Origin of the sequence: Pantoea sp. EKM101V (assembly GCF_011800325.1) — a bacterium.
GTDB lineage: Bacteria > Pseudomonadota > Gammaproteobacteria > Enterobacterales > Enterobacteriaceae > Pantoea > Pantoea anthophila.
In genome coordinates, this window is sequence record NZ_JAALFP010000002.1 from 284,378 (window position 1) to 485,333 (window position 200,956).

Annotated in this window: 188 protein-coding genes, 6 tRNA genes and 1 riboswitch (1 of these 195 only partly in view); of the genes, 69 read left to right on the forward strand and 125 right to left on the reverse strand. The window is 58.1% G+C overall.

Features of this window, described 5'->3' with window-relative positions; genetic code table 11:
* A protein-coding gene (locus tag HFD92_RS05210; protein ID WP_167428444.1) for an ATP-dependent endonuclease crosses the window boundary here: on the reverse strand, window positions 1-498 show its start. Its footprint begins 1,140 nt before the window's first position; the window shows 498 of its 1,638 coding nt (coding positions 1-498); its start codon is at window positions 496-498; its stop codon lies beyond the left edge, outside the window.
* A gap of 132 nt (window positions 499-630) precedes the next feature.
* On the opposite strand from HFD92_RS05210, the gene HFD92_RS05215 reads away from it, so the two are divergent.
* The 3 genes from HFD92_RS05215 to ltaE all read left to right on the forward strand — a co-directional run bounded on the left by HFD92_RS05215 (window position 631) and on the right by ltaE (window position 4,544).
* Window positions 631-1,530 (forward strand): lysine exporter LysO family protein, encoded by a 900-nt coding sequence (locus HFD92_RS05215; protein WP_167428445.1) that lies wholly within the window; start codon window positions 631-633, stop codon window positions 1,528-1,530.
* Between the two features lie 219 nt (window positions 1,531-1,749).
* Window positions 1,750-3,471: a ubiquinone-dependent pyruvate dehydrogenase gene (poxB, locus tag HFD92_RS05220; RefSeq protein ID WP_058957467.1), complete on the forward strand. Its 1,722-nt coding sequence runs from the start codon at window positions 1,750-1,752 to the stop codon at window positions 3,469-3,471.
* A 71-nt stretch (window positions 3,472-3,542) separates the two neighbouring features.
* Complete coding sequence (gene ltaE / locus HFD92_RS05225) at window positions 3,543-4,544, forward strand: low-specificity L-threonine aldolase (protein ID WP_167428446.1); 1,002 nt, start codon at window positions 3,543-3,545, stop codon at window positions 4,542-4,544.
* Between the two features lie 3 nt (window positions 4,545-4,547).
* Here the strand turns inward: ltaE and HFD92_RS05230 are convergent, their stop codons facing one another.
* Window positions 4,548-5,372 carry an N-acetylmuramoyl-L-alanine amidase gene (locus HFD92_RS05230; RefSeq protein WP_167428447.1) on the reverse strand — a complete coding sequence of 275 codons (825 nt, stop codon included), beginning with the start codon at window positions 5,370-5,372 and terminating at the stop codon, window positions 4,548-4,550.
* On the reverse strand, window positions 5,369-5,689 hold the full coding sequence (locus tag HFD92_RS05235) for a heavy metal-binding domain-containing protein (RefSeq protein WP_009091154.1): 321 nt from the start codon (window positions 5,687-5,689) through the stop codon (window positions 5,369-5,371). The genes HFD92_RS05230 and HFD92_RS05235 overlap by 4 nt, the downstream gene beginning before the upstream one ends.
* Before the next feature lie 106 nt (window positions 5,690-5,795).
* Between HFD92_RS05235 and HFD92_RS05240 the strand changes: the two genes are divergently transcribed.
* The 6 genes from HFD92_RS05240 (at window position 5,796) to HFD92_RS05265 (ending at window position 10,265) form a co-directional block, all read left to right on the forward strand.
* Window positions 5,796-6,335 carry a lipoprotein gene (locus HFD92_RS05240; protein WP_167428448.1) on the forward strand — a complete coding sequence of 180 codons (540 nt, stop codon included), beginning with the start codon at window positions 5,796-5,798 and terminating at the stop codon, window positions 6,333-6,335.
* A 216-nt stretch (window positions 6,336-6,551) separates the two neighbouring features.
* Window positions 6,552-7,280: an arginine ABC transporter ATP-binding protein ArtP gene (artP, locus tag HFD92_RS05245; RefSeq protein WP_009091158.1), complete on the forward strand. Its 729-nt coding sequence runs from the start codon at window positions 6,552-6,554 to the stop codon at window positions 7,278-7,280.
* A 15-nt stretch (window positions 7,281-7,295) separates the two neighbouring features.
* Entirely contained in the window at window positions 7,296-8,027 is a 732-nt protein-coding gene (gene artJ / locus HFD92_RS05250; RefSeq protein ID WP_009091160.1) for an arginine ABC transporter substrate-binding protein, read from the forward strand.
* Between the two features lie 6 nt (window positions 8,028-8,033).
* Window positions 8,034-8,750 carry an arginine ABC transporter permease ArtQ gene (gene artQ, locus HFD92_RS05255; RefSeq protein WP_009091162.1) on the forward strand — a complete coding sequence of 239 codons (717 nt, stop codon included), beginning with the start codon at window positions 8,034-8,036 and terminating at the stop codon, window positions 8,748-8,750.
* Complete coding sequence (artM, locus tag HFD92_RS05260; protein ID WP_009091164.1) at window positions 8,750-9,418, forward strand: arginine ABC transporter permease ArtM; 669 nt, start codon at window positions 8,750-8,752, stop codon at window positions 9,416-9,418. Before artQ ends, artM begins: the two co-directional genes overlap by 1 nt.
* 115 nt (window positions 9,419-9,533) lie before the next feature.
* Window positions 9,534-10,265 (forward strand): arginine ABC transporter substrate-binding protein, encoded by a 732-nt coding sequence (locus HFD92_RS05265; RefSeq protein WP_140028283.1) that lies wholly within the window; start codon window positions 9,534-9,536, stop codon window positions 10,263-10,265.
* A 31-nt stretch (window positions 10,266-10,296) separates the two neighbouring features.
* On the opposite strand, the gene rlmC is transcribed toward HFD92_RS05265, so the two are convergent.
* The 10 genes from rlmC to HFD92_RS05315 all read right to left on the reverse strand — a co-directional run bounded on the left by rlmC (window position 10,297) and on the right by HFD92_RS05315 (window position 19,055).
* Window positions 10,297-11,430, reverse strand: coding sequence for a 23S rRNA (uracil(747)-C(5))-methyltransferase RlmC (rlmC, locus tag HFD92_RS05270; protein ID WP_167428449.1), 1,134 nt, complete (start codon window positions 11,428-11,430; stop codon window positions 10,297-10,299).
* A 41-nt stretch (window positions 11,431-11,471) separates the two neighbouring features.
* Entirely contained in the window at window positions 11,472-11,939 is a 468-nt protein-coding gene (locus tag HFD92_RS05275) for a YbjO family protein (RefSeq protein ID WP_009091170.1), read from the reverse strand.
* A 75-nt stretch (window positions 11,940-12,014) separates the two neighbouring features.
* The gene (potI, locus tag HFD92_RS05280) at window positions 12,015-12,860 is read right to left on the reverse strand and encodes a putrescine ABC transporter permease PotI (RefSeq protein WP_046101505.1); all 846 of its coding nucleotides are present in this window, start codon (window positions 12,858-12,860) and stop codon (window positions 12,015-12,017) included.
* Window positions 12,857-13,819, reverse strand: coding sequence for a putrescine ABC transporter permease PotH (gene potH / locus HFD92_RS05285; protein ID WP_009091174.1), 963 nt, complete (start codon window positions 13,817-13,819; stop codon window positions 12,857-12,859). Before potH ends, potI begins: the two co-directional genes overlap by 4 nt.
* Before the next feature lie 9 nt (window positions 13,820-13,828).
* Complete coding sequence (potG, locus tag HFD92_RS05290; RefSeq protein ID WP_009091176.1) at window positions 13,829-14,962, reverse strand: putrescine ABC transporter ATP-binding subunit PotG; 1,134 nt, start codon at window positions 14,960-14,962, stop codon at window positions 13,829-13,831.
* Window positions 14,963-15,084: 122 nt separating this feature from the next.
* Window positions 15,085-16,194 carry a spermidine/putrescine ABC transporter substrate-binding protein PotF gene (potF, locus tag HFD92_RS05295; RefSeq protein ID WP_009091178.1) on the reverse strand — a complete coding sequence of 370 codons (1,110 nt, stop codon included), beginning with the start codon at window positions 16,192-16,194 and terminating at the stop codon, window positions 15,085-15,087.
* A 380-nt stretch (window positions 16,195-16,574) separates the two neighbouring features.
* The gene (locus HFD92_RS05300) at window positions 16,575-17,054 is read right to left on the reverse strand and encodes a YbjN domain-containing protein (protein WP_009091179.1); all 480 of its coding nucleotides are present in this window, start codon (window positions 17,052-17,054) and stop codon (window positions 16,575-16,577) included.
* A gap of 87 nt (window positions 17,055-17,141) precedes the next feature.
* A complete protein-coding gene (gene rimK / locus HFD92_RS05305) occupies window positions 17,142-18,044 on the reverse strand; it encodes a 30S ribosomal protein S6--L-glutamate ligase (protein ID WP_009091181.1) in 903 nt (300 codons plus the stop codon).
* Window positions 18,045-18,064: 20 nt separating this feature from the next.
* On the reverse strand, window positions 18,065-18,787 hold the full coding sequence (gene nfsA / locus HFD92_RS05310; RefSeq protein WP_009091183.1) for an oxygen-insensitive NADPH nitroreductase: 723 nt from the start codon (window positions 18,785-18,787) through the stop codon (window positions 18,065-18,067).
* 16 nt (window positions 18,788-18,803) lie between these two features.
* Window positions 18,804-19,055 (reverse strand): DUF1418 family protein, encoded by a 252-nt coding sequence (locus tag HFD92_RS05315; protein WP_046101503.1) that lies wholly within the window; start codon window positions 19,053-19,055, stop codon window positions 18,804-18,806.
* Window positions 19,056-19,308: 253 nt separating this feature from the next.
* Here HFD92_RS05315 and HFD92_RS05320 point away from each other — a divergent pair, with 253 nt between their 5' ends.
* Complete coding sequence (locus HFD92_RS05320; RefSeq protein WP_046101502.1) at window positions 19,309-19,572, forward strand: GrxA family glutaredoxin; 264 nt, start codon at window positions 19,309-19,311, stop codon at window positions 19,570-19,572.
* A 79-nt stretch (window positions 19,573-19,651) separates the two neighbouring features.
* Here the strand turns inward: HFD92_RS05320 and ybjM are convergent, their stop codons facing one another.
* Entirely contained in the window at window positions 19,652-20,017 is a 366-nt protein-coding gene (gene ybjM / locus HFD92_RS05325) for an inner membrane protein YbjM (protein ID WP_150029747.1), read from the reverse strand.
* 258 nt (window positions 20,018-20,275) lie between these two features.
* Here ybjM and HFD92_RS05330 point away from each other — a divergent pair, with 258 nt between their 5' ends.
* On the forward strand, window positions 20,276-21,964 hold the full coding sequence (locus tag HFD92_RS05330; protein WP_009091191.1) for an aspartate:alanine antiporter: 1,689 nt from the start codon (window positions 20,276-20,278) through the stop codon (window positions 21,962-21,964).
* On the opposite strand, the gene HFD92_RS05335 is transcribed toward HFD92_RS05330, so the two are convergent.
* On the reverse strand, window positions 21,959-22,132 hold the full coding sequence (locus HFD92_RS05335) for a hypothetical protein (RefSeq protein WP_167428450.1): 174 nt from the start codon (window positions 22,130-22,132) through the stop codon (window positions 21,959-21,961). The two genes, HFD92_RS05330 and HFD92_RS05335, sit on opposite strands and share 6 nt — an antisense overlap.
* Window positions 22,133-22,363: 231 nt before the next feature.
* On the opposite strand from HFD92_RS05335, the gene ybjG reads away from it, so the two are divergent.
* Complete coding sequence (gene ybjG / locus HFD92_RS05340; RefSeq protein WP_046101501.1) at window positions 22,364-22,969, forward strand: undecaprenyl-diphosphate phosphatase; 606 nt, start codon at window positions 22,364-22,366, stop codon at window positions 22,967-22,969.
* Between the two features lie 239 nt (window positions 22,970-23,208).
* Here the strand turns inward: ybjG and HFD92_RS05345 are convergent, their stop codons facing one another.
* Window positions 23,209-24,411: a serine hydrolase gene (locus tag HFD92_RS05345; RefSeq protein ID WP_072052704.1), complete on the reverse strand. Its 1,203-nt coding sequence runs from the start codon at window positions 24,409-24,411 to the stop codon at window positions 23,209-23,211.
* Window positions 24,412-24,683: 272 nt separating this feature from the next.
* On the opposite strand from HFD92_RS05345, the gene HFD92_RS05350 reads away from it, so the two are divergent.
* Window positions 24,684-25,340: an HAD family phosphatase gene (locus tag HFD92_RS05350; protein WP_167428451.1), complete on the forward strand. Its 657-nt coding sequence runs from the start codon at window positions 24,684-24,686 to the stop codon at window positions 25,338-25,340.
* A gap of 1 nt (window position 25,341) precedes the next feature.
* On the opposite strand, the gene HFD92_RS05355 is transcribed toward HFD92_RS05350, so the two are convergent.
* The 8 genes from HFD92_RS05355 to HFD92_RS05390 all read right to left on the reverse strand — a co-directional run bounded on the left by HFD92_RS05355 (window position 25,342) and on the right by HFD92_RS05390 (window position 34,491).
* A complete protein-coding gene (locus tag HFD92_RS05355) occupies window positions 25,342-26,478 on the reverse strand; it encodes a PQQ-dependent sugar dehydrogenase (protein WP_167428452.1) in 1,137 nt (378 codons plus the stop codon).
* Between the two features lie 117 nt (window positions 26,479-26,595).
* Complete coding sequence (locus HFD92_RS05360; protein ID WP_009091197.1) at window positions 26,596-27,231, reverse strand: carbonic anhydrase; 636 nt, start codon at window positions 27,229-27,231, stop codon at window positions 26,596-26,598.
* Window positions 27,232-27,752: 521 nt separating this feature from the next.
* Window positions 27,753-28,202, reverse strand: a complete 450-nt coding sequence (locus HFD92_RS05365) for a DUF4385 domain-containing protein (RefSeq protein WP_009091198.1) — start codon at window positions 28,200-28,202, stop codon at window positions 27,753-27,755.
* Window positions 28,199-29,104 (reverse strand): glutathione ABC transporter permease GsiD, encoded by a 906-nt coding sequence (gsiD, locus tag HFD92_RS05370; RefSeq protein ID WP_009091199.1) that lies wholly within the window; start codon window positions 29,102-29,104, stop codon window positions 28,199-28,201. Before gsiD ends, HFD92_RS05365 begins: the two co-directional genes overlap by 4 nt.
* Entirely contained in the window at window positions 29,101-30,030 is a 930-nt protein-coding gene (gsiC, locus tag HFD92_RS05375; protein WP_167428453.1) for a glutathione ABC transporter permease GsiC, read from the reverse strand. Before gsiC ends, gsiD begins: the two co-directional genes overlap by 4 nt.
* A 45-nt stretch (window positions 30,031-30,075) precedes the next feature.
* On the reverse strand, window positions 30,076-31,611 hold the full coding sequence (gsiB, locus tag HFD92_RS05380; RefSeq protein WP_167428454.1) for a glutathione ABC transporter substrate-binding protein GsiB: 1,536 nt from the start codon (window positions 31,609-31,611) through the stop codon (window positions 30,076-30,078).
* A gap of 54 nt (window positions 31,612-31,665) precedes the next feature.
* Entirely contained in the window at window positions 31,666-33,522 is a 1,857-nt protein-coding gene (gene gsiA / locus HFD92_RS05385; RefSeq protein ID WP_150029466.1) for a glutathione ABC transporter ATP-binding protein GsiA, read from the reverse strand.
* 9 nt (window positions 33,523-33,531) lie between these two features.
* Window positions 33,532-34,491: an isoaspartyl peptidase/L-asparaginase family protein gene (locus HFD92_RS05390; RefSeq protein ID WP_167428455.1), complete on the reverse strand. Its 960-nt coding sequence runs from the start codon at window positions 34,489-34,491 to the stop codon at window positions 33,532-33,534.
* Window positions 34,492-34,744: 253 nt separating this feature from the next.
* On the opposite strand from HFD92_RS05390, the gene moeA reads away from it, so the two are divergent.
* Together moeA and moeB are read left to right on the forward strand one after the other, a co-directional pair.
* On the forward strand, window positions 34,745-35,980 hold the full coding sequence (gene moeA / locus HFD92_RS05395; protein ID WP_009091204.1) for a molybdopterin molybdotransferase MoeA: 1,236 nt from the start codon (window positions 34,745-34,747) through the stop codon (window positions 35,978-35,980).
* Window positions 35,981-36,748 (forward strand): molybdopterin-synthase adenylyltransferase MoeB, encoded by a 768-nt coding sequence (gene moeB, locus HFD92_RS05400; RefSeq protein ID WP_167428456.1) that lies wholly within the window; start codon window positions 35,981-35,983, stop codon window positions 36,746-36,748. It begins immediately after the preceding gene.
* An 80-nt stretch (window positions 36,749-36,828) separates the two neighbouring features.
* Here moeB and HFD92_RS05405 read toward each other — a convergent pair whose 3' ends face one another.
* The 7 genes from HFD92_RS05405 to mntR all read right to left on the reverse strand — a co-directional run bounded on the left by HFD92_RS05405 (window position 36,829) and on the right by mntR (window position 45,817).
* Window positions 36,829-38,421 (reverse strand): ABC-F family ATPase, encoded by a 1,593-nt coding sequence (locus HFD92_RS05405; RefSeq protein WP_009091206.1) that lies wholly within the window; start codon window positions 38,419-38,421, stop codon window positions 36,829-36,831.
* Window positions 38,422-38,598: 177 nt separating this feature from the next.
* Window positions 38,599-39,000, reverse strand: a complete 402-nt coding sequence (locus HFD92_RS05410) for an H-NS family nucleoid-associated regulatory protein (protein ID WP_009091208.1) — start codon at window positions 38,998-39,000, stop codon at window positions 38,599-38,601.
* Window positions 39,001-39,838: 838 nt separating this feature from the next.
* On the reverse strand, window positions 39,839-41,368 hold the full coding sequence (locus HFD92_RS05415; RefSeq protein WP_140924477.1) for an efflux transporter outer membrane subunit: 1,530 nt from the start codon (window positions 41,366-41,368) through the stop codon (window positions 39,839-39,841).
* A 1-nt stretch (window position 41,369) separates the two neighbouring features.
* Window positions 41,370-42,938, reverse strand: a complete 1,569-nt coding sequence (locus HFD92_RS05420) for a DHA2 family efflux MFS transporter permease subunit (RefSeq protein WP_009091213.1) — start codon at window positions 42,936-42,938, stop codon at window positions 41,370-41,372.
* Entirely contained in the window at window positions 42,935-44,080 is a 1,146-nt protein-coding gene (locus HFD92_RS05425) for an HlyD family secretion protein (RefSeq protein ID WP_009091215.1), read from the reverse strand. The genes HFD92_RS05420 and HFD92_RS05425 overlap by 4 nt, the downstream gene beginning before the upstream one ends.
* 148 nt (window positions 44,081-44,228) lie before the next feature.
* The gene (locus tag HFD92_RS05430; RefSeq protein ID WP_033736361.1) at window positions 44,229-45,338 is read right to left on the reverse strand and encodes an SLC13 family permease; all 1,110 of its coding nucleotides are present in this window, start codon (window positions 45,336-45,338) and stop codon (window positions 44,229-44,231) included.
* 20 nt (window positions 45,339-45,358) lie between these two features.
* Window positions 45,359-45,817, reverse strand: a complete 459-nt coding sequence (gene mntR / locus HFD92_RS05435) for a manganese-binding transcriptional regulator MntR (protein ID WP_003850512.1) — start codon at window positions 45,815-45,817, stop codon at window positions 45,359-45,361.
* A 250-nt stretch (window positions 45,818-46,067) separates the two neighbouring features.
* Here mntR and HFD92_RS05440 point away from each other — a divergent pair, with 250 nt between their 5' ends.
* Window positions 46,068-46,259, forward strand: a complete 192-nt coding sequence (locus HFD92_RS05440) for a hypothetical protein (RefSeq protein WP_033736362.1) — start codon at window positions 46,068-46,070, stop codon at window positions 46,257-46,259.
* 235 nt (window positions 46,260-46,494) lie between these two features.
* Here HFD92_RS05440 and ompX read toward each other — a convergent pair whose 3' ends face one another.
* A complete protein-coding gene (gene ompX, locus HFD92_RS05445; RefSeq protein ID WP_009091221.1) occupies window positions 46,495-47,007 on the reverse strand; it encodes an outer membrane protein OmpX in 513 nt (170 codons plus the stop codon).
* Between the two features lie 368 nt (window positions 47,008-47,375).
* On the opposite strand from ompX, the gene rhtA reads away from it, so the two are divergent.
* The 5 genes from rhtA to glnQ all read left to right on the forward strand — a co-directional run bounded on the left by rhtA (window position 47,376) and on the right by glnQ (window position 51,650).
* Entirely contained in the window at window positions 47,376-48,290 is a 915-nt protein-coding gene (rhtA, locus tag HFD92_RS05450) for a threonine/homoserine exporter RhtA (protein ID WP_046101495.1), read from the forward strand.
* A gap of 325 nt (window positions 48,291-48,615) precedes the next feature.
* Entirely contained in the window at window positions 48,616-49,119 is a 504-nt protein-coding gene (dps, locus tag HFD92_RS05455; RefSeq protein WP_009091225.1) for a DNA starvation/stationary phase protection protein Dps, read from the forward strand.
* Between the two features lie 328 nt (window positions 49,120-49,447).
* Window positions 49,448-50,194: a glutamine ABC transporter substrate-binding protein GlnH gene (gene glnH / locus HFD92_RS05460; RefSeq protein ID WP_009091226.1), complete on the forward strand. Its 747-nt coding sequence runs from the start codon at window positions 49,448-49,450 to the stop codon at window positions 50,192-50,194.
* Between the two features lie 77 nt (window positions 50,195-50,271).
* On the forward strand, window positions 50,272-50,931 hold the full coding sequence (glnP, locus tag HFD92_RS05465; RefSeq protein ID WP_009091229.1) for a glutamine ABC transporter permease GlnP: 660 nt from the start codon (window positions 50,272-50,274) through the stop codon (window positions 50,929-50,931).
* Window positions 50,928-51,650 carry a glutamine ABC transporter ATP-binding protein GlnQ gene (gene glnQ, locus HFD92_RS05470; protein ID WP_009091231.1) on the forward strand — a complete coding sequence of 241 codons (723 nt, stop codon included), beginning with the start codon at window positions 50,928-50,930 and terminating at the stop codon, window positions 51,648-51,650. The genes glnP and glnQ overlap by 4 nt, the downstream gene beginning before the upstream one ends.
* Before the next feature lie 307 nt (window positions 51,651-51,957).
* On the opposite strand, the gene rlmF is transcribed toward glnQ, so the two are convergent.
* Window positions 51,958-52,890, reverse strand: a complete 933-nt coding sequence (rlmF, locus tag HFD92_RS05475) for a 23S rRNA (adenine(1618)-N(6))-methyltransferase RlmF (RefSeq protein ID WP_167428457.1) — start codon at window positions 52,888-52,890, stop codon at window positions 51,958-51,960.
* A gap of 141 nt (window positions 52,891-53,031) precedes the next feature.
* On the opposite strand from rlmF, the gene HFD92_RS05480 reads away from it, so the two are divergent.
* Window positions 53,032-53,664: a flavin reductase family protein gene (locus HFD92_RS05480; RefSeq protein WP_009091235.1), complete on the forward strand. Its 633-nt coding sequence runs from the start codon at window positions 53,032-53,034 to the stop codon at window positions 53,662-53,664.
* Window positions 53,665-53,669: 5 nt separating this feature from the next.
* Here HFD92_RS05480 and hutH (HFD92_RS05485) read toward each other — a convergent pair whose 3' ends face one another.
* The 7 genes from hutH (HFD92_RS05485) to hutI form a co-directional block, all read right to left on the reverse strand.
* On the reverse strand, window positions 53,670-55,187 hold the full coding sequence (gene hutH, locus HFD92_RS05485; protein WP_185185188.1) for a histidine ammonia-lyase: 1,518 nt from the start codon (window positions 55,185-55,187) through the stop codon (window positions 53,670-53,672).
* Entirely contained in the window at window positions 55,184-55,978 is a 795-nt protein-coding gene (locus tag HFD92_RS05490; protein WP_167428458.1) for an ABC transporter ATP-binding protein, read from the reverse strand. Before HFD92_RS05490 ends, hutH (HFD92_RS05485) begins: the two co-directional genes overlap by 4 nt.
* 1 nt (window position 55,979) lies before the next feature.
* On the reverse strand, window positions 55,980-56,711 hold the full coding sequence (locus HFD92_RS05495) for an ABC transporter permease (protein WP_046101491.1): 732 nt from the start codon (window positions 56,709-56,711) through the stop codon (window positions 55,980-55,982).
* A gap of 8 nt (window positions 56,712-56,719) precedes the next feature.
* The gene (locus HFD92_RS05500; RefSeq protein WP_046101490.1) at window positions 56,720-57,439 is read right to left on the reverse strand and encodes an ABC transporter permease; all 720 of its coding nucleotides are present in this window, start codon (window positions 57,437-57,439) and stop codon (window positions 56,720-56,722) included.
* Between the two features lie 12 nt (window positions 57,440-57,451).
* On the reverse strand, window positions 57,452-58,300 hold the full coding sequence (locus HFD92_RS05505) for a transporter substrate-binding domain-containing protein (RefSeq protein ID WP_009091244.1): 849 nt from the start codon (window positions 58,298-58,300) through the stop codon (window positions 57,452-57,454).
* Window positions 58,301-58,615: 315 nt separating this feature from the next.
* Entirely contained in the window at window positions 58,616-59,404 is a 789-nt protein-coding gene (hutG, locus tag HFD92_RS05510) for an N-formylglutamate deformylase (RefSeq protein ID WP_167428459.1), read from the reverse strand.
* Window positions 59,401-60,618, reverse strand: a complete 1,218-nt coding sequence (gene hutI / locus HFD92_RS05515) for an imidazolonepropionase (protein WP_167428460.1) — start codon at window positions 60,616-60,618, stop codon at window positions 59,401-59,403. The genes hutG and hutI overlap by 4 nt, the downstream gene beginning before the upstream one ends.
* 81 nt (window positions 60,619-60,699) lie before the next feature.
* Between hutI and HFD92_RS05520 the strand changes: the two genes are divergently transcribed.
* Both HFD92_RS05520 and HFD92_RS05525 read left to right on the forward strand, forming a co-directional pair.
* Window positions 60,700-62,055 carry a formimidoylglutamate deiminase gene (locus HFD92_RS05520; protein ID WP_167428461.1) on the forward strand — a complete coding sequence of 452 codons (1,356 nt, stop codon included), beginning with the start codon at window positions 60,700-60,702 and terminating at the stop codon, window positions 62,053-62,055.
* Window positions 62,052-62,594: a HutD family protein gene (locus HFD92_RS05525; protein ID WP_167428462.1), complete on the forward strand. Its 543-nt coding sequence runs from the start codon at window positions 62,052-62,054 to the stop codon at window positions 62,592-62,594. The genes HFD92_RS05520 and HFD92_RS05525 overlap by 4 nt, the downstream gene beginning before the upstream one ends.
* Here the strand turns inward: HFD92_RS05525 and hutC are convergent.
* Window positions 62,578-63,333: a histidine utilization repressor gene (gene hutC, locus HFD92_RS05530; RefSeq protein WP_009091253.1), complete on the reverse strand. Its 756-nt coding sequence runs from the start codon at window positions 63,331-63,333 to the stop codon at window positions 62,578-62,580. The genes HFD92_RS05525 and hutC overlap by 17 nt on opposite strands.
* Window positions 63,334-63,638: 305 nt before the next feature.
* Between hutC and hutH (HFD92_RS05535) the strand changes: the two genes are divergently transcribed.
* The 3 genes from hutH (HFD92_RS05535) to HFD92_RS05545 all read left to right on the forward strand — a co-directional run bounded on the left by hutH (HFD92_RS05535) (window position 63,639) and on the right by HFD92_RS05545 (window position 68,251).
* Window positions 63,639-65,189 carry a histidine ammonia-lyase gene (gene hutH, locus HFD92_RS05535; RefSeq protein ID WP_111208968.1) on the forward strand — a complete coding sequence of 517 codons (1,551 nt, stop codon included), beginning with the start codon at window positions 63,639-63,641 and terminating at the stop codon, window positions 65,187-65,189.
* 15 nt (window positions 65,190-65,204) lie between these two features.
* Window positions 65,205-66,890, forward strand: a complete 1,686-nt coding sequence (hutU, locus tag HFD92_RS05540; protein ID WP_167428463.1) for a urocanate hydratase — start codon at window positions 65,205-65,207, stop codon at window positions 66,888-66,890.
* Window positions 66,891-67,093: 203 nt separating this feature from the next.
* Complete coding sequence (locus tag HFD92_RS05545) at window positions 67,094-68,251, forward strand: M20 aminoacylase family protein (protein ID WP_167428464.1); 1,158 nt, start codon at window positions 67,094-67,096, stop codon at window positions 68,249-68,251.
* A 1-nt stretch (window position 68,252) separates the two neighbouring features.
* Here HFD92_RS05545 and ybiB read toward each other — a convergent pair whose 3' ends face one another.
* The 4 genes from ybiB to HFD92_RS05565 form a co-directional block, all read right to left on the reverse strand.
* Window positions 68,253-69,221 (reverse strand): DNA-binding protein YbiB, encoded by a 969-nt coding sequence (gene ybiB, locus HFD92_RS05550; protein WP_111208965.1) that lies wholly within the window; start codon window positions 69,219-69,221, stop codon window positions 68,253-68,255.
* Between the two features lie 26 nt (window positions 69,222-69,247).
* A complete protein-coding gene (gene dinG, locus HFD92_RS05555; RefSeq protein ID WP_058957717.1) occupies window positions 69,248-71,416 on the reverse strand; it encodes an ATP-dependent DNA helicase DinG in 2,169 nt (722 codons plus the stop codon).
* 151 nt (window positions 71,417-71,567) lie between these two features.
* On the reverse strand, window positions 71,568-72,086 hold the full coding sequence (locus HFD92_RS05560) for a GNAT family N-acetyltransferase (protein ID WP_167428465.1): 519 nt from the start codon (window positions 72,084-72,086) through the stop codon (window positions 71,568-71,570).
* Window positions 72,083-72,646, reverse strand: a complete 564-nt coding sequence (locus HFD92_RS05565; protein ID WP_111208963.1) for a helix-turn-helix transcriptional regulator — start codon at window positions 72,644-72,646, stop codon at window positions 72,083-72,085. The genes HFD92_RS05560 and HFD92_RS05565 overlap by 4 nt, the downstream gene beginning before the upstream one ends.
* A 149-nt stretch (window positions 72,647-72,795) precedes the next feature.
* On the opposite strand from HFD92_RS05565, the gene HFD92_RS05570 reads away from it, so the two are divergent.
* Complete coding sequence (locus HFD92_RS05570) at window positions 72,796-73,530, forward strand: MerR family transcriptional regulator (protein ID WP_009091268.1); 735 nt, start codon at window positions 72,796-72,798, stop codon at window positions 73,528-73,530.
* Between the two features lie 176 nt (window positions 73,531-73,706).
* On the opposite strand, the gene HFD92_RS05575 is transcribed toward HFD92_RS05570, so the two are convergent.
* From HFD92_RS05575 to HFD92_RS05590, 4 genes are read right to left on the reverse strand one after another with little or no spacing between them, the layout of a single operon-like run.
* Window positions 73,707-74,438 carry an ABC transporter permease gene (locus tag HFD92_RS05575; protein ID WP_167428466.1) on the reverse strand — a complete coding sequence of 244 codons (732 nt, stop codon included), beginning with the start codon at window positions 74,436-74,438 and terminating at the stop codon, window positions 73,707-73,709.
* Window positions 74,426-75,373, reverse strand: a complete 948-nt coding sequence (locus HFD92_RS05580) for an ABC transporter ATP-binding protein (protein ID WP_046101478.1) — start codon at window positions 75,371-75,373, stop codon at window positions 74,426-74,428. Before HFD92_RS05580 ends, HFD92_RS05575 begins: the two co-directional genes overlap by 13 nt.
* Window positions 75,366-76,541 (reverse strand): ABC transporter permease, encoded by a 1,176-nt coding sequence (locus HFD92_RS05585; RefSeq protein WP_167428467.1) that lies wholly within the window; start codon window positions 76,539-76,541, stop codon window positions 75,366-75,368. Before HFD92_RS05585 ends, HFD92_RS05580 begins: the two co-directional genes overlap by 8 nt.
* Before the next feature lie 3 nt (window positions 76,542-76,544).
* Complete coding sequence (locus HFD92_RS05590) at window positions 76,545-77,456, reverse strand: ABC transporter substrate-binding protein (protein WP_167428468.1); 912 nt, start codon at window positions 77,454-77,456, stop codon at window positions 76,545-76,547.
* Window positions 77,457-77,760: 304 nt separating this feature from the next.
* Here HFD92_RS05590 and HFD92_RS05595 point away from each other — a divergent pair, with 304 nt between their 5' ends.
* Window positions 77,761-79,236 (forward strand): MFS transporter, encoded by a 1,476-nt coding sequence (locus HFD92_RS05595; protein ID WP_167428469.1) that lies wholly within the window; start codon window positions 77,761-77,763, stop codon window positions 79,234-79,236.
* A gap of 55 nt (window positions 79,237-79,291) precedes the next feature.
* Here HFD92_RS05595 and idi read toward each other — a convergent pair whose 3' ends face one another.
* The 10 genes from idi to bglX form a co-directional block, all read right to left on the reverse strand.
* Window positions 79,292-79,834 carry an isopentenyl-diphosphate Delta-isomerase gene (idi, locus tag HFD92_RS05600; RefSeq protein ID WP_009091282.1) on the reverse strand — a complete coding sequence of 181 codons (543 nt, stop codon included), beginning with the start codon at window positions 79,832-79,834 and terminating at the stop codon, window positions 79,292-79,294.
* A gap of 146 nt (window positions 79,835-79,980) precedes the next feature.
* Window positions 79,981-81,876, reverse strand: a complete 1,896-nt coding sequence (locus tag HFD92_RS05605) for a methyl-accepting chemotaxis protein (protein ID WP_046101475.1) — start codon at window positions 81,874-81,876, stop codon at window positions 79,981-79,983.
* 191 nt (window positions 81,877-82,067) lie between these two features.
* Complete coding sequence (locus tag HFD92_RS05610) at window positions 82,068-83,177, reverse strand: suppressor of fused domain protein (protein WP_009091285.1); 1,110 nt, start codon at window positions 83,175-83,177, stop codon at window positions 82,068-82,070.
* Between the two features lie 358 nt (window positions 83,178-83,535).
* Window positions 83,536-83,994: a GNAT family N-acetyltransferase gene (locus HFD92_RS05615; protein ID WP_058957725.1), complete on the reverse strand. Its 459-nt coding sequence runs from the start codon at window positions 83,992-83,994 to the stop codon at window positions 83,536-83,538.
* Window positions 83,995-84,042: 48 nt separating this feature from the next.
* Window positions 84,043-85,317, reverse strand: coding sequence for an MFS transporter (locus HFD92_RS05620; RefSeq protein ID WP_140028255.1), 1,275 nt, complete (start codon window positions 85,315-85,317; stop codon window positions 84,043-84,045).
* Complete coding sequence (locus HFD92_RS05625; RefSeq protein WP_154927940.1) at window positions 85,292-86,362, reverse strand: amidohydrolase; 1,071 nt, start codon at window positions 86,360-86,362, stop codon at window positions 85,292-85,294. Before HFD92_RS05625 ends, HFD92_RS05620 begins: the two co-directional genes overlap by 26 nt.
* A 390-nt stretch (window positions 86,363-86,752) precedes the next feature.
* Window positions 86,753-87,223 (reverse strand): OsmC family protein, encoded by a 471-nt coding sequence (locus HFD92_RS05630; protein ID WP_167428470.1) that lies wholly within the window; start codon window positions 87,221-87,223, stop codon window positions 86,753-86,755.
* 226 nt (window positions 87,224-87,449) lie between these two features.
* The gene (locus HFD92_RS05635; RefSeq protein WP_167428471.1) at window positions 87,450-89,168 is read right to left on the reverse strand and encodes a DUF262 domain-containing protein; all 1,719 of its coding nucleotides are present in this window, start codon (window positions 89,166-89,168) and stop codon (window positions 87,450-87,452) included.
* 383 nt (window positions 89,169-89,551) lie between these two features.
* On the reverse strand, window positions 89,552-90,427 hold the full coding sequence (locus tag HFD92_RS05640; RefSeq protein WP_167428472.1) for an oxygenase MpaB family protein: 876 nt from the start codon (window positions 90,425-90,427) through the stop codon (window positions 89,552-89,554).
* A gap of 88 nt (window positions 90,428-90,515) precedes the next feature.
* Window positions 90,516-92,813 (reverse strand): beta-glucosidase BglX, encoded by a 2,298-nt coding sequence (bglX, locus tag HFD92_RS05645; RefSeq protein WP_009091300.1) that lies wholly within the window; start codon window positions 92,811-92,813, stop codon window positions 90,516-90,518.
* Window positions 92,814-92,969: 156 nt separating this feature from the next.
* Between bglX and dld the strand changes: the two genes are divergently transcribed.
* Together dld and HFD92_RS05655 are read left to right on the forward strand one after the other, a co-directional pair.
* Window positions 92,970-94,673: a D-lactate dehydrogenase gene (gene dld, locus HFD92_RS05650; protein WP_167428473.1), complete on the forward strand. Its 1,704-nt coding sequence runs from the start codon at window positions 92,970-92,972 to the stop codon at window positions 94,671-94,673.
* Window positions 94,674-94,958: 285 nt separating this feature from the next.
* Window positions 94,959-95,453: a carbohydate-binding domain-containing protein gene (locus tag HFD92_RS05655; RefSeq protein ID WP_255461698.1), complete on the forward strand. Its 495-nt coding sequence runs from the start codon at window positions 94,959-94,961 to the stop codon at window positions 95,451-95,453.
* Between the two features lie 17 nt (window positions 95,454-95,470).
* Here HFD92_RS05655 and HFD92_RS05660 read toward each other — a convergent pair whose 3' ends face one another.
* From HFD92_RS05660 to HFD92_RS05670, 3 genes are all read right to left on the reverse strand, one after another.
* Complete coding sequence (locus HFD92_RS05660; protein WP_058957733.1) at window positions 95,471-97,912, reverse strand: DUF3772 domain-containing protein; 2,442 nt, start codon at window positions 97,910-97,912, stop codon at window positions 95,471-95,473.
* 215 nt (window positions 97,913-98,127) lie between these two features.
* Entirely contained in the window at window positions 98,128-99,075 is a 948-nt protein-coding gene (pbpG, locus tag HFD92_RS05665) for a D-alanyl-D-alanine endopeptidase (RefSeq protein WP_140924529.1), read from the reverse strand.
* A 177-nt stretch (window positions 99,076-99,252) separates the two neighbouring features.
* Entirely contained in the window at window positions 99,253-99,840 is a 588-nt protein-coding gene (locus HFD92_RS05670) for a Yip1 family protein (protein WP_009091306.1), read from the reverse strand.
* Window positions 99,841-100,044: 204 nt separating this feature from the next.
* Here HFD92_RS05670 and HFD92_RS05675 point away from each other — a divergent pair, with 204 nt between their 5' ends.
* The 4 genes from HFD92_RS05675 (at window position 100,045) to HFD92_RS05690 (ending at window position 105,607) form a co-directional block, all read left to right on the forward strand.
* Window positions 100,045-100,623: a DedA family protein gene (locus tag HFD92_RS05675; RefSeq protein WP_009091308.1), complete on the forward strand. Its 579-nt coding sequence runs from the start codon at window positions 100,045-100,047 to the stop codon at window positions 100,621-100,623.
* 76 nt (window positions 100,624-100,699) lie between these two features.
* Complete coding sequence (locus tag HFD92_RS05680; RefSeq protein WP_009091310.1) at window positions 100,700-102,514, forward strand: glycoside hydrolase family 15 protein; 1,815 nt, start codon at window positions 100,700-100,702, stop codon at window positions 102,512-102,514.
* 197 nt (window positions 102,515-102,711) lie between these two features.
* Window positions 102,712-103,821: a L,D-transpeptidase family protein gene (locus HFD92_RS05685; RefSeq protein ID WP_009091312.1), complete on the forward strand. Its 1,110-nt coding sequence runs from the start codon at window positions 102,712-102,714 to the stop codon at window positions 103,819-103,821.
* 187 nt (window positions 103,822-104,008) lie between these two features.
* Entirely contained in the window at window positions 104,009-105,607 is a 1,599-nt protein-coding gene (locus HFD92_RS05690; RefSeq protein WP_167428474.1) for an inorganic phosphate transporter, read from the forward strand.
* A 12-nt stretch (window positions 105,608-105,619) separates the two neighbouring features.
* On the opposite strand, the gene HFD92_RS05695 is transcribed toward HFD92_RS05690, so the two are convergent.
* From HFD92_RS05695 to HFD92_RS05710, 4 genes are all read right to left on the reverse strand, one after another.
* Entirely contained in the window at window positions 105,620-106,810 is a 1,191-nt protein-coding gene (locus tag HFD92_RS05695; protein ID WP_150029438.1) for an MFS transporter, read from the reverse strand.
* Window positions 106,811-106,880: 70 nt separating this feature from the next.
* The gene (dusC, locus tag HFD92_RS05700; RefSeq protein WP_111207707.1) at window positions 106,881-107,831 is read right to left on the reverse strand and encodes a tRNA dihydrouridine(16) synthase DusC; all 951 of its coding nucleotides are present in this window, start codon (window positions 107,829-107,831) and stop codon (window positions 106,881-106,883) included.
* 2 nt (window positions 107,832-107,833) lie between these two features.
* A complete protein-coding gene (gene rhlE, locus HFD92_RS05705) occupies window positions 107,834-109,195 on the reverse strand; it encodes an ATP-dependent RNA helicase RhlE (RefSeq protein ID WP_111207708.1) in 1,362 nt (453 codons plus the stop codon).
* Between the two features lie 218 nt (window positions 109,196-109,413).
* Window positions 109,414-109,806 carry a YbhQ family protein gene (locus HFD92_RS05710; protein ID WP_009091318.1) on the reverse strand — a complete coding sequence of 131 codons (393 nt, stop codon included), beginning with the start codon at window positions 109,804-109,806 and terminating at the stop codon, window positions 109,414-109,416.
* A 179-nt stretch (window positions 109,807-109,985) separates the two neighbouring features.
* Here HFD92_RS05710 and HFD92_RS05715 point away from each other — a divergent pair, with 179 nt between their 5' ends.
* The 3 genes from HFD92_RS05715 to HFD92_RS05725 are packed head-to-tail and all read left to right on the forward strand — an operon-like array spanning window position 109,986 to window position 112,956.
* Window positions 109,986-110,747: an endonuclease/exonuclease/phosphatase family protein gene (locus HFD92_RS05715; protein WP_009091319.1), complete on the forward strand. Its 762-nt coding sequence runs from the start codon at window positions 109,986-109,988 to the stop codon at window positions 110,745-110,747.
* Window positions 110,744-111,988 carry a cardiolipin synthase ClsB gene (gene clsB / locus HFD92_RS05720; protein WP_058958320.1) on the forward strand — a complete coding sequence of 415 codons (1,245 nt, stop codon included), beginning with the start codon at window positions 110,744-110,746 and terminating at the stop codon, window positions 111,986-111,988. The genes HFD92_RS05715 and clsB overlap by 4 nt, the downstream gene beginning before the upstream one ends.
* Window positions 111,988-112,956: a lysylphosphatidylglycerol synthase domain-containing protein gene (locus tag HFD92_RS05725; protein ID WP_009091322.1), complete on the forward strand. Its 969-nt coding sequence runs from the start codon at window positions 111,988-111,990 to the stop codon at window positions 112,954-112,956. The genes clsB and HFD92_RS05725 overlap by 1 nt, the downstream gene beginning before the upstream one ends.
* 84 nt (window positions 112,957-113,040) lie before the next feature.
* On the opposite strand, the gene HFD92_RS05730 is transcribed toward HFD92_RS05725, so the two are convergent.
* Together HFD92_RS05730 and HFD92_RS05735 are read right to left on the reverse strand one after the other, a co-directional pair.
* Complete coding sequence (locus HFD92_RS05730; protein ID WP_167428475.1) at window positions 113,041-113,748, reverse strand: Bax inhibitor-1/YccA family protein; 708 nt, start codon at window positions 113,746-113,748, stop codon at window positions 113,041-113,043.
* Window positions 113,749-113,851: 103 nt separating this feature from the next.
* Window positions 113,852-114,946 (reverse strand): DUF1615 domain-containing protein, encoded by a 1,095-nt coding sequence (locus tag HFD92_RS05735; RefSeq protein ID WP_058958322.1) that lies wholly within the window; start codon window positions 114,944-114,946, stop codon window positions 113,852-113,854.
* A 106-nt stretch (window positions 114,947-115,052) separates the two neighbouring features.
* On the opposite strand from HFD92_RS05735, the gene HFD92_RS05740 reads away from it, so the two are divergent.
* On the forward strand, window positions 115,053-115,838 hold the full coding sequence (locus HFD92_RS05740) for an OBAP family protein (protein WP_058958323.1): 786 nt from the start codon (window positions 115,053-115,055) through the stop codon (window positions 115,836-115,838).
* A 7-nt stretch (window positions 115,839-115,845) separates the two neighbouring features.
* Here the strand turns inward: HFD92_RS05740 and moaE are convergent, their stop codons facing one another.
* The 5 genes from moaE to moaA form a co-directional block, all read right to left on the reverse strand.
* Window positions 115,846-116,298, reverse strand: a complete 453-nt coding sequence (gene moaE / locus HFD92_RS05745) for a molybdopterin synthase catalytic subunit MoaE (protein WP_167428476.1) — start codon at window positions 116,296-116,298, stop codon at window positions 115,846-115,848.
* 1 nt (window position 116,299) lies between these two features.
* Entirely contained in the window at window positions 116,300-116,545 is a 246-nt protein-coding gene (moaD, locus tag HFD92_RS05750) for a molybdopterin synthase sulfur carrier subunit (RefSeq protein WP_009091327.1), read from the reverse strand.
* On the reverse strand, window positions 116,538-117,023 hold the full coding sequence (gene moaC / locus HFD92_RS05755; protein ID WP_111207711.1) for a cyclic pyranopterin monophosphate synthase MoaC: 486 nt from the start codon (window positions 117,021-117,023) through the stop codon (window positions 116,538-116,540). Before moaC ends, moaD begins: the two co-directional genes overlap by 8 nt.
* 2 nt (window positions 117,024-117,025) lie before the next feature.
* Window positions 117,026-117,541, reverse strand: coding sequence for a molybdenum cofactor biosynthesis protein B (moaB, locus tag HFD92_RS05760; protein ID WP_009091329.1), 516 nt, complete (start codon window positions 117,539-117,541; stop codon window positions 117,026-117,028).
* A gap of 14 nt (window positions 117,542-117,555) precedes the next feature.
* Entirely contained in the window at window positions 117,556-118,542 is a 987-nt protein-coding gene (gene moaA / locus HFD92_RS05765; RefSeq protein ID WP_111207713.1) for a GTP 3',8-cyclase MoaA, read from the reverse strand.
* Window positions 118,532-118,665: riboswitch (molybdenum cofactor riboswitch) on the reverse strand. It overlaps the preceding gene by 11 nt.
* A gap of 203 nt (window positions 118,666-118,868) precedes the next feature.
* Between moaA and yvcK the strand changes: the two genes are divergently transcribed.
* The gene (yvcK, locus tag HFD92_RS05770; protein ID WP_009091333.1) at window positions 118,869-119,792 is read left to right on the forward strand and encodes a uridine diphosphate-N-acetylglucosamine-binding protein YvcK; all 924 of its coding nucleotides are present in this window, start codon (window positions 118,869-118,871) and stop codon (window positions 119,790-119,792) included.
* Here the strand turns inward: yvcK and uvrB are convergent.
* Window positions 119,776-121,797, reverse strand: a complete 2,022-nt coding sequence (gene uvrB, locus HFD92_RS05775; RefSeq protein ID WP_009091335.1) for an excinuclease ABC subunit UvrB — start codon at window positions 121,795-121,797, stop codon at window positions 119,776-119,778. The genes yvcK and uvrB overlap by 17 nt on opposite strands.
* Window positions 121,798-122,690: 893 nt before the next feature.
* On the opposite strand from uvrB, the gene HFD92_RS05780 reads away from it, so the two are divergent.
* A complete protein-coding gene (locus tag HFD92_RS05780; RefSeq protein WP_009091339.1) occupies window positions 122,691-123,413 on the forward strand; it encodes an ABC transporter ATP-binding protein in 723 nt (240 codons plus the stop codon).
* Between the two features lie 63 nt (window positions 123,414-123,476).
* Here the strand turns inward: HFD92_RS05780 and bioD are convergent, their stop codons facing one another.
* The 4 genes from bioD to bioB are packed head-to-tail and all read right to left on the reverse strand — an operon-like array spanning window position 123,477 to window position 127,066.
* A complete protein-coding gene (gene bioD / locus HFD92_RS05785; RefSeq protein ID WP_046101450.1) occupies window positions 123,477-124,148 on the reverse strand; it encodes a dethiobiotin synthase in 672 nt (223 codons plus the stop codon).
* A complete protein-coding gene (bioC, locus tag HFD92_RS05790; RefSeq protein WP_009091341.1) occupies window positions 124,145-124,900 on the reverse strand; it encodes a malonyl-ACP O-methyltransferase BioC in 756 nt (251 codons plus the stop codon). Before bioC ends, bioD begins: the two co-directional genes overlap by 4 nt.
* Complete coding sequence (bioF, locus tag HFD92_RS05795) at window positions 124,884-126,035, reverse strand: 8-amino-7-oxononanoate synthase (RefSeq protein WP_167428477.1); 1,152 nt, start codon at window positions 126,033-126,035, stop codon at window positions 124,884-124,886. Before bioF ends, bioC begins: the two co-directional genes overlap by 17 nt.
* Window positions 126,035-127,066 (reverse strand): biotin synthase BioB, encoded by a 1,032-nt coding sequence (gene bioB, locus HFD92_RS05800; RefSeq protein WP_009091343.1) that lies wholly within the window; start codon window positions 127,064-127,066, stop codon window positions 126,035-126,037. Before bioB ends, bioF begins: the two co-directional genes overlap by 1 nt.
* An 85-nt stretch (window positions 127,067-127,151) precedes the next feature.
* On the opposite strand from bioB, the gene bioA reads away from it, so the two are divergent.
* Window positions 127,152-128,456 carry an adenosylmethionine--8-amino-7-oxononanoate transaminase gene (gene bioA / locus HFD92_RS05805; protein ID WP_167428478.1) on the forward strand — a complete coding sequence of 435 codons (1,305 nt, stop codon included), beginning with the start codon at window positions 127,152-127,154 and terminating at the stop codon, window positions 128,454-128,456.
* A 74-nt stretch (window positions 128,457-128,530) separates the two neighbouring features.
* Window positions 128,531-129,007, forward strand: coding sequence for a kinase inhibitor (locus tag HFD92_RS05810; protein WP_009091345.1), 477 nt, complete (start codon window positions 128,531-128,533; stop codon window positions 129,005-129,007).
* 133 nt (window positions 129,008-129,140) lie between these two features.
* Here HFD92_RS05810 and pgl read toward each other — a convergent pair whose 3' ends face one another.
* Window positions 129,141-130,142: a 6-phosphogluconolactonase gene (pgl, locus tag HFD92_RS05815; protein ID WP_167428479.1), complete on the reverse strand. Its 1,002-nt coding sequence runs from the start codon at window positions 130,140-130,142 to the stop codon at window positions 129,141-129,143.
* A gap of 155 nt (window positions 130,143-130,297) precedes the next feature.
* Here pgl and HFD92_RS05820 point away from each other — a divergent pair, with 155 nt between their 5' ends.
* The gene (locus HFD92_RS05820) at window positions 130,298-131,116 is read left to right on the forward strand and encodes a pyridoxal phosphatase (RefSeq protein WP_167428480.1); all 819 of its coding nucleotides are present in this window, start codon (window positions 130,298-130,300) and stop codon (window positions 131,114-131,116) included.
* Here HFD92_RS05820 and modC read toward each other — a convergent pair whose 3' ends face one another.
* The 4 genes from modC to HFD92_RS05840 all read right to left on the reverse strand — a co-directional run bounded on the left by modC (window position 131,117) and on the right by HFD92_RS05840 (window position 133,936).
* On the reverse strand, window positions 131,117-132,175 hold the full coding sequence (gene modC, locus HFD92_RS05825; RefSeq protein ID WP_046101443.1) for a molybdenum ABC transporter ATP-binding protein ModC: 1,059 nt from the start codon (window positions 132,173-132,175) through the stop codon (window positions 131,117-131,119).
* On the reverse strand, window positions 132,175-132,864 hold the full coding sequence (modB, locus tag HFD92_RS05830; protein WP_167428481.1) for a molybdate ABC transporter permease subunit: 690 nt from the start codon (window positions 132,862-132,864) through the stop codon (window positions 132,175-132,177). Before modB ends, modC begins: the two co-directional genes overlap by 1 nt.
* Window positions 132,861-133,634 (reverse strand): molybdate ABC transporter substrate-binding protein, encoded by a 774-nt coding sequence (gene modA, locus HFD92_RS05835; protein WP_167428482.1) that lies wholly within the window; start codon window positions 133,632-133,634, stop codon window positions 132,861-132,863. Before modA ends, modB begins: the two co-directional genes overlap by 4 nt.
* A gap of 146 nt (window positions 133,635-133,780) precedes the next feature.
* Entirely contained in the window at window positions 133,781-133,936 is a 156-nt protein-coding gene (locus tag HFD92_RS05840) for an AcrZ family multidrug efflux pump-associated protein (protein WP_009091356.1), read from the reverse strand.
* 140 nt (window positions 133,937-134,076) lie between these two features.
* On the opposite strand from HFD92_RS05840, the gene modE reads away from it, so the two are divergent.
* From modE to gpmA, 6 genes are all read left to right on the forward strand, one after another.
* Complete coding sequence (gene modE / locus HFD92_RS05845) at window positions 134,077-134,859, forward strand: molybdenum-dependent transcriptional regulator (protein WP_167428483.1); 783 nt, start codon at window positions 134,077-134,079, stop codon at window positions 134,857-134,859.
* 69 nt (window positions 134,860-134,928) lie between these two features.
* The gene (gene modF, locus HFD92_RS05850) at window positions 134,929-136,401 is read left to right on the forward strand and encodes a molybdate ABC transporter ATP-binding protein ModF (protein WP_167428484.1); all 1,473 of its coding nucleotides are present in this window, start codon (window positions 134,929-134,931) and stop codon (window positions 136,399-136,401) included.
* Window positions 136,402-136,635: 234 nt separating this feature from the next.
* Complete coding sequence (gene galT, locus HFD92_RS05855; RefSeq protein ID WP_009091362.1) at window positions 136,636-137,682, forward strand: galactose-1-phosphate uridylyltransferase; 1,047 nt, start codon at window positions 136,636-136,638, stop codon at window positions 137,680-137,682.
* The gene (gene galK, locus HFD92_RS05860; RefSeq protein WP_167428485.1) at window positions 137,679-138,827 is read left to right on the forward strand and encodes a galactokinase; all 1,149 of its coding nucleotides are present in this window, start codon (window positions 137,679-137,681) and stop codon (window positions 138,825-138,827) included. Before galT ends, galK begins: the two co-directional genes overlap by 4 nt.
* Complete coding sequence (gene galM, locus HFD92_RS05865; RefSeq protein ID WP_167428486.1) at window positions 138,821-139,855, forward strand: galactose-1-epimerase; 1,035 nt, start codon at window positions 138,821-138,823, stop codon at window positions 139,853-139,855. Before galK ends, galM begins: the two co-directional genes overlap by 7 nt.
* 151 nt (window positions 139,856-140,006) lie before the next feature.
* Window positions 140,007-140,759: a 2,3-diphosphoglycerate-dependent phosphoglycerate mutase gene (gpmA, locus tag HFD92_RS05870; RefSeq protein ID WP_009091367.1), complete on the forward strand. Its 753-nt coding sequence runs from the start codon at window positions 140,007-140,009 to the stop codon at window positions 140,757-140,759.
* A gap of 429 nt (window positions 140,760-141,188) precedes the next feature.
* Here the strand turns inward: gpmA and aroG are convergent, their stop codons facing one another.
* The gene (gene aroG, locus HFD92_RS05875) at window positions 141,189-142,241 is read right to left on the reverse strand and encodes a 3-deoxy-7-phosphoheptulonate synthase AroG (RefSeq protein ID WP_167428487.1); all 1,053 of its coding nucleotides are present in this window, start codon (window positions 142,239-142,241) and stop codon (window positions 141,189-141,191) included.
* Between the two features lie 287 nt (window positions 142,242-142,528).
* On the opposite strand from aroG, the gene HFD92_RS05880 reads away from it, so the two are divergent.
* From HFD92_RS05880 to zitB, 4 genes are all read left to right on the forward strand, one after another.
* On the forward strand, window positions 142,529-142,891 hold the full coding sequence (locus HFD92_RS05880; RefSeq protein ID WP_033736370.1) for a YbgS-like family protein: 363 nt from the start codon (window positions 142,529-142,531) through the stop codon (window positions 142,889-142,891).
* Window positions 142,892-142,990: 99 nt separating this feature from the next.
* Window positions 142,991-143,572, forward strand: a complete 582-nt coding sequence (locus tag HFD92_RS05885; protein WP_009091372.1) for a response regulator transcription factor — start codon at window positions 142,991-142,993, stop codon at window positions 143,570-143,572.
* On the forward strand, window positions 143,554-146,631 hold the full coding sequence (locus tag HFD92_RS05890; protein WP_167428511.1) for an ATP-binding protein: 3,078 nt from the start codon (window positions 143,554-143,556) through the stop codon (window positions 146,629-146,631). The genes HFD92_RS05885 and HFD92_RS05890 overlap by 19 nt, the downstream gene beginning before the upstream one ends.
* On the forward strand, window positions 146,609-147,592 hold the full coding sequence (gene zitB / locus HFD92_RS05895; RefSeq protein ID WP_167428488.1) for a CDF family zinc transporter ZitB: 984 nt from the start codon (window positions 146,609-146,611) through the stop codon (window positions 147,590-147,592). The genes HFD92_RS05890 and zitB overlap by 23 nt, the downstream gene beginning before the upstream one ends.
* A gap of 45 nt (window positions 147,593-147,637) precedes the next feature.
* Here zitB and pnuC read toward each other — a convergent pair whose 3' ends face one another.
* The 3 genes from pnuC to HFD92_RS05910 all read right to left on the reverse strand — a co-directional run bounded on the left by pnuC (window position 147,638) and on the right by HFD92_RS05910 (window position 150,131).
* The gene (gene pnuC, locus HFD92_RS05900) at window positions 147,638-148,372 is read right to left on the reverse strand and encodes a nicotinamide riboside transporter PnuC (protein ID WP_058958453.1); all 735 of its coding nucleotides are present in this window, start codon (window positions 148,370-148,372) and stop codon (window positions 147,638-147,640) included.
* 24 nt (window positions 148,373-148,396) lie between these two features.
* On the reverse strand, window positions 148,397-149,458 hold the full coding sequence (gene nadA, locus HFD92_RS05905) for a quinolinate synthase NadA (protein ID WP_167428489.1): 1,062 nt from the start codon (window positions 149,456-149,458) through the stop codon (window positions 148,397-148,399).
* Between the two features lie 127 nt (window positions 149,459-149,585).
* Window positions 149,586-150,131, reverse strand: a complete 546-nt coding sequence (locus HFD92_RS05910) for a methylated-DNA--[protein]-cysteine S-methyltransferase (protein ID WP_140028230.1) — start codon at window positions 150,129-150,131, stop codon at window positions 149,586-149,588.
* Between the two features lie 158 nt (window positions 150,132-150,289).
* On the opposite strand from HFD92_RS05910, the gene HFD92_RS05915 reads away from it, so the two are divergent.
* Window positions 150,290-151,765, forward strand: a complete 1,476-nt coding sequence (locus HFD92_RS05915; RefSeq protein WP_009091384.1) for an AlkA N-terminal domain-containing protein — start codon at window positions 150,290-150,292, stop codon at window positions 151,763-151,765.
* A 139-nt stretch (window positions 151,766-151,904) separates the two neighbouring features.
* Here HFD92_RS05915 and HFD92_RS05920 read toward each other — a convergent pair.
* From HFD92_RS05920 to sdhC, 22 genes are all read right to left on the reverse strand, one after another.
* A tRNA-Lys gene (locus tag HFD92_RS05920) sits at window positions 151,905-151,980 on the reverse strand.
* Window positions 151,981-152,026: 46 nt separating this feature from the next.
* A tRNA-Lys gene (locus tag HFD92_RS05925) sits at window positions 152,027-152,102 on the reverse strand.
* A 67-nt stretch (window positions 152,103-152,169) separates the two neighbouring features.
* A tRNA-Lys gene (locus tag HFD92_RS05930) sits at window positions 152,170-152,245 on the reverse strand.
* Window positions 152,246-152,409: 164 nt separating this feature from the next.
* A complete protein-coding gene (gene cpoB / locus HFD92_RS05935) occupies window positions 152,410-153,204 on the reverse strand; it encodes a cell division protein CpoB (protein ID WP_009091386.1) in 795 nt (264 codons plus the stop codon).
* Between the two features lie 9 nt (window positions 153,205-153,213).
* The gene (pal, locus tag HFD92_RS05940; RefSeq protein ID WP_009091388.1) at window positions 153,214-153,741 is read right to left on the reverse strand and encodes a peptidoglycan-associated lipoprotein Pal; all 528 of its coding nucleotides are present in this window, start codon (window positions 153,739-153,741) and stop codon (window positions 153,214-153,216) included.
* A 51-nt stretch (window positions 153,742-153,792) separates the two neighbouring features.
* Window positions 153,793-155,088, reverse strand: a complete 1,296-nt coding sequence (tolB, locus tag HFD92_RS05945) for a Tol-Pal system beta propeller repeat protein TolB (protein WP_046101431.1) — start codon at window positions 155,086-155,088, stop codon at window positions 153,793-153,795.
* Between the two features lie 115 nt (window positions 155,089-155,203).
* Window positions 155,204-156,544, reverse strand: coding sequence for a cell envelope integrity protein TolA (gene tolA / locus HFD92_RS05950; protein WP_009091391.1), 1,341 nt, complete (start codon window positions 156,542-156,544; stop codon window positions 155,204-155,206).
* 27 nt (window positions 156,545-156,571) lie between these two features.
* Window positions 156,572-157,000, reverse strand: coding sequence for a colicin uptake protein TolR (gene tolR / locus HFD92_RS05955; RefSeq protein ID WP_009091394.1), 429 nt, complete (start codon window positions 156,998-157,000; stop codon window positions 156,572-156,574).
* Window positions 157,001-157,013: 13 nt separating this feature from the next.
* Window positions 157,014-157,700, reverse strand: coding sequence for a Tol-Pal system protein TolQ (gene tolQ / locus HFD92_RS05960; RefSeq protein ID WP_009091396.1), 687 nt, complete (start codon window positions 157,698-157,700; stop codon window positions 157,014-157,016).
* A complete protein-coding gene (ybgC, locus tag HFD92_RS05965) occupies window positions 157,697-158,101 on the reverse strand; it encodes a tol-pal system-associated acyl-CoA thioesterase (protein ID WP_009091398.1) in 405 nt (134 codons plus the stop codon). Before ybgC ends, tolQ begins: the two co-directional genes overlap by 4 nt.
* Window positions 158,102-158,278: 177 nt before the next feature.
* A complete protein-coding gene (gene ybgE / locus HFD92_RS05970; protein ID WP_111207730.1) occupies window positions 158,279-158,572 on the reverse strand; it encodes a cyd operon protein YbgE in 294 nt (97 codons plus the stop codon).
* Complete coding sequence (gene cydX, locus HFD92_RS05975) at window positions 158,572-158,676, reverse strand: cytochrome bd-I oxidase subunit CydX (protein ID WP_009091402.1); 105 nt, start codon at window positions 158,674-158,676, stop codon at window positions 158,572-158,574. Before cydX ends, ybgE begins: the two co-directional genes overlap by 1 nt.
* A gap of 15 nt (window positions 158,677-158,691) precedes the next feature.
* The gene (cydB, locus tag HFD92_RS05980; RefSeq protein ID WP_046101429.1) at window positions 158,692-159,831 is read right to left on the reverse strand and encodes a cytochrome d ubiquinol oxidase subunit II; all 1,140 of its coding nucleotides are present in this window, start codon (window positions 159,829-159,831) and stop codon (window positions 158,692-158,694) included.
* 11 nt (window positions 159,832-159,842) lie between these two features.
* Window positions 159,843-161,414 (reverse strand): cytochrome ubiquinol oxidase subunit I, encoded by a 1,572-nt coding sequence (cydA, locus tag HFD92_RS05985; protein ID WP_058956301.1) that lies wholly within the window; start codon window positions 161,412-161,414, stop codon window positions 159,843-159,845.
* A gap of 573 nt (window positions 161,415-161,987) precedes the next feature.
* The gene (gene sucD, locus HFD92_RS05990; protein WP_009091407.1) at window positions 161,988-162,863 is read right to left on the reverse strand and encodes a succinate--CoA ligase subunit alpha; all 876 of its coding nucleotides are present in this window, start codon (window positions 162,861-162,863) and stop codon (window positions 161,988-161,990) included.
* Window positions 162,863-164,029: an ADP-forming succinate--CoA ligase subunit beta gene (sucC, locus tag HFD92_RS05995; RefSeq protein ID WP_167428490.1), complete on the reverse strand. Its 1,167-nt coding sequence runs from the start codon at window positions 164,027-164,029 to the stop codon at window positions 162,863-162,865. The genes sucD and sucC overlap by 1 nt, the downstream gene beginning before the upstream one ends.
* A 70-nt stretch (window positions 164,030-164,099) precedes the next feature.
* On the reverse strand, window positions 164,100-165,323 hold the full coding sequence (gene odhB / locus HFD92_RS06000) for a 2-oxoglutarate dehydrogenase complex dihydrolipoyllysine-residue succinyltransferase (protein WP_009091410.1): 1,224 nt from the start codon (window positions 165,321-165,323) through the stop codon (window positions 164,100-164,102).
* Between the two features lie 15 nt (window positions 165,324-165,338).
* Window positions 165,339-168,146 carry a 2-oxoglutarate dehydrogenase E1 component gene (gene sucA, locus HFD92_RS06005; protein WP_009091412.1) on the reverse strand — a complete coding sequence of 936 codons (2,808 nt, stop codon included), beginning with the start codon at window positions 168,144-168,146 and terminating at the stop codon, window positions 165,339-165,341.
* 200 nt (window positions 168,147-168,346) lie between these two features.
* A complete protein-coding gene (locus tag HFD92_RS06010) occupies window positions 168,347-169,063 on the reverse strand; it encodes a succinate dehydrogenase iron-sulfur subunit (RefSeq protein WP_009091413.1) in 717 nt (238 codons plus the stop codon).
* Window positions 169,064-169,077: 14 nt separating this feature from the next.
* Window positions 169,078-170,844 (reverse strand): succinate dehydrogenase flavoprotein subunit, encoded by a 1,767-nt coding sequence (gene sdhA, locus HFD92_RS06015; RefSeq protein WP_009091415.1) that lies wholly within the window; start codon window positions 170,842-170,844, stop codon window positions 169,078-169,080.
* Window positions 170,845-171,192 carry a succinate dehydrogenase membrane anchor subunit gene (gene sdhD / locus HFD92_RS06020; RefSeq protein WP_009091417.1) on the reverse strand — a complete coding sequence of 116 codons (348 nt, stop codon included), beginning with the start codon at window positions 171,190-171,192 and terminating at the stop codon, window positions 170,845-170,847.
* On the reverse strand, window positions 171,186-171,575 hold the full coding sequence (gene sdhC, locus HFD92_RS06025; RefSeq protein WP_009091418.1) for a succinate dehydrogenase cytochrome b556 subunit: 390 nt from the start codon (window positions 171,573-171,575) through the stop codon (window positions 171,186-171,188). Before sdhC ends, sdhD begins: the two co-directional genes overlap by 7 nt.
* Before the next feature lie 633 nt (window positions 171,576-172,208).
* Between sdhC and HFD92_RS06030 the strand changes: the two genes are divergently transcribed.
* Window positions 172,209-173,492 carry a citrate synthase gene (locus HFD92_RS06030; protein ID WP_009091420.1) on the forward strand — a complete coding sequence of 428 codons (1,284 nt, stop codon included), beginning with the start codon at window positions 172,209-172,211 and terminating at the stop codon, window positions 173,490-173,492.
* A 362-nt stretch (window positions 173,493-173,854) separates the two neighbouring features.
* On the opposite strand, the gene nei is transcribed toward HFD92_RS06030, so the two are convergent.
* From nei to HFD92_RS06085, 11 genes are all read right to left on the reverse strand, one after another.
* Window positions 173,855-174,643 (reverse strand): endonuclease VIII, encoded by a 789-nt coding sequence (gene nei, locus HFD92_RS06035; RefSeq protein ID WP_167428491.1) that lies wholly within the window; start codon window positions 174,641-174,643, stop codon window positions 173,855-173,857.
* 11 nt (window positions 174,644-174,654) lie between these two features.
* The gene (pcp, locus tag HFD92_RS06040; RefSeq protein ID WP_167428492.1) at window positions 174,655-175,302 is read right to left on the reverse strand and encodes a pyroglutamyl-peptidase I; all 648 of its coding nucleotides are present in this window, start codon (window positions 175,300-175,302) and stop codon (window positions 174,655-174,657) included.
* Between the two features lie 6 nt (window positions 175,303-175,308).
* Window positions 175,309-176,328 (reverse strand): DUF979 domain-containing protein, encoded by a 1,020-nt coding sequence (locus HFD92_RS06045; protein WP_185185190.1) that lies wholly within the window; start codon window positions 176,326-176,328, stop codon window positions 175,309-175,311.
* Complete coding sequence (locus tag HFD92_RS06050; protein ID WP_009091426.1) at window positions 176,325-177,053, reverse strand: DUF969 domain-containing protein; 729 nt, start codon at window positions 177,051-177,053, stop codon at window positions 176,325-176,327. The genes HFD92_RS06045 and HFD92_RS06050 overlap by 4 nt, the downstream gene beginning before the upstream one ends.
* A 50-nt stretch (window positions 177,054-177,103) precedes the next feature.
* Window positions 177,104-177,841 (reverse strand): 5-oxoprolinase subunit PxpA, encoded by a 738-nt coding sequence (pxpA, locus tag HFD92_RS06055; RefSeq protein ID WP_009091428.1) that lies wholly within the window; start codon window positions 177,839-177,841, stop codon window positions 177,104-177,106.
* Window positions 177,831-178,760 carry a 5-oxoprolinase subunit PxpC gene (gene pxpC / locus HFD92_RS06060; RefSeq protein ID WP_167428494.1) on the reverse strand — a complete coding sequence of 310 codons (930 nt, stop codon included), beginning with the start codon at window positions 178,758-178,760 and terminating at the stop codon, window positions 177,831-177,833. The genes pxpA and pxpC overlap by 11 nt, the downstream gene beginning before the upstream one ends.
* The gene (gene pxpB, locus HFD92_RS06065; protein WP_111208935.1) at window positions 178,754-179,410 is read right to left on the reverse strand and encodes a 5-oxoprolinase subunit PxpB; all 657 of its coding nucleotides are present in this window, start codon (window positions 179,408-179,410) and stop codon (window positions 178,754-178,756) included. Before pxpB ends, pxpC begins: the two co-directional genes overlap by 7 nt.
* Before the next feature lie 248 nt (window positions 179,411-179,658).
* A complete protein-coding gene (locus HFD92_RS06070; protein ID WP_111208936.1) occupies window positions 179,659-180,402 on the reverse strand; it encodes a type 2 GTP cyclohydrolase I in 744 nt (247 codons plus the stop codon).
* Between the two features lie 18 nt (window positions 180,403-180,420).
* Window positions 180,421-181,845: a deoxyribodipyrimidine photo-lyase gene (gene phrB / locus HFD92_RS06075; protein WP_167428495.1), complete on the reverse strand. Its 1,425-nt coding sequence runs from the start codon at window positions 181,843-181,845 to the stop codon at window positions 180,421-180,423.
* Between the two features lie 12 nt (window positions 181,846-181,857).
* Window positions 181,858-182,817 carry a 2-thiouracil desulfurase family protein gene (locus tag HFD92_RS06080; RefSeq protein WP_111208938.1) on the reverse strand — a complete coding sequence of 320 codons (960 nt, stop codon included), beginning with the start codon at window positions 182,815-182,817 and terminating at the stop codon, window positions 181,858-181,860.
* A gap of 153 nt (window positions 182,818-182,970) precedes the next feature.
* Complete coding sequence (locus HFD92_RS06085; RefSeq protein WP_009091439.1) at window positions 182,971-183,171, reverse strand: YbfA family protein; 201 nt, start codon at window positions 183,169-183,171, stop codon at window positions 182,971-182,973.
* A 258-nt stretch (window positions 183,172-183,429) separates the two neighbouring features.
* Here HFD92_RS06085 and kdpE point away from each other — a divergent pair, with 258 nt between their 5' ends.
* Window positions 183,430-184,104: a two-component system response regulator KdpE gene (kdpE, locus tag HFD92_RS06090; RefSeq protein WP_009091441.1), complete on the forward strand. Its 675-nt coding sequence runs from the start codon at window positions 183,430-183,432 to the stop codon at window positions 184,102-184,104.
* A gap of 273 nt (window positions 184,105-184,377) precedes the next feature.
* On the opposite strand, the gene pgm is transcribed toward kdpE, so the two are convergent.
* Together pgm and seqA are read right to left on the reverse strand one after the other, a co-directional pair.
* On the reverse strand, window positions 184,378-186,018 hold the full coding sequence (gene pgm, locus HFD92_RS06095; protein WP_167428496.1) for a phosphoglucomutase (alpha-D-glucose-1,6-bisphosphate-dependent): 1,641 nt from the start codon (window positions 186,016-186,018) through the stop codon (window positions 184,378-184,380).
* Between the two features lie 26 nt (window positions 186,019-186,044).
* Window positions 186,045-186,593: a replication initiation negative regulator SeqA gene (gene seqA, locus HFD92_RS06100; protein WP_009091446.1), complete on the reverse strand. Its 549-nt coding sequence runs from the start codon at window positions 186,591-186,593 to the stop codon at window positions 186,045-186,047.
* A 250-nt stretch (window positions 186,594-186,843) separates the two neighbouring features.
* Here seqA and ybfF point away from each other — a divergent pair, with 250 nt between their 5' ends.
* From ybfF to fur, 4 genes are all read left to right on the forward strand, one after another.
* On the forward strand, window positions 186,844-187,608 hold the full coding sequence (gene ybfF / locus HFD92_RS06105) for an esterase (protein WP_009091448.1): 765 nt from the start codon (window positions 186,844-186,846) through the stop codon (window positions 187,606-187,608).
* Between the two features lie 168 nt (window positions 187,609-187,776).
* Window positions 187,777-188,052 (forward strand): LexA regulated protein, encoded by a 276-nt coding sequence (gene ybfE / locus HFD92_RS06110; RefSeq protein WP_167428497.1) that lies wholly within the window; start codon window positions 187,777-187,779, stop codon window positions 188,050-188,052.
* Window positions 188,053-188,184: 132 nt separating this feature from the next.
* Window positions 188,185-188,715: a flavodoxin FldA gene (gene fldA / locus HFD92_RS06115; RefSeq protein WP_167428498.1), complete on the forward strand. Its 531-nt coding sequence runs from the start codon at window positions 188,185-188,187 to the stop codon at window positions 188,713-188,715.
* 345 nt (window positions 188,716-189,060) lie between these two features.
* Window positions 189,061-189,504, forward strand: a complete 444-nt coding sequence (gene fur, locus HFD92_RS06120; RefSeq protein ID WP_009091454.1) for a ferric iron uptake transcriptional regulator — start codon at window positions 189,061-189,063, stop codon at window positions 189,502-189,504.
* 68 nt (window positions 189,505-189,572) lie between these two features.
* On the opposite strand, the gene HFD92_RS06125 is transcribed toward fur, so the two are convergent.
* The 3 genes from HFD92_RS06125 to nagE all read right to left on the reverse strand — a co-directional run bounded on the left by HFD92_RS06125 (window position 189,573) and on the right by nagE (window position 194,053).
* A complete protein-coding gene (locus HFD92_RS06125; RefSeq protein WP_009091456.1) occupies window positions 189,573-189,968 on the reverse strand; it encodes a hypothetical protein in 396 nt (131 codons plus the stop codon).
* 234 nt (window positions 189,969-190,202) lie between these two features.
* Window positions 190,203-191,870: a glutamine--tRNA ligase gene (gene glnS, locus HFD92_RS06130; protein ID WP_167428499.1), complete on the reverse strand. Its 1,668-nt coding sequence runs from the start codon at window positions 191,868-191,870 to the stop codon at window positions 190,203-190,205.
* Window positions 191,871-192,022: 152 nt separating this feature from the next.
* Entirely contained in the window at window positions 192,023-194,053 is a 2,031-nt protein-coding gene (gene nagE, locus HFD92_RS06135; protein WP_167428500.1) for an N-acetylglucosamine-specific PTS transporter subunit IIBC, read from the reverse strand.
* Window positions 194,054-194,379: 326 nt separating this feature from the next.
* On the opposite strand from nagE, the gene nagB reads away from it, so the two are divergent.
* The 8 genes from nagB (at window position 194,380) to HFD92_RS06175 (ending at window position 200,868) form a co-directional block, all read left to right on the forward strand.
* The gene (nagB, locus tag HFD92_RS06140; RefSeq protein WP_009091462.1) at window positions 194,380-195,180 is read left to right on the forward strand and encodes a glucosamine-6-phosphate deaminase; all 801 of its coding nucleotides are present in this window, start codon (window positions 194,380-194,382) and stop codon (window positions 195,178-195,180) included.
* 57 nt (window positions 195,181-195,237) lie between these two features.
* Window positions 195,238-196,386 (forward strand): N-acetylglucosamine-6-phosphate deacetylase, encoded by a 1,149-nt coding sequence (nagA, locus tag HFD92_RS06145; protein ID WP_167428501.1) that lies wholly within the window; start codon window positions 195,238-195,240, stop codon window positions 196,384-196,386.
* A 7-nt stretch (window positions 196,387-196,393) separates the two neighbouring features.
* Entirely contained in the window at window positions 196,394-197,614 is a 1,221-nt protein-coding gene (locus tag HFD92_RS06150; RefSeq protein ID WP_046101417.1) for an N-acetylglucosamine repressor, read from the forward strand.
* 39 nt (window positions 197,615-197,653) lie between these two features.
* Window positions 197,654-198,406: an HAD-IIA family hydrolase gene (locus tag HFD92_RS06155; RefSeq protein ID WP_009091467.1), complete on the forward strand. Its 753-nt coding sequence runs from the start codon at window positions 197,654-197,656 to the stop codon at window positions 198,404-198,406.
* A 308-nt stretch (window positions 198,407-198,714) separates the two neighbouring features.
* Entirely contained in the window at window positions 198,715-200,382 is a 1,668-nt protein-coding gene (gene asnB, locus HFD92_RS06160) for an asparagine synthase B (protein ID WP_046101416.1), read from the forward strand.
* A gap of 218 nt (window positions 200,383-200,600) precedes the next feature.
* A tRNA-Met gene (locus HFD92_RS06165) sits at window positions 200,601-200,677 on the forward strand.
* A 9-nt stretch (window positions 200,678-200,686) separates the two neighbouring features.
* Window positions 200,687-200,771: transfer RNA gene (locus tag HFD92_RS06170), tRNA-Leu, on the forward strand.
* A 22-nt stretch (window positions 200,772-200,793) separates the two neighbouring features.
* Window positions 200,794-200,868 (forward strand) — tRNA-Gln (locus HFD92_RS06175).
* Window positions 200,869-200,956 lie beyond the last annotated feature (88 nt).

The following is a 200,956-nucleotide window of genomic DNA, read 5'->3' on the forward strand; positions in this document are numbered from 1 at the left end:
CGCACTTCCCCGGGTGCGCTTGCTGAAACGCGCATCGCGCAGTCGCAGAACCGGATGACGTTTCAGCAACCGATCGATGGCCGCGGCACAGCCCGGCTCAGGCAACAGCTGACCGTCAGCGTCTGTAAAACGGCGCTGGGTTTCAATACCGCTATCCCGCCAGATGGCGCTGACGCGGTAAAAGAGTCTGCGCTGTCCCTGAGCGTCACGCTGCCAGAAGGGAGCAAACAGCTCATCGGCGTCGCGGTCATCGTCGCGAAAGTGAAACAGAACCGACAGACGGCGCATCGGATCGTCCGCCTCACCCGGGGTAAAGTGAAAATCGGCGGGCGTAAAAACGTGCGCCGGTTGATGCGGCGACAGCAACAGGCTCAGGGCATCCAGCAGGCTGGATTTGCCCCAGGCGTTCTCACCAATCAACAGGTTGGTCCGGGTCAAAGGCAGTGAAAGCTTATTGATGCCGCGGAAACCCCGAATATCAATATGTTCCAGAATCACAGGCGTCCATCCTCAGTTTATAAGAAGCATGGTTGCCGTAAGCCAGCCGGTCAAGCCGCGTTTTCGGGGTTTACTCTGTCACCCTTTTTCGCTAGCTTGTCGCCTCTTTTCCCAGGGATGGAACCTGCTGTTATGTACTCCGGACTTCTGATTATTCTGCTGCCGCTGATCGCTGGCTGGCTGTTACCCTTCCGACAGACTGCCACCCTGCGCCGGGTCAACCAGCTCCTGGGCTGGATGGTTTACGTCATACTGTTTTTTATGGGCATCAGCCTGGCCTTTCTCGACAACCTCAGCAGCAACCTGCTGGCGGTGTTTCACACTGCGCTGGTGGCCGCATTCTGCATCCTGATCTGTAACCTGCTGGCACTGCGCGGACTGGAAAAATATGCCCCCTGGCAGCATGCGCATCGCCAGGAGAAGCTGCCGTCGCGGCTGCATATGGCGCTGGAATCGCTGAAGCTCTGCGGCGTGGTGGTGATCGGTTTTCTGCTCGGCCTGACGCAGTGGCCGCTGCTGCATCACGCCTCGACGGCCAGCGAATATGCCCTGATCTTTCTGCTGTTCCTGGTCGGTATTCAGCTGCGCGGCAGTGGGATGACGCTGCGCCAGATTATCCTGAACCGTCGCGGCCTGCTGGTCGCCAGCGTGGTGCTGGTCAGCGCGCTGGCTGGCGGCGTGATCGCCGCGCTGCTGCTTGGCATGCCGCTGAAAACCGGTCTGGCGTTGGCCAGCGGCTTTGGCTGGTACTCCCTCTCCGGGATCCTGATGACCGAAGCCTTTGGCCCGGTCATCGGCAGTGCCGCCTTCTTCAACGACCTGGTCCGTGAACTGGTGGCGATCATGCTGATACCGGCGCTGATTGGCCGCCATCGCTCGAGCGCGCTGGGCCTGTGCGGCGCCACCTCGATGGACTTTACCCTGCCGGTGCTGCAGCGGGCGGGCGGCAATGAGATTGTCCCGGCGGCCATCGTGCACGGCTTTGTGATGAGCCTGCTGGCCCCGATTCTGATCGCCCTTTTCTCTGCCTGATCCCTGTCTGAAATGCGCAGGTCACCATTTACCTGGCCGCGATAAATAAGCGCAACGCGCAGGGAACAGGGTCAGAGGTGAAAAATGACCCGTCCTCTGCCCGGCCCCCGGCTCTGCCAGCGCATTTTTTCACGCCTGCTTTTCTGCCGTGTCGTCTACGCTTCTTTTTTCAGTTCTGGTCACGTCATACATCAGGGCGAGCCGACAAAGGAGAAGAGCATGAAACAAACCGTGGCGGCGCTGGTCGCCAAAACGCTGGAAAGCGCGGGCGTAAAACGCATCTGGGGCGTCACCGGGGACTCCCTGAACGGCCTGAGTGACAGCCTTAATCGCATGGGCACCATCGAATGGATGCCGACGCGCCATGAAGAGGTGGCGGCGTTTGCGGCGGGCGCAGAAGCGCATATCAGCGGCGAACTGGCGGTCTGCGCCGGCTCCTGCGGACCAGGCAATTTACATCTCATCAACGGTCTGTTCGATTGCCACCGCAACCGCGTGCCGGTGCTGGCGATTGCCGCGCACATCCCCTCCAGCGAAATCGGCAGCGGCTATTTTCAGGAAACCCATCCGCAGGAGCTGTTCCGCGAATGCAGTCACTACTGCGAGCTGGTCTCCAATCCGGAGCAGTTACCGCAGGTGCTGGGCATCGCGATGCGTAAAGCGATCCTGAACCGGGGGGTTTCGGTGGTAGTCTTGCCCGGTGATATCGCGTTGCAGCCCGCGCCGGAGAGCGCCCGCACCGAGTGGTATCCACCGCAGCTGCCGCAGGTTCTGCCGCAGCCTGCCGAACTGGCTCAGCTGGCCAGTACGCTGAACGACGCCAGCGACATTACGCTGCTGTGCGGCAGTGGCTGCGCCGGGGCACATCAGGAAGTGGTCGCGCTGGCCGAAGCGCTGAAGGCCCCTATCGTGCATGCGCTGCGCGGCAAAGAACACCTGGAATATGATAACCCTTATGATGTCGGGATGACCGGCCTGATTGGCTTCTCATCGGGCTTCCACGCCATGATGAACGCCGGGACGCTGGTGCTGCTGGGTACCCAGTTTCCCTATCGCGCTTTCTATCCGGAAAAGGCGCGCATCATCCAGATCGACATCAATCCCGGCAGCCTGGGATCGCATTGCCACGTTGATGAGGCCTATGTCGGTGACGTGAAAACCACCCTGCAGGCGTTGCTGCCGCAGCTGACGCACAAAAACGATCGTACCCATCTCGACAGCGCCGTTAAGCACTATCGTGAGGCGAGGAAAAGTCTGGATGAGCTGGCACAGCCCAATGACAAACAGCCTATCCATCCGCAATATCTGGCGCAGCAGATCAGCCATTACGCCAGCGAGGATGCGATTTTCACCTGTGACGTCGGCACGCCTACCGTCTGGGCGGCGCGCTACCTGAAGATGAACGGCAGACGTCGCCTGCTAGGATCGTTTAACCACGGCTCAATGGCAAACGCCATGCCGCAGGCGCTGGGCGCGCAGTCCATCGATCGGAATCGTCAGGTGGTGGCCCTGTGTGGCGACGGCGGATTCAGCATGCTGATGGGCGATTTTATCTCGCTGGCGCAGCTGAAAATGCCGGTGAAGCTGGTGATTTTCAACAACAGCGTACTGGGCTTTGTGGCGATGGAGATGAAAGCGGGTGGCTACCTGACCGACGGCACCGAACTGGACAATCCCGACTTTGCCGCCATCGCTCAGGCCTGCGGCATCAAAGGGATCCGGGTGGAGAAAGCGTCAGAACTCAATGGCGCGCTGGAGCAGGCATTTGCTCATGACGGGCCGGTGCTGGTCGATGTCATCACCGCCAAAGAGGAGCTGGCGATGCCGCCGCAGATCAAACTGGAGCAGGCCAAAGGCTTCAGCCTCTACATGCTGCGCGCCATTATGAACGGTCGCGGGGATGAAGTGGTAGAACTGGCGAAAACGAACTGGCTGCGGTAAAACAGGGGTTCCATCCAGGCGGGCGCGATGCCCGCCTTTTTTTTGTCTTCCGCTACGTTCAGGAGCATAAGGTGATCGATTTACGCAGTGATACCGTGACCCGGCCCAGCGCCGCCATGCTGAACGCGATGATGTCTGCCGAAACCGGTGATGATGTCTACCGTGACGATCCGACCGTGAATGCGCTGGAGGCGGAGGCGGCACAACTCAGCGGCAAAGCCGCCGCGCTCTTTTTTCCGACCGGTACCCAGGCAAACCTGGTGGCGCTGCTGAGCCACTGTGAACGCGGCGATGAATATATCGTGGGTCAGCAGGCGCACAACTACAAATATGAGGCGGGTGGCGCGGCGGTGCTGGGCAGTATTCAGCCCCAGCCGGTGCTGGCCAGCGAGGACGGTACTCTGCCGCTCGATGTGGTGGCAGCCGCTATCAAGCCGGATGATATTCACTTTGCCCGCACCCGTCTGCTGAGTCTGGAGAACACCCATCACGGCAAAGTGCTGCCGCTGGCTTATCTGGAACAGGCCTGGGCCTTTACCCGCGCGCATCAGCTGGCGCTGCACATTGATGGCGCACGGATCTTTAATGCGGTGGTGGCGCAGCAGACCACGCTGGCGGCGATTGCCCGCTACTGCGACAGTCTCACTATCTGTCTCTCAAAAGGTCTGGGGACACCGGTGGGATCCCTGCTGTGCGGCGACACTGCGCTGATTGAGCGCGCACGTCGCTGGCGGAAAATGACCGGCGGCGGCATGCGTCAGGCGGGCATTCTGGCGGCAGCCGGCCTTTACGCGTTAGAACACAACGTGGCGCGGCTGCAGGAGGATCATGACAATGCCGCCTGGCTGGGTGAGCAGTTGCATGAGCTGGGTGTCAACGTCATTGAGCAGCAGACGAACATGCTGTTTGTTGCCGTGCCGGAGGCGCAGGTCAGGCCGCTGGGCGAGTGGATGAAAGCGCGTGGGGTATTAATCAGCGCGGGCACCCGCACCCGTCTGGTCACCCATCTGGATACGGATCGTGCCGCGCTGGAACAGGTGGTCGCACACTGGAAGGCGTTTCTGCAGCAGTAACGGCTACTGCGCCGCGCCATAGCGTTCCAGCAGCGCGGCGGCTATCGCAGCCGTCTCAGCATCAGGCAGCCCACGATAATCCGCGGGCCGGAAATGCATCTGGAAGGCGGCAATCACCTTCTGCTGCTCACGCGCGCTCATCCCGTCACTCACCGGATAGCCGTAGCGGCTTAACAGGGTCAGAACCTGCTCTGCGGGCACCGCCGCGTGCGGCGCCTTGCCAGCCAGCCAGAACTGCACCCGACGGCTATCCGGCCAGGCACCGAGTCCGCGCTGCGCCAGCTGTTGCCAGGGAAAGCACGGCCCCGGATCCTGCTTGCGCTGCGGCGCGATATCACTGTGGCCAACGATATTTTCCGGTGGGATCGCGTAACGCCGGGCAATATCCCGCAGCAGCGCCTCCAGCGCCGTCATCTGTGCAACCGTAAAGGGCTGCCATTCGGGACCGGTCGGCGTGCGACGATAGCCCCGGTTCACCAGTTCAATCCCAATCGAGGTGTCATTGATACGGGTGGCCCCGCGCCAGAAGCTGGGCCCGGCGTGCCAGGCCAGCTGCTGCTCCGGCACCAGCTGCCAGATAATCCCTTTCCCGGCGCGCTGTGGCGGCTGACGGGGGATCAGATAGTGCGCGCTGACCTCCCGATCCGTCAGCGTTGCCAGCGACGACGAAAAGTCTTCGGCCGTGTAGTGGATCACGATCACCTTCACCCGTGGGCGCGCACCCTGTGCCGGATGCCGCAGGTCGGCCCAGTAGCCGTCGCGGGATTCTATGCCGGTCTGGCAGCCGGCCAGCAGCAGCGCCGTCAGCAGCAACAGCAGGCGTCTCAACGCAGGATCACCGCCGTGCCGGTGACGCTGACCATCAGCATGCTGCTCTCTTTGCCCACCGTTTCGTAATCAATGTCGATGCCGACCACAGCGTTGGCGCCCAGCGCTTTCGCCTGCGCTTCCAGCTCGTCAAAAGCGATCTCGCGCGCCTTGCGCAGCTCTTTCTCATAAGCACCGGAACGGCCACCGACCACGTCGCGGATCCCGGCAAAAAAATCACGGAAGATGTTGGCACCCAGAATCGCTTCACCGGTGACCACGCCGCAATAGTCGCTGATGCTGTGACCTTCCAGAGTTGGGGTGGTTGAAAATTTCATCGCATTCTCCTTGTTGAAAACCGGACTAAGGCTCTATCGACTAAAAAGCATGGCTATACTCTATGCTAAAAAAGGCACCTTGCCAGAGAACCATAAGGAAATCGAGATGAGAAACAATGCGTTTGCGCTGATGATCCCGGCTGCCCTGTTGCTCAGCGCCTGTACCACCGTGGAGCCCGTGATTAAGGATAATGGGCCGCGAACCGCGCCCTGCATTGAGGGCGGTCCTGACCAGGTCGCTCAGCAGTTTTATGACCTGCGGATCGAACAGCCGGTGCCGGGACTGCCCGACAGCAACACGCTGGCGAAATACCGTCCCTACCTGAGTGACGCGCTTTATCGTGCGTTACAGGCGGCCAGCGGCAGCAACGCCGGGGCGCAGTGGCGCAATGGCGATATCTTCTCCAGCCTCTCGCAGGGTCCGACAGCCGCCAGCGTGGCCGATGCCTCAACGATTCCGAACCGCGATGCGCGCAACATTCCGTTGCGGGTTGACCTGACCCGTGACAACCGTCAGTGGCAGGATGAAGTGCTGATGATCCATCAGGGCAGCTGCTGGGTGGTGGATGACGTGCGCTACATGGGAAATCCTGCGCATGCCGACGGTGGCAGCCTGAGCCAGATGCTGGAAAAAACGCGAAAATAGATCAGACAGTCATAAGAAGCGCGGCCAGCCTCACTGCCGCGCTTTTTTTATCTCTGCCTCCTGGCCAGCCCCCCCGTCAGCCCCCGGACAGGGCATGATTTTGTGCTAAGCTTTTGCTGTTTACCCCCTGTTTTACAAATTTTAACCCGCCTGAATTGCATAACTATTCTGGTGACGTTAAAATCCGCGGCACTAATAGCTATTCAAATCTGGCGCATGAGTATTCAACTAAACGCAATAAACTGCTTCTACGGTGCTCATCAGGCGCTGTTCGACATCAACCTTGAGTGCCCTCAGGGCGAGACCCTGGTGCTGCTGGGCCCCAGCGGCGCGGGCAAAAGTTCCCTGCTGCGGGTCCTCAACCTGCTGGAGCAGCCGCGTTCAGGTCAGTTGCAGATTGCCGGTAATCAGTTCGACTTCAGTCAGAAGCCTTCCGATGCCGCGATTCGGGAGCTGCGTCAGAACGTGGGTATGGTCTTTCAGCAATATAATCTCTGGCCGCATCTCACCGTGCTGCAGAATCTGATGGAAGCGCCCTGCCGGGTGCTGGGGCTCAGCAAGAGCGATGCCCGCGCCCGCGCCGACCGGCTGCTTGACCGGCTGCGTCTGACCCCTTACAGCGACCGCTTTCCGCTCCACCTTTCCGGCGGTCAGCAGCAGCGCGTGGCGATTGCCCGTGCGCTGATGATGGAGCCGCAGGTACTGCTGTTCGATGAGCCAACCGCCGCGCTGGATCCCGAAATTACCGCACAGATTGTCTCAATTATTCGCGAACTGGCGCAGACCCGTATCACCCAGGTGATCGTGACCCATGAAGTGGAAGTGGCACGTAAAACCGCCAGCCGCGTGGTTTACATGGAGAACGGTCATATTGTGGAACAGGGCGATGCCAGCCGCTTTACACAGCCGCAAACCGAGGCGTTTGCTCACTATCTTTCGCACTAAGTCAGGATGCTAAAAATGAAAAAAATGGTACTTGCTGCACTGCTCGCTGGTTTTAGCCTGACCGCTACGGCGGCGCAGACGATTCGTTTTGCTACCGAAGCCTCCTATCCTCCGTTTGAGTTTGTGGATGCGGACAATAAGATTCAGGGCTTTGATGTCGATCTGGCCAATGCGCTCTGTAAAGAGATCGACGCAACCTGCACCTTTACCAATCAGGCGTTCGACAGCCTGATCCCAAGCCTGAAGTTCCGCCGCTTTGATGCGGTGATGGCCGGCATGGATATTACTCCGGAGCGTGAAAAGCAGGTCCTGTTCACCAAGCCTTACTATGACAACTCAGCGCTGTTTGTTGCCCAGAAAGGCAAAGTGGCCAGCGTTGAGGCGCTGAAAGGCAAGCGCGTAGGCGTTCAGAACGGCACCACCCATCAGAAGTACCTGACGGAAAAACACAGCGAAATTACCACTGTGCCTTACGACAGCTATCAGAATGCCGTTCTGGATCTGAAAAATGGCCGTATTGATGCCGTGTTCGGTGATACCGCCGTGGTCAACGAATGGCTGAAGCAGAACCCTGCGCTGGCGGCTGTCGGTGACAAAGTAACGGACAAAGCCTACTTTGGTACCGGCCTGGGCATCGCGGTGCGCACCGGTAACACCGAGCTGCAGAGCAAATTCAACGGCGCACTGGATAAGATCAAAGCTGACGGGACGTACAAAACCATCTACAGCAAATGGTTCCAGCAGTAATCTCTGATGAATGAAATGATGACCCTTGCAAGCGCCGCCGGTATGACCGTCGGCCTTGCCGTTTGTGCTCTCATCGCTGGCCTCGTGCTGGCGATGCTGTTTGCTGGCTGGGAGTCACTGCGCCTCAGACCGCTGGCGTGGATCGGCACCGGCCTGGTGACCCTGATTCGCGGCCTGCCGGAAATTCTGGTGGTGCTGTTTATCTATTTCGGTGCCTCTCAGCTGCTCCTGACCCTGTCCGACGGCTTCACGCTTAACTTCGGCCTGTTTCAGCTGCCGGTGCAGATGCAGATTGAGAACTTCGATGTCAGTCCGTTCCTGTGTGGCGTGATTGCGCTGGCGATGCTCTATGCCGCCTACGCCTCACAAACGCTGCGCGGCGCGCTGAAAGCGGTTCCGGTCGGCCAGTGGGAGTCGGGCCAGGCGCTGGGCATGAAAAAATCGGCCATTTTTTTGCGGCTGATTATGCCGCAGATGTGGCGTCACGCCCTGCCCGGTCTGGGGAATCAGTGGCTGGTTCTGCTGAAAGATACCGCCCTGGTTTCGCTGATCAGCGTTAACGATCTGATGCTGCAGACCAAAAGTATCGCTACCCGCACCCAGGAGCCCTTTACCTGGTTCCTTGTGGCGGCGGCAATCTATTTAGTGATTACGCTGTTCAGCCAGGCGGTACTGCGCCGCATCGAACTGCGCACTACCCGCTTTGAACGGGGGAACAGCTAATGCTGGCCTACCTGCCTGAACTCCTGAAAGGGCTGCACACCAGTCTGACGCTCACCGCGGCCTCGCTGATCCTGGCCCTGCTGCTTGCGCTGCTCTTCACCGTGGTGCTGTCACTGAAAACCCCGCTGTTTTCGCCGCTGGTAAAAGGATTTATTACGCTGTTTACCGGCACCCCGCTGCTGGTGCAGATCTTCCTGATCTACTACGGGCCGGGACAGTTTCCCTCGCTTCAGCAGATCCCCTGGCTGTGGCATTTACTCTCACAGCCCTGGCTCTGCGCGATGCTGGCCCTGTCGCTGAACAGCGCAGCCTATACCACCCAGCTCTTCTACGGTGCCGTGCGAGCGATCCCTGCCGGGCAGTGGCAGTCGTGTGCGGCGCTTGGCATGCGCCGAAAAGATACCCTGCGTATTCTTCTGCCTTATGCATTTAAACGCGCCCTCTCCTCCTACTCCAATGAGGTGGTGCTGGTCTTCAAGGGCACCTCACTGGCCTACACCATCACCCTGATGGAAGTGATGGGCCACGGTCAGCTGCTCTATGGCCGGACCTATGACGTCACCGTCTATGCCGCAGCCGGCCTGATTTATCTCTGCGTGAACGGTCTGCTGACGCTGATGATGCGACTGATCGAAAGGCGTGCGCTGGCCTTTGAAAGGCGCAACTGATCCCCGGGCGAGCTCGCTCGCCCTTCCCGCCTGGAAAATCACAATAATTGCATAATAATTCAATCTGTGGCAGGGTATCGCCTTCTCTGGCTGACCACAACACAGGATTTTTACAATGAAAAAATGGATTATTGCCGCGGCGCTGGCGTCACTGGCGATTACCGCTCAGGCAGCGGAAAAAATTCGCTTCGCCGCTTCCGCCACCTATCCGCCGTTTGAATCTCTCGACGGGGAAAATAACCTGGTCGGTTTTGATATCGATCTGGCTAAAGCGCTCTGTCAGCAGATGAAAGCGGAGTGTACGTTTACCAATAACGCCTTCGACAGCCTGATCCCTTCCCTGAAGTTCCGCCGCTATGACGCGGTCATCTCCGGCATGGATATCACCGCAGAGCGCAGCAAACAGGTCGATTTTACCCAGCCTTACTATGCGAACTCAGCGATCGTGATCGCCCGTAAAGGCCAGTTCAGTCAATTCAGCGACCTGAAAGGCAAGCGCATCGGCGTGGAAAACGGCACCACGCACCAGAAGTACCTGCAGGAAAAACATCCGGAAGTGAAAGTGGTGGCCTATGACAGCTACCAGAATGCGATTCTCGACATGAAGAGTGGCCGGCTGGATGGGGTATTTGGCGACAGCGCGGTGGTGAATCAGTGGCTGAAGAGCAATCCGGAGCTGGCTACGGTCGGTGAGCATGTGACCGACACGGACTACTTTGGCACCGGCCTTGGCATTGCCGTACGTAAGGGTAATACGGCGCTGCGCGATGAGTTTAACCAGGCGCTCGCCGCGCTGAAAGCTAACGGCAGCTGGCAGCAGCTCAATCAGAAGTGGTTCCCGGAGTAATCCTCACGATCGCAGCGCCCGCCTCCGCGCTCTACGGCTGCTGGCGGCGGGTTAACAGCGTCAGCACCTCAAAATGGGCGGTATGAGGAAACATATCGAAGAGCTGCACCTTCGTGATCTCATACGCGCTCAGTCGGGCGATATCCTGCGCCATGGTCTGCGGATTACAGCTTGAGTAGAGCAGATAATCGGGTGCCATCTGGCTCAGATAGTCACACAGCGCCTTGCCAATCCCGCGACGGGGCGGATTGACGAGCACCAGCTGCGGCACCGCGTCCCGTCCGGTGGCAAACGCCGTCGAATCCAGCGCCGCAAACTGCACCTTCTCCAGCCCCAGCATCGCGGCGGAGCGCTGAGCGCAGGCAATCGCCTCGGCGCTGATCTCAATCCCGGTCAGCTGCATCGCCGGTGTCGCACAGTGCAGACCGAAACCGCCCACGCCGCAGAAGAGATCCCACATGCTGTTGACCGGCAGTGCGCGGACCCAGTCGCGGGCAGTGGCATAAAGCGTGCTGGCAACCTGCGGGTTGGTCTGAAAGAAACTCTGCGGTCGGATCCAGAGCGGCACGCCATTGAAGTTCTCCGCCAGCGACTGATCCGGCGTCAGCGCTATCTCCTCATCGCCCTCCAGAATCGCCATATGTACCGGCTGAATGTTGGCAGAGATGACCGTCAACTGTGGCAGCTGCTGTTGCAGCCACGGCAACGCCGCACGCAGCTGTTCCAGCTTCGCCGTCGATCGCAGGACAAAGCGCAGCATCATACCCCCCTGCTGACTTTCGGTAATCAGCAGAAACTTCAGTTCTCCACGCTTGCGCGCCACGTTATAGGGCGTCAGCCCGGCACGCGCGATAAAAGGTTTCAGTGCGGCAAAGACGGGCTGAAAACTGTCCGGATAGAGCGGGCACGCACACAGATCGACCGCCTCCCCCTCCCGGGACAACAGGCCCAGCACCGGACGCTCAACGCTGCCGCTGACGACCATTTTCGCTTTATTACGGAACGCCTGCTGCGGTGATACCACCGGCGGCAACCAGGCCGCGACCGGCTGTTCAGTCAGCAGCTGTTCCAGCAGTGACTGTTTGTCGCTGAGCTGAGTGGAATAGGGTTTGTCAAGCCACTGACAGGAGCGGCAACGGTTGGCGTCATAAAGCGCGCAGTGCATGGTAAAGCCTTAACGATCGGGTCGGGCGGAGCGCGATTGTATCACCGCTTTCTGAAAAAAGCGCGGCTGCTGGCAGGCAGAAACAGCAGCATCAGCACCAGCAGATCGGGGATTTTCTGCGTCAGAGTGTGGTGAATAATCTGGACATTGTTGTCGCCGTCGATACTGAAAATCTCAGGGTAGATCCAGCCCAGCGAGGCCACCAGCATGTAGCCCAGTACGAGCACCTGGGTCGCCACATAGCCCCAGCGTCCGGCATTACTGCCGCGCATCAGGGTAAAGGCGCAGCGCAGTTCAAACAGGAAGATCAGCTGGCTGGCGATAAAGATAAGCGTAGAGTCCCAGGACTGAGCACTGCGGTGAACAAAGTTGGCGATTTCGCTGTAGCCCAGCTCATTGGCCAGCATCAGGACGCTCAGGCAGCGGGTGGCAATGATGGCAATGCCCGCCACACTGACCGGCACCGGCGCATCGGAAAGCGTGGCACTGCTTTTAAAGATTTCTGACATAGTCCGTGGCTCCACCCGATCGAAAAACGGGCCGGTTAAACCGGCCCGTTCATATAGTGGCAAAGGTTAACGATTTCAGCCACGTTTAGCTTTCTGAATATCGCTTAAACGCTGTTTTTCTTCGTTCGCCATTACCCGCCAGGCGATAAAACCTACTAAACCGACCACAAACAGAATCAGCGACGCCAGCGCGTTGATTTCCGGATTCACGCCGCGCCGCACGGTGGCAAAGATCGCCATGGGCAGCGTGGTGGCACCGGGCCCGGTGACAAAGCTGGCGATCACCAGATCGTCGAGTGACAGGGTAAACGCCAGCAGCCAGCCGGTCACGATAGCCGGCGCAATCATCGGCACGGTAATCACGAAGAAGACCTTCAGCGGCGTGGCGCCTAAGTCCATCGCCGCCTCTTCAATCGAGCGGTCCAGTTCACGCAGACGCGAGTTGATCACCACCGCCACATAGGCGGTACAGAAGGTCACGTGTGCCAGCCAGATGGTGAGCATGCCGCGTTCGCTGGGCCAGCCAAAGGCGTTGCCCATCGCCACAAACAGCAGCAGCAGCGACAGTCCGGTGATTACGTCGGGCATTACCAGCGGCGCGGTGAGCATAAAGGCAAACCCGTTATGTCCGCGGAACCGCCCGAAGCGCACGATGATGACCGCCGCCAGCGTGCCCAGCACCACAGCCATGGTGGCGGAAAGCCCGGCAATGCTCAGACTCAGCAGCACCGCATCAATCATCGCGCTGTCCTGGAAGAGCACCCTGTACCAGTGGAAAGAGAAATTCTCCCACACCGTTACCAGCGGTGAGCTGTTAAAGGAGTAAACCACCAGCAGCAGCATCGGCGCATAGAGGAACAGGAAACAGCAGACCAGAATACCGGTTCGCCAGGGTGAGCGAATGGTGGGCAGATTATTCATGCCTTCTCTCCCATTTCACGGTTTTGATGCTTATGGAACCAGATGATCGGCAGAATCAGGATCAGCAGGATAATCACCGCCAGCGCAGAGGCCACCGGCCAGTCACGGTTATTGAAGAACTCCTGCCACAGAATACGGCCAATCATGATGCTGTCCGGCCCGCCCAGCAGTTCAGGAATCACATACTCCCCGACCGCCGGGATAAAGACCAGCATCGATCCGGCGATAATGCCGCCTTTAGTCAGCGGCACGATGACGCTGAAAAAGGTTTTGAGCGGACGCGCCCCCAGGTCCAGTGACGCTTCCACCAGCGAGTAGTCGATACGGGTCAGCGCGGTGTAGATCGGCAGCACCATAAACGGCAGATAGCAGTAGACGATACCGATATAGACGGCGGTGTTGGTATAGAGGATCACCAGCGGATGATCGATCACGCCGAGCCACATCAGGAAGCGGTTGAGAATCCCGTTATTGTTCAGCAGTCCCATCCAGGCGTAAACGCGCACCAGAAAGGAGGTCCACGACGGCAGGATGACCAGCAACAGCAGAATCGTGCGCATCGACGGCTTGCTGTGTGCAACAGCCCAGGCGAGCGGATAACCAATCAGCAGACAAATGACCGTCGAAATCGCCGCTACCTTCAGAGATTGCAGATAGGCGTCGATGTAGAGCGGGTCGTCGGTCAGCGTCAGGTAGTTGCCAAAGTTGAGTACAATGCTGAACTGATCGTCCGCCCAGCTCACCAGCTCGGTGTAAGGGGGGATCGCCCGCGCGATGTCCGCGAAGCTGATCTTCAGCACCGTCAGAAAGGGCAGCAGAAACAGCAGCACCAGCCACAGGTAAGGCAGCGCAATGACCAGCTTGCGGCCATGCTGCATTTTGACCCGGGTGGCCCAGCGTTGCAGCGGCGTGCCGACCAGCCGGGCGGGCGCTTTGGCGCGTTGGAAAATCTGGCTCATAGCCGCTCCTTAAACCGTCAACACCACGCAGCTGTCGCTTTCCCAGCAGAGCCGGACTTCGTCACCCCAGGTGGGCAGCCCTTTGCGGTAGCGATGCGCGTTCTGCAACTGTGCACTGATCATCTGTCCGCTATGCAGACGGACATGGAAGATAGAGAGGTCGCCAAGATAGGCGATGTGAACCACCTCACCCACCGCAAAGTTGCAACCATCGGCAGGCACCTCATCGCACAGCATCACTTTTTCCGGACGCAGCGCGACATGAACCGGGACGTTATCCACCACCGAGACATCGGAGTCGACTTTTAACGGATGCATCAGGCCGGGGCTGTCGATCACCAGGCCGTCCGCCTGACGTTCACGCAGCAAGCCTTCGAAGACGTTAACCGAACCGATAAACTCGGCGCTGTAGCGGCTGGTTGGATGCTCATAGATCTCTTCCGGCTCACCGATCTGCACGAACTTGCCGCGATTCATGATCGCGATACGGCCGGCCATGGTCATCGCCTCTTCCTGGTCGTGCGTCACCATCACGCAGGTCGCACCAACCCGCTCCAGAATATCGACCACCTCCAGCTGCATCCTGTCGCGCAGCTTCTTATCCAGCGCGCCCATCGGCTCATCCAGCAGCAGCAGTTTAGGCCGCTTCGCCAGGCTGCGTGCCAGCGCAACACGCTGACGCTGCCCGCCGGAGAGCTGGTGCGGTTTGCGTCTGGCAAACTCCTGCATGTGCACCAGCGACAGCATCTCGGCGACCCGGCTGGCGATCTCCCCTTTCGGCAGACGATCCTGCTTCAGGCCAAAGGCGATGTTCTGCTCCACCGTCATGTGCGGGAACAGCGCATAGGACTGGAACATCATATTGATCGGGCGCTGATAGGGGGCCACGTGCGACAGATCCTGACCATCCAGCACAATCTGGCCGCTGGTCGGTGGCTCAAATCCGGCCAGCATCCGCAGCAGCGTTGATTTGCCGCAGCCTGACGCGCCCAGCAGCGCGAAAATTTCACCTTTGTAAATGGTCAGACTGACATCATCCACGGCGTGCTGGCCGTCAAAGGATTTGGTCAGATTGCGAATCTCCAGCAGCGGCGTTAACGCCTTTGCGGTTTTGTTTTGAGGACGGGGAATGGCATCGTTCACTACTATCTCTCTCCGGAGCCAGGCGGAACATCGCGGCAAAATCCGCCGCTAAAATGGCACAACAGAGGCCGACACTGCGCCTCTGTTGCTGTTACGTGACAGGTCAATCCGTTCGGGACGAACTACTTACCACTTTTTACTTTAGTCCATGCACGCGTACGCACACGATCCAGTTTCGGATCCTGGACTTTCAGCACAAACAATTTCGACATCGCTTCCGGCGTCGGGAAGATACCCGGGTTGTTACGGATGTCGGCATTGATCAGCGGTAGTGACGCTTTGTTGCCGTTGGCATAGTTCATTTTATTGGAGACATCAGCGATCACTTTCGGATCCATGATGTAGTTCAGCCAGGCATAGGCGCCGTCGATGTTTTTCGCATCTTTCGGAATCGCCATCATGTCGAAGAAGGCCAGTGCCCCCTCTTTCGGCACGCTGTAGCCCAGGTGCACACCATTTTTCGCCGCATCCGCACGGTTTTTCGCCTGCAGGATGTCACCTGACCAGCCGATCGCCACGCAGATATTGCCGTTGGCCAGATCGTTGATGTACTGAGACGAGTGGAAATAGCGGATATTCGGACGCAGCTTCAGCAGCAGATCTGTCGCCGCACCGGAATAGTCTTTGGCATCCGAAGAGTTAGGATCCTTGCCCAGATAGTTCAGCACGGTAGCGAAAATCTCTTCCGGCGCATCCAGGAATGAGACACCACAGCTTTTCAGCTTCTCAAGGTTTTCCGGCTTCATCACCAGGTCCCAGCTGTTGAGCGGCGCATCGGTTCCCAGCGCGGCCTTCACCTTGTCGACGTTATAGCCGATCCCGGTGGTGCCCCACAGGTAAGGAATCGCATATTTGTTACCCGGATCGTGCTGCGCGACTTTTTCCATCAGCGCCGGATCGAGGTTTTTGTAGTTTGGCAGCTTGCTCTTATCCAGCGGCTGGAAGACCCCGGACTGAAGCTGACGCGCCAGGAAGCTGGAGGATGGCACCACGACATCGTAGCCGGTACTGCCCGCCATCAGTTTGCCTTCCAGCACTTCGTTGGAGTCAAAGACATCGTAGACAACCTTGATGCCGGACTGCTTTTCAAAGTTCGGCACGGTATCTGGCGAAATATAATCAGACCAGTTGTAGACGTGCAGCGTTTTATCTTCCGCCATGCTGCTGGCCGACGCGACCATCAGCGAAGCCGCTACCACAGCTGACAGCCATTTCTGACGTGAGTTGAACATGTTTTCCATCCTCCTGAGCGGGTCATAACAACGCTGCAAACCTGAGATCCCTGCATTGCGTTCTGTACAGGACGTCAGTGACACAATGAATCATTATTCAGCGGGAGTTTAATAGCAAAATCCTATATCTGAAGCGCAGTTACGCGCCTGTTACAGCCCCGCAAGCATAGCCCCCCTGCTCATGCTGCACCAGACCCCAGCGTAAAAAACGCCTGAAACCGATATTTTATGCATGTTTGAGCTATGAGGTTCGGCTTTGATGGCATAAACGACGACAGATATCTGGCATTAAAGGGCAAAATGCAGAATAAAAAAAGGTGGCGGCAGGCGGCGGGTATAAAAAAGCCGTCTCAGGGACGGCTTAGTCTGGAGGGGTCGGGCTAGTGCAGCACCGAATGCACGCTGGAGACCGCAACGTGCTCTTCTTCCTCGCCGACAATCAGCAGATTGTTGGCAAAGGCTTCCAGGATCACCATCGAGATCTGCTCTTCGCTCTGTTTCATAAAGTGCGAGAACTGACCAAACGTTAATCCGGCGGTGGTCGTCATTGACTGGCAGACAATCAGCTTCGGCAGATTGTCATCCTGAATGTCGATAAACGCTTTTACCGTCAGCGAGCTGGCGTTGATCTGCGACAGATCGCCGACCAGCGGAATCAGCGCCGTGGGCTTTACTTCAGCCAGCGCCGAGAACAGGATGACGTTGTCGACCAGATCGATTTTGGCGTCAAACACCCCATCAAAGTTTTGCATGTGCGGCAGATGAAGTGCCTGACAGGCATCGCATTCGAACCAGGTGATATTTTGCTGATCCAGCCAGCGACGCAACAGGTCGATATCCGGAACGACAAGAGAATCCATCGTAAAATCCCAGTGGGGTGATAAACAGGCGACTTAGCTTACGGAAAAACGGGCGACGATGCCACGAAAACTGCTGAAAAGCGCGTTTCAGCCTGCGGTTTTAGGACGGAGCCCGGGGATGGTTTGCTGTTCAATGCGCGCGATCATCAGCGCGGCGAGGTTCAGTTCACTGCAGGTTTCAATACCTTCCAGACCGGGGGAAGCGTTAACCTCCATCACCAGCGGACCGCGATGCGCGCGCAGAATATCGACACCCGCAACCTCCAGCCCAAGCGTAGCGGCGGCTTTCACCGCAATTTCCCGCTCCTGAGGGGTTATCTCCACCGGACAGGCTTTGCCGCCGCGATGCAGATTGGAGCGAAAATCGCCCTCTTTCGCTACCCGCTCAATCGCCGCCACCACCTGATTGCCGATGACCAGACAGCGCACATCGCGTCCCCGGGCCTCTTTGATAAACTCCTGCACCAGGATATGGGCGTTGAGGCCGCGAAAGGCATCGATAACGCTTTCTGCCGCCTGCCGCGTTTCCGCCAGCACCACACCGATACCCTGCGTGCCCTCCACCAGCTTTACCACCAGCGGCGCGCCGCCCACCATGGCGATCAGATCGTCGGTGTCATCGGGTGAGGAGGCAAAGCCGGTAACCGGCATGTCGATGCCCTCCTGCGCCAGCAGCTGCAGCGAGCGTAATTTGTCGCGGGTGCGGGTAATCGCGGCGGAGGCATTCAGCGTGTAACTGCCGCACATCTCAAACTGTCGCAGCACCGCCGTTCCGTAAAAGGTGATGGCGTTGCCGATGCGCGGGATCACCGCATCAAAATGGCCCAGCGGTTCACCGCAATAGTGAACCGCCGGAGAGGCCGGATTGATGTTCATATAGCAGGAGAGCGGATCGATGATTTGCACCTCATGACCGCGAGCTACCGCTTCATCCTGCAGCCGGCGACTGGAGTAAAGCGTGGCATCACGGGACAAAATGGCGATTTTCATCTCTGCTCTCCGCTCCTGGCTTAGCGTGTTGCCCAGCCCTGCTGATGCAGATAATCCAGCATAAACGGGCGTGTCTCTTTGATGATCAGGCGCTGAATCAGCTCACTCCAGGTTTCGCTACGCTGGTTGCTGTCTCGTTGCTGATAATAGAGTTCAGTGCGGCTATCGTATTCGGCCAGCACGTTTTTATCCAGTGGCTGATAGCGGTTTTCATGCACCAGCATGGCGTGTGGCATGCGCGGTTTCACGTCCGGCTTTGACTCCGGATGACCCAGGCAGAAACCAAAGAGCGGCAGCACAAATTTCGGCAGGCCCAGCAGCTCGGTCACCTCGGCGATGTTGTTACGGATCCCGCCGATAAAGACGCCGCCCAGCTCCAGCGACTCTGCGGCCACCATTGCATTCTGCGCCATCAGCGCGGTGTCGACGCAGCCCAGTAGCAGCTGCTCGGCACGACCCAGCTGGGCATCCGGGCAAATCTGCAGATGACGATTGAAGTCAGCGCAGAAGACCCAGAATTCGGCAGCCTCTCCGACCCAGGTTTGTCCGCCCGTCAGCGTGACCAGCTTGTCGCGCAGCGCTTTGTCGGTGATGCGGACAATGGAGGAGCATTGCAGAAAACTGGATGTGGACGCCGATTGCGCCGCAGTAATAATCGCTTCGCGCTGCGCTTCACTGACCGGCTGGTCGGTAAAGGCGCGGATTGAACGGTGGCTGCACAGTAAATCAATGGTCGGTGTCATAAAGTCTCCAGCAACATTATTTTCTTTTATCGGTTTGGTTAAACAGCTGTGGGGCTATCGCTTTTGCGGTGCGCCACATCAACAGCCAGGCGGCGGGCAGCATCAGCACGACCCCGGCGATAAACAGCAGCGTGGCCAGCGTTTTTGGCTCAGCCAGACCTGGCACAGGCAGCCAGTGGTTTATTAGCAGCAGCGCCCCCAGAATTAACAGGCCGCCAGCCGCCTCCATCACCACCACAAATCGCGGTAATCTGGCTACACTCTGCATCACACTCTCCTGCCTTCACGGGCTACTGAGGGTCAATTATGGTCAACAACCCAAAATTTGCGCGGGCTGTGGCCGCCGCACCGGCAAAAAAGCCTCTGTTTCAGACGCTTCCTGACGCTTAACATAGCGTGCGGGCATCAGACTAACAGGCAAATCCTGCTTTCTTTAAGCGATACGAGCGGGCATCATGGTTGCCATTCTCTGTTTAGTTGTGTGACGTACATCACACAACAGTCGCTGCAAGGAGTTTTCTATGATTGCTGTTATTTTTGGTCGTCCAGGCTGTCCCTACTGTGTTCGCGCTCATGAACTGGCTGATAAGCTAACTGCCGAGCGGGACGATTTTAGCTATCAGTATGTCGATATTCAGGCGGAAGGCATCACTAAAGCCGATCTGGAAGCGAGTGCGGGCAAACCGGTTTCTACCGTGCCGCAGATCTTTGTGGATGAAAAACATATCGGTGGTTACACCGAGTTTGCGGCCTGGACCAAAGAGAATCTGGGTTTTGCCGCATAGGGGCGGAAAGCCTCGATAAAAAAGGCGAGACACCAGTGTCTCGCCTTTTTACTTTCGGGCGTGAGCAGCACGGCTGAGCTTAGTTAAGTGACGCCATCACGATCTGCATCAGCCGCACCAGTAAGGCGCCGCAGCCTGCCCAGAACAGCGCGCTGAGGCTCCAGGCGAGCACAAAAAATCCGTTGCCGTGGATAAAGAGACTGCTGTTCAGCAGTAGCGCGGCCAGTAACGTCCCCCACAGCCCCATCAGCAGCGTGCTTTTCAACGGGCTCTCCACCTGCAGCAGCGCCATCAGAATGCCGGGAAGCATAAAGAGCAGTAATTCGGGCTGACCGCGAAGCGGGCCGGGTCCCACCTGCCAGGCGTGACAGGTAAAAACAAACACCAGACTGTACAACACCACGCCGCACAGGCGGGTCGTCCAGAGATAAGAGCGCTGCGGCATACCACCCCACTGATTAAAAGTAATCCCGACAATAACCTGCTGATAACCCTGCTGCGTTCAGATGGAAATAAAAAGAAACAGTTCGTTGTGACAACGAATGAAAACAGCCAATGGCTGTAGAAGATATTTGTGATTAGAATAGCGCCGCGGAAAAGGTTCCATTTGCAGTACTGATACAACAGCACCTCAACGGCCTGCTCAAGATAGCGAAAAACAGGCCTCTCTTCAACAGGTTACAAGTAAACAAGAAGTTAAACAGTGAATATTAACGTCGCAGGATTGTTAAGCGGAAATGACATTTTGTTATTATTTGTCGTTTTAGCGCTCGGCCTCTGTCTGGGTAAGTTGCGTCTTGGCTCAGTTCAGCTGGGAAATTCGATTGGCGTATTAGTGGTTTCGCTCTTATTAGGGCAGCAGCATTTCACCATCAATACCGATGCATTAAGCCTGGGCTTTATGCTGTTTATTTTTTGTGTCGGCGTCGAAGCCGGCCCTAACTTCTTCTCTATTTTCTTTCGCGACGGCAAAAACTATTTCATGCTCGCCATCGTTATGGTGGTCAGCGCGCTGCTGCTGGCACTGGGACTCGGCAAGCTCTTCGGCTGGGATATTGGCCTCACCGCCGGGATGCTGGCTGGTTCCATGACCTCAACACCGGTGCTGGTGGGCGCAGGCGATACGCTGCGGCAGAGCATCAGCGATCCTAAACAGCTTGGACTGATGCAGGATCAGCTGAGCCTGGGCTATGCCGTAACCTATCTGATTGGCCTGGTCAGTCTGATTTTTGGTGCCCGTTACCTGCCCCGCCTGCAACATCAGGATCTGCCCACCTGCGCCCAGCAGATCGCCCGCGAGCGCGGTCTGGATGCAGACAGTCAGCGCAAAGTTTTCCTGCCGGTGATCCGCGCCTATCGCGTTGGCCCGGAGCTGGTGGCGTGGAGCGGCGGCAAAAATCTGCGTGAACTCGGCATCTATCGTCAGACCGGCTGCTACATCGAGCGTATCCGCCGCAACGGTATTCTCGCCAGTCCCGATGGCGATGCGGTGTTACAACTGGGTGATGATATCTCGCTGGTCGGCTATCCCGACGCACACGCCCGGCTCGATCCCAGCTTCCGTAACGGCAAAGAGGTGTTTGACCGCGACCTGCTGGATATGCGCATTGTCACCGAAGAGATCGTGGTGAAAAACCACAACGCGGTGAACAAACGCCTCAGTAAGCTCAACCTGACCGATCACGGCTGCTTCCTGAACCGGGTCATCCGCAGCCAGATTGAGATGCCGATCGACGACAGCATTATGCTGAACAAAGGCGATGTGCTGCAGGTCAGCGGCGAGGCACGCCGGGTGAAAAGCGTCGCGGACCGCATTGGCTTTATCGCCATTCACAGTCAGATGACCGATCTGCTGGCGTTCTGTGCCTTCTTTATTGTGGGGCTGATGATTGGTCTGATTACCTTTCAGTTCAGCAATTTCAGTTTCGGTATCGGTAACGCCGCCGGCCTGCTGTTCGCCGGGATCATGCTGGGATTCCTGCGCGCCAACCACCCGACCTTTGGCTATATTCCGCAGGGCGCCCTGACGATGGTGAAAGAGTTCGGTCTGATGGTGTTTATGGCGGGAGTGGGGTTGAGTGCCGGCAGCGGCATTAATCACAGCCTGAGCAGCGATGGTGCGCTGATGCTGCTGTGCGGCCTGCTGGTCAGCCTGCTTCCGGTCATCATCTGCTTTCTGTTTGGTGCCTATGTGCTGCGGATGAACCGCGCCCTGCTGTTTGGTGCCATCATGGGCGCACGCACCTGCGCCCCTGCAATGGAGATTATCAGCGATACGGCTCGCAGTAATATTCCGGCGCTGGGCTATGCCGGGACCTATGCCATCGCCAACGTGTTACTGACACTGGCGGGGACGCTGATTGTAATTGTCTGGCCGATATTGCCCCTATAAAAATTTTTTGGCTACGTCCAGAACTTTTTTGTCAGCGGGCAGTCCTAATAAGTGCCACTGCTTTTCTTTGAAATCCCCAGATTGTGGAGCCCGCTGGTCTTTTTCCCGGCGGGTTTTTTTATGCCCTTTTTTCTTGCGCGCCGCGCTGCCGCGTCCGAATCCCGCCATTCCCCTGCCGAACTTAAACCGTAGCACAACTCAGTAACAGATTAAGAGCGCGATGATGGACGAAACGCATCGCAATCAGCAGGATAGAGTGCTGTGAAATTAGCTTTTTGTGCTGATTAACTGGGCGAGCGCGCTGGTGCTGACTGTTTTTATTGCCGCTGTTATCAGAAGGCTGACCGGGTAGCGTCAGCCACTGTTAGCCGGGCTGTCTGCTGAGGAATCTATCCCGGAATGGAAGAACTGAACCACTCACTGTTTACTGCCATTAATGCCACACCAGCGTCACCTGCCTGGTTACTGCAACTGGCGACCTTTATTGCCAAAGATCTGATTGCCATCGTGCCGCTGCTCATCGTGGTGATGTGGCTGTGGGGGCCACGCGATCAGCTCTCTTCGCAGCGGGCACTGGTGCTGAAAACCGGCATGGCGCTGATCTATGCGCTGACGATCTCCTGGTGTGTGGGCCAGCTGCTGCCTCATCCGCGTCCGTTCGCCATTGGTTTCGGTTATCAGTTCCTGCATCATGCGGCGGATGACTCCTACCCCAGCGATCACGGCACCACGATTTTCACTTTTGCCCTGGCCTTTATTTTCTGGCATCGCCTCTGGTCGGGGGTAGTTCTGATGGGTGTGGGTTGCGCTATCGCCTGGTCACGGGTCTATCTTGGCGTTCACTGGCCGCTGGATATGCTGGGTGGATTCCTTGTCGGGCTACTGAGCTGTCTGGCTTCGCATCTGGCATGGCAGTTCTATGGCGAGCGGATGCTGGCTGTTATCCATCCCCTCTATCGGGCGCTGTTTGCGGTGCCGATTCGCAAAGGCTGGACGCAGGACTAAGCGCCCTGTTTATTCAGCTCAGAAACGTCAGACAGCGTAATTTTTGCAGCGATAAATAAACCTGAGGCACAGGGAGCAGGGTCAGAAGAGGAAAGCGTCCCGCGCCAGGGATGGCGCGGGCCGAGCAGTCAGGGATGACGGTTTTGCGTCTTTCCGATCTGACCCTGCTTCCTGTGCAGGCACGATCTTACCGCCAGAGGAATTTCTGTTATCAGGGACGCGTCAGCGTCCCGGATAACTTATGAAAACCATTTCCCAAACCAGCCGTTAAATTTCATCATCACGAAGTCAATCATCCGGCTGAAGAATCCGCCTTCCTGCACATCCTGCATCACCACCAGCGGGCGCTGTTCAATGGTTTTACCGTCCAGCTGAAAATCGATCGTGCCCACCACCTGATTCTTCTTCAGCGGTGCTTCCAGCTGAGGTGTGGTCAGTTTAAAACTCGCCTTCAGGTTCTTCATCTGCCCTTTGGGGATGGTCAGCGCCGCATCTTTGGCGACGCCGAGATTGACCTGGCTACGATCGCCGAACCAGACCCGCTGCTGAGCAAAAGGTGCATCGGCTTTAATGGGGGTTACCGTTTCAAAGAAGCGGAAGCCCCACGTCAGCAGCTTTTCACTTTCGCGGAAGCGGATCGCATCGCTGGTGGTGCCCAGCACCACGGAGATCAGGCGCATGTCACCTTCGGTCGCAGAGGCAACCAGATTGTTGCCCGCCCCGGAGGTGTGGCCGGTTTTAACGCCATCGACCTTGAGATTGGTGCTCCACAACAGACGGTTACGGTTGATCTGGCGGATATTATTGAAGGTGAACTCTTTCTCTTTGTTCAGCGCATACTCATCGGGGACATCGCGGATCAGCGCCTGCGCAATCAGGGCCATATCCCGTGCGGTGCTGTACTGCCCTTCTGCATCCAGGCCGTGAACCGTCATAAAGTGGGTGTTCTGCAGGCCCAGCGCTTTCACGTAGTTATTCATCAGGCCGATAAACGAATCCTGACTACCCGCCACGTAATCCGCCAGCGCAATACAGGCATCGTTGCCGGACTGGATCACGATGCCTTTATTCAGCTCATGCACCGGGATGCGGTCACCCGGCTTGAGAAACATCAGGGATGAACCGCGCAGCTTAGGATTGCCGGTCGCCCAGGCATCCTGTCCTACGGTAACCATATCATCCGGTTTAATTTTGCCCGCTTTAATCGCCTGACCCACCACGTAGCTGGTCATCATTTTGGTCAGACTGGCGGGATCGAGACGCTGATCGGCGCTGGATTCAGTTAAGACTTTACCGCTGGCGTAATCCATCAGGATCCACGCTTTTGCGTCAATGCCTGGCGCGGCGGGAGCCTGTTCAGCATAGGCGCTGATCGGGGCGATAATCAGTAATGAGGTAGCAGCGAGAAGCCGCAGGCGTGATGGGAAGCGAGTGTTTGTCATGGGCGTGGCCGGATTGTCCTTGTTAACGCGAAATTCCAGGGGCAGAAAATTCTCACTCAAACGCTAACCGTTGACGGCAGCGAAAAAAACCGCCGAATCGTAAAGTTTTTTAGAGTTTAGTCGATTTACCCTGGCACAACGGCCGCGCGCGTGCCCTCTCGCCTCGATTCTGTCATCCCCGAAACTGCGTGAAATTCCGATTTTTCGCAGAAGAGTTAAGTCGGTCACAATTATCCGCTAACCTGAAAGCCAGTCAGCCGAGGAGACCGACCATGGACTTAGCCCTTTTTGATCTGGATGAAACACTTATTTGTGAAGACAGCACCAGCCTGTGGCTGCGCTGGCTGGTATCACAGGGGTTCGCCCCCAGCGAACTGATCGATCAGGAACAGGCACTGATGGCCCAGTACTATGCCGGCACGCTCTCAATTGAAGAGTATATGAATAAAACCCTCTCACCGCTGTCGGGTATGGCTACCCTCACGGTAGAAGGCTGGGTGCGCCGCTTTATTCATCGCGACATCATGCCCCGCGTTTTTCCCGCGGCGCGGGAACGCATTGAGTGGCACCGGGCGCGCGGCGACCGTGTCATGATTATCTCTGCCAGCGGTGAGCATCTGGTGGTGCCGATTGCTCAGCAACTGGGGGCCTGCGGTGCGCTGGCGATTGGCGTTGAAATCGTAGACCAGCGTTACAGCGGCAATACCTACGGCACCATGACCTATAAAGAGGGCAAAGTGACCCGGCTGGGTGACTGGAAAGCGCTGCAGGCGGAGGAGACGTTTGACTGCACCTGGGCCTACAGCGATTCGATGAATGACCTGCCCCTGCTGGAGCAGGCCGATCACGCCCATGTCATCAACCCGGACGAAAGACTGCATCAGGAAGCGGTCAGCCGGGGATGGCAGGTTTATCACTGGGCACGCTGAATCAGCCGCGGGACGCGCCAGCGTCCTGCGCTAATCCCACTTTCAGCAGTTTGCCGTTAGCCTCATCGGTCAGCACATAGAGCCAGCCATCCGGTCCCTGCCGCACATCGCGAATCCGCGCATTCTGGTCGCCCAGCAGACGCTGCTCTTCCACCACTTTTTCACCGTTCACACTCAGCCGAATCAGGTTCTTCTCTTTCAGCGCGCCGATAAACAGCGAATTCTTCCACTGCGGAAAACGGGCGCTGTTGTAAAACGCCATGCCACTGATGGCCGGAGAGACTTTCCAGTGCCAGATCGGCTGCTCGGTGCCTGCAACATGGGTACCCTTTGACTCCGGCACTTTATCGCCGCTGTAGTCAATGCCGTACGTCGCCTGCGGCCAGCCATAGTTTTTGCCACGGCTCATGATATTCACTTCATCGCCGCCGCGTGGGCCATGCTCATTTTCCCATATCATGCCGGTCCAGGGATTCAGCGCCAGCCCCTGCGGATTACGCAGGCCAAGCGCCCAGATCTCCGGCCGCGCGCCGGGCTGTTTCACAAACGGATTATCATCCGGCACGCTGCCGTCGGCATTCAGCCGCAGCAGTTTGCCCTGCAGTTTATCGAGGTCCTGCGCGGCGCTGCTGACAAAATTATCGCCGAAGGCAATCCAGAGATAGCCCTGAGTATCAAACGCCAGCCGGGTGCCGATATTGTTGCCGCTGGAGAGCATCGGCGTCTGCCGGATCACCTCGCGGAAATTGCTGAGCTGGCGATTATCCCTGCTCAGTGTCCCGACACCGACCACCGCCCCCGCTTTGCCCTTGCTGTCAGCCTCGGTGTAACTGAGCCAGACACGACGGCTGCTGGCGAAGTCGGGAGCCAGCACCACATCCAGCAGGCCACTCTGCCGCTGTGCCCAGACCTCTGGCACGCCCTGAATCGGCTGCGACAGACCGCTCTCCGGGTTCCAGCTGCGCAGCTGCCCGCTCCGTTCGGTTATCAGCAGCGTTTTGTTGTCGGGCAGAAAGGCAACCGACCATGGATGTTGTAACTTATCCTGTAACACCTCAACCTGCAGGTCAGCGGCAAACAGCGGCGGGACTGAGAGCAGCGAACCGGTCAGCAGCAGAACGGTTGAAAAACGGGACATAGAGTTCTCCTCATGGGATAGCGTGCCTTAAGCGTAGTCAGCCCGCGCGCAGTGAACCTGAGGATTTACAAAAGATTAAACAGGAAACCCGCCGCAGGACGCAGCGGGCGAGAGGCATTACTCGAAGCAGGTATCCGGATTCTCAGACAAGGTGATGAACTGCTTGCCACCCTGGGTCAGCGCCATAATGGTGCCGCTTTCGATATCGTAAACCCAGCCATGCAGACGCAGTTTGCCGTTACGCAGTGCGACGGAAACCGAAGGGTGGGTTTTCATGTTGTTCAGCTGCGCGATCACGTTCTCTTTGACCATCTCATTCAGCTTCTTCTCCGGTGAGTCATACTCACGCTGCTCGACCACCGCTTTTGCCGCATCGGCATAGCGCAGCCAGTGCTCTACTGCGGGCATGGTGTCCATGCAGGCGCAGGAAGCAATAGCGTTCATAGCACCACAGTTGGAGTGACCGCAGATGATGATGTCGGAGACGCCCAGTGCGACCACGGCATATTCGATAGTCGCGGACACACCGCCAGGCTCCGGGCCAAATGAGGGAACGATGTTGCCCGCGTTGCGGATAACGAACAGCTCTCCTGGCTCCTGCTGCGTTACCAGCTCAGGCACCAGACGGCTGTCTGAACAGGAGATGAACAGGGCTTTCGGATTTTGATTTGACGCCAGGCTTTTGAAAAGATCCTTCCTTTCAGGAAACACATTCTGCTGGAAATTCAGAAATCCTTTGATGATCTCTTTCATTATTTAGCTCTCACATTATCCATTTCATTACCTGAGGGGCATAGCCCCCTCAGTGGGGTTAGCGGGTTTATTATTAATGAAAACAAGTGAATATCAACCCGCGTTTTTCATTCACTGTTCAGCCGGGGTTACGGACAGCGCTTCGCTTATCCGCCAGTCAACGGTCCAGGCGGCGATTTCTTTTTATAGCACGGTGAGTTACCACGACGCGCCCGTTTTTCTCTGAGCCTGATGCGGGTCTGCAAAGCGGACAGGCTTTTACGCGTTTTTTCACTACTTTACGTCGTGCGCCAAGCTGAAATCGTTTTCAGTCATTCACGCTCAGCGGACGCATCGCATCCGGCGGATTGCTGCGCCGTGAGCGTAATCCGCCGGTTTCAGTCCGCCGGCAGGGTTTTGACGGGAAGAAGCAGGAAAGATGAAATAGCGCGGAAAGCGGAGGCACTGCGGCGTGAAATAAATTTCGCCTCCCCGGCGCTACAGACGCGCCGGGCAGAAAAGCGGTCATGCTGGTTCAGCGCTTAGCCATAAAGTTGCTGATGCGCCTTTTTCCGTTGCAGATAGTCCTCATCGGCCCGGAGACGGTCCCAGTAAGCTTTGAAAATGGCCGCCGCCGCGGCTTTTTCTTCGTTGACGCCACGCGGCAGCTCCTTGCCTTCCGCGTCATATTTTCGTCCGCCCTTGTGATTGCTGTAGCGGCGGGCACGGGTATAGCCCATCTGGATAAACTTGCGCGCCATATCCATGCCGACAAAATCATCCTGACGCCGGTAATCTTCAAACAGCGCCATGATCTTTTCTGCCGACTCTTCAGCAATGGGAACGGTGCGAAATCGCCAGTGAGGCAGTATTTCGCTCTTATAAGGCTCGACCATCAGCACACCCTGCTCCCCGCGGCCGACCTGATATCGCTCAGGGTGCTTACGGAAGTCGATAGTGCTGAAGTCCTGATCATAATCGAAAGGTTTCATGTCTTTAGTTTAGGATCAAGTGCGTCGCGCAGCCCGTCTCCGAGTAAATTAAATGCCAGAACAGTGAAGAAGATCGCCAGACTGGGGAAAATCGCCACGTGCGGCGCGATAACCATGTCGGCGCGCGCCTCGTTCAGCATGGCGCCCCACTCCGGCGTGGGCGGTTGTGCCCCTAAACCCAGAAAGGAGAGACTGGCAGCGGTGATGATGGAGGTGCCGACGCGCATGGTAAAATAGACCACAATCGGTGAGACCGTCCCCGGCAGGATATGTCGCATCAGAATGGTCCAGTCAGAGGCGCCGATGCTGCGCGCTGACTCAATAAAGGTCTGATGCTTGAGTACCAGCGTATTGCCGCGCACCAGGCGGGCAAAAGCCGGGATGCTGAAGATGGCTACCGCCACAATCACATTGCTCATGCCGCTGCCCATAATGGCGACGACCGCTATCGCCAGCAGAATGCCGGGAAAGGCAAACAGCACATCACAGATGCGCATGATGATGCGGTCCCACCACCCTTCATAATATCCCGCCAGCAGGCCAGAGAGGGTGCCAATCAGCGCGCCGATCAACACAGAGAAGAAGCCCGCAATCAGGGAAATACGCGTGCCGACCAGTACCCGGCTGAAGATGTCGCGCCCCAGCGAGTCCACACCAAACAGGTGCATCAGTGACGGCCCCTCATTGAGCCGGTCATAATCGAAATAGTTCTCCGCATCGAACGGCGCAACCCACGGTGCGATAAATGCCAGTACAATCAGCATCAGCACAAACAGGCCCGCCAGCAGCGCCACCGGCTGCCGTCTGAAACGCCGCCAGAACTCACGCCACGGTGTCCGCACCCGATTCTCCGCGAGCAGCGGCATGCTTTTCAGTGCCGCTTCGCGTCGCCAGTTTTTCATCGCGACTCCTTAAAGCGAATAGCGGGATTGATAACCGCATAGAGCATGTCGGTAAACAGATTGATCAGAATAAACTCCAGTGAAAACAGCAGGACCTCTGCCTGAATCACCGGGTAGTCGCGCATCGTCACAGAATCGACCAGCAGACGTCCCAGGCCAGGCCAGTTGAAAACCACTTCAACCACAATCGAGCCGCCCAGCAGAAAACCGAACTGCAGGCCCATCATGGTCACGACCGGGATCATGGCATTGCGCAGGCCATGTTTGACCACCACCAGCGACTCGCGTACCCCTTTGGCCCGCGCCGTCCGCATGTAGTCTTCCTGCATGACCTCGACAAAGGAGGAGCGGGTAAAACGGGCCATCACCGCCGCGACCGCGGCACCTAAGGTGATCGAAGGCAGGATGTAGTGTTTCCAGCTCTCTGCACCTACCGTCGGCAGCCATCCCAGCTCAACCGAGAAGACCTGCATCAGCAGCATGCCGAGTGCAAAGGCGGGGAACGAAATGCCCGACACCGCCAGCGTCATCCCCAGCCGATCGGGCCAGCGGTTGCGCCAGACGGCAGAGACAAGGCCAATCGCCATGCCAAAAATCACTGCCCAGACCATGCTGACCAGCGTCAGCCAGAGGGTCGGCATAAAGCGCGTGGCGATCTCTTCAGCGACCGGCCGTTTCGACACCATCGACTGGCCAAAATCGCCCTGCAGCGCATTCAGTAAAAAGTGCCAGAACTGCTGCGGCAGCGGCAGATCCAGCCCCAGTTCCTGGCGCACCAGCGCCACCACGGAGGCATCCGCTTCCGGCCCGGCGATCAGGCGTGCGGGATCGCCCGGCAGCAGGTGCACAAACAGGAACACCAGCACCGCCACAATCAGCAGCGTCGGGATCAGCCCGAAAAGTCGTTTAATGAAATAGTTAAACATGCAACATCCTGCAGCTGCGGCCAGCCCGCAGGCTGGCCGGCTCCGTTACTTCAGAGTCGCCTCATCAAAATTGAATGAGGTATCGGGCATCACATAAAAACCGCTGAGGTTTTTGCTGTTAGCAGAGACCAGCTGCTCAACCACCAGCGGGATCCACGGGTGATCCTGCCAGATGGTATCCTGCGCATCTTTGTAGAGGCGCGCTTTCTCAGTACGGTCGGTGGTTTTCAGCGCATCGGCCAGATCTTTATCGACCTTTGGATTGCTGTAAAACGCGGTGTTGAAGATGGCCGGTGGCCAGGCTGCAGTGGCGAACAGCGGCGTCAGCGCCCAGTCTGCTTCGCCGGTTGAGGCGGACCAGCCGGTATAGAACATCCGCACGCCGCTCTCTTTCTGCCCTTTGCCCTCCACTTCCGCCGCACGCTGACCGGCATCCATCGCCGTGACCTTAACCTTCACGCCCACCTGTGCCAGCTGCTGCTGGGTGAACTGCAGCACCTTCTGCGCAGTACTGTGGTTGTGCGACGACCAGAGCGTGGTCTCGAAACCGTTCGGATAGCCCGCCTCTTTCAGCAGCGCTCTGGCTTTAGCCGGGTCGTAGCTTATCGCCGGATAGCTCTGCGCAAAGTCGATGGAGGGCGGCACAACGCCGGTCGCTGGCGTCGCATATCCGGAGAACGCCACTTTCGCCAGCGCCTGACGGTTGATGGCGTATTCCAGCGCCTCGCGCACTTTCGGGTTATCGAACGGCTTCTGAGTAACGTTGAGGCTGATGTAGCGCTGCATGATGGATGGCGTGGTCACCACATCCAGCTTGCTGTTCTGCTCCAGCCGCTTCGCCTGCTCATAAGGCACCGGGAAAGCGAAGTTCGCCTCACCGGTCTGCAGCATCGCCGCACGGGTGTTGTTATCCACCACCGGACGCCAGGTGATGCTGTCCAGCTTCGGATAGCCCGGCTTCCAGTAGCCATCCCACTTCTTCACCTTCACAAAGTCGGTCTGATTCCAGGTTTCAAACAGAAACGGACCGGTCCCGACCGGATGGAAACCGATCTCTTTGCCATATTTTTTCAGCGCAGTGGGCGAAATCATCGCCGCCGCCGGGTGCGCCAGGATGTTGATAAAGGCGGAGAACGGCTCCTTCAGCGTCACTTTAACCGTGGTCGGATCCACCACGTCGGTGCTGGCGATATGTTTAAACAGGTTGTAGCGCTTGAGGTGATTATCGGGATTGCTGGCGCGATCGAGGTTGACCTTCACAGCTTCGGCATTGAAGTCCGTGCCGTCCTGGAATTTGATGCCGGAACGCAGCTTAATGGTGTAGGTCAGTCCGTCCGGGCTGGCCTGATAGCTTTCCGCCAGCACGTTGGTCAGCTTCATCGCTTTATCAAAGCCGAACAGGCCCTGATAGAAAGATTTGGCGACCGCCTGCGACAGCGTGTCGTTGGCATCATAGGGGTCGAGCGTCGTGAAATTGGACGCGACGGCAATCACCGCATCCTGTGCTGCCCAGGCGGGCAGTGCCATTGCGCTGCTTAACACGCCAGCCGCCAGTAACCCTTTACGCATCGTCATCTGCATCTTGTTCTCCTGTAATCCCTGTCGGGTTGGTCGCCGGGGCGACATCGTCACTGTTCAGGTCGCACTGATAACGTGGCGCGCGACGAAATGGCCTGGCGCCACCTCCATCAGCGGCGCCACTTCAGGCTCATCCCCTAAGGCATGGATCGGGCTGGGGATCTCATCGACCAGTAAGGCTCGTTCACGACGGCGGTGAGCCGGATCGGCTACCGGCACCGCCGCCATAAGTTTGCGGGTATAGGGATGCTGCGGCTGCTCAAAGACCGCCTGACGCGGCCCTATCTCGACAATCTGACCGAGATACATCACCGCCACGCGGTGGCTGATCCGCTCGACCACCGCCATATCGTGAGAAATAAAGAGAAAGGCGATGCCAAACTCGCGCTGCAGGTCGAGCATCAGATTGATAATCTGCGCCTGAACTGACACATCCAGCGCAGAGACGGACTCGTCGGCGATCACCACTTTAGGGTTCAGCGCCAGCGCACGGGCGATGCAGATTCGCTGACGCTGTCCGCCGGAAAATTCATGCGGATAGCGCTGAGCATGCTCCGGCAGCAGGCCCACTTTATCCAGCAGCCAGGCGACGCGCTGCTCCGCCTCGCGTCGCGGCATCACCTTATGTACCAGCAGCGGCTCCATAATTGAAAAACCCACCGTCAGGCGCGGATCGAGTGAGGCATAAGGGTCCTGAAAGATAAACTGAATGTCGCGTCGCAGATGGGCCAGCGCGGCACCGGAAAGCGTATCTATCCGCTGTCCGTCGAAGGTCAGCGTACCGCCCTGGCTCGCCACCAGCCTGAGCAGTGAACGTCCGGTGGTGGATTTACCGCAGCCTGATTCGCCCACCAGCGCCAGTGTCTCACCGGCATAGAGGTCAAAACTGACTTTTTCGACGGCGTGAACCCGGCTTTTAACCCGATTCAGCAGCCCGCCGCGAATATCGAAGCGGGTCACCAGATCGCGCACCTGTAAAATCGGGGGCTGCAGACGGCGTACCGTATCCTGCGGCACGTCGTCGGCCGCGTCGCTGTGCAGCAGGGGAAATTTCGCGGGCAACGGCTGGCCCTGCATGGCACCGAGCTTTGGCACGGCGGCCAGTAGCGCCTGGGTGTAGGGCTGTTCCGGTGCGCTGAACAGCCGGTCGACCGGGGCTTTTTCCACCACCTCGCCGCGGTACATCACCTGAACCCGGTCAGCCATTTCAGCCACTACGCCCATATCGTGAGTGATAAAAATCACCCCCATCTGCATCTCTTTCTGCAGCACGCGGATAAGCTGCAGAATCTGCGCCTGAATCGTCACATCGAGCGCCGTGGTTGGCTCATCGGCAATCAGCAGGGCGGGTTTGCAGCAGAGTGCCATTGCAATCATCACCCGCTGGCGCATCCCGCCTGACAGCTGATGTGGAAACCGGGAGAGGACATTTTGCGCATCAGGGATCCGCACCAGGTCCAGCATCCGGCGCGCTTCCGCCAGCGCGGCGGCATGACTCTGTCCCTGATGCAGACGAATCGATTCGGCGATCTGCTCGCCGACGGAGAAGACGGGATTCAGCGAGGTCATCGGCTCCTGAAAGATCATCGCCATATCGGCGCCGCGCACCCGGCGCATCTGCTGCTTTGAGGCACGCATCAGATCCAGCACCTCCCCATTGCGACGGCGCAGCAGCGCTTCGCCACTGACCTGGCCTCCCGCCTGCTCGATGAGTCGCATCAGCGCCAGAGACGTGACCGATTTGCCTGAACCTGACTCGCCCACCAGCGCCAGCGTCTCGCCGCGAAACAGATCGAGTGACAAATGGCGCACCGCGCGGGTCAGGGTCGCCTCATGCTGAAATTCTACGCTGAGATCGCGCACCGCCAGCACCTGCTCAGGGGCCAGGGTCGGATGCGTTTGCCTGTCGCTCATCTCTGCTCCTTAACTTTCGCGGTAGATAGCGACTTCCGCTGGCTCGCCCACCCGGGCGACGCCGCGGTACATTCCCTCGCTGTTAAACGGCAGGGCCACATTACCCGCACGATCGACAGCAATCAGGCCACCGCTGCCGCCCAGCTCCAGTACGCTGTCATGAATGACATTGACGCTGGCCTGCTGCAGCGTACGACCGGCATAGCGCATCTGTGCCGCCACGTCATAAGCGGCCAGCGTGCGCATAAAGACCTCACCGGTGCCGGTACAGGAGACCGCCACGCTGTCGTTGCTGGCATAGCAGCCCGCACCCGGCAGCGGCGAGTCGCCTACCCGTCCGGCCTGTTTATTGGTCATGCCACCCGTTGAGGTCGCCGCAGCCAGATTGCCCTCCAGGTCCAGCGCCACCGCGCCCACCGTGCCAAACTTGCGGTCAGGGTCGAGCGGGTCGTCGTGGTGAGCCGCGCCATCATGGTCCAGCACCGCCGAATCGCTATTCAGCGCGCGCTGCAACTGTTCCCACCGTTCCGGCGTCGAGAAGTAGTCGGGGCTCACCGGCGCCAGCCCGTTCGCCACCGCGAACTGTTCAGCACCCTCACCGATGAACAGCACATGCTCGCTTTTTTCCAGCACGGCACGCGCCGCCAGAACCGGATTGCGCACCCGCGTCACGCCGGCGACGGCGCCCGCCTCCAGCGTGCGCCCATCCATGATGCAGGCATCGAGTTCATGCGTGCCCTGATGGGTAAATACCGCGCCCTTACCGGCATTAAACAGCGGACACTCTTCAAGTAGCCGCACCGCCTCCGTTACCGCATCCAGTGCGCTGCCACCCTGCGTCAGGATCTGCTGGCCCTGAGTAACAATCTCCTGCAGCGCCTGACGATATGCCTGTTCTTTTTCAGCGCTCATCGCTGAGCGCGTAATGGCACCCGCGCCGCCGTGAATGGCAATCACTGCTTTAACCATAACGCTCTGCCCTGTTGCATCCGCATGAAAAACACTGATTTAAAATGGTTTTCATCCATTTTTGATGATTTTTGACTATAGAAAGCCTGCTAAGGGTTGTAAAGCGGAAACTGTTCCTGTGGTTATAACCTTTTCTTACCACCCTATATCATTTTGACCCTTGTCGCGGGCAAGCCCGGGGTGACACCGATGTGACTCAGCGGCCAATTGCCACCATAATAGGCAGCATCTGAATTCACCAGGCTGGATCCTTATGGAAAGTTTTACTGCAGGTTTGATCTCCCTTGAGGAGGCGCAACAAAAAATGCTCGCGCAGCTGACGCCCATCGCCGACGCTGAGAACGTGTCGCTGGCCGCGGCGGCTGGCCGCATCACGGCAAAAGCGGTGACCTCCCCTATCGCCGTACCGCCCTTTGATAACTCCGCGATGGATGGTTACGCCGTCAGGCTGGCAGATATCAGCCGCGGTGAGCCGCTGCCGGTGGCCGGTAAAGCCTTCGCTGGCGCACCCTTCAGTGGTGAGTGGCCGCATGGCAGCGTGATCCGCATCATGACCGGTGCGCCGGTTCCCGCAGGCTGTGACGCGGTGGTGATGCAGGAGCAGACGGAAACGCGTGAGGGGGCCGTTGTGATCACCGCACCGGTGCGTCCCGGCCAGAATATCCGCCTGACCGGCGACGATATTCAGCCCGGTCATGTCGTGCTGGAAGCGGGCACGCGGCTGGGCGCGGCGGAACTGCCGCTGCTGGCTTCGCTGGGGATCGCGCAGGTCAGCGTAGTGCGAAAAGTGCGGGTGGCGATCTTCTCCACCGGTGATGAACTGCAGCCGGTGGGGGAACCGCTGGCCGAAGGCGCAATTTACGATACCAACCGTTTCGCCGTGTCGCTGATGCTGAATAAGCTCGGCTGCGACGTCATCGACCTGGGGATTATCAAAGACGATCCGGCGGCCCTGCGGGCGGCTTTCGCAGAGGCGGATCGGCAGGCGGATGTGGTGATCAGCACCGGCGGTGTCTCGGTCGGGGAAGCGGACTTTACCAAAACGATGCTGGAGGAGCTGGGGGCGATCAGCTTCTGGAAGCTGGCGATCAAACCCGGCAAACCTTTTGCTTTTGGCCGCCTCAGCCACAGCTGGTTCTGCGGTTTACCGGGTAATCCGGTCTCGGCTGCTGTCACCTTTTATCAGCTGGTTCAGCCGCTGCTGGCGAAACTTACCGGCCTGCAGAAATCGGCTCTGCCGCCGCGTCAGAAAGTGCGCTGCGCCTCTGCGCTCAAAAAATCACCGGGCCGGCTCGACTTCCAGCGTGGCATCCTGCGCCAGAACGCGCAGGGTGAGCTGGAGGTGCAGACCACCGGCATGCAGGGTTCCCACGTCTTCAGCTCTTTTGCGCAGGCAAACTGCTTCATAGTGCTGGAGCGGGAGCGCGGCAATGTGGAGCCGGGCGAATGGGTTGAGGTGGAACCCTTCAACGCCCTGCTGGAGGCGTAAATGCTGCCTGAATTAAACGATGAGGAGATGCTGCGCTACAACCGGCAGATCGTCCTGCGCGGTTTCGATTTTGACGGTCAGGAGCGACTTAAAGCCAGTCATGCGCTGATCGTCGGGCTGGGCGGACTTGGCTGTGCCGCCGCGCCCTGGCTGGCGTCAGCCGGGATCGGCAGCCTGACGCTGCTTGACTTCGACACCGTGTCGCACTCTAACCTGCAACGGCAGATACTGCATCATGACGCCGATATTGGCTGTGCCAAAGTGGAATCGGCGGCACAAAGCCTGGCGGCCATCAATCCTCACTGTCAGCTGCATCCGGTCAACGGCCAGCTGGATGATACGGCGCTGCTGGCGCTGATAGCCCGCCAGCAGGTGGTGCTGGACTGCACCGACAATGTTGCGGCGCGGGAGCAGCTCAACCGGCTCTGTCGCCAGCAGGGCGTCCCGCTGGTCTCCGGGGCGGCAATTCGTATGGAGGGCCAGATCAGCGTATTCAACTGGCAGCCCGGCACGCCCTGCTATCGCTGTATCAGCCGCCTGTTTGGCGAACAGACCCTGAGTTGTGTCGAAGCAGGCGTCATGGCCCCGCTGGTGGGGGTGATTGGTGCAATGCAGGCGATGGAAGCGATTAAGGTCCTGACGGCCTTTGGCACACCGGCCACCAGCCGGTTGCTGATGTACGATGCCATGAGTGCAGAATTCCGCAGCATGAAAGTGGCGCAGGATGCGCACTGTGAAGTGTGTGGCGATGGAGCATATACTCCCTGAAGCGGGCTCCAGCCTCAGAGTGATTACCTTGCGGCCCATTCCGGGCCAAAAAAAGGGGTGGCCTGCGCCACCCCCTTTTATCAGACGATTCCCTGACTGCGCAGGTAGTCTTCATAGTTGCCGGTGAAGTCCACCACCTTGTCTGCTTTCAGCTCAATCACGCGGGTTGCCAGCGAGCTGACAAATTCACGGTCGTGCGACACAAACACCAGTGTGCCTTCATACATCTCCAGCGCCATATTGAGCGATTCAATCGACTCCATATCCAGGTGGTTAGTCGGCTCATCCATAATCAGGATGTTCGGTTTCTGCATCATCAGTTTGCCGAACAGCATGCGCCCTTTCTCACCACCGGAAAGCACTTTCGCCGGCTTCTTAATATCATCCTGTGAAAACAGCAGGCGACCCAGAATACCGCGAATCGTCTGCTCATCATCACCGGGCTGTTTCCACTGACTCATCCAGTCAAATACGGTCAGATCATTAGCAAAATCTTCGGCGTGATCCTGCGCGTAATAACCAATGCGCGCATTCTCTGACCACTTAACGCTGCCATTATCGGGCTCAAGTTGCCCTACCAGCGTCTTCAGCAGCGTCGATTTACCAATACCGTTGGCACCGATGATCGCCAGCTTTTCGCCCACTTCCATCAGCAGATTTAAATTCTTAAACAGCGGACCGTTATCAAACCCTTTGGTTAATCCTTCCACTTCTAGGGCATTTCGGAACAGCTTCTTATCCTGCTCAAAACGGATAAACGGGTTCTGACGACTGGACGCTTTCACTTCTTCCAGTTTAATTTTATCCATCTGTTTTGCGCGCGATGTCGCCTGACGCGATTTAGAGGCGTTGGCGCTGAAACGGCTGACGAACGACTGCAGGTCAGCAATCTGCGCTTTTTTCTTGGCGTTGTCAGATAACAGACGTTCACGCGCCTGGGTTGCGGCGGTCATATATTCGTCATAATTACCGGAATAGACACGCAGCTCGCCATAATCCAAATCCGCCATGTGGGTGCAGACCATATTAAGGAAGTGACGGTCATGCGAAATGATAATCATGGTGCTGTCACGTTCATTCAGCACCTGCTCCAGCCAGCGAATGGTATCGATGTCCAGGTTGTTGGTTGGTTCATCGAGTAACAGAATATCGGGATTGGAAAACAGCGCCTGCGCCAGCAGCACGCGCAATTTAAAGCCCGGCGCAATTTCGCTCATCGGGCCATAATGCTGTTCAACCGGAATACCGACACCAAGTAATAACTCACCAGCACGGGATTCGGCGCTATAGCCATCCATCTCACCGTAAAGCGCCTCAAGGTCACCGACCTTATACCCCTCTTCTTCGCTCATTTCTGGCAAAGAATAAATACGGTCGCGCTCCTGCTTAACTTCCCATAATTCATGGTGACCCATGATCACGGTGTCCAGCACGCTGAATTGTTCAAAGGCGAACTGATCCTGACGCAGCTTACCGATACGCTCGTTGGGATCGTAAGAGACGTTGCCGGCTGAAGGCACCAGATCGCCACCCAAAATCTTCATGAAGGTGGATTTTCCGCTGCCGTTCGCACCGATTAAACCGTAACGATTACCGCCGCCAAATTTAACGGAGATATTCTCGAACAGTGGCTTACTGCCAAACTGCATGGTGATATTGCTGCTAACTAACACGGCATTGACCTTTGTGAAGAGAGTGGATGAAAAAACGGCGGCTATTATGCCAGATGTGACGCAGCGCACGCCAGCGTCGGGGATGGATTGCTGGCCGGGTGATTGATATCCCGACAGAAATAAAAAAGCCGGCAGGCCATCATGGCCCCCGGCTCCCACTTACAAGGATTGTGTCGATCAATCGATCAGGAAGCTGTCCAGGCTTTTACCGGAATCCAGCGCTTTTTTAATCGCTGCCGGGGTACGGCCCTGGCCAGTCCAGGATTTCTGCTCACCGTTTTCATCGGTGTAAGTATATTTAGCCGGACGCGGCGCACGCTTGGTGCGTTTTTTTCCGCTTTCCAGGGCACCTAATAATTCATTAGGATCGATGCCGTCAGCCAGCAGCATTTCGCGATATTTAGAGAGCTTTTCTTCTTTTTCGCGATTCTGCGTCTCTTCTGCTTCTGCTTCTTCGCGGCGCTCAGTCACAACAACAGTTAATTTTTCCAGGATCTCTTCAAGATCGGTCAGTGGCAGTTCACGAGCCTGGGCACGTAATGTGCGAATATTGTTCAGTACCTTAAATGCGTCACTCATCACAATGTCCTTGATTAAGGGGGGTTAATAAAACTGTAGCGGCAAGATTACCTAATTCAAATAAAAAAATAAATTATTTTTACGCCCCAGATAATTCTTAAGTATTAATTATGCCGAAATATGGCTTTTAAAATCGGACCCGCCTGAGGTTTATTAACGATGAATTAACAACAAACCGGGCCTGTGTCCCTGTATTGAAAACGATTTCAGCCGGACGATACCGCCTGCAGAGGCATAACCGCATCTGCGAAAGCGTGCAGGCTCAGGCCCGTTATTTCCGGTTTACCGCCCATACTCGGGCGATAAAAAAAGGCCGGAAAGGCTACCTCTGTCACAATAGTTTACAGTTCATGATTAAAAATTGCCCTTCTCATCGGGCAATAACGTTAAAGAATTATCGCCCTATTCGATTTTATTATGACAGTCGCGACGTTCCCGGCATGTTTTACCGCTGCGTTTTTCAGCAGCGTCAGATTATTCGCAGAGAAGAGCGTTGAACAACAGCGGTCGCGTTCTGCAGACGCTGGCGAATTGTCATGCGCGTTCTGAGTGGCATTAAAAAAGCATCCTGAAATAAACGCAGAAAGGTGACGCAGCTCAAAATCTTAAATTGAACTGATGCCAGCCACATAAATAATAACGCCCTGACCGCTGCGCAGATAATAGCCCTGCTGTCAGGCCTGTTTTATTTTCGGCCATTTTATCCTGTCGAATTCCGGCAACGATTGCCGCTGATTCAATGAGTTAGATTATCGGTAAACGGAAGATGGCGGGCTGACCGCGCAGCGGAGAGGGATAAGCAGGCGGTCACGGCAGCAGCGCCGCGACCGCCTGAGAACTAATTGGCCTGGGTGGCCGGACCGAAGACGGAGTAGTGCGGCATCTCAACAGTCTGGTATGTTTCCCAGCCGCCGCCCAGTGCTTTATAGAGCGCCACCAGATCGAGCGCGCTCTGCATCCGTGCCTGGGTTGCCTGCTCCTGTGCCTGTGCCAGCTGGCGCTGTGCATCCAGCACCTCCAGGAAGGTGGAGAGCCCCTGACGGTAGCTGTCGCTGGCGAGATCAAAGGCACGCTGAAGAGCACCGGTTGTCTCATCCAGCGCGGTGACACGCTGCTGATCGGCGCGATAGCTGACCAGCGCATTCTCCACATCCTGCAGCGCCGTCAGCACCGTCTGACGATAATCCAGTGCGGCACTCGCCTGCTGCGCCCGCGCCAGCTTCACGCTCGACACCAGCTGTCCGCCCTGGAAAATCGGAATCGATAACGAGGGGCCAAAGCTGTAGAAATGGCTGCTCCAGTTATCCAGGTAGCTGACGTCCGTGTTACGCACGCCCAGCTGGCCGGTCAGCGACAGGCTCGGGAAAAGCTGCGCGACAGAGACGCCAATTTCCGCGGTCTGCGCATGCAGTGTCGCTTCAGCCTGACGAATATCAGGACGACGGCGCGCCAGCGTTGAAGGGATACCCACCTGCACAAACTGAGGCAGCGGCGGCAACGGTTTCGGCGTACTGAGTTCCGCATCCAGCGCGCCCGGCGTTTTGCCAAGCAGCACCGCCAGGCCGTTCATCGCCTGCCGCGCCTGCGACTGATACTGCGGCAGTTGCGCCTGCAGCGTGCTCAGCTGGGCCCGGGCATTCTCCACGTCGGTCAGCGGCGCCAGACCATTACGCTGCTGGCTCTGCGTCAGCTCGGTCGTCTGCTGCGCCACGCTGATCTGCTGCTCCAGCGTCTGGATGGTGCTCTGCGCGCCGCGCAGCTGCAGCCAGGCGCGCGCCACTTCCGCTTCCAGTGAGACCAGCGCATCATTGCGCTGCTCAATCGCCGCCTGCTGCTGGGCACTGGCGGCCTCAACCTGACGGCGCACTTTGCCCCACAGATCCAGCTCCCAGCTCGCATCGAAGCTGCCCTGGTAGAGATTGACCGGCTGGGTCAGGCCGTTGAGCTGACTGGCTACGTTACTGTCGAGCTGATCGGTGGCCCCATTGGCTTTCAGCAAGCCTTCCAGACCGAGCTGCTGACGCGTCACTTTGGCCGAACCGCTCAGGCTGGGTAACAGGCTACCCTGGGCCTGTGTCAGCTGTTCGCGTGCCCCGGCAATACGCAGTACCGTCTGCTGCAGGCTCAGGTTGCCCGCTATCGCCCGCTCAATCAGGCTGTCGAGCTGCGGATCGTTAAAGCTTCGCCACCAGCGGGAATTAATCGCGGCGCTTTGGGGTACGGACGCCTCCTGCGACGCCATGGCGTTAAAACTGCCCGGCACGGCCGGTTTTGGCGCCTGATAGTCAGGCCCGACGGCGCAACCCGCCAGAGCGAGAGCCAGCAGTAAACTCACGGGTTTCAGGCGATGAGAGTAAAAAACCTTCATGTTAGTGTGCTCCTGCACTGCCTTCGCTCTTAATCGGCGACAGCAGCCAACAAAATGGAATCAAAATCAGGGCGACAATACTCAGGCCTGAGAAGACATCGATATAAGCGAGAATGCGCGACTGCGCGATCATCTCCTGATAAAGCTGACCGGTTGCCAGCGTAACGGGATCGCCAACCGCCGAAGTAAAGTCGCGTATCGCCTGCGCCCAGTGCTGCAGCGTGATGTTGAATTGCTCGTTCAGCGGCGTCATGTTGTGCACCATGTGCGCCGAGCGAACCTGCTCGCGCTCGGTAATGGCCGCGGTCGAGAGTGAAATCCCGATCGATCCGGCCACGTTGCGGAACATGGTAAACAGCGCCGAAGCGTCCGCATTGAGTCGCTGCGGAATGGTGACAAACGCGATGGTGGTCAGCGGAACAAACAGGAAGCCCAGCCCGATCGACTGCGCGCTGCGCATCATCACCAGCGTGGCAAAATCGACATTCGGTGCCAGGGTGGCGGAGTAGAAAAACGCTACCGCCAGACAGCTGAAGCCAAAGGCGATGATGTAACGCGTCTGAACAATCGGCATCAGCTTCAGCACCAGCGGGATCGTCAGCACGATCAGCACCGCACCGGGCGACAGCACCAGACCTGACCAGGTGGCGGTGTAACCCAGGTCCTGCTGCGCCAGCTGAGGCAGTACGACAGAGCTGCCATAGAGGATCATCGCCATGCCCGCCATCAGCAAACCCGCTACCCAGAAGTTGCGATCCTTCATCACCAGGATATCGACCACCGGTTTGCGGGCATACATCAGCCAGTAGACGGCCCCGACGATGCCGACCAGCGCCAGAATGGCGAACAGCACGATAAAGTGAGAGGCGAACCAGTCCTCATCTTCCCCGCGATCCAGCATCACCTGCAGGCAACCCAGCCCCAGGGTAATCAGGCTGATACCGATGTAATCGATCTTAAGTTTGCCTTTGGCCCATTTGCGCTCCCACGGTGGATCTTCCAGCAGCTGATAGATTGCCAGCACGGTCAGCACCCCGACCGGGATGTTGATAAAGAACACCCAGCGCCAGCTGTAGTTATCCGTGATCCAGCCACCCAGCGTCGGGCCAATCACCGGCGCAACGATGATGGCGATAGAGGAGAGACCAAAGGCTTTGCCGCGATCTTCCGCTTTAAAGTAGTCGAGCAGCACAGACTGCTGAACCGGCTGCAAGCCGCCGCCGAAAAAGCCCTGCAGGACGCGGAACAGAATGATCTGCCACAGTTCGGTGGCGATTCCGCACAGGAACGAACAGATGGTAAACATCACAATGCAGATCAGGAAAAACTGTTTACGACCAAACAGACGGCTGAAGAATGCAGAGATAGGCAGCACGATGCCGTTTGCCACCAGATAGGAGGTCAGTACCCAGGTTGACTCATCGTAACTGGAGGAGAGTGAACCGGCGATATGCGGCAGCGCCACGTTGACGATGGTGGTGTCGAGGATCTCCATAAACACCGCCAGCGTCACCGTGATCGCCACTAACCACGGATTGCTGGCAGGTTTCCAGCTCTGCGCCGTACTCATTCCACCGTCACCTTGGGTTCAACAGAGAGACCCAGTGGCAATGGATGGTTGGGATCGAGCCCTTTATCAATCACGATTTTAACCGGCACGCGCTGCACGATTTTCACATAGTTGCCGGTGGCGTTTTCTGACGGGAAGGTCGAAAAGCGTGAACCGGAGCCCATCTGAATGCTGTCGACATGCCCTTCCAGCTTCATATCCGGCCAGGCATCGACGCTGATTTCAACTTTATCGCCCGGATTCATGCGCTCAAGCTGAGACTCTTTAAAGTTTGCGGTGATCCAGATGTCCGGTGAGACCAGCGAGAACAGCGAAGAGCCAGCCTGCACCAGGGTACCCAGCTGAACATTGCGCTTGGTGATGAAGCCATCATAGGGCGCACGAACCTGGGTATAGGAGAGATTAAGGTCAGCCGTGCTGAGCTGCGCTTTTGCCTGCTCAACCTGCTGCTGACGCGCTTCAACATTGGTTTCCTGCTGACGAATCTGCAGGGCAACCTGTGATGCGACTTCAACCTGCGCTTTAGCGCTCTGTAACTGCGCCTGCGCCGAGCGTAACTGCGCCGAGGCGCTGTCGATATTGCGCTGACTGGTGGCACGCGGGTCGACGCCGCGCTGGCGACGGTAATCGGCCTGGGCGTTCAGCAGGTTAGCTTCCGCTTTCGCCTGGTCCGCCAGCGCCTGATCGCGCTGAGCCGGATACTGAACCCGGGACAGGGCCAGCTGCGCCTGCGCCTGATGAAGCTGCGCGACAGCTAAGCCGAGCTGCGCCTGCGCCTGTTCACGCTGGGCACGGTTGTCGCTGGGGTCGATTTCCACCAGCAGATCGCCCTTCTTCACCCGCTGGTTATCGTTTACCAGCAGCTTCACCACATAACCGGACGCTTTCGGCGCAATGGTCACCGCATCGCCTTCGGTAAAGGCGTCGTCGGTGGTTTCAATATTGCGGGTCGTAAACCAGAACCAGAATCCAACGATCAGCATGATCACTACCACGACCGCCAGAATAATCAGCGGCTTTTTACCGGGGCGTTTGCGTTCTGGCTGCTGGTCGTTGTCCTTGTTTTCATCTGACTGACGGTTTTTATCCGTCGCGTTATCGGCATCCTGCTGGTGTTGATCGTGTTGGTTGTTCTCGCTCATAGTTCCCATCACTGGCTAAGGCCCTGATTCCGGGCATAAAGGTCTAGTTAACCTTATATCGGAACCTGACAAAATCCAGCGCAACTTTACGAAACTTGAGAAATGGCGCACGTCCTGCCACCTGATGAGGGTGGCAGGCGGGGTGGGACTAATTGAGCAGCCGCAGCAGCAGCCAGCCGCTGGCCATCGACCAGGCGAGCAGAGGGAGTGAAAACAGGTGGAAACGCCACCAGACGGCCCGATCTTTTGCCATACGCAGCGCAATCAGATTGGCCAGGGAACCCGGCAGCAGGCCGAATCCACCGATGTTCACCGCCCAGGCGAGCACATCCGTGGGTGGCACCTTTTGCAGCAGCAGGATCGTTGCCGGCACATTACTGATGACCTGTGACAGCCCGATAGCCAGCAGATAGAGCTGTCCATGACCGAAGTGGGAAACCGCATCAAAGTGCGCCTGCATCACCGGCAGACGGGTCAGCAGGAAGACATCAATGAACATGGCGATAAACACCGCCAGCAGGCTCCAGTCAATGCGCAGCAGCACCGGGCGCGCCATGACCAGGAAAGTGGCGAGAATCAGCAGCAGCACCCAGCCGGTGATTTCCAGCTCCAGGCCGGCGATAAACAGCAGGTAGAGCACCACGCTGACAATAAACAGCGGTTTCTGCCACTCAGGCTGTTCAGGATTGTCATGCTTATCAATCGACCGCTTTGGAAAGCTGAACCAGGTCAGGACCATCAGGCTCAGCAGCAGCCATGCCGCCAGCGGCAGCATCTGCACAATAAACGCGACAACACTGAGCTTGCCGTGACTCCATAACAGAATATTCTGCGGGTTGCCGACCGGCGTAAGCAGCGATCCGGCATTCACCGCCAGCGCTTCAAAGATGATTAGCCGCGAGATGGGCAGATGAGAGAATTTGCGCAGCGTCAGGGTCAGCGGCACCAGAATAAACAGCGCCACATCATTGGTCAGAAAGGTCGAGAGCAGCGCAGCAGCCAGCACCATAAACAGCGCCAGCGCGCGTTCATGCCGGAAACGCGCAATCAGCCGTCCCCCCAGCACATCAAAATAGCCGCTGGTTTCCAGCCCTTTGGTCAGGATCAGCAAACCGGTCAGCGTGATGATGGTGTGCCAGTCTACGGCACCTGGCAGATCGCCCCAGCGGAAATCCGCCAGAAAAGCCAGAACCACACCCAACACGATTAATAAATGCAAAATAGAGTCGTGCAAAAAAGATCGAAGCAGTTGAGGCATGATGAGGGTACGCCTTAGCGTTAACGGGTTTCGGAGAACTTCTTAAACACAGCCAGAGTTTCATCACTGACGTGATGCTCAATCCCTTCTGAATCGCGTCGGGCAGTTTCAGGACTGATGCCTAACGCCAGCAGAAAACTTTCAACAATATGATGACGGGCACGACTCTCTTCGGCCAGCTTCTCCCCTTCGCTGGTCAGAAAGACCCCGCGATAAGGGACCTGCTCGACCAGTCCGGCACTGCCCAGTCGTTTCAGCATTTTTGCCACGGTCGGTTGTGACACACCCAGGCGGGCTGCCATATCGACCTGACGTGCTTCGCCAAATTCACCAATTAAATCAGAGATTAGCTCAACGTAGTCATCAATTAACTCCCGACGATGCGCTTCACGCACCTGCCGAAAACCTTCGACATGCTCTTCAATATCTTTCAGTGGTCCTTTTGGCGCAGAAACCACGCTTTTAGCACGACGACTCATTCAGCTTCCTCATTATTATTTCCCGTACGGGCACTGCTGTACGGATTTAGCTGCGCTTATTGTAAACCAGCCGCAAAGAAGCTCAAATTTTTCCTCGTTAGCCTTGGCTAAAGGATATAGCCAGTGCTATATTTGTTGATAATGTAAGCAGCACACAGAGGATCCTTTGCGATCCTGGGTGGATCCGGTGATGACGTATCTCACTCCAGGCTGCTGACGACCGCGTCGACAATGATTGGGAGGTGATTCTATGAGCACCCTGAAATGTTGCTTAGATTGCAGCAAATGCTTCCAGGCTGAGAAGAGAACAACCACGGAGATGAAATCCTGGCTGTGCCTGCTGACGCGTTCCCCCTTCACGCTGCGTCTGATGTTGATTGAGAAACTGCTGGGCCACAAACCCGCCGATCGTCGCTGTCAGAAGCTCATCTGGCGCGGCTGACCCCTTTTCAGCGCCTCTCAGCCCGGGAGGCGCTCTCCCCTTCTGCTTATTTTCTTTTCTCTTATTTCGCCTGACACATCGCGCGCTCAACGGGCATCACGCTGCCTGCTATGAGGGCACAGAGATTGTCAGTGGGGGAAGAGAAAGGCGGGAGCCTGCATGGCGGGGAGAATATCGGCACAATAAAAAACGGCCCCATAAGGGGCCGTTTTTTGGCGGGTCAGCTAAGCTAAACTTAGAAGCTGTAACCTACGCCAGCGATCCAGGTACCCACGTCCACATTGCGGATGCGGCTCTGCTCGTAGCCAACGTCCAGCGCGACGTCCTGAATTGGGTTAAACTGCAGACCAGCACCGTAAGAGAAACCTACGTCGCTTGAATCAGTTTTAGCGCGTGAAGAAGTATCGTTCTGCTGGAATTTACCGTAGCCGATACCTACAACACCGTAGATGCTCGCCCAGTCGTTCAGACGGTAAGCAGGACCACCGGTCACACCGTAGTACTGGCCTTTGTTGTAAACGCCAGCTTCAGTGCGGTCTTTTTCGGTGTAGGTGAATGAACCGATCCAACCCAGTGGGTTAGAACCGTCTTCATAGCGGTATTTCAGGTTGAAGCCGTTAGCTTTGTTAGCCACGCCCTGATAGTCGCTCTGCGCGTAACCACCAGTTACGGTGCTCTGTGCCATTGCTGAACCTGCAGATACTGCCAGTACACAGGCTAATGCTGAAAGACATGCAATTTTTTTCATAACCACCTCAAATGTGAAAATACTTCTCTCCTGACAACGCTGAAAATATAACAAAAAATAGCGAGAAACTCTGCCCGGATTTTGTTGTCTAACAGAAAGTTTGGTGTAACAGGACGTTAATGCGACATCCTATGTCATTCATTTTTCTTATAAAATCCGTCATCTTCCTGCAACAATCATTTTGTGCTGAATTCCCTCTTTAAGTTAAATCCTAAAAAATCCTGACATTTCTTTACCAAAATGGCACTGAATTCGGGCAAAAACTGCGCAACCCGTTCGCATTTAAAACGCAAATTCGTGATTTTTTAGCCGCTCTTTCCTTTACACTGGTCGACTGATTTCGTTGATGACCAGGAAAAGTGAACAGGATGTCTGCCTCTCCCGCTGCTAAAAACCTTACCCCGATTTTATTGCCGGTCGCCGTACTGCTGATTGCGATGCTGTCGCTTCAGGGCGGTGCATCCCTGGCGAAGTCACTGTTTCCTGCCGTTGGGGCGACCGGGATCACCGCCCTGCGCCTGGGATTTGGCACACTGATACTTTGCATAATTTTCAAACCCTGGCGTTTACGCTTCAGCCGCGAGCAGCGTCTTCCCCTTCTTATGTATGGCCTGGCGCTGGGCACAATGAATTTCACGTTCTATCTGGCCATCCGTACGGTGCCGCTGGGTGTGGCGGTGGGTCTGGAGTTTACCGGCCCGCTGGCGCTGGCGCTGTTTGGTTCACGCCGGCCGCTCGATTTTGTCTGGGTGGTGCTGGCCGTGATTGGCCTGTGGTTCCTGCTGCCGTTTGGCACAGGCATGACCGCCATTGACCCCGTGGGGGCCGCGCTGGCTGTCGCTGCCGGAGCCTGCTGGGCGATCTATATCCTGGCCGGACAACGGGCAGGCGCCGAGCATGGTCCTGCTACCGTGGCAATCGGGTCGCTGATCGCCTCGGTTATTTTTGTGCCACTGGGACTGACCTTTGCCGAGAGTGGCATCTGGAACTGGGCGGTTATGCCCATCGCGCTGCTGGTTGCCCTGCTCTCCAGCGCCATCCCCTACTCGCTGGAGATGGTTGCACTGACCCGCTTACCGGCGCGCATCTTCGGCACCTTGATGAGTCTCGAGCCGGCGATGGCTGCCTTTTCAGGGATGCTCTTTCTGGGGGAAACGCTGAGTGCACTCCAGTGGCTGGCGCTGCTGGCTATCATCATCGCGTCGGCAGGATCGACGCTGACGATGCGGCCGAAAAAGAGCCAGCTGAACAACGTGGAATTATCCGGCGACACTCAGAAATAAGCGCGTCCTGCCCGCTGTTATGGCGGGCTAAATAACAATCATGCTCAACATGAGAATTATTCTTAACCGATTCATTCCGCTGCACTTTCTATTTTGAAACAGTCACTTACCGGTTATTTACAAAATAATTTAACTTACTGATTCATAATAAAATTTTCTTTATTTTATATTTTAACATAGTAGTAACCTTCCTGAACCCGCGCGGCACCAGACAAAGAGAGACACTATTTCATCCATTGATAAAGTCGTTTCTGCAAAGTTAAAAAGCGCTGCTATACTTATCCGGTACTTGATTAGGACAACCATCAAAGAGAGGACTGAAACGATGAGTACCGCTAAATTGGTTAAAACTAAATCTTCTGATCTGATTTACACCCGCAATGACGTAGCCGAAGACGAAAAGAAAGCCACCATCGAGGTGCTGAATCGTCTGGTCGTCGAGTTTATTGACCTGTCATTGATCACTAAGCAGGCGCACTGGAACATGCGCGGTGCTAACTTTATCGGTGTACATGAGATGCTGGATGGTTTCCGCACCGCGATTACCGATCATCAGGATACGATTGCTGAACGTGTTGTGCAGCTGGGCGGCGTGGCACTGGGCACCGCACAGGTCGTGAACGACAAAACCCCGCTGAAAAGCTATCCGCTGAACATCCATAGCGTGCAGGATCATCTGAAAGCACTGGCCGATCGTTATGCCATCGTTGCTAACGATACCCGCAAAGCGATTACCGAAGTGAAAGATGAAGATACTGCTGACATCTTCACTGCGGCCTCTCGCGACCTGGACAAGTTCCTGTGGTTCATCGAAGCCAACATTGAATAAGACTTAATGCAGTGACTGTGCAGTCAATCAGGCGGGGAAACCCGCCTTTTTTACGTCTGTATAACCCCGTTTTATGACCCTGTTAACAGTTCTTCTCTTCTTCGCTTCAAAGCTTCAACAACTGAGGCACACTACCGCTTGCACCAAAATCGCCACCTGCACCACAATAGAGCACCAAAACGGTGCAAATGCAGAATAACCTGCAAAATCGCTTCAGCTGTGATATTTAACTCACTGATTTCGCGTATCTTGCAAAGTTGGCATAATTTTTTCATATGACAAGCCGAAAACGCAGGTCCTGCCGCCTGAGTGTAAAAAGGAAAAAATGATGAAGTCACTGTTAAAAGTTTCTGTGGCCGCGCTGGCGCTGGCCTTCTCCCTCTCCTCCACCGCAGCAGAAAAGAAGCTGGTCGTCGCGACCGATACCGCCTTTGTTCCGTTTGAATTCAAACAGGGTGACAAATATGTCGGCTTTGATGTGGATCTGTGGGATGCGATTGCCAAAGAACTGAAGCTCGATTACACCCTGAAGCCGATGGATTTCAGCGGCATCATTCCTGCCCTGCAGACACGTAATGTCGATCTGGCGCTGGCGGGTATCACCATTACTGAAGAGCGTAAGAAGGCGATTGAGTTTTCTGACGGCTACTACAAAAGCGGTCTGCAGGTGATGGTGCGTAACAATGAAAACAACATCAAAGGCATCAGCGATCTGAATGGCAAAGTGGTCGCCGTCAAAAGCGGCACCGGCTCTGTAGAGTATGCGAAAGCCAACATCAAATCGAAAGATCTGCGTCAGTTCCCGAACATCGACAGCGCCTACATGGAGCTGGGCACCAACCGTGCTGACGCCGTGCTGCATGACACGCCAAACATCCTTTACTTCATTCACACCGCCGGTAAAGGCCGCTTTAAAGCGGTGGGCGATTCAATCGAAGCGCAGCAGTATGGTATTGCCTTCCCGAAAGGCAGCGACGATTTACGCGAGAAAGTCAACGGCGCGCTGAAGACCCTGAAAGAGAACGGCACCTACAATCAGCTTTATAAAAAATGGTTCGGCACTGAACCAAAATAATAATTTGTCCGTGAATTAATTTGAGCAGGGAAACTTTTCCCTGCTTTTTTCCATCGCAACATATCTGGAGTGACACCATGGAGTTTGACTGGAGCGTCATCTGGCCCGCCATGCCAGCGCTGCTCGAAGGCGCTAAACTGACCTTAATTATCTCAATCATCGGCCTGTGTGGCGGTCTGCTTATCGGTCTGGTGGCCGGTTTTGCCCGTGCTTACGGCGGCTGGATCACCAATAACATCGCGCTGGTGTTTATCGAAATCATCCGCGGCACGCCTATCGTGGTGCAGGTGATGTTCATCTACTTTGCCCTGCCAATGGCGTTTCCCGACCTGCGAATCGATCCCTTCAGTGCGGCGGTCGTAACCATCATGATTAACTCCGGCGCTTACATTGCCGAGATCACCCGTGGTGCCGTGCTGTCAATCAACAAAGGCTTCCGCGAAGCGGGTCTGGCGCTGGGACTGTCGGGCCGTGAAACGCTGCGCTACGTGATTATGCCGCTGGCGCTGCGCCGTATGCTGCCGCCGCTGGGTAACCAGTGGATTGTCAGCATTAAAGATACGTCGCTGTTTATTGTTATCGGTGTGGCTGAACTGACGCGTCAGGGTCAGGAGATTATTGCCGGTAACTTCCGCGCTCTGGAAATCTGGAGCGCCGTCGCGATCATCTATCTGGTGATTACGCTGGTGCTGAGCTTTGTGCTGCGCCGCATTGAGAAAAGGGTGAAAATCCTGTGATTGAATTTAAAGATGTCTCCAAGCATTTTGGTCAGACCCAGGTGCTGCACAATATTGACCTGAAAATTAACCAGGGCGAAGTGGTGGTCATTATCGGTCCTTCCGGTTCCGGTAAATCAACCCTGCTGCGCTGCATTAACAAGCTGGAAGAGATCACCAGCGGCGAGCTGATTGTGGATGGTCTGCGCGTCAACGATCCGAAAGTCGATGACCGCCTGATTCGTCAGGAAGCGGGCATGGTGTTTCAGCAGTTTCATCTGTTCCCGCAGATGAGTGCGCTGGACAACGTGGCGTTCGGTCCGATCCGGGTGCGCGGTGCCAGCAAAGAGTCGGCACGCCAGCTGGCACGCGAGCTGCTGGGCAAAGTGGGCCTCGCCGAGCGTGCGCATCACTTCCCGTCTGAGCTTTCCGGCGGTCAGCAGCAGCGTGTCGCGATTGCCCGTGCGCTGGCGGTGAAGCCGAAGATGATGCTGTTTGATGAGCCGACCTCCGCGCTTGACCCGGAGCTGCGTCACGAAGTGCTGAAGGTGATGCAGGACCTGGCGGAAGAAGGCATGACGATGGTGATTGTGACCCACGAAGTCGGCTTCGCTCAGAAGGTGGCCTCGCGTCTGATCTTTATCGACAAAGGCCGGATTGCGGAAGATGGCGATCCCGACAGCCTGATCAGCAATCCCCCGAGTGAGCGTCTGCGCGAATTTCTGCAGCACGTCTCCTGATCAAAACGGGCCGCTTAGCGGCCCGTTTTTATTGTTGGCAAAGTCTGCCCTGCCCAGCTGTGAGACCGACCCTGCGAAGGGAACATGGGCAGATCGGAAAGTCGCTTAAACCATCCCTGGTCGCTCGGCCCGCGCCGTCCCTGGCGCGGGACGCTTTCCTCCTCTGCCCGGGTTCCCTGCGCTATTAGCTAATGTGTTGCTGCAAGAGCAACCCCGATTGGGTTTGTCAGCACTCTGAAACGGCCGCATCGCAGCACGTCCTTTTTTCTCAGCAGATAGATTCCTGCTACCTGCGTAATGAGATGCCTCAGTTCCCCAGGCGACTCAGCAGTTTGCTGCGCTGGGCAGCAGGCATAAAACTCCACGCCAGGAAGCGGCTCTGCTTCTGACCCTGCGCCATATTGACCACCCGCACTTCAGCCACGTCGAGCGCCTGCAGCTGTTTTTCCAGCGCGGGCAGATTCTCTTTGCGCGATACCAGTGAGGTAAACCAGCCGATCTGACGACCAAAGGCCACGCTCTCGGCGATCATCCTGCCGATAAAGGCTTTTTCACCGCCGGGATACCACAGCTCATTATGCTGACCGCCAAAGTTGAGCGGCGCCGCTTTATCGAGTCCGAGATTGCGTGATTTACGTTGCGATCCCGCCGCGGCCTCCTCCGCCGAGGCGTGGAAAGGCGGGTTGCACATGACAGCACTGAAAAATTCGTTTTTGCTGATCACGCCCGCCAGCACCGCGTCGCTGTTTTTCTGACGACGCAGACGGATCTGGCGCGTCAGGCGCGGATTCGCGGCCAGGATGCGGTTGGCCGCTTTAAGTGCAACCTCGTTGATTTCGGTACCGGTAAAGCGCCAGCCATATTCCGCCGCGCCAATCAGGGGATAGATGCAGTTTGCGCCGCAGCCCACATCCAGGATGTCCGCCGCAGGGATTACGTCGTTGTTATCCAGCGCCAGCAAATCCGCAAGGTAGTGCAGATAGTCGGCTCGTCCCGGCACCGGCGGACAGAGTGAGCCGGGGGCCAGCTGCCAGTCGATATCATAAAACAGTTTGATCAGCGCCTGATTCAGCAGCATCACCGCCTCGGGGTCCGCAAAATCCACCGACTGCACGCCATACCCGTTGGGCCGGACTTTGGCCGCCAGTGGCGGATGCGCGGCGGTTAACGCGGCAAAATCGTACTCTCCCTGATGGCGATTGCGGGCGTGGAAAGGCGAGGTGCTGGCTGACTTTTTCATACGTTCTCTCAGTTATTCAGGCGCGCGTACAATACGCTGTAGGCGAGTGAAAATAAACCCGCACCATCCGCTTACCGCTTTCCGATTCGACAGGCCATGCTGTCGCGCTAAGATTAATCATTATTCCCCGTTGGAGAGGTTATGAGCCAGAAACGCTATTCTTATCAACCCCGTGCCGGTCATGGTCTGCCGCACGATCCGCTGAATGCCATTATCGGCCCGCGCCCGATCGGCTGGATTAGCTCAGTCAGCGCCAGCGGCCAGCGCAATCTGGCACCCTACAGCTTCTTTAACTGCTTCAGCTATCATCCGCCGATTATCGGTTTCGCCAGCAGCGGCTGGAAAGACAGCGTCCGCAATATTGCTGAGACCAGAGAGTTTGTCTGGAATTTGGCGACCCGCCCGCTGGCGGAAGCGATGAATGAAAGCTCAGCGTCGCTGCCTGCCGATCAGGATGAGTTCACCTTTGCCGGTTTAACACCGCAGGCAGGTTCCCAGGTCAGCGCCAGTCTGGTGGCGGAGAGCCCGGTCAACTTTGAGTGTCGTTTAACACAGCTGATACAGCTGCAGGATGCCGATGGCAACCCGCTCGACAGCTGGCTGGTCATGGGTGAAGCGGTGGCGATCCACATCAGTGAAACGCTGCTGGAAGAGGGCATTTATCAGACGGCCAAAGCGGAGCCGATTCTGCGCGCCGGGGGACCCAGCGCCTATTACGGCATCAGTGAAGCCCAGCGCTTCGACCTGGTCCGTCCGGACGCCCGCCGGTCGTAACCCGCCTATCCCTCAAGCGCATCGCACCGGTGCGCTCTGATCTGTTCTGCCGCGCGGGCGATATCAGGCGCCAGCCAGCGATCCTGCTGCCAGCACGCCACCACCTGCCGTAACTGCCGCCAGGCACGCCGCGTTCCTGCGGCCAGCTGGGATTCACCGTGAAACTCCAGCGCCTGCGCCGCCAGCAGATACTCAATCGCGAGGATGTGCCCGACATTGCTGACCAATTTCAGCAGCTTCAGTGCCGCACCGGTGCCGAGGCTCAGATGATCCTCCTGTAATCCCGACGTGACAAAGTTGTCAAGCACCGCCGGCTGAGCGAGCTGGCGGTTCTCCGCGCAGAGCGACGCCGCCACATATTGCGCAATCATCATGCCGGAGTTGACGCCCGGCTCGGCCACCAGAAACGGCGGCAGACCGCTGACCAGCGGATTCACCAGCCGATCAAGCCGTCGCTCCGCGATGCTGCCCAGCTCCGCCAGCGCAATTGCCAGCAGGTCGCAGGCCATCGCCACCGACTCGCCGTGCGGGTTTGACTGCGACACGACGCGCCAGGCGTCGGGGGTGCCCAGAATCAGCGGATTGTCGGTAGAGGCGTTGAGTTCGGTCTCCACCTGACGGACCGCATGGGTAAACTGATCGCGGCAGGCACCGTGAACCTGCGGCATCGAGCGCAGGCTCAGCGCATCCTGTGTCCGGATACCGACGCTCGCTTTCAGCAGCGGGCTGTCACTTAACAACTGGCGCAGACGTTCGCCGCTGCGCTGAATCCCCGGACTGGCTTTCAGCGCCAGCACCTCAGGATCAAACGCCACCAGCTGGCCACGCAGCGCTTCAAAGCTCATCGCGCCCGTGACATCCGCCCAGTCCAGCAGACGCGCCGCATCATCCAGCGCCAGGCAGGCTAAGCCGGTCATGCACGGCGTGCCGTTTACCAGACTCAGCCCCTCTTTCGCGCCAGGCCGGTAGGGCGTCAGCCCTGCCTCCGCCAGCGCCTGCTCTGCCGGGACGACGCTGCCCTGCCACTCCACCTCACCGATGCCGATCAGCGTCAGCCCGATATGCGCCATGTGGGTCAGATAACCGACCGACCCCTGTGACGGCACCTGCGGCGTAATCCCCCGGTTGAGCAGCGCCAGCAGCTGCTGCACCAGCGCCACCGAGACGCCTGATTTACCGTGGCTGTAGTTGGCGATCGCGGCACACAGGATGGCGCGCACCTCGGCTCTGGCCAGTTTCGGGCCAACGCCACAGGCATGGCTCAGCAGGGTATTACGCGACAGCTGGCTCAGTTCATCCTCAGAGAGGGTGATGTTGCACAGCGCACCCAGCCCGGTATTGATGCCATAAGCGACCTGCCCCGTCGCCACGATGGTGCCGACGATCTCGCGGCTCTGCGCAATCCGCTGCCAGGCGCTGTCGCTGAGGGTCAGAGGGGCATCGTGCCGGGCGACCTGCACCAGCGACGGCCAGGTCAGCGGGGCATCGCCCCACACCTGGGGAGGATTCAGCGTGCTGCTCATAACACCGGCTCCACCTGATGATGACGGGAGATAAACTGCCTGAAGCGCGCCGAGCCGCCGTCGCTAAACATCACTTCCGGCGTGCCCTGACAATCAATCGTGCCCTGATGCATAAACACCACCCGGTTAGAGACGTGGCGGGCAAAGCCCATCTCATGCGTCACCACCAGCATGGTGCGCCCCTCCTCCGCCAGGCTGCGCATCACCTTCAGCACCTCACCGACCAGTTCGGGGTCGAGTGCCGAGGTCGGCTCATCAAACAGCATCACCTCCGGGTCCATCGCCAGCGCGCGGGCAATCGCCACGCGCTGCTGCTGACCGCCGGAAAGCTGAGCGGGATAGAAATCTTTGCGGTTGAGTAAGCCGACCCGGTCCAGCAGCTGTTCCGCCTGAGCGATGCAGGCTTTTTTGTCGCGCTTCAGTACATAGTGCGGCCCTTCAATCACATTCTGCAGCACCGTCAGATGCGACCAGAGGTTAAAACTCTGGAACACCATGCCAAGCCGGGAACGCAGCCGTTCAATCTGGCGCGGATTAGCGGCCAGCTGATGCCCGCGGGCATGGCGCTTCATCTCAATGGTCTCACCACCGACGCTGACCACGCCCGAATCGGGCGTCTCCAGCAGATTAATGCAGCGCAGCAGCGTACTTTTGCCCGAGCCGCTGGCTCCGAGAATCGAGATGACATCGCCTTTGTGCGCCTGCAGTGAGATGCCCTTCAGCACCTCCATGGCACCAAAAGATTTGTGGATATCGCTGGCCGACAGCGTGACGGGCGACAAATCAGACATATTACTCTCCTCCGGGGATCGGCTTAGCGGACGGTAACGGCTTTTTTTCCGGTTTGTGCACCGGCGTCAGACGCCGCTCCAGCAGGGCATAGAGTTGCACAATGATGAAATTAAGGATCAGGTAGATTGCCGCCGCACAGAGAAAGACCTCCATGGTGCGGTAGGTGCGCTGGATGATCTGCTGCGCCACCCCGGTGACATCCCACACCGTCACCAGACTGGCGAGCGCGGTCGATTTCACCAGCAGAATCGCTTCGGTAGAGTAGGCAGGCAGCGCGTAACGCAGCATGACCGGCGCGATAATGCGCCGCAGCAGCAGCCCGCGTGACATCCCACACGCCAGCCCCGCCTCGACCTGGCCTGGCGGCACCGCCAGCAGCGCCCCGCGCAGGATCTCTGCGGTGTAGGCGGCGGTGCAGAGCGAGAGCGCGAGCACCGCACAGGTGAACGGCTCACGCAGAAATGGCCAGAGGAGGCTGTGGCGGATCACGCCAAACTGCCCCAGACCGTAGTAGATCAGGAACAGCTGGATCATCAGCGGCGAACCGCGAAACACCAGAATGTAGCCGCGGGCAAAGCCGCTGAGCAGCCGCCAGCGGCTCATGCGCAGCGCCAGAATCCCTGTCGCCAGCACGCCACCGCACAGAAAGGCGCTGATAAACAGACCGAGCGTCACCGGCAGCGCGGCGCTGAGTTTCAGGAAGGTGTCTGTGAGAAACGCAAAATCGATCATCAATCCCCCTAATGCTGTGCAGCGGTGCGGCTTTGCCAGGCGCGCCCCAGACGGGATTCAGCGCGCAGGAAGGCACGGTTGGACAGCAGCGTCAGCAGCAGATAGCAGCCTCCGCCCACCAGATAAAAGGCGAAGTAGTCACGGGTCGAACCGGCGGCAATCTGGCTCGCCCGCATCAGCTCGACGATGCCGGTGACCGACACCAGCGCCGAATCTTTCAGGCTCATCTGCCAGACGTTTGATAAACCCGGCAGCGCATAGCGCGCCACCTGCGGCAGCAGGATGCGTTGCCGGATGCGCCAGCGGGGCATGCCAATCGCGACCGCCGCTTCGATCTCCCCTTTCGCCAGCGCCAGCCGTGCGGCGCGATAGACTTCCGCCTGATAAGAGCCGGAGATAAGCCCGATGGCCAGCGCCCCGATCAGAAACGGCGGCGCTTCGATAAATCCGTCGGCACCAAACAGCTGGCCGATCTGCGTGATCAGCCCCGATCCCCCGAAGTAGAACAGGTAGATCACCAGCAGCTCAGGAATGCCGCGAAAGATCACCGAGTATCCCTCCCCCAGCCAGCGAACCGGCCGGTGGGGAGATAACTTCGCGGCGGCAACGCCCGATCCGACCACCGCCCCCACCACCAGCGCGGCAAACGACAGCAGCAGCGTGGTCAGCGCGGCACTCAGAATCAGCCGTCCCCAGCCGTCCGGGCCAAAACTCAGCAGGCTTATCATCAGTTACCTCACTCAGGGTGTGACATCCGTTTTGAACCACTTCTCGCTCAGCTTTTTCACTGTGCCATCGGCCAGTGCGGCTTTGATCGCCTCATCCAGCCGGGCTTTCAGATCGTTATCCGCCATGCGCACGCCCAGCGCCTCTCCCTCACCCCAGATCGGGCCGCCCAGCTGCGGGCCGCTGAAGCTGAGATTGCGGTTCTCGGGCCGCGCCAGCATCGACTGCGCGAAGGTCACGTCGTCAAACACCGCATCAATCCGCCCCGCCTGCAGGTCGAGGATGGCGTCGGCCGAGCTGGTGTATTCACGGACATCGGCCACCTCTTTGAAATATTTGTCGATAAAGGGGGTGTAAACCGTGCCGGAGGCGATACCGATCGTTTTGCCCTTCAGCGCCGCTTTCAGACCTGCTATGGCCGGCTCCACGGTTTTTGCGTCGTCGGTCAGCTTGATAATCTGGCTGTCGGCAGGCAGCAGGCTCCCTTTCAGGGTGATGAAGGTGGCAGGCGTCGAGGCGTAAGGCAGGGTGAAGCTGACCACTTTCTTTCGTTCCGGGGTAATCACAATCGCATCCATGATCACGTCATATTTTCCGGCATTAAGCCCGGCGATCATGCCATCCCAGTTCTGCACCACCAGCCTGCACTGAATCGCCATACGCTGGCAGAGATTCGCCATCAGTTCCGGTTCAAAGCCGCCGAGCTTGCCGCCTGGCAGCGTCAGGTTCCAGGGTTCATAACTGCCTTCGGTGGCAATGGTGATCGACTTCCACTCTTTCGCCTGGGCGCTGACGCCACAGAGCAGCAGAGAGGAAACCAGGGTCGTGAGACATAAACGACGAAGAGTCAGTGGGTGCGTCATACGGTTCTCCTGAAAGTAGCGGCCTGGTGATCGCCCTGACGAGATTTAACATAAATTTCACAGGATGATATGTCATGTATATACAAGCTAACGCGGCGCAGTTCATTCCCGGCTTTACTGTTTTGTGAGCCAGACAGAATTTATGGTGTGATGGAGACGCAGCAGTAGTTGTACATACAACCAAGCAAAGGTTATGCCAGCTCTGCAAAAGGGAAAAAGGCGGCCGGGAGCGCCGTGCAGTCAGGCGGCCTGCACCCGCCTGCACCGGTTCAGCGCGACGATGCACCGGAGTGGCGCATCGCCGTGGTGGGATTATCAGGTTTTGCCCTCCGCCAGCATGGCGTGGATCAGTGCTTTCAGCGTTTTTTGCAACTGCGCGGCGCGCGCCTGCTGCCAGGCGTAAGGCGGGGTTTCATCCATGTAGTTCAGCTGCGCCAGCTCCAGCTGGACGGCCTGAGTCTGCTGCTGCGGCTGACCATAGGCGCGGGTAATGTAACCGCCTTTAAAACGTCCGTTGATCACCCAGCTGTAGTCGCGCTGCGCGGCGCAGACAGCCTCCAGCGCCGCGCTCATCGCCGGGCTGCAGCTGGCACCGTCATTGGTGCCAAGGTTGATATCGGGCAGGCGGCCCTCAAACAGGCGGGGAATTTCACTGGCGATGGAGTGTGCATCAAACAGCAGTGCATAGCCGTGCTCTGATTTAAGCCGCGCCAGCTCCTGCTGGATCTGCTGGTGGTAAGGCTGCCAGATCTGGTCGATGTAGCCCTGACGCTGAGCCGCATCGGGCGTTTTGCCTGGCAGGAAAGTCGGGGTGCCGTCGAACAGGGTTTCCGGGAACAGACCGGTGGTGGCGGTGGTGTAAAGTGGCTGATTATCGGGCGGACGATTCAGATCGACCACGAACCGCGAGTAACGCCCGATTAACACACTGGCTCCGAGGTCGCGCACGAAATCATAGAGCAGCGGGATGTGCCAGTCGGTGTCCGGTAATCCGCGCGCGGCGTCGCTCAGTCCGGCGTCCACCTCGGGCGTCAGTTCAGTGCCGGCATGGGGAATACTGACCAGCAGCGGCAGGCTGCCCCGGGTAAATATGAAGGGATTCATTGGGGTTCTCCACGATAGATAACGGTACAGGGCAGCTCACCGCCCAGCCAGTAAACCAGTTCCGCCGGACGGGCCAGCGGCCAGTGAACAAAGTTCGCCACTTTTCCCGCCTCCAGCGAGCCGTGGCTGTCAGCCAGCCCCAGCGCTTTTGCGCCCCACAGGGTCACGCCCGCCAGCGCCTCTTCCGGGGTCATGCCGAACAGGGTGCAGCCCATGTTGAGCATCAGACGCAGCGACAGCGCCGGTGAGGTGCCGGGATTGGCATCGCTGGCCAGCGCCATCGGCACCCCGTACTGCCGGAAGAGATCCACCGGGGGACGCCGGGTTTCCCGCAGCAGATAGAAAGCGCCCGGCAGCAGCACCGCCACGGTGCCGTGTGCCGCCATCGCTTTCGCATCCTCCTCGGTGGCGTATTCAAGGTGGTCGGCAGAAAGGGCACCGTAACGGGCCGCCAGGGCCGCTCCCCCCAGCGATGAGAGCTGCTCCGCGTGCAGCTTCACCGGCAGACCGAGCGCCACCGCCCGATCAAACACCCGCGCGACCTGCTGCGGTGAAAAGGCGAGATGTTCACAGAAGGCGTCTACCGCATCCGCCAGTCCCAGCGCCTGCACCTGCGGCAGCAGCCGTTCGCAGATGATGTCGACCCAGCCCTCCGGGTCATGCTTAAACTCCGGCGGAAAGGCGTGGGCGGCCAGGCAGGTGGCACGGACATCGGCGGCCACGCTCTGCCCCAGCTGACGAATCGCGCGCAGCATCCGCAGTTCGCTCTCCTCATCCAGCCCGTAGCCGGACTTGATCTCCACCGTGGTGACCCCCTCTGCCAGCAGGCGGTCGAGCCGCCAGCGCGCCGAGGCCACCAGCGCCTCCTCTGTGGCGGCGCGGGTCGCCCGTACCGTCGAGAGGATGCCGCCGCCCTGTGCGGCAATGTCGGCATAGCTGACGCCATTCAGGCGCTGTTCAAACTCCTGACTGCGGTCACCGCCAAACACCAGATGGGTATGGCAGTCCACCAGTCCCGGCGTCACGATACCGCCCGGCAGATGATGATGCCGCGCGGCGACGAAGGCGGGCATCTCAGCCGCCGGGCCGACCCACACCAGCTTACCCGCCCGCACCGCCATCGCCCCCTCAGGTATCAGGTGGTACTTTCCGTCCCGCATGGTGACCAGATCCGCCCCGGTCCAGACCGTCTCTACCTGCATCTCTTCCGCCATCGCTGCCTCGTGCCTCCACCGTTTACACTGTGTCATAAAGTATGTATATGTATATACAACTACATCCGACGAGGATCAACCATGGCGACTTTTTTTGCCCCGCGCGCACTGCTGGCGGAGGGCTGGCAGCAGCAGGTACGTATCACGGTCAATCAGGCCGGTTTTATCGACGCTCTTACCCCGGAGAGCCACGCCGACCAGGCGGTGCTGCTCAACGGCGAGGTGATCCCGGCGATCGCTAATCTGCATTCGCACGCCTTTCAGCGCGCCATGGCCGGTCTGGCGGAAGTGGCGGGCGATCCGCAGGACAGCTTCTGGACGTGGCGTGACCGGATGTACCGCATGGTGCAGCGCCTGACGCCGCAGCAGGCGGGCGACATCGCCGCCCTGCTCTACATTGAGATGCTGAAAGGGGGTTACACCCAGGTCGCGGAGTTTCACTATCTGCATCACGATCCCAGCGGCGCGCCCTATGCAGATGACGCCATGCTGCAGCAGCTGATCGACGCCGCCGAACTGGCCGGTATCGGCCAGACGCTGCTGCCGGTGCTCTACAGCTACAGCGGCTTTGGCAGCCAGCCTCCGGCTGCCGGGCAGAAACGCTTTATTCAGCAGACCGATCGTTATCTGCAACAGCAGGCGCGACTGGATGCGTGGCAGCAGCAGCGGCCTCTGCTGAACCGCGGCCTCTGTTTTCATTCGCTGCGGGCCGTCAGTGAAAGTCAGATGGAGACGGTGCTGGCGGAGAGCGATCCGACGCTGCCGGTGCATATCCATGTGGCGGAGCAGCAGAAAGAGGTGAATGACTCGCTGGCGTGGAGCGGCGAACGCCCGGTGAGCTGGCTGCTGAACCGTTTTGCCGTGGATGCACGCTGGTGCCTGATCCACGCCACTCATCTGGATGAGAGCGAGCTGACGCGCCTTGCCCGCAGCGGTGCGGTTGCCGGTCTCTGCCCCACCACCGAAGCGAATCTCGGTGACGGCATTTTTCCGGCGGTGGAGTATATCGCGCAGGGGGGACGCTGGGGCATCGGCTCCGACAGCCATGTCTCGCTCAGCGCCCAGGAAGAGCTGCGCTGGCTGGAGTATGCGCAGCGACTGCGCGATCAGCGCCGCAACCGCATTACCCTGCCCGACCAGCCGTCGGTCGGCGATCTGCTGTGGCAGCAGGCGGCGGCGGGCGGTGCGCAGGCGTGCGGCATTCAGCAGGGAACGCTGGCGGTGGGGCAGCGCGCCGACTGGCTGGTGCTGCGCGATGAGGCGTGGCTCGGCAGCGTGGAATCTCAGGCGCTGCTGAACCGCTGGCTGTTTGCCGGTCAGCGCGATCAGATTCGGGACGTCTATGTAGCGGGTAAGGCGGTGATCGTCGATGGCGAGCATCCCCATCAGGCGGCGTGTGCCAGACGCTTCCGTCAGGCCATGGCGGCACTGCAATGATCGCCCGCTTCTCTTACGCTGACCTGGCGGTCAGCCGCTGGCGTAATGGCGGTGGCGAAACCCGCGAAATTGTCAGCTTTCCGCCCGGTGCGGAATCCTTTGGCTGGCGCGCCAGCATTGCCACCCTGGCGCAGGATGGCCCCTTCTCAGCCTTTCCGGGCATCGATCGGATCATCACCCTGCTGCAGGGCGACCCGGTCCTGCTTACCGCGCCGGGCGCAGCGCATCGGTTAATGCCGCAGCAGCCCTGGTCATTTGCCGGCGAACTGGCCCTGACCGCGCAGTTGCAGGGCAGCATCAGTGAAGACTTTAACATTATGACGCGGCGGGAGCAGTGGCAGGCCACGGTTGAGGTGGTTACCGCCCCCGTCAGCAGCCTGCACGGGGTTGCCTGGGTGCTGGCAGGCGCGTGGCGGAGCGATGACGGGAAACAGCTGACCGCCCGACAGGGCGCATGGTGGGTCGATGAGGCGTGCAGTTTCATGCCCGACAGCCGGGACGCCCGGCTGCTGTTTACCAGGCTTAGCCGTGTCCCCTGAAGCGGCCCAGCAGTTTGTAACGTGAGCCGGGATAGAGCAGCCGCGCGTAGGTCACGATTTTGTTGTCGCTCCAGGTCTGACGGCGGATCAGCAGGCAGGGTTCGTGCTCATCCAGCGACAGATGTTTGCGCTGACGCACATCGGGCAGCACCGCCTCGACAATGTGCTCGCCCGCCGTCAGCGGCGCAACCCGCATCAGATAGGTATACGGGGTCATCTGCTGATAATCCTGCGCCAGATAATCGGGGGCGACCAGCGGATTGACCAGCCTGTCCTCCAGCTGTACCGGCAGATCGTTTTCGTAGTGCACAATCAGCGAATGATAGAGCGTCTGCCCGGTGGTCAGTCCCAGCACCGCCGCCTGTTCGGGATCGGCTTTGTTCTGGCCGATGGCGAGAATTTTACAGCTGTGCTGATGACCGCGCTGGGCGATCTCATCGGCGATGTTATGCACCTCCAGCATGGCGGTGTAGCCTTTCATCTCGGCCACAAAGGTGCCGACGCCCTGCATCCGGACCAGAAAGCCTTCGCTGGTCAGTTCACGCAGCGCCCGGTTGATGGTCATGCGGCTGACGCCCAGCTCATTAACCAGTTCACTTTCTGACGGCACACGCTGATTCGCTTTCCACATTCCTTCGCGGATCTGGCTGATGATCGCCTGCTTCACCCGCTGATAAATCGGGGCGGGCTCATCGCTCATCGCCGCCGCCAGTTGTGCCAGTGCCGTATGCTCGACCATTTGCTGTTCCTTTTCCTGATAGTGCCTTCAGTTTACTGTCTCACCGCGTGAATGTATATACATCCAGTCCGGCGCGCTGTGCCCCGCTGGTGCAGCGCCCGCCTCCTGATGGTGCAGCCTCCGCCTTCGTTTCCTCACCCACCCGCAGCAGGCAGGCATTCCATTTTTGTGATCGGCCTGGCACGCCCCTTGCTACTTGTATAGACAAGAATAGACACTTATGCTTCACTCGCATTATCCCGCTGGTTCAGAGCAGGAAAAACCGCTCAGCCGTGCCAGCACACTTGTATAGACAGGAGTAGACTATGTCAGGTTCGTCTCAGGCATTGCGCCTGGTGCCAGGTGAGGTAGACCTCGCCACCTTACGCGCCATCTATCAGGGTCACGTGACGCTGAGCCTCGATGACAGCGCGCGTCAGGCGATTGCAACGGCGCAGCAGACCGTGGAGGCGATCGTCGCCTCCGGCAACGTGGTGTATGGCATTAACACCGGCTTTGGCAAGCTGGCGCAGACGCAAATTCCGGCCAGCCGTCTGGCCGATCTGCAACGCAATCTGGTGCTGTCTCACAGCGTCGGGCTGGGGGATCTGCTGCCCGACAATGTCACCCGTCTGGTGGTCGCCACTAAAATCGTCAGCCTGGCCCGCGGTCACTCCGGCGTGCGGATCGAACTGGTGGAGGCGCTGCTGGCGCTGTTTAATGCCGGTGTGATGCCCTGCATTCCGGAAAAAGGATCGGTCGGAGCCTCTGGCGATCTCGCGCCGCTGGCGCACATGTCGCTGATGCTGCTGGGCGAAGGCCAGGTGCGGGTCGATGGCGCGCTGATTCCGGCAACAGAGGGACTGGCAAGCGTGGGCCTGTCGCCCTTTGTGCTCGGGCCGAAAGAGGGGCTGGCGCTGCTCAATGGCACCCAGGTTTCGACCGCGCTGGCGCTGCGCGGCCTGTTTGAAGGGGAGAATCTGTTTGCCGCCGGGCTGATGGCCGGTGCACTGTCGCTGGAGGCGATTAAAGGCTCCCTGAAACCGTTCGACGCCCGTATTCATCAGGCGCGGGGCCAGCAGGGCCAGATTGCGGTCGCGGCCGCCGTCAGCAGCCTGATCGAAGGAAGTGAAATTCTGCAGTCCCACACCCACTGTGGCCGCGTGCAGGACCCCTACTCCATCCGCTGCGTGCCGCAGGTGATGGGTGCCTGCCTGGACAATATCCGCCACGCGGCGCGGATTCTGGAAATCGAAGCGAACGCTGCCTCGGACAATCCGCTGGTGTTCAGCGACAGCGGTGAGGTGATCTCCGGCGGCAACTTCCATGCCGAGCCGGTGGCCTTTGCCGCTGACATCCTGGCGCTGGCGATTGCCGAAGTGGGCGCTATCTCTGAACGGCGGCTGGCGCTGCTGCTGGACAGCGGCTTATCCGGTCTGCCGCCCTTCCTGGTGCGTGACGGCGGCGTGAACTCCGGCTTCATGATCGCCCAGGTCACCGCCGCTGCGCTGGCCTCTGAGAACAAGTCGCTGGCCCATCCGGGCAGCGTCGATAGCCTCCCCACCTCTGCAAACCAGGAAGATCACGTCTCCATGGCGACCTACGCTGCGCGTCGTCTCGGCAGCATGTGCTTTAACAGCGCCGCCGTGGTGGGCATCGAGGCGATGGCTGCCGCGCAGGGTATTGAGTTTAACCGGCCGCTGAAAAGTTCTGCGCTGATTGAGCAGGCGTTAGATGAGATCCGTCAGCAGGTGGCCTTCCTGGAGGAAGATCGCCTGCTGGCACCCGATATCGACGCCATGCGTCAGTGGGCGAGTCGCGCTGACTGGCCTCAGGCATTGACCGCGCTGCTGCCGAGCATGCGCTCCACTTCTTGAATTAAGGAATCTGTAATGAGCGAAACTCTTTCTCAGGCTGTGGCACGTGAGATTCGTGCGCCACACGGCACTACGCTGCACTGCGCTAACTGGCTGATTGAAGCGGCTTACCGCATGATTCAGAACAACCTCGACCCCGATGTGGCCGAGCGGCCGGAAGATCTGGTGGTTTACGGCGGCATCGGAAAGGCGGCACGCAACTGGGAATGCTTCGAGCAGATCCTGCGTTCCCTGCAGCTTCTGCAGCCGGACGAAACCCTGCTGATCCAGAGCGGCAAGCCGGTCGGTGTCTTCCGCACCCACGCCGACGCGCCGCGCGTGCTGCTGGCGAACTCCAACCTGGTGCCGCACTGGGCAAACTGGGATCACTTCCATGAGCTGGATAAAGCGGGCCTGATGATGTACGGCCAGATGACGGCAGGCTCCTGGATCTATATCGGTGCGCAGGGCATCGTGCAGGGCACCTACGAAACCTTTGTCGAGGCGGGACGTCAGCACTACAACAGCGACCTGAGCGGACGCTGGATCCTCACCGCCGGACTGGGCGGCATGGGCGGCGCGCAGCCGCTGGCCGGGGTGCTGGCTGGCGCCTGTGTGCTGGCGATTGAGTGCCAGGAGTCGCGCATCGATTTCCGTCTGCGCACCCGCTACGTCGACTACAAAGCCACCACGCTGGATGAGGCGCTGGCGTTGATCAGCGACGCCACCGCCGCGAAAAAAGCGATTTCTGTCGGTCTGCTGGGCAATGCCGCTGAGATTCTGCCGGAGCTGGTAAAACGCGCCAGGGCGGGCGGGCCGAAGCCGGATATCGTGACCGATCAGACCTCGGCGCACGACCCGATCAATGGCTATCTGCCGATTGGCTGGGATCTGGCGCGCTGGGAGCGGGAGCGTGTTTCCCAGCCGAAAGCGGTAGAGAAAGCGGCGCGCGCCTCAATGGCGGTCCACGTCCAGGCGATGCTCGACTTCTGTCATATGGGCATTCCGACCGTGGATTACGGCAACAATATCCGCCAGGTGGCGCTGGATGAGGGTGTCAGCAACGCCTTCGATTTTCCCGGCTTTGTGCCCGCCTATATCCGTCCGCTGTTCTGTGAAGGCAAAGGCCCCTTCCGCTGGGTGGCGCTGTCAGGCGACCCGGAAGATATCTATAAGACCGACGCCCGACTCAAAGAGCTGTTCCCGCATCACAAAACGCTGCATCGCTGGCTCGATATGGCGCAGGAGCGCATCGCCTTCCAGGGACTGCCTGCCCGTATCTGCTGGCTGGGGCTGGGTGAACGGCATCTGGCCGGCCTGGCATTCAACGAAATGGTGCGCAACGGCGAGCTGAAAGCGCCGGTGGTGATTGGCCGCGACCATCTCGACTGTGGTTCGGTCGCCTCACCGAACCGCGAAACCGAGGCGATGAAAGATGGCTCTGATGCGGTCTCTGACTGGCCGCTGCTGAATGCGCTGCTGAACACCGCAGGCGGCGCGACCTGGGTCAGCCTGCATCATGGCGGCGGCGTGGGTATGGGCTTCTCTCAGCACTCGGGTGTGGTGATTGTCTGTGACGGCAGCAAAGAGGCGGATGCGCGTCTGGGTCGGGTGTTATGGAACGATCCGGCGACCGGAGTGATGCGTCATGCCGACGCCGGGTATGAGCTGGCGCAGCAGTGCGCCGCAGAGCACGACCTGAACCTGCCCATGCAGAAGTAACACCCTGACCGGGGCAGGCCGCAGCCTGCCCCGGCTTTCAACCTCACGCTTCGCACCCGGCGGCAGGCCGCTGACATCACTTCCTTATTACTTATTCCATTTTGATTTAGCCTATAGCCCGATTTAAGCCTGACGGCGATAGACGCCGCGCCAGACGACCTCTAAAGTGAAATCTTCTCATTCTGTATGGAGCGCGACTCTGCATGACCCTTTCCCCTGCCCTGCTAGAAGATGCCCTGCGCTGGCGCCGTGAGTTTCATCGCCACCCCGAATTAGGTTACCAGGAACAGCAAACCAGCCAGTTTATCGCGGAGGAGTTAGCCCGGGCGGGATTGCAGGTGTTTCGTGGCCTGGCGGGCACCGGGGTCATCGGCACGCTGGAGAATGGTCCTGGCCCGGTCATTGGCCTGCGGGCGGACATGGATGCGCTGCCGATCACGGAGAAAGGGGAAGCGGCGTGGCGCTCTGTCACACCGGGCGTGATGCACGCCTGCGGCCACGATGGTCACAGCGCCACGCTGCTGGCCGCTGCCCGCCAGCTGGCCGCGACGCGCCAGTTCAGCGGCACAGTGCATTTCATCTTTCAGCCTGCCGAGGAGAACCTCGGTGGCGCACGCAGAATGGTGGAAGAGGGACTGTTCCAGCGCTTCCCGATGGATGCCATCTACGCGATGCATAACTGGCCGGGGCTGCCGCTGGGGTCACTGGCGGTGAATCCCGGCGCCATGATGGCGTCGCTGGACTCGTTTGAAATCACCCTGCACGGCAAAAGCTGCCACGCGGCGATGCCGGAAAGCGGAGCCGATCCGATGGTGGTCGCCGCCGAGCTGATTCTGGCGCTGCAGACGATCCCGTCGCGTCGCCTGTCACCGCTCGCCTCGGCGGTGGTGAGCGTGACCCAGATCCACGGTGGCGAGGCGATTAACGTTATCCCCGAGCAGATCGTGCTGCGCGGCACGGTGCGCTGTCTGCAGACCAGCGTGCGCGATAAGGTGCGCGGACTGATTGATGAGTTTGTGGCGACTCTGCCGCGTCCGTTTGGCGTCAGCGGTGAGGTGCACTGGTTGCCGGGCTATCCGGTGACCGCTAACCATGCGCTGCCCGCTGAGCAGGTGCACAAGGTGGCGCTGGCGACGCTGGGTGCCGGACAGGTTCACTGGCAGGTAAATCCGTCGATGGCGTCGGAAGATTTTGCCTGCATGCTGGAAGCCTGCCCTGGCGCTTACTTCTGGCTGGGCGCAGATGGAGAAACCCCCTCTGCGCCGCTGCACAACGCCCGCTATGATTTCAACGACGCGCTGCTGCCGATTGGCATTCGTTTCTGGCAGGATCTGGTGGAACAGGCCCTGCCGCAATCCTGAGTCAGTAACCGGCGGCGCGGATCTGCTCCTCCGCCGCCGCCAGTGAATCGCACTGACCGCTGGCGCGCAGGCAGCAGGCGATCTGCAGCCGCAGCGATGCGGGCAGCGGGCGCTGCTGATTCAGCACCTCCTCAATCCAGCGCGCCGTCACCTCTGCCGTTTTATCTGCCGGCAGCTCAACGGCCACTTCTGGCTGACGCTCCACCCAGACTTCGGTTTCGGCTCCCGCGCCCTGAATCATGCTGATCGCCGGGCAGCGCTGCGGATTCGCATACACTTCCCCTTCGGTGCCATTAAGCAACAGGGCTGGCGCATCGATGTCGCTGAAGAATTTCGCCACACGCGGCACATACTCCGGATGCGAGACGCTCGACAGACGCAGCGCCGCCCGCTCCGCAAACGGGGTCGCCAGTTTTGCCAGCGTGTGCGCACTGTTACGCACGCCCATTCGCCAGCGCAGAGACAGCTGCTTCGCCATCGGCGGGCAGAGGTGATCGATGGTGATAAAAGCCAGCTCGCCCTGATCCAGTCTGGCCTGCGCCGCCTCTGCCGTGGTGACCGGTGCGATGCCGAGCGCGGCAAACACCGCCTCGCTGGTAATGCGCGTCGCGTCGTCGCTGACGCCATGCACCAGCACCGGAAAGCCGAATTTTACCAGCAGCAGCGCCAGCAGAGGCGTCAGGTTGCCCTGACGACGGGCACCGTTGTAGCTGGGGATCACGATCGGCATGGGCCGGTTTTCCGGCGCACGCAGCGGCATCATCTGCGCCTGCATCGCCTGATAAAAGCCGCGCATCTCCGCTTCGCCTTCGCCTTTGATGCGCAGCGCAATCAGGATACCGCCCAGTTCCAGATCGGGCACCTCGCCCGCCAGCATCGCGCTGTAGAGCGCCACGGCACTCTCAAAATCGATATCGCGGGCATGATTTTTACCGCGACCAATCTCTTTAATAATTTTATTCAGTTCCATCACTCGCTTCCGGTTAAGTGCGCGGCTCAGCGCCGCGTGGGACGTCGTTTTCGCACGCTGGTTTTGGGCACAACGGCGGCCGGTATCGCTTCCGGCTCGGGCGCTTCCGGCTGCTCAATCGGGAAGACGGGCAGCGCCGCCAGCAGCCGGCTGCCGTAAGCTTTGCTCAGCAGCCGGCGGTCATAAATCACGATCTCGCCATAGCATTGATGGCTGCGAATCAGGCGTCCGACCTGCTGAATCAGGGTAAATGAGGCGCTGGGCAGACTCTGCACCTCAAACGGATAGCGCTTCAGGCTTTTCAGCCACTCGCCTTCGGTCAAAATTACCGGACTGTCTACCGGGGGAAAAGCGATTTTGTGAATATGCACCTGACTCAGCAGATCGCCTTTCAGATCCAGGCCTTCAGCGAAGGATTGCAGGCCAATCAGAATACTGGTTTCGCCTTTAGCAACCCGCTGCCGGTGCAGATCGACCAGGCGGCTGCGCGGCTGATCGCCCTGTACCAGCATCGACAGCCGCAGATCGGGCAGCGCGGTGACAAACTGCTGCATCGCCCGGTTGCTGGCAAACAGCACCAGCACCCCTTTGTGCTTTTTCTCTTTCATCTGCTGGCGGAAGAAACCGGCCATCTCGGCGATATGCTCCGCCTCATGCGACATCAGGGGTTCATAGCGCATCTGCGGGATGACCAGCTTGCCCTGCCCGACGTGGTTGAACGGGGAGTCGAGCGCCACAAAGCGGTCGCCCGCTTTTTCGCTCAGTCCCGACATCTCCTGCAGGCGGTTGAAGCTGTTGAGCGAACGCAGCGTGGCGGAGGTGACCACCACATGCGGGATTTTGCGCCACAGCATCTTCTCCAGCTGATCGCTGACGCGGATACCGGCGCAGTGAAACAGCAGGTGCGCCTGCCCTTCGCGCAGCTCGCGGGTGATCCATTTTGAAACCGGCGCGCCGGAGGCTTTCTCCATTGCCGCCAGCCGCCACAGTTTACTGATCGATTCGAACCAGCCAAACTGGCGATTGAGCTGCAGCAGATTACGGTGCAGCCGCACCACGTCGACCTTGCCCGTCTGCTCGCTCAGCGCATTGATCAGGCCTTCACTCAGCCCGCGCAGCGCGTCACTGAGTTTAAACAGCCGGGCGCAGAGGTCGAGTAACTCCTGCGGCAGCGCCCCGAGCACAAAGCGATATTCGCCCGGCTGGTTATGGGGCGGCAGCAGCGGATTCAGCGCCTGGGCGGTCACCGTAAGCAGTTCGCGCAGCTCATCGCAGTGCGCTTTCAGCCTTTCCGGGTTTGCCAGCGGCGGCGGCGACTTCGGCCGCATCTGGGTCATGATGCCGTCGACCAGCCGGATAAAGAGATCGAGCTGCAGGCTGCTCCAGCCCGGCGTGATGTCGGCGCTCATCTCCAGCGCATCGCGGGCCACTTCCGGCAAATGATGCCCCTCATCCAGCACCAGCATCAGGTTTTTAGCGGGCGGCAGTACCGACTCATTCTCCATCGCGGCCATCACCAGCGCATGGTTCGCCACCACCACATCCACCTGCTCAATCTCACGGCGCGCGACAAAAAAGGGGCATTCACGATACCAGCGGCAGTGCGCGCCCAGGCAGCTCGCCTTGTCGGTGGAGAGCCGCTGCCACAGGCTGTCGCTGACGTTCTCCTCGCTGTGATCGCGCAGGCCATCCCACTGATAGCGATCCAGTGACTTCTGCAGGCGGCCACACTGCGTCTGCTCCTCTTTGGTGCTGCTGACGGCGTCGTCGTCCAGATAGAGCAGCAGATCGCCCTGCTGATCGTCATCGGCTGCCAGCGCGGCCAGATTGCGCGGACAGACATAGCGTCTGCGTCCAAAGGCGGCAGTAAAGGTCAGATCGGGAATGATTTTTTTGAGCAGCGGCAGATCTTTGGTGAAGATCTGATCCTGCAGCGCCACGTTGGCGGTGCTGATCACCAGCCGTTTTTCCTGGGCGCGGCTGGCCGCGATGCCGGGAATAAGATAGGAGAGCGTTTTGCCCACGCCGGTCGGCGCTTCCACCGCCAGGTGGCGCGCATCGTCGCCAGCCAGACATTTTGCCACTTCGGCGATCATCTGACGCTGCGGCGCACGCGGAATGAAATCAGGCACCTGCTGCGAAAGCGCTTTATACCACTGCGCTATCTGGCTTTTTACTGCGGCTGTCAGGGCCATGAGTTGCGTTACCACACCGAAAAAATGGCCTGTATTTTTACACAGTATCCCGGCGGCGTCAGCTTTCGTGCTGAATTTTTCGTGCGCCGTCGGAAATTTCAGCGGATAGCGTGGAGGCGTTCAGCGCCGGGTCGTCCGGCGCGGAAGCAGGCTACGCCAGCACCTTATACATATAGGTAGTGGCATCCAGCACGCCCGCCGTCGACTCGGCATAAAAGGGGATCGACCCTGCCACCTGCCAGCCCAGCGAGCGATAGAGATCGCTGGCAACGTCACCGCTGCGGGTATCCAGCACCAGCAGCGTTTTTCCCTGCCCGCGGGCCAGCTGCTCAGCGCGCTGCATCAGTTCGCGGGCAATCCCCTGACGCCGCGCCTGCGGATGCACCAGCAGCTTGCTGACGTCGGCCCGATGGCGGCCGTTCGGCATCGCGCTGCGACTGAGGATCACCGTCGCCACAATCCGGTTGTGCAGACGCGCCACCAGCAGTTCACTCTCCCCGCTGGTCAGACTGGCTACCCGCTGCTGCCAGAAGCGCGTCATCACCGCCACATCGGCGGCATCCACGAATCCGACACTGGCGCCATCGGCCACGCAGGCCTGAAGCACTGCCGTCAGCCCATCGATCTCCTGTTGTGCCTGTTCAGGTGAAAGCCTTTGATAATCGATCATGGTTTTGCCACCGCCAGCAGATAGTGTGCGCCTTCGGTCAGATGCGCCTCGAAAGCCGATTTTCCGGTGAGGTGAAAACGTAAACAGTCACCGGGCTTCAGCGTCCACTGCTGTTCGGCCACCGATACGGTCAGGCCGCCTGCCTGAAGCAGGATATGTTGCTCCAGTCCCTGGATGGGTGGCGCATCATATTCAATGCGTGCACCAGGCCGTAATTTGCCCTCTACCAGTTCGCATCTAAAATGAAGTGCGGGCGGTGAAACATTGCGGCGGATAAAACCGCTGGACGAGTCATGCCAGACCGGTTGCTGATCATAAGGCACCAGCAGACTCGACGACTCCTCAACCTCACTCAGCAGGCGAGACATGGTTAATCCGTAGGCGGCACACAGCCGGTTAAGCAATGCGGCAGTAGGGCTGGTCTCGCTTCGCTCAATGCGCGATAATGACGCGCGACTGATGCCGGTGGCGACAGAAAGTTCATCCAGTGACCAGCCGCGTTGCAGGCGTAATTCTGCCAGCCTTACCGCCAGTCGTTGCTCCGTATTCAGCTCCGGCATGGTATTTTCTCATATAAGGGAAATATTCTCTTAAATGAGATATAGCTGGAAACAGGCGTATCAGTCAAGTTGTACATTGCGAAATGTATTGTACAACTTAACTGGCTTCGTTATGGTAATCGCACTCAGACCAATCGAAAGAGGCATTTATGACCTTATACAGTATCGGTGACGTCGCCGAGCGCTGTGGCATAAACCCAGTCACCCTGCGCGCCTGGCAGCGTCGTTATGGCTTGCTGAAGCCACAGCGCACCGAAGGCGGGCATCGTCAGTTTGATGAAGAAGATGTACAGCGCATCGAAGAGATCATGCGCTGGATTGAAAGCGGCGTGCCGGTCGGTAAAGTCAAGGCACTGCTGGAAGGGGGCGACGTGGATGCCCATGATGGCTGGACAACCCTGCAGGATGAGCTGATCAGCGTGCTGCGCCACGTCAGACCCGCAAAACTTCGTAACAAAATTGCCGCGATTGGCCGCGAGCATCCGATTGATGCGCTGATCGACCACGTTTTTATGCCGGTGCGCCAGAAGCTGAGTCTGGACCAGAACACCGCCCGCACGATGTGCAGCCTGCTGGATGGTCTGCTGATCGACTATGTCGCGTTCTGCCTGACGGGCAGCCGCAAAAAATCGGGCAAGGATGCGCTGATCATCGGCTGGGGTATCGAGGATCGCACCCGCATCTGGCTGGAGGGCTGGCGTCTGTCGCAGCACGGCTGGCGGATTGATGTACTGGCCGAACCGCTGGACGTGCCGCGTCCTGAACTCTTTCCCGGCATGAACATGTTTGTCTTTACCGGTAAAAAACTGACTCGTCGCCAGCAGGAACAGCTGTCACACTGGCAGGAGCAGGGCTATTCCGTGCGGTTGCACGAACCCGCCTGATAACAAAAAACGCACGCCGGGCGCTTTGCCTGCTGCCTCGCGCGCGCTATTATCCCCGCCTCACTGTTAACACGCTCAGGTTTTCTCCATGAACTGCAAAAAAGCCTTTTTCGCCACGCTCTTTTTTATCATGGCCGTCGGCGGCACCAGCGGACTGATGCTGGTCGGATACTCTCTCATCGTTCACTCACGCTAAGCCAGCGTTGCAGGCGCTCAAACAGGCGGTCGCTGACGATAGCCAGCAGCGCCACCAGCAACGCCCCCTGAATCACATACGCCGTATTAAAACCGCTTAAGCCGATAATCACCGGTGACCCCAGACTTTTCGCCCCGACCGTCGAGGCGATGGCGGCGGTGCCGATATTAATGATCACCGAGGTGCGTATTCCGGCGATGATCACCGGCGCAGCCAGCGCCAGCTCGATCTGCCACAGCCGCTGCCAGGGGCTCATACCCAGCCCGGTGGCGATCTCCCGGCTGCTGGCGGGCACGCTGTCGAGTCCGGCCAGCGTGCCCTGTAAAATCGGCAGTAACCCATAGAGCAGCAGCGCAACGACGGCGGGCCAGGTCCCAAAGCCCATCACCGGCACGGCAATCGCCAGCACGGCCACCGGCGGAATCGTCTGCCCCGCCGCCACGATCGTCTCCATCAGCGGCCGGAAGGCGCGACCGGCGCGCCGCGTGACCAGCACGCCGCTGCCGATGCCCAGAACGATCGCCAGCAGGCTGGCCGTGATCACCAGCAGCAGATGCGCCAGCGTCAGCTGCCAGAAGCTCTCCTGCTGATAGAGTGGCCGCGCCAGGTCGGGAAACCATGTGTGAAACAGCGGCCAGCTGTAGGGCATCAGGGCCAGCAGCGCGCCGTAGAGCAGCACCAGCCACAGCAGCGGATCTTTCAGCCAGCGCATGCTAATCCCTCGCGCAGTTGCAGCAGATCGCTAAAGTGCAGCACGCCCAGCGGCTGCTGCTGATCGTCGACCACCGGCAGTTTATCGGTACGCCGGGTGATAAACTGCGACAGGGCGTCACGCAGCGTCAGCGTCGCGGCGATGGGTTCGCCCGTCAGCCACTCGCCGCGCCGGACGGCATCCCCGGCGTGCTCCAGCGACAGCAGTCTTACCCCCATTTCCGTGCGACCAAAGAAGTCGCGGACAAAATCATTTTCTGGCCGGGTCAGCAGCTCCACCGGCCTGCCCTGCTGAACAATCCCGCCGTTATCCATCAGTACAATGCGGTCCGCCAGGGTCAGCGCCTCGTCGATGTCATGGGTCACCAGCACGATGGTACGCCCCGACAGCCGGTGGATACGCAGCATCTCCTGCTGCAGCGCGCCCCGCGTTACCGGATCGAGCGCCCCGAACGGCTCATCCATCAGCAGCACCTCCGGATCGGCGGCCAGCGCTCGCGCCACGCCGACCCGCTGCTGCTGCCCGCCGGAGAGCTGATGCGGATAGCGCTTCAGCAGCTGTGCGTCCAGATTCAGCAGCGCCAGCAGCGCCGTGATGCGTTCGTTGATCTGCGCGCGGGGCCAGCCCAGCAGTTCGGGCACCGTGGCGATATTCTTCTGCACCGTCCAGTGCGGAAACAGCCCGATCGACTGGATGGCATAGCCCATGCGGCGCCGCAGCGTGCGGGCATTCAGCTGGCGAATTGACTCACCGGCAAAGCGGATGTCACCGCTGTCGAACTCCACCAGCCGGTTGATCATCTTGAGGGTGGTTGATTTACCGGAGCCGGAGGTGCCGAGCAGCACGCAGAACTCCCCTTCCGCTACCTGTAACGACAGATCTTTTACCGCCGTTTTGCCGTTAAAGGCGCGGGAAACGCCCCTGAACTCAATCATCTTTTCTCTCCAGCAGTGAGATCAGCAGGCGGAACAGCGCATCTATCGCCACCGCCAGCGCGATCACCGGGATCACCCCCAGCAGCACCAGATCGAGCGCGCTGCTTAACAGGCCCTGAAAAATAATCGCACCAAAGCCGCCTGCCCCAATCAGCGCGGCGACCACCGCCATGCCCAGCGTCTGTACCACCACTACCCGCAGACCCGCCAGCCAGACCGGCAGCGCCAGCGGCACATCGACCGCGACAAACTGCTGCCAGCCGCTCATCCCCGTGCCGCGCGCGCTTTCGCGCACCTCGTGTGGCACCTGCTGCAGCCCCACCACCACGCTGCGTACCAGCGGCAGCAGGGCGTAAAGCACCAGGGCGATCAGCGCCGGGGCCATGCCGATGCCGCTGATGCCCCAGGCCCCGAGCCACGGAAAGTGATTTGCCAGTCCGGCCAGTGGCGCAATCAGCAGGCCAAACAACGCCACCGACGGCACCGTCTGGATCACATTCAGCACGCCAAAGACGCCGCTCTGCCAGCCTGGCCGCCGGAACAGCAGGACCCCCAGCGGCAGCGCTATCAGTAACGCTGGCAGCACCGTGCCGGCCAGCAACGTGAGATGGCGTCCCAGTGCGGCATCAAACACCGCATGGCGGTTGGCATACTCTTTCAGCAGGGAGAGGTCGCTGAGCTGACCGCTGAAGAGCAGCAGCAGAGGCAGCAGCCAGACCTGCAGATTGAGCAGCAGCTGAGCCAGCCGGTGACGGGTGATCTGCCGTACCCGATCGGTGATCAGCAGCAGGAGCAGCGCGCCGCTGCACCACAGGCCGCTGGCAAAGCTGGTGCGTGCCAGACGACTGCCCTGCTGGCTGAGCAGCGTGGCCTGATGACCACTGAGCCAGAGGATCGCGGCCAGCATCAGCTGCGCGGCCAGCAGCGCCAGCGCCAGGTTTACCCGCGTCGGCGGCCGCCATAACAGCAGCCAGAGCGTCAGCAGCGGCACAAGCAGCAGCCCGAACCAGCTGATGTGCGATCCCATCAGCGGTTCCCCGGCCACCAGCCGGTTCGGGGCGAAGTTAAGAAACGGCAGCGCCGCCAGCGCCAGGCTCAGCAGCGTCAGCAGCAGCAGGGCCACCGGCTGCTGCAGCGGGCGACGTATCGCTTCCCGCGATAACACCATCGGTTACAGCAACTTCTTCTGCTGCAGCCATTCGGTCGCGACGCTGCTGGCATCCTGACCGTCCACGGCGATTTTCGCGTTGAGCTGTTGCAGCGTCTTCTCGTCCAGCGCGCTGAATACCGGCTTCAGCCATTCCGCAATCTGTGGGTACGCTTTCAGAACCGATTCGCGGATCACCGGTGTCGGGGCGTAAATCGGCTGAACGCCTTTCGGATCGCTGAGCGTCTGCAGACCCAGCGCCGCCACCGGCCCGTCGGTGCCATACGCCATCGCCGCGTTCACCCCGGAGGTCTGCTGTGCCGCCGCGCTGATGGTCACCGCGGTATCGCCGCCAGCCAGCGACAGCAGCTGATCCTGCGTGAGGTTAAATCCGTAGGCTTTTTCAAAGGCGGGTAAGGCGTCGCTGCGTTCAATAAACTCTGCCGACGCCGCCAGTTTGAAGGTCCCGCCCTTTTTCAGCCAGGCACTGAGGTCGGCCAGAGAGGTAAGCTGATTCTTTTCGGCCAGATCTTTTCGCACAGCGATGGTCCAGGTGTTGTTAGCCGGTGCCGGTGTCAGCCAGACCAGATGGTTTTTCTCCGCATCGAGCTTTTTCACTTTTTCATAGCCCTGGGCGGCATTCTTCCAGGCGCTGTCTTTTTCATCGTTAAAGAAAAATGCGCCGTTGCCGGTATATTCCGGATAGATATCCAGTTCGCCCACCGTGATCGCGCCACGCACCACCTGAGTGGTGCCGAGCTGGATTTTATTCACGGTTTTCACGCCATGCTTTTCCAGCACCTGAAGAATCACATTTCCCAGCAGCGAGCCTTCCGTATCAATTTTTGAGCCGACCCGCACCGGATCGGCTGCCTGTGCTACCCCGATGCTGAGCAGTAAGGCGCTGACGCCGATCCAACCCCGAATTCTGACCATGACCTTTTCCTTATCGCATTATCGCGTGTTGTTATAGCGTGATGTTTTCGCGAGGCGTCAATGGTGCGCCTGAGCGATCAGACTGCTCTCCTGCTTTGTGAGTCGATGCTGGCAGGGCGCGAAGCGGTAAATTCTCTGCCTTAAAAGCGTAGCCTGGCGCGGCGGTGATGCCGCTGACTTTCTCGCAAGCTGATAACGATTTGAGATTATAAAATAATTTTATATAACTCAAATGAATTTACGTCTGGGCGTCTAAACGGCTATTCTCGAAAATCTGTTTTTATAATAAAAGACGCATAACATCATGTCCGACCTGACTTCTTCTGCCCATGTGGCGACTGCCGGGCGTTCGCCCGCCGGGGAAACGCAATGGATTCGCAGCGCCGCTGACGTCTCCCGTTTAGTGAACAGCGGCGACAGCGCCCGCAATAATGCCCGCATCGTGGTGGCGATTGCGCTGGGAGGCGTGTTTCTTGACGCCTACGATCTGGGTGCGCTGGCTTTTGGCATCAAAGATGTGACGCGCGAATTTCATCTTACGCCGACCGGCACCGGCATGATCGCCTCCGCGATTACCTTCGGGGCGATCGTGGGTGCACTGCTCGGCGGCTACCTCACCGATAAGATTGGCCGCTATCGGGTCTTTATGGCCGATATGTTCTTTTTCGTCGTCGCGGCTATCGCCTGTGCTTTTGCTCCCAATGAGTATGTGCTGGGGGCAGCGCGCTTTGTGATGGGCCTGGGTGTCGGCATCGATCTGCCGGTGGCGATGGCCTTCCTGGCGGAGTTTTCGAAGCTGCGCGGTAAGGGGAATAAAGCCGCCAGCGTGGCGATGTGGTGCCCGACCTGGTACGCGGCGATCAGTATCTCCTATCTGCTGGTGCTGCTGCTCTATGCGGTATTGCCGGAGAGCCATACCGACTGGCTGTGGCGGCTGATCCTGGGGTTTGGAGCCGTGCCGGCGATAGTCATTATCGCTATCCGCAGTCGTTACATGAGTGAGTCGCCGGTCTGGGCGGCCAATCAGGGCGACCTGAAAGGGGCGGCGGCGATCTTACGCAGCGCATGGAATATCAACGCGCAGGTGGCACCCGATGCCGCGCTGACGCCGGTTACACCGGTGCGCAGGGCGAGCTGGCGCAACTATGGTGCGCTGCTGCAGGGCGTCTATCGCCGCCGCACGCTGCTGGCGACCATTACCTCTATCGCCTCATCCTTTGCTTATAACGCCGTCGCATTTGGCCTGCCGGTGATCATCACCAGTTTTTTTGCCCAGTCGATGCTGACCACGATTCTGGTGTCGCTGGCGCTGAATCTGCTGTTCGCCTTTGTGGGCGGGCTGCTGGCGGTGCGTCTGGTGCCGCGTCTGGGTGCCTGGAAGATGTCGGTGGCGGGTTACAGTTGTCAGTGTGTGGCGCTGCTCGGACTGGCGCTGATTGGCCGCCCGGAAGGGGGGCAGGAAGCGGCTGTCGCGATCGGGATGCTGGCGCTGTTCCTGTTTGGCCAGGGATTCGGGCCCGGCTCGCACACCATGACCTTTGCGTCACTGAGCTACCCCACGTCGCTGCGGGGTGTGGGCGTCGGCTTCAATCAGACGCTGATGCGCGGCAGTTCGACCGTTTCACTGTTTCTGTTCCCGGTGCTGGTTGCGGCGCTCGGCACCGGCGTGTTCTGGGTGATCTTGCTGGCCCCGCTGGCCGGACTGCTGGCCCTGCTGGCCATCCGCTGGGAACCATCGGGCTATGATGTGGATGCAGAGGATTTTGAGCTGCCGCGATAATCCGCGCTGAGGGCGTGGACAGAGCGCAGGAAAACCGCACCTCAGTGCGGTTTTTTTATGCCGTAACGGCCGGGAAAGGAAACTGCTCCAGATAGTCCGGGATACGCGGGAAGGTATGCAAAAACCACGGCGTGAACTGCTCTGGCTGCTGCTGCATCTGCTCTTCAATCAACGCCATCGGGCGATAATCGAAGGCGTCCGCTTCCTGCGGATTGAGCTGCGGCAGGCTGTCGCAGACGGCAAAAAAGACGTGACCATATTCATGCTCGGTCAGGCCATTACTCAGCTTCAGGTTGTAGCTCAGCTCAAACACCGGCGTCAGCGTCACCACCATGCCCATCTCTTCGCGCAGGCGGCGTTCAGCGGCGTCACGGGTCGATTCATGAGGATACGGATGCCCGCAGCAGGTATTACTCCACAAGCCACCACAGTGATATTTATCGCTGGCGCGCCGCTGCAGTAACAGCTCCTGCCGGGAATTGAAGACGTAGACCGTCACCGCGCGGTGCAGTAGTCCTTTTTCATGCACTTCCAGCTTTTCCATTTTGCCGGTGGGACGATCGAGGTGGTCAACGAGGATAACTTCAATAGCAGACATGGCGTTTCCTTGAGATTATTCTCAACTATTCTGGCACAAGATTCGCGGTTTGGGCGTAACAGAAAGGAATTTTTACCCTTATCGGGCGGAGGTAAGCGGATGACGCCAGACGAAAATCAGGCCAGCAACGCTGGCCTGAGGAAGAATTACAGCCGGAAGCTCTGCACCACCTGCTCAAGCTGGGTACTCTGCGCCTCCATCGCCTGAGCCGCAGCGGAAACCTGCTCGACCAGCACGGCGTTCTGCTGGGTAGTGCCATCCAGCTGCGTAATCGCCACGTTAACCTGCTCGATCCCCATGCTCTGTTCCCGGCTGGCTGACATGATCTCACTCATCAGCGTCGTTACGCTGCTGACGCCCTGCATCAGCTCATCCATCGTCTGACCCGCCTGCTCCACCAGCGCGCTGCCGGTATCAATGTTCGCCACGGACTCTTCAATTAACTTTTTAATCTCACGCGCCGAATTGGCTGAGCGCTGCGCCAGGTTACGCACTTCTGACGCCACCACCGCAAAACCACGCCCCTGCTCACCGGCACGGGCTGCCTCGACGGCGGCGTTCAGCGCCAGGATATTGGTCTGGAACGCGATGCTGTCGATCACGCTGATGATGTCGACCACTTTACGTGACGAATGGTGGATCTCGCCCATGGTGGTGACGACCTGACGCACCACTTCTGAACCGCGTGCGGCAACCTGCGAGGCATCGCCCGCCAGCTGGTTGGCGTGAGTGGCGTTATCGGCGTTCTGACGCACGGTGCCGGTCAGCTGCTCCATCGACGCCGCCGTTTCCACAATCGAGCTGGCCTGATCTTCAGTGCGCGAAGAGAGATTGGCGTTGCCGCTGGCGATCTCGCGCGACGCGGCGGTGATCGCCAGCGCGCTGTCGCCCACCTGCTGAATCAACCCCTGCAGATAGCTGATGAACTGATTAAAGCTCTGTGCAACGGCATTGAACTCCGGGCTGTTGCTGGCGGGGAGACGCTGGGTCAGGTCCGCGCCGCCGGTCGACAGCGCTTCGATGTTGCTGTTCAGCACGCTGAGACGCTTCATCATGGCGCGGACAAAGCCCAGCGACACCAGCAGCAGGATCACCGCCAGCGGAATCTGCACCAGGCCCAGACGCGTCAGCATGTTGTGCGACTGCGCTTTCAGCAGGCTGGTCGGCAGGCTACTGGCGAGAAACCACGGGCTGCCGGGAATGGCCTGCAGAAACAGTGTCTGCTCGCCTTCGCTGCTGTCATAGGTGGTTTCCAGTGGCTGGGTGCCCGCCCCGCTCAGCAGCGCTTTCAGGGGCGCTGCCATCGGTGTCTGCACATCGGCCAGGTTCTCCAGCTTCGGCGCGGCATTCACCAGCGCACCGTTACCGACAACTTTGCCATCCGCTTCGACGATCAGCACGTTGCCCTGAATGGTTTCGCCCATCTGCTTCGCCAGCTGGTTAAAGAATCCCAGCGTCACGTCGATGGTTGCCACGCCCCAGACGGTGCCGTTGCGGTAGATCGCCATGGCACAGTTGGTTCGCGGCTGTGGGCTGGCGGCATCCTGATAGGCTTTTGCCCAGGCGCACTGCCCTTTCGGGGCGGCCAGGCCATCCTTGTACCAGGGTTGCTCCCAGTACTTGTCGGCGGCATCGGAGTTCCAGTAGGTATTGACCTGCAGTTCGTTGCTGGCATTGCGGGCAAAGAAGCTGCTGTTTTTCTCTTTGGCGGGATCGCGACGATTTGGCAACGGCCAGATACCGCCGCCGAAGACATTACTGTCCTGATACTGGTTAACCAGCGTCGGTAACAGGGTGTCGATGGTGGCGCTGTCCATGACGGAGGCCGCTTCGGTAATCGCACGCTGCTGAGCCTGAACGCGGTTCATCTGCTCGACGATACCGGAGGCCAGTGAATCGACCTGATAACGCACCAGACGGCTTTCGCTGTCGACCAGCTGCGGTGCGACAAACTGATTGATGACCCAAACTGTAACGAGTAAAAGCGCAACAAAGAACGCGATCATTGTTGCGGTAAAGCGGGATTGTGTTGTTTTAAACATCTTTGTTCCCCTGAACCTGGTATGGCGCGATTGCCTGATCCGGGTTAACGGCTCGCTTACGGGGAACTTGAGGTGAGCGGGATCACAGAATTAATAAATGTTTAATTTTTGTGAAAATTTAATTTCATTGAGGGATTATCACCTCCCCGGCCCGAGCCGGGGAAGGGGCGGAGAGGCCTGTTTTGCCTGGCCTAGCCTTCTGAATCGACAACCTCCTGACGCGGACGGAAGATGTGGTTACTGCCGCCAGCGGTTAACAATTCCCGTAACTTCTGACCGCCATGCTCATCCGCCTGGGCGAACTGCCGCTCCGCTTCGGTGATCGGCGTGGTCCAGAGCAGTGTGGGACGATCGCCATCGCGCTTGGGCAGTTTAAACTGTGCCGGTTCGCTGGCCAGCTCATTTGCCAGCAGGAAGCTCTCAAAGCCGACCGGCGCGACTTCCGATGCCAGCGTATGCCCCTCCCCCAGCCAGGTGAGGCGCGCCCACGGCAGATGCACAAACTCCGCCAGAGCACTCGCCATCTGCACCGCATTGCCTTCGGTCATGACCTCGCCATCCACCGCCATCCCCAGCTCGATACGGCGATACTGCGGTGCCAGCTCATCAAACAGGTAGTCGACCTGCGGCATCGGCCGGATGCTCATGCCAATCGTCAGGAAGTACCAGACGCCCTGATGCCAGTGCTGGGAAATCGCCATCGGCGGCCAGCTCCCCTGATCGATCGCGTAATATTTCACCGACTCGCCAAAGCGGCTCTGATAGCAGGCCATGAGATCCTGCTGAACCTTGTCCCACTCGCTGCCATCGTGCCATTCGCGCCAGAACTGACGCTGCTGCTCTGCACGGGCATAGTAGTCATTGGTCGAGGCCGAACCCAGCGGGGCCGTCAGCCGGTTCTTTTTAATGCAGCCCGCAGAGAAGCTGACCTGCTTATCCTGGTAAAGACTCCAGCCGGGGATGACCGCCAGCAGCTGACCGTAATACCAGAGCGCCGCGCCATCATCGCTCGGCTCCCAGAGAACCTGCAGCCCGGCGGGATTCAGTGCAGGCTCCGCTTCCAGGTTACGGCAATATTCGGCGCTGAGCAGCGGCGCAATGCCCTGCTCCATCGCCTCGCGATCTTCCTGCGCCGGTGCGGGCAGCAGGTTTCGCAGCCAGCAGCCGCGCACCGCATACTGACTGCGGAACAGGTCGGTGGGCCAGATGTAAAAATAGGCGGTGCGCGCATCCTGTTCGACAATAGCGGTGAGGGTGCGCTGCTGATTGTGGACTTCAGCAATCAGGGATTTGTACGTCATAGTGCCTCGACAAAGCCTGGAGGAATCCATTTTCCCCGAGAATAGAGCAGGATCGTGACTGCTGCACGCGGAGACAAGGGTAATAGTCTCAAAGTGGCCTGCGATCACTATTTACATCCGGAATCGCAGGAGACCGTTGAGCAGGCAGTGCTATAGGAGTTGCGGGAAGAAACCGGACTGATTCGCCACTCAGCACCACTGGTGGACAGCAGAAGAGCTCAGAGACACCGCCGACACTATTTTCCCCATGATTTGCTAAGCGACATCCTCTCCGGCGATCGGGTCTGAGCAGCAGCAGCAGCATCAGAGCCTGCCTGGGCGTTAGCGTAAGCCAGCGCGCTTGAGTGGCGAGATGGCCTTATAAAAGCCGTTTGCGCATAAACAGACTCAACGGGTCGGGCATATAGGGTGGGAACGCCTCGCATAGTGCGTACCCGCATCGGCGATAGAGTGCGATAGCCGGTTGCTGATGAATCCCGGTTTCAAGCCGCAGTTCGCGTAAACGGTTTTCTGAAGCTATCGTCTCGATGGCGGCGATGATCTGCTCGCCGAGCTTCCTTCCCCGGTAGGCCGGCCGGATATAAACCCGCTTGATCTCCGCAAAGCCCGCCTCCTGAAAGAGTAAGGCCCCACACCCTGCCGGCAAGCCCTGCTCATCACGCACGATAATGCACTTCAGCTGCTCATCACCGACGGTTGAGAGATCCAGACAGTGATTGCTTTCTGCCGGATAGAGTTCGCGCTGAAAAGCATCGAGTTCGCCGACCAGGCGCACCAGGTCGCTATCCCCTTTATCGACTTCTGAAATGCTGAACATCTGTTCTCCCCGTCAAAGGTCGCTTCCGGAACGACTCTGCCCGTTGATTTACTTCAGCTTAACGCCTTTTGTTTCTGGTGCCATCCAGACCACAATCATCGCGGCGACGAAGGCCAGCACGGTGGTGGCCAGCCCGGCGGTGAAGCCGCCAATGCTGGCCACATAGCCGATGAGCAGCGGCGCGATAAAGCCGCCCAGACGCCCCCCGTTGTAAGCCAGGCCCATCAGAAAGCCGCGTGACTGGGTGTCGCCAATAATCTCGGCCAGGAAGGGGCCGGAACCGGCGAAAATACCGTTAACCCCGAAACCGGCCATAAAGATGGCCACCATGAGAATCAGCGGCTGCGTCGTTACCAGATATAATCCGACCGCGACTGCACCGATCAGGAGATAGAGCAGAAACATCGGCCGGCGTCCCCATTTATCGGCCATGAGTGAGAACACCAGGAAGCCAGCAATCGCACCGGTCTGCAGGGCCAGCACAAACTTCAGGCTGTGAAGAAAATCGAGATGCTTCACTTCACGAAGGTAAGTGGGCGTCCAGGTGAAGACCCCCCAGAACAGATACTGAATGAAGAAGATAAAGGTAAACGCCAGCAGCAACCCTTTGATGTTCGTGTTGCCTGCGCTGGCCTTTTTAGTCTGCCGCTGTGCGCGTTCCTGCTGGCGCGCCAGCCATACCGGCGATTCGGGCGTAATGTACGCAATAACCATCATGATAAAAACCGGCAAGGCGCCAATCATGAACAGGTAGCGCCATCCCCCGTGTTCCAGCCCACCGGTCATTGCCGTGACCAGTGCCGTCAGGCCAATCGCCAGGATTGCGCCCACCGGTAGCCCCATCTGCATCAGCGCGCCGCCGCGCGCACGGCGCTCCGGACGCCAGGTTTCAGCGATGAGCGCCGCGCCTGATGTCCACATCCCGCCCATACCGAGCGCACCGCAGAATCGCAGCAAGGTAAAGACCTGCTGATTGTGGGAAAACGCCAGCAGACCGGAAAAAAGCGAATAGATGGCGATGCAGATCAGGGCCGTTCTTACGCGTCCGATTTTATCGGCCACCAGTCCGAACAGAATGCCGCCAATAATCTGCCCGCCAGCCGTGGCGCTGATAAACACGCCAAGTTCCGTTTTGCCGAGGCCAAATACCACGCCCAGCACGGGTAAGAGCAGAGAGAGCAAAAAAGAGTCGTAGCTTTCAAATGTCCACCCTAACCCGCCCAGCGCCAGGGTCCTTTTTTCAGCCGAGGAATAGGAGAGCACTGAACCGGAGGCGTCCGCATCGAGAGGATGCGCCTCATGCACTTTTGATTTCATATTCATCCATATTCTCCAGGGAGGATAAGCGATAGGTTGATGCCGCGGTGCGCCAGAAGAGATGCGCCTGTTCGGCCGCAGAAGCCTGCTCCGCCAGCCTTTTGCAGGCATTCCAGAACACACCGTAACTGAACATGCCTTTGTCGACCGGGAAGTTGCTGGCAAACATGCAGCGCTGCACGCCAAATGCCTCAACCAGCGTTTCAAACAGCGGTTGCCAGGCCCGGGAGAGCGTCAGGGAGTCAGGTGGTGTGTCGTGTTGTGCAAAGGGATAGCCCATGACCGTCATGCCAAAACCGCTGATTTTGATGCGCACGTTGGGCAGCGCCGCCAGGGCGATAATCCCCTTTTTCCACGCCTGAAAAACGGCATCCTGTTTACCGGCATAAGGCCCCGTTCCAATCGGTCCGCCGCAGTGATCCACAATCACCAGCAGATCGGGCTGCGCGCGGGCCAGTCCGGCAATTTCATCGAGCTGAGTGTGATAAACCCAGACATCCAGCGAAAGTCCGTTGCGGGCAAGGCAGGCTGCCCCGCGCCGGAATGCGTCACTGGCCGCCAGACCGGCGGGCGGCGTGACGGGACTGGAGCTGACGCGGGGATCAGGATGCCAGGCCAGCGGATTCCGCATCCCGCGCAGTCGTCCTCCCGATCGCGCCAGCATAAGTTCCACGACGGGCAGCAGGTCGTCCCCAGCCAGCAGGCTGGCACCGCCAACGATGGCTTCACAACCTGCGGCTTCGCCATAGTGACCGCTTTCAAACATCGCGGCACAACCGCCTGCAAACTCGACCTCTCCGACGGGTCTGAACGCTTCAGGCCCGTGACGGCGCAGCATGGAGCGGCACTGAACATACACCGTCGAGAGAATCCGGTGTCCGGACTGTTCGATATCCTGGCTGAGCTCCGGTGCCAGATAGCGGCCTGACTGGCGATCCCACAAATGATGATGCGCATCCACGACCGGAAGTTCGGGCATCAGCGCCTCTTCATGATGACGCGCGAGCCACGCTTCCCGAACGGGCAGATGCGGTGCATTAACAATCTCCATAACGTCCTCTTAACCTTCTGATTAAAATCAGATCCCGACATTTTTCGCGTGGCGGGCAGGTGAACAGACCCGAACCGCATTGTTTTATCTGATAAAACTCAGTTTTACTGAATAAATCCACTATAGGCTTAGTGGATAAAGTTCAGCCAGCAAAAAAAGGAGGCGCTTAATGTAAATACGATGTTAATCACAAATATTTTACTTCCTGGGCACATCGCGCTTCAGAGCCAGCTGTTGCTCAGCGGCGGTGCACTGATGACCGGGAACGGGAGAGCGGATGCGGTTCAGGGACGCCCCGTTTCGGGAGACGGGAAAGAGAGCGATGAAGAAAAGTCGCGGTGTGAAATCAGTAAAAACCGCGACGTTTCAGAACAGGCACAGATGCGTGTTCTACGCCTGACGGATGATAAATTCTGGTTCACAGGAGACAGGAAAATTGACCGATCTGGCGATAAAACAGACTTTATGGATCTCATGGTGAATAGCCGTGGCTGCATCAATATTTGTCCCCTCTGCTACCGTGATCGTCGGTCTCAGCACCGCCGAAATAAAGCGCCCCGCCCCGCCTTTTGATATTTCACCTGTCGCTAAGGGAGAATCTTCATAGCCGAGAACCGTAATCCCGGCATCGGAAGCCAGATGCAGATACCAGAGCATATGGCATGCCGAAAGAGAGGATATCAGGAGGTCTTCAGGATTCATTTTACTGGCGTCGCCACCCAGCAGGGGATCATTGGAGCAATGGATGACCTCTTTCCCGCTGATGGCGATATCCCACGTCCTTGCATACGCTTTATAACCCGACGTCCCCGTTCCCAGATTGCCGGTCCAGAAGATGCGCGATGTGTAGTGATGTTCCATTATTCTGACTCCTTTATTGAGGATAAAACGGGGAAAACAGAGCGGGAGCTTCTGCTGTTTACTAAACCACACTCTGTCGGGTGATAAAATCAGCACAATGAAAACGCGTGCAGGTACGTGTACAACCCTGCTCAATGCTTTCTGAAAATACGTTTCAGCATCCATAAAAGCGCAACATATATTAGGTAAAAGCGCCTGAATTAATATTAATCCAAGCGTTAATTCATTAAGAAAGCTTTATCATCTCATAAAGTTGCTTTGCTATAAATTCTGTCCTCTCTTTAACTTCCTTCTCACCCCATGATGAATCCGTAATATAAGTTTGAGTCAAAGGATATCCGCTTTTTTTTAAAATTTTATATTTATCTTCTATGGTGGAATTTTTCAATACATTATTGTTAGTTACTTCGTCAACCAGAAGCAAATTCCCAACCCCTCCAATCACATCAATGGGAACTCCATTTTTTATACTTGATTCGGGAATGTAATGCTCTATAGTCAAAAGATGATGATTTATATTTAGCCCGGATATTGCCTCGCCCAGTTGTTTCGACAAAATATACTTGATAACACTTTTGTTTCTTGTTTTATTAGACAGATAATTAAGTTCAGCAAAATTAACATAAAATTCTTCAAAGCTCGGCAACTTTGATTGAAGTGATTTGAAAAGAGAGTTTAAAATTGATTGAATCTCATCATGAGATGTTGCTGCTGTTAATTTTATTGCATGATCTGAATAAGTAGTTGCAATAACCCCAGATGAACGCTGTGACGTTATAGCATTGAATACGAAATGAAAGTATTCTATTTTTTCGAGAGCGGACTTCAGCATTTTTAAAGTGATTCTATTCTCCCTCCATGCCCGTGTAAGAGAAAGTGTCATGGAAGATTGTTGCTTGACTTTGAACAGGTTAATATTCTCAAATATTGTTTTGATTTTTAACTCTTGCTTGGTCCATTCAACACTGTTAGGATAAGTTATTTGCTTATAGTAATCAGCCGTTTTTATAATTTTATCCAAGAGGATTTCTGCTTTTTGGTTATCATCACCTAAAGTTGATTTTATCTCTGGAAAAAGTTTTTTATCTGTAATGTATTTGTATTCTGACAGCCAATAATGTAAAAGATAGTTATCTAAGGTTTGCTCACCAGTTTCATTATCAAACTTAGACACTAAACTATTCCAAGATATTTTAGCAGAGTCGTATCGAGAGTTACTTGACCTTAGTTTTTTCAGAAAAAGGTTTTTTACTAGGTCGGATGTTTTTAGATCTCTACCTCTAGCATTTAAAGTTTCAAAAATCAAGTATGCATCATCTTCATTATCAAGCTGGATGAATACCAATTTAAGGGAAAGTATTTTATCTCTAATATATTTTAATTTTTGAATTGGGTTATCTTTAGTATCATTGAAAAGATCAATTTGTTTATCATCATATGACTCTATCTCCGGTATTAGTATTGTTAATTTGTTTTTTACCAGACTATAAGCATTCTGAAGATTACTTTCTTCAACTCCAATTTCATCTTTAATGTTGTCCTTTTTATAAGATTGAATGACCCCTTGTAAAAAAGGGAATGAAGTTTCGGAGTTTAAAATGAATTCATCTTCATTATCGACATTTGCCTTTTCAATATATTTATGTATTCCTCTTGCAAGATTGTCTTGATTTAACCTAATAAAGGAATCTCTGATCACTGACAAAATTATAGTTATAGTTGTTAAACGTTGTTGCCCGTCGACAATTCCAAAATATGGCTTTGAAGATTGAAAGACGACCATGGAGCCGATAAAATAATTGTCATCTTCATTTTTGGTGATATCTTCCCAAAAATTCTCAACTTCATCTTTTTCCCATGAATACGGCCTTTGGAATCTCGGGATTTTAAAGTAACCTGATGAGAAGATATCCTGTATTTCTTTGTCGTTAGCCTCAATCTTCATCGATACCTCTATATTTATTATAAAAACAGCCATAAAATATAGCTTTAAATTAACTATACATCAATAAAAAATTAATTCTCAATGAAATTATTTATAAAAAGGATGTGGTTATTTATTAATGCAACTACCAGAAATCTATTAGCACTATTATTTCAAATAAAATTTCGCCTTTATGTTTCCTAAATCAGGACTCCCATAATTTGTCGGGACCAATATATGTAATTAAAATCCGATTTAGAAATAAGCACTTCAATATCTTAATTTAAGGAGCCTAATTACTTAGCTTCAGTAGATTGGCGCATCCAATCCACTTTCCAGCATCAACTACTCCAGCTACATAATCTCTTTATCAGCTACAGCCCCCTCCCACTCATAAATCACCCCTACCCCACCTCCCTCCCCATCCTCACCATCGCCCGATACCAGGCTCCTCTCTGAATCGACCAGCGCAACCCGACCGCAATCGCATTAATCTTTCGATCAATCATCGCCTGCTGAAAGCGCCCTGTCTCACGGCCGGACATCGCCTGCGCCCATGCTGGCATCAGCCCGTACCCCGACATCAGCATCACTTTCATCACCGGCTTCGCCTGCCAGCTCGGGGCTGGCGCATTCATCAGCAGTCGCGTCACTTCAGCGGTGCGCGCATCAAAGCGTAATTCCGGACGCATCTGCTGCAGATAATCCGCCACATCGACGACGCTTTTCGGCACCCGCTCCGCGCCCAGCGACTCAGCAATGAGCGCCGCTTCCTGATAGTACCGATCCTGTTCGGCGCGCGTGAGGTGGGGATTTTTGTAGCGCAGATGGGCCGCCAGGAAACGGCTGGTCTCCGCCACATGCACCCAGGTCAGCAGATGCGGATCGCTGGCGGCATAGGGTTTGCCTTCGCTGTCGACGCCGCTGACTTTAAGGTGAATGCGTTTCACCCGGTCGATCAGCGTCTGCGCATCCTGCTGATTACCGTAGGTGGTTACGGCGATGAACTGACTGGTACGCCGCAGCCTGCCCATCATATCTTCGCGGAAATTGGAGTGATCCCAGACGCCCGCCAGCGCCGCCGGATGCAGCATCTGCAACAGCAGCGCGCTGATCCCGCCGCACATCATGGAGGTGAAGTCGCCGTGAACGCGCCAGATTACGCTGTCCGGGCCAAACAGGCCGGGATCGCCAGGCGGCTGGGAGAGGTCAAACTCATTCATCGACAGGCCGTTAAGGCGAAAGACCTGCTGCTGAATACGGTCTCGCAGATTTATCATGGTGGCTCTGATAGTGAAATGACGCGGCGCGCCGTAGCAGGACGCTAACGACGCGCCGCACCCCCTTTCTCAGGAGAAAGGCGGGCGGTTACAGATAGTTGAACTGCGCATCCTGAGTACGAACGGAATCGAGTCCAATCATCACGTTGAACTTGCCGGGCTCCGCCACATGCTGCATCTGCTGGTTCCAGAACTTCAGCGCATCGACGTCGATCTTAAAGGTCACGGTCTGAGACTCGCCCGCTTTCAGCATGATGCGTTTGAAACCACGCAGCTCCTGCACCGGACGGCTGATGGAGGCGACCGGATCGTTGAGATACATCTGCACCACCGTCGCACCGTCGCGCTGACCGCTGTTGGTCACCGTCACGCTGGCTTCGATGCTGCCGTTACGCGGCATGGTCGGCGACGACATTTTCACCGGAGACACGGTAAAGCGGGTGTAGCTCAGGCCGTAACCAAACGGATAGAGCGGGCCGTTAACCGCATCATAGTAGTGCGACGTATATTTGTTCGGCTTAGCAAAGTTGTAAGGCCGGCCAGTGGGCAGATGGTTATAGTAGATCGGAATCTGCCCCACGGAACGCGGGAAGGAGACCGGCAGCTTGCCCGACGGGTTATAGTCGCCAAACAGGACATCGGCGATGGCGTTACCGCCTTCCGTCCCGCTGAACCAGGTCTCCAGCATCGCATCGGCCATACGATCTTCATTCACCACCGACAATGCGCGTCCGTTCATCAGCACAATCACCAGCGGTTTGCCGGTGGCTTTCAGCGCGGCCAACAGCTTCTGCTGGCTCGGCGGGATCACCAGGTCGCTGCGGCTGGAGGCTTCGTGGGCCATACCCTGCGCTTCACCCACGGCGGCAACGATGACATCCGCCTGCTTCGCTTTGGCGACCGCGTCATCGATCATCTGCTGCGGTGAACGCGTGTCGATGGAAACCGCCGGTTCATAGAGGTTCAGGAAGTCCTGAATGCCCTTATTATCGGAAACGTTGGCGCCCTTCTCATAGAGCAGCGTCGCTTTGCCTTCGGTGGCGTTGCGCATCCCCTGCAGCAGCGAGACGGATTGTTTCGCCACGCCGGCCGCGGACCAGCTGCCCATAATGTCGCGCTGGCTGTCGGCCAGCGGCCCGATCAGCGCAATGGTGCCCGATTTCTTCAGTGGCAGCGTCTCCAGCCGGTTCTTCAGCAGCACGATACTCTTGCGCGCTACGTCGCGCGCTTCGGCGCGATGCAGACGGCTCTCCGCGTTGGTGTCCTGCGGGTCGCTCTCTTTCGGCCCTAAATGGCTGTAGGGATCGTTGAACAGCCCCATATCATATTTGACGTTGAGCACATGACGCGCCGCATCATCAATTTCGGCCATGCTGACTTCGCCGCGCTTCACCAGATCCGGCAGATATTTGCTGTAATACTCGTCGCTCATGCTCATGTCGACGCCCGACTTCAGGGCGATGCGCACCGCGTCCTGCGGATCGCTGGCGACGCCATGCTTAATCAGCTCTTTAATGGCGCCGTGGTCGCTGATGGTAATGCCTTTGAATTTCCACTGACCGCGCAGCAGATCCTTCAGCAGCCAGCTGTCCGCCGTCGCCGGTACGCCATTAATGGAGTTCAGCGCCACCATGACGCCGCCGCTGCCCGCATCCAGAGAGGCTTTATAAGGCGGCAGATAGTCCTGGAACATGCGCTGCGGACTCATATCCACCGTGTTGTAATCCCGGCCGCCTTCGACCGCGCCATAGAGCGCGAAATGCTTGACGCTGGTCATCACGCTGTAGCGATCGGCGGCGCTTTTACCCTGCATCGCCTGCACCATGCTGCGGCCCATCTCGCTGGTGAGATAAGTATCTTCACCAAACCCTTCCGAGCCCCGCCCCCAGCGCGGTTCACGGGTGACATCCACCATCGGTGCCCAGGTCATATTCAGGCCATCGTCGGCCGCCTCATAGGCGGACACGCGCCCGACCTCTTTCACCGCATCCAGATCCCAGCTCGACGCCAGCGCCAGGGGAATAGGAAAAATGGTGCGCTGGCCGTGGATGACGTCGAAGGCGAAAAAGAGCGGGATCTTCAGCCGGCTGAGCTGCATCGCCTGATCCTGCATGGCGCGGATATCCGGGCGGGTCACCGTGTTAAAGATCGCACCAACCTGACTCTTCTGAATCATGTCGCGAATCGCTTCTTTGGGATTATCCGGTCCGACGCTGATTAAACGCAGCTGACCGATCTTTTCGTCCAGCGTCATTTTTTTCAGCAGCTGGTTAACGAAGGCATCCCGCGCCTGTTCGGTCATCGGGTGGTGACCTGGCACGGTCTCAGCCAGTGCCGGTTGCATCGCGAGGGAAACAGCGAGACTAACAGAGTAAATCCATTTCATCAGGTTGGGTTCTCTTAAGTAACTGCGCAATATCGTATTAACAGGCGGCAGTGTGCCACAAGATGAGAATAGCAGGTAGCCTGCCGCTGTCACACTGCGAGGAGATGAGCGGACGTGCTACAGTTAAGGCGCACTGATAAGACAAGGGAATTGCTCATGATACCAACCTCTGCCCTGCTTTCTGACCTGCGCCGCCTGGTCGGCCCCTCTCATCTGCTGACTGAACCTGAACAGACCGCCCGCTATCGCAAAGGCTTTCGCTCCGGCGAAGGGAATGCGCTGGCCGTGGCGTTTCCCGGAACGCTGCTGGAGCTCTGGCGGGTTCTGCAAACGCTGGTCAGGGCAGATGTCATCATTCTGATGCAGGCGGCAAATACCGGCCTGACTGAAGGTTCGACGCCGCATGGCGATGACTACGACCGCCCGCTGGTGATTGTCAGCACCCTGCGGCTGGATAAGCTGCAGCTGATCGATAACGGCCAGCAGGTGCTGGCTTTCCCCGGCAGCACCCTCTATCAGCTGGAAAAAGCGCTGAAGCCACTGGGACGCGAACCGCATTCGGTGATCGGCTCCTCCTGCATCGGCGCGTCGGTCCTGGGCGGCATCTGCAATAACTCCGGCGGATCGCTGATCAAACGCGGTCCGGCTTACAGTGAAATGGCCCTGTTCGCCCGAATCGATGCGGAGGGCAAACTGCGGCTGGTGAACCACCTGGGCATTGAGTTAGGCAGCACGCCGGAAGAGATTCTGGGGCGGCTGGATGACGATCGCTGGCAGCCCGGTGATGTGCAGCACGATGGCCGCCACGCCTCTGACCACGAATATGCTGACCGGGTGCGTGACGTGAATGCCGATACGCCCGCCCGTTATAACGCCGATGCGCGCCGTCTGTTCGAAGCCTCGGGCTGTGCCGGCAAGCTGGCGGTGTTTGCCGTGCGACTGGACACCTTTGCCAGCGAACCCCAGCAGCAGGTGTTCTATATCGGCACCAACGAGCCAGGCGTCCTTACCGATATCCGCCGTCATATCCTGGCGCACTTCACTCATCTGCCGGTGGCGGGCGAATATATGCACCGCGACATCTATGACATTGCGGAGGTCTACGGCAAAGATACCTTCCTGATGATCGACAGGCTGGGCACCGACAAAATGCCGCTGTTCTTCACGCTGAAGGGACGGGTCGATGCCTGGCTGAACAAACTCGCCTTCGTTAAACCGCACTTCACCGACCGACTGATGCAGCGCCTGAGCCGGCTGTTCCCGGCGCATCTGCCCAAACGCATGAAGCAGTATCGTGACAGATATGAACATCATCTGATGCTGAAGATGTCTGGTGAAGGCGTTGCGGAAGCGCGTAACTACCTGCGCGACTACTTCCGTGAAGGCGGAGGCGAATTCTTTGAGTGCGAAGGCAAAGAGGGGGCGCACGCTTTTCTGCATCGGTTCGCGGCTGCAGGGGCGGCCGTGCGCTATCACGCGGTGCACGCTGACGAGGTCGAGGATATCCTGGCGCTGGATATCGCCCTGCGTCGCAACGATGCTGACTGGTTTGAAACGCTGCCTGAATCGATCCGCGCTTCACTGAGCCATCGCCTCTACTATGGTCACTTCTTCTGTCACGTCTTCCATCAGGATTACATCGTCAGAAAAGGTGTCGACGTGCACGCCCTGAAAGCGCAGATGCTGGAGATTCTGCAGGCGCGCGGCGCGGAATACCCCGCCGAGCACAATGTGGGCCATCTCTATCAGGCGAAACCGCAGCTGGCGGCCTTCTATCGCCAGCTCGATCCCACCAACAGCTTTAATCCCGGCATCGGCAAAACCAGCAAGCAAAAAGGCTGGGCAGTAAAGCAGCCGTAATCCGCTAACCGGCCCGCCTGCTCATCAGAGCCGGCGGGCTGATTAAGGCTATTCAGATAACATCCGCATTAAAAACAGTTAACCTCCTTTCTGATATTCTCCCTGATTATTTATAAAGCGATTCTGTTCTGCGTAATATCTCACAAAAGATTGCCCTGCCAATTGATCATCCGCCAGCCGGAAAATAGAGTGCCGTTGAAAAATAACAGAAAAAGAGAGAATGCCTTATTCAGGCAGCGCTAACCCTTACGGGTGGCGCACTATCCGTTTCAGCAGGGATGAATCATGATGTTAAAGCGATACCTTATGCCGCTCACGCTGCTGAGCCTTACAGCCTCAGCTTACGGCAGCGCCTCAGTTCAGCGGGGAGTGGATCCAATCCGTCACTTCAGGCTCACCTGTCAGGTCAACGATAATCAGGCTGCCCTTCATGGCACCGACTGTGCCGCAGTGGGTGGCGACTACGCCGCCTGCAATCGCGCCACCCTAACCCTGACTAACAACGGCCCGGCCCTGACGGACAGGCACTGGGCCCTCTACCTGAGCAACGTCCACCAGAGGCTGCGGGTCGAACATGACCAGTTCAGAATGACCCACCTTGTCGGCGGTTTAACCCGGCTGGAGCCGACAGAGAAGTTCACCGGCCTTGGCGCAGGCGAATCGGTGCAGGTTCCCGTCGTCCGTGAATACTGGCAGCCGTTCGCGCACAATCGCCCGGACAGAGCAGAGGATCGCCTCCTCGCCTCGCTGCGCTCGCGAAACGACGATCAGGGCCGGTAAAACCCGGCCCTTTTGCCTTAAACCAGCTTCTCTTCGGGTTCTGCATCCGGCTGCTGACGGCGTTCGATAATCATGGTCTGCGGCGTGGAAAGCAGGATGCCCTCTTTACGCAGGCGCGTCAGAATATCGAACAGCAGATCGCTTTTGGCGCCGGAAATCTGGCGCTGTCCGGCCACGTTACCGGTCACGCTCAGCACAATGCCCTGCTGGGTAAGATCTTTAAACGAAACAGACGGCTCTGGCGTCTCCAGAATGCGTTCGTTTTCGTTGTAAACATCGAGCAGAATATCGCGCACTTTCACCGGATCGATGTTGAGCGGGAAGGTCAGCGTAATTGTCACCACACCCTGCGCATTGCCCATCGTGGCGTTGCGCACGTTCTGCGAGATAAACTGCGAGTTCGGCACGATGACCGTGGATTTGTCACCCAGCTGGATCTCGGTGGCACGCACGTTAATCCGGCGGATATCCCCTTCGATGCCGCTGATGGTCACCAGATCGCCCACCTTCACCGGCCGCTCGGTTAACAGAATCAGGCCCGAAATAAAGTTCTTCACGATCTCCTGCAGGCCGAAACCGATACCGACCGACAGCGCACTGACGATCCAGGCCAGCTTGTTCCACTGCAGCCCCATGATCGACAGGGTCAGCAGGATGATCAGCACGTAACCGATGTTGCTGAACAGCGTCACCAGCGACACCCGCATCCCCACGTCCATGGTGGTTTTTGGCAGGAAGTCGGTGTCGAGCCAGCGGCGCACCGAGCGCAGCACATAGATGCCGACAATCAGGCAGATCAGCGCATTAACCATGTGTGCCGGAACGATATTCAGGGACTCCAGCCCTTTCCCGCCCCAGAACTCAATCACCTTCTGCAGCAGCTCAATCGGCGTTGAGGAGGCAAACGTCCCGTTGACCAGCGCCAGCGCCACAAACAGCACCAGGATGGTCTTACCAATCGCCGTCAGCAGCGTGGCGGTTTGCTGCAGATGACGCTCATTGATGTTGAGCGAACTCTGAATGCGGCGGCCGGTTGCATTGCTGGTCGAAAAGAGACTCTCGCAGCCATCGTTGAGCAGATGGCTCAGGAAGTAGAAGGAGCCAAACAGCAGGCCACACCAGATCACCTCATAACTCAGGAAGCGTGCCAGCGTGACATAACCGACCAGCAGCGAGATCAGGATGGCGAGCGCGGTCAGGGTCAGCCCCAGCTGGATCAGCCCGACCAGCGTAGAGCGTGCTTCCGGCGGCGTGCCTGCCAGCGTCATGCGACGACGAACGCGGTTGGTTCGCATGCTGATGGCCAGCGCGGTACTGCCTATCAGCAGCGCCGTCAGGCCGTTGGCGAAAATGGTGGTATTCAGACTGGTGCCGACGCTGTAGTTAAAGGCCTCCACCGTCTGGAAGATAAACACCAGCACCGCGGTAATGGGCGGGAACGGTTTGAGCGCCAGCGCCACTTCATTGGAGATGGTGGGCAAACGCCAGCTCGGCCGCCGCGTAGAGAGAAACGCACGCCCCAGTCCGGCGATCAGGCCACAAAAGACGCTGAGCTGAACCAGCCGATCGACAAAGTCCTGCACATTTTCCGAGACCTCATCGCGGCGGGTAAACGCCAGAGCGATAAAGTTAAAGGTGAGCACCACCGCCACCAGCGTGGTCAGGGCGATCGCGGCCGCCAGGAAGCTGCGGCGCAGTTTGCCTTCCGGCATTTTATGAATGCTGACCCAGGCGAGAAACTCCTCGCTGTAGCGACGACCTACCGTCATCACCAGCAGCGCCGCCAGCAGCCAGAGCGTACTGCCTATCCGCCAGCCCGGCTCCCAGGAGAGCGCCGCGGTGTCCTGCAGCTCCTGCAGAAACTCGCCGATCTTCTCACCGTCCAGGTCCTGGCTGTTGGTCAGGGGAGACCAGAAACGCGCACCGAGAATGGTACCGGAGTTGAGCGCCAGCTGACTTTTCAGCTGGTCACGGCGCAGGTTAACAATCTGCGACGACAGCGTTAAGGCACCATTTTTAATGCCCTCTGCCTGCTTGATCTGGTCGTCGAGTTTGCTTTTCTGACTCTCCAGCGCGTTTCGCTTGCGCGTCACCTCCGGCGTCTCTTTTACCCCGCTGTCAGCTTTGGGGGCCGGACCCAGCACCTGCAACTGCGCTTCCAGCTGCTGGCGATCGGGGATCAGCGCCTGACCCAGCGTGTCGGCATTGCCGGAAAGCTCCAGCGCCATCTCATTCAGCTGATTCAGTTTGTTTTCGCCCGCGTCGCCTGACACCTGGCTCTTAATCTTATCGAGGATCTTCTGCATTTTCGGCAGTTCAACCGAAGCATTCAGCTTCGGCTGGGCATCCTGTTCCTGTTCCTGTGCCGCCGCGGTGATATCATCCGCCGCCTGCGTCACCGCCGGGGCAAACACCACCAGCGTCAGCATTAACCATGCAAAAAAGGATCTTATAAACATATGAGTAAAATTCCGGCAGCTTATATCAGGCGATCGTCCCTCGCCAGTCGCGCGTAGTGTAGGACTTTGCAAGGGATGGCAATATAGGAATAACGGGTATTTTTCGGGCTAATTCCGGGCAGACCGCGCGCGTTACGCCGCTGCCCGGCTCGCCCGGCGCGCCTGCTCAGCCAGCAGACAGCGCCGGGTAACATAGCAGACGTTCTCTGCTCTCTTTACTCCACGCCGGCACTGCTGTCCCCGTTGCTGGCGACCTGGCCCGACTTCTGCTTTTTGTACGCCAGCGCAGCCGCAGGCACCGGCGCGGCTTTACCGGTCTCGATCCAGCTGCGCAGACGGTTGGCATCCGCGAAATGGGTATATTTGCCGAAGGCATCCAGCACCACCAGCGCCACCGGACGATTGTTGATCATGGTGCGCATCACCAGGCAGTGCCCCGCCTCGTCGGTGTACCCGGTCTTGGTCAGCTGGATATGCCAGTCATTTTTGTAGACCAGATGGTTGGTGTTGCGGAACGGCAGTGCATAGCTCGGATGGGCAAACACGGCCGTCTCTTCTTTGGTGGTGCTGAGGGCGCCGAGCAGCGGATATTCGCGCGTCGCCTTAAGTAATTTGACCAGATCCTGGGCGCTGGAGACGTTTTGCGTCGACAGGCCGGTCGGCTCCACGTAGCGGGTCTGTTTCATGCCCAGCGACCGCGCTTTGGCGTTCATCGCCCGGATAAAGGCGTTGTATCCGCCCGGATAGGCATGAGCCAGGCTGGCGGCAGCGCGGTTCTCCGAGGACATCAGCGCCAGCAGCAGCATGTTACGGCGGCTGATCTGGCTGTTGAGCTTCACGCGTGAGAAGACGCCACGCATTTCCGGCGTCTGACTGATATCGACGGTTAACATCTCGTTCATCGGCAGGTGCGCATCCAGAACCACCATCGCCGTCATCAGCTTGGTGATAGAGGCAATCGGCCTGACCCGATCCGGGTGACTGGAGAAGAGCACTTTATTAGTGGTGAGGTCGACAATCATCGCACTGCCAGAGGCAATCTGCGGCTGAGCAATAGGCGTAAGCTGCGACAGGGAGGTGGTCGCCTGAGCCGGAAGTGAAACAATCTGCCCGGAAACGAGCAGTGCCAGCGAAAGCAGGCTGGAACGAATTTTTGCAGACATCGTAGAAAAACCCGGTTGGTGTTATGTACTGTGCCAGAGAGACACAGGCCGCCCGCCTCAGTCACGTCGGCGCGCGGGCTGGCAGCAGCATCATACGCGGAAGGTTAAGAAATTTCCTGGGGAGAGTGTATCCGGGCGTAAAAAGAAAACTGCCGCCAGGCCGGCGGCAGCGGTTGTCTAGAACAGGCGGGGACCATATCCCCACAGCACCACGGTCAGGGCCAGTAACACTTCAAACACCAGCACGCCGATCGCCAGGGTAGAACCGGAGAAGCGCAGGCTCTCTTCACGGTCGATGTTCAGAAACAGCGGAATGCCGATATAGAGCAGGTAGCCGGTGTAGAGCAGCGCCAGCGCACCCGCCAGCACGCAGAGCCAGACCAGCGGATAGAGCGCCACCAGCCCGCTGAGAAACAGCGGTGTCGCCACATAACCCGCGAAGACGGTACAGCGCTGCACGCCGGGCCGCTGCGGATAATCACGTGCCATCCAGTGGATCACCCGCCCCATCACCGCGACGCCACCGAGAATAATCAGATAGAACAGGATGCCGAGCCCAAGCCCGGTCGCCAGGTTAAGTTGCACATATCGCCCCTCGCCCAGGTTCCACCCCAGCTGAGTGGTCCCGATGAAGGCGCAGATCACCGGGATCGCCGCCATCAGCAGAACATGGTGGGTATAGTGGTGCGATACACTCTCATTCTCTTGCTTAATATCACGCATTTCCTGATTCGGATGCGCCAGAAGTCCCCAGACATGGTTCATACAGTCACTCCTCTGATGCAGTGGGCCGCCCGATGAGCATGCGTCTTTGGGGGCAGCGTCTTCTCAAGTATAAACGGCAGCAAAACTTTCGTGGCGACCGGACAAAAAAACAGCAGAAATAAACGCACCCGCGCGGCCCGGGCGGAAGCGAAGCCAATTCGCGTATAGACTTGAAGAAACAGCCACCGAACAGGGAGTGTCACTTTGCATCTGGATATCAACGCATTAATTACGCAGTACGGTTATCTGGCACTGTTGATTGGCTGTATTGCCGAGGGGGAGACATTTACCTTACTGGGCGGCGTGGCTGCCCATGAAGGACTGCTGCACTATGCGGGCGTGGTGCTGGCTGCGATGGGCGGCGGGATCATCGGCGACCAGCTGCTCTACTGGGTTGGCCGCCGCTGGGGAACACGCATCCTGCGCCGCTTTAAAAAGCATCAGGATAAGGTGGTGAAGGCGAACCGCCTGATCAAACGCCGTCCCAGCCTGTTTGTGATCGGCGTGCGCTTTATGTATGGCTTTCGCCTGATTGGTCCCATCATCATCGGGGCCAGCCGCCTCAATCCGATGAAATTTTTTATCCTCAATATCATCGGTGCGGCCATCTGGGCGCTGATCTTTGTCACCCTGGGCTATTTTGCAGGCGGCATTATCGCGCCGTGGCTGCATAAACTCGATCAGCATCTGAAACATCTGCTCTGGCTGGTGGGTGCGGTGGTGTTCGCCTTTGTCCTGCGCTGGGTGATCCGGCGCTGGCATAACCGTCGGGCCGATCAATAACCGCTGACAGCTCTCCAAACGAAGCCGCATCGGCATGCTCAGCTATAGTTAACAGCACACTGACAGGGAGATGAGCATGAGTAAGGTAAAACGTAAGATTGAAGAGCACGGCGTCATTGGCGATCTCCGCACCTGTGCACTGGTGGCGAATGACGGGACGATTGATTATCTCTGCTGGCCTGAACTCGACAGCCCGTCGGTCTTCTCTGCCCTGCTCGACAGCGACGATGCCGGCCTCTTCTCCCTCTCGCCGGACTGGCCCGATGCGCGCCGTCAGCAGCTCTACCTGCCCGACACCAATATTCTGCAGACCCGCTGGCTGGATGAGCAGGGGGTCGCAGAAATTACCGACTATATGCCGATTTGCGATGACAGGGAGAAACTGCCGCGTCTGATCCGCCGGGTCAAAATGGTACGCGGCAGCGCGACCTTTACCCTGCGCTGTTCACCGCGCCACGACTACGCCCGGGCGCAGACGCGTGCCGAGGCCCATCACGGCTGTATCGATTTTCATGCCGAAGGTCAGCCCTCGCTGCGCCTCGCCGCCAGCGTCGTCATGACGCTGGAGGATGAGAGCGCGACCGCCGTCTTTACCCTGCAGCCGGGTGAACATGCGCAGTTTGAATTTGGCAGCGTCGACGATGCGCATATCGAAGCGCTGGCGACCGAACACTGCTTTGAAGATACCCTCAACTACTGGCGCCGCTGGAGCGCAAAGAGCACCTATCAGGGACGCTGGCGTGAAATGGTGCAGCGCTCCGCGCTGGTGCTGAAGCTGCTCACCTCCCATCAGTATGGCTCCATTGCGGCGGCGGCAACCTTTGGACTGCCCGAAGAGCTGGGCGGTGAACGCAACTGGGACTACCGCGCCTCCTGGATCCGCGACGCCTCATTCAGTATGTATGCCCTGATGCGGCTGGGCTATACCGATGAAGCCAAACACTTTACGGAGTGGGTGGGCCGCTGCGTCGAGAACAGCCATCACGACGAGATGCGCCTGCAAGTGATGTACCGGCTGGACAGCGGCACCGAACTGCATGAGATGGAGCTGCTCAACCTCTCCGGCTACGGCGATTCCCGGCCGGTGCGCATCGGCAACGATGCCTGGCAGCAGACCCAGCTCGACATCTATGGCGAGCTGATGGATGCGATCTATCTGGCCAATAAATATGGCGAGGCGATCTCTCAGCGCGGCTGGGAGCACGTAGTGAAGATGATCGACTGGCTGAGCGAGAACTGGGATCAGCCCGATGCCGGGATCTGGGAGATGCGTGGTGAACCGGAACATTTCCTGCATTCCCGTCTGATGTGCTGGGTGGCGATGGACCGCGCGCTACGTCTGGGCATGAAGCGATCGCTGCCGATGCCCTATCAGCGCTGGGATGAGGCGCGGCGTAAGATCCGCGAAGATATCTGGGCCAATTTCTGGAACGAGGAGCGCGGGCACTTCACCTCCACACGTCACGGCGACTATCTCGACGCCTCCATGCTGCTGATGCCGCTGGTGCGCTTTGTCGGTGCCACTGACCCGGACTGGCTCTCTACGCTGGACGCGATCAAAAAGGACCTGGTCAGCGATGGCATGGTGCGGCGTTACAATATTCATGAAACCCCGGCCGATGGCCTGCAGGGAGGGGAAGGCTCTTTCGGTGCCTGTTCCTTCTGGTATGTAGAGTGCCTGGCACGCGCAGGCCGGATACAGGAGGCGCATTTTGAGTTTGAGAAGCTGCTGAGCTACGCCAATCCGCTGGGTCTTTACGCCGAGGAGTTTGACAGCCACGGCCATGCGCTGGGCAATACGCCGCAGGCGCTGACGCACCTGGCGTTAATCAGCGCCGCCTTTTTCCTGAACCGGAAACTCAGCGGCGAACAGACCCAGTGGCAGCCTTAGTCATCGCGGTTTTCAGCGCCCTCTTTTCCCGAAAGGCGCTCATCTCTGCACGGTTTTAGGTAAAGTATTACTGTCAGGTTAAAATCCTGATTCACAACATCAGATCAATGAACATATAATGCGCAGCAGGTCACATTGGCCGGCATGAATTCGATACTTTGACCAGCCTGAAACAGGGCGATAAAGACTTGTAAAATATGAAAATGATTCGCGCTTTCGCTTCAATCGCACTGGCTCTGGCGGCGTTCAGCCAGTCAGCCTTTGCTGTGGTTTACCCGTTACCGCCGGCTAACAGCCGTCTGATCGGGGAAAATATTGAAATTACCGTTCCTGAAGACAGCAAATTGCCGCTGGAAGCTTTTGCGGCGCAGTATCAGATGGGCCTCAGCAACATGCTGGAAGCCAATCCGGGCGTTGACGTTTATCTGCCGAAAGCCGGCAGCAAAATGATTATCCCACAGCAGCTGATCCTGCCTGACGCCCCGCGCGAAGGCATTGTGATCAACAGCGCCGAGATGCGTCTTTACTACTATCCGAAAGGCAGCAAAACCGTGGTTGTCCTGCCGATTGGTATCGGTGAGCTCGGTAAAGATACCCCGATCAACTGGACCACGGCGGTTGAACGCAAAAAAGATGGCCCGACCTGGACGCCAACCAAAGGGATGCACGCCGACTACGCCGCTCGCGGTGAAACGCTGCCTGCCGTCTTCCCGGCTGGCCCGGACAACCCGATGGGCCTCTATGCACTCTACATCGGTCGTCTCTATGCGATTCACGGCACCAACGCTAACTTTGGTATCGGCCTGCGCGTGAGCCACGGCTGTGTGCGTCTGCGTGCGGATGACATCAAGTGGCTCTATCAGAATGTGCCAGTCGGCACCCGCGTTCAGTTCGTTGACCAGCCGGTGAAAGCCTCGGTTGAGCCAGACGGTTCACGTTACCTTGAAGTGCATAACCCGCTGTCGACCACCGAAGAGCAGTTCAACTCCCGTGAGCTGGTGCCGATCACGCTGACTCAGGCCGTGACCAAAGTGCTGGCTGATGGCAGCATCAATCAGGATCAGGTTAACGCCGCGATTCAGGGCCGAACCGGTATGCCGGTAAAAGTGAACGGTGTGGAGAACAACGTTCAGACTGCGCCTGTTCAGGTGCCGGAAAACTCACAGGCCGCCCCTCAGGAGCAGCCAATGACTCCGGTGACGCCTCAGGGTGCCAGCAGTGATGCTGCGCAGCCTCAGCAGCCTGCGACAGAAGCGGCCCCGGTGACCCCGGCCGCCCCGGCTGCCGCCACGAATAACAATTCGTAACGGACCGCCTGTTGTCAGAAGCCAGCGCCTGTCGCTGGCTTTTTTATTGCCCGCGCTACACCGCCCGACCCGCCCTCTCCGGCTAAATTCCCTGCCTGCCCATCATTTTTCTGTCATAGAAAGCGCGTATCACACAGCGATAACCCGGTGCAAATCAGCATCCGCTATCCGCCACATGAGGTACACCATGAGCGAAAACAGTCTCCCCTCATCCGTCCGGGGCCGCCCCGATTTCAGTGGCAAAGGCAGTCGCTTCAGTAAACCGCTGTTTTTTATTCTGCTGGTCGCGGGTCTCGCGTTCGCCGGTCTCAACCTGATCAGTGACGTTGAAGAGACCAACATGCCGGTCACCAGCCTCCTGCCCTTCTTTATGCTGGGCCTGGCGCTGCTGATTGCGCTCGGCTTTGAGTTCGTCAATGGCTTTCACGACACCGCCAATGCCGTCGCCACGGTGATCTATACCCATTCGCTGACGCCCGGCGTCGCCGTGGTCTGGTCCGGTTTCTGTAATTTTATGGGCGTGCTGCTCTCCAGCGGCGTGGTGGCGTTTGGCATTATCTCGCTGCTGCCGGTGGAGCTGATCCTGCAGGCCAGCAGCGGCAACGGCTTCGCGATGGTCTATGCACTGCTCTTTTCCGCCATTATCTGGAATCTCGGCACCTGGTATTTTGGCCTGCCTTCCTCGTCATCACATACCCTGATTGGCTCCATCATCGGCGTCGGCGTCGCCAACGCGATGCTGCACGGGCGCAACGGCCTGAGCGGCGTGGACTGGGATCAGGCGCTGAAGGTGGGCTATGCCCTGCTGCTCTCGCCGGTGGTGGGTTTCGTCTTTGCCGGGCTGCTGCTGTGGGTCATGAAACGCTTTATCCGCAATCGCCAGCTTTACCGTGCGCCACAGAGCGATCAGCCGCCGCCGGTCTGGATCCGCGGCCTGCTGATCCTGACCTGTACCGGCGTCTCCTTTGCACACGGCTCTAACGACGGGCAGAAAGGGATGGGACTGATTATGCTGATCCTGGTCGGCACCATGCCGATCGCCTACGCCCTGAACCGATCGCTGCCCGCCGACCAGATCCCCCGCGTGGCCGCGCTGACCGAAGTCACCGCGCATCAGCTGCGCCAGCTGCAACCGGCGGCGGCACACCCTCCGGCGGCCCGCGACGTGCTGACCGGCTTTGTCGGCAGCAACCGGATGAACAGCGAGGTGTTACCGGCGCTGGCGATGACGCTCAATGAAGTGGGTGATGAGATTCGCCGCTATGGCTCGATGGATAACATTCCGGCGCAGGCGGTGACCAACACCCGCAACCAGATGTATCTGGCATCAGAGTCGATCAAGCATCTTCAGACCGCAAAGGTCACGCTGCCGCAGGAGACGGAACGTAATCTGAAAGCCGTGAAAAGCGAACTCGACAGCGCCACCCGCTTTATTCCGATGTGGGTAAAAGTGGTGGTGGCGATTGCGCTGGGGCTTGGCACGATGGTGGGCTGGCGGCGGATTGTGGTCACGGTGGGAGAACGCATCGGCAAAACCCATCTCAGCTATGCGCAGGGCGCCAGCGCCGAGCTGGTGGCGATGGCGACCATTGGCGCGGCGGACGGTTTCGGTTTACCGGTTTCCACCACCCATGTGCTCTCCTCGGGCGTGGCGGGCACCATGGCGGCCAATCGCTCCGGCCTGCAGCTTGCCACGCTGCGCAACCTGGCGGTCGCCTGGGTCTTAACCCTGCCGGTCTCCGTTCTGCTCTCCGCCCTGCTCTACTGGCTGTTTACCCGTTTCTGATGACCCGGCGGCTCACCCGCTGGTGAGCCGCTGCTGAGCGCAGAGCCGCAGGGTAATCAGCAGCGCACCCAGGACCATGATCGCCGCCGCGAGGTAGACCGACTGCATGCCCCAGTGTCCGATAAAGAGTCCCGCCACCGGGCCGGTTAAGCCCAGCCCCAGATCGAGAAAGGCGGAGTAGGTGCCGAGCGCCGATCCCTGATCCTGACGCTCAACCCGCTTAACGGCTTCCACCCCCAGGGCCGGAAAGACCAGCGAAAAACCGCTGCCGGTCAGAAACGCCCCCGCCCCCACCAGCCAGGCGCTGTCCGCCTGCCAGATCAGTAGCAGTCCCACACACTCCAGCAGAAAGGAGAACAGCGAGACGCGCAGTCCGCCAAAACGGGTGATAAAGCGCCCGAAGCCGAGACGCACCAGCACAAAGCCCAGGCTGAACAGCGTCAGCGCATAGGCCGCGCCCTGCCAGTTGCGGCTGGCAAAGTAGAGGGTAATGAAGGTGGCAATCACACCAAAGCCGATGGTGCCGAAGCCCAGCGCCAGACCGTAGAGCCAGACGCGGGAAAAGACGCGATGAAACGGAATGCGCTCGCCCAGGCTGACGGTGACGGCGGGTTTGCGGCTCGCCATCAGATAGCCAGCTATCCCCATCACCGCAATCAGGCCAGCAAAGCCGCTCATGCCGAACTGACCGTTGAGCATCACGCCCAGCGGTGCGCCCACCGCCATCGCCAGATAGGTGGCGACGCCGTTCCAGGAGATCACGCGGGCGGTCTGCAGCGGCCCGACGATGTTCATGCCCCACAGGGTGGAGCCGGTGCTGCTGAAGCTTTCGCCCACCCCAAGAAACAGCCGTCCGACAGCCAGCAGCGTCAGGCTCAGCCATGGCCAGCTGCTCAGCAGGGCGGCGACGATGGTCAGCACCCCGCTCATGCCGCAGCAGAGCAGCCCCAGCATCACCACGCGTTTAGGGCCAAGCCGGTCGGCCAGACGGCCCGACTGAGGACGGCTGAGCAGCGTCGCGAAATACTGAATACTGATAATCAGCCCGGCGATGAATGAGCTGAAGCCGAGGTGATTTTTGACAAAGCCAGGCAGCACAGCCAGCGGCAAGCCGACGGAGAGATAGCAGAAGAAGGTGAAAACGATAACGGAAAGGATACGTTTGTTGAGCTGGCTGTTGCTCAACACGGCGGTGTCAGACATAGCAGAGTTGCGGTGAAGGAAATTTGGCTCACTATACCGTCAGGCCGCTAAGGGGTCGCCTGATTTTTTATCACAAACCATGAACCGTCGCGTGACGATCGATCGCCTGTGCAATATCGTCCGACGATTTTAACGCCCGGATTTCGCTGAACAGGCCATCCGCTTCTGCATACGCTTTGCGCAGATAGCCAAGCCACTGTTTGATGCGCGCGACGTGATAGAGTCCGGTGTCACCCTGCTTTTCCAGCCGGCTATATTTCTGCAACAGGCGCACCACCTCAGGCCAGGCCATTGGCGGCTCGTTATATTTGACCACCCGGCTCAGGTTAGGGATGTTCAGCGCACCGCGGCCAATCATCACCGCATCGCAGCCGGTGACCGCCATACAGTTCTGCGCGCTCTGCCAGTCCCAGATTTCACCGTTAGCAATCACCGGAATGCGCAGCCGCTGACGAATCTCGCCAATCGCCTGCCAGTTGATCGCCTCGGCACGATAGCCCTCTTCCTTGGTTCGTCCATGCACCACCAGCTCACTGGCTCCCGCCTGCTGTACAGCATCGGCGATCTCCAGACTGCGGGCGCTGGAATCCCAGCCGAGCCGCACTTTCACCGTGACCGGTAAGTCAGCAGGCACCGCTTCACGCATCGCTTTCGCGCCGCGATAGATCAGATCGGGATCTTTAAGCAGGGTCGCCCCGCCTCCGCTTCCGTTGACCAGCTTAGAGGGACAACCGCAGTTGAGATCCACCCCCCAGGAGCCCAGCGCCACCGCACGGGCGGCGTTCTCGGCTAACCATTCGGGATGCTGCCCCAGCAGCTGCATCCGCACCCGCGTGCCGGAAGGCGTGCGGCTGTTGTTATGCAGCTCGGGGCAGAGACGATAAAAGGATTTTACCGGCAGCAGCTGATCGACCACGCGCAAAAACTCGGTGATGCAGAGATCGTAGTCGTTCACTTCCGATAACAGCTGGCGCACCAGCGAATCAAGCACGCCCTCCATCGGCGCCAGTAAAACCCTCATACTCAGACGTTCCCGGTGCGCTTCGGTGCCGGACGACGCGGTCGGGAAGCGGGCTTGTCGCCCTGAGGCGCAGGCTGTCCCTGACGACGAGGCTGAGAACGCTTGTCGCCGGATGAACGTGGTGCACCTGCACCCTGTCCGCCCTGACCACGACCGCGCGCGCCGCCTGCACCGCCGCGCGACTGCTGCTGGCGACCGTTGATGATAGGCTCTGCTTTGATGCTCGGATCGGGTTCATAACCCGGAATCGCCAGGCGCGGGATTTCACGCTTCAGCAGGCGTTCGATATCACGCAGCAGTTTATGCTCATCGACGCAGACCAGTGACAGTGCCGCACCGGTGGCCGCCGCACGGCCGGTACGGCCAATACGGTGCACATAATCTTCGGCGACGTTGGGCAGCTCATAGTTGACCACGTGTGGCAGCTCTTCGATATCCAGGCCACGCGCCGCGATATCGGTCGCTACCAGCACGCGGATCCCGCCAGATTTAAAGTCAGCCAGCGCACGGGTACGGGCACCCTGGCTCTTGTTGCCGTGGATCGCGGCGGCGGTGATGCCATCTTTGCCCAGCTGCTCGGCAAGGTGGTTAGCGCCATGCTTGGTTCGGGTAAAGACCAGCACCTGCTGCCAGTTCCCTTCGCCAATCAGCTGCGACAGCAGTTCCCGCTTGCGCTTCTTATCCACGAAATGCACCTGCTGAGCAACCTGTTCAGAGGCGGTGTTGCGGCGCGCCACTTCCACCATTTCCGGGTTGGTCAGCAGTTTTTCAGCCAGGCCTTTGATCTCATCAGAGAAGGTGGCCGAGAAGAGCAGGTTCTGACGCTTAGCCGGCAGGCGCGCCAGCACGCGACGGATGTCGTGGATAAAGCCCATATCGAGCATACGGTCCGCTTCATCCAGCACCAGAATTTCGACCTTAGAGAGGTCAACCGCATTCTGATGCGCCAGATCCAGCAGACGACCCGGTGTCGCCACCAGCACGTCGACGCCGCCACGCAGTTTAACCATCTGCGGATTGATGCTGACGCCACCAAACACCACCATCGACCGCAGCGGGAGATATTTGCTGTAGTCACTGACGTTTTCGCCGACCTGCGCCGCGAGTTCGCGGGTCGGGGTCAGGATCAGGGCGCGCACCGGGCGACGGCCGCGCACCGGCGTGGTGGTCGCAGAGAGTTTTTCAAGCAAAGGTAAGGTAAAGCCGGCCGTCTTGCCGGTGCCGGTCTGGGCGCTCGCCAGCAGATCGCGGCCTGCCAGCACCACAGGAATCGCCTGGCGCTGGATAGGTGTAGGTTCGCTGTAGCCTTGTTCGGCGACCGCGCGCAAAATATCGGCACTCAGGCCGAGAGAGTCAAAAGACATTACGTGATTTACTCCGGTCCGCTCTGTCCGTGATTCACGGTGTAGTTTTCAGAGGGATAGTGACGGCAGCTGGGGCTGACGCGTGAAAAGGGCACAAACTACGATGCGTAAGCGGGCGAGTGTAGCAGCTTTAGAGCAAGTGTGCGAGATAGCTCACATTTACACACACATCTTCCCTGCCCCATAAACAGGAAGGCCACCTTTCGGTGGCCTTCAACTTAGCTACGTTTTTTTTCGATGCGCCGTGGCGGTTCTTTCGCCAGCAGCGACACCAGCGCCGGACCCAGCAACATCACCACGCCGAGGCACGCCAGCAGCAGGTTGTTGTGGTAGATCCGCGACACCAGGAACAGTGTCATCATGGCAGCGCCAAAGTAGTAAGTGGTGGTCGCTTCTTCAAGATAATCGCCAAGGGTCCGTAAACGGGCGATGCGCTGTGTTGCCAGCATGGCAACAAAAACCAGTGCGTAGACGGCCACCAGCGTGCTGCAGACATCGACCAGGGCCTTGTGCTTCCAGCCCCAGATCAGCGCAGCGATCACCAGCAGATGCATAGCGATATGCATGTACGTCTGACCCGTGATGATTTGAATACGATTAGACCATTTCATTCAGTTCTCCTGGCAGACCCAACAGGTCGCCCAAGTGCTACCGGCACAAGCCGGAAACGGTTTCCTCAATGTAAAACAATTTTCGGATAACGCCTTAATTATCGCCCTCTCTCACCACCCATTTGTGACAAAGACTACACTTTGATTCTGGTGATGATGAAAAGGAGTGCGTCGCGAGTATGCCACAAAACACGCAAGGATTTTCAATAAAAGTCCTGACGATCAATACACACAAGGGTTTTGCCCCGTTTAATCGCCGCTTCATCCTGCCGGAATTACGCGAAGCCGTTCGCGCAACGTCGGCGGATGTGGTCCTTCTGCAGGAGGTGATGGGCACGCATGCCATCCATCCGCTTAACCATGACGCGTGGCCCGAGGCGCCACACTATGAGTTTCTGGCCGACACCATGTGGAACGATTTCGCCTACGGGCGCAATGCGGTCTACCCGGAAGGACATCACGGCAATGCCGTGCTGTCGCGCTTTCCGATTGCAGAGTATGAGAACCGGGATATCTCGGTGGCGGGCAGTGAGAATCGCGGCATGCTGCACTGTCAGATCGCCCTGCCCGAGCCGCATGGCACGCTGCACGTTATCTGCGTGCACCTTGGCCTGAAGGCCTCGCACCGCCGCGCGCAGATGAAGATGATATGTGAAATGGTCACCTCGCTGCCGCCCGACGCGCCGGTTGTGGTGGCGGGTGATTTTAACGACTGGCAACGACGCGCTAACGCGATCTTAAAACAGGGCGCAGGCCTGAAAGAGGTATTCAGCATGAAAACCGGACGCCCGGCGCGCACCTTCCCGGCGCGCTTCCCGATTCTGCGGCTCGACCGCATCTATGTGCGCAATGCCACCGTCACTCATCCGTGGGCGCTGCCGCGTAAGCCGTGGTCCCATCTCTCCGACCATGCGCCGCTGGCCGTGGAGATTCACCTATGAATTTCAGCTGGCAGGAAGGCAACCGGCTGCTGTTGCTGGAAAATGGTGAGGCGTTTTTCCCGCGCGTCTTTGGTGCGATACAGCGGGCCGAGCGCACGGTGCTGATTGAAACCTTTATTCTGTTTGAGGATGAGGTCGGCAATGCCCTGCATCGCGAACTGCTGGCGGCGGCCCAGCGCGGGGTACGGGTTGAAATCATGGTGGATGGCTACGGCTCCGCCGAACTCTCCGACACCTTTGTGAACAGCCTGACCAGCGCGGGCGTGCGCTTCATCTACTACGATCCGCGCCCGCTGGTGATGGGCATGCGTACTAACGTGTTCCGCCGCCTGCACCGCAAAACCGTGGTGGTGGATGACGTGGTGGCCTTTGTGGGCGGCATCAACTTCTCTGCCGAGCACAACACCGACTACGGCCCCGAGGCCAAGCAGGATTATGCGGTGCAGGTCAAAGGACCAGTGGTGGGCGACATCGCCCGCTATCTGCAGCAGGCGATTGGCAGTGAACAGCCTACCCGCCGCTGGTGGGGGTCGCGGTCTCACCGTCCGGCGGTCAATGCCAGGCCCGGCGATGCCCAGGTGCTCTATGTCTATCGCGACAATGACGAACATCGCGACGACATCGAAATGCACTACCTTGAGATGCTGCGCGAGGCGAAGCGGGATGTGATTATCGCTAACGCCTACTTCTTTCCCGGCTACCGGCTGTTGCGTGAGATGCGCAACGCGGCGCAGCGCGGCGTCAGGGTGCGGCTGATTGTGCAGGGCGAGCCGGATATGCCAATTGTGAAAGTGGGCGCGGAGTTGCTCTACAACTATCTGGTCGATGGCGGGGTTGAAGTCTATGAATATATCCGTCGTCCGCTGCACGGCAAGATCGCGGTGAAGGACGATCAGTGGGCTACCGTCGGCTCCAGCAATCTCGACCCGCTCAGCCTGTCACTCAACCTGGAAGCCAACCTGATCATTCACGACCGGCCGTTTAACCAGACGCTGCGTGACAACCTTGAAGCGCTACTGGCAAATGATTGTCAGCGGGTGCAGGAGGATCGTCTGCCCCCACGCAACTGGTGGCAGCTCAGCAAAAGCGTGGTGGTCTTCCACTTCCTGCGCCATTTCCCGGCTATTGCGGGCTGGTTACCGGCGCACACACCGCGGCTGGCCCAGGTGGCTGCCCCGGTGCAGCCCGAGATGGAGACACAGGATCGCGTAGAAGCCGACAACCAGGGAGCAAAATCCTGATGGCAAAAAAACATCCACGCTGGCAACTGGCAAAAAAGATCCTCACCGTGCTGTTCTTTATCGCGGTGGTGGTGCTGCTGGTGGTTTATGCCCGCAAAGTGAACTGGGAAGATGTTTATGACGTCATCGTTAACTATAACCGCTTTGTGGTGCTGACCGCCGCCGGACTGGTGGTGCTGAGTTACCTGGTCTACGGCTGCTATGACCTCATCGGGCGCGCCTACTGCGGACATAAGCTGGCGAAGCGGCAGGTCATGCTGGTGTCATTTATCTGTTACGCCTTTAACCTGACGCTGAGCACCTGGGTCGGCGGTGTGGCGATGCGCTACCGGCTCTACTCCCGTCTGGGACTCGACAGCGCCACCATCACACGCATCTTCTCCCTGAGCATCGCCACCAACTGGCTGGGCTACATTCTGCTGGCTGGCGTGGTGTTCAGTGCGGGCATGGTCTCCATCCCCAGCGGCTGGTTTATCGGTGAGACTACCCTGCGGCTGATCGGTGTGGTGCTGCTGGTGCTGGTGGCGATCTACCTCTGGGCCTGTGCCTTCTCGAAGCAGCGACGCTGGACGGTCAAAGGGCAGACGCTGCAGCTCCCCTCGCTGCGTATGGCGCTGCTGCAGTTTGGCGTATCCTGCGCTAACTGGATGGTGATGGGGGCGATTATCTGGCTACTGCTGGGACGCGATGTCGGCTATCCGATGGTGCTGGGCGTGCTGCTGATCAGCAGTATTGCCGGGGTGATCATTCATATTCCGGCGGGGATTGGCGTGCTGGAGGCGGTCTTCCTGGCACTGCTCAGCGGTCAGCACGCGTCGCATGGCACCATTATCGCGGCGCTGCTCGCCTATCGCGTCCTCTATTTCATCCTGCCGCTACTGCTGGCGCTGGTGCTCTATCTGGTTCTGGAGAGCCGGGCGAAGCATCTGCGCCAGAAGAACGAGCAGAAGCTTCAGAAGTCATCATAAAACGGGGGAGGCGCAACCGGTGCGCCTCCCCCTTTACATCTCAGCCGTTCAGCGCGGTGCTGGCCGCGAAACGGGTAGCCTGATTCAGCGACGGTTGCCCATAATCCGCAGCAGCATCAGGAAGAGATTGATGAAGTCCAGATAGAGCGTTAACGCCCCCATGATCGAGTAGCGACGCAGGTTTTCCGTGTCGCACGCATCAATCTGCTCACCAATATTTTTCAGCTTCTGGGTGTCATAGGCGGTCAGGCCGACAAACACTACCACTCCGATGTAGGTAATCGCCCACATCAGCGCCGGGCTCTTCAGCCAGAAGTTCACCAGCGACGCCAGCAGGATGCCGATCAGCGCCATAAACAGCAGACTGCCAAACCGGCTCAGATCGCGTTTGGTGGTGTAGCCGTAGAAGCTCATCGCGCCAAACATCCCGGCGGCGACAAAGAAGGTGCTGGCGATGGAGGAGTAGGTGTAAACCAGGAAGATGCTGGCCATCGTGACGCCGGTCAGCGCCGAATAGAGCATAAACAGCCCGGTCGCCACCGCCCCGCTCAGGCGATGCACCATGCCTGACAGGAAGAACACCAGCGCCAGCTGCGCGATAATCAGCCCGAAGAAGGTGATCCGGTTGGCGAAGACCAGCTCCATGACCGCAGGCGTACGTGCAGCGAACCAGGAGACAAACGCCGTCAGCAGCAGACCACAGGTCATCCAGCCATACACCTGGGCCATGTAAGCCTGAAGCCCGCGCGAGGCGGGTTGAACGATAGAATCATGTCGTGGATATCGATCCATGATGCACCTCTTGATAAAGGGATGAGTAGTAAGACGCTCCACAGGGAGCCCTGTCAGATTTAAGTGTGGCACAGCTCAGCTCAACTGTGCCACAACATGCCGTTTAACGCCGCGACAGGCACTGCTGATAACGGCTGTCGACGCGCTGCGCAAACCACGCCGTCGTAAGATTGCGGGTAATTTTCGGGCTCTCCAGCTTAATGCCCGGCAGCATTTCACGCGGCAGCTTACGGCCCGCCATTTTATCCGCCAGGGTAAAGACCTGCTTCCAGAGTTCGCTGTCGCTGAACGACGCTTTCTCCCCTTTCTCCAGATCGCGTCGGATGGCGCTGTTGCTCATGTCGATCTGCTTCGACAGGGTGCGCACCGCCAGTTCGGTGCCGCCCGCCGCGTCTGAGCCATAGAGGATCAGATCGCCATCCAGCGCCAGCTTCATCCCGGTCGCCTTCGCCACCGCCGCCTGGAACGCCGCGTTGCGACTGGCGTACCAGCCCGCATTGAAGTCCGCGAAGCGGTAGAGCGGCTGGCTGTAGTCAGCCGGGTAGCCAAGCAGGTGCATTGTGCCGAAGTAGATCCCGCCGTGACGGGTAAAGACTTCACGCCGGATCGTGCCATCAACCGGCCACGGGTAGCCTTTGGCATGCGCCTCGGCAAAGGCAATGCTGACCTGCATCGGCCCGCCCGTGTGGATCGGATTGAGATTGCCAAACAGCGTCTGGCCCATCGGCACCATGTCGATCAGGTCATCAAAGATGGCGCTCAGCTCTTTTTCACTGCGCACTTTGTCGAGCCGCGCCGCGTAACTTTCGCCGGTCGGGGATTTAATCAGCAGCGCCGTGCGCACCAGAAAAGCCGGCACATGGACTTTGGCCGCCCGGCGATTGATCTCACCCCAGGCGATTTTAGGCAGGCCGGGCACGGCCGCCTCGGCGCTGAAGTTGCTCTCCTGATCCGCCACGGCGATCACCGCGCAAAGGTTGCTGGCGCTGGGATCGATCTGCTGGGTGCGGAAAGAGGTGTAGATATCGTCGCTCCATGCCGCTTTGTTGCTGACATGCGACGGCAGCAGCCGCTGAATTTGTGCTTTCACATCCTCAGGCTGCCGGACCGGCGCCTCGGGGGTTTTCTTGCTGCTACAGCCCGCCAGCACCAGCGCGGCGACCAGTGTCAGACGTTGCAGAATCGGGGTGGATGACATGCCTGTCCTCAGAATGAACCAAAACCCTACTCTATCATCGCCAGCGTTTCACAGGCAGGCGGGAACTGAACTAAGGTTACCTTTTTTAACGTTAAAGGAACTTACGATGTTTAAACTCTGGCCTGTTGCGGCGTTCAGCCTGTTATTAACCGGCTGCGGCGCCAATAATACGCCTGCTCAGGTGCAGTCACCGGGCGCGCCCACCTCCTCCTCGCTGAAGCTGCTGGAGACCGGCGCCAGTGTGATGCAGTCACGACCGCCGATTGAGGCGATCAACACCTATCTGGATGGCTTCCATTTTTACAATGGTGACCAGAACGGTCAGATGGAGGCACACCACTACGTCACCGTGCTGAACGAGGATGTGATGCAGGCGGTGATCTATGACGGCAATACCCGCGACGCGCGGCTGATGGGGGTGGAGTACATCATCAGCGAACGGCTGTTCAACACCCTGCCCCCGGAGGAGAAGAAGCTGTGGCACAGCCACCAGTATGAGGTGAAGTCGGGCACGCTGATTGCGCCGGGCTTACCGGCCAGCGCCGATCACGCCCTGATGAAACGCATCGTGAATACCTACGGGAAAACCTGGCACACCTGGCATACCGATCGCGATAAAACGCTGCCGCTCGGCATTCCGGCACTGATGATGGGCTTTACGGCGGATGGTCAGATGGATTCCCGGCTGCTGGCCGACCGCGATCGCCGCTTCGACGTCGACAGCAAAGCGATTCGCGCCCGGCGCGCCGATATCGTGGCGCACCCGGCGGCGGCGGGTGCGAATGCGTGGCAGCAGGGCCAGGTGATCCAGCTGAAGCGGACGACGGGCGGCGGTGAGCACAGTCACGGCCAGACCCGCTTTGGCCCGGCGGAGCAGCTGAAGCAGCCGTAGTTCCGCGCTACTCCCAGCGCTGAGCGGCCTGGTGATCGCTGTCGCGGGCATCCACCCAGCGGTCACCCTGCTCTGTCGCTTCGCGTTTCCAGAAGGGCGCGCGCGTTTTCAGGTAATCCATGATGAATTCGGCGGCGGAAAAGGCGCTGCCGCGATGGGCGCTGGTCACGCCGACCAGCACGATTTCATCGCCGGGAAACAGCTCGCCGACGCGATGGATCACCGTGACGCGCTGCAGCGGCCAGCGTTCACGCGCCGCCGCCACGATCTCCTGCAGTGCTTTCTCGGTCATACCGGGATAGTGCTCCAGCGTCAGCGCCGCCACATCACTCCCCAGATTGTGGTTGCGGACTTTGCCGGTAAAGGTCACGACCGCGCCATCTTCCTCACAGGCGGCCAGCCAGCGATACGCTTCCGCCATGTCAAACGGCGCGGGCCCGACGCGAATCTGCGTGTCCATCTCAGCCTCCGGTCACGGGCGGGAAAAAGGCCACTTCATCCCCGGCGTGCAGGGGATGCGTCATCGGCACCAGCGTCTGATTGACCGCCGCCAGCAGCTTACCCGACGCCAGCGCCAGCGCCCAGCGGTCGTCCCGTGCAGCGAGGGATGCGCGCAGTGCCGCCACGTCCGGATAGTCCGCGCTGACCTCCAGTGCGGCCGTGCCGGTCAGCTCGCGCACCTGGGCAAAAAACAGCACCTTAATCATGGGCCACCGCCTGAAAATCGCCGCTTTTGCCACCGCTCTTGCTGATTAAACGCAGCTGATCGATGACGATATCTTTCTGCACCGCTTTGCACATGTCGTAGATAGTCAGCGCGGCCACCGAAGCCGCGGTCAGCGCCTCCATCTCCACGCCGGTTTTGCCACTCAGGCGGCAGAGCGAGGTGATGCGGACCCGGCTGTGTGCCGGTTCTGCTTCGAGGTTCACTTCCACTTTGCTCAGCATCAGTGGATGGCAGAGCGGAATCAGCTCCCAGGTGCGTTTCGCCGCCTGGATACCGGCGATGCGGGCGGTGGCAAAGACATCCCCTTTATGGTGGCTGCCCTCGATAATCATCTGCAGCGTTTCCGGCTGCATCAGCACCAGCACTTCTGCCCGCGCTTCGCGCACGGTTTCAGCCTTGGCGGAGACATCAACCATGTGCGCTTCGCCCGCGGCGTTAATGTGTGTAAGTTGAGACATGCTTATTGTTTCTTCAGATGTGAGACAAAATTACAGGGCGCGGTGCGCGCATCGATCTGATCGGCAATGATGCGCTCCCAGGCGGTACGGCAGGCGCTGGTCGAACCCGGCACGGCCAGAATCAGCGTCTGATTCGCCAGACCGGCAATGGCGCGTGACTGCAGGGTCGAACCGCCAATCTCCTCATAGGAGATCATCCGGAACAGTTCGCCAAATCCCTCAATCTCGCGGTCAAACAGCGGCAGCAGCGCTTCCGGCGTGCTGTTCTTCAGGTTAAACCCGGTGCCGCCGTTCACGATCACCACCTGCACATCGTCACTGGCGATCCAGCGCGACACGGTGGCACGAATGCGATAGAGATTCTCCGGCACGATAGCGTGATCGACCACGCTGTGGCCCGCTTCCGCCGCCGCGCTGCGCAGGTAGTCACCGGAGGTGTCGTTGCTGGCATCGCGACGATCGGAGACCGTCATCACCGCAATCTGCACCGCCTGAAATTCGCTGGCTGGTTTACCCATACTGCCTCCTGAAATTAACCGCCAATGTAAGAGAGATTCTGTGTAATGCCCGTGTTGCCCTGATGGAGAAAATGGGTCTGCTTCTTCTGCCCCAGGCTGCTGGCAATGCGCGCCTGCAGTTCAGCCTGCTGGTCATCCGACGCCAGCAGATCGCGCAGCGGAATGCCGCCGTCGCCAAACAGACAGAGGTGCAGATTGCCCTGCGCGGAGACGCGCAGACGGTTGCAGCTGGCACAAAAATCTTTGGCGTAGGGCATAATCAGGCCGATTTCGCCGACATAATCGGGATGGTAAAAAACCTGCGCCGGGCCGTCACTGCGTTCGCTTTCGCGACGCTGCCAGCCCTGAGCGATCAGCTGGTCGCGGATCACCGCACCGGAAACGTGCTGATCGCGGAACAGTGAACCGCCGTCACCGGTCTCCATCAGTTCGATAAAGCGCAGCTGAATCGGACGGGTGCGGATCCAGTCAAGGAAGGTGGCGAGATTGCGGCTGTTAAGATCGCGCATCAGCACGCTGTTGACTTTCACCTGGCGAAAACCGGCGTCAAAGGCGGCATCGATGCCGCTCATCACCTGATGAAATTTATCCTGACCGGTAATGGCGTGAAACTGGCGGGCATCCAGACTGTCCACGCTGACGTTGAGCGCGGTTAAGCCTGCCTCGCGCCACTGCTTCACGTCACGCGCCAGCCGGTAGCCGTTAGTGGTCACCGCGATCTGACGAATGGCGGCGTTTTCACGCACCGCGGCGATGATGTCGGTGAAATCACGGCGCAGCGACGGCTCACCCCCGGTCAGCCGCACTTTTTCCGTGCCGGCTGCCGCAAAGGCCCGCGTGACACGGCGGATTTCATCCAGAGAGAGAAAGCTTTTGTTACGAATTCCCTGCGGCTTGTAGCCGTCCGGGAGACAGTAGGTACAGCGGAAATTGCAGACATCCGTGACCGACAGGCGCAGGTAATAGAACTTACGCGCGTATGCATCAGTAAATTGTGACACCAGAACACCTTTCCAGATTGGGAGATGCAGTCATTTCTTCCTGCACCCTGGCAGCTCGATGGCTACGGCCTGAACCCCCTATCCGCAGACTTAGGCATTCAGGCTTGAGTGTACGCTGACCCGTTGATCAGCGCGGTAAACATGATGGTAGCGTGATTCACGCCACTCTTCCATTCGCTGTTTTCGCTATATATTCTTATACATATCGAATTTTCACCGCATTTTCGCGACAGGATACGTTAAAATGCCCGCCTGATTTTGACGTAAGTCATCCGCGCGGGCTTAGCGTTTAGAGCCTCGCCACGCGAAAGGAAGTAAGGAGAAGTATGAATCGCACACTGGCCGATCTTGATCGCGTTGTGGCACTGGGTGGCGGACACGGTCTGGGCCGCGTGATGTCTGCCCTTTCCCCGCTGGGCTCGCGTCTCACCGGCATTGTCACCACCACCGACAACGGCGGTTCAACCGGCCGTATCCGCCGTTCCGAAGGCGGGATCGCCTGGGGAGATATGCGCAACTGCCTGAACCAGCTGATTACCGAACCCAGCGTCGCCTCTGCGATGTTTGAGTATCGTTTCGCCGGTAATGGCGAACTGGCCGGGCACAACCTGGGTAACCTGATGCTGCGCGCGCTGGATCATCTCAGCGTGCGCCCGCTGGAGGCGATCAACATCATCCGCAACCTGCTGAAGGTGGATGCCTTTTTAATCCCGATGTCGGAGCAGCCGGTGGATCTGGTGGCGATGGATGCGGAAGGCAACATGGTTTACGGCGAAACGGCGATTGACGAGATGAAGCAGCCGCCGCAGGAGCTGATGCTGCATCCCAATGTCCAGCCCACGCGGGAAGCGCTGCAGGCGATTGGTGAGGCGGATCTGATCCTGATCGGGCCGGGCAGCTTTTACACCAGCCTGATGCCGATCCTGCTGATGGATGAGATGGCGCAGGCGCTGCGGCGCACGCCCGCCACCATGGTCTTTATCGGCAATCTGGGCCGCGAGCTCAGCCCCGCCGCCGCCAGCCTGTCGGTGGCTGACAAACTGGCGATGATGGAGCGTTACATCGGCAAGCGAGTGATTGATGCGGTGGTGGTCAGCCCGGCGGTCGATACCCGGGGGATTGACGATCGGCTGATCGTCCGTGAACCGCTGGAGGCCGCCGACATTAAATATCGTCACGACCGCCAGCTGCTCAGGGTGGCGCTGGAACACGCCATTCAGGGTTTTAACGGCGCTATGAGGCCGCAATAAACAGCGTACGCAGCTCATGCAGCTGGTCGCGCACATTCGCCGCCTGCTCGAACTCCAGGTTCTGCGCATGCTGCTGCATCTGTCCCTCCAGCTCGTGGATTTTCTTCTGCAGCGCCTGAGGCGTTAAGGTCAGCAAATCGGCCTGAGCCTGCGCTTCGCCCGGGCGGGCCGGTCTGGCTTTGCCACGGGTTTTCACCACGTTGTTGCCGAGTTCCAGAATATCGGTGATCTTCTTGTTGAGGCCCTGCGGCACGATGCCATTCTTTTCATTGTGCAGCTGCTGCTTCTCACGTCGGCGTTCGGTCTCTTCAATGGCGCGCGCCATCGACGGCGTGATTTTATCGCCGTAGAGAATCGCCTTACCGTTGACGTTTCGTGCCGCACGACCAATGGTCTGGATCAGGGAACGTTCTGAACGCAGGAAGCCCTCTTTATCCGCATCCAGGATCGCGACCAGCGACACTTCCGGCATATCCAGCCCCTCACGCAGTAAGTTGATGCCCACCAGCACATCAAACTCACCCAGACGCAGGTCGCGGATGATCTCCATACGTTCCACCGTATCGATATCGGAGTGCAGATAGCGCACCTTCTCGCCATGCTCTGTCAGGTATTCGGTGAGATCTTCCGCCATGCGTTTGGTCAGCACCGTCACCAGGATACGTTCATTGGCCGCCACGCGCTGACGGATCTCCGACAGCAGATCGTCAACCTGGGTGCCGACCGGACGCACTTCGATGATCGGATCGAGCAGACCGGTCGGACGCACCACCTGATCGACCACTTCATTGCCCGATTTTTCCAGCTCATATTTACCCGGCGTCGCCGACACGTAGATGGTCTGGGGCGCCAGCGCCTCAAACTCTTCAAACTTCATCGGACGGTTATCCAGCGCCGACGGCAGACGGAAGCCATACTCCACCAGCGTCTCTTTACGCGCCCGGTCGCCTTTGTACATGCCGCCAATCTGCGGAATGGTGACGTGGGACTCATCCACCACCAGCAGGCCATCGGCAGGCAGATAGTCAAACAGCGTTGGCGGCGCTTCGCCCGGCCCGCGGGCAGAGAGATAGCGTGAATAGTTTTCGATGCCGGAGCAGTAGCCCAGCTCGCTCATCATCTCCAGATCAAACTGGGTACGCTGGGTGATACGCTGCTCTTCCAGCAGTTTGTTGTTCTCCAGCAGCACCCGCCGGCGATCCGCCAGCTCCACTTTGATCTCTTCCATCGCCTGCAGGATGCGCTCGCGCGGCGTGACGTAGTGGGTTTTAGGGTAGATGGTAAAGCGCGGCACCACCGACTCAATCTGGCCGGTCAGCGGGTCGAACAGCGACAGCCGCTCAACCTCTTCGTCAAACAGCTCTACGCGCAGCGCAATGTCATCCGACTCCGCCGGGAAGATATCGATCACCTCGCCGCGTACCCGGAAGGTCCCGCGCTGGAACGCCTGGTCGTTTCGCGTGTATTGCAACTCTGAGAGACGACGCAGAATACTGCGCTGATCGATGATCATGCCGCGGGTCAGGTGCAGCATCATTTTCAGATAGAGATCGGGGTCGCCCAGACCGTAGATCGCGGAGACGGACGCCACCACGATCACATCCCGCCGCTCCAGCAGCGCCTTGGTGGCCGACAGACGCATCTGTTCGATGTGCTCATTCACCGAGGCATCTTTTTCGATAAAGGTGTCGGAGCTGGGCACATAGGCTTCAGGCTGATAGTAGTCGTAGTAAGAGACGAAGAACTCCACGGCGTTATCCGGGAAAAACTCTTTCATTTCGCCATAAAGCTGGGCGGCCAGCGTCTTATTGGGCGCCAGCACCATGGTCGGACGGTTGAGGTCGGCAATCACGTTGGCGACGGTAAAGGTTTTACCGGAGCCGGTTACCCCTAATAAGGTCTGATGGGCCAGTCCATCCTCCAGTCCCTCTTCCAGGCGACGGATCGCCTCAGGCTGATCGCCTGAAGGTTTAAAGGCAGAGTTTAATTTAAAGGCTTTGCTCATGAATGCATTTCCTGCTGGAGAAGTCGGCGGGCAGGCACTTATTTTACTCGGCTATGGTGATTTTGCCAGAAAATAATACTGGATATAAAAACAGTAATGGTGCAATGTTAACCCCGTTGCGGTTCCGCTCACCTCTCTGGCGCGCGATGAAAATCCAGGCGAAGCGTGTTGCGCAAGGTTATCCCCAGGCAGAGATCGGATTTAACATTTGTCAATAGAGCGTCACAAAATTACAGTCTGGTTACCTGACAGAGAAATCGCAGGCTTGTTTTTTAATAAAATACTGATTTTACTGGCTTTAGCTTATGAGGCCAGAATCTCGTCATTATGTTACCAGGCCCCGTATTTCCTCGCTTCCAACTGGTTTTCATTACCTAATGCACAAGGTTATCCACAGGAATAGTGGATAAGTGATGGCAGCCCCGCCGCCATCAGCTGTGTATAGTTTTTCCCTGCCCTTCTGACACCGCGAAAATAATTTTTTTTCCGTTAAATTTCGCGCCCGCGGCTGGCGGAATAGTCTGCATTTTTAATCCTTCCCCCCGCTGGCCAGGCAAATTTCCGGGCGCCGACTAGAATTCTTAATCAGATTCGTTGCCTTCTCAGAGCACGCCTGCACCAGGAACAGCGCCGCCAGGCACTGCAAAAGTGCAGGTGCGTAATGACCGTGGGGAATTGATAAGTTTTTCTCACCTTTCCTTCCCCGAAAGCAGGCACAGCAGCAGAAAACAGGGCCGTTTTAAGATCTGGCCTGGGAATTGCAGGACTCTCTGGCACCAACGCGCACCAGGCGCACTGAGCTGCAACGGCGACAGGGCCGCTGCTGATGACTTGTTTGCCAGACGACAGAGAGCGGAAGCATTCAGGCTAATGATCGGGAAGGAGAGTGTCAGATGCTGAGTTTACGTTCGGTGAATCAATTTTACGGTCAGAACCACATTCTCTGGGATGTGGACCTCGATCTGGCGCCTGGCACCTGCACCGGCGTTCTGGGCCGGCCCGGCATGGGCAAAACGACGCTGGTGAACTGCATCATGGGCAGACTGCCTATCAACAGCGGCTCTATCTCCTGGAAGGAAGATGGCTCCCCGCCGGAAGATCTGCTGCTGCAACCGGCTGAACAGCGGGCACAGATGGGGATCGGCTACGTGCCGCAGGGCCGCCATATTTTTACCCAGATGAGCGTGGAAGATAACCTGCTGATCGCCCTGCTGGCGGGTGCCAGTCAGCACGATCGCCATCGCGCCATTCCTGAAATGGTGTTCGATCTCTTTCCGGCACTCTATTCGCTGCGCCAGCAGCGCAGCGGCGATCTGCCTGTCGATCAGCAGCAACAGCTGGCCCTGGCGCGTGCGCTGGTGCTGCAACCTAAACTGCTGATTCTCGATGAACCCACCGACGGCATGTCGCCGTGGCTGGAGGAGGAGATGGGCAATCTGATCCGGCGGCTTAACCTCGACTACGGGCTGACCATTCTTCTGCTGGAGCAGCGCCTGTCGCTAATCCGCCGCGTGGCAGACTACTTTCTGCTGCTGCACCGCGGTCGCAATGTGGCGCACGGCAGCATGGCGCAGCTTGACGACTACACCGTCGATAAATGGCTGACGGTGGCCTGAGGCAAAACCGGTTGCGGCGGGCAGAGCCACCGCTGGCCGCAGTGACGGCCGGCCCGGGTCCGCTTATTCAGGCAGCGTCAGGTAGTGTCCACAGGCAGCCTGCTGCGCCTCATCCGTGAGATAGGGGATCGTGCCCAGACAGGGGGCAGGCAGGCGCTGTTTCAGGCTGGCGAGATAGTGCTGATAGCGTTTGCCCGGTGGCTCGATGGTATTCGCGATCCAGCCTGCCAGGGGCAGCCCGCGCGCCCGTACCGCCTCTGCGGTGAGCAGCGCATGGTTGATGCAGCCCAGCTTAATCCCCACCACCAGAATCACCGGCAGCTGTTCGCTGACTACCCAGTCCGCATAGGTGTGCGTCTCCGACAACGGGGTGTACCAGCCCCCGGCCCCCTCGACCAGAATCCAGTCCGCCAGCGGCTCCAGTGCCGCCAGACCGGCCGACAGCGCCAGATGGGTAATCGGCCTGCCCTCTTCCGCGCTGACGATGTGCGGCGATGTCGGTTCCATAAAGGCCAGCGGATTGACCTGCTGGTACGTTAACGCGACGCTGCTGTAACGCTGCAGGGCCAGCGCATCGCTGTTGCGGATGCCCTCCGGCGTCATCTCACAGCCCGACGCCACCGGCTTATAGCCCGCACAGCGGAAGCCTGCGGCGGCGGCGGCCTGCAACAGCGCGCCGCTGGCGACCGTTTTGCCGACTTCGGTGTCGGTGCCGGTGATAAACAGGCGTTTCATGATGCACTTACTCCATAAATTAAATGATAACTCAGGCGGTAGCCGTGCCGGTCGCGCGGCCAGTGCGCCTCTAACCGGCTGAGGCGTTGCCGGGTTAACACCTGGCCGTCACGCCCCTGATGCAGATGGGTCGCGCCAATGCCCTTCAGTGAGCGCATGGCGCTGAGCGCATCGGGAAAATGGATCGTCACCCGCTCCGAGGTGCAGCGCAGCGGCCAGGCATGGCAGGCGGCGGCAATCTGCGCCTCGCTGAGAAAGCGATTGGCATGCGGCAGTGCGTCCAGATGTGACCAGGCTTCATGCACCTCCTGCAGCGAATCGTCCCCCAGGGTGGAAAAGAGCAGCGTGCCGCCGGGACGCAGCACCCGCCGGAACTGGGCCAGCGCCTGCGGCAGATCGTCACTCCACTGCACCGCCAGGTTGCTCCAGACCAGGTCAAAGCTGTTGTCCGCCAGCGGCAGCGCATCAATGTCCCCCGCCAGATAGTGCTGCGCCGCGTCGTTGCGGCGTGCCTGTTGCAGCATCTGCGGGGAGAGATCCAGCGCCGTAACCTGTTTGCCGCGCGCGCGCCAGAGCCGGCTGTACCAGCCGGTGCCACAACCGGCATCCAGCAGGTGCAGACCACTGTCGACCGGGGCGTGTGCCAGCAGGGCATCGCCGCTCAGACGCTGCAGGGCGGCATGCGCATCGTAGTGGCTCGCCGCCCGGCCAAAAGCGCGTGCGACCGCCTGTTTGTCAACCTGCAGCGTCATGCAGTGCCTCCAGTAGCCGATCGATATCCTCAGGGCGATGTGCCGCCGTCAGGGTGATGCGCAGCCGGGCGGTACCCGGTGGCACGGTAGGCGGCCGGATAGCGCTCACCCAGCAGCCCGCCTCAGCCAGCCGCGCAGAGAGCGCCACCGCCTCGCTGTTTTCACCCACCAGCAGGGGCTGAATCGCACTCTCTGAATCCATCAGCTGCCACGGCAGCGACGCCGCGCCGCGCCGGAAATGGCGGATATTCTGCTGCAGGCGCTGGCGCAGCGCCTCGCCCTGCTGGACTTCATGCAGCGCCGCCTGCAGCGCAAAAGCCTGGGCGGCGGGCATGGCGGTGGAGTAGATCAGATGACGGCTGAACTGCAGAAAGTAGTCGGCGGTGTCGGCATCGCACAGCAGGGCCGCGCCGCTGACGCCAAAGGCTTTGCCGAAGGTGATCACCTGCAGTTCCGGCCGGACGCCCTGCTGCCAGCAGCTGCCGCGCCCCTGCTCACCCACCACGCCAATGCCGTGCGCATCATCCACCAGCAGCCAGCCTCCGGCCTGACGCGTCTGCTGCGCCAGTGCGGCCAGCGGCGCGCTGTCGCCATCCATGCTGAAGATGCCCTCGGTCACCACCAGCGTCTCCCCCTCACAGGGTGAGACGAGCCGCGCCGCCAGACTCTCCGGCGCGTTGTGGCTGAACCGGCGCAGCTGCGCCGGGCTGTGACTGGCCGCGTCGAGCAGAGAGGCGTGGCTGAGTTTATCAGCCAGGATGCGATCGTTTTTCTCCCCCAGCAGATGGATCACCGCCTGGTTAGCTGCGAAACCGGAGATAAAGAGCAGCGCACGCTCATAGCCGAGCCAGTCGGCCAGCTGCGCCTCCAGATCGGCATGCTGCCGGTGATAGCCGGTCACGTGCCCTGAGGCCCCCGCGCCCGCGCCGGTCAGCGCCGCCCCCTGCTGCCAGGCCGCGATCACCGCCGGATGGCGGGTCAGGCCGAGATAATCATTGCTGGAGAAGTGGTGATAGCAGCGACCGCCGCTGTGCAGCGTGCGGGTCGTCTGTTCGTCGATAATCCGTCGCTGCCGCCAGCCGTCGGCCGCACGACGCTGATCCAGCGCCTGCCGGAATCGTTGCTGCCAGCTCATTACAGCGCCGCGTTATAGAACTGTTCCGTGTCGGCATGGAACAGCTGCTCGCTGAGATGCTCTTCCTGCTGCTGATCGCCGTGCTGCGTGTGCGTATGCTCCGGGTTCAGCCCCAGTTTGCGGAACAGCACCCGGTCGGTATCCTCTTCCGGATTAGGTGTGGTCAGCAGTTTGCAGCCGTAGAAAATGGAGTTCGCCCCGGCCATAAAGCACATCGCCTGGGTCTGTTCGTTCATCTGCTCCCGGCCTGCTGAGAGACGCACATGGGAGGTCGGCATCATAATGCGCGCCACCGCGATGGTGCGGATAAAATCGAACGGTTCCACATCGTCGTTATCTGCCAGCGGTGTGCCTTTCACCTTCACCAGCATGTTGATCGGCACGCTCTCGGGTGGCGTCGGCAGATTGGCTAACTGCACCAGCAGACCGGCGCGATCGTTCACGGTTTCCCCGAGGCCGACGATCCCGCCTGAACAGACTTTGATCCCGGCGTCGCGCACTTTGCCCAGCGTATCCAGGCGCTCCTGATAACTGCGGGTGGTGATGATGGAGCCGTAAAACTCCGGCGAGGTGTCGAGGTTGTGGTTGTAGAAATCGAGTCCCGCGCCCGCCAGTCGCTGCGCCTGCTGCTCGCTGAGGGTGCCCAGCGTCATGCAGGTTTCCATTCCCATCGCCTTGACGCCTTCAACCATCTTTTCCAGATAGGGCATATCGCGCTCGTGCGGATTTTTCCACGCTGCCCCCATGCAGAAGCGGGTCGAGCCCGCGGCTTTGGCCTGACGGGCGGAGGTCAGCACCTCTTCCACTTCCATCAGGCGTTCCGACTCCAGGCCGGTCTTGTAGCGCGCACTCTGCGGGCAATATTTACAATCCTCCGGGCAGGCACCGGTTTTGATCGACAGCAGGGTACTGACCTGCACCTGACGCGGGTCGAAGTGCTGACGGTGCACCTGCTGCGCTTTAAACATCAGTTCAAGAAAGGGTTCATCAAACAGCGCTTGCGCCTGTGCAATTGTCCAGCGTTGAGCCATTACTTACTCCAAAAAGGGTGTCATCCCGACAGAAAGCAGGGGTATACTTGTAAACTATATTTTTTTATTTTGGTTTACAACTCCGATGACCCTCACCGCGTTCACCTCTGAAGATGCCCGTTTTGACCGCCAGCATATCTGGCACCCCTACACCTCCATGCAGGATCCCCTGCCCTGCTACCCCGTGGTGGCCGCCCGCGGGGTTACGCTGCAACTTACCGATGGCCGTGAGCTGGTGGATGGCATGTCCTCCTGGTGGGCCGCGATCCATGGCTACAACCATCCGCGCCTGAACCAGGCGCTGACCGCGCAGGTTGCACAGATGTCCCACGTCATGTTTGGTGGCATCACCCACCCGGCAGCGGTGGCGCTCTGCCGCCAGTTGGTGGCGATGACGCCTGAGGCGCTGGAGTGCGTCTTCCTGGCGGACTCCGGTTCGGTGGCGGTGGAAGTGTCGATGAAGATGGCGCTGCAATACTGGCTGGGCCACGGTGAAACGCGCCAGACCTTCCTGACGCTGAAGCGCGGCTATCACGGCGATACCTTTGCGGCGATGTCGGTGTGCGATCCTGAGAACTCCATGCACAGCCTGTGGCGCGGCTATCTGCCGGAACATCGCTTTGCAGCGGCACCGGCCTGCGGCTTTGACGATGCGTGGCAGAGCCAGGACTTTGAGGATTTTGCCCGGCTGATTGAGACACACCATCAGCAGCTGGCGGCGGTGATTCTGGAGCCGATTGTGCAGGGTGCTGGCGGCATGCGTTTTTATCATCCGCGCTACCTGCAGCAGGTGCGGGAGGCGTGCGACCACTACGGTGTGCTGCTGATTGCCGATGAGATCGCCACCGGATTCGGCCGCACCGGCAAGCTCTTTGCCTGCGAGCACGCGGGCATCACCCCGGATATTCTCTGCGTCGGCAAGGCGCTCACCGGCGGCATGATGACCCTGGCGGCCACCCTGACCACCCGCGAGGTGGCGGACACCATCAGCCGCAGTGCGGCAGGCTGTTTCATGCATGGCCCGACCTTCATGGGCAATCCGCTGGCCTGCGCGGTCGCGTCGGAGAGCCTGAAGATGCTGGCGGAAGGAGAGTGGCAATGCCAGGTGGCAAACATCGAACAGCAGCTGCGGGCTGAACTGCTGCCGCTGCGCCACTCGCCGCAGGTGGCCGACGTGCGCGTGCTGGGCGCGATTGGCGTGGTGGAAACGCATCAGGCGGTCAACATGGCGGCGCTGCAGCAGTTCTTTGTGGAACAGGGGGTCTGGATCCGCCCGTTTGGCCGCTTAATCTACCTGATGCCGCCCTACATCATCACGCCACCGGCGTTAAGCCGGCTGACCGCTGCGATTGCCGGCGCGCTGGATCATCCGCACCATTTTGTCTCCTGAGCAGGCTGACCGCTGGCACTGGCTGCGCTTTTGGTTATGATGAAAGGCTATTCATCGACAGTTAAGGAGATGTGATGCGCGTTTTTAGTCAGGATTTTAATGACGGCGAGAAGATGCCTGAGAAGCATGTTTTCAACGGCATGGGTTATCACGGCGAGAATATCTCTCCGCATCTGGCCTGGGAAGCGGCACCGGCGGGCACCAAAAGTTTTGTGGTGACCTGCTACGATCCGGATGCCCCGACCGGGTCCGGCTGGTGGCACTGGGTCGTGGCGAACATCCCGGCCAGCACCACCTCCCTGCCACAGGGTGCCGGTTCCGGTAAAGCGGAGCTGCCTGCAGGCGCCGTGCAGACCCGAACCGATTTCGGTCAGGCGGGTTACGGTGGCGCAGCACCGCCGCAGGGCGAAACCCATCGCTACATTTTCACCGTGCATGCGCTGGATGTGGAGACGATTGAAGTGGATGAAGGTGCCAGTGGCGCGATGGTCGGCTTTAATGTGCATTTCCACGCTCTGGCGAGCGCCTCGCTGACCGCGAACTATCAGTAACAGGGGACGCTTTCCTCTTCTGACCGTGTTCCCTGCATGCTGAGCGGATTCATCGCGGTCAGAGGCACCCGGATTTGCGTTTTTCCGCCCTCTGAATGCCTCTCCTGCTCAGGAGAGGCGTTTTCAGGATAGGTTACGCCTGCAGCGAGTGGATCACGACCCACATCGGACCCTGGCCCACGGCATAACGCCCCAGCGGCTCTAACAGCCCTTTCGGTTCATTAATGGCATAGACTTCAATGTGATGCGACTTCTGCCCCGCCGCCACCAGATAGCGTCCGCTGTGGTCGATATTAAAGCCGCGCGGCTGCGTTTCGGTCGGCTGGAACCCTTCCAGCGTCAGCTCATCACCCAGTTCGCTGACGCTGAAGATCGCCAGCGTGCTGCTGGTGCGATCGCAGGCATAGAGGAAACGACCATCCGGCGTCAGGTGAATATCGGCTGCCCAGCGCGTGCCGCTGAAGTCCGGCGGCATCATGTCCAGCGTCTGCACGCTCTCGGCCTCTCCCCCGCCCTGATTTAACGCCCAGACCTCAACCGTGCTGTCGAGTTCGTTCACACAGTAAGCGTACTGGCCACCCGGATGGAACTGCATGTGACGCGGACCGGCACCCTCGACCGTCGTCACCTGCGCCTGCTCACGCGGCGTCAGCTGACCGTCTGCGCCCAGCGCAAACAGACAGATGCGATCCTGCTTCAGGGCCGGCACGTAGAGCGTCTTATTGTCATTGTCGATGTTGGCGGAGTGACAGCCCTCCAGTCCGTTAATCACCTGCAGCGGCGCCTGCGGAATCCCATCCTCACCAATCGGGCTGACGCTGACGCAGGCATCGTTATAGGAGCCACAGAAGAGGAATTTCCCCTGATGATCGGTGGAGATGTGGGTCGGACTGCCGGGCAGCGGCGCCTGGCCCGCTTCCGTCAGCGTGCCGTCTGCGGCAATACGGAATGCCAGCACGCGAAAATTGGGACGAACACCGACATAGAGAAAATCGCGCTTCGGACTCACCACCATCGGCTGAACCTGGCCGGCGACATCGGTCACCTGAAGCAACGTCAGCCCACCCTCATCATTCATCTGCCAGACGTGGATCTGCTGGCTCTCGGGACTGGCGGTGTAGACAACTTGTTTCATGCATTCTCCTTTTTTGCTGCCTGATCATGAACTGTCAATCACTGTAGCGCGTTTTATTGCCTGACGCTGGAATCATTTGTGCCCTGTTTTTTGTCTCCGGGCCGCGGTCAGGTGTAGACTTTAGCCCTCGCAAACCCGGATGAATGGAAGGATTAATGAGCTACCGTGTAATTGCCCTCGACCTCGACGGCACACTGCTGACCCCCGCCAAAACGATTCTGCCGCAGTCCATCGAGGCGCTGAACCAGGCACGCCAGGCGGGTATTCACGTCGTTATCGTGACCGGACGCCATCACTGCGCCATCCATCCTTTTTATCAGGCGTTACAGCTGGAGACACCTGCGATCTGCTGCAATGGCACCTATCTGTACGATTACCAGGCGAAAAAGGTGCTGGCGTCCGACCCGCTCGATCCGCAACTCGCCCTTGAGGTGATCGACAGGCTGAACGCGCAGCGGATTCACGGCCTGCTCTATGTGGATGATGCGATGCTCTATCAGACCGCAACCGGACACGTGACGCGCACCCTGAAGTGGGCCGAATCACTCCCTGCCCACCAGCGCCCGCTGTTTCGTCAGGTGCCTGACCTCGCTCAGGCGGCGCGCGACGCCGGTTCGATCTGGAAGTTTGCGCTGTCGCATACCCACATTCCGGAACTGCAGCAGTTCGCCAGCCAGGTGGAAACGGAGCTGAGGCTGGCCTGCGAATGGTCGTGGCACGATCAGGTGGATATCGCCCGCGGCGGCAACAGCAAAGGCAAACGACTGGCGCAGTGGGTTGAATCACAGGGCCTGAGCATGTCGGATGTGATCGCCTTCGGTGACAACTACAACGATCTCAGCATGCTGGAAACGGCCGGACTGGGGGTGGCGATGGGCAACGCCGACGAGGCGATTAAAGCGCGGGCGAAGAAGGTGATCGGCACGAACCTTGAAACCGCCATTGCCGATACCCTCCATCAGTACGTGTTGTAATCAGGGCGTCACCGAGACGCTTTTAATCTGGGCATAGAGCCATTGATCGGGCCGGATGCCCAGCTCATCCCGCGCCCACGGCGTGATGCGCGCCCAGAGTTCGCTGATGCCGATGCGCAGCTTCACCTCAACCTGATCGCCGACCTCCACCAGCTCCACCACCTGCGCGGGCAGAATGTTGCGGATGGAGCTGTGCTGGGGTGGCTGCAGCGCCAGCGAAACGTCGGCCGAGGCGATGCGAATGCGCAGCGGGGTCTTCACCGGCTGATTCACCCGGCTGACCCAGATATGCTGATCGCCCAGCGACAGCGCGGTCATCGGGTAGTCGGGATGCTGCTCCAGCACCTGCACCCGCAGCACGCTGGTCAGTTCACTCATCGGCAGCCAGGGACGCATCGCGCTGCTGCTCCAGACCCGCTCCAGCGGTCCGAAGGCTTTAACCCGCCCCGCATCCAGCACCAGCACGTTATCGGCCAGCTGCAGGATCTCCTCCAGGCTGTGCGAAACGTAGAGCATCGGAATATCGACCTGCTTCGCCAGCTTTTGCAGATAAGGCATCAGTTCGCGTTTGCGCGGCAGATCCAGTGACGCCAGTGGCTCATCCAGCAGCAGCATATCCGGTGCGGTCAGCAGCGCACGGCCAATGGCGACCCGCTGCTTCTCGCCGCCCGACAGCGACAGCGGAAAGCGTGGCAGCAGCGCCTCCAGCCCCAGCAGAGATACCAGGGTGTCGAACTGCGCTTTCATCGCGGGCGCCATGCCATATTGCAGGTTGCCGCGCACCCGGTAGTGGGGAAAGAGCCGGGCATCCTGAAAGACATAGCCAATACGCCGCTTTTCCGGCGGCAGCGATATCCCCTGCTCCGCATCGAACAGCAGCCGGTCATTCAGCGCTATCCGTCCGCGCTGGGGCTGAGTCAGGCCGCTGATCGCGTTGATCAGCGAGGTTTTACCGGCCCCGGAGACGCCGAAGATGGCCGTGATCCCGCTGGCCGGGATCTGCAGGTCGACCTCTAAGTGATGATCGCCCTGCTGCTGCATAAAATTGAGTGACAGCATCAGCTTCCCATCCGCTTACGACCGGCACGGGCCAGCCATTCCGACGTCAGCAACGACGCCAGCGCCAGTACAATGGCGATCACGCAGAGGCGCGCCGCCGCCCCTTCTGCACCCGGCGTCTCGATCAGGGTAAACATCGCCAGCGGCAGGGTGCGGGTCTCGCCCGGTATATTGGAAACAAAGGTGATGGTCGCGCCAAACTCACCCAGCGAGCGGGCAAAGGCGAGCACCGTCCCGACGATCACGCCTGGCAGGGTCAGCGGCAGCGTAATGGTGAAGAACACCCGCCAGCGTCCGGCCCCCAGCGTGCGCGCCGCCTGCTCCAGCCGGCTGTCGACCGCCTCCAGCGCCAGCCGGATGGCGCGCACCATCAGCGGAAAAGCGATCACCGCGGAGGTCAGTGCGGCCCCCCGCCAGCTGAAGGCGAAGCTGAAACCGAACCACTCATAGAGCTTTTCACCGATGATGCCGCGCCGGCCCAGGGTAATCAGCAGCAGATACCCCACCACCACCGGCGGCAGCACCAGCGGCAGATGGATCAGGCTGTCGAGCAGCGCTTTGCCGGGAAAACGGCAGCGCACCAGAATCCAGGCCATCAGGATGCCAAACGGCAGGCTGCCGAGCACGGCAATGCCAGAGACTTTGAGGCTGAGCAGTACCGCCTGCCATTCGGGATCGCTGAGTATCATTTCGTCGGTGTGAATCCGTAGTGTCTGAAGATAGCCGCCGCTTCCGGCCCTTTCAGGTAGTCATAAAACGCCTTAACGGCGGCGCGGTTGTGTTCGTTAACGATCGCCATAGGATATTCCACCGGTTTGTGGCTGCTGGCCGGGAAATGCCCCACGACCTGCACTTTTTCGCTGGCCACGGCGTCGGAGCCATACACTATGCCATAGGGCGTTTCGTTGCGCTCGACCAGCGCCAGCGCCGCCCGCACGTTGTTAGCCGGGGCTAATACCGGCGCGACCTGCGGCCAGGCTCCCAGGTTCTGCAGCGCCTCTTTGGCGTAGAGTCCCGCCGGCACATGATCCGGGTCGCCGACCGCCAGACGTTCACCGTGCAGCAGGCTTTTCCAGTTCGTCTGCTTGTCCAGCGTAACCGCTTTTGCCGCGGCGCTGCGCGGGGCGATTAGCACCAGATCGTTGCCCAGCAGCGTATAACGGCTGCTCTTCATCATGCTGTTTTTAGCGACCGCATCGTCCATCCACTGCTGATCGGCAGAGATAAAGAGATCGGCAGGAGCCCCCTGTTCAATCTGGCGCGCCAGCGTGGAAGAGGAGGCGAACGAAGCGACGACGTTCACGCCCTTCTCCTGCTGATAACGGCTGGCAATATCCTGCAGGGCATTGGTCAGTGAGGCCGCCGCAAACACGGTAATATTATCGGCGGCAACCGCCTGACCGGCCAGTGAAAAAGTGACCAGCGCCGCGACGCCCCAGCGAGTGTAATGGTATGACATGATCTTCTCCGGCTATTCGTTGTGTAGCGGATAATATAACGCATTATCACGGCATCCCGATAAATTATCGGCAGCAGAGAGAGAAGGATGAAGGGGGGCGGGATAAAAATGACCGCGCCCGCGCAGAGAGGCGGGCGGGGCAGAAATCAGTTGTGCGAACGGGCGGAGGATTTTTCGCGATGACCAAATTTTGAGATGACGTTAAACACTTCACCCAGGCCATAAATGATACCCAGCATCAGCGCCATCACCACAGGCACCATCAGGACGGCTACGGCGAGGCTTTTCAGTAATTCCAGCATCGGGAGTCTCACTCTGAGAATAAAAAAGTGATTGTAACGGGTCAGGAAAATTTTGCGCAGCCCTTTTCGTGCTTTTACTTTGGTCACGAAACGCCGCTATCATCGGCCTCCACACGCGTTAACCCTTTGCCGGAGCTGTCATGGAAGCCGAACTGTCCCTTCACATCCGTTTACAACAGAAACTGTTTGCCGATCCCCGTCGTATCGAGCTGCTGAAACGGGTCCGGGAAACCGGCTCAATCAGTCAGGGGGCAAAGCTGGCAGGCATCAGTTATAAAAGCGCCTGGGATGCGATTAACGAGATGAACCAGCTGGCGGATGAGACGCTGGTGGCGCGGGCCACCGGCGGCAAAGGTGGTGGCGGCGCGACGCTGACCCGCTACGGTGAACGCCTCATCCAGCTGTTTCAGCTGATGGAGCAGATCCAGCAGAAGGCCTTTGATGCCCTGCAGCAGGATGCCCTGCCGCTCGACAGCATGCTGGCGGCGATCGCCCGCTTCTCCCTGCAGACCAGCGCCCGAAACCAGCTGTTTGGCACCGTGATGAGCAATGACGAGCAGCGGGTGGTGCAGCATCTGCTGATTCAGCTGGCCGATGGGGTCACGCAGCTTAACGTGGCGCTGACGCAGCGCAGCGCCGATCGTCTTCAGCTGGCGGCAGGTAAAGAGGTGCTGGTGCTGATCAAAGCCCCCTGGATTCACATCAGCCGGGATGCCACCGGGGATGACAACCAGCTGGCGGCCACCGTCAGCGCCATTGAGCCGGGCGACGGGAAAAGTGAAGTCCTGCTGCAAATCGCCAGCGGCGAAACCCTGTGCGCCACCCTGACCCGCGAGCGACTGCAGCAGCTGAAGCTGCAGCCGGGCGACGCAGTGACCGCCAGCTTTAATGCGGAGAACGCCATCGTCGCCACCCTGCTCTAGCGGGGAATTTGACATCACTACCGGCAGAGGTTACAACGCAGTAACACGATGCAAAAAACGGAACAGATTATGGCTTCATTGCATATTTCGCAAGGCACGTTTCGTCTTAGCGATACCCGGTTACTGCGCCTGAATCAGGTGGAACTGCAACGCGGCGAGAGCTGGGCGTTTGTCGGCGCCAACGGCAGCGGCAAATCCTCTCTGGCGCGTGCGCTCTCCGGGGAGCTGCCGCCGCTCTCCGGTTCGGTCAGCAGCACGTTCAGACGATCGGTCAGGCTGTCGCTGGAGCAGTTGCAGTCTCTGGTCGCACAGGAGTGGGAACGCAACAACACCGATATGCTCAGCGAAGGCGAAGAGGATACCGGGCTCACGGTGGCCGATGTCATCCAGATAGAGGGGCAGCAACCCGGACGGTGCGAACAGCTTGCCCGCCAGTTTGGCATTGAACCCCTCCTCTCACGTCGCTTTAAATATCTTTCTACCGGTGAAACCCGCAAGACGCTGCTCTGCCAGGCGCTGATGAGCCAGCCTGACCTGCTGATTCTGGATGAGCCGTTTGACGGGCTGGATGTGGCGTCGCGCGCCAGCCTGACCGACACCCTGCGCAGCCTGCAGCAGCCCGATTTCACCCTGGTGCTGGTGCTCAATCGCTTTGATGATATTCCCGATTTTATCGGGCAGGTGGGCGTGCTGGCGGAGTGTAACCTGACCCACAGCGGCGCGCGCCAGACGATTCTGACGGAAGCGCTGGTGGCGCAGCTGGCGCACAGCGAACAGCTGCTGGGTATGGCGCTGCCGGAGGCGGATGTGCCGGATGCCCTGCCCGCCCTGGCCGATGATGCGCCGCGTGTCATCCTGCGCAACGGCACCGTCTCTTACCACGATCGGCCCATCATCAGCGGGCTGAACTGGCAGGTCAACCCAGGGGAACACTGGCAGATCACCGGTCCGAACGGTGCCGGTAAATCGACCCTGCTCAGTATGGTGACCGGCGATCATCCTCAGGGCTACAGCAATGACCTGACCCTGTTTGGCCGTCGCCGTGGCAGTGGTGAAACCCTCTGGGACATCCGGCAGCATATCGGCTATGTCAGCAGCAGCCTGCACCTGGATTATCGCGTCAGCACCAATGTGCGCACGGTGATCCTGTCGGGTTTCTTCGACTCTATCGGTCTCTATCAGGCGGCGTCTGACCGGCAGAAAGCGCTGGCCCAGCAGTGGCTGGCTCTGCTCGGCATGGACAACCGTCTGGCTGATGCCCCCTTCCACTCACTGTCGTGGGGACAGCAGCGGCTGGTGCTGATCGCACGCGCACTGGTTAAACACCCGACGCTGCTGATTCTGGATGAGCCTCTGCAGGGACTCGATCCGATTAACCGTCAGCTGGTGCGGCGCTTTGTCGATGTCCTGATTGGCGAAGGACGTACCCAGCTGCTGTTTGTTTCGCATCACGCCGAAGATGCGCCGGCCTGTATCACGCATCGCCTGAGTTTTGTTCCTCAGGACGATGGCTACCGCTATCAGCAGGAGACCCTGCGCTAACGTTCTCTCCTCAGCCCTGACGCCGCGACAGCGGCGTTTTACAGCCCTCCTGTGTAAGCGTTACCATTCCTTCTCACCTTTCACCCTCCTGCACCGCACGCAATGCCACCAAATAAGAATTTTCAGCTTGTGTAAACGATACCATTTATCCAGACTTGATCACGCTTTCGGGCGCGCTGATGTGCTAATTTTTACCGATGCCTCTTTGGCTTTTGACGCTTACCAGGACCTCACATGGACAAATTCAACCCGGTCGATCATCCGCATCGCCGTTACAATCCACTGATTGATCAATGGATTTTAGTCTCTCCTCACCGGGCCAAACGGCCGTGGCAGGGCGCGCAGGAAACCCCGGCGGTTAACACGCTACCGTCCCATGATCCGGACTGCTTCCTCTGTGCCGGAAATACCCGTATCACCGGCGACAAAAACCCGGACTATACCGGCACTTACGTCTTTACCAATGACTTTGCCGCGCTGATGACCGACACCCCCGACGCGCCTGAGAGTGACGATCTGCTGATGCGCTGTGAGAGCGCACGCGGCACCAGCCGGGTTATCTGCTTTTCGCCCGATCACAGTAAAACCCTGCCGGAGATGTCGCTGAGCGCGCTGGAAGAGGTGGTGCGCACCTGGCAGGAGCAGACCGCTGAGCTGGGTCAGCACTATCCCTGGGTGCAGGTGTTTGAGAACAAGGGCGCGGCGATGGGCTGCTCCAACCCGCATCCGCATGGTCAGGTCTGGGCCAACAGCTTCCTGCCGAATGAAGCGCAGCGTGAAGATGACCACCAACGCGACTACTTCGCGAAAAAGGGTTCACCGATGCTGGTCGATTACCTGGCGCGTGAACAGCAGGATGGCAGCCGCACCGTCGTGGAAACCGAACACTGGCTGGCCGTGGTGCCTTGGTGGGCCGCCTGGCCGTTTGAGACCCTGCTGCTGCCGAAAGCGCACGTCAGACGTCTGACCGATCTCAGCGCAGCACAGCGCACCGATCTGGCACTGGCGCTGAAACAGCTGACCAGCCGCTACGATAACCTGTTCCAGTGCTCCTTCCCCTACTCTATGGGCTGGCATGGCGCACCGTTTAACGGCGAAGCCAACGATCACTGGCAACTGCATGCCCACTTCTATCCGCCGCTGCTGCGTTCAGCAACGGTACGCAAATTTATGGTCGGCTATGAAATGCTGGCCGAAACCCAACGCGATTTAACGGCGGAACAGGCGGCGGAACGTCTGCGTTCTGTCAGCGACGTTCACTTCCGTGAGGCACAACAATGAGCTTAAAAACCATCACGCAGCAGCTTTTCTCAGATACCTTCGGTTACGCCGCCACCCATACCATTCAGGCACCGGGTCGCGTCAACCTGATTGGTGAGCACACCGACTATAACGACGGCTTTGTGCTGCCCTGCGCCATTGACTACCAGACGGTGATCGCCTGCGCCCGCCGTGACGATCGCCAGATTCGCGTGGTCGCGGCGGATTATGAGAATGCGCAGGACACCTTTTCGCTCAATGAAGAGATAGTCAGCGTGCAGGAGCCGATGTGGGCGAACTATGTGCGCGGCGTAGTGAAACATCTGCAACGGCGTCATGCCGATTTCGGTGGCATCGACATGGTGATCAGCGGCAACGTCCCGCAGGGTGCGGGCCTCAGCTCCTCTGCCTCGCTGGAAGTGGCGGTCGGCACCGTGGTGCAGCAGCTCTATAACCTGCCGCTGGATGGCGCGGCGATTGCGGTTAACGGTCAGGAAGCAGAAAACCAGTTCGTTGGCTGCAACTGCGGCATCATGGACCAGCTGATCTCCGCGCTGGGCCAGAAAGATCACGCCATGCTGCTCGACTGCCGCACGCTGGGCACCCGTCCGGTGTCGATGCCGGCAGATATCGCCGTGGTGATCATCAACTCCAACTTCCGCCGCACCCTGGTCGGCAGCGAATACAATACCCGTCGCGAGCAGTGTGAAGCGGGCGCGCGCTTCTTCAACAAAAAAGCGCTGCGTGATGTTGAGCTGGCGGAGTTTGAAGCGGCAGAGGCGAAGCTGGACCCGCAGGTGGCTAAGCGGGTGCGTCACGTTCTGACCGAGAATGCCCGCACGCTCGAAGCCGCCGATGCGCTGAGCCGGGGCGACCTCTCCCGTATGGGTCAGCTGATGGCCGAGTCGCACGCCTCCATGCGTGACGATTTTGAGATCACCGTGCCGCCGATCGACACGCTGGTGGAGATTGTAAAAGCGCAAATCGGTGAGCACGGGGGCGTTCGCATGACCGGCGGCGGCTTCGGCGGCTGTATCGTCGCGCTGATGCCGCTGGATCGGGTGGATCAGGTGAAAGCCGCCGTTGCGGAGCAGTATGAAGCGCAGACCGGCATCAAAGAGACCTTCTACGTCTGCAAAGCCTCTGAAGGAGCCGGTCAATGCTGAATGACGTCAACTCTCACGCGCCTGACGGTCAGCCGTGGCGCATCACGGTGCTGCGCAATGCCAACGGCATGCTGGCGACCTTTATGGACTGGGGCGCAACCTGGCTCTCCGCCCGCGTCCCGATGCAGGATGGCACGGTGCGTGAAGCGCTGCTTGGCTGCGCCACCCCCTCTGACTATCTGCATCAGGAGGCTTATCTCGGTGCCACGGTGGGCCGTTACGCTAACCGCATCGCCGGTGCAAAACTGACCACAATCAACCGTCAGCTGGTGCCGAACCAGGGCGCGCATCAGCTGCATGGCGGCCCGGAAGGGTTTGATAAACGTCGCTGGCAGATTGTCAGCCAGTCAGACAGCGACGTGCACTACCGCCTGGATTCGCCGGATGGCGATCAGGGCTATCCCGGTAACCTGATTGCCGACCTGCACTATCATCTGGACGACCAGAACTGCCTGAGCATCCGCTATGAAGCACGCTGCGACCAGCCCTGTCCGGTCAACCTGACTAACCACGCTTACTTTAACCTTGATGCGCATCATGGCGACGCCCGCCAGCATCGCTTACAACTGCACGCAGATCACTATCTGCCGGTCGACAGCGAAGGGATTCCCAATGCGCCGCTGAAAGCCGTGGCCGGCACCAGCTTTGATTTCCGGCAGGCGAAAACGGTCGCGCAGGATTTCCTGACCGAGGACGACCAGCGGGCGGTGAAGGGGTATGACCATGCGTTTCTGCTCAACAGCGCAGGCGACGACAGCCAGCCTGCCGCAGAACTCTGGTCAGAAGATGGCAGACTGCAGCTCAGCGTCACCACCTCCGCTCCGGCCCTGCAGTTCTACTCTGCCAACTATCTGGCCGGGACCCGTGCCCGCGAGCAGGAGAGCTATACTGCATTTCAGGGCATTGCGCTGGAGAGTGAATTTTTACCGGATTCCCCCAATCATGCTGAGTGGCCTCAGCCCGATTGCTGGCTGCAACCGGGAGATCGCTGGGAATCGGTGACGCGCTATCGCTTCACGCCACGCTGATCTTCTGGCTGAAAAACGCGCAGTGCGTCACACACAGGCTTACGCGCTGCCCGCTTTTCCGCTATGGTATGGCGCAATCCGCTCGCGTGTCAGGCGGGCAGCAGCAGGTTTCCAATCTCACAGAAACATCACAGTATTAAGGAGTTAAGCTATGGCTGTAACTAAGCTGGTTCTGGTGCGACACGGCGAAAGCCAGTGGAACAACGAAAACCGCTTTACCGGTTGGTATGATGTTGACCTTTCTGAGAAAGGTCGTGGCGAAGCCAAATCAGCGGGTCAGCTGCTGAAAAAAGAAGGCTTTGTTTTCGATTTCGCTTACACCTCTGTACTGAAGCGCGCGATTCACACGCTGTGGAATGTGCTGGATGAGCTGGATCAGGCCTGGCTGCCGGTCGAGAAAACCTGGCGTCTGAACGAGCGTCACTACGGTGCGCTGCAGGGCCTGGATAAAGCGGAAACTGCGGCCAAATATGGCGATGAGCAGGTTAAGCAGTGGCGTCGCGGTTTTGCCGTTACCCCACCTGAGCTGGATCGTGCTGATGAGCGCTTCCCTGGCCATGACCCGCGTTACGCGAAACTGACCCCGGAGCAGCTGCCAACCACTGAAAGCCTGGCACTGACCATCGACCGCGTGATCCCTTACTGGAACGACACCATTCTGCCGCGCATCAAAAGCGGTGAGAAAGTGATCATTGCCGCACACGGCAACTCACTGCGCGCACTGGTTAAATATCTGGATAACCTGAGCGAAGATGAGATCCTCGAACTGAACATCCCAACCGGCGTGCCGCTGGTGTATGAGTTCGATGAAAACTTCAAACCGCTGAAACGCTACTACCTGGGTGACCAGGACGAGATTGCCGCGAAAGCCGCAGCCGTTGCGAATCAGGGTAAAGCGAAGTAATTTTTCGCTGAGAGGCAAAAAGGCCAGACAGAAGTCTGGCCTTTTTTATTGGGCTGCGTCCGGCAATGCTGTGTGTCATCTTTAACTGTCAGAGTAAAAGCCTGAATGTCCGTTCGTCCCGGACGAATCACATCGTCAAAGCCGTCTGAGTATGGCAGCAATAAATCAGCCCAATCTGCAGGGAACATGGTCAGAAGAGGAAAGCGTCCCGCGCCAGGGACAAAAACGCGGGGAGCGTTTTTGTACAACGCAACGCGTTGGCCCGGTTACGGGCGCATCTCAGGGATGAGGTGCGTAATCGCGCGGGCAGAGCGTGCCATGGATGGCGGTTGTTGCGTCTTTCCGATCTGACTGTGTTCCCTCAGCAGGCTCACTCTCCACCGCGTATTCAGACAGATCCGGCCAGTCGTCACGCCAGACAGCCAGCACTCAACCGCGGCGCTGTTTAACCGCTGCCGCCAGCTGACGCAGCACCTTGTCGGTATCATCCCAGCCGATGCAGGCATCAGTGACACTCTTGCCATAGACCAGCGGCTCACCGCTCTCCAGGCTCTGATTGCCCTCTACCAGATGACTCTCGATCATCACGCCGACAATCGCCTGTTCACCGTTGATGATCTGCTGCGCGACATCGTCCGCCACGACCATCTGACGCTGGAACTGCTTGCTGCTGTTGGCATGGCTGAAATCGATCATAACCTGCTGTGGCAGACCCGCTTTTGCCAGACCCTCTTTGACCTCAGCCACATGCTTCGCACTGTAGTTCGGCTCTTTGCCGCCGCGCAGAATAATGTGACAGTCGCCATTGCCGCTGGTTTCGACAATCGCGGAGTGGCCATATTTGGTCACTGACAGGAAGCAGTGCGGCGAACCGGCAGCGTTGATGGCATCGATGGCCACCTTGATGGTGCCATCGGTGCCGTTTTTGAAACCGACCGGACAGGAGAGACCGGAGGCCAGCTCACGGTGCACCTGGGATTCGGTAGTGCGTGCGCCAATCGCGCCCCAGCTCATCAAATCCGCCACATATTGCGGGGTGATCATATCCAGAAACTCGCCCGCCGCCGGTAAACCGCTGTCATTGATCTCCAGCAGCAGTTTACGCGCCAGACGCAGACCATCATTGAGCTGGAAGCTGTTATCCATGTAGGGGTCGTTGATCAGCCCTTTCCAGCCCACGGTAGTGCGCGGCTTTTCAAAATAGACCCGCATGACCACTTCCAGTTCGCCTTTCAGCTCATCCCGCAGCGCCAGCAGACGGCCGGCATACTCTTTGGCGGCGTCAGGATCGTGGATTGAGCAGGGACCAATCACCACCAGCAGGCGGTCGTCCTTGCCCTGCAAAATCTGATGAATCGCCTGACGCGCCTGGGAAACGGTCTGTGCAGCACGATCGGTCGCCGGGAATTTTTCGAGCAGCGCAACCGGGGGTAACAGCTCTTTAATCTCTTTGATGCGTAAGTCATCGTTCTGGTAATTCATACTGATTCCATATTATTTCTGGCCCGGCGCCCGCCGGACACAACCTGCCCAATGTAGCCCGAAGCGCCAGGGGTGTAAATTCCCGCTGCGGGTTAAATGTGCGGGTCATATTTGCATTAATCAGGTTAGCGACTAGACTTTTTAATGGTAAGCACTGAGGAACGTCCCGCTTACATGATTAAATCACCCTGTTTAAGCCAACTGGCGAATTTTATTTCGTCCGGGACTTTTTTATCCCCAATTTCACCTCTGGGCTTAAAACGTCTTCATTTATTAATGGGAGTATAATGATGAAAAAGTTTGCCTTACTCTTTTTGACAGCAGCAATGACATTAGGCAGTGGCGCGGCGCTGGCGGAAGGCAGCAACAACGGCACAGCTAACCAGGCAGCCAGTGCAGGTGCGGTCGCACCCGGCGCAAAAGAGAACCTGCCACCGAATAATGTCGATAACAGCAAAATTAATAACACCGGCACCAATACTAATCCGGCCACTTCTGGCAGCACCACCAGCAGCGGAAATATGTCTGCTAACGAAATTGACCAGAACAGCCAGTGTAAAGATGGCAAATGTCCGAACATCAACAAAAAAGTTGAAACGAAAGTGGGCGGCGGTGACGTTAATACTAAAACCGACGGCACAACCCAGTAATTCTGTCTGACCCGGAGAGCATCCGTTCTCCGGGTTTTTCTCCCCTCTGCCCCACTCTTCCGCTATGCTCATCCTGTGAAATTTACAGGGAAACCGTTCATGGCCGTTTTGCTCTTGATTGACGATCATCCGCTGGTCGAAGTGGCACTTGAAGCCGCGCTCAGCCAGTCGCCCATTCCGGTTCAGCTCCTCTCTGCCAGCAGTGAACATGCCGCCCGTCCTTTTCTTCAGCAGCCGCTGGACATTATCGTGCTCGATATCGGGCTGCCGGAGAGCGACGGGCTGGAGATCCTGCGCCGCCTGAAAATCCATCGTCCCGACTGTCCGGTGCTGATCTATTCGGCCCAGCAGACCCGTCACTATATCCGGCGCGCTCAGGCGTTAGGGGCGTCCGGTTATGTGGTGAAAAGCCAGCGCATGACGCAGCTGCTCAGCGCCATTCTGGCCGTGCTCGGCGGACAGACCGCGTTTCCGGAAACCGAAGAGGAGCCTGAGCTGCCGCTGACGCACAAAGAGCGTCAGATTCTGGCGCTGCTCGCCAGCGGCCTCTCTAACCTGCAAATCGCCGCCCAGCTGCACATCAGCAACAAAACGGTCAGCACCCATAAAAAGAACATTCTGGAAAAAACCGGTGCCCGCTCTGTGGTTGAGCTGGCTGACCTCTGGAAGGCGCAGCAGTGAGATATGCGCTGCTGATTCTGCTGTGGCTGTGGGGCAGCGCGCTGGCTGAGGTGCGCCCGGTCAGCAGCCTGAATCTGCCGATGATGCTGCCGGTCACGCATGCCGAAACCATGCAGGGAAAGAGCCTGCGCGTCGGACTGCTGGAAGAGAACCACGCGCCCTGGACGATGCGGATCGGCAACGACCTGTATGGCATCAATGCCGACTATCTTGCTGCGCTGCGACAGCTGACCGGGGCGCAGTTTACCCTGCGCCTCTACAGCGACGCGCCGCAACTGATGCAGGCCCTGAACCGCGGAGAGATCGATTTTGCGCTGGGCATGTGGAACACCCCGCTGCCTCAGGGCACGCTGAGCAGTGAAAGCTGGTTCAGCAGTCCGCTGCGGGTCTATCGCAATCAGCAGAACCAGCGTGCCGTGATGTTCAACAGCCAGAATGCGCAGCTTGCGATCAGCGACAGCACCCTGGCGCAGCTGCCACCCGCCCTGGCGGCCCGTCACCACTGGCGACGCTACAGCAGCGACCTGCAGGCGCTCTATACCCTGCTCAATCAGCAGAACGACTATGTGGTGGCGGACGAGACCAGCGCCGGTTTTCTGCTGAGCCAGCTGCAGCAGGGGCAGATTTATCAGATCGCCTCACACATTGAGGCGGGACAGCTTAACCTGCGTGCGCTCTCCCGCGATCCCGCGCTGATTGAGTGGATAAATCAGAGCCTGCGTCAGTTACCGGCGGAACTGATGAACAGCCTGCAGGCGCGCTGGAGCAGCACGCTGCCGCGCTATCAGGATACGCAGACCCTGATGCTCAGCCCCGCTGAGCGCGCGTGGATCGCCGACCACCCTCGCATTGTGTACACCGCCGAGCCCGACAACTATCCCTGGAGCTATCGCGACGCCAGCGGTACCGCCAGAGGCTATGGCGTGGATTTACTGAAAGCGGTCGCCCAGAGCACGGGCCTGCAGTTTGAACCCGTGTGGGTCAGCAATCCCCATCAGGCCAGTGCGCTGATTCAGCAGCAGCAGGCGATGCTGCAACTGATGCAGCCCCTTAATGGCGATGCGATGCAGAGCACCTCACTGCCGGTGTGGCGGGCGCTGTGGGGGATCTACAGCATTCACTCTGCCCCGCTGTCGCACTGGCAGGATCTGCGCGGCAGGCGGATCGGCGTATTGCAGGATGACCTGGCGCTGCGCCTGCTGCCGGAGGATCTGCATCCCGTGCCGTTTGCCGACCGGAACAGCCTCTATGATGCGCTGGCAAAGGGGCAGATTGATGCGCTGATCGATAATGTGCTCTCCGCCCGCTGGCGCATCGCCAGCCGTGATGACGCGCGTATCCACCTCGCCTTTGCCGCCAGCGACATCGCCTGGCCGATCGCGCTGGGTGTCACGCCCGATCAGCCCCTGCTGCGCAGCCTGCTGGATCGGGCGCTGCAGCAGATCCCGGCGGATACCCAGGGCAAAATGCGCGACAGCTGGGCAACACCGCCGCAGCCCGGCAGCGTGATGGTGATGCGAACGCTGCCGATGATGGTGCTGGCGGTAGCCGGGGCCGCCATTGTACTGCTGCTTCTGCTGCTGGCGCGCCGTTACTGGCAGCAGCGCCGCGAGCGTCAGCAGCGCGAACAGGCGGAGCGGGCCAACGCCATGAAGAGCCAGTTTCTGGCTACCGTCAGCCATGAGCTGCGTACGCCGATGCAGGCGATCCTCGGCCTGCTGGAGCTGGAGAAGCAGCAGCACAACAGCCAGAACCTGACCCTGCTGCACAGTAGCGCACACTCCCTGCTGACCCTGCTGAATGACCTGCAGGATCACGCACGTATCGAGAGCAACAGTTTTACCCTGGCGCCCCGCCCGCTGGCGCTGGCGAAGTGGCTCGAACAGCAGCAGCATTTTTATCATCCGTTAATGCGGGCGGACGGCCCGCGTCTGATCGTCGCGGCACAGACGCCGCTGCCTGACACGGTGATGATCGATGCCGATCGCCTGCAGCAGGTGGTCAATAACCTGATGACCAATGCGCTGAAATTTACCCGTCACGGCACCATCCGCCTCACCCTGGCGGCAGAGCAGCAGCAGCTGGTGCTGACGGTCACTGACAGCGGCAGCGGTATTCCACCTGAGGAGCAGCCGAAGCTGTTTGATCCCTGGTATCAGGCGCCGTCGGGCAAAACCGTGTCGGTACAGGGCAGCGGTCTGGGCCTGTTTATCTGCCGCGAGATGGTGCTGCGGATGGGGGGCGATATCCGGCTCACCTCGCAGCCCGGCCAGGGAACGCAGGTCACGGTGACCCTGCCTCTGCAGATCGCGGAGCCGGTCAGCAGCACCGATGAGTCTGGCCTGCCCGGCTTTCCCCATCTGCGGGTGGCGATTGTCGATGACCATCCGGCCAATCTGCTGGTGATGCAGCAGCAGCTGGCGCGCTTTGCCATTCAGGCTGAGATCTTCGAAGAGGGACGTGCGCTGCTCAGGGCCGATGCGCAGCAGCCTTTTGACCTGCTGTTTATCGACCAGATGATGCCGCGTCCTGACGGCACGCTGCTGCTGCGACTGCTGCGACGCCGTGATCGGCAGCGGGGACGGCGGGCGATGCGGGTGCTCTGCTCCGCAGACGCCCAGCTGCTGTCACGACCGGCTGAGGCGCAGGAGCGGGTTCTGATTAAACCGGTGCAGCTGGCCGATCTCCGCGCACTGCTGGCGGAGTGGCAGCCCGACCCGCTGGCACCGCTGGATGAGAATCTGTGGCAGCTGGCACAGCAGAATGACAAATTTCTCAGCCGGCTGAGCCAGACACTGCACAGCACGGTGACCCAGGATCTGGCCGTGATGCGTGAGGCGCGCACGCGCGCGGACTGGAACCAGTTTGCCGACGCGGCACACCGGATGAAAGGCAGCTGGTTGCTGGTGGGGCTGGAGCAGGGTGCACAGCTGAGTCAGCAACTCGCAGAGCAGGCAAAACAGCATCAGGACACGTCTGAGACGTGGCAATTACTGATATTATTAGCAAACAGGTTACTGAAAAAACTGGAATCTTATGGCACATACCCACACTCATAGCGGGCAGGATAGTAATCGCACGCGTCTGGCGGCCGCCTTTGGCGTGACCGTCCTCTTCATGGTTGCCGAGGTGATTGGCGGCTGGCTTTCAGGTTCACTGGCGCTGCTGGCAGATGCCGGACATATGCTCACCGATGCCGCTGCCCTGCTGATGGCGCTGCTGGCGGTCCACTTCTCGCGCCGTAAACCCAATGCGCGTCATACCTTTGGCCTGCTGCGCCTGACCACCGTAGCAGCCTTTGTCAATGCCATCGCCCTGCTGGGTATTACCGCGCTGATCGTCTGGGAGGCAGTGCGTCGCTTCAGCGATCCGCAGCCGGTGACCGGCGGCCTGATGCTGGGCATCGCGATTGGCGGCCTGCTGGCCAACCTGCTCTCATTCTGGCTGCTGCACCACGGCAGCGAAGAGAAGAACCTCAACGTGCGGGCAGCGGCACTGCACGTCATGGGTGACCTGCTCGGTTCGGTGGGGGCGATTGTGGCAGCAGCCATCATTATGCTGACCGGCTGGACGCCGATCGATCCGATTCTGTCGCTGCTGGTGTCACTGCTGGTGCTGCGCAGTGCCTGGGCGCTGCTGCGTGAGAGCCTGCAGGAATTACTTGAAGGGGCACCCCACTCCCTGGATGTGAACCGGCTGATGCGGGACCTCACCCTGAACATCGCTGAAGTGCGCAATGTTCACCATGTGCATCTGTGGCAGGTGGGTGAAAAGCCGCTGCTGACGCTGCATGTGCAGGTGATCCCGCCCTATGACCACGATGCGCTGCTGCACCGCATTCATGACTATCTGCGCCAGCACTATCAGATTGACCATGCGACCGTGCAGATGGAGTATCAGCCCTGTGCCGGTGCTGAGTGTGAGCTGAGCTTCAGCAGTGCGGCTGAGGCTGGCCACGGTCACAGCCATTCCCATTCCCACGACCATACTCACGCCAGGGACGACGAGCACGCTCACTAAACGACAGCGCGCGGTAACCCGGTTACCGCGCGCTGTGACCGCCCCTTACTGGCCTGTCTGCTGCGCCGACAGTGCGCGTGACCCCTGCTCCCGGGCACTGCGGATCCACATGCGTGAGCCATTAAGCGCAATCAGGGTCAGAATCACATACTCCAGCGACATCGCATAAACCCCCTGACGGGCAAAAATCATGACGCTGATGACGTTAATGATCACCCACAGCAGCCAGTTCTCAACATACTTGCGCGTCATCAGGATCATCGCCGCAATCGACAGCACCATCATGCAGGCGTCCCAGAACGGGAAGGCATCCGGCTGCAATGCCGGCATCGCCACTGACAGGCCAATCGCGTTCATCAGCGTCACCGCCGCGCGGGTCAGCATGGCAAACACCGGGTCAATGTAGAGCGTCATCAGCGCAATCGCGACGACGCAGCTCACCGCCCAGGCGATCGCTTTCGGCAGCGGCAGCCAGCGAATCTTCAGCGCCGCCTGATGATCGCTGGTCTGCCGGCTCCAGGCGTACCAGCCGTAAATATTGGCGGCAAAAAAGAAGAGCTGCAGCAGCAGGCTGGCGTAGAGCTGAATCTGAAAGAAGATCACCGCAAACAGCGTGACGTTAATCAGGCCGAAGGGGTAGTTGATGATTTTTTCCAGGCTGGCAAACCAGATACAGAGTAAGCCCGCCAGGGTGCCGATAGCCTCAATCCATGAGAGATCGTAGCCGCCTGCACCCAGAGGAATGTGAACCAGAATATTATGCGTGCTGAAAAAGTCCATGCAGAGCACCTGTCAGGAAAACGGCTAGGCGTTTCCCTTCACGTTGAGTTTAAGTTCCGCTGCAAAGGATAGCATGCGATTCAGGGGCAGTAACGCCGCCTCTCGCAGCGTCTCGTCCACCTGAATCTCATGTTCCGCGCCGCCCGTCTCCAGCGCGTCTGCGATAGCTTTGAGACCGTTCATCGCCATCCACGGACAGTGCGCGCAGCTGCGGCAGGTTGCGCCCTCCCCGGCTGTCGGCGCTTCCAGCAGCTCTTTATCCGGCACCGCCTGCTGCATTTTGTAGAAGATGCCGCGATCGGTCGCCACAATCATCTGCGGATGCGGCAGGGATTTGGCGGCCTGAATCAGCTGGCTGGTCGAACCCACCGCGTCGGCCAGATCCACAATCGCCTGCGGCGACTCGGGATGAACCAGCACCGCCGCGTCGGGATAGAGCGCTTTCATGCGCTGCAGCGCCTGAGTCTTGAACTCATCATGGACAATGCAGGCACCCTGCCAGCACAGCACATCGGCGCCCGATTTCTGGGTGACGTAGCGGCCGAGGTGACGATCCGGTGCCCAGATAATTTTCTCGCCCAGGCTGTCGAGGTGCTCAATCAGCTCAACCGCAATGCTGGAGGTGACGACCCAGTCAGCGCGCGCTTTTACCGCCGCCGAGGTGTTGGCGTAGACCACCACGGTGCGATCGGGATGGGCGTCGCAGAAGGCGTTAAACTCCTCAATCGGACAGCCCAGATCCAGCGAGCACTCCGCCTGAAGTGTCGGCATCAGGACGGTTTTCTCAGGACTGAGGATTTTGGCGGTCTCCCCCATAAAGCGCACGCCCGCCACCAGCAGCGTGGTCGCCGGATGGTTGCTGCCAAAACGGGCCATCTCCAGTGAGTCGGAGATACAGCCGCCGGTCTCTTCGGCCAGCGCCTGAATTTCCGGGTCGGTGTAGTAGTGCGCGACCATCACGGCATTTCGCGCCTTCAGCAGGGTTTTGATTTTCTCACGATAAAACGCCTTCTCGTCGTCATTCAGGCGGGCGGGTTTAGGGGGAAAGGGGTAAACGGTGCTTTCAGGATCGAACATCACACTCATGACACAGCTCTCGTTTTATCTAATTAACGAAAATCGCCAGAAGAGGCGAAATATGGCGTTGAATCCGCCGTAGTGTTTTATATGCTAAACACGATAGCGGAAAAGCCCGACTGTGTCGTGTGATTTTTTAATCGGCCTGCATGACCGCACCGCCAGCCCGACCCTGTGCACCTTGTTCGCCCGGCTGCGGCAGGGGTTGTGACGTTTCCAGCGCCAGCAGAAACGCTTTAACCGTCAGCCCACCGGCAAACCCGGTCAGCTTGCCGTTGGCCCCTATCACCCGGTGACACGGCGCGACAATCGAAAGCGGATTGCGACCGTTGGCCGCGCCAACCGCACGCACCGCCAGCGGATGCCCGATCTCGCGGGCAATCTGGCTGTAGCTGCGCGTTTCACCAAACGGGATCGCCACCAGTGCCTGCCAGACTTTTTTCTGAAAGTCAGTGCCGGCAAAATCGAGCGGCAGTTCAAAGCCGCGTCGCGCACCGGCAAAGTACTCGCCGAGCTGACGTGCCGTTTCGACCAGAATGGGATGGTCGTCATCGCGCGTCTGCGGTAAAAAGCGGGTGCGATGGGGATCGTCGTTCTCCCACAAAATACCCGCCAGGCCGCGCTCGCTGGCCACCAGTTTCAGTTCGCCCACCGGGGTAACAGTCAATTTGAAGTAATACATGGTGATTCTCCCGTCACGGTTTCGACACCTATTATCGCACTTTTCCTCAGCCTGACTGGCTGTTTTCGGTCATGGCGATAAACTGATGTGTTGTCCGAAAACAGCCAGTCTGCCGGGAATCACCGGTGTAGGCTCCGCATATTTACCGGAGAAATACCATGCTTAATCCCGACATTGCCTATCAGGCGCTGACCTCCCGTGATACCCGTTTTGACGGCGTATTTTTTGTTGGGGTGACCTCAACCGGTATCTATTGTCGTCCGATCTGCCCGGTCAAAGCGCCGATGCAGAAGAACTGCCTCTTTTTCAGCAGCGCCGAAGCCGCCGAAAAAGCCCGCTTTCGTCCCTGCCTGCGCTGCCGGCCTGAACTGGCACCGGGCAATGCGCCGGTGGATCAGCCGCACCGCGTGGCGGAACGGCTGATTCAGCGCATCGAAGAGGGAATGCTGGAGGAGCGCGAAGGGCTGGAGGCGATAGCCACTGAGTTCGGTTTAAGCCTGCGTCAGCTGCGGCGTATCGTGCAGCAGGAGCTGGGGGTCTCACCGCTTGAGCTGAGGCAGACGCGACGGATGCTGCTGGCAAAGCAGCTGCTGACGGAGACGCAACTGCCGATTACGGAGATCGCCTATGCCAGCGGTTTTGGCAGCCTGCGCCGCTTCAATGATGTGTTTCAGGCGCGCTATCGCATGACGCCAGGCGCCCTGCGCCGGAACGAGGCGGGTGACGGGCGCACGCAGCCCGGTGACCGCGTGACGCTGCGGCTCGCCTATCGCCCGCCCTATGACTGGGCAGCGATGCTCTGGTTTTTACAGACTCACCTGATGAAAGAGGTCGAAGCGGTGGAGGATGGCACCTGGCGACGCACGGTGGCGATGGGCCGCTATCGGGGCTGGGTCAGTGTCGCGCATCTGCCGCAGAAAAATGCGCTGCAGGTGACGCTCTCCACCTCGCTGACGCCGGTTCTGCCTCTGCTGCTGCGCCGCCTGCGCGACCTGTTCGATCTTGATGCTCAGCCGCAGCGAATCGCCGCCTGTCTGTCACAGGATCCGCTGCTGGCGCCCAGCCTGATCGCCCACCCGGGCCTGCGTGTTCCGGGGGCTTTTGACGCCTTCGAGCTGGGCGTGCGCGCGATCATCGGCCAGCAGGTTACAGTCAAAGCCGCCACCACCGTCAGCAGCCGCTTTGCCGCCGCCTTTGGCGAGCCCTGTGAAACGCCGTTTGCCGACCTGACCCGCTACGCCGCGCCGCCGGCACGTATCGCGGGCCTGACGGTCGACGAGGTTGCGCCGATGGGCATTGTCAGCGCCGCGCGCTCACGCGCCATCATCGCCTTCGCTGAAGCCTGCGCCAGCGGGGATCTGCGCCTCAGTGCCGCTCAGCCGCCTGACGAGGTGATCAAAAAGCTGATCAGCCTGCCTGGCATCGGTCCCTGGACCGCCCACTACATCGCGATGCGTGCCCTGCGCTGGCCGGATGCCTTTCCCAAAGAGGATATCGCCATCCGGAATAACCTGGGCGGCATGTCATCCAGGGAAGCAGAAGCACGCTCGCAATCCTGGCGTCCCTGGCGCAGCTATGCGGTGATGCATATCTGGGAGAGCCTGGCAGTGGCGAAAGCGAAGAAAAAGGCGTAACGGCGGATACATGCCTGCTCTCCTCATAATGCAGAAGCAGCCCGCGCCAGTAGCGCGGTCAGAGAAGGAAAGCGTCCCGCACCGTAAAGTCCCTACCCTGGAAACGAAAAAAGCGCCCTGAGGGCGCTTCTTTCTTAATTGGTGGGTCGTGCAGGATTCGAACCTGCGACCAATTGATTAAAAGTCAACTGCTCTACCAACTGAGCTAACGACCCGCTGGGGGCTTACAACCGTTCAACACGCCAGGCGGCTGAAGTAAGATGGTGGGTCGTGCAGGATTCGAACCTGCGACCAATTGATTAAAAGTCAACTGCTCTACCAACTGAGCTAACGACCCATCTTAGGTTGTGAAGCAATCCTGAACTCTTCTTCGCGCGTCGCACTGATGCGCGACTGAGAGAAGATGGTGGGTCGTGCAGGATTCGAACCTGCGACCAATTGATTAAAAGTCAACTGCTCTACCAACTGAGCTAACGACCCATCTTCAGGCTTGCCAGACACTTTGCATTGTGTCCCGGCAACGGCGGCATATATTACTGATTTAGCGGGGTAGCGCAACTCTTATTTCTGCTAAATGCTTCAGTTGCTTACCTTTCATACGGCAAGACCAGAAATCACACGATATCTGGCCTGAACCGTACCGATTACAGACCTGACAGACGTTTTTGCGCCTGTTTTGCAGATTCGCTATCAGGATAAAGTTTGATCACCTGCTGGAAGACCGCTTTGGCTTTCGCCGTGTCTTTCTTCTCCTGCATGATCACACCCACCTTCAGCAACGCCTCTGCGGCTTTCGGCGACTTCGGATAGTTTTTCACCACCGTGGCGTAATAATAAGCCGCGTCGTCCTTTTTGCCTTTGTTGTAGTTCAGCTGCCCCAGCCAGTAGTTGGCGTTGGGCTGATAGGTCGAATCGGGGTAACGCTTTACCCACGCCTGAAGCGCACTGATCGCCTGATCATACTGTTTCTTTTCCAGAATCAGCGCCACAGCCGCATTGTAATCGCTGTTGGCGTCACCGGTCTGCGCAGGTGCGCTCTCCGTTGATGCCGCTGCGCCTGTGCTGGCTGCTGCACCGGTATCGGCTGCGGCATCGCCGCCCGCCGCCTGCTGGCCGCCGCTGCTGCTGGCGCTGCTCAGGCTGTCGATCTGCTGGTAGAGCTGCTTCTGGCGCTCAACCACCTGATTCAACTGATACGTATTTTGCTGGATTTGCCCACGCAGCGCGTCGATATCACGCTGATTGTCGCTCATCTGCTGCTGCAATTGCTGCATCAGCTGCGCCTGGGCATTAGAGATTCGTTCGAGAGTGGTGACACGGTCTTCGACCGAGCCGGAGCCAACGCTACTGATTGACGCTTGGGCATTAGCGGCCCAGGGGGCCGCTACGCCAATCAGTAACGACAGACTCAACAGATGACGTCTGAAGTTACTAACCATGTGATTCTCTTAGTAGACCAGTACGGCACGACGGTTTTTAGCATACGCTGCTTCGTCATGACCCAGAACGGCTGGCTTCTCTTTACCGTAAGAAACGATAGACATCTGATCAGCTGACACGCCTTTGCCCTGCAGGTACATTTTAACCGCGTTAGCACGACGTTCGCCCAGGGCGATGTTGTATTCCGGCGTACCGCGCTCATCCGCGTGACCTTCGATGGTCACTTTGTAGGATGGGTTGCTGCGCAGGAAGGAAGCGTGCTGATCCAGCATCTGTGCGTAATCAGACTGAACGTCATACTTGTCCAGACCGAAGTACACGATGTTGTTCTGCTGCAGCTGCTGCATCTGCAGACGCGCCTGCTCGTCAGAAGACATGTTGCCGCCGTTGCCGTTCATGCCAGAGTTTGCACCGTAAGCGCCATCAGCGCCCATGCCAGTCTGGTCATTGTTGTTGTTTTTGTGTGAGCTACAAGCCGCTACTGCCAGAACCGGCAGAGCCAGCATCAAACCCTTCAGCATTTTGTTCAGTTGCATTTCAAAAATCCCATTATTGTTTATTGTTTGCGATGTCTGATCGATCAGACATTACAGATACGGCGACCAGGCAGGAAATTTGACCTGTCCATCGGTTGCCGGAAGACGCGCTTTGAAACGGCCGTCGGTTGAAACCAACTGCAGCACGGAACCCATCCCCTGAGTAGAGCTATAGATTACCATTGTGCCGTTTGGTGCCAGGCTCGGCGTTTCATCCAGGAACGTGTCCGTTAACGTTTGAACGGCTCCCGTTTCCAGATCCTGTTTGGCGACGTGCTGTGATCCACCGCTGGTGCTGATCATCACCATGGATTTGCCATCGGTTGCGACATCCGCATCCTGGTTCTGACCGCCTTCCCAGGTAATACGTTGTGGCGCGCCGCCATTAATGCCTACTTTATAAATCTGAGGTGCACCCGCCTGATCCGAGGTATAAGCCAGCGTCTGGCTGTCCGGGAACCAGGTCGGTTCTGTACTGTTATAACGGCCATCGGTGACCTGACGCGTCTGACCTGAAGCCAGATCCATCACATAGAGGTTCAGGCTGCCGGTTTTAGAGAGCGCGAAAGCCAGCTTAGAGCCATCCGGTGAGAACGCAGGAGCACCGTTGTGGCGCGGGTACGAGGCGACCTGACGGATAGCCCCGTTCGACAGCGTCTGAACCACCAGCGCAGACTTGCCGCTTTCAAAGGTCACGTAAGCCACTTTGCTGCCATCCGGAGACCAGGCTGGCGACATCAGAGGCTGTGGTGAACGATGAACCACAAACTGGTTGTAACCATCGTAATCCGCTACGCGCAGCTCATACGGGAACTGGCCGCCGTTGGTCTGCACGACATAGGCGATACGGGTACGGAAAGCGCCCTTGATGCCGGTCAGCTTCTCGAAGGTTTCATCACTGGCGGTGTGACCGGCATAACGCAGCCACTGTTTGGTGACTTTATAGGTGTTCTGCGCCAGCACGGTTCCCGGTGCACCACCGGTATCGACCAGCTGGTAAGAAACCTGATAGCTGCCATCCGGGTTAGCGGCGACCTGACCGACCACAACCGCGTCGATGCCCAGGGCGCTCCAGGCAGCAGGCTGAACTTCCTGTGCGCTGCCAGGCTGCTGAGGCAGACGTGAGCGATCCAGCGGATTAAATTTGCCGCTGTTGCGCAGGTCAGCGGCCACGATGCCGCCGATATCTTCCGGCGCGGCACCTGCACCCGTCCATTTAAATGGCACAACGCCAATCGGGCGAGCAGTGTTGACACCCTGGGTAATCTCAATTCGAACTTCTGCATGCAGCATGGCTGCCCACAGCAGGATAAAAAAGCCTAACGTAACGCGAAGAGCTTGCTTCATTTTATCTCCCTTATCTGAACCTCAGTCCACGATAATTGGCACTGTTCCTGGAAACCACGAGTAGAACTTAAGTACGGCAAGCTAAACATAGATCAACTTGCCGCCCGTTACTGCATTATTGCGGTTTAAAACGCATAGGGGCGTTCTTAAACACTTCGTAGACCGCCTGGGAAGGCGGCTTCGGAATACGTGCCTGTCGGGCGGCGGTAATCGCGGCCTGACAGAGCGCGGGGTCCCCACCTTCTGACTTAACATCAATCAACAGGCCATCCGGCGCAAGTTTAATCCGCAAATCACAGGTTTTTCCGCGATACAGATCGGCATCATAGAAGCGGCTTTGAATCGCACTGACCACCTGCCCCATGTAGGAGTTGATTTCCGCGCCTGACGCACCCGCTTTCTTCTGGTTTCCCTGCCCTGCTGCGCCGCCGCCAGCGGCCCCGCTTTTCGGTGCATTTTTACCGGAAGCCAGTCCACCCAGCAGATCGTCGACATCGCTGTCGTTGGCCGCATCGGCGGCGGCTTTCGCTTTCGCGTCGGCTTTGGCCTTCGCGGCGGCATCGGCTTTCGCTTTGGCAGCCGCGTCCGCTTTGGCTTTCGCTGCCGCATCGGCTTTCGCTTTGGCCGCGGCTTCCGCTTTCTCTTTCGCCGCTTCTTTCGCCGCCTCTTTCGCGGCTTCCGCTTTGGCTTTTGCGGCTTCTGCCGCTTTCTCTTTCGCTGCCTCTGCGGCTTTTTCTTTGGCTTCTGCGGCTTTCTCTTTCGCCTCTTCAGCCGCTTTCGCTTTGGCCTCAGCGGCCGCTTTCACTTTAGCTTCCGCTGCCGCTTTGGCCTCCGCATCAGACTTTGCCTTCGCTTCGGCGACGGCTTTCTCTTTTGCCGCCGCAGCAGCAGCGGCTTTCGCCTGCTGATCAGCCTGCTTCTTTGCTTCGGCAGCAGCCTGTTTCGCCTGCTCAGCCGCGGCTTTCGCCTGGGCATCCGCCTGCGCTTTAGCTTCAGCCTTCGCTTTTGCGGCTGCCGCTTCAGCGGTTTTCTGTTGCTCAGCCGCCTGTTTAGCGGCCTGTTCGGCCGCTTTCTGCTGCTCAGCCTGCTGTTTAGCCTCTTCTTTTGCCGCTTCCTGCGCAGCTAAGCGCTCTTTTTCCAGCGCTTTCAGACGCTGCTGTTCGGCGGCCTGCTTCTCCTGCAGCTCTTCAGCCTGCTGCTGCGCCTGCTTTTTACGCTGCTGCTCAGCACGCTGGCTGTCGCTCTGCTGGTTCTGCTGACGGTTATACTGGCTGACGACGGCGCCGGGATCGACCATCACCGCATCGATATCACTGCCGCCGCCACCCGCACTGCTGGGGTCAACATGCTCATTAAACGAGCTCCATACCAGCAGCGCGATCAGCACGATATGCAGAATCACCGAAATGATTATCGCGCGCTTTAACTTCTCGTTTTGCTCGGTTGCCTTCGACACACTCGGTTCCCAAAAAACGGTTCGATTTTAAATCGGCTGCGTCATCAAACCGACAGATTTAACACCCGCCTGGTGCAGCAGGTTGAGCGCTTTAATAATTTCATCGTAAGGCACCTCTTTCGCGCCCCCGATCAAAAAGACCGTCTTAGGATTCGCTTCCAGTCGACGCTGCGCTTCGCTGATCACCTGCTCGGGCGGAAGCTGATCCATGCGATCGTGATCCACCACCAGGCTGTACTGACCCACGCCCGCCACCTCAACAATCACCGGCGGATTGTCGTCGCTGGAAACGGTTTTAGAGTCGGTCGCATCCGGCAGATCCACTTCCACGCTCTGGGTAATAATGGGTGCGGTTGCCATGAAGATCAGCAACAGCACCAGCAGGACGTCCAGCAGCGGAACGATGTTGATTTCCGACTTCAGGTCGCGGTGTTTGCGACCACGTACTCTGGCCATCATTAACCTCTGTTTACTTAGCGTTATCGCTGGAGAAAGCCTGGCGATGCAGGATGGCCGTGAACTCTTCCATAAAGTTGTCGTAGCCCTGCTCCAGTTTGTTGACGCGCTGGTTCAGGCGGTTGTACGCCATCACCGCCGGAATCGCGGCAAACAGACCGATCGCGGTCGCAATCAGTGCTTCAGCAATACCTGGCGCCACCATCTGCAGCGTCGCCTGCTTCACCGCGCCCAGCGCGATAAAGGCGTGCATGATCCCCCAGACGGTGCCGAACAGCCCGATGTAGGGGCTGATTGAACCGACGGTGCCGAGGAAAGGAATGTGGTTTTCCAGCGTTTCCAGCTCGCGGTTCAGCGAGATGCGCATCGCACGGCTGGCGCCATCAATGACCGCTTCCGGCGCATGATTATTGGCGCGATGCAGACGGGCAAACTCTTTAAAGCCGGCGTAGAAAATCTGCTCAGAACCGGCCAGTTCGTCCCGACGCTCCTGACTCTCCTGGTAGAGACGCGAAAGTTCGATACCCGACCAGAACTTGTCTTCAAACGCCTCCGCTTCTCTTCCGGCCGCATTCAGAATACGTGTGCGCTGAATAATGATGGCCCAGGAGGCAATAGAAAAGCCGATCAAAATCAACATGATAAGTTTGACCAGAAGGCTCGCCTTCAGGAACAAATCAAGAATGTTCATGTCAGTCACTGCTTGAACTCCGCGACAATAGACTTGGGAAGCGCAATCGGCTTCATCAGATGTGGGTTAATGCAGGCAATCAGGACTTCTGCCTCATTGAGCACTTTGCCTTCAGTATTCACGATACGCTGCGTGAACGTCATCGTGGCCCGTGTCATTGATGTCACTTCACTCTGGATCTCCAGAAGGTCATCAAGACGCGCCGCCGACAGGTAGTCCACCGTCATACGTCGTACCACAAAAGCGACCTGCTGCTCTAACAGCGTCTGCTGATTGAAATGGTGCTGTCGCAACATCTCGGTACGTGCTCGTTCATAAAAAGCGATATAGCTGGCGTGATAAACCACACCACCGGCATCAGTGTCTTCGTAGTAGACCCGAACCGGCCAGCGAAACAGCGTTGTACTCACTCTACATCCCGGCCTCGTTTTAAACGATGCTACTATACGCAAGAGAATTGGGGTTGGGAATGGGTCGCCAGAGCCAGGCGAAAATAATTATCGCTCCGTAACAAACGGAACGATTTCAGGGAGATTTATTGACCGTACGCTGACAAATATTCACTGACAGCGCCGGTAAGGCGGGGGCTAAACGTAAAAACGGTAAAGGGCAATCATTAACACCACTACGGCGGGTAACGGCGTAAACAGCGCCTGCCATCGGGTTTTTCGTGGCCGGAAACCCACGCCGTGGATCACCCCGCAGCAGACCGCCCAGATCAGCACCAGCGCCTGCAGCGCAGGTAACTCCCCTGCCTGATTGGCAAAGCGTGCAGGATCCCACATCACCCCGCCCGCCGTCAGCAGTGCCAGCAGCAGAGAGAGGGCCCGTAACGGGCCCTTATCCATCAGATCATACAGCATCCGAATCAGTGTTCGCATCAGTGAGACTCATCCTGCGCTTCAATGTGCTCAATCGCCAGCGCGGTGATGATACCAAAGGCACAGGCCAGCAGAGTGCCGAGAATCCAGGCAAAATACCACATGCGACATCTCCTTAATCAGTAGAGTGAGTGACTGTTGCTTTCAATATGCTCTTTGGTGATACGACCAAACATCTTCCAGTAACACCAGGTGGTGTAGGCGAGAATGATCGGCACAAAGATAACGGCGGCAATGGTCATGGTTTGCAGCGTCAGCAGGCTGGACGTGGCGTCCCACATCGTCAGGCTGGTGCCCGGCACGGTGCTGGACGGCATGATGAACGGGAACATCGCAATGCCCGCCGTCATGATGACGCAGGCCAGCGTCAGCGAGGAGAACAGGAACGCCCAGGCCCCCTTCTCCACCCGTGAGCAGAAGATGGTCAGCAGCGGCAGAAGCACACCCAGCAGCGGGAACAGCCACAGCACAGGATGCTGCTGGAAATTCACAAGCCAGGCTCCCGCTTCGCGCACCACGGTTTTACCCAGCGGGTTGGAGGCGGCGAAGTGATCCAGAGGGCTGGTCACCACATAGCCATCAATGCCATATTTCACCCAGACACCTGCCAGGATGAAGCAGACCATCATCACCAGCGCGGCAAGCTGGGCGGCGGTGCGTGAACGCAGATGCAGTTCACCAGTGGTGCGCATCTGCAGATAGGTCGCACCCTGCGCCAGAATCATCGCCACACTGACCACTCCCGCCAGCAGACCAAATGGATTCAGCAGCTGGAAGAAGTTACCGGTGTAGAACAGACGCAGATACTCGTCGGCATGGAACGGCACGCCCTGTAACAGGTTGCCAAACGCCACGCCAATCACCAGCGGCGGGACAAAACTGCCAATGAAAATGCCCCAGTCCCAGGCACCGCGCCAGCGGTTGTCTTCAATCTTTGAGCGGTAGTCGAAACCGACCGGACGGAAGAAGAGCGACGCAAGCACGAGGATCATCGCCACATAGAAGCCCGAAAAGGCGGCCGCGTAGACCATCGGCCAGGCGGCAAACAGCGCCCCTCCGGCGGTGATCAGCCAGACCTGGTTGCCGTCCCAGTGCGGGGCGATGGTGTTAATCATGATGCGGCGTTCGGTATCGGAGCGTCCCAGAATGCGTGTCAGCATACCTACGCCCATATCGAAACCATCGGCGACGGCAAAGCCGATCAGCAGCACGCCAATCAACAGCCACCAGACAAAGCGCAGAACTTCGTAATCAAACATGGTCGCTCTCCTTATCCCTGTACCGGCTGAGGGGTTGCCGTAATCTGCTCGTGGTGATAACGCCCGGTTTTCAGACTGCTCGGCCCGAGGCGGGCGAATTTGAACATCAGGTACATTTCAGCCACCAGGAACAGGGTGTAGAGGCCACAGATCAGAATCATTGAGAACAGCAGATCGCCTGTGGTCAGGGAGGAATTAGCCACCGCCGTCGGCAGAATTTCACCGATGGCCCAGGGCTGACGACCATACTCCGCGACAAACCAGCCTGATTCCACCGCAATCCACGGCAGCGGAATCCCCAGCAGTGCCGCTTTCAGCAACCCACGGTTCTTACCGATGCGATTGCGTATCACGCTCCAGAAGGAAAGCGTGATGATGGCCAGCAGCAGCACGCCGCACAGCACCATGATGCGAAACGCGAAGTAAAGTGGTGCCACACGCGGGATAGAATCCTGCGTCGCCTGCCTGATCTGCGCGTCCGTCGCATCCGCCACGTTGTCGGTATAGCGTTTCAGCAGCAGACCGTAGCCGAGATCCTGTTTGTGACTGTTAAAGGCGTCACGTACTGCCGGATCCTGGCTGCCGCTACGCAGCTCATTCAGCAGGGTGTAGGCCTTCATGCCGTTGCGGATGCGCACCTCATGCTGTGCCATCAGATCTTTCAGGCCGGTGACGGGCGTATCGGTGGATCGGGTAGCGATCAGGCCCAGCAGCCAGGGGATCTGAATCGCATAGCGGTTCTCCTGAGTCGCCTGATCCGGCAGACCAAACAGCGTAAATGAAGCCGGTGCCGGCTGGGTCTCCCACTCGGCTTCAATCGCGGCGAGTTTGGTTTTCTGCACGTCACCCATTTCATAGCCGGACTCATCGCCCAGCAGGATCACTGACAGCACCGCCGCCATACCAAAGCTGGCGGCAATGGCGAACGAGCGTTTTGCAAAGGCGAGATCACGCCCTTTCAGCATGTACCACGCGCTGATGCCGAGAATAAACATCGCACCGGTGGTATAACCCGCCGCCACGGTGTGCACGAATTTCACCTGCGCGACCGGGTTCAGCACCAGCTGCGAGAAGCTGACCATCTCCATACGCATGGTTTCGAAGTTGAATTCAGAGGCGATCGGGTTCTGCATCCAGCCATTAGCGACCAGAATCCAGAGCGCCGACATGTTCGATCCCAGCGCCACCAGCCAGGTGACCGCCATGTGCTGCACTTTACCCAGCCGATCCCAGCCAAAGAAGAACAGGCCGACAAAGGTCGATTCCAGGAAGAACGCCATCAGACCTTCAATGGCGAGCGGCGCACCGAAGATATCGCCGACGTAGTGAGAGTAATAGGACCAGTTAGTGCCGAACTGAAATTCCATCGTCAGTCCGGTGGCCACACCCAGCGCAAAGTTAATACCAAATAACTTGCCCCAGAACTTCGTCATATCTTTATAAATCTGTTTGCCGCTCAGCACATAGACCGTTTCCATAATCGCCAGCAGAAACGCCATACCCAGCGTTAGAGGGACGAACAGAAAATGGTACATCGCCGTTAAGGCAAACTGTAATCGCGACAGCTCGACGATATCTAACATAAGGACTCCTTGCTCCTCGCTTTCTCTCGCTTACGCGCGCGAATCGCGAACGTAATCGGGGTCAGGAACGACTGTTTATTGATTCCAGTTTTTTTTATTACCCGCAGACCCGGCCTGTAAGCTGCCGGGACAGGTCAGTCACGCATGCAGCAGCTCTGAATTGTCAATCCGCGCTTTCATTAACGCGTGCTTTAACAGGAGAAAAGCGGGTGTCATCCCGGGTTGAGCAGACGTTTGAAAATGTGTGTAAAAGGCTGGATTGATGCAGCGCAATTTACGCCCTTAGCGTTGCGCTTTGCCAGAGAAATAGTTGGATATAAATCGCGATTAATTGATCTGGAATAACGCAATAAGTTTCCAGATATAGTCAGGTAGGATTCTTGTTAATAAGATGTCATTACTTAAATCAGGAGTGAGAAAATAGATCACGTTTGCCATTAATTATTAACCTGGCAGGCGCCCGGACGCCATGATCATGCAGCCTCTTTCCCTTCCCGCTGACGGCCCTCTCTCCCGGGTTAATCGCAAAAAAAAAAGCCACCCGAAGGTGGCTGAGTCTCAGATGACGCTGGCTTATTTAGCCGGTAATACTGCTTTCACGGCGTCACCGATGTCCGCCAGACTGCGAACGGTCTTCACGCCTGCCGCTTCCAGCGCCGCAAACTTCTCATCAGCGGTGCCTTTACCACCGGCAATGATGGCGCCCGCATGGCCCATACGTTTGCCTTTAGGCGCCGTCACACCCGCGATGTAACCCACGACAGGCTTGGTCACGTGCTCTTTGATGAAGGCTGCCGCTTCTTCTTCTGCGCTGCCGCCGATCTCGCCGATCATCACGATCGCTTCCGTCTGCGGGTCATCCTGGAACAGTTTCAGGATGTCGATGAAGTTAGATCCCGGGATCGGGTCGCCGCCGATACCCACACAGGTCGACTGGCCGTAACCGATATCGGTGGTCTGCTTAACCGCTTCATAGGTCAGCGTACCGGAACGTGAGACGATACCCACGCGGCCCGGCTGGTGAATGTGGCCCGGCATGATGCCGATTTTGCATTCGCCTGGGGTGATGACACCCGGGCAGTTTGGACCGATCATCCGCACGCCCGCTTCATCCAGCTTCACCTTCACGGTCAGCATATCCAGCGTCGGGATACCTTCGGTGATGGTGATGATCAGTTTGATGCCCGCTTCAATCGCTTCCAGGATGCCATCTTTGCAGAACGGTGCCGGAACGTAGATCACGGTTGCCGTTGCGCCGGTCGCTTCTACCGCTTCACGCACGGTGTTGAACACCGGCAGGCCGAGGTGAGTCGTGCCGCCTTTGCCTGGCGTGACGCCGCCAACCAGTTGGGTACCGTAGGCCAGCGCCTGTTCAGAATGGAAAGTCCCCTGGCCACCGGTGAAACCCTGGCAAATGACTTTGGTGTTTTTGTCGATCAGAATGGACATTATTTACCCTCCGCGGCAGCAACAACACGCTGTGCGGCGTCTGTCAGGCTGGTTGCTGCAATGATGTTCAGACCGCTGTCCGCCAGTTTCTGGGCGCCCAGCTCGGCGTTGTTACCTTCCAGACGTACCACCACTGGCACGTTCACACCCACTTCAGCGACTGCGCCGATGATGCCGTCGGCAATCAGGTCACAGCGTACGATACCGCCGAAGATGTTAACGAAGACGGCTTTCACCGCATCGTCAGAGAGGATGATTTTGAAGGCTTCGGTTACGCGCTCTTTGGTTGCGCCGCCGCCGACATCAAGGAAGTTTGCTGGCTGGCCGCCGTGGTGCTTAACGATGTCCATGGTGCCCATCGCCAGACCTGCGCCGTTAACCATACAGCCGATGTTGCCTTCCAGCGCAACATAGTTCAGTTCCCACTGTGTCGCGTGCGCTTCACGGGGATCTTCCTGGCTTGGATCGCGCATTTCGCGCAGCTCTGGCTGGCGGAACAGGGCATTGCCATCGGCACCCAGTTTGCCATCCAGGCAGATCAGGTCGCCCTGCTTCGTGATCACCAGCGGGTTGATCTCAACCATCGCCAGATCGCGCTCCAGGAACAGTGTCGCCAGACCCATAAAGATCTTGATGAACTGGCCGACCAGCTTACCGGTCAGGCCGAGTTTGAATGCCAGCTCGCGGCCCTGGTACGGTTGCGGACCGGTCAGCGGATCCAGCGCCATTTTGTGGATCAGATGCGGGGTCTCTTCCGCTACTTTTTCGATTTCCACGCCGCCTTCGGTTGAGGCCATGAAAATCACACGACGGGTAGCACGATCCACCACCGCACCCAGGTAGAGTTCCTGGTCGATGTCGGTCGCGGCTTCAACCAGAATCTGGTTAACCGGCTGGCCGTTCGCATCTGTCTGATAGGTCACCAGGCGTTTGCCCAGCCAGTTTTCAGCAAAAGCACGGATATCTTCTTTGCTGTTAACCACTTTCACACCGCCCGCTTTACCGCGGCCACCGGCATGAACCTGACATTTAACTACCCACGGGCCTGCGCCAATTTTAGAGGCTGCTTCTTCCGCTTCACGTGGTGTAGTACAGGCGTAACCCGTTGGTGCCGGCATGCCATACCGTGCAAACAGCTGTTTCGCCTGGTATTCGTGTAAGTTCATGATGTTCTATCCATTCAGGTCTGAAAAGAGTAATGAGGTTGGGCGCACGCGAAGGTGCGCCCGGTGAAAATCAGACATCCAGCAGCAGACGTGCTGGATCTTCCAGCATCTCTTTCACTGCAACCAGATAACCCACAGATTCACGGCCATCGATCAGGCGGTGGTCGTAGGAGAGCGCCAGATACATCATTGGCAGCACCACAACCTGACCATTGACCGCCATCGGGCGATCTTTGATAGCGTGCATGCCCAGAATGGCGCTCTGCGGTGGGTTGATGATCGGCGTAGACATGAGTGAACCAAAGACGCCGCCGTTGGTGATGGTAAAGTTACCGCCGGTCAGATCCTCAACCGTCAGCTTACCGTCACGGCCTTTCACGGCCAGCTCTTTAATTTTCTTCTCGATGTCGGCCATGCTCAGCGCATCGACGTCACGCAGCACTGGCGTCACCAGACCGCGCGGCGTGGAGACCGCAATGCTGACGTCGAAGTAGTTGTGGTAAACCACATCTTCGCCATCGATAGAGGCGTTCACTTCCGGATAGCGTTTCAGCGCTTCAACGACCGCTTTCAGGTAGAAGGACATGAAGCCCAGACGGACACCGTGACGCTTCTCAAAAGCCTCACCATACTGCTTGCGCAGATCCATGATGGGCTTCATGTTGATTTCGTTGAAGGTGGTCAGCATCGCGGTGCTGTTTTTCGCTTCCAGCAGACGCTCAGCAACACGCTTACGCAGACGGGTCATCGGCACGCGTTTTTCGCTGCGATTTGCGATCGGCTGCGGCGCGGCAGCGGCTTCAGCGGCCGGTGCGGCAGCTTTGGTATCCTGCGGCTTGCTGGCAAGATGTTTTTCAACATCTTCACGGGTCAGACGTCCGCCCACACCGCTGCCTTTGATCTGCGAGGCATCCAGGTTGTGCTCAGCAATCAGACGGCGGATAGCCGGGCTGAGCGCATCGTTGCTCTCTTCTTCCAGCGACGCGGTCTGACGCTGAGCCGGAGTCGACTCTTTGCTTTCAGACTTCGCGCTGGTCTCTTTACCGGCGCTGTTGCCCTCTTTCAGGCGGCCCAGGATCTGGCGTGAAGTGACGGTGGCGCCCTCTTCTTCCAGCACGGCTTCCAGAATACCGTCAGCCGCCGCAGGCACTTCCAGCACCACTTTGTCGGTTTCGATTTCAACCAGCACTTCATCGCGAGTGACGGCATCGCCTGGTTTTTTGTGCCAGGTTGCCACTGAGGCATCGGCAACCGATTCAGGCAGGTCGGGAACGAGAATATCTACGCTACTCATTATCTTTCCTTTTAATTAATTAACGTTCAGCGCGTCATTAACCAGGTCTTGCTGCTGTTGTTGGTGTACGGACATGTAACCCACGGCCGGTGAGGCGGATGCCGGGCGGCCTGCATAACGTAAGGTCGCGCCAAACGGCACAACTTCACGGAAGTGATGCTGGCTGCAATACCAGGCGCCCTGATTCAGCGGCTCTTCCTGACACCAGACAAAATCCTGCACGTGAGAATACGCTTTTAATGCTTCCTGTACCGCCTGATGCGGGAAAGGATAGAGCTGCTCGATGCGCACGATGGCCACATCGGTCTGCTCGTTTTTACGACGCTGCTCCAGCAGGTCGTAATAGACTTTACCGGAACAGAGCACGACGCGTTTCACGCCCTGCGGATCGAGATCGTCAATTTCACCAATCGCCGGCTGGAAACTGCCGTTTGCCAGTTCATCCAGCGTTGAGATTGCCAGCGGATGACGCAGCAGTGATTTCGGTGACATCACAATCAGCGGACGACGCATACCGCGCAGCGCCTGACGACGCAGCATGTGGTAAACCTGCGCCGGGGTTGAAGGCACGCAGACCTGCATGTTCTGCTCAGCGCAGAGTTGCAGATAACGCTCCAGACGCGCAGAGGAGTGCTCCGGCCCCTGACCTTCATAGCCGTGCGGCAGCAGCATCACCAGACCACACATGCGGCCCCATTTCTGCTCACCGGAGCTGATGAACTGATCGATAACCACCTGTGCGCCGTTGGCGAAGTCACCAAACTGCGCTTCCCAGATGGTCAGGATGCGGGGTTCAGCCGTCGCGTAGCCATATTCAAAGGCCAGCACTGCCTCTTCGGACAGCACGGAGTCCCAGACTTTAAACTGGCCCTGACCACTGTGCACATGGTGCAGCGGGGTGTAGGTAGAGCCGTTCGCCTGGTTATGAATGACAGCGTGACGGTGGAAGAAGGTGCCGCGACCGGTATCTTCGCCCGACAGGCGCACCGGAATGCCTTCATCGACCAGTGTGGCGTAGGCCAGGTTCTCTGCCCCGCCCCAGTCGAAGGCTTTTTCACCTTCGGCCATCAGGCGACGATCGTTGTAGATCTTGGCGACACGCGACTGAACTTCCACCTCTTCAGGCACCTGGCTGATACGCAGCGCCAGCTCCTTCAGACGTTTCAGCTCAACCTGCGCCGGATAAGGCTCATCCCACTCATGGTTCAGGTAAGGCGACCAGGTAAAGGAGTGCAGGCTCATCGGACGCCATTCCGGCACCACACATTCGCCCGCATCCAGCGCGTCACGGTAAAGATTGACCATCTCGGTCGCATCTTCCTGCGTGGCAACGGCTTCACCTTCCAGACGGTCGGCGTAGATTTTGCGTGGCGTCGGGTGTTTTTTGATTTTCTGGTACATCAGCGGCTGGGTCGCGCTTGGCTCATCCGCCTCGTTGTGACCATGACGGCGATAGCAGACCAGATCGATAAACACATCACGCTTAAAGGTGTTGCGGTAGTCGAGTGCCAGACGGGTAACAAAGGCCACCGCTTCCGGGTCATCAGCGTTGACGTGGAAGATCGGCGCCAGCACCATTTTGCCGATGTCGGTGCAGTATGGCGTAGAGCGCGCATCTTTCGGGTTAGAGGTGGTAAAGCCCACCTGGTTGTTGATCACGATGCGAACCGTGCCACCCACTTCATAACCGCGCGCCTGAGACATGTTCAGGGTTTCCTGAACCACGCCCTGACCAATGACGGCCGCATCACCGTGAATGGTGATCGGTAAAACTTTATTGCTGGCTGGTTCATCGAGACGATCGAGACGGGCACGAACCGAGCCCATCACCACCGGGCTGACGATCTCCAGATGCGACGGGTTAAACGCCAGCGCCAGATGCACCAGGCCGCCTTCCGTTTCCACGTCAGAGGAGAAGCCCATGTGGTACTTCACATCACCGGTGCCCAGATGCTCTTTGTGCTTACCGGCGAACTCGTCGAACAGATCCTGCGGCTTTTTACCCAGCACGTTGATCAGCACGTTGAGACGGCCGCGGTGCGCCATACCCAGCACCACTTCACGGGTTCCGCTCTTACCGGCATGACGGATCATTTCGCGCAGCATCGGAATCAGCGCGTCGCCACCTTCCAGCGAGAAGCGTTTCGCACCCGGGAATTTCGCTCCCAGATATTTCTCCAGCCCTTCTGCGGCGGTCAGCTCTTTCAGGAAACCTTTTTTCTCTTCGTTGCTGAACGCTGCACGGCCCGCCACGGACTCAAGACGCTGCTGGATCCAGCGTTTCTCATCGGTGTTGTTGATGTGCATATATTCCGCACCAATCGAGCCGCAGTAAGTCTGGGTCAGCGCCTCGAAGAGATCGGCCAGCTTCATGGTCTCTTTGCCGATGGCAAAAGAGCCGACGTTAAAGCTTTCCTGAAAATCGGCCTCGGTCAGATCGTGAAAAGCGGGATCAAGATCGGCCACCCGGTCCTGTTTCCACAGGCCAAGCGGATCGAGGTTGGCGTGCTGATGACCGCGAAAACGGAACGCGTTAATCAGCTGCAACACTTTCACTTGCTTGGAGTTGGTTTCCGGATCGGAGAGAGATGAGGTGTAACGAGATGCGTCTTTCGCCAGGCGACGGAAGTACTCACGTGTGGTGGAGTGAAACTGCTCAGGTTTCATTCCGGTGCCCGGTAACTGCTGGAACATCGAGCGCCACACTGCATCGACAGAGTCAGGATCGGTCAGGAAATCCTCATAGAGCTGCTCTATGTAAGACTGATTCGCGCCGGCCAGCCAGGAAGAGTCCAGCCAGGGTTTCATCGCGCTGTTCTGCATTGTGATCCCTTAAGCATTGCTATGCTTTTTTGAGGTTTCATTTGTTGCCGCTTTCGCGGTTTGCCGTAGTGAGTTCAGCGATACGAGCACTCTGCGCAGCGCGCGTGGCCCGTAAGGGAACCTTTGTAAACGTGGTCATCACCGCGCTTACAGAGGCTTCCGTAAAACACCGGGAACCTGAGGTTCCCGGCAAGTACACATCATGCACCGCGCTGCAGCAGCATCGACTTGATATGGCCGATGGCGCGCGTCGGGTTGAGCCCTTTCGGGCATACGCTCACACAGTTCATAATGCTGTGACAGCGGAATACGCTGAAAGCATCATTCAGATTGTCGAGGCGCGACTCGGTTTCGGTGTCGCGGCTGTCAATCAGGAAGCGGTATGCGGCCAGCAGACCGGCTGGACCAATGAACTTCTCCGGATTCCACCAGAATGACGGGCAGGAGGTTGAGCAGCAGGCACAGAGAATACATTCGTACAGGCCATCCAGATGTTCACGCTCATCCGGTGACTGCAGATGTTCACGTGCTGGCGGATTTTCCCCATTATTCAACAGGAAAGGCTTAATTTTCTCATATTGTGCATAAAACTGGCTCATGTCTACTACCAGGTCACGCACGACCGGTAAGCCCGGCAGCGGACGGATAACAATTTTCTGTTTTCCGTTGCCCAGTGCCGATACCGGCGTGATGCAGGCCAGACCGTTTTTACCGTTCATGTTGAGGCCGTCAGAGCCGCAGACACCTTCACGGCAGGAGCGACGGAACGCCAGGGTCGGATCTTTCTCTTTCAGGCGGATCAGCGCATCCAGCAGCATCATGTCACGACCATCTTCCGATTCCAGCGTGTAATCCTGCATACGCGGTTTGTCGTCGACGTCTGGATTGTAGCGATAAATTGAAAACTCGAGTCTCATCGTCGTCTCCGGAATTAGTAGGTACGCACTTTCGGCGGGAAGGCCGCGCGCAGTTTCGGCTGCATGTTCACCTCACGGCGCGTCATGCTTTCGGTTTCCGGGACATAAAGACTGTGGCACAGCCAGTTTTCATCATCACGATCCGGGAAGTCGAAGCGACTGTGCGCACCGCGGCTCTCGGTGCGGTAGTTAGCCGCGACCGCCGTGGCAAAGGCCGTCTCCATCAGGTTATCCAGCTCCAGGCACTCAATACGCTGGGTGTTGAAATCGGGTGAGCGGTCATCCAGACGCGCTGACTTCAGGCGCTGGCGAATCTCTTTCAGCTCTTCCAGACCCTGCGCCATCGCATCACCTTCACGGAAGACCGAGAAGTTGTTCTGCATGCAGCGTTGCAGCGCTTTGCGAATCTCAACCGGGTCTTCACCGGTGGTGTTGTTTTCCCAGCGGTTGAAACGCTCCATCGCCACGGCGATTTCATCTTCGGTCGCATCACGCAGGTCGCCCTGCTCCTGGATGCTCTCCAGCAGATGCAGACCCGCCGCGCGGCCAAAGACCACCAGGTCCAGCAGGGAGTTACCACCCAGACGGTTGGCTCCGTGCACCGAAACACAGGCGATTTCGCCGACGGCGAACAGGCCAGGAATCACCACATCTTCGCCCTGCTCGTTCACGCGCAGCGCCTGACCGGTTACTTTGGTCGGAATGCCGCCCATCATGTAGTGGCAGGTCGGGATAACCGGGATAGGCTCTTTGATCGGATCGGCGTGGGCAAAGGTGCGCGACAGCTCCAGGATACCCGGCAGACGCGATTCCAGTACCTCTTTACCCAGATGATCGAGTTTCAGTTTGATGTGCGGGCCCCACGGACCGTCACAGCCGCGACCTTCACGGATTTCAATCATCATCGAACGCGCAACCACGTCGCGGCCCGCCAGGTCTTTGGCGTTTGGCGCATAACGCTCCATGAAGCGTTCGCCATGTTTGTTCAGCAGGTAGCCACCTTCACCACGGCAGCCTTCCGTGACCAGCACACCCGCACCCGCGATGCCAGTTGGGTGGAACTGCCACATCTCCATATCCTGCACCGGCACGCCTGCGCGCAGCGCCATACCGACACCGTCACCGGTGTTGATGTGGGCGTTGGTGGTGGACTGATAGATACGGCCTGCACCGCCGGTCGCCAGAATGGTCGCCTTCGCTTTGAAGTAGACGGTTTCGCCGGTTTCGATGCAGATAGCGGTACAACCCACTACCGCGCCATCGGCGTTTTTCACCAGATCCAGCGCGTACCACTCCGAGAAGATGGTGGTTTTGTTTTTCAGGTTCTGCTGATAGAGCGTATGCAGCAGGGCGTGACCGGTACGGTCAGCGGCCGCCGCCGTACGTGCTGCCTGCTCGCCGCCGAAGTTTTTCGACTGACCACCAAACGGACGCTGATAAACACGGCCATCTTCCAGACGGGAGAATGGCAGGCCCATATGCTCCAGCTCCAGAATCGCTTCCGGGCCGGTTTTGCACATATATTCAATCGCGTCCTGGTCACCGATATAGTCGGAACCTTTGACGGTGTCATACATATGCCATTCCCAGTTATCTTCGTGGGTATTACCCAGCGCAACGGTGATACCGCCCTGTGCAGATACCGTGTGGGAACGGGTCGGGAAAACTTTGGATAACAGGGCACAGCTCTGGCCGCCCTGGGAGATTTGCAGTGCGGCGCGCATTCCTGCGCCACCTGCGCCGATCACCACGGCATCAAATTCTCTGATTGGCAAACTCATTTACACACCCCACACCACAACAAAGCCATAAATCGCATACCACAACAGCGCCACGACAATCACAAACTGCAGCAACAAACGGGTTGGCAGCGATTTAACGTAGTCTGTTAACACCTGCCACATCCCGATCCAGCCGTGGATCAGAATGGAGAAGAGCGTCAGCAGCGTGAACACTTTGGTGAAGGCGGAGGCGAAGAAGCCACGCCACAGGTCATACGTCAGCGTGTCTGTCATCACCACGAAACCGAGGATGTAGACGATGTAGAGCGTAATGAGAATTGCAGTTGCGCGCAGCAGCAGCCAGTCCTGAATGCCGTTGCGACCCAATGCGGATGCATTGCTTACCATACGAGGACTCCCGCCAGAATTGCCAGCACGACAGTGATCACAAAAGTTATATGTGCTGAGCGCTTACCGACCTGCAGCGTTTCAGCCAGATAACCAAAATCCATCAACATATGACGAATCCCGCTCACCGCGTGATAGGCCAGCGCCGTTAAGATGCCCCACATGATGAACTTCGCGAAGAAGCCATCCATAATGGACGCAGCGTGCTGGAAACCTTCAGGAGAGGAGAGAGAGAGACCGAGTAGCCACAGCAGGATGCCAATGGCAACCAGGGTGATTACGCCGGAGACGCGGTGAAGAATGGATGATATTGCAGTAACGGGAAACCGGATCGTCGAGAGATCCAAGTTGACAGGTCTTTGTTTTTTCACGGTTTTGCCCACACAGCTCTTTTTTATTTTGCTTCCTCCGGACCTGAGGCGGAGTCTAATCACAACGCGTGGCAGACTTTAACCGTCACCAAACAAGCAACATCCAGTGTTAATTGACGCGGTAGTAAACGCTGGGTGGCTCCTGGTGTCAGGGTGTTCCGGAGACCTGCCTGGAGTATAGGAGGATCACATTCTGATTACAATTCCCCTACAAACTCTTTGGTATATTTTAGGTAGAACAGTGATCATACTCACGATTTTCACAATTGATACAATTTTAATTATCTGATTTGACAATAGTTCAACAATTCAGTTACAAACTAAGCCTGTAAATTCCTATGATGCACAAAAGTTATGGGGATACACTTTCCCCTAAGCGCAAGTTATGTAACATTGCGATAATGAGCATTAAAAAGCATCAGGTTATTGGTTACCAAGAAGTTATGTCCTGACCGGATCTTTAACAACCGCGATATGCAGCATGTCCATGGCTCACAGGTTCCCGCTGGGAACGCGCCGCTCACTCTGTACCCTGCACCGGCCTGATCGCCGCAGAGTGATACTGTGTTGTTTTGCCAACCGCAACATGAACGCGTTTCAGGTGTCTAAAGATCCTTACCTACATAAGGCGCTATGGAGACGAAAATGACAGATAAAAAAGTAACGCTAACCCTGCAAGATGGAACATCTATTGAACTGGACGTGCTGAAAGGCTCGCTGGGCCAGGATGTGGTTGATGTCCGCTCTCTGGGTGCAAGTGGCCTGTTCACCTTCGATCCCGGTTTCACTTCTACAGCGTCCTGCGAATCGCAAATCACCTTTATTGATGGTGACGAAGGTATCCTGCTGCACCGTGGTTTCCCTATTTCTGAGCTGGCGACCCACTCTAACTATCTGGAAGTGTGCTACATCCTGCTGAATGGCGAAGCGCCGGATCAGAAGCAGTTTGATGAGTTCCGCACCACCGTTACCCGTCATACGATGATTCATGAGCAGATTACCCGTCTGTTCCACGGCTTCCGTCGTGACTCGCATCCGATGGCGGTGATGTGCGGTGTGACCGGTGCACTGGCGGCGTTTTACCATGATTCGCTGGATGTAAACATTGAGCGCCACCGCGAAATCGCAGCATTCCGTCTGCTCTCCAAGATGCCGACCATGGCAGCGATGTGTTATAAATATTCCATCGGCCAGCCATTTGTTTATCCGCGCAACGACCTCTCCTATGCCGGTAACTTCCTGCATATGATGTTCGCTACGCCATGCGAAGAGTACAAAGTTAACCCGGTGCTGGAACGCGCCATGGACCGTATTCTGATTCTGCATGCTGACCATGAGCAGAACGCCTCTACCTCAACAGTGCGTACCGCCGGTTCAAGTGGTGCGAACCCGTTTGCCTGTATCGCCGCCGGGATCGCCTCCCTGTGGGGACCGGCGCACGGCGGTGCAAACGAAGCGACACTGCGTATGCTGGAAGAGATCAGCAGCGTTGAGCACATTCCTGAGTTCGTTAAACGTGCCAAGGATAAGAATGACTCCTTCCGCTTGATGGGCTTTGGTCATCGCGTTTACAAAAACTACGATCCACGCGCGACCGTGATGCGTGATACCTGCCATGAAGTCCTGAATGAGCTGGGTATGAAAGATGACCTGCTGGAAGTGGCGATGGAGCTGGAACACATCGCGCTGAACGACCCGTACTTCATCGAGCGTAAGCTCTATCCTAACGTCGACTTCTACTCCGGTATTATTCTGAAAGCGATGGGGATTCCTTCCTCCATGTTTACGGTGATCTTCGCGATGGCCCGTACCGTTGGCTGGATTGCACACTGGAAAGAGATGCACGATGAAGGCATGAAGATTGCCCGTCCGCGTCAGCTCTACACCGGTTACACTGAGCGTGAATTCAGCTCTAAGCTGGAGAAGTAAGTTCGTGATGGCGGGGAGCGATCCCCGCCTGGCGACGTGATTCTGATCTGGCGCGGCGAGCGGTTATGCCGCGCCTGCATAGCAAACCTTTCCTCTGCGAACCCCTTCTTTCCCTCTGTAATTCCCTTCACATGCCTGATGAAATGAGGTCTGCACAGTCACTGCTGCTGCGGGACCGAGCCTGCTCAGGGAACAGGGTCAGATCGGAAAGTCGCTCAGGCCATCCATGGCCGCTCGGCCCGCGCCTTCCCTGGCGCGGGACGCTTTCCTCCTCTGACCCTGTTCCCTGCGCTTTTGACCTGTTTGCCGCGGCCGGACTCAACCTGCTTTTGCTTATGATGGCGCCGCAGGAATCCCTCTCTCTACCTCTGGCAGCCCGGACACCAGTAAAAAGGCCGCGATGAGAGCGTGCCCTTCTCTATGGTTGTGCCACAGCGCCGGCACGTCTTGCCCTGCCGGTGAAACACCTCAAACTGAAAGGCCGCTTCCTCATGATATTTCTTCATGGTTCCGCGCATCCGGTAGGCGTGACGCGGTACCGACAGCAGTGCTTCGCTGAATGCAGTCAGCTGATCGTCGCTCAGCTCCTGAGCCTTATGGTGAGGCAGCAGCTGTGCCAGCCAGAGGATTTCAGCGCGCAGGTAGTTGCCCAGCCCAGCCAGAAACGCCTGATCCAGCAGCAGACCGCTGAACTGGCGTCGCCGGAAGCGGGGTGAGAGCAACCGTTCCCTGACCTCATCCACCGTCATACCGCTACTCAGCACATCCGGTCCGATACGATTCAGGAACGGGTGGGCCGCCAGCGTATCCGCGTTGAGCAGTTCAATGTCGGAGGCGCTGTAGAGCAGAATCGCTTTACCCGCCGTCGCCAGCCGCACCCGCAGCTGACGTGTAGTGTTAAGTTCGGTGTCGGGTTTGACGATGCGCCAGACGCCGTAGAGCTGGTTGTGGCTGTAGAGCGTCAGGCCATTGCTGAAGTGCGTCAGCAACGCCTTTCCGCGCGTCTCAATCGCCTGCACCTGCTCGCCAATCAGGGCCGGTTCGTAGGTTTTCAGCTGAGGAAATGCAAACCACGCCTCTGTCAGCGGCTGCCCCACAATCGCGACTTCAAGTTTATCCGCCACACGGCGGATTTCCGGTCCTTCAGGCATCCTTCATCCTCTTAATGGGTGGCTCCGCCCACCTGTTTTATGTCGTCGCCGGTTTCCAGCGTCACCTGCACTGCAATTTCCAGCGCCCTGATAATCGTTGCGACCGCCATGCTCGGCACACCGGGATGCTGCGCCGCCTGCTCGGGCAGATAAGGGATATGGATAAAACCACCCCGCGCCGGGCGCTCCTGCTGCGCCAGCCAGTGCAGCAGGCCATACATCACCCGGTTGCAGGTAAAGGTGCCAGCGGTTTGTGAAACCGACGCGGGAATGCCCGCTTCGCGCACGGCCGCAACGATCGCTTTGATCGGCAGACGGGAAAAATAGGCTGCCGGGCCGCCCGCGACCACGGGCTCATCCACCGGCTGATGACCGGCGTTGTCCGGGATACGGGCGTCATCCACATTAATGCCGATGCGTTCAACACTAATATCGCTGCGGCCCCCCGCCTGCCCCACGGACAGAATGAGATCCGGTTTAACCTCATCCAGTGCCTGATAGAGCACCGTCAGCACATCGCGGAAGACGACAGGTAACTGGCGGATAACGATGATGGCGTCACCGATCTGTTTACCCTCCAGTGCGCGGACCGCTTCCCATGACGGGTTAATCGTTTCACCGCCAAAGGGTTCAAAGGCGGTCATCAGAACAGTTTTCATGCGGCCTCACAGAAACATCAGGAAATAGAGCAGGAAAATGTTAACAATTAACAGTAGCACACCGGTTGGAATCTGAGCCCTGATCACCGCGTTACGGTCCGGCAGTTCCAGCAGCGCGGCCGGGACGATATTGAAATTCGCCGCCATCGGCGTCATCAGGGTGCCGCAGTAGCCGGAGAACATGCCAATCGCGGCCATCACCGCCGGATTACCGCCGTGCTGCAGCACTAAGATCGGGATGCCGACGCCTGCGGTAATAATCGGAAACGCGGCAAAAGCGTTCCCCATGATCATGGTCAACAGCGCCATTCCGACGGCATAAACGGTGACCGCGACAAAGCGGTTGTCTACCGCCAGCCAGGTCTCAGTCAGATGCGAAATCGCACCGCCCACGCCCGCGCTGGTAAAGAGCAGTCCCAGGGTGGCGAGAATTTGCGGCAGAATAAAGGCCCAGCCAACCGAATCCAGCAGACGGCGGGTCTCCTGCATCGACTGCACCGGTGTTTCATGAGTCAGTTTTAACGCCACCAGCCAGCCGATCAGACAGCCCACCATCATGGAGAAGAGCGTCACCAGCGTGGCGTGGTTGCCGGGTCCGAAAACCGCATCCTGCAGACCGGGAATATGGTTAAACGCCAGCACACCGATCACGGTCACGACCGGGATCGCCAGCGCGGGCAGAAACAGTTTATTGCCCAGACGCCCTGCGCTGGCCTGCTTCTCTTCATCACTGCGCTGATGATAACGACCCAGCCGGACACCCCCGAAACCGGCGATCAATGCCATCACGACCACAATGACACCGATGGTGATGTGCAGCATTCGGGTGCCCGCAGCATCCGAGCCCATCAGGCTGCTCATCATCTGCGTCGTCCAGCCCCCCACCAGAAATACCAGGCCATACAACGCCCAGAAGAGTCCGGTGCTAAAACGGCGCGGGTTTGCGCTGTCGCGCCAGGAGAGAATCGCGACCACCAGCAGGATAACGCCCGCCAGCCACATCAGATATTGTTGCTGGAACATTATTCACCTCCCCGGGCTTTCAGCGCCTGGTTGTTCAGCTGCTGAAGTTCCCGCGCCAGCTGACGATCCAGACGCATCAGACGCGCCGAGTGGATCAGAAAGGCGGCAAGCGCGGTCGGAATGCCCCATAACGCAATGTGCAGCGGTTCGGTCTGGATCCCGGCCGACTCCTGCATAAAGTTATGCATAAAGATAATCGCGCCAAATGCCACGAAGATATCCTCACCAAAGAAGAGGCCGACATTATCGGTGGCCGCAGACATGGCGCGCAGCCGGTAGCGCAGTTCAGGTGTGATCTCACCATAGCGGTTTTCCGTTGCCCCCTCTGCCATCGGGGCCAGCAACGGACGTACCATCTGCGGATGGCCACCCAGGCTGGTTAATCCCAGCGCGGCGGTGATTTCACGAACAAACAGATAGACGATCAGCAGACGTCCGGCGGTGGCCGTTTTTATCTGTGCGATCCATGCCTGTGCCCGCTCCTTCAACCCGTGACGCTCCAGCAGGCCAATGACCGCCAGCGGCAGCAGCAGAATCAGCGGCAGGTTACGGGTGTTCAGAAAACCGGCGCCGAGCTTTTCCAGAATATCCGCCAGCGGCATCATCGCCGCCAGACCGGTGACGAATCCGGCGACGATCACGACCAGCACCGGATTGAAACGTAACACGAAGCCGATAACGATGGCGGCAATGCCCAGTAACGGCCAGAGATTGACTGCACTTTCCATGGTTTTCCCTCAGAGTTGAAAAACCCGGCATAAGCCGGGCTAAATGTTATTCAGGCGCTGGTAACCGCAATCTGCTGAGCGGCGAAGGCATCACGCAACCGCCGGGCAAACTGCAGCGCGTGTGCGCCGTCGCCATGTAAGCAGACGGTCTGCGCATTCACCGCGACCCATTCACCACTGATACTTCTGACTTTGCCCTGCCGGACCATCGTCAGCGTCTGATCAATGGCCTGCTGTTCATCCTCAATCAGTGCGCCCGGTTCGCTGCGCGGCACCAGTGCCCCGCTGCTCAGGTAACCCCGGTCAGCAAAAACCTCTTCCCGGGTGCGTAAGCCGTAGTGCGCCGCGGCGCGGATCGATTCGCTGCCAGCCAGCCCTGTCACGATCAGCTGGCTGTCAACCGCCCTGATGGCGCGGGCGATGGTGTCAGCCAGCACCGGATCGGCTGCGGCCTGGTTGTAGAGCATGCCGTGCGGTTTGACGTGGACCAGCCGCGCCCCTTCACTTTCCGCCAGGCTTTTCAGCGCGCCAATCTGGTAGATCATCTGGGCGTAAAGCGTCTCCGGCGGCAGCTGCATGGCGCGGCGGCCAAAGTTTTCCCGGTCAGGAAACGAGGGATGCGCGCCGATGGCCACGCCCGATGCCTGCGCCCATCGCACCGACTGCAGCATGGTCTGCGCGTCACCGGCATGAAAGCCACAGGCGATGTTGGCAGAAGTGACCAGTTGCAGCAGTGCCTCATCGCTGGCGCAGCCCTCGCCGAGATCGGCATTTAAATCAATCTTCATTAAGCCCCCACATCATCTGATCCAGTGCGCGTTGCTGATGCTGGCGCGCCAGCATCGCCTCCGGCAGGGTGCAGTGAATAAAGTGAACAGGTTCACCCAGACGGATTTGCGCCAGGTGATAGAGATCGGCTTCGATAACCGAGGCGATGCGTGGATAGCCACCGGTGGTCTGGGCATCTGCCATCAGCACGATGGGCTGTCCGCTGGGTGGCACCTGAATCACGCCCGGCATGACGCCGTGTGACAGCAGTTCACGCGGACTTTCACGACTGAGTTGCCGCCCCTCCAGGCGGTAGCCCATCCGGTTACTTTGCGGGCTGAGTTTCCAGGCGGTGCGCCAGAATGCCTGCTGCGCGTCGCGGCTGAATTCGTGGTACTCCGGGCCGGGTAGCGCACGAATCCGGTTGCCCCACAGCAGTTGCCGCACCCCGACTTTGCGGTCGAACGTCCGGGTCGGTTTGCCCAGCGGCAGGCGATCGCCATCCTGCAAGATTCGCCCTTTGAAGCCGCCAAAACCCGCTTTGAGATCGGTGCTGAGCGAGCCGAGCATCTCCGGCAGATCAAAACCGCCCTGCACCGCCAGATAGCTGCGCATGCCGCGCTTCGGCATTGCCAGCGAGAGTATCTGCCCTTTTTTTACTGCGGTGCGCCAGCCTGTCCAGACCGGCTGACCATCCAGCTCCGCCTGACAGCCCGCCCCCGTCAGCGCAAACCAGCCATTGCGGGTAAACTCCGCTTTAAACTGGCCCAGCACGATCTCCAGCACCGCGCTGTGGGGCGCATTGCCCACCAGCACGTTGGCGGTAAACATAGCGGGATAGTCGAGCACGCCGCCGGGGCTGATGCCATACTGCCGCCAGCCAGCGCGACCGGCATCCTGAATCGTGGTGGCCAGTCCGGCTCGCAGAATGTTTAACATACGCCCTCCTGTTGCGGCACAAAGCGCACGCGGTCGCCGGGACGCAGTAATACAGGCGGTTGCTGGCGCGGATCGAACAGCGCGGTGGAGGTATGCCCGATCAGCTGCCAGCCACCGGGCGAGGCCAGCGGATAGATGCCAGTCTGGCTGCCACCGATGCCGACCGATCCGGCGGGCACCGCGACTCTGGGTTCAGCACGGCGAGGCGTGTGCAGACGGGAATCGAGTCCGCCGAGATAGGGGAAACCGGGCTGGAAGCCGATAAAAAACACCACATATTCGCTGCTGCTGTGCAGCTCAACCACCTGACGGGGCGTCAGTCCGGCATGTTCCGCCACTACGGTCAGATCGGGACCAGAGGAGCCGCCATAGATCACCGGGATCGACACCTCCCGCGACGCGGGAAATTCCGCCTCACTCTCCTCCCACCAGCGCTGAAGACGCTCTATCGCATCCAGCGCATTCTGCTGGGGATCGCGCAGGATCAGGGTGATGTTGTTCATGCCGGGGATCACTTCCTGCACGCTCTCATGATCGCGCAGCCGCTGATTGAGTCCCCAGATGCGTTGCTGGCTCTCCAGTGAAACCGGCGGTTCCAGCTCCAGCACGACAGCGCGTTCCCCTGATAAATAACACCGTGCTCGTTGCAACCGCTACCTCCCGCTCAGTTGAGATCGCGCCTGACCGTGCCGCCAAAAGCAGCGGTTCGGCCAGTGCCTTATCTACATAAAGCAAACAGTTATGCGAAAGTGACAGGAAGATGTCAATCAATAAGCTCCGCTGCAGGCACGCAGCAGCGTGGGTTCTCATCGAGAATAAGGACCTGAGCAGGCGCGCAGCAGCAGGAATAGCGTCAGGAAATAAGGCCCTGCGCAGGTGCGCAGGACCGGGAAGGACATCAGGCAGGGTTAGGAATATCGATGAAGGTTACGTCGAGATTGTGGTGCTGCGCCAGCCACTCGCCCAGCGCTTTTGCGCCGCCCCGCTCGGTAGCATGGTGCCCTGCGGCAAAGAAGTGCAGCCCCTGCTCACGCGCACTGTGGATGGTCTGTTCAGAAACTTCACCGGTAATGTAAGCATCGACGCCTGCGGCCGCAGCCTGGTCGATAAAGCCCTGTCCGCCTCCGCTGCACCAGGCAATACGGCGAATCAGGGCCGGCGCGTTGTCACCGCAATGCAGCGGCTGACGTCCCAGCCGCTCCCCGATTCGGCTGGCCAGCTGTTCGCCGGAGAGCGGCTCTGCCAGTTCCCCATGGAAAACGAGCGGCATCACTTCACCCCGGATTTCAATATCCAGCAGTTTTGCCAGCTGCGCGTTGTTGCCCAGTTCCGGGTGCGCATCAAGCGGCAGGTGCCAGCCGTAGAGATTGATATCATTCGCCAGCAGGGTCCGCAGACGGCGGCGCTTCATCCCTTTAATCGCGGCCGGTTCGCTTTTCCAGAAATAACCGTGATGGACGATTATCGCATCGGCCTCGCGGGCGACTGCCTCATCCAGCAATGCCTGACAGGCAGTGACACCGGTGATAACCCGCTTAACCTCACTGCGTCCCTCAACCTGTAAACCGTTGGGGGCATAATCGCTGAAGGTATGGCTGTTGAGATGCTGATTAATCAGCGCCTCCAGTTCGTAATGATTCATTCAGGCTCCTGCGAGGCCTCAGGCGGCGCTTTTGGCGCGCTCAAAGGCGTCTAATGTCTTTTTACGTGCGGCCTTATGATCCACGATTGGCGCCGGATAATCGAGTTTCTTATGATGCTTCTCCGCCCAGCGGTGCGGCTGGTGAATATCGCTGTCGGGGACATCGGCCAGTTCCGGCAGATAGTGGCGGATAAAATCGCCCTGCGGATCGAAGCGCTCGCCCTGGGTCGTCGGGTTAAAGATGCGGAAATAGGGTGCGGCGTCCGTCCCGGTTGACGCGGCCCACTGCCAGCCGCCATTGTTCGCCGCCAGATCGCCATCAATCAACTGCTGCATAAAATAGCGCTCCCCTTCGCGCCAGTCGATCAGCAGATCTTTCACCAGAAAGCTGGCGGTGATCATGCGTAACCGGTTATGCATCCAGCCCATCTCTTTCATCTGCCGCATCGCAGCGTCAACGATCGGAAAGCCCGTTTTTCCCGCTTTCCAGGCGTCGAAATGGGCCTCATTGCGCTGCCATTCCACCCGGTGCGTCCAGTCAACAAAGGGCTTATGGCGGCACAGGGAGGGATAGGCGACCAGCAGATGCCGGTAAAATTCACGCCAGATGAGTTCATTCAGCCAGGTAAATGCGCGGCTGTTGTCCAGCGCATCGGGATGTTCATGCAGGACACGATGCAGACACTGGCGGGGCGACAGCACGCCTGTTGCCAGATAAACCGACAGACGGCTGGTCGCATCCAGCGCAGGCAGATCGCGTTTATCGGGATAGTCCAGCACCGGCTGTTTAGCGAAGTGGCGCAGACGCTTCAGCGCCGCGGTTTCGCCTGGCGGAAAAAGATCCCGGTCAAACTCGCCTTTGGGGTAGTCAAATGCAGGAATCGCCTGGGTCTTCAGCGGTGCGCCTTCACGCGCTTTTGGCGCAGGGACGCACTCCGGCAACCCCTGCTGAAGACGTCGGACAAAGGCTTTGCTGAAGGGCGTGAACACCTTATACATGGAGCGGTCGCCGCTATGTACGCTACCGGGTGCCAGCAGCAGACTGTCATCAAATCCCTGACAGATAACCCCCGCTTTGTCGAGACGCTTTTCAGCTTCTGCATCACGCTGACGCTCATTGACCTCATACTGATAGTTATAGAAAAGCTGGTCGACCTTCTGCTTTTTACAAAACTCCGCCAGAGCATCAATGCTGTCACTGAAGGTGCTACACGCCTGGTAGTGCAGTCTGATGCCCCGCTCTGCCAGCGCATCCTGCACTTCCAGCAGGCTGGCGTGGATAAAGGCAGCCTGTTTAGGTGACATCTCATGCTGTTGCCACTGTTCCGGCGTCGCCATGAAGAGCGCAATGACGTTCGCCTTGCTGTCGCGACAGGCGGCGTGCAGCGCCAGATTATCGTTGATGCGTAAGTCGTTACGCAGCCAGACCAGATGGGTGGTCATACGCCTCCTGAATTACTGTCCGTAGCGTAAGCACAAGGCTTCGGGATAGGGGTCAAAATAACGTTGCTGAGCCAGCCACGGATGCGGGAACTCCGCCATGTAGTGCTTGAGGATGGTGATCGGCACCAGCAGCGGCTGCGTCCCCTGGCGATAGCGATCGATCAGCGTGGCCAGCTCCTGACGCTGTGGCGAGCTGAGCTGACGGCGGAAATAGCCCTGCACGTGCATCAGGACATTGGTGTGATTGCGGCGTGACGCGGGACGAGACATCAGCGCCATCATGCGGTTGCGGTATTCAAACGCAAAGGCGTCCAGCGAATCCCACTGGCTCATGGAAGCGACAAAAGGTCCCAGCTCGCGATATTTTTCCTGCGAGTGTGCCAGCATCATCAGCTTGTAGCGGCTGTGGAAGGCGATCAGCCCGTGGCGGGTCAGTCCCTGTTGCCACATCTGATTAAACTCATGCAGCGCGCAGATGCGGCCGATAAAGTTTTCACGCAGCGTCGGATCGTGCAGGCGACCATCTTCTTCCAGCGGCAGCCAGGGCATTTCGCGCTGCAGAAATTCAGCGAAGATGCCGGTGCCAACTTTGCGGTTGTTGTTGGTGTCAGGTTCATAGACCCGCACACGCTCCATGCCACAGCTGGGGGATTTGGCGCACAGGATGTAGCCCGAAAGATGATGCAGCGATTTTACCCGCTCTGCTGACCAGTCACGCATCTGGCGGGTGACTTCTTCTCCGCCATCTTTGCTGAAGCAGAGGTGCAAGTCATCATCATCGCCCTGCTTCACCAGCCGTAATGCCGGACGCGGTGTAGGCAAACCGATTGCCATTTCAGGACAGATCGGCTCAAAACGGACAAAGGGCGTAAGATCCTGGGTCGCAAAAGTAAGACGCTTATGGCCACCATCAAACCTGACGCTATCGCCGAGCAGGCATGCACTGATTCCAACGGGGATTTTATTGCTCATACTTGTACAACCTCTGAAATCTTGTAGAGGTTTAAGTGTAGCGTAAAATGGTCAGGAAGACAGCGTTAAAGCAACAGGTTGCTCTCATTATTGTAGAAAAAAAGTAAAAAAAAGCCCGGTCTGCTGACCGGGCCTGTTTGCTGACAGGAGGCTTTACCAGAAGACGCCGCCTGCCGCTTCTGACTGGGCCAGCCAGACCGGTTTGGCGCTGGTTTTACACCAGATGCGGTGCAGATAGCTATAGAAACGGGCGCGATCCTGGCGAAAAAGCATGACAGGAAGCGCCATAACGCCGAGAAGAACCACCAGCGTGCGGCGTGCAATAATTTTGTAGCGTGGATAAGCCTGATACATGGTTTTTCCTCCCGGCGAGCGAAACGGTGCGAATGTGATCTGTGTCTGACTTTACGCCAGATTGTGTAATTTTACTACTCATCTGACCACTCAATTACCGCTATTTTTGCTGTTTAAGAATCAGCCTGTAATTAAGTTACACAAAGGTTATCGCAAGGTTATTGAAGAGTTGAAAGTGGCCGAACGATCAAGCCGCCGGACGGCAGCCAGAAATATTGATAAAGTAGCGCTTCGGCACCCCGTTAAGGCAGGTATTGCGTGACCACGGTTTTGATCGTTGAAGATGAAAAAGAGATCCGTCGCTTTGTCCGGCTCGCACTGGAGAGTGAAGCCCTTAAAGTTTTTGATGCAGATACGCTGCAGCGCGGACTGATTGAGGCAGCGACCCGTAAACCCGATCTGGTTATCCTGGATCTGGGCCTGCCGGATGGGGATGGCACCGATTTTATCCGCGATCTGCGCCAGTGGAGTGCCATGCCGGTGATTGTATTGTCCGCGCGCAGTGATGAGCAGGATAAGATCGCGGCACTGGATGCCGGTGCGGATGACTATCTGACCAAACCCTTTGGCATCGGCGAACTGATGGCGCGCGTGCGGGTTGCGCTGCGCCGTCATAGCAGTCAGCAGCCCGACGCCCGGGTTCATTTTGCCGATGTCAGTGTCGATTTTGCCGCACGACGGGTGCAGCGCGGCGACAGTGAGGTTCACCTCACTCCTATTGAATTTCGCCTGCTGAGTATTCTGCTGAACAATGCCGGGAAGGTGCTGACACAGCGGCAACTGCTGAGCCAGGTCTGGGGACCGAATGCGGTGGAGCACAGCCACTATCTGCGCATCTATATGGGACATCTGCGTCAGAAGCTGGAAGCCAACCCGACACAGCCTGCCCATCTGCTGACAGAAACCGGCATCGGCTACCGTTTTATGCCATGAAAAAAGGCGCCAGAGGCGCCTGCAGAAAGCTGACAAAGCCCAGGTCGGATCAATCTGACCGCAATACTTAGGCTCAAGGCGCAGGGAACACGGACAGAAGAGGAAAGCGTCCCGCGCCAGGGATGGCGCGGGCCGAGCCTGTCATGGATGACGGCTTTTGCGTCTTTCCGATCTGTCCGTGTTCCCTGAGCTGCACGGCCTCACAGCAATGAGAACCGCGCCTTGTCACTTACTCTGTGAGGCACCCACGGCGCCTTTTCATTGCCCGACGGCTCAGGCGTTTTTCAGCACTTCGCTGACAATCTCTACTGCTTCTTTCTCGATCTGCGCGCGGTGTTCTGCGCCCAGGAAGCTTTCACAGTAAATCTTGTAGGCGTCTTCAGTGCCTGACGGACGGGCCGCAAACCAGCCATTCTCCGTCATCACTTTCAGACCGCCAATGGATGCGCCATTGCCCGGTGCTGCCGTCAGGCGAGCGGTGATCGGGTCACCTGCCAGTGTATCCGCGCTGACCATCTCAGGAGAGAGCTTCGACAGCGCCGCTTTCTGCTCGGAAGTCGCTGATGCCTGCAGACGGTTGTAGCTCGGCGCACCAAAGCGTGCAGCCAGCTCATCGTAATGCTGCTGAGGGTTTTTACCGGTCACGGCAGTAATCTCAGCCGCCAGCAGACACATGATGATGCCATCTTTGTCCGTTGACCACGGCGTACCATCGAAACGCAGGAATGAGGCACCCGCGCTCTCTTCGCCACCGAAGCCGAAGCTGCCGTCATACAGACCATCAACAAACCACTTGAAGCCGACCGGCACTTCCACCAGCTTGCGACCAATGTCATTAACCACACGGTCAATCATGGCGCTGGAAACCAGGGTTTTGCCGACGGCAACGTCCTGGCCCCACTGCGGACGATGCTGGAACAGGTAGTTAATCGCCACAGCCAGATAGTGGTTTGGATTCATCAGACCCGCCGGGGTCACAATGCCGTGACGGTCATAATCAGGATCGTTACCGAATGCCAGATCAAACTTGTCGCGGTAAGCCAGCAGGCCTGCCATGGCGCTTTCAGACGAGCAGTCCATGCGCACCACGCCATCTTTATCCAGATGCATAAAGCGGAAAGTCTGATCGACCGCGTCATTGACCAGCGTCAGATCCAGCTTGTAGTGTTCCGCAATGCGCTGCCAGTAGGCGATACCTGAACCACCAAGCGGATCAACACCCAGCTTCAGGCCCGCTTTCTGGATAGCCGGGAAATCGATAATTTCGGCCAGGCCTTCAATGTAAGGCTGAATCAAATCTTTCTCGACCACATGACCGCTGGCCAGTGCCTGCTCCAGTGGCAGACGCTTAACCTCTTTCAGGCCATCTTTGATCAGCTGATTAGCGCGATCTTCCACCACTTTGGTGACGTTGGTATCAGCCGGTCCGCCATTAGGTGGGTTGTACTTGATGCCGCCATCTTCCGGTGGGTTATGGGACGGCGTAATCACGATGCCGTCAGCCAGCGGGCCACCCGATTTGTTGTGCTCAAGGATCGCATTTGAGATGGCAGGGGTCGGCGTATAGCCATTGTCCTGCTGCACAATCACGTCAACGCCATTCGCTGCCAGCACTTCCAGCACCGACAGGATTGCCGGCTCAGAGAGCGCATGCGTATCTTTGCCGACGTAGCAAGGCCCGGTGATGCCGTTCTTTTTACGCTCTTCAGCAATCGCCTGTGCAATCGCCAGAATGTGCATCTCGTTGAAGCTTTGACGCCCTGCACTGCCGCGATGGCCAGAGGTGCCAAATTTCACCGCATGTTCCGGGTTCGCCACATCGGGCTGCAGGACATAATATTGTGACGTTAATTGTGCAACGTTAATCAAATCGCTCTGCTGGGCGGGTTGCCCGGCACGTGGGTGATTGGCCATCGGCGCTGCTCCCTGACGCTTAAGTTTTAGATGGTGCCGCAAACTTTTTCGGTGAGTTCCGCAGGGAACTGCATCGACAGCATGATGTGTTCGATCATGCTGCATTTACGGCCGGTATTGGTGTTGGTGATCACCCAGTACGGCGTGCCGGGCACATGCTTCGGCTTAGTATGGGTGCCATTCTGCAACAGCGTATGCTCATCACCTGCAAAGTAGACGCGGGTGCGGCCCTGCAGCGATGCAGTGGCCTCAGCAAAGGCTGCGGTATCAAGACGATAGAGCGTTGACAAAACGAGCATAAAGCGATTGACCGCCCGCTTCTGCTCCGCATATTCATCGGAGAGCAGCAGCTCACGCATCGCGCGCACACGATCCTGCGGGCGCGAACCCACAGGCGCAGACGGCGCCTCTTTCGCTGCATCTTTTGAGGCAGGCTGAGCCGGCGAAGCGGGTGCCGTCTGACCGGCCGTAAACTTCAGCATACGACGCAGAATGTCAGATGCGCTTTCACCAATGTGCTGCGTGTGGCTGGCAATATAACGGTAGAGCTCTTCGTCAACTTCGATCGTTTTCATCTTATTCCGTACGGTTCTTTCTCATGACAGAACCACCTCTTTCCTGAAAAGCCCTGAGTATAGTCAGACAATTCAACGGATGTGCGGGTTCTAACATGAGGATTATAAAGTTAAATTCAGGCGGGTTGTTAGCAATCAAACGGTTTACGGGCAAAAGTCAGAATATGTCCTAATGCCGCCGGAACCGGCGCGCCTGAAAAGGTGAAACCATGATAACCTAAGCTCAGGTCTCAAACTTAAGAACTTTGCTATGATTTTGAACGCCCGTCTGCAAACTGAACAATCCCCTGCTGATTCTCTGCCCATCCTGCTTATTCACGGTCTGTTTGGCAGTCTGGACAACCTCGGCGTGCTGGCCCGTGGCCTGAAAGATGCCGGGCCACTGCTGCAGGTGGATGTCCGTAACCATGGACTCTCGCCGCGATCGGAGGAGATGAACTACGCTGTAATGGCGCAGGATATGGTCGATACGCTGGATGCGCACGGCATCGATCGCGTCGCGGTCATCGGTCATTCGATGGGCGGTAAAATCGCCATGACCATGAGCGCGCTGGTGCCGGATCGCATTGAGCGGCTGGTGATGATCGATATCGCGCCGGTCGATTATCAGACCCGGCGTCACGACCTGATCTTTGCCGGTATTCGCGCCGTCTCAGAGGCAGGTGTGACGCTGCGCAGCGAGGCGGCCCGCATTATGCGGCCGGTGATTGAAGAAGAAGGGGTCATTCAGTTCCTGCTGAAGTCATTTCATGACGGGCAATGGCGCTTTAACGTGCCGGTGCTGTGGGATAACTACCCTACCCTTTCTGGCTGGCAGCCTGTTCCCGCCTGGCCTCATCCGGCTCTCTTTATCCGCGGCGGCGACTCCAGTTACCTGGATAACCGCTATCGCGATGCGTTACTTCAGCAGTTCCCGGCGGCGCAGGCCCACGTGATCGGCGGGGCGGGCCACTGGGTGCATGCCGAGAAGCCCGATGCCGTTTTGCGCAGTGTGCGGCGTTTTTTTGCGCTTTAAAAGCAAATAGATGGCAGTAAAGGTTTAGGATTGGCGTCCGGAGTAAGCGTGCAGTATGATGGCGCGCTAAAATTTTGCCGCAGGTCGATTTTTCTGCGGCAACGGCCAATAATTTATAATCTGCGCGGTGAGCGTCTGGCGCCCGCACCCATTCAGTTTTACTAAGCCATGGCAAAAGAACACACTGACCGCACGACGCTCGATCTGTTTGCTGATGAGCGCCGCCCGGGTCGCCCCAAAACCAGTCCGCTTTCGCGTGATGAACAGCTGCGCATCAATAAGCGCAATCAACTGAAACGTGACAAAGGGCGCGGACTGCGTCGTGTCGAATTGAAAATGAACAGTGAGGCCGTCGATGCACTTAATACGCTGGCCGCGCAGCGTAATCTCAGCCGCAGCGAACTGATTGAACAGATGCTGCTGGCGCAGCTCAAACTGGATTGATGCGGGCAAATCGCACGCAGGAGCAAATGTCGAGGCTTTAACCGTTCCGCGGGTTTGTCTCGTCTGCTATTATTCGCAGAAATGTGCTGCGGCACACATCTCATTATCAGGATTTAAGAGGTTATTTTACTCATGGCACTCGTAGGCATCTTCTTTGGCAGCGATACCGGCAACACCGAAAACATTGCAAAAATGATCCAGAAACAGCTGGGTAAAGATGTTGCAGAAGTGCATGACATCGCGAAAAGTACAAAAGAAGACCTGGAAGCGTTTGATATCCTGCTGCTGGGCATCCCGACCTGGTACTACGGTGAAGCGCAGTGCGACTGGGATGACTTCTTCCCGACGCTGGAAGAGATCGATTTCAACGGCAAGCTGGTTGCCGTGTTTGGCTGTGGCGACCAGGAAGATTACGCTGAATATTTCTGTGATGCGATGGGCACAATCCGCGACATTATCGAGCCGCACGGCGCCGTTATCGTGGGTCACTGGCCAACAGAAGGCTACCATTTCGAAGCCTCAAAAGGTCTGGCTGATGAGACGCACTTCCTGGGCCTGGCCATTGACGAAGATCGTCAGCCTGAGCTGACCAGCCAGCGCGTCGATCAGTGGGTTAAGCAGATTTTTGATGAACTGCAGCTGAAAGAGATCATCGAAGCCTGATGCACCCCGCCTCAATGTGAGCGCCAGCTCACATTGAGGCAATGGAATTTCCTATAGAAATAATAGCCACATTTTTTTAACTTTCTTCGTTTAATCTGTAGAATACCCGCATCGATCTTCCGCGTATTAGCTCAGGCGGTATGACGCAGTGATGTGCTGAAAGACCTCTGCCAGAATCCTCCCCGGCCCGGTGAAGCTTCCCCCATCGCCCATGATGATTCACGGCCCTCAGGTTTTCATTTCATCCCCTGAGCTCTATAATGAGACGCAAATGCGAATGAGCACAGATCGACATTCAAGGCGACAAGCCACAAAAGTGAATATTAGTAACAGGACAAAATCCGCATGACTGACAACAACACCGCATTAAAGAAGGCTGGCCTGAAAGTGACACTGCCCAGACTGAAAATTCTGGAAGTGCTTCAGGAACCTGAGTGCCATCACGTCAGCGCGGAAGATTTGTATAAACGCCTGATCGACATCGGCGAAGAGATTGGCCTGGCCACCGTTTACCGCGTGCTGAACCAGTTCGACGACGCCGGTATTGTGACCCGTCACAACTTTGAAGGCGGCAAATCCGTTTTCGAACTGACGCAGCAGCATCACCACGATCACCTGATCTGCCTGGACTGTGGCAAGGTTATCGAGTTCAGCGATGAATCCATCGAAACGCGTCAGCGTGAAATCGCGACCCGCCACGGCATCAAGCTGACCAACCACAGCCTCTATCTGTACGGACACTGTACGCTGGGCGACTGCCGTGAAGATGAGACCCTGCACGACCAGTAATCTGGCGGGCGGAAATAAAAAAACCGGTTACGTGACCGGTTTTTTTTCGTCTGTGCTCTGCTGAACCCTCAGGCCACCAGCGTCTCCTGCAGATAACGCCAGCGTGGATTCGAGCTGCTGCAATCCAGAATCGCCAGCGAAATACGGCTCTGGTTATTACCATTCAGCATCTGCATCTCACGATACTGCACGGTGATCTCATTTTCGTGATGAGAGAGTATGACGTGCTCACAGGTCGCAATTCGCATCCCTTCCCGCTGCCCCTGCAGCTGTCGGAAAAGCTCTTCGACCGCGTTAAGATCGTACTCTTTACCTTTTGGCGTCACCATGCGGAAATCAGGATGGAAAAAGGACATCATCAGCTCAAAGCTGTCATCCGATCCGGCAGGCTGATTAAAAATACGTTCAATGAGCTGATGTAAAACAACGACACTGTGTTTGGCTTCCTGAGCGAGGACTGGCATTTTTTTTCCTTATATAACCCGCTTTGCTACCTCTTAGAGCGCATAGCCTACCTGAAAGCGGACAATTCACATCCTGAAATTGATTAATTTTTTTAAACTCAGATTTCTCTCACAAGGCAGTCCGGGCAGGATTTGCGTTAAGCCAGAATAAACGTCGGCAATTCTCAACACAGGGGCAATAAAAAAGGGCGATTAATCGCCCTTTTGTCATTTTATGAGGTCAGCCTCAAACGATTATTCGCCCGTTTTAGCCCAGGTATCGCGAAGCCCTACGGTGCGGTTAAACACCAGCTGCGTCGGTTTAGAGTAAACGCTGTCGGCGCAGAAATAGCCTTCACGCTCAAACTGGAACGGGGTGGCTGCTTCCACATCGCGCAGGCTCGGTTCGACGAAACCATTTTTGATACTCAGTGAATCAGGGTTGATCACCGCCAGGAAATCTTCAGCCGCGGCCGGATTCGGCACGCTGAACAGTCGGTCATAGAGGCGGAACTCGGCAGGCTGCGCATGATCCGCAGACACCCAGTGAATCACTCCCTTCACCTTGCGGCCATCGGCCGGATCTTTGCTCAGGGTATCCACGTCGCTGGTGCAGTAGATGCAGGTAATGTTGCCCGCTTCATCTTTGGCTACCCGCTCTGCACGGATCACATAGGCGTTGCGCAGACGGACTTCTTTGCCCAGAACCAGACGTTTATATTGTTTGTTCGCCTCTTCGCGGAAATCTGCACGGTCAATCCAGATCTCACGGCTGAACGGCACTTCACGCGTGCCCATTTCCGATTTACCCGGATGGTTAGGCATGGTGATGACCTCGTTGTGACCGGCGGGCAGGTTTTCGATCACCACTTTCAGGGGATCGAGTACTGCCATCGCGCGTGGCGCATTTTCGTTCAGATCATCACGGATGCAGGATTCCAGTGACGCCATCTCGACGATGTTATCCTGCTTGGTCACGCCAATACGACGGCAGAACTCACGGATAGAAGCCGCGGTGTAACCACGACGGCGCAGACCTGAAACGGTCAGCATGCGTGGATCGTCCCACCCTTCTACGTGCTTCTCGGTCACCAGCTGAGTGAGTTTGCGTTTTGACATCACCGCATACTCCAGATTCAGGCGCGAGAACTCATACTGGCGCGGATGAACCGGAATCGTGATGTTGTCCAGCACCCAGTCATAAAGACGGCGGTTGTCCTGGAACTCCAGCGTACAGAGCGAGTGCGTAATGCCTTCCAGCGCATCGGAAATGCAGTGGGTAAAGTCATACATCGGGTAGATGCACCACTTGTTGCCGGTCTGGTGATGTTCCGCAAACTTGATGCGGTAAAGCACCGGATCGCGCATAACGATGAAGTTCGAAGCCATATCGATTTTGGCGCGCAGACAGGCCGTGCCTTCCGCAAAGCCACCGTTTCGCATTTTTTCAAACAGCGCCAGGTTCTCTTCCACGCTGCGATCGCGATACGGGCTGTTTTTACCCGGCTCTTTCAGGGTGCCACGATATTCGCGAATCTGATCCGGGCTCAGCTCATCAACGTAAGCCAGCCCTTTGGTTATCAGCTCAACGGCATAGTTGTAGAGCTGATCGAAATAGTCTGATGAGTAGCAGACTTCACCGCTCCACTCAAAACCCAGCCACTGGACGTCACGCTTGATGGATTCAACGAATTCCATATCCTCTTTAACCGGATTGGTATCGTCGAAACGCAGGTTGCATTGCCCCTGATAATCCTGGGCGATGCCAAAATTCAGACAGATCGATTTCGCATGACCAATGTGCAGATAGCCATTGGGCTCCGGCGGAAAACGGGTATGCACGCTGCTGTGCTTACCGCTCGCCAAATCTTCGTCAATGATCTGACGAATAAAGTTAGTTGGGCGGGCTTCAGCCTCACTCATCTCAAAAATCCTCAATACGAATAACGGGTGATTTGTACCACGAAGTAACGGAGTATGATCCACAAAGCGTCTGAGGGAAACAACCGTTTGTTAAGCCTTTAAAACAAAAAAGGCAGGAATCGCTTCCTGCCTGTGGGGTTCTGTTGCGGGGATTAGCCTTTCACTTCATACAGCGGGGTTTCACCTGCGACGACCGGACCGTGGGCCAGGAGTGTCAGACCCGCGAAATCTTCACTGTTACTGACCACCACCGGACTCACCATTGAGCGGGCATTCGCGTTCAGGAATTCAAGATCCATCTCCAGCACCGGCTGACCGGCTGCCACGCTGGCACCCTCTTCCGCCAGTCGGGTAAAGCCTTTTCCGTCCAGCGCCACAGTATCGAGTCCCATGTGAACCACGATCTCGACACCGTTGTCGGTTTCCAGACAGAACGCATGATTGGTATTGAAGATTTTCACCAGCGTACCGGCAATCGGTGCCACAACCCATTTGTCGCTGGGTTTGATGGCCAGCCCGTCGCCTACCGCTTTGCTGGCAAAGGCTTCATCCGGAACCGCATCCAGTGCCACGACCTCTCCCGTTACCGGTGCCAGCAGCGTCGCAATAACGCGCTTCTCGCTGTTCAGCACGGCCTGCGGTTTAACCTCCGGCTCTGCCGCTGGCGTCGTACCGGAAGCAGCTGCCGCGACCGGGCCTTTGGCCAGCACTTTTTTCATGGCAGAGGCGATGCCTTCGGCCTGGGTGCCGACAATGATCTGCACGCTCTGTTTATTCAGACGGATAACGCCGGACGCGCCCAGACGCTTCGCCACGCTCTCGTTGACCTGAGCCGAATCGTTCACGTTCAGACGCAGACGGGTGATGCAGGCGTCAATGCTGGTCAGGTTAGCGGAGCCACCGACCGCACCGATGTAGCGACGTGCCAGGGATTCCGTGGCGCTTTCGCCGTTATCGCTGTTGTCCACGTTGACGTCATAACCATCGCTTTCATCACCGGCCACCGCCAGCTCGCGGCCAGGGGTCATCAGATTGAATTTTTTGATGGTGAAGCGGAAGACCACGTAATAGATAGTAAAGAACACCAGCCCCTGCGGGATCAGCATGTACCAGTGAGTCGCCAGCGGGTTACGGGTCGACAGCACCATATCCACCAGCCCGGCGCTGAAACCAAATCCGGCGATCCAGTGCATGCTGGCGGCGATGAAGACAGAAATACCGGTCAGTACGGCGTGGATCAGATAAAGCACCGGTGCCACGAACATGAAGGAGAACTCCAGCGGTTCGGTGATACCGGTAAAGAAGGCGGCAAACGCAGCGGCCAGCATGATACTGCCCACTTTGACGCGATTTTCAGGACGCGCGCAGTGATAGATAGCCAGCGCAGCACCAGGCAGACCAAACATCATGATCGGGAAGAAGCCCGCCTGATAGCGACCGGTGATGCCCACGGTGGCCGACCCATCCGCCAGTGACTGCGCACCGCCGAGGAATTTAGGAATGTCATTAATGCCGGCCACATCGAACCAGAACACGGAGTTCAGCGCGTGATGCAGACCGACCGGAATCAGCAGACGGTTAAAGAAGGCGTAAATACCGGCCCCGACCGAGCCAAGCTTCTGGATATGCTCGCCAAAGCCTACCAGACCATTGAAGATAACCGGCCAGATATACATCAGGATAAAGGCGACGAAGATCATCAGGAACGAAACAAGAATCGGCACCAGCCGGCGTCCGCTGAAGAAAGAGAGCGCCTTAGGCAGTTCGACGTGGCTGAAGCGGTTATAGACTTCTGCCGAGAGAATCCCGACCAGAATACCGACAAACTGATTATTAATTTTGCCAAAGGCAGCAGGCACCTGCTCAACCGGCATTTTCTGAATCATCGCCACCGCCGCTGGTGAGCAGAGCGTGGTGACCACCAGGAAACCGACAAAGCCGGTCAGGGCCGCCGCACCATCTTTATCTTTCGACATGCCGTAAGCGACACCGATCGCAAACAGCACGGACATATTTTCGATGATAGCGGCACCAGACTTGATCAATAAGGCTGCCAGCGCATTACCTGCCCCCCAGCTGTCCGGATCAATCCAGTACCCTACCCCCATAAGTATCGCTGCCGCTGGCAGGGTGGCAACCGGCACCATCAGTGCCCGCCCTACCTTCTGTAAATAACTTAACATGGACCTTCCCCCTATGAGCCTGACTTGTCGCTTTGCGCCGCTTAATGTTGTTATGTCAGCTGCAAAGATTGTGAATACACTGCATGTCACGCAGCGAAGTGTAATGACAAATTAATTCGCCTCGCAAATTAAAACCCCGACATATGTGATTTTTATCACTAAAAAACATCGGGTCACACTGCAACATCTGGCTATGAATGCAAACTTATTTTATGATCCGAAATATTAAATTGCGCTCCGGCCGTGGCGAGAATAGAAAATCTGTTCAGGCTGATGATTTACGCAACGGTTCAGCGATCCCCTTTCCATTTCAAATGAGGTGAAACATGAGACTGATTCCTTTAGCGACGCCAACCCAGGTCGGCAAATGGGCCGCCCGACATATCGTTAACCGCATCAACGCGTTTAACCCGACGGCGGAAAAACCTTTCGTCCTGGGTCTGCCTACCGGCGGTACGCCACTGGAGGCATACAAACACCTGATTGATATGCACAAAGCGGGCCAGGTCAGTTTTAAGCATGTTGTGACGTTCAATATGGATGAATATGTGGGCCTGCCAAAAGAGCATCCGGAGAGCTATCACAGCTTCATGTATCGTAATTTCTTCGATCACGTTGATATTCAACCGGAAAATATCAACCTGCTGAATGGTAATGCACCCGATATTGACGCAGAATGTCGTCAGTACGAAGAGAAAATTCGCGCGCTGGGTAAAATTCACCTGTTTATGGGGGGTGTCGGAAACGACGGCCATATCGCCTTTAACGAACCGGCCTCATCGCTGGCTTCGCGAACCCGCATTAAAACCCTGACCCATGATACCCGCGTAGCGAACTCTCGCTTCTTCAACGGCGACGTTGACCAGGTGCCTAAATACGCGCTGACGGTCGGCGTCGGCACGCTGCTGGATGCAGAGGAAGTGATGATTCTGGTTACCGGCCATGTTAAAGCGCAGGCCCTGCAGGCGGCGGTTGAAGGCAACGTCAACCATATGTGGACCATCAGCTGCCTGCAGCTGCACGCAAAATCGGTGGTGGTGTGTGATGAGCCGGCCACCATGGAACTGAAAGTGAAAACCGTGAAATATTTCCGCGAAATGGAAGCGGAAAATATGAAAGGCGTGTAACAGAACAGTGACCTGCTGTTACGCTGCGTGACAGCAGGCCAGGACGGGAGAAGAGAGATGTACGCATTAGTCAACGGTCGCATCTACAGCGGTCATGAGATTCTGGATAACTACGCGGTCGTGGTTGACGGGACGCAGATTGCGCACGTCTGCCCGCGTGAAGCGGTTGCGGCGGATGTTGAATTGCGGGATGTGGCGGGTGCCATCATTGCGCCAGGCTTTATCGATCTACAGCTTAACGGCTGTGGTGGCGTGCAGTTCAATGACGACATTGATGCGCTCAGCGTTGAAACGCTGGAGATCATGCAGCGCGCCAATGAGAAATCGGGCTGCACCAGCTTTTTACCGACGCTGATCACCAGCAGCGATGCCCTGATGAAGCGGGCCATTGAAACCATGCGCGCCTATCTGCAGAAGCATCAGCATCAGGCGCTGGGTCTGCATCTGGAAGGCCCGTGGCTCAGCAAGGCGAAGAAAGGCACCCACGATCCGGCGCTGATTCGCCTGCCGGATGCGGCGATGGTGCAGTATCTGTGTGACAACGCCGATGTCATCACCAAAGTGACGCTGGCGCCGGAGAATGCCGGTCGCGAGGTGATTCGGCAGCTGACTGACGCCGGGATCATTGTGTCTGCCGGTCACTCCAGTGCAACGTATGAAGAGGCGAAAGCGGGCTTCTCGGCTGGCGTGAGTTTTGCGACACACCTTTACAACGCGATGCCCGCCTTTGCCGGTCGTGAACCGGGGCTTATCGGTGCGCTGTTTGATTCGCCTAATGTATACTGCGGCATTATTGCGGATGGTTTACATGTACATTACGCTAACGTGCGCAATGCTAAACGCATAAAAGGCGACAAGCTGGTGCTGGTAACGGATGCCACCGCACCGGCGGGCGCGGCAATCAGTGAGTTTATTTTTGCTGGCAAAACAATCTATTATCGTGACGGGCTCTGTGTTGACGAAAACGGCACACTCAGTGGTTCAGCCCTGACGATGATTGAAGCGGTACAGAACAGCGTCGAGCATGTGGGTATCGCACTGGACGAAGCATTGCGCATGGCATCACTCTACCCGGCACGGGCGATGGGCGTGGAAAAACAGTTAGGCTCGATCGAAGCAGGAAAAATCGCGAACCTGACTGTGTTTACGCGCGACTTTAAAATCATTAAGACGTTTGTCAACGGAGACGACGTCCTGAGCGAGTAAGCACTGAATGACCACTGGCGGCCAGTCACAAATAGGAAATGTCGATCTTGTTAAGCAACTTAATAGCGCAGCGGTTTACCGGCTGATTGATCAACAGGGGCCGATATCGCGCATTCAGATTGCCGAACTCAGCCAGCTCGCCCCCGCCAGCGTCACGAAAATTACCCGCCAGTTGATTGAGCGCGGCCTGATCAAAGAGGTAGACCAGCAGGCGTCTACCGGTGGTCGCCGCGCTATCTCGATTATCACTGAAACCCGCCACTTCCAGACTATCGGCGTCCGGCTCGGCCGTCACGATGCCACCCTTACGCTGTTTGACCTCAGCGGCAAATCGCTGGCGCAGGAGGATTATGCGCTGCCGGAACGCACCCAGGAGACGCTGGAGCATGCGCTGTTTAATGCCATCAGCGGCTTCATCGAGCAGCACCAGCGTAAAATCCGCGAGCTGATCGCCATTTCCGTGATCCTGCCCGGCCTGGTCGACCCGATTAACGGCGTGATTCGCTATATGCCGCACATCGCTGTCAGCCACTGGCCGCTGGTCGCCAGCCTGAAGAAACGCTTTAACGTCACCAGTTTTGTGGGTCACGATATCCGCAGTCTGGCGCTGGCCGAGCACTACTTCGGTGCAAGCCGCGACTGTGCTGACTCAATTCTGGTGCGGTTACACCGGGGGACCGGTGCAGGCATTATCGCCAACGGCCATATTTTTCTCGGCAGCAACGGTAACGTCGGCGAGATCGGCCACATTCAGGTCGATCCGTTAGGCGAACGCTGCCACTGCGGTAACTTTGGCTGCCTGGAAACCATTGCTGCCAATGGCGCCATTGAAAACCGTGTGCGTCACCTGCTGAATCAGGGCTACCCCAGTGTGCTGACGCTGGAGGCGTGCCAGATGCCCCACATCTGCAAAGCGGCGAATCAGGGTGATGCCCTGGCCTGTGAAGTGATCGAGCATGTGGGGCGCTATCTCGGCAAAGCGATTGCCATCGCCATCAACCTGTTTAATCCACAAAAAGTGGTGCTGGCGGGAGAGATTACCGAAGCAGAAAAAGTGCTGCTGCCCGCGATTGAGGGCTGCATTAATACCCAGGCATTAGAGGCCTTCCGTAAGCATCTGCCGGTTGTTCGTTCGACACTGGATCATCGTTCTGCGATTGGTGCCTTTGCGCTGGCTAAACGTGCCATGCTTAACGGCATTCTGCTGCAACACCTTCTGGAAGATTAAGCTCACCCGCTGCTGTGGCGGGCCACACCGGATCTGACTATGACCATAAAAAGCGTAATTTGTGATATCGATGGCGTGCTGATGCACGACAACACGGCCGTTCCCGGCGCACAGGAATTTCTGCAGCGCATTCTGGCCAAAGAGATGCCGCTGGTGGTGCTGACCAACTACCCTTCGCAGACTGAGCAGGATCTGGCTAACCGTTTTGCCTCAGCAGGCGTTGAGGTGCCCGATTCCGTCTTCTACACCTCGGCAATGGCCACCGCGGACTTCCTGCGCCGTCAGGAGGGCAAAAAGGCGTATGTGATTGGTGAGGGCGCGCTGATTCATGAACTCTACAAAGCGGGCTTTACCATTACCGATGTGAATCCCGACTTTGTGATTGTCGGAGAGACCCGCTCCTTTAACTGGGACATGATGCATAAAGCGGCCTTCTTTGTTGCCAACGGCGCTCGCTTTATTGCCACCAATCCCGATACCCATGCGCGTGGGTTTATTCCCGCCTGTGGCGCACTCTGTGCGGGGATTGAGAAGATATCCGGCCGCAGCCCCTTTGTTGTGGGTAAACCAAGCCCTTACATCATGCGTGCCGCGCTGAACAAAATGCAGGCTCACTCCGAAGAGACGGTCATCGTCGGCGATAACCTGCGCACCGATATTCTGGCCGGTTTCCAGGCGGGTCTGGAGACGGTGCTGGTGCTCTCTGGCGTTTCCACCCTGAGCGATATTGACGCGATGCCGTTCCGCCCGGACTGGATCTATCCCTCTGTTGCCGATATTGACCTGTTCTGATTCAGTTTGCTTATGACGCATCCGGCTGAATTGTGATGCGTCTCCCCTTTTTCTCCGCTTTTACCCCCTGTTTGCCGCCTGATTTTTGCTCAAAAAATGCATTTCATTGCGGATCCAACAACAAATAAGCTCTTAAATTATCGTTTATTCAATTTTATCGTCATGTAATCAATATTTTTATCAGTAAATCACGATTCCTCTTGCATTGACGGCACCAAATAGCGCATTTTCTTATCTATCACGCAGCGTCAGGCTGCCGGACAAACCTAAAAGATAACATCGCCGTAAGGTGAGCTCAGGAGTCAGTTATGTGTTCAATTTTTGGTGTGCTGGATCTGAAAAGCGATCCTGTTGAGCTGCGCAAAAAGGCGCTGGAATGTTCACGCTTAATGCGTCATCGCGGCCCGGACTGGTCAGGCGTCTACGCTGATGACCATGCCATCCTGGCGCATGAACGTCTCTCAATTGTTGACGTTAACAACGGCGCACAGCCGCTGTACAACGCCGACCACACCCATGTCCTGGCAGTCAACGGCGAAATTTATAACCATCAGGCGCTGCGCGCGGAACTCAGCGATCGCTATGCGTTTCAGACCGGTTCTGACTGTGAAGTGATTCTGGCGCTCTATCAGGAGAAAGGGGTCGACTTCCTTGATGACCTGGAAGGCATGTTCGCCTTTATCCTCTATGACAGCGTAAAAAACACCTGGCTGATTGGCCGTGACCATATCGGGATTATCCCGCTCTATATGGGTAACGATGAGCATGGCAACCTCTATGTCGCGTCAGAAATGAAAGCGCTGGTACCGGTCTGCCGTTCGATTAAAGAGTTTCCGCCGGGAAGCTACCTCTCCAGCACCGATGGCGAAATCCGTCGTTACTGGCAGCGTGACTGGATGGAGTACAAAAACGTTGAGCACAACACCACCGATGCGGCCGGCCTGAAGCATGCGCTGGAAGAGTCTGTGAAAAGTCACCTGATGTCAGATGTGCCTTATGGTGTGCTGCTATCGGGCGGCCTGGACTCCTCCATCATTTCTGCCGTGACCAAACGTTTTGCGGCAAAGCGTGTTGAAGACCAGGATAAAAGTGATGCGTGGTGGCCACAGCTTCACTCCTTTGCTGTCGGGCTGGAAGGCTCACCCGATCTGAAAGCGGCGAAAGCCGTGGCGGAACATCTGGGCACCGTGCACCATGAGATTCATTTCACCGTGCAGGAAGGTCTGGATGCGATTCGCGATGTGATTTATCACATTGAAACCTATGACGTCACCACCATCCGTGCCTCCACGCCGATGTACTTAATGTCGCGTAAAATCAAGGCAATGGGCATCAAGATGGTGCTGTCAGGCGAAGGCGCAGATGAAGTGTTCGGCGGCTATCTCTACTTCCATAAAGCCCCCAACGCTAAAGAGTTCCACGAAGAAAACGTGCGTAAACTGCAGGCGCTGCATATGTTTGACTGTGCCCGCGCCAACAAAGCGATGTCCGCCTGGGGCGTTGAGGCCCGCGTGCCGTTCCTGGATAAAAAATTCCTGGATGTGGCGATGCGTATCAACCCGGAAGATAAAATGTGTGGCAGCAACGGCAAAATGGAGAAGCACATTCTGCGTGAATGTTTCTCCTCTTACCTGCCGGAAAGCGTGGCGTGGCGTCAGAAAGAGCAGTTCTCAGATGGCGTCGGTTACAGCTGGATTGACTCGCTGAAAGAGGTGGCTGCGAAGCAAATCAGCGACCAGCAGCTGGCAACCGCTCACTTCCGCTTCCCGCACAACACGCCGGGGTCGAAGGAAGCCTATCTCTACCGTGAGATCTTTGAAGAGCTGTTCCCGCTGGCCAGCGCCGCGGAGTGTGTGCCTGGCGGTCCATCAGTAGCCTGTTCGTCAGCCAAAGCGATCGAGTGGGACGAGGCGTTTAAAAACATGAACGATCCATCAGGTCGTGCCGTTGGTGTGCATCAGTCAGCCTATCAATAAGCCGACTGAGCACGGTCAGAATGGGCCCGCTGCGGCCCATTTTTTTGACGGTTAGCGTTGTATTCACTGAAAAATTGCCGAATAAACCGCCATGCTGGTTATAAGCCACGCAAACAGCCATAACCAGGCAAAAATCGGTAAAAAAATTGTTGACGCTGTCAGGTCAACTCCGCATAATGCGCCCCGCAACGCCGATGAAGGTAACGCGAAAAAAAGATGGCTACGTAGCTCAGCTGGTTAGAGCACAGCACTCATAATGCTGGGGTCACAGGTTCGATTCCCGTCGTAGCCACCATCTTTTTTTGCGGGAGTGGCGAAATTGGTAGACGCACCAGATTTAGGTTCTGGCGCCGCAAGGTGTGCGAGTTCAAGTCTCGCCTCCCGCACCATTTCATTATTCGGCAGCGTGGATGGGATATCGCCAAGCGGTAAGGCACCGGTTTTTGATACCGGCATTCCCTGGTTCGAATCCAGGTATCCCAGCCAATTTTGATGATTCTCGATGCTGAGAACGGACGAATGGGATATCGCCAAGCGGTAAGGCACCGGTTTTTGATACCGGCATTCCCTGGTT

What these genes read in the sequence shown, in the direction of transcription:
- HFD92_RS05215 (WP_167428445.1), top strand. Translation starts at nt 631, where the DNA reads ATGTACTCCGGACTTCTGATTATTCTGCTGCCGCTGATCGCTGGCTGG.
- poxB (WP_058957467.1), top strand. Translation starts at nt 1,750, where the DNA reads ATGAAACAAACCGTGGCGGCGCTGGTCGCCAAAACGCTGGAAAGCGCG.
- HFD92_RS05235 (WP_009091154.1), bottom strand. Translation starts at nt 5,689, where the DNA reads ATGAAATTTTCAACCACCCCAACTCTGGAAGGTCACAGCATCAGCGAC.
- HFD92_RS05240 (WP_167428448.1), top strand. Translation starts at nt 5,796, where the DNA reads ATGAGAAACAATGCGTTTGCGCTGATGATCCCGGCTGCCCTGTTGCTC.
- artP (WP_009091158.1), top strand. Translation starts at nt 6,552, where the DNA reads ATGAGTATTCAACTAAACGCAATAAACTGCTTCTACGGTGCTCATCAG.
- artJ (WP_009091160.1), top strand. Translation starts at nt 7,296, where the DNA reads ATGAAAAAAATGGTACTTGCTGCACTGCTCGCTGGTTTTAGCCTGACC.
- artQ (WP_009091162.1), top strand. Translation starts at nt 8,034, where the DNA reads ATGAATGAAATGATGACCCTTGCAAGCGCCGCCGGTATGACCGTCGGC.
- artM (WP_009091164.1), top strand. Translation starts at nt 8,750, where the DNA reads ATGCTGGCCTACCTGCCTGAACTCCTGAAAGGGCTGCACACCAGTCTG.
- HFD92_RS05265 (WP_140028283.1), top strand. Translation starts at nt 9,534, where the DNA reads ATGAAAAAATGGATTATTGCCGCGGCGCTGGCGTCACTGGCGATTACC.
- rlmC (WP_167428449.1), bottom strand. Translation starts at nt 11,430, where the DNA reads ATGCACTGCGCGCTTTATGACGCCAACCGTTGCCGCTCCTGTCAGTGG.
- HFD92_RS05275 (WP_009091170.1), bottom strand. Translation starts at nt 11,939, where the DNA reads ATGTCAGAAATCTTTAAAAGCAGTGCCACGCTTTCCGATGCGCCGGTG.
- potI (WP_046101505.1), bottom strand. Translation starts at nt 12,860, where the DNA reads ATGAATAATCTGCCCACCATTCGCTCACCCTGGCGAACCGGTATTCTG.
- potH (WP_009091174.1), bottom strand. Translation starts at nt 13,819, where the DNA reads ATGAGCCAGATTTTCCAACGCGCCAAAGCGCCCGCCCGGCTGGTCGGC.
- potF (WP_009091178.1), bottom strand. Translation starts at nt 16,194, where the DNA reads ATGTTCAACTCACGTCAGAAATGGCTGTCAGCTGTGGTAGCGGCTTCG.
- HFD92_RS05300 (WP_009091179.1), bottom strand. Translation starts at nt 17,054, where the DNA reads ATGGATTCTCTTGTCGTTCCGGATATCGACCTGTTGCGTCGCTGGCTG.
- rimK (WP_009091181.1), bottom strand. Translation starts at nt 18,044, where the DNA reads ATGAAAATCGCCATTTTGTCCCGTGATGCCACGCTTTACTCCAGTCGC.
- nfsA (WP_009091183.1), bottom strand. Translation starts at nt 18,787, where the DNA reads ATGACACCGACCATTGATTTACTGTGCAGCCACCGTTCAATCCGCGCC.
- HFD92_RS05315 (WP_046101503.1), bottom strand. Translation starts at nt 19,055, where the DNA reads ATGCAGAGTGTAGCCAGATTACCGCGATTTGTGGTGGTGATGGAGGCG.
- HFD92_RS05320 (WP_046101502.1), top strand. Translation starts at nt 19,309, where the DNA reads ATGATTGCTGTTATTTTTGGTCGTCCAGGCTGTCCCTACTGTGTTCGC.
- ybjM (WP_150029747.1), bottom strand. Translation starts at nt 20,017, where the DNA reads ATGCCGCAGCGCTCTTATCTCTGGACGACCCGCCTGTGCGGCGTGGTG.
- HFD92_RS05335 (WP_167428450.1), bottom strand. Translation starts at nt 22,132, where the DNA reads ATGGCGGGATTCGGACGCGGCAGCGCGGCGCGCAAGAAAAAAGGGCAT.
- ybjG (WP_046101501.1), top strand. Translation starts at nt 22,364, where the DNA reads ATGGAAGAACTGAACCACTCACTGTTTACTGCCATTAATGCCACACCA.
- HFD92_RS05345 (WP_072052704.1), bottom strand. Translation starts at nt 24,411, where the DNA reads ATGACAAACACTCGCTTCCCATCACGCCTGCGGCTTCTCGCTGCTACC.
- HFD92_RS05350 (WP_167428451.1), top strand. Translation starts at nt 24,684, where the DNA reads ATGGACTTAGCCCTTTTTGATCTGGATGAAACACTTATTTGTGAAGAC.
- HFD92_RS05355 (WP_167428452.1), bottom strand. Translation starts at nt 26,478, where the DNA reads ATGTCCCGTTTTTCAACCGTTCTGCTGCTGACCGGTTCGCTGCTCTCA.
- HFD92_RS05360 (WP_009091197.1), bottom strand. Translation starts at nt 27,231, where the DNA reads ATGAAAGAGATCATCAAAGGATTTCTGAATTTCCAGCAGAATGTGTTT.
- HFD92_RS05365 (WP_009091198.1), bottom strand. Translation starts at nt 28,202, where the DNA reads ATGAAACCTTTCGATTATGATCAGGACTTCAGCACTATCGACTTCCGT.
- gsiD (WP_009091199.1), bottom strand. Translation starts at nt 29,104, where the DNA reads ATGAAAAACTGGCGACGCGAAGCGGCACTGAAAAGCATGCCGCTGCTC.
- gsiC (WP_167428453.1), bottom strand. Translation starts at nt 30,030, where the DNA reads ATGTTTAACTATTTCATTAAACGACTTTTCGGGCTGATCCCGACGCTG.
- gsiB (WP_167428454.1), bottom strand. Translation starts at nt 31,611, where the DNA reads ATGCAGATGACGATGCGTAAAGGGTTACTGGCGGCTGGCGTGTTAAGC.
- gsiA (WP_150029466.1), bottom strand. Translation starts at nt 33,522, where the DNA reads ATGAGCGACAGGCAAACGCATCCGACCCTGGCCCCTGAGCAGGTGCTG.
- HFD92_RS05390 (WP_167428455.1), bottom strand. Translation starts at nt 34,491, where the DNA reads ATGGTTAAAGCAGTGATTGCCATTCACGGCGGCGCGGGTGCCATTACG.
- moeA (WP_009091204.1), top strand. Translation starts at nt 34,745, where the DNA reads ATGGAAAGTTTTACTGCAGGTTTGATCTCCCTTGAGGAGGCGCAACAA.
- moeB (WP_167428456.1), top strand. Translation starts at nt 35,981, where the DNA reads ATGCTGCCTGAATTAAACGATGAGGAGATGCTGCGCTACAACCGGCAG.
- HFD92_RS05410 (WP_009091208.1), bottom strand. Translation starts at nt 39,000, where the DNA reads ATGAGTGACGCATTTAAGGTACTGAACAATATTCGCACATTACGTGCC.
- HFD92_RS05415 (WP_140924477.1), bottom strand. Translation starts at nt 41,368, where the DNA reads ATGAAGGTTTTTTACTCTCATCGCCTGAAACCCGTGAGTTTACTGCTG.
- HFD92_RS05420 (WP_009091213.1), bottom strand. Translation starts at nt 42,938, where the DNA reads ATGAGTACGGCGCAGAGCTGGAAACCTGCCAGCAATCCGTGGTTAGTG.
- HFD92_RS05425 (WP_009091215.1), bottom strand. Translation starts at nt 44,080, where the DNA reads ATGAGCGAGAACAACCAACACGATCAACACCAGCAGGATGCCGATAAC.
- HFD92_RS05430 (WP_033736361.1), bottom strand. Translation starts at nt 45,338, where the DNA reads ATGCCTCAACTGCTTCGATCTTTTTTGCACGACTCTATTTTGCATTTA.
- mntR (WP_003850512.1), bottom strand. Translation starts at nt 45,817, where the DNA reads ATGAGTCGTCGTGCTAAAAGCGTGGTTTCTGCGCCAAAAGGACCACTG.
- HFD92_RS05440 (WP_033736362.1), top strand. Translation starts at nt 46,068, where the DNA reads ATGAGCACCCTGAAATGTTGCTTAGATTGCAGCAAATGCTTCCAGGCT.
- ompX (WP_009091221.1), bottom strand. Translation starts at nt 47,007, where the DNA reads ATGAAAAAAATTGCATGTCTTTCAGCATTAGCCTGTGTACTGGCAGTA.
- rhtA (WP_046101495.1), top strand. Translation starts at nt 47,376, where the DNA reads ATGTCTGCCTCTCCCGCTGCTAAAAACCTTACCCCGATTTTATTGCCG.
- dps (WP_009091225.1), top strand. Translation starts at nt 48,616, where the DNA reads ATGAGTACCGCTAAATTGGTTAAAACTAAATCTTCTGATCTGATTTAC.
- glnH (WP_009091226.1), top strand. Translation starts at nt 49,448, where the DNA reads ATGAAGTCACTGTTAAAAGTTTCTGTGGCCGCGCTGGCGCTGGCCTTC.
- glnP (WP_009091229.1), top strand. Translation starts at nt 50,272, where the DNA reads ATGGAGTTTGACTGGAGCGTCATCTGGCCCGCCATGCCAGCGCTGCTC.
- rlmF (WP_167428457.1), bottom strand. Translation starts at nt 52,890, where the DNA reads ATGAAAAAGTCAGCCAGCACCTCGCCTTTCCACGCCCGCAATCGCCAT.
- HFD92_RS05480 (WP_009091235.1), top strand. Translation starts at nt 53,032, where the DNA reads ATGAGCCAGAAACGCTATTCTTATCAACCCCGTGCCGGTCATGGTCTG.
- hutH (WP_185185188.1), bottom strand. Translation starts at nt 55,187, where the DNA reads ATGAGCAGCACGCTGAATCCTCCCCAGGTGTGGGGCGATGCCCCGCTG.
- HFD92_RS05490 (WP_167428458.1), bottom strand. Translation starts at nt 55,978, where the DNA reads ATGTCTGATTTGTCGCCCGTCACGCTGTCGGCCAGCGATATCCACAAA.
- HFD92_RS05495 (WP_046101491.1), bottom strand. Translation starts at nt 56,711, where the DNA reads ATGATCGATTTTGCGTTTCTCACAGACACCTTCCTGAAACTCAGCGCC.
- HFD92_RS05500 (WP_046101490.1), bottom strand. Translation starts at nt 57,439, where the DNA reads ATGATAAGCCTGCTGAGTTTTGGCCCGGACGGCTGGGGACGGCTGATT.
- HFD92_RS05505 (WP_009091244.1), bottom strand. Translation starts at nt 58,300, where the DNA reads ATGACGCACCCACTGACTCTTCGTCGTTTATGTCTCACGACCCTGGTT.
- hutG (WP_167428459.1), bottom strand. Translation starts at nt 59,404, where the DNA reads ATGAATCCCTTCATATTTACCCGGGGCAGCCTGCCGCTGCTGGTCAGT.
- hutI (WP_167428460.1), bottom strand. Translation starts at nt 60,618, where the DNA reads ATGGCGGAAGAGATGCAGGTAGAGACGGTCTGGACCGGGGCGGATCTG.
- HFD92_RS05520 (WP_167428461.1), top strand. Translation starts at nt 60,700, where the DNA reads ATGGCGACTTTTTTTGCCCCGCGCGCACTGCTGGCGGAGGGCTGGCAG.
- HFD92_RS05525 (WP_167428462.1), top strand. Translation starts at nt 62,052, where the DNA reads ATGATCGCCCGCTTCTCTTACGCTGACCTGGCGGTCAGCCGCTGGCGT.
- hutC (WP_009091253.1), bottom strand. Translation starts at nt 63,333, where the DNA reads ATGGTCGAGCATACGGCACTGGCACAACTGGCGGCGGCGATGAGCGAT.
- hutH (WP_111208968.1), top strand. Translation starts at nt 63,639, where the DNA reads ATGTCAGGTTCGTCTCAGGCATTGCGCCTGGTGCCAGGTGAGGTAGAC.
- hutU (WP_167428463.1), top strand. Translation starts at nt 65,205, where the DNA reads ATGAGCGAAACTCTTTCTCAGGCTGTGGCACGTGAGATTCGTGCGCCA.
- HFD92_RS05545 (WP_167428464.1), top strand. Translation starts at nt 67,094, where the DNA reads ATGACCCTTTCCCCTGCCCTGCTAGAAGATGCCCTGCGCTGGCGCCGT.
- ybiB (WP_111208965.1), bottom strand. Translation starts at nt 69,221, where the DNA reads ATGGAACTGAATAAAATTATTAAAGAGATTGGTCGCGGTAAAAATCAT.
- dinG (WP_058957717.1), bottom strand. Translation starts at nt 71,416, where the DNA reads ATGGCCCTGACAGCCGCAGTAAAAAGCCAGATAGCGCAGTGGTATAAA.
- HFD92_RS05560 (WP_167428465.1), bottom strand. Translation starts at nt 72,086, where the DNA reads ATGATCGATTATCAAAGGCTTTCACCTGAACAGGCACAACAGGAGATC.
- HFD92_RS05565 (WP_111208963.1), bottom strand. Translation starts at nt 72,646, where the DNA reads ATGCCGGAGCTGAATACGGAGCAACGACTGGCGGTAAGGCTGGCAGAA.
- HFD92_RS05570 (WP_009091268.1), top strand. Translation starts at nt 72,796, where the DNA reads ATGACCTTATACAGTATCGGTGACGTCGCCGAGCGCTGTGGCATAAAC.
- HFD92_RS05575 (WP_167428466.1), bottom strand. Translation starts at nt 74,438, where the DNA reads ATGCGCTGGCTGAAAGATCCGCTGCTGTGGCTGGTGCTGCTCTACGGC.
- HFD92_RS05580 (WP_046101478.1), bottom strand. Translation starts at nt 75,373, where the DNA reads ATGATTGAGTTCAGGGGCGTTTCCCGCGCCTTTAACGGCAAAACGGCG.
- HFD92_RS05585 (WP_167428467.1), bottom strand. Translation starts at nt 76,541, where the DNA reads ATGGTGTTATCGCGGGAAGCGATACGTCGCCCGCTGCAGCAGCCGGTG.
- HFD92_RS05590 (WP_167428468.1), bottom strand. Translation starts at nt 77,456, where the DNA reads ATGGTCAGAATTCGGGGTTGGATCGGCGTCAGCGCCTTACTGCTCAGC.
- HFD92_RS05595 (WP_167428469.1), top strand. Translation starts at nt 77,761, where the DNA reads ATGTCCGACCTGACTTCTTCTGCCCATGTGGCGACTGCCGGGCGTTCG.
- idi (WP_009091282.1), bottom strand. Translation starts at nt 79,834, where the DNA reads ATGTCTGCTATTGAAGTTATCCTCGTTGACCACCTCGATCGTCCCACC.
- HFD92_RS05605 (WP_046101475.1), bottom strand. Translation starts at nt 81,876, where the DNA reads ATGTTTAAAACAACACAATCCCGCTTTACCGCAACAATGATCGCGTTC.
- HFD92_RS05610 (WP_009091285.1), bottom strand. Translation starts at nt 83,177, where the DNA reads ATGACGTACAAATCCCTGATTGCTGAAGTCCACAATCAGCAGCGCACC.
- HFD92_RS05615 (WP_058957725.1), bottom strand. Translation starts at nt 83,994, where the DNA reads ATGTTCAGCATTTCAGAAGTCGATAAAGGGGATAGCGACCTGGTGCGC.
- HFD92_RS05620 (WP_140028255.1), bottom strand. Translation starts at nt 85,317, where the DNA reads ATGAATATGAAATCAAAAGTGCATGAGGCGCATCCTCTCGATGCGGAC.
- HFD92_RS05625 (WP_154927940.1), bottom strand. Translation starts at nt 86,362, where the DNA reads ATGGAGATTGTTAATGCACCGCATCTGCCCGTTCGGGAAGCGTGGCTC.
- HFD92_RS05630 (WP_167428470.1), bottom strand. Translation starts at nt 87,223, where the DNA reads ATGGAACATCACTACACATCGCGCATCTTCTGGACCGGCAATCTGGGA.
- HFD92_RS05635 (WP_167428471.1), bottom strand. Translation starts at nt 89,168, where the DNA reads ATGAAGATTGAGGCTAACGACAAAGAAATACAGGATATCTTCTCATCA.
- HFD92_RS05640 (WP_167428472.1), bottom strand. Translation starts at nt 90,427, where the DNA reads ATGATAAATCTGCGAGACCGTATTCAGCAGCAGGTCTTTCGCCTTAAC.
- bglX (WP_009091300.1), bottom strand. Translation starts at nt 92,813, where the DNA reads ATGAAATGGATTTACTCTGTTAGTCTCGCTGTTTCCCTCGCGATGCAA.
- dld (WP_167428473.1), top strand. Translation starts at nt 92,970, where the DNA reads ATGATACCAACCTCTGCCCTGCTTTCTGACCTGCGCCGCCTGGTCGGC.
- HFD92_RS05655 (WP_255461698.1), top strand. Translation starts at nt 94,959, where the DNA reads ATGATGTTAAAGCGATACCTTATGCCGCTCACGCTGCTGAGCCTTACA.
- HFD92_RS05660 (WP_058957733.1), bottom strand. Translation starts at nt 97,912, where the DNA reads ATGTTTATAAGATCCTTTTTTGCATGGTTAATGCTGACGCTGGTGGTG.
- pbpG (WP_140924529.1), bottom strand. Translation starts at nt 99,075, where the DNA reads ATGTCTGCAAAAATTCGTTCCAGCCTGCTTTCGCTGGCACTGCTCGTT.
- HFD92_RS05670 (WP_009091306.1), bottom strand. Translation starts at nt 99,840, where the DNA reads ATGAACCATGTCTGGGGACTTCTGGCGCATCCGAATCAGGAAATGCGT.
- HFD92_RS05680 (WP_009091310.1), top strand. Translation starts at nt 100,700, where the DNA reads ATGAGTAAGGTAAAACGTAAGATTGAAGAGCACGGCGTCATTGGCGAT.
- HFD92_RS05685 (WP_009091312.1), top strand. Translation starts at nt 102,712, where the DNA reads ATGAAAATGATTCGCGCTTTCGCTTCAATCGCACTGGCTCTGGCGGCG.
- HFD92_RS05690 (WP_167428474.1), top strand. Translation starts at nt 104,009, where the DNA reads ATGAGCGAAAACAGTCTCCCCTCATCCGTCCGGGGCCGCCCCGATTTC.
- HFD92_RS05695 (WP_150029438.1), bottom strand. Translation starts at nt 106,810, where the DNA reads ATGTCTGACACCGCCGTGTTGAGCAACAGCCAGCTCAACAAACGTATC.
- dusC (WP_111207707.1), bottom strand. Translation starts at nt 107,831, where the DNA reads ATGAGGGTTTTACTGGCGCCGATGGAGGGCGTGCTTGATTCGCTGGTG.
- rhlE (WP_111207708.1), bottom strand. Translation starts at nt 109,195, where the DNA reads ATGTCTTTTGACTCTCTCGGCCTGAGTGCCGATATTTTGCGCGCGGTC.
- HFD92_RS05710 (WP_009091318.1), bottom strand. Translation starts at nt 109,806, where the DNA reads ATGAAATGGTCTAATCGTATTCAAATCATCACGGGTCAGACGTACATG.
- HFD92_RS05715 (WP_009091319.1), top strand. Translation starts at nt 109,986, where the DNA reads ATGCCACAAAACACGCAAGGATTTTCAATAAAAGTCCTGACGATCAAT.
- clsB (WP_058958320.1), top strand. Translation starts at nt 110,744, where the DNA reads ATGAATTTCAGCTGGCAGGAAGGCAACCGGCTGCTGTTGCTGGAAAAT.
- HFD92_RS05725 (WP_009091322.1), top strand. Translation starts at nt 111,988, where the DNA reads ATGGCAAAAAAACATCCACGCTGGCAACTGGCAAAAAAGATCCTCACC.
- HFD92_RS05730 (WP_167428475.1), bottom strand. Translation starts at nt 113,748, where the DNA reads ATGGATCGATATCCACGACATGATTCTATCGTTCAACCCGCCTCGCGC.
- HFD92_RS05735 (WP_058958322.1), bottom strand. Translation starts at nt 114,946, where the DNA reads ATGTCATCCACCCCGATTCTGCAACGTCTGACACTGGTCGCCGCGCTG.
- HFD92_RS05740 (WP_058958323.1), top strand. Translation starts at nt 115,053, where the DNA reads ATGTTTAAACTCTGGCCTGTTGCGGCGTTCAGCCTGTTATTAACCGGC.
- moaE (WP_167428476.1), bottom strand. Translation starts at nt 116,298, where the DNA reads ATGGACACGCAGATTCGCGTCGGGCCCGCGCCGTTTGACATGGCGGAA.
- moaD (WP_009091327.1), bottom strand. Translation starts at nt 116,545, where the DNA reads ATGATTAAGGTGCTGTTTTTTGCCCAGGTGCGCGAGCTGACCGGCACG.
- moaC (WP_111207711.1), bottom strand. Translation starts at nt 117,023, where the DNA reads ATGTCTCAACTTACACACATTAACGCCGCGGGCGAAGCGCACATGGTT.
- moaB (WP_009091329.1), bottom strand. Translation starts at nt 117,541, where the DNA reads ATGGGTAAACCAGCCAGCGAATTTCAGGCGGTGCAGATTGCGGTGATG.
- yvcK (WP_009091333.1), top strand. Translation starts at nt 118,869, where the DNA reads ATGAATCGCACACTGGCCGATCTTGATCGCGTTGTGGCACTGGGTGGC.
- uvrB (WP_009091335.1), bottom strand. Translation starts at nt 121,797, where the DNA reads ATGAGCAAAGCCTTTAAATTAAACTCTGCCTTTAAACCTTCAGGCGAT.
- HFD92_RS05780 (WP_009091339.1), top strand. Translation starts at nt 122,691, where the DNA reads ATGCTGAGTTTACGTTCGGTGAATCAATTTTACGGTCAGAACCACATT.
- bioD (WP_046101450.1), bottom strand. Translation starts at nt 124,148, where the DNA reads ATGAAACGCCTGTTTATCACCGGCACCGACACCGAAGTCGGCAAAACG.
- bioC (WP_009091341.1), bottom strand. Translation starts at nt 124,900, where the DNA reads ATGACGCTGCAGGTTGACAAACAGGCGGTCGCACGCGCTTTTGGCCGG.
- bioF (WP_167428477.1), bottom strand. Translation starts at nt 126,035, where the DNA reads ATGAGCTGGCAGCAACGATTCCGGCAGGCGCTGGATCAGCGTCGTGCG.
- bioB (WP_009091343.1), bottom strand. Translation starts at nt 127,066, where the DNA reads ATGGCTCAACGCTGGACAATTGCACAGGCGCAAGCGCTGTTTGATGAA.
- bioA (WP_167428478.1), top strand. Translation starts at nt 127,152, where the DNA reads ATGACCCTCACCGCGTTCACCTCTGAAGATGCCCGTTTTGACCGCCAG.
- HFD92_RS05810 (WP_009091345.1), top strand. Translation starts at nt 128,531, where the DNA reads ATGCGCGTTTTTAGTCAGGATTTTAATGACGGCGAGAAGATGCCTGAG.
- pgl (WP_167428479.1), bottom strand. Translation starts at nt 130,142, where the DNA reads ATGAAACAAGTTGTCTACACCGCCAGTCCCGAGAGCCAGCAGATCCAC.
- HFD92_RS05820 (WP_167428480.1), top strand. Translation starts at nt 130,298, where the DNA reads ATGAGCTACCGTGTAATTGCCCTCGACCTCGACGGCACACTGCTGACC.
- modC (WP_046101443.1), bottom strand. Translation starts at nt 132,175, where the DNA reads ATGCTGTCACTCAATTTTATGCAGCAGCAGGGCGATCATCACTTAGAG.
- modB (WP_167428481.1), bottom strand. Translation starts at nt 132,864, where the DNA reads ATGATACTCAGCGATCCCGAATGGCAGGCGGTACTGCTCAGCCTCAAA.
- modA (WP_167428482.1), bottom strand. Translation starts at nt 133,634, where the DNA reads ATGTCATACCATTACACTCGCTGGGGCGTCGCGGCGCTGGTCACTTTT.
- HFD92_RS05840 (WP_009091356.1), bottom strand. Translation starts at nt 133,936, where the DNA reads ATGCTGGAATTACTGAAAAGCCTCGCCGTAGCCGTCCTGATGGTGCCT.
- modE (WP_167428483.1), top strand. Translation starts at nt 134,077, where the DNA reads ATGGAAGCCGAACTGTCCCTTCACATCCGTTTACAACAGAAACTGTTT.
- modF (WP_167428484.1), top strand. Translation starts at nt 134,929, where the DNA reads ATGGCTTCATTGCATATTTCGCAAGGCACGTTTCGTCTTAGCGATACC.
- galT (WP_009091362.1), top strand. Translation starts at nt 136,636, where the DNA reads ATGGACAAATTCAACCCGGTCGATCATCCGCATCGCCGTTACAATCCA.
- galK (WP_167428485.1), top strand. Translation starts at nt 137,679, where the DNA reads ATGAGCTTAAAAACCATCACGCAGCAGCTTTTCTCAGATACCTTCGGT.
- galM (WP_167428486.1), top strand. Translation starts at nt 138,821, where the DNA reads ATGCTGAATGACGTCAACTCTCACGCGCCTGACGGTCAGCCGTGGCGC.
- gpmA (WP_009091367.1), top strand. Translation starts at nt 140,007, where the DNA reads ATGGCTGTAACTAAGCTGGTTCTGGTGCGACACGGCGAAAGCCAGTGG.
- aroG (WP_167428487.1), bottom strand. Translation starts at nt 142,241, where the DNA reads ATGAATTACCAGAACGATGACTTACGCATCAAAGAGATTAAAGAGCTG.
- HFD92_RS05880 (WP_033736370.1), top strand. Translation starts at nt 142,529, where the DNA reads ATGATGAAAAAGTTTGCCTTACTCTTTTTGACAGCAGCAATGACATTA.
- HFD92_RS05885 (WP_009091372.1), top strand. Translation starts at nt 142,991, where the DNA reads ATGGCCGTTTTGCTCTTGATTGACGATCATCCGCTGGTCGAAGTGGCA.
- zitB (WP_167428488.1), top strand. Translation starts at nt 146,609, where the DNA reads ATGGCACATACCCACACTCATAGCGGGCAGGATAGTAATCGCACGCGT.
- pnuC (WP_058958453.1), bottom strand. Translation starts at nt 148,372, where the DNA reads ATGGACTTTTTCAGCACGCATAATATTCTGGTTCACATTCCTCTGGGT.
- nadA (WP_167428489.1), bottom strand. Translation starts at nt 149,458, where the DNA reads ATGAGTGTGATGTTCGATCCTGAAAGCACCGTTTACCCCTTTCCCCCT.
- HFD92_RS05910 (WP_140028230.1), bottom strand. Translation starts at nt 150,131, where the DNA reads ATGTATTACTTCAAATTGACTGTTACCCCGGTGGGCGAACTGAAACTG.
- HFD92_RS05915 (WP_009091384.1), top strand. Translation starts at nt 150,290, where the DNA reads ATGCTTAATCCCGACATTGCCTATCAGGCGCTGACCTCCCGTGATACC.
- cpoB (WP_009091386.1), bottom strand. Translation starts at nt 153,204, where the DNA reads ATGGTTAGTAACTTCAGACGTCATCTGTTGAGTCTGTCGTTACTGATT.
- pal (WP_009091388.1), bottom strand. Translation starts at nt 153,741, where the DNA reads ATGCAACTGAACAAAATGCTGAAGGGTTTGATGCTGGCTCTGCCGGTT.
- tolB (WP_046101431.1), bottom strand. Translation starts at nt 155,088, where the DNA reads ATGAAGCAAGCTCTTCGCGTTACGTTAGGCTTTTTTATCCTGCTGTGG.
- tolR (WP_009091394.1), bottom strand. Translation starts at nt 157,000, where the DNA reads ATGGCCAGAGTACGTGGTCGCAAACACCGCGACCTGAAGTCGGAAATC.
- ybgE (WP_111207730.1), bottom strand. Translation starts at nt 158,572, where the DNA reads ATGCGAACACTGATTCGGATGCTGTATGATCTGATGGATAAGGGCCCG.
- cydX (WP_009091402.1), bottom strand. Translation starts at nt 158,676, where the DNA reads ATGTGGTATTTTGCCTGGATTCTCGGCACTCTGCTGGCCTGTGCCTTT.
- cydB (WP_046101429.1), bottom strand. Translation starts at nt 159,831, where the DNA reads ATGTTTGATTACGAAGTTCTGCGCTTTGTCTGGTGGCTGTTGATTGGC.
- cydA (WP_058956301.1), bottom strand. Translation starts at nt 161,414, where the DNA reads ATGTTAGATATCGTCGAGCTGTCGCGATTACAGTTTGCCTTAACGGCG.
- sucD (WP_009091407.1), bottom strand. Translation starts at nt 162,863, where the DNA reads ATGTCCATTCTGATCGACAAAAACACCAAAGTCATTTGCCAGGGTTTC.
- sucC (WP_167428490.1), bottom strand. Translation starts at nt 164,029, where the DNA reads ATGAACTTACACGAATACCAGGCGAAACAGCTGTTTGCACGGTATGGC.
- odhB (WP_009091410.1), bottom strand. Translation starts at nt 165,323, where the DNA reads ATGAGTAGCGTAGATATTCTCGTTCCCGACCTGCCTGAATCGGTTGCC.
- sucA (WP_009091412.1), bottom strand. Translation starts at nt 168,146, where the DNA reads ATGCAGAACAGCGCGATGAAACCCTGGCTGGACTCTTCCTGGCTGGCC.
- HFD92_RS06010 (WP_009091413.1), bottom strand. Translation starts at nt 169,063, where the DNA reads ATGAGACTCGAGTTTTCAATTTATCGCTACAATCCAGACGTCGACGAC.
- sdhA (WP_009091415.1), bottom strand. Translation starts at nt 170,844, where the DNA reads ATGAGTTTGCCAATCAGAGAATTTGATGCCGTGGTGATCGGCGCAGGT.
- sdhD (WP_009091417.1), bottom strand. Translation starts at nt 171,192, where the DNA reads ATGGTAAGCAATGCATCCGCATTGGGTCGCAACGGCATTCAGGACTGG.
- HFD92_RS06030 (WP_009091420.1), top strand. Translation starts at nt 172,209, where the DNA reads ATGACAGATAAAAAAGTAACGCTAACCCTGCAAGATGGAACATCTATT.
- nei (WP_167428491.1), bottom strand. Translation starts at nt 174,643, where the DNA reads ATGCCTGAAGGACCGGAAATCCGCCGTGTGGCGGATAAACTTGAAGTC.
- pcp (WP_167428492.1), bottom strand. Translation starts at nt 175,302, where the DNA reads ATGAAAACTGTTCTGATGACCGCCTTTGAACCCTTTGGCGGTGAAACG.
- HFD92_RS06050 (WP_009091426.1), bottom strand. Translation starts at nt 177,053, where the DNA reads ATGGAAAGTGCAGTCAATCTCTGGCCGTTACTGGGCATTGCCGCCATC.
- pxpA (WP_009091428.1), bottom strand. Translation starts at nt 177,841, where the DNA reads ATGAAGATTGATTTAAATGCCGATCTCGGCGAGGGCTGCGCCAGCGAT.
- pxpC (WP_167428494.1), bottom strand. Translation starts at nt 178,760, where the DNA reads ATGTTAAACATTCTGCGAGCCGGACTGGCCACCACGATTCAGGATGCC.
- HFD92_RS06070 (WP_111208936.1), bottom strand. Translation starts at nt 180,402, where the DNA reads ATGAATCATTACGAACTGGAGGCGCTGATTAATCAGCATCTCAACAGC.
- phrB (WP_167428495.1), bottom strand. Translation starts at nt 181,845, where the DNA reads ATGACCACCCATCTGGTCTGGCTGCGTAACGACTTACGCATCAACGAT.
- HFD92_RS06080 (WP_111208938.1), bottom strand. Translation starts at nt 182,817, where the DNA reads ATGAGCAATAAAATCCCCGTTGGAATCAGTGCATGCCTGCTCGGCGAT.
- HFD92_RS06085 (WP_009091439.1), bottom strand. Translation starts at nt 183,171, where the DNA reads ATGTATCAGGCTTATCCACGCTACAAAATTATTGCACGCCGCACGCTG.
- pgm (WP_167428496.1), bottom strand. Translation starts at nt 186,018, where the DNA reads ATGGCCAATCACCCACGTGCCGGGCAACCCGCCCAGCAGAGCGATTTG.
- seqA (WP_009091446.1), bottom strand. Translation starts at nt 186,593, where the DNA reads ATGAAAACGATCGAAGTTGACGAAGAGCTCTACCGTTATATTGCCAGC.
- ybfF (WP_009091448.1), top strand. Translation starts at nt 186,844, where the DNA reads ATGATTTTGAACGCCCGTCTGCAAACTGAACAATCCCCTGCTGATTCT.
- ybfE (WP_167428497.1), top strand. Translation starts at nt 187,777, where the DNA reads ATGGCAAAAGAACACACTGACCGCACGACGCTCGATCTGTTTGCTGAT.
- fldA (WP_167428498.1), top strand. Translation starts at nt 188,185, where the DNA reads ATGGCACTCGTAGGCATCTTCTTTGGCAGCGATACCGGCAACACCGAA.
- fur (WP_009091454.1), top strand. Translation starts at nt 189,061, where the DNA reads ATGACTGACAACAACACCGCATTAAAGAAGGCTGGCCTGAAAGTGACA.
- HFD92_RS06125 (WP_009091456.1), bottom strand. Translation starts at nt 189,968, where the DNA reads ATGCCAGTCCTCGCTCAGGAAGCCAAACACAGTGTCGTTGTTTTACAT.
- glnS (WP_167428499.1), bottom strand. Translation starts at nt 191,870, where the DNA reads ATGAGTGAGGCTGAAGCCCGCCCAACTAACTTTATTCGTCAGATCATT.
- nagE (WP_167428500.1), bottom strand. Translation starts at nt 194,053, where the DNA reads ATGTTAAGTTATTTACAGAAGGTAGGGCGGGCACTGATGGTGCCGGTT.
- nagB (WP_009091462.1), top strand. Translation starts at nt 194,380, where the DNA reads ATGAGACTGATTCCTTTAGCGACGCCAACCCAGGTCGGCAAATGGGCC.
- nagA (WP_167428501.1), top strand. Translation starts at nt 195,238, where the DNA reads ATGTACGCATTAGTCAACGGTCGCATCTACAGCGGTCATGAGATTCTG.
- HFD92_RS06150 (WP_046101417.1), top strand. Translation starts at nt 196,394, where the DNA reads ATGACCACTGGCGGCCAGTCACAAATAGGAAATGTCGATCTTGTTAAG.
- HFD92_RS06155 (WP_009091467.1), top strand. Translation starts at nt 197,654, where the DNA reads ATGACCATAAAAAGCGTAATTTGTGATATCGATGGCGTGCTGATGCAC.
- asnB (WP_046101416.1), top strand. Translation starts at nt 198,715, where the DNA reads ATGTGTTCAATTTTTGGTGTGCTGGATCTGAAAAGCGATCCTGTTGAG.